At 49.9% G+C, this 230,686-nt stretch carries 167 protein-coding genes and 1 tRNA gene (2 of these 168 only partly in view); 99 read left to right on the top strand and 69 right to left on the bottom strand.

Annotation, left to right across the window (positions count from 1 at the left end; all coding sequences use genetic code 11):
* Positions 1-1,210, bottom strand: the 5' portion of a protein-coding gene (locus tag SD10_RS27865; protein WP_046580257.1) for a hypothetical protein. The gene continues 95 nt to the left of window position 1, outside the view; the window shows 1,210 of its 1,305 coding nt (coding positions 1-1,210); its start codon is at positions 1,208-1,210; the stop codon falls past the left edge of the window.
* A gap of 218 nt (positions 1,211-1,428) precedes the next feature.
* Between SD10_RS27865 and SD10_RS27860 the strand changes: the two genes are divergently transcribed.
* From SD10_RS27860 to SD10_RS27840, 5 genes are all read left to right on the top strand, one after another.
* Positions 1,429-2,058: a thymidine kinase gene (locus SD10_RS27860; RefSeq protein WP_046578658.1), complete on the top strand. Its 630-nt coding sequence runs from the start codon at positions 1,429-1,431 to the stop codon at positions 2,056-2,058.
* Positions 2,048-4,366: a type IX secretion system anionic LPS delivery protein PorZ gene (porZ, locus tag SD10_RS27855; protein ID WP_046578656.1), complete on the top strand. Its 2,319-nt coding sequence runs from the start codon at positions 2,048-2,050 to the stop codon at positions 4,364-4,366. The genes SD10_RS27860 and porZ overlap by 11 nt, the downstream gene beginning before the upstream one ends.
* A gap of 68 nt (positions 4,367-4,434) precedes the next feature.
* Positions 4,435-5,445 carry a phosphotransferase gene (locus tag SD10_RS27850; protein ID WP_046578654.1) on the top strand — a complete coding sequence of 337 codons (1,011 nt, stop codon included), beginning with the start codon at positions 4,435-4,437 and terminating at the stop codon, positions 5,443-5,445.
* Positions 5,446-5,604: 159 nt separating this feature from the next.
* Positions 5,605-6,585: a pyruvate dehydrogenase complex E1 component subunit beta gene (locus tag SD10_RS27845; RefSeq protein WP_046578651.1), complete on the top strand. Its 981-nt coding sequence runs from the start codon at positions 5,605-5,607 to the stop codon at positions 6,583-6,585.
* 202 nt (positions 6,586-6,787) lie between these two features.
* The gene (locus tag SD10_RS27840; protein WP_046578649.1) at positions 6,788-7,147 is read left to right on the top strand and encodes a hypothetical protein; all 360 of its coding nucleotides are present in this window, start codon (positions 6,788-6,790) and stop codon (positions 7,145-7,147) included.
* 108 nt (positions 7,148-7,255) lie between these two features.
* Here SD10_RS27840 and nadC read toward each other — a convergent pair whose 3' ends face one another.
* On the bottom strand, positions 7,256-8,089 hold the full coding sequence (nadC, locus tag SD10_RS27835) for a carboxylating nicotinate-nucleotide diphosphorylase (protein WP_046578647.1): 834 nt from the start codon (positions 8,087-8,089) through the stop codon (positions 7,256-7,258).
* A gap of 65 nt (positions 8,090-8,154) precedes the next feature.
* The gene (locus SD10_RS28965) at positions 8,155-11,796 is read right to left on the bottom strand and encodes a T9SS type A sorting domain-containing protein (protein ID WP_052731311.1); all 3,642 of its coding nucleotides are present in this window, start codon (positions 11,794-11,796) and stop codon (positions 8,155-8,157) included.
* Between the two features lie 236 nt (positions 11,797-12,032).
* On the opposite strand from SD10_RS28965, the gene SD10_RS27825 reads away from it, so the two are divergent.
* From SD10_RS27825 to SD10_RS27805, 5 genes are all read left to right on the top strand, one after another.
* Complete coding sequence (locus SD10_RS27825) at positions 12,033-12,410, top strand: hypothetical protein (protein WP_046578645.1); 378 nt, start codon at positions 12,033-12,035, stop codon at positions 12,408-12,410.
* Between the two features lie 147 nt (positions 12,411-12,557).
* Complete coding sequence (gene secDF / locus SD10_RS27820; protein WP_046578643.1) at positions 12,558-15,638, top strand: protein translocase subunit SecDF; 3,081 nt, start codon at positions 12,558-12,560, stop codon at positions 15,636-15,638.
* A 167-nt stretch (positions 15,639-15,805) separates the two neighbouring features.
* Complete coding sequence (locus SD10_RS27815) at positions 15,806-17,311, top strand: APC family permease (RefSeq protein WP_046578641.1); 1,506 nt, start codon at positions 15,806-15,808, stop codon at positions 17,309-17,311.
* Between the two features lie 235 nt (positions 17,312-17,546).
* Complete coding sequence (locus SD10_RS27810; protein ID WP_046578638.1) at positions 17,547-18,344, top strand: sulfite exporter TauE/SafE family protein; 798 nt, start codon at positions 17,547-17,549, stop codon at positions 18,342-18,344.
* Positions 18,345-18,405: 61 nt separating this feature from the next.
* Positions 18,406-19,809, top strand: coding sequence for an MBL fold metallo-hydrolase (locus SD10_RS27805; RefSeq protein ID WP_046578636.1), 1,404 nt, complete (start codon positions 18,406-18,408; stop codon positions 19,807-19,809).
* A gap of 197 nt (positions 19,810-20,006) precedes the next feature.
* Here SD10_RS27805 and SD10_RS27800 read toward each other — a convergent pair whose 3' ends face one another.
* The 7 genes from SD10_RS27800 to cobA form a co-directional block, all read right to left on the bottom strand.
* Entirely contained in the window at positions 20,007-22,862 is a 2,856-nt protein-coding gene (locus SD10_RS27800) for a M16 family metallopeptidase (RefSeq protein ID WP_046578634.1), read from the bottom strand.
* 73 nt (positions 22,863-22,935) lie between these two features.
* Entirely contained in the window at positions 22,936-23,331 is a 396-nt protein-coding gene (locus SD10_RS27795) for a hypothetical protein (RefSeq protein ID WP_046578632.1), read from the bottom strand.
* A 202-nt stretch (positions 23,332-23,533) separates the two neighbouring features.
* Complete coding sequence (locus SD10_RS27790; RefSeq protein WP_046578630.1) at positions 23,534-25,036, bottom strand: rubredoxin domain-containing protein; 1,503 nt, start codon at positions 25,034-25,036, stop codon at positions 23,534-23,536.
* 5 nt (positions 25,037-25,041) lie between these two features.
* Positions 25,042-28,701 carry a nitrate reductase gene (locus SD10_RS27785; RefSeq protein ID WP_082111761.1) on the bottom strand — a complete coding sequence of 1,220 codons (3,660 nt, stop codon included), beginning with the start codon at positions 28,699-28,701 and terminating at the stop codon, positions 25,042-25,044.
* A 73-nt stretch (positions 28,702-28,774) separates the two neighbouring features.
* A complete protein-coding gene (locus tag SD10_RS27780; protein WP_046578627.1) occupies positions 28,775-30,076 on the bottom strand; it encodes a NarK family nitrate/nitrite MFS transporter in 1,302 nt (433 codons plus the stop codon).
* A 48-nt stretch (positions 30,077-30,124) separates the two neighbouring features.
* Entirely contained in the window at positions 30,125-31,660 is a 1,536-nt protein-coding gene (locus tag SD10_RS27775; protein ID WP_082111706.1) for an alginate export family protein, read from the bottom strand.
* A gap of 353 nt (positions 31,661-32,013) precedes the next feature.
* Positions 32,014-32,772 (bottom strand): uroporphyrinogen-III C-methyltransferase, encoded by a 759-nt coding sequence (cobA, locus tag SD10_RS27770; RefSeq protein WP_046578625.1) that lies wholly within the window; start codon positions 32,770-32,772, stop codon positions 32,014-32,016.
* A 279-nt stretch (positions 32,773-33,051) separates the two neighbouring features.
* On the opposite strand from cobA, the gene nirB reads away from it, so the two are divergent.
* From nirB to SD10_RS27750, 4 genes are all read left to right on the top strand, one after another.
* Entirely contained in the window at positions 33,052-35,571 is a 2,520-nt protein-coding gene (gene nirB, locus SD10_RS27765; RefSeq protein ID WP_046578623.1) for a nitrite reductase large subunit NirB, read from the top strand.
* Positions 35,572-35,677: 106 nt separating this feature from the next.
* Positions 35,678-36,031 (top strand): nitrite reductase small subunit NirD, encoded by a 354-nt coding sequence (nirD, locus tag SD10_RS27760; RefSeq protein WP_046578621.1) that lies wholly within the window; start codon positions 35,678-35,680, stop codon positions 36,029-36,031.
* Between the two features lie 112 nt (positions 36,032-36,143).
* Positions 36,144-37,628, top strand: coding sequence for an ATP-binding protein (locus SD10_RS27755; protein ID WP_046578619.1), 1,485 nt, complete (start codon positions 36,144-36,146; stop codon positions 37,626-37,628).
* Between the two features lie 2 nt (positions 37,629-37,630).
* Positions 37,631-38,308, top strand: a complete 678-nt coding sequence (locus SD10_RS27750) for a response regulator transcription factor (protein WP_046578617.1) — start codon at positions 37,631-37,633, stop codon at positions 38,306-38,308.
* A gap of 31 nt (positions 38,309-38,339) precedes the next feature.
* On the opposite strand, the gene SD10_RS27745 is transcribed toward SD10_RS27750, so the two are convergent.
* The 7 genes from SD10_RS27745 to SD10_RS27715 form a co-directional block, all read right to left on the bottom strand.
* A complete protein-coding gene (locus tag SD10_RS27745; protein WP_046578615.1) occupies positions 38,340-39,494 on the bottom strand; it encodes an acyltransferase family protein in 1,155 nt (384 codons plus the stop codon).
* A 46-nt stretch (positions 39,495-39,540) separates the two neighbouring features.
* Positions 39,541-40,314 (bottom strand): hypothetical protein, encoded by a 774-nt coding sequence (locus SD10_RS27740; RefSeq protein ID WP_046578613.1) that lies wholly within the window; start codon positions 40,312-40,314, stop codon positions 39,541-39,543.
* 312 nt (positions 40,315-40,626) lie between these two features.
* A complete protein-coding gene (nagB, locus tag SD10_RS27735) occupies positions 40,627-42,600 on the bottom strand; it encodes a glucosamine-6-phosphate deaminase (protein WP_046578610.1) in 1,974 nt (657 codons plus the stop codon).
* A gap of 130 nt (positions 42,601-42,730) precedes the next feature.
* The gene (locus SD10_RS27730; RefSeq protein WP_046578609.1) at positions 42,731-43,888 is read right to left on the bottom strand and encodes a Gfo/Idh/MocA family protein; all 1,158 of its coding nucleotides are present in this window, start codon (positions 43,886-43,888) and stop codon (positions 42,731-42,733) included.
* A gap of 77 nt (positions 43,889-43,965) precedes the next feature.
* Entirely contained in the window at positions 43,966-44,571 is a 606-nt protein-coding gene (locus tag SD10_RS27725) for a GNAT family N-acetyltransferase (protein ID WP_046578606.1), read from the bottom strand.
* Between the two features lie 7 nt (positions 44,572-44,578).
* Positions 44,579-44,983: a ketosteroid isomerase-related protein gene (locus tag SD10_RS27720; RefSeq protein WP_046578604.1), complete on the bottom strand. Its 405-nt coding sequence runs from the start codon at positions 44,981-44,983 to the stop codon at positions 44,579-44,581.
* Positions 44,984-45,177: 194 nt separating this feature from the next.
* Positions 45,178-45,942 (bottom strand): NUDIX hydrolase, encoded by a 765-nt coding sequence (locus tag SD10_RS27715; RefSeq protein ID WP_046578602.1) that lies wholly within the window; start codon positions 45,940-45,942, stop codon positions 45,178-45,180.
* A gap of 565 nt (positions 45,943-46,507) precedes the next feature.
* Here SD10_RS27715 and SD10_RS27710 point away from each other — a divergent pair.
* The 3 genes from SD10_RS27710 (at position 46,508) to SD10_RS27700 (ending at position 49,324) form a co-directional block, all read left to right on the top strand.
* Positions 46,508-47,326, top strand: coding sequence for a universal stress protein (locus tag SD10_RS27710; RefSeq protein ID WP_046578599.1), 819 nt, complete (start codon positions 46,508-46,510; stop codon positions 47,324-47,326).
* A 310-nt stretch (positions 47,327-47,636) separates the two neighbouring features.
* A complete protein-coding gene (locus SD10_RS30585) occupies positions 47,637-47,849 on the top strand; it encodes a hypothetical protein (protein ID WP_046578598.1) in 213 nt (70 codons plus the stop codon).
* 233 nt (positions 47,850-48,082) lie between these two features.
* On the top strand, positions 48,083-49,324 hold the full coding sequence (locus tag SD10_RS27700; RefSeq protein ID WP_046578596.1) for an acetate/propionate family kinase: 1,242 nt from the start codon (positions 48,083-48,085) through the stop codon (positions 49,322-49,324).
* 349 nt (positions 49,325-49,673) lie between these two features.
* On the opposite strand, the gene adhP is transcribed toward SD10_RS27700, so the two are convergent.
* On the bottom strand, positions 49,674-50,744 hold the full coding sequence (gene adhP / locus SD10_RS27695; protein ID WP_227699086.1) for an alcohol dehydrogenase AdhP: 1,071 nt from the start codon (positions 50,742-50,744) through the stop codon (positions 49,674-49,676).
* Between the two features lie 372 nt (positions 50,745-51,116).
* Between adhP and SD10_RS27685 the strand changes: the two genes are divergently transcribed.
* Entirely contained in the window at positions 51,117-51,944 is an 828-nt protein-coding gene (locus SD10_RS27685; protein WP_046578590.1) for a universal stress protein, read from the top strand.
* A gap of 81 nt (positions 51,945-52,025) precedes the next feature.
* Positions 52,026-52,190 carry a hypothetical protein gene (locus SD10_RS29775; protein WP_158500602.1) on the top strand — a complete coding sequence of 55 codons (165 nt, stop codon included), beginning with the start codon at positions 52,026-52,028 and terminating at the stop codon, positions 52,188-52,190.
* 132 nt (positions 52,191-52,322) lie between these two features.
* Here the strand turns inward: SD10_RS29775 and SD10_RS30580 are convergent, their stop codons facing one another.
* Together SD10_RS30580 and SD10_RS27675 are read right to left on the bottom strand one after the other, a co-directional pair.
* Positions 52,323-52,421 carry an NAD(P)-dependent oxidoreductase gene (locus SD10_RS30580; protein ID WP_158500601.1) on the bottom strand — a complete coding sequence of 33 codons (99 nt, stop codon included), beginning with the start codon at positions 52,419-52,421 and terminating at the stop codon, positions 52,323-52,325.
* A gap of 161 nt (positions 52,422-52,582) precedes the next feature.
* Positions 52,583-53,062, bottom strand: coding sequence for a pyridoxamine 5'-phosphate oxidase family protein (locus SD10_RS27675; RefSeq protein WP_046578588.1), 480 nt, complete (start codon positions 53,060-53,062; stop codon positions 52,583-52,585).
* Positions 53,063-53,292: 230 nt separating this feature from the next.
* Here SD10_RS27675 and SD10_RS27670 point away from each other — a divergent pair, with 230 nt between their 5' ends.
* Positions 53,293-55,701 carry a phosphoketolase family protein gene (locus SD10_RS27670; protein WP_227699085.1) on the top strand — a complete coding sequence of 803 codons (2,409 nt, stop codon included), beginning with the start codon at positions 53,293-53,295 and terminating at the stop codon, positions 55,699-55,701.
* Between the two features lie 22 nt (positions 55,702-55,723).
* Here the strand turns inward: SD10_RS27670 and SD10_RS27665 are convergent, their stop codons facing one another.
* On the bottom strand, positions 55,724-56,842 hold the full coding sequence (locus tag SD10_RS27665) for a L,D-transpeptidase family protein (protein ID WP_046578586.1): 1,119 nt from the start codon (positions 56,840-56,842) through the stop codon (positions 55,724-55,726).
* Positions 56,843-57,186: 344 nt separating this feature from the next.
* Between SD10_RS27665 and katG the strand changes: the two genes are divergently transcribed.
* The 8 genes from katG to SD10_RS27625 all read left to right on the top strand — a co-directional run bounded on the left by katG (position 57,187) and on the right by SD10_RS27625 (position 66,332).
* Positions 57,187-59,463 carry a catalase/peroxidase HPI gene (gene katG, locus SD10_RS27660; RefSeq protein ID WP_046578584.1) on the top strand — a complete coding sequence of 759 codons (2,277 nt, stop codon included), beginning with the start codon at positions 57,187-57,189 and terminating at the stop codon, positions 59,461-59,463.
* A gap of 338 nt (positions 59,464-59,801) precedes the next feature.
* Positions 59,802-60,308, top strand: a complete 507-nt coding sequence (locus SD10_RS27655; protein ID WP_046578582.1) for a (2Fe-2S)-binding protein — start codon at positions 59,802-59,804, stop codon at positions 60,306-60,308.
* Positions 60,305-62,500: a xanthine dehydrogenase family protein molybdopterin-binding subunit gene (locus SD10_RS27650; RefSeq protein ID WP_046578580.1), complete on the top strand. Its 2,196-nt coding sequence runs from the start codon at positions 60,305-60,307 to the stop codon at positions 62,498-62,500. The genes SD10_RS27655 and SD10_RS27650 overlap by 4 nt, the downstream gene beginning before the upstream one ends.
* 87 nt (positions 62,501-62,587) lie before the next feature.
* The gene (locus SD10_RS27645) at positions 62,588-63,781 is read left to right on the top strand and encodes an XdhC family protein (protein ID WP_046578578.1); all 1,194 of its coding nucleotides are present in this window, start codon (positions 62,588-62,590) and stop codon (positions 63,779-63,781) included.
* Between the two features lie 2 nt (positions 63,782-63,783).
* Entirely contained in the window at positions 63,784-64,395 is a 612-nt protein-coding gene (locus SD10_RS27640) for a nucleotidyltransferase family protein (protein WP_046578576.1), read from the top strand.
* 81 nt (positions 64,396-64,476) lie between these two features.
* The gene (ruvX, locus tag SD10_RS27635) at positions 64,477-64,893 is read left to right on the top strand and encodes a Holliday junction resolvase RuvX (RefSeq protein ID WP_046578574.1); all 417 of its coding nucleotides are present in this window, start codon (positions 64,477-64,479) and stop codon (positions 64,891-64,893) included.
* 75 nt (positions 64,894-64,968) lie between these two features.
* Positions 64,969-65,541 (top strand): peptide deformylase, encoded by a 573-nt coding sequence (gene def, locus SD10_RS27630; RefSeq protein WP_046578572.1) that lies wholly within the window; start codon positions 64,969-64,971, stop codon positions 65,539-65,541.
* A 2-nt stretch (positions 65,542-65,543) separates the two neighbouring features.
* Positions 65,544-66,332 (top strand): amidohydrolase, encoded by a 789-nt coding sequence (locus SD10_RS27625; protein ID WP_046578570.1) that lies wholly within the window; start codon positions 65,544-65,546, stop codon positions 66,330-66,332.
* Positions 66,333-66,440: 108 nt separating this feature from the next.
* On the opposite strand, the gene SD10_RS27620 is transcribed toward SD10_RS27625, so the two are convergent.
* On the bottom strand, positions 66,441-67,142 hold the full coding sequence (locus tag SD10_RS27620; RefSeq protein ID WP_046578569.1) for an HAD family hydrolase: 702 nt from the start codon (positions 67,140-67,142) through the stop codon (positions 66,441-66,443).
* 154 nt (positions 67,143-67,296) lie between these two features.
* Here SD10_RS27620 and SD10_RS27615 point away from each other — a divergent pair, with 154 nt between their 5' ends.
* The gene (locus SD10_RS27615) at positions 67,297-68,826 is read left to right on the top strand and encodes a DUF4301 family protein (protein WP_046580243.1); all 1,530 of its coding nucleotides are present in this window, start codon (positions 67,297-67,299) and stop codon (positions 68,824-68,826) included.
* Between the two features lie 96 nt (positions 68,827-68,922).
* On the opposite strand, the gene SD10_RS27610 is transcribed toward SD10_RS27615, so the two are convergent.
* The 3 genes from SD10_RS27610 to SD10_RS27600 form a co-directional block, all read right to left on the bottom strand.
* Entirely contained in the window at positions 68,923-69,417 is a 495-nt protein-coding gene (locus SD10_RS27610; protein ID WP_046578568.1) for an RrF2 family transcriptional regulator, read from the bottom strand.
* Positions 69,418-69,903: 486 nt separating this feature from the next.
* Complete coding sequence (locus tag SD10_RS27605; RefSeq protein WP_046578567.1) at positions 69,904-71,592, bottom strand: IPT/TIG domain-containing protein; 1,689 nt, start codon at positions 71,590-71,592, stop codon at positions 69,904-69,906.
* A gap of 39 nt (positions 71,593-71,631) precedes the next feature.
* A complete protein-coding gene (locus SD10_RS27600) occupies positions 71,632-74,520 on the bottom strand; it encodes a TonB-dependent receptor (RefSeq protein WP_046578566.1) in 2,889 nt (962 codons plus the stop codon).
* A gap of 454 nt (positions 74,521-74,974) precedes the next feature.
* On the opposite strand from SD10_RS27600, the gene SD10_RS27595 reads away from it, so the two are divergent.
* Positions 74,975-78,199: a TonB-dependent receptor gene (locus SD10_RS27595; protein WP_046578565.1), complete on the top strand. Its 3,225-nt coding sequence runs from the start codon at positions 74,975-74,977 to the stop codon at positions 78,197-78,199.
* Positions 78,200-78,549: 350 nt separating this feature from the next.
* On the opposite strand, the gene SD10_RS27590 is transcribed toward SD10_RS27595, so the two are convergent.
* Both SD10_RS27590 and crcB read right to left on the bottom strand, forming a co-directional pair.
* Complete coding sequence (locus SD10_RS27590) at positions 78,550-79,959, bottom strand: M14 family zinc carboxypeptidase (protein ID WP_169750815.1); 1,410 nt, start codon at positions 79,957-79,959, stop codon at positions 78,550-78,552.
* 32 nt (positions 79,960-79,991) lie between these two features.
* Positions 79,992-80,438 (bottom strand): fluoride efflux transporter CrcB, encoded by a 447-nt coding sequence (gene crcB, locus SD10_RS27585; RefSeq protein WP_227699084.1) that lies wholly within the window; start codon positions 80,436-80,438, stop codon positions 79,992-79,994.
* 67 nt (positions 80,439-80,505) lie between these two features.
* Here crcB and SD10_RS27580 point away from each other — a divergent pair, with 67 nt between their 5' ends.
* On the top strand, positions 80,506-81,807 hold the full coding sequence (locus SD10_RS27580; protein ID WP_046578563.1) for an APC family permease: 1,302 nt from the start codon (positions 80,506-80,508) through the stop codon (positions 81,805-81,807).
* A 15-nt stretch (positions 81,808-81,822) separates the two neighbouring features.
* Here SD10_RS27580 and SD10_RS27575 read toward each other — a convergent pair whose 3' ends face one another.
* The 3 genes from SD10_RS27575 to SD10_RS27565 all read right to left on the bottom strand — a co-directional run bounded on the left by SD10_RS27575 (position 81,823) and on the right by SD10_RS27565 (position 88,419).
* Complete coding sequence (locus SD10_RS27575; RefSeq protein ID WP_046578562.1) at positions 81,823-83,088, bottom strand: D-alanyl-D-alanine carboxypeptidase; 1,266 nt, start codon at positions 83,086-83,088, stop codon at positions 81,823-81,825.
* A 54-nt stretch (positions 83,089-83,142) separates the two neighbouring features.
* Positions 83,143-86,727: an FG-GAP-like repeat-containing protein gene (locus tag SD10_RS27570; RefSeq protein ID WP_046580239.1), complete on the bottom strand. Its 3,585-nt coding sequence runs from the start codon at positions 86,725-86,727 to the stop codon at positions 83,143-83,145.
* Between the two features lie 132 nt (positions 86,728-86,859).
* A complete protein-coding gene (locus tag SD10_RS27565) occupies positions 86,860-88,419 on the bottom strand; it encodes a polysaccharide biosynthesis C-terminal domain-containing protein (protein ID WP_046578561.1) in 1,560 nt (519 codons plus the stop codon).
* 165 nt (positions 88,420-88,584) lie between these two features.
* Here SD10_RS27565 and purH point away from each other — a divergent pair, with 165 nt between their 5' ends.
* From purH to gatC, 3 genes are all read left to right on the top strand, one after another.
* Positions 88,585-90,144, top strand: a complete 1,560-nt coding sequence (purH, locus tag SD10_RS27560; protein ID WP_046578560.1) for a bifunctional phosphoribosylaminoimidazolecarboxamide formyltransferase/IMP cyclohydrolase — start codon at positions 88,585-88,587, stop codon at positions 90,142-90,144.
* A gap of 53 nt (positions 90,145-90,197) precedes the next feature.
* Entirely contained in the window at positions 90,198-90,929 is a 732-nt protein-coding gene (locus SD10_RS27555) for a lysophospholipid acyltransferase family protein (RefSeq protein ID WP_046578556.1), read from the top strand.
* 79 nt (positions 90,930-91,008) lie between these two features.
* On the top strand, positions 91,009-91,296 hold the full coding sequence (gene gatC / locus SD10_RS27550) for an Asp-tRNA(Asn)/Glu-tRNA(Gln) amidotransferase subunit GatC (RefSeq protein WP_046578555.1): 288 nt from the start codon (positions 91,009-91,011) through the stop codon (positions 91,294-91,296).
* A gap of 232 nt (positions 91,297-91,528) precedes the next feature.
* Here gatC and SD10_RS27545 read toward each other — a convergent pair whose 3' ends face one another.
* From SD10_RS27545 to uvrA, 5 genes are all read right to left on the bottom strand, one after another.
* Positions 91,529-91,921, bottom strand: a complete 393-nt coding sequence (locus tag SD10_RS27545; protein WP_046578552.1) for a DMT family transporter — start codon at positions 91,919-91,921, stop codon at positions 91,529-91,531.
* A 100-nt stretch (positions 91,922-92,021) separates the two neighbouring features.
* Positions 92,022-93,527, bottom strand: coding sequence for a DUF1501 domain-containing protein (locus SD10_RS27540; RefSeq protein ID WP_046578547.1), 1,506 nt, complete (start codon positions 93,525-93,527; stop codon positions 92,022-92,024).
* 24 nt (positions 93,528-93,551) lie between these two features.
* A complete protein-coding gene (locus tag SD10_RS27535; protein ID WP_046578543.1) occupies positions 93,552-96,347 on the bottom strand; it encodes a DUF1553 domain-containing protein in 2,796 nt (931 codons plus the stop codon).
* A 138-nt stretch (positions 96,348-96,485) separates the two neighbouring features.
* On the bottom strand, positions 96,486-98,786 hold the full coding sequence (locus tag SD10_RS27530; RefSeq protein WP_227699083.1) for a sialate O-acetylesterase: 2,301 nt from the start codon (positions 98,784-98,786) through the stop codon (positions 96,486-96,488).
* 343 nt (positions 98,787-99,129) lie between these two features.
* Positions 99,130-102,066, bottom strand: coding sequence for an excinuclease ABC subunit UvrA (gene uvrA / locus SD10_RS27525; RefSeq protein ID WP_046578540.1), 2,937 nt, complete (start codon positions 102,064-102,066; stop codon positions 99,130-99,132).
* A gap of 140 nt (positions 102,067-102,206) precedes the next feature.
* Between uvrA and SD10_RS27520 the strand changes: the two genes are divergently transcribed.
* The gene (locus SD10_RS27520) at positions 102,207-102,836 is read left to right on the top strand and encodes an MgtC/SapB family protein (RefSeq protein ID WP_046578538.1); all 630 of its coding nucleotides are present in this window, start codon (positions 102,207-102,209) and stop codon (positions 102,834-102,836) included.
* Between the two features lie 40 nt (positions 102,837-102,876).
* On the top strand, positions 102,877-103,509 hold the full coding sequence (locus tag SD10_RS27515) for a hypothetical protein (protein ID WP_046578537.1): 633 nt from the start codon (positions 102,877-102,879) through the stop codon (positions 103,507-103,509).
* Positions 103,510-103,579: 70 nt separating this feature from the next.
* Here SD10_RS27515 and SD10_RS27510 read toward each other — a convergent pair whose 3' ends face one another.
* Complete coding sequence (locus SD10_RS27510) at positions 103,580-104,614, bottom strand: SGNH/GDSL hydrolase family protein (protein ID WP_227699082.1); 1,035 nt, start codon at positions 104,612-104,614, stop codon at positions 103,580-103,582.
* A gap of 322 nt (positions 104,615-104,936) precedes the next feature.
* Here SD10_RS27510 and SD10_RS27505 point away from each other — a divergent pair, with 322 nt between their 5' ends.
* Genes SD10_RS27505 through SD10_RS27495 form a run of 3 tightly spaced genes read left to right on the top strand, consistent with a single transcriptional unit; the run spans position 104,937 to position 108,692 of the window.
* On the top strand, positions 104,937-106,376 hold the full coding sequence (locus SD10_RS27505; protein WP_046578535.1) for an MBOAT family O-acyltransferase: 1,440 nt from the start codon (positions 104,937-104,939) through the stop codon (positions 106,374-106,376).
* A 26-nt stretch (positions 106,377-106,402) separates the two neighbouring features.
* The gene (locus SD10_RS27500) at positions 106,403-107,578 is read left to right on the top strand and encodes an alginate O-acetyltransferase AlgX-related protein (protein WP_052731308.1); all 1,176 of its coding nucleotides are present in this window, start codon (positions 106,403-106,405) and stop codon (positions 107,576-107,578) included.
* Positions 107,579-107,591: 13 nt separating this feature from the next.
* Positions 107,592-108,692 (top strand): alginate O-acetyltransferase AlgX-related protein, encoded by a 1,101-nt coding sequence (locus tag SD10_RS27495; RefSeq protein ID WP_046578533.1) that lies wholly within the window; start codon positions 107,592-107,594, stop codon positions 108,690-108,692.
* A 42-nt stretch (positions 108,693-108,734) separates the two neighbouring features.
* Here the strand turns inward: SD10_RS27495 and SD10_RS27490 are convergent, their stop codons facing one another.
* From SD10_RS27490 to SD10_RS27480, 3 genes are all read right to left on the bottom strand, one after another.
* Positions 108,735-110,378 carry a GMC family oxidoreductase gene (locus SD10_RS27490; protein WP_046578532.1) on the bottom strand — a complete coding sequence of 548 codons (1,644 nt, stop codon included), beginning with the start codon at positions 110,376-110,378 and terminating at the stop codon, positions 108,735-108,737.
* Positions 110,379-110,537: 159 nt separating this feature from the next.
* Positions 110,538-111,203 (bottom strand): phosphatidylserine decarboxylase family protein, encoded by a 666-nt coding sequence (locus SD10_RS27485; protein WP_046578530.1) that lies wholly within the window; start codon positions 111,201-111,203, stop codon positions 110,538-110,540.
* Positions 111,204-111,317: 114 nt separating this feature from the next.
* Positions 111,318-112,592, bottom strand: a complete 1,275-nt coding sequence (locus SD10_RS27480; RefSeq protein WP_046578529.1) for a Glu/Leu/Phe/Val family dehydrogenase — start codon at positions 112,590-112,592, stop codon at positions 111,318-111,320.
* Positions 112,593-112,924: 332 nt separating this feature from the next.
* On the opposite strand from SD10_RS27480, the gene SD10_RS27475 reads away from it, so the two are divergent.
* The 5 genes from SD10_RS27475 (at position 112,925) to SD10_RS27455 (ending at position 115,680) form a co-directional block, all read left to right on the top strand.
* Entirely contained in the window at positions 112,925-113,311 is a 387-nt protein-coding gene (locus SD10_RS27475; protein ID WP_046578528.1) for a TraR/DksA family transcriptional regulator, read from the top strand.
* 169 nt (positions 113,312-113,480) lie between these two features.
* Positions 113,481-113,903, top strand: coding sequence for a phage holin family protein (locus tag SD10_RS27470; RefSeq protein ID WP_046578526.1), 423 nt, complete (start codon positions 113,481-113,483; stop codon positions 113,901-113,903).
* Positions 113,904-113,981: 78 nt separating this feature from the next.
* Positions 113,982-114,512: a hypothetical protein gene (locus tag SD10_RS27465; RefSeq protein WP_046578525.1), complete on the top strand. Its 531-nt coding sequence runs from the start codon at positions 113,982-113,984 to the stop codon at positions 114,510-114,512.
* Complete coding sequence (locus SD10_RS27460; protein ID WP_082111702.1) at positions 114,430-115,239, top strand: phosphoglycerol geranylgeranyltransferase; 810 nt, start codon at positions 114,430-114,432, stop codon at positions 115,237-115,239. The genes SD10_RS27465 and SD10_RS27460 overlap by 83 nt, the downstream gene beginning before the upstream one ends.
* A 3-nt stretch (positions 115,240-115,242) precedes the next feature.
* Entirely contained in the window at positions 115,243-115,680 is a 438-nt protein-coding gene (locus SD10_RS27455) for an energy transducer TonB (protein WP_046578521.1), read from the top strand.
* Positions 115,681-115,774: 94 nt separating this feature from the next.
* On the opposite strand, the gene SD10_RS27450 is transcribed toward SD10_RS27455, so the two are convergent.
* From SD10_RS27450 to SD10_RS27440, 3 genes are all read right to left on the bottom strand, one after another.
* Positions 115,775-116,701 (bottom strand): AraC family transcriptional regulator, encoded by a 927-nt coding sequence (locus SD10_RS27450; protein ID WP_046578520.1) that lies wholly within the window; start codon positions 116,699-116,701, stop codon positions 115,775-115,777.
* Between the two features lie 173 nt (positions 116,702-116,874).
* Complete coding sequence (locus SD10_RS27445; protein ID WP_046578517.1) at positions 116,875-118,044, bottom strand: acyl-CoA dehydrogenase; 1,170 nt, start codon at positions 118,042-118,044, stop codon at positions 116,875-116,877.
* Between the two features lie 283 nt (positions 118,045-118,327).
* Positions 118,328-118,786, bottom strand: a complete 459-nt coding sequence (locus SD10_RS27440) for a MaoC family dehydratase (protein WP_046578516.1) — start codon at positions 118,784-118,786, stop codon at positions 118,328-118,330.
* Between the two features lie 71 nt (positions 118,787-118,857).
* Between SD10_RS27440 and SD10_RS27435 the strand changes: the two genes are divergently transcribed.
* Positions 118,858-119,658 (top strand): alpha/beta hydrolase, encoded by an 801-nt coding sequence (locus tag SD10_RS27435; protein ID WP_046578514.1) that lies wholly within the window; start codon positions 118,858-118,860, stop codon positions 119,656-119,658.
* 30 nt (positions 119,659-119,688) lie between these two features.
* Here the strand turns inward: SD10_RS27435 and SD10_RS27430 are convergent, their stop codons facing one another.
* A complete protein-coding gene (locus SD10_RS27430) occupies positions 119,689-120,360 on the bottom strand; it encodes a TVP38/TMEM64 family protein (RefSeq protein WP_046578511.1) in 672 nt (223 codons plus the stop codon).
* An 87-nt stretch (positions 120,361-120,447) separates the two neighbouring features.
* On the opposite strand from SD10_RS27430, the gene SD10_RS27425 reads away from it, so the two are divergent.
* Complete coding sequence (locus tag SD10_RS27425) at positions 120,448-121,587, top strand: cystathionine gamma-synthase (protein ID WP_046578509.1); 1,140 nt, start codon at positions 120,448-120,450, stop codon at positions 121,585-121,587.
* Positions 121,588-121,681: 94 nt separating this feature from the next.
* Here the strand turns inward: SD10_RS27425 and SD10_RS27420 are convergent, their stop codons facing one another.
* Positions 121,682-124,063, bottom strand: coding sequence for a TonB-dependent receptor (locus SD10_RS27420; RefSeq protein WP_046578507.1), 2,382 nt, complete (start codon positions 124,061-124,063; stop codon positions 121,682-121,684).
* A gap of 253 nt (positions 124,064-124,316) precedes the next feature.
* On the opposite strand from SD10_RS27420, the gene SD10_RS27415 reads away from it, so the two are divergent.
* The 5 genes from SD10_RS27415 to serS all read left to right on the top strand — a co-directional run bounded on the left by SD10_RS27415 (position 124,317) and on the right by serS (position 128,876).
* Positions 124,317-124,547, top strand: a complete 231-nt coding sequence (locus SD10_RS27415) for a DUF4926 domain-containing protein (protein ID WP_046578505.1) — start codon at positions 124,317-124,319, stop codon at positions 124,545-124,547.
* Positions 124,548-124,626: 79 nt separating this feature from the next.
* The gene (locus tag SD10_RS27410) at positions 124,627-125,322 is read left to right on the top strand and encodes a tetratricopeptide repeat protein (protein ID WP_046578503.1); all 696 of its coding nucleotides are present in this window, start codon (positions 124,627-124,629) and stop codon (positions 125,320-125,322) included.
* 180 nt (positions 125,323-125,502) lie between these two features.
* Positions 125,503-126,003: a 6,7-dimethyl-8-ribityllumazine synthase gene (ribH, locus tag SD10_RS27405; protein ID WP_046578501.1), complete on the top strand. Its 501-nt coding sequence runs from the start codon at positions 125,503-125,505 to the stop codon at positions 126,001-126,003.
* Positions 126,004-126,074: 71 nt separating this feature from the next.
* Positions 126,075-127,400: an aspartate kinase gene (locus SD10_RS27400; RefSeq protein WP_046578500.1), complete on the top strand. Its 1,326-nt coding sequence runs from the start codon at positions 126,075-126,077 to the stop codon at positions 127,398-127,400.
* A gap of 189 nt (positions 127,401-127,589) precedes the next feature.
* On the top strand, positions 127,590-128,876 hold the full coding sequence (gene serS, locus SD10_RS27395; RefSeq protein ID WP_046578498.1) for a serine--tRNA ligase: 1,287 nt from the start codon (positions 127,590-127,592) through the stop codon (positions 128,874-128,876).
* An 88-nt stretch (positions 128,877-128,964) separates the two neighbouring features.
* Here serS and SD10_RS27390 read toward each other — a convergent pair whose 3' ends face one another.
* From SD10_RS27390 to SD10_RS27380, 3 genes are all read right to left on the bottom strand, one after another.
* The gene (locus tag SD10_RS27390; RefSeq protein WP_046578496.1) at positions 128,965-129,471 is read right to left on the bottom strand and encodes a Dps family protein; all 507 of its coding nucleotides are present in this window, start codon (positions 129,469-129,471) and stop codon (positions 128,965-128,967) included.
* 79 nt (positions 129,472-129,550) lie between these two features.
* On the bottom strand, positions 129,551-130,747 hold the full coding sequence (gene lhgO, locus SD10_RS27385; protein ID WP_046580233.1) for an L-2-hydroxyglutarate oxidase: 1,197 nt from the start codon (positions 130,745-130,747) through the stop codon (positions 129,551-129,553).
* A 129-nt stretch (positions 130,748-130,876) separates the two neighbouring features.
* Positions 130,877-132,136 (bottom strand): hypothetical protein, encoded by a 1,260-nt coding sequence (locus SD10_RS27380; protein WP_046578494.1) that lies wholly within the window; start codon positions 132,134-132,136, stop codon positions 130,877-130,879.
* Positions 132,137-132,680: 544 nt separating this feature from the next.
* Here SD10_RS27380 and SD10_RS27375 point away from each other — a divergent pair.
* Entirely contained in the window at positions 132,681-136,244 is a 3,564-nt protein-coding gene (locus tag SD10_RS27375) for an SNF2-related protein (protein ID WP_046578493.1), read from the top strand.
* Positions 136,245-136,361: 117 nt separating this feature from the next.
* Here the strand turns inward: SD10_RS27375 and SD10_RS27370 are convergent, their stop codons facing one another.
* From SD10_RS27370 to SD10_RS27355, 4 genes are all read right to left on the bottom strand, one after another.
* On the bottom strand, positions 136,362-137,738 hold the full coding sequence (locus SD10_RS27370) for a Gfo/Idh/MocA family protein (RefSeq protein WP_046578491.1): 1,377 nt from the start codon (positions 137,736-137,738) through the stop codon (positions 136,362-136,364).
* A 76-nt stretch (positions 137,739-137,814) separates the two neighbouring features.
* Positions 137,815-138,981 (bottom strand): alpha/beta hydrolase family protein, encoded by a 1,167-nt coding sequence (locus SD10_RS27365; protein WP_046578490.1) that lies wholly within the window; start codon positions 138,979-138,981, stop codon positions 137,815-137,817.
* A gap of 34 nt (positions 138,982-139,015) precedes the next feature.
* Entirely contained in the window at positions 139,016-141,355 is a 2,340-nt protein-coding gene (locus tag SD10_RS27360) for a DUF7133 domain-containing protein (RefSeq protein WP_046578489.1), read from the bottom strand.
* A gap of 261 nt (positions 141,356-141,616) precedes the next feature.
* Complete coding sequence (locus SD10_RS27355; protein WP_046578487.1) at positions 141,617-142,642, bottom strand: LacI family DNA-binding transcriptional regulator; 1,026 nt, start codon at positions 142,640-142,642, stop codon at positions 141,617-141,619.
* A 344-nt stretch (positions 142,643-142,986) separates the two neighbouring features.
* On the opposite strand from SD10_RS27355, the gene SD10_RS27350 reads away from it, so the two are divergent.
* The 6 genes from SD10_RS27350 (at position 142,987) to SD10_RS27325 (ending at position 156,593) form a co-directional block, all read left to right on the top strand.
* Entirely contained in the window at positions 142,987-146,049 is a 3,063-nt protein-coding gene (locus SD10_RS27350; RefSeq protein ID WP_046578486.1) for a SusC/RagA family TonB-linked outer membrane protein, read from the top strand.
* A gap of 86 nt (positions 146,050-146,135) precedes the next feature.
* On the top strand, positions 146,136-147,614 hold the full coding sequence (locus tag SD10_RS27345; RefSeq protein ID WP_046578484.1) for a RagB/SusD family nutrient uptake outer membrane protein: 1,479 nt from the start codon (positions 146,136-146,138) through the stop codon (positions 147,612-147,614).
* Between the two features lie 90 nt (positions 147,615-147,704).
* A complete protein-coding gene (locus SD10_RS27340) occupies positions 147,705-150,278 on the top strand; it encodes a glycoside hydrolase family protein (RefSeq protein ID WP_046578482.1) in 2,574 nt (857 codons plus the stop codon).
* Positions 150,279-150,454: 176 nt separating this feature from the next.
* Positions 150,455-152,182 (top strand): sodium:solute symporter family protein, encoded by a 1,728-nt coding sequence (locus SD10_RS27335; protein WP_046578481.1) that lies wholly within the window; start codon positions 150,455-150,457, stop codon positions 152,180-152,182.
* Positions 152,183-152,260: 78 nt separating this feature from the next.
* The gene (locus SD10_RS27330; RefSeq protein WP_052731362.1) at positions 152,261-154,324 is read left to right on the top strand and encodes a glycoside hydrolase family 2 protein; all 2,064 of its coding nucleotides are present in this window, start codon (positions 152,261-152,263) and stop codon (positions 154,322-154,324) included.
* Positions 154,299-156,593: an FAD-dependent oxidoreductase gene (locus SD10_RS27325; protein ID WP_046578479.1), complete on the top strand. Its 2,295-nt coding sequence runs from the start codon at positions 154,299-154,301 to the stop codon at positions 156,591-156,593. The genes SD10_RS27330 and SD10_RS27325 overlap by 26 nt, the downstream gene beginning before the upstream one ends.
* A 9-nt stretch (positions 156,594-156,602) precedes the next feature.
* Here SD10_RS27325 and SD10_RS27320 read toward each other — a convergent pair whose 3' ends face one another.
* Both SD10_RS27320 and msrB read right to left on the bottom strand, forming a co-directional pair.
* A complete protein-coding gene (locus SD10_RS27320) occupies positions 156,603-159,245 on the bottom strand; it encodes a T9SS type A sorting domain-containing protein (RefSeq protein ID WP_046578477.1) in 2,643 nt (880 codons plus the stop codon).
* 208 nt (positions 159,246-159,453) lie between these two features.
* Positions 159,454-159,861, bottom strand: a complete 408-nt coding sequence (gene msrB / locus SD10_RS27315) for a peptide-methionine (R)-S-oxide reductase MsrB (RefSeq protein ID WP_046578475.1) — start codon at positions 159,859-159,861, stop codon at positions 159,454-159,456.
* A gap of 296 nt (positions 159,862-160,157) precedes the next feature.
* Between msrB and SD10_RS27310 the strand changes: the two genes are divergently transcribed.
* From SD10_RS27310 to SD10_RS27220, 18 genes are all read left to right on the top strand, one after another.
* Positions 160,158-162,032 carry a RecQ family ATP-dependent DNA helicase gene (locus tag SD10_RS27310; RefSeq protein WP_046580228.1) on the top strand — a complete coding sequence of 625 codons (1,875 nt, stop codon included), beginning with the start codon at positions 160,158-160,160 and terminating at the stop codon, positions 162,030-162,032.
* Positions 162,033-162,357: 325 nt separating this feature from the next.
* Positions 162,358-163,224 carry a glucose 1-dehydrogenase gene (locus tag SD10_RS27305; RefSeq protein ID WP_046578473.1) on the top strand — a complete coding sequence of 289 codons (867 nt, stop codon included), beginning with the start codon at positions 162,358-162,360 and terminating at the stop codon, positions 163,222-163,224.
* A gap of 95 nt (positions 163,225-163,319) precedes the next feature.
* The gene (locus SD10_RS27300; RefSeq protein WP_046578471.1) at positions 163,320-163,916 is read left to right on the top strand and encodes a gluconate 2-dehydrogenase subunit 3 family protein; all 597 of its coding nucleotides are present in this window, start codon (positions 163,320-163,322) and stop codon (positions 163,914-163,916) included.
* A gap of 72 nt (positions 163,917-163,988) precedes the next feature.
* On the top strand, positions 163,989-165,560 hold the full coding sequence (locus SD10_RS27295; protein ID WP_046578469.1) for a GMC family oxidoreductase: 1,572 nt from the start codon (positions 163,989-163,991) through the stop codon (positions 165,558-165,560).
* Between the two features lie 76 nt (positions 165,561-165,636).
* Complete coding sequence (locus SD10_RS27290) at positions 165,637-166,968, top strand: family 1 glycosylhydrolase (RefSeq protein WP_046578467.1); 1,332 nt, start codon at positions 165,637-165,639, stop codon at positions 166,966-166,968.
* Entirely contained in the window at positions 166,968-167,795 is an 828-nt protein-coding gene (locus SD10_RS27285) for an alpha/beta fold hydrolase (RefSeq protein ID WP_046580225.1), read from the top strand. Before SD10_RS27290 ends, SD10_RS27285 begins: the two co-directional genes overlap by 1 nt.
* Positions 167,786-167,859 (top strand) — tRNA-Pro (locus tag SD10_RS27280). The genes SD10_RS27285 and SD10_RS27280 overlap by 10 nt, the downstream gene beginning before the upstream one ends.
* A gap of 204 nt (positions 167,860-168,063) precedes the next feature.
* The gene (locus SD10_RS27275; protein ID WP_046578466.1) at positions 168,064-169,497 is read left to right on the top strand and encodes an anthranilate synthase component I family protein; all 1,434 of its coding nucleotides are present in this window, start codon (positions 168,064-168,066) and stop codon (positions 169,495-169,497) included.
* An 82-nt stretch (positions 169,498-169,579) separates the two neighbouring features.
* Entirely contained in the window at positions 169,580-170,146 is a 567-nt protein-coding gene (locus SD10_RS27270; protein ID WP_046578464.1) for an anthranilate synthase component II, read from the top strand.
* 101 nt (positions 170,147-170,247) lie between these two features.
* Positions 170,248-171,234: an anthranilate phosphoribosyltransferase gene (gene trpD, locus SD10_RS27265; protein WP_046580223.1), complete on the top strand. Its 987-nt coding sequence runs from the start codon at positions 170,248-170,250 to the stop codon at positions 171,232-171,234.
* Complete coding sequence (gene trpC, locus SD10_RS27260) at positions 171,231-172,040, top strand: indole-3-glycerol phosphate synthase TrpC (protein ID WP_046578462.1); 810 nt, start codon at positions 171,231-171,233, stop codon at positions 172,038-172,040. Before trpD ends, trpC begins: the two co-directional genes overlap by 4 nt.
* 11 nt (positions 172,041-172,051) lie before the next feature.
* Positions 172,052-172,693, top strand: coding sequence for a phosphoribosylanthranilate isomerase (locus SD10_RS27255; RefSeq protein ID WP_046578460.1), 642 nt, complete (start codon positions 172,052-172,054; stop codon positions 172,691-172,693).
* Positions 172,694-172,745: 52 nt separating this feature from the next.
* Positions 172,746-172,928, top strand: a complete 183-nt coding sequence (locus SD10_RS27250; RefSeq protein WP_046578458.1) for a hypothetical protein — start codon at positions 172,746-172,748, stop codon at positions 172,926-172,928.
* Positions 172,929-173,321: 393 nt separating this feature from the next.
* Positions 173,322-174,521 (top strand): tryptophan synthase subunit beta, encoded by a 1,200-nt coding sequence (trpB, locus tag SD10_RS27240; RefSeq protein WP_046578454.1) that lies wholly within the window; start codon positions 173,322-173,324, stop codon positions 174,519-174,521.
* A 55-nt stretch (positions 174,522-174,576) separates the two neighbouring features.
* Positions 174,577-175,413 carry a tryptophan synthase subunit alpha gene (gene trpA / locus SD10_RS27235; protein WP_046578452.1) on the top strand — a complete coding sequence of 279 codons (837 nt, stop codon included), beginning with the start codon at positions 174,577-174,579 and terminating at the stop codon, positions 175,411-175,413.
* A 16-nt stretch (positions 175,414-175,429) separates the two neighbouring features.
* A complete protein-coding gene (gene hisIE, locus SD10_RS27230; RefSeq protein ID WP_046578451.1) occupies positions 175,430-176,038 on the top strand; it encodes a bifunctional phosphoribosyl-AMP cyclohydrolase/phosphoribosyl-ATP diphosphatase HisIE in 609 nt (202 codons plus the stop codon).
* Positions 176,039-176,134: 96 nt separating this feature from the next.
* Positions 176,135-176,470, top strand: coding sequence for a phage holin family protein (locus SD10_RS27225; RefSeq protein ID WP_046578449.1), 336 nt, complete (start codon positions 176,135-176,137; stop codon positions 176,468-176,470).
* An 85-nt stretch (positions 176,471-176,555) separates the two neighbouring features.
* Positions 176,556-176,933, top strand: a complete 378-nt coding sequence (locus SD10_RS27220) for a RidA family protein (RefSeq protein ID WP_046578448.1) — start codon at positions 176,556-176,558, stop codon at positions 176,931-176,933.
* Between the two features lie 13 nt (positions 176,934-176,946).
* On the opposite strand, the gene SD10_RS27215 is transcribed toward SD10_RS27220, so the two are convergent.
* Positions 176,947-183,075, bottom strand: coding sequence for an alpha-2-macroglobulin family protein (locus SD10_RS27215; protein ID WP_046578446.1), 6,129 nt, complete (start codon positions 183,073-183,075; stop codon positions 176,947-176,949).
* A 176-nt stretch (positions 183,076-183,251) separates the two neighbouring features.
* On the opposite strand from SD10_RS27215, the gene SD10_RS27210 reads away from it, so the two are divergent.
* Entirely contained in the window at positions 183,252-183,836 is a 585-nt protein-coding gene (locus SD10_RS27210; protein WP_046578444.1) for a peptidylprolyl isomerase, read from the top strand.
* Positions 183,837-183,923: 87 nt separating this feature from the next.
* Here SD10_RS27210 and SD10_RS27205 read toward each other — a convergent pair whose 3' ends face one another.
* Together SD10_RS27205 and SD10_RS27200 are read right to left on the bottom strand one after the other, a co-directional pair.
* A complete protein-coding gene (locus SD10_RS27205) occupies positions 183,924-187,001 on the bottom strand; it encodes a PVC-type heme-binding CxxCH protein (RefSeq protein WP_046578442.1) in 3,078 nt (1,025 codons plus the stop codon).
* Between the two features lie 125 nt (positions 187,002-187,126).
* Complete coding sequence (locus SD10_RS27200; protein WP_046578440.1) at positions 187,127-187,984, bottom strand: sugar phosphate isomerase/epimerase family protein; 858 nt, start codon at positions 187,982-187,984, stop codon at positions 187,127-187,129.
* 225 nt (positions 187,985-188,209) lie between these two features.
* On the opposite strand from SD10_RS27200, the gene SD10_RS27195 reads away from it, so the two are divergent.
* The 8 genes from SD10_RS27195 (at position 188,210) to SD10_RS27160 (ending at position 194,959) form a co-directional block, all read left to right on the top strand.
* Positions 188,210-188,779 carry an RNA polymerase sigma factor gene (locus tag SD10_RS27195; RefSeq protein WP_046578438.1) on the top strand — a complete coding sequence of 190 codons (570 nt, stop codon included), beginning with the start codon at positions 188,210-188,212 and terminating at the stop codon, positions 188,777-188,779.
* Positions 188,776-190,389, top strand: coding sequence for an anti-sigma factor (locus SD10_RS27190; protein ID WP_148562520.1), 1,614 nt, complete (start codon positions 188,776-188,778; stop codon positions 190,387-190,389). Before SD10_RS27195 ends, SD10_RS27190 begins: the two co-directional genes overlap by 4 nt.
* A 12-nt stretch (positions 190,390-190,401) precedes the next feature.
* Positions 190,402-190,875, top strand: coding sequence for a hypothetical protein (locus tag SD10_RS27185; protein ID WP_046578434.1), 474 nt, complete (start codon positions 190,402-190,404; stop codon positions 190,873-190,875).
* Positions 190,876-190,930: 55 nt separating this feature from the next.
* The gene (locus SD10_RS27180) at positions 190,931-192,184 is read left to right on the top strand and encodes a serpin family protein (RefSeq protein ID WP_046580221.1); all 1,254 of its coding nucleotides are present in this window, start codon (positions 190,931-190,933) and stop codon (positions 192,182-192,184) included.
* The gene (locus SD10_RS27175; protein WP_046578433.1) at positions 192,181-192,624 is read left to right on the top strand and encodes an META domain-containing protein; all 444 of its coding nucleotides are present in this window, start codon (positions 192,181-192,183) and stop codon (positions 192,622-192,624) included. The genes SD10_RS27180 and SD10_RS27175 overlap by 4 nt, the downstream gene beginning before the upstream one ends.
* A gap of 191 nt (positions 192,625-192,815) precedes the next feature.
* Entirely contained in the window at positions 192,816-194,102 is a 1,287-nt protein-coding gene (locus SD10_RS27170) for an LVIVD repeat-containing protein (RefSeq protein ID WP_046578431.1), read from the top strand.
* 8 nt (positions 194,103-194,110) lie between these two features.
* On the top strand, positions 194,111-194,692 hold the full coding sequence (locus SD10_RS27165) for a hypothetical protein (protein WP_046578426.1): 582 nt from the start codon (positions 194,111-194,113) through the stop codon (positions 194,690-194,692).
* Between the two features lie 69 nt (positions 194,693-194,761).
* Positions 194,762-194,959, top strand: a complete 198-nt coding sequence (locus SD10_RS27160) for a hypothetical protein (RefSeq protein WP_148562519.1) — start codon at positions 194,762-194,764, stop codon at positions 194,957-194,959.
* A 95-nt stretch (positions 194,960-195,054) separates the two neighbouring features.
* On the opposite strand, the gene typA is transcribed toward SD10_RS27160, so the two are convergent.
* Positions 195,055-196,869 carry a translational GTPase TypA gene (typA, locus tag SD10_RS27155; protein ID WP_046580219.1) on the bottom strand — a complete coding sequence of 605 codons (1,815 nt, stop codon included), beginning with the start codon at positions 196,867-196,869 and terminating at the stop codon, positions 195,055-195,057.
* A 261-nt stretch (positions 196,870-197,130) separates the two neighbouring features.
* Positions 197,131-197,331, bottom strand: a complete 201-nt coding sequence (locus tag SD10_RS27150; RefSeq protein ID WP_046578424.1) for a hypothetical protein — start codon at positions 197,329-197,331, stop codon at positions 197,131-197,133.
* Between the two features lie 68 nt (positions 197,332-197,399).
* Between SD10_RS27150 and SD10_RS27145 the strand changes: the two genes are divergently transcribed.
* Complete coding sequence (locus SD10_RS27145; RefSeq protein WP_046578423.1) at positions 197,400-197,831, top strand: gamma-glutamylcyclotransferase family protein; 432 nt, start codon at positions 197,400-197,402, stop codon at positions 197,829-197,831.
* Positions 197,832-197,906: 75 nt separating this feature from the next.
* Here SD10_RS27145 and SD10_RS27140 read toward each other — a convergent pair whose 3' ends face one another.
* The 9 genes from SD10_RS27140 to recF all read right to left on the bottom strand — a co-directional run bounded on the left by SD10_RS27140 (position 197,907) and on the right by recF (position 209,728).
* Positions 197,907-198,224 carry a hypothetical protein gene (locus SD10_RS27140; protein WP_082111700.1) on the bottom strand — a complete coding sequence of 106 codons (318 nt, stop codon included), beginning with the start codon at positions 198,222-198,224 and terminating at the stop codon, positions 197,907-197,909.
* 84 nt (positions 198,225-198,308) lie between these two features.
* Entirely contained in the window at positions 198,309-198,749 is a 441-nt protein-coding gene (locus SD10_RS28955) for a hypothetical protein (RefSeq protein WP_052731307.1), read from the bottom strand.
* Between the two features lie 180 nt (positions 198,750-198,929).
* Positions 198,930-199,796, bottom strand: coding sequence for a dienelactone hydrolase family protein (locus tag SD10_RS27130; protein ID WP_046578421.1), 867 nt, complete (start codon positions 199,794-199,796; stop codon positions 198,930-198,932).
* A gap of 59 nt (positions 199,797-199,855) precedes the next feature.
* A complete protein-coding gene (locus SD10_RS27125; protein ID WP_046578420.1) occupies positions 199,856-201,136 on the bottom strand; it encodes a metallophosphoesterase in 1,281 nt (426 codons plus the stop codon).
* Between the two features lie 303 nt (positions 201,137-201,439).
* The gene (locus tag SD10_RS27120) at positions 201,440-204,874 is read right to left on the bottom strand and encodes an efflux RND transporter permease subunit (protein WP_046578419.1); all 3,435 of its coding nucleotides are present in this window, start codon (positions 204,872-204,874) and stop codon (positions 201,440-201,442) included.
* A gap of 90 nt (positions 204,875-204,964) precedes the next feature.
* Complete coding sequence (locus SD10_RS27115) at positions 204,965-206,092, bottom strand: efflux RND transporter periplasmic adaptor subunit (RefSeq protein WP_046578418.1); 1,128 nt, start codon at positions 206,090-206,092, stop codon at positions 204,965-204,967.
* An 18-nt stretch (positions 206,093-206,110) separates the two neighbouring features.
* Positions 206,111-207,772 (bottom strand): TolC family protein, encoded by a 1,662-nt coding sequence (locus SD10_RS27110; RefSeq protein ID WP_082111699.1) that lies wholly within the window; start codon positions 207,770-207,772, stop codon positions 206,111-206,113.
* Positions 207,759-208,385, bottom strand: coding sequence for a TetR/AcrR family transcriptional regulator (locus SD10_RS27105; protein WP_046578416.1), 627 nt, complete (start codon positions 208,383-208,385; stop codon positions 207,759-207,761). The genes SD10_RS27110 and SD10_RS27105 overlap by 14 nt, the downstream gene beginning before the upstream one ends.
* Before the next feature lie 233 nt (positions 208,386-208,618).
* A complete protein-coding gene (gene recF / locus SD10_RS27100; protein ID WP_046578415.1) occupies positions 208,619-209,728 on the bottom strand; it encodes a DNA replication/repair protein RecF in 1,110 nt (369 codons plus the stop codon).
* Between the two features lie 204 nt (positions 209,729-209,932).
* On the opposite strand from recF, the gene pdhA reads away from it, so the two are divergent.
* From pdhA to SD10_RS27065, 7 genes are all read left to right on the top strand, one after another.
* Positions 209,933-210,991 (top strand): pyruvate dehydrogenase (acetyl-transferring) E1 component subunit alpha, encoded by a 1,059-nt coding sequence (pdhA, locus tag SD10_RS27095; protein ID WP_046580212.1) that lies wholly within the window; start codon positions 209,933-209,935, stop codon positions 210,989-210,991.
* Between the two features lie 149 nt (positions 210,992-211,140).
* Positions 211,141-212,079 carry a ring-cleaving dioxygenase gene (locus SD10_RS27090; protein WP_046578413.1) on the top strand — a complete coding sequence of 313 codons (939 nt, stop codon included), beginning with the start codon at positions 211,141-211,143 and terminating at the stop codon, positions 212,077-212,079.
* A 109-nt stretch (positions 212,080-212,188) separates the two neighbouring features.
* Positions 212,189-212,839, top strand: coding sequence for an alpha/beta hydrolase (locus tag SD10_RS27085; protein WP_046578411.1), 651 nt, complete (start codon positions 212,189-212,191; stop codon positions 212,837-212,839).
* Positions 212,840-212,850: 11 nt separating this feature from the next.
* A complete protein-coding gene (locus SD10_RS27080; protein ID WP_046578409.1) occupies positions 212,851-213,147 on the top strand; it encodes a muconolactone Delta-isomerase family protein in 297 nt (98 codons plus the stop codon).
* A gap of 194 nt (positions 213,148-213,341) precedes the next feature.
* Entirely contained in the window at positions 213,342-213,788 is a 447-nt protein-coding gene (locus SD10_RS27075; RefSeq protein ID WP_046578407.1) for a barstar family protein, read from the top strand.
* Positions 213,789-213,890: 102 nt separating this feature from the next.
* A complete protein-coding gene (gene mfd / locus SD10_RS27070) occupies positions 213,891-217,244 on the top strand; it encodes a transcription-repair coupling factor (protein WP_046578405.1) in 3,354 nt (1,117 codons plus the stop codon).
* A 39-nt stretch (positions 217,245-217,283) separates the two neighbouring features.
* The gene (locus SD10_RS27065; protein ID WP_046578403.1) at positions 217,284-218,546 is read left to right on the top strand and encodes an SUMF1/EgtB/PvdO family nonheme iron enzyme; all 1,263 of its coding nucleotides are present in this window, start codon (positions 217,284-217,286) and stop codon (positions 218,544-218,546) included.
* Positions 218,547-218,632: 86 nt separating this feature from the next.
* Here SD10_RS27065 and SD10_RS27060 read toward each other — a convergent pair whose 3' ends face one another.
* A complete protein-coding gene (locus SD10_RS27060) occupies positions 218,633-219,343 on the bottom strand; it encodes a ComF family protein (RefSeq protein WP_046578401.1) in 711 nt (236 codons plus the stop codon).
* Positions 219,344-219,399: 56 nt separating this feature from the next.
* Here SD10_RS27060 and SD10_RS27055 point away from each other — a divergent pair, with 56 nt between their 5' ends.
* The 5 genes from SD10_RS27055 to SD10_RS27035 all read left to right on the top strand — a co-directional run bounded on the left by SD10_RS27055 (position 219,400) and on the right by SD10_RS27035 (position 228,346).
* Entirely contained in the window at positions 219,400-219,753 is a 354-nt protein-coding gene (locus SD10_RS27055) for a hypothetical protein (RefSeq protein ID WP_046578399.1), read from the top strand.
* 19 nt (positions 219,754-219,772) lie between these two features.
* Positions 219,773-223,075: a DUF4175 family protein gene (locus SD10_RS27050; RefSeq protein WP_046578397.1), complete on the top strand. Its 3,303-nt coding sequence runs from the start codon at positions 219,773-219,775 to the stop codon at positions 223,073-223,075.
* A 155-nt stretch (positions 223,076-223,230) separates the two neighbouring features.
* A complete protein-coding gene (gene mnmG, locus SD10_RS27045) occupies positions 223,231-225,093 on the top strand; it encodes a tRNA uridine-5-carboxymethylaminomethyl(34) synthesis enzyme MnmG (RefSeq protein ID WP_046578395.1) in 1,863 nt (620 codons plus the stop codon).
* Positions 225,094-225,157: 64 nt separating this feature from the next.
* The gene (locus SD10_RS27040) at positions 225,158-226,051 is read left to right on the top strand and encodes a class I SAM-dependent methyltransferase (protein ID WP_046578393.1); all 894 of its coding nucleotides are present in this window, start codon (positions 225,158-225,160) and stop codon (positions 226,049-226,051) included.
* A 438-nt stretch (positions 226,052-226,489) separates the two neighbouring features.
* Positions 226,490-228,346 carry a tetratricopeptide repeat protein gene (locus SD10_RS27035; RefSeq protein WP_227699081.1) on the top strand — a complete coding sequence of 619 codons (1,857 nt, stop codon included), beginning with the start codon at positions 226,490-226,492 and terminating at the stop codon, positions 228,344-228,346.
* 85 nt (positions 228,347-228,431) lie between these two features.
* On the opposite strand, the gene thrC is transcribed toward SD10_RS27035, so the two are convergent.
* Positions 228,432-229,739, bottom strand: a complete 1,308-nt coding sequence (thrC, locus tag SD10_RS27030; protein WP_046578388.1) for a threonine synthase — start codon at positions 229,737-229,739, stop codon at positions 228,432-228,434.
* A 141-nt stretch (positions 229,740-229,880) separates the two neighbouring features.
* Between thrC and pruA the strand changes: the two genes are divergently transcribed.
* On the top strand, positions 229,881-230,686 hold the 5' end (the start) of the coding sequence (gene pruA / locus SD10_RS27025; protein WP_046578386.1) for an L-glutamate gamma-semialdehyde dehydrogenase. 826 nt of this gene lie beyond the right edge of the window; only the first 806 of its 1,632 coding nucleotides appear in the window; it begins with the start codon at positions 229,881-229,883; its stop codon lies beyond the right edge, outside the window.

Raw genomic sequence — 230,686 nt, 5'->3', positions numbered from 1 at the left:
AATCGAGGGCCTGACCGTAATTATTCAGCGTATCTATTTCCTCTACTGCCTGATTATAGGCACTCGAATTTCCGTTGAATAACTGGTTGATAAACCGAAATTTCTGATTTAGCGAAATACTGCGGGCAATACTCTCAATAGGGGCGCGATGGAACGTTTCGGCCATTGTAGTGGGCTCGGCAGGAGTGCTTTCCCGCAAAGTATCATTCAGGGTTGGCTTAGCCTCAACCGTTGTGTCAGGCTGCGATTGTTGCGGTATGCCAGGTTGGGTCATGTCGGTAGTTGGCAACTGCGACGGCTGACTGATGGGCGAAACAGGGTCCGGCCCACTAGTCCGGTCAAGGAACATAGCGCCACCCGTATCCGTCGAATCATCGGCTGATTTGGCAAAAACTGGACTTGCCGGAGATGCCTGCGGAGGTGTCGCCGATATATTACCAGCCGTATTAGTGGGTAATGGCTCCATTGCAGGAGCCGCTATGGTTGTCTCCATAGCTACCAATGGGGCGGGCGGAACCGATGGTTCGGTAGCCGTATCGAAGAACGATCGCATGGGCGCCCCCGGAATGCTATCGGGCACATGACTACGAAGCAGAGCCGCCACATCCATTGGCAGTTTCTCCGAAAAAAGGGCCACAAGCTTATCGTAATGCTCGAGCTCATGGGCCCGCTGGCTCAGGACTTCGTCTAAAAATCCCAATGCCTGATTGACATACACAAACGGTTTACCGTTCATGCGCTGCATGATATGAGTCGGAATAAACTGATTAATCTTCGTATACCGCACCATTTGCTTCATCACATCAGCCGTTACGGTAAACTCAGGCTGGCTCCGGAGCACATCATCGAAATAAGCTCGGGGGTCAAAAATCATGATGATGGTCCGGCGAGTCGCATCGGCTAACAGCGGTTCGAGATGTTCGCGCCGAACCGAAATATGCTGAGACACAACGTTCATGAAATTACGTAAAGCCTCCTCTACATCGGCATTGGTAAAATCAAAATAAGGGCTCCGAAACTTAGCCGCATCGGCTTGCCATTTATCAGACAAGCTACTAATAACGAACAGGTTGATCTGGTTAATCGGCGTTAGCGACAGAATTTGCTGGCCACTGATGGTGGCATGATGCTGGTAGAAATCGGACGCAATCCGGCGAGCATAAGACTTGCTGTATTCTGTAAGGGCGTTGGCGTTAAACTTGTTCGACATTAGGAAAAGCCTTTGTTTTGTAAATATATATCTTTCGGCCGCAAACCGGCTGTTGTTCATGAAGAAATCAAATGCAACGGGCTGTACGCCATGATTCAATTCTACAACGGGGAAACCCTGTGGGTAATTGAAACAAATTTCATTCCGATTTGTCATGGCCATCCTGGTGCTTTTTACGTTCCCGTCCCGTTTTACCGTACTTTATCAATCAATTTTCAATGTTTATTGAACCATCCCGACGACGCGAACCGCCCCATCTCCGCACTGGCTGGATCGAAGTAATCTGTGGATCGATGTTCTCCGGAAAAACGGAAGAGTTAATTCGTCGACTTAACCGAGCACGTATTGCCAAGCTGAACGTTGAGATCTTTAAGCCTGCGCTGGATACGCGTTACCACGACGAAAACATCGTGTCGCATTCAGCACTGGCTATCCATTCTAATCCTGTGCAAACGGCGGGCCAAATTCCTCCCTTAGCCGGGAACTGTGATGTTGTTGGTATAGACGAGGCCCAGTTTTTTGATAAAGACATTCTGGATGTCTGTAACTTGCTGGCCAACCAGGGCAAGCGCGTAATCGTTGCCGGGCTTGATATGGACTTTTCGGGGCAACCGTTTGGCTGTATGCCTCAACTCATGAGCATCGCTGAATACGTCACGAAGGTCCACGCTATTTGTGTGGTCTGTGGCGACATTGCCCAGTATTCTTATCGGCTCGTTCCCTCGCAGGACCGCGTACTTTTAGGTGAAACCGATAGCTACGAAGCCCGCTGCCGACGCTGCTTTAACCTCGGCAGCGACGCTGGCCGCAAAGAGTGGGCCTATGAGACTGTTGTGAATGATGAATGATGTAATAAATTACATTTTATTTAAAAAGTGTCTCCGGTCTTTAGCCACTAAATTCCGGGGCTCATCCATCATTTGTTATTCATCCTTTATCATTCTTTTTTCGCTTTCCTATCCTGCATTCGCTCAGATCGGTGTTTGGCAATCGCATGTCAGCTACCAGTCTGGCCAATCGGTGGCGGTTGTTGGCAATATGGTTTATGCCGCTACTCGAAACGGGTTATTTTACTTCGATAAAAGCACTCAGGAAACCAGAACCCTTGCGAAGCAGGATGGTTTGAGTGATGTAGGTATAAGTCGATTGCTATACCTGGCGGATCAGAAACGGTTGTTTATTGCCTACCAAAACGGTAATCTGGATTTTCTGACCCTAACGGATACCGGCGAACCAGGTACTGTCTCGAATGTAAATACAATTGTTACGGCCTCTTCTCTCCCTACCGGCCGAGGTATTAATCACCTCAACAGAATTGGCAACAATGCCTATCTGAGCACTGACTTCGGGCTTGTTGTACTGGATCTGCTAAAAAATGAAATTCGGGATACATATTTTAGCCAACGGACGGATGGTTCTCCCCTTCCCATTTTTCAGTTGGCCGCTACAAGCGATAGCCTCTACGCCTTAACCGCCCCCCTGACGTCAACGGCTACCCAACCCCAAATTCGAGCAATTCGTTTTGCGGCCAATGTCAATATTGTCGATCCGGCAAACTGGCGACCAATAGCTACGCCCGGCCTGCAAACCGAGTCGATTGTCGCGAACCAGGGTCGTTTATCGGCAACGGTAAATGGACAGGGTACTTATGAACGGCAACTCGGTCGCTGGACACTCACCCTGCCGCTCACCAGTTCCCTTATCAGGCAGTTCCCCAGCGCAGCGGGCCTCATTTTAGCGACTAACCAGGCCATAACCTTGCCGGGAGTGGGTTCGTTTACGGGCCCACTATTGGCTGACCCGCGCGAGGTGCAGGCCGATGGTAACACACTCTGGATTGCCGATGCCCGGAACGGTTTATTGACTACAACAGCCGGTACACTCCAACGCATCGCCCCCGAGGGCCCAACGCGCGATCAGTTTGCGCAATTATACGCCTATGCGCAAACGCTGGTAGCCCTGCCCAATGCCCCTCAGGAAACCACTTCCTTAGGACAAAATCAGCCGCCGGTCGAGTTGTTGTCGGTGCCAGCCGAGCGATGGAACAGCAGTCTGATGACTGGCTCAACGCGCGGCTTTAATTCGGCCGCCTACGTGGCTACGGAGCAAAAAGTATATCTGGGAAATTTTGGCGGAGGCCTGTGGAGCCAGGTAACGGGCCAACCGCCGACATCTGTCACGTTACCTACTACCATCAGCCCATTCATTAACAGTCTGGCCACTGACACTGACGGAAATTTATGGATCACAACGGGTCGGGGCAATGCCCAGCAAGCGACCTTACACGTCCGCCGAACCGACGGACAATACCAATCGTTTCCGGCCGTTAGCCAGACCAACCTTGTCCAGATTGTGCCCGACGACAACGGGTTTCTGTGGCTTCGAACCGAGGTTGGTGGTGGCTTACTGGTTTTCGACCCTCAAACAAACCGAAGCCGGGCTTTAAGTACGATCATAGGCCAGGGCAGCCTGTTAACGAACAACGTTCGGGCTTTGGTAAAAGATCATAACGGGGTTATCTGGGTTGGTACAGATCTTGGCCCTATGGTTTTCGACAATCCCTACGGTGCTTTCGACCTAAAACTAGACGCCCAGTCTCCTGTTCTTAATGGACGCCGATTGCTGGCCAACGAGCTTATCACATCGATAGCCGTTGATGGCGGTAACCGAAAATGGCTCGGTACACGCAGTGGACTATACCATGTTGCGCCCGATGGGTCACAATTGCTCGATACATTTACAGCCGACAATAGCCCTTTACCCACCAACACCGTACAGTCGTTAGCCATCGAACCCACCTCCGGTAAGGTATTCATCGAGACCAGCGCTGGCGATCAATCCAAGGGAATCATCTCTTACCAGGGCCCGGCTACTGAGCCGGCTTTAACCCTCAACCAGATCACTATTTTTCCTAACCCTGTTCGGCCAGATTTTACGGGTACTGTCGGCATCAACGGATTGACCGACAATGCAACGGTAAAAATCTTTAATGCGGGTGGGCAACTGGTCTACGAAACCCGATCGCAGGGCGGTACAGCCACCTGGGCATTACGGGATTACCTGGGTCGCATGGCCCAGACGGGCATTTACCTGATTGTCGTTGTTAACGTCGACGGGTCGGAAGGACTGGCGGGCAAGCTGGCCGTGGTTCGATAGCGAGCACTTATCAGTAATTGCCGGGTAAATTGTACATTCGGGTAGATAAACTTACCAACTGCCTGCTTATGCATTTAGACATTCTACAGACTGGTGCACTGCAAGATTATTTGCGCCGACGTGGCTGGCTCGATACGGAAGAAGTTGTCGCATCGGTTGAGATTCCCGGTGAGGGCAACATGAATTACATCCTTCGGGTAACAACTTCCATTCGATCCCTTATTGTCAAACAATCGCGGGCATACGTTGAGAAGAACCCAACGCTACCGGCCCCCGCCAATCGGGCGGTTATCGAAGGGAGTTTTTATCAGGAGATACAGTCTATTCCTATGCTGGCCAGCGCAATGCCTTTGCTGATGGGGATAGATCGAGAAAATAACATTCTGGTATTGGAAGATGTAGGGGACGCCCCGGCCTATACGTTTCTGTATCATTCAGGCCAATTGTTATCAGAAGCCGATACCCTAACCTTAACGGACTACCTATCCGAACTCCATTATCATTTTGCTACCGAAAAGCCCGGCCCGATCTTCACCAATCAGGCCATGCGCTTGCTCAATCACGAGTCTATCTTTATAGCTCCTTTCCGGGAAGACAATGGCGTCAATCTTGACACCGTACAACCGGGGCTGGCGGAGTTAACCATGTCCTGTAAGCAGGATGTATCCTTGAAGAAGATAGTTAGACAATTGGGGGAGCTGTACTTGTCGGACAATAACCAGCCGCAGACAGGTGCGTCAAAAACACTGCTGCATGGAGACTATTACCCTGGAAGCTGGCTTCAGACTACCCACAACCACCTCAAAGTAATCGATCCTGAATTTTGTTTCTACGGTCCTGCTGAGTTTGATTTAGGTATCTTAATCGCGCACCTGATGTTGGCTCAACAGCCTTCAGCAACAATTAACCGCGTCCTGACCAATTATGTAAAACCGACGGGCTTCAATGAACAATTACGCCAACAATTTACCAGCGTTGAACTCCTGCGTCGGCTCGTTGAATACCCTCAGCTTCCCCTTAGCTTATCCATCGAGGAGAAACGTTCGCTGCTGGATGAAAGCCGGCAAATACTACAGTAAACGACAGATACTACCCACACAGTAGCTATATTAAAATAAGCCTTTACCTGCTATTTGACGAATCAGGGCATTTTGCCTAATTTTGACAGGTTTTCTGCCATCTCATTCAGGTGTCAACATGAACCGAATGAGCAACCAAACGCAATCAACGCACTCATTATGAGAGAAATACAATTCCGTGAAGCCCTGCGGGAGGCCATGACGGAAGAAATGCGCCGGGATCCGAAAGTTTATCTGATGGGCGAAGAAGTTGCCGAATACAATGGCGCTTACAAAGTTAGTCAGGGAATGCTGGACGAATTTGGCCCGGAGCGGGTCATTGATACCCCTATCGCCGAGCTTGGTTTCGCCGGTATTGGTGTTGGTTCTGCCATTAACGGACTTCGGCCAATTATTGAGTTTATGACCTTTAACTTTTCGCTTGTTGCGATTGATCAGGTTATCAACTCGGCCGCTAAAATTATGTCCATGTCGGGTGGCCAATATTCCTGTCCCATCGTATTCCGTGGCCCCACGGGGAATGCCGGGATGCTGTCTTCACAACACTCGCAGAACTTCGAAAACTGGTTTGCCAATACATCGGGCCTGAAAGTAGTCGTCCCCTCGAATCCTTATGATGCAAAGGGACTGCTTAAGTCGTGTATTCGCGACAACGACCCCGTTATTTTTATGGAGTCGGAGTTGATGTACGGCGACAAAGGTCAGGTTCCTGAAGAAGAATACCTGATTCCGATTGGCCTCGCCAATGTCGTACGGGAAGGAAACGACGTAACAATCGTATCGTTCGGTAAGATCATGAAAGTAGCGCTTGCTGCCGCCGATGAGTTAGCGAAAAACGGCGTTTCGGCGGAGGTTATCGACCTGCGGTCCGTACGCCCAATCGATTACGCAACAATCATCAATTCGGTGAAGAAAACAAACCGGTGTGTCATTGTTGAAGAAGCCTGGCCATTAGCCGCTATCTCGTCGGAGTTGACCTACAACATTCAACGCAACGCCTTCGATTACCTCGATGCGCCTGTTGTTCGGGTGAACAGTATGGATTTGCCGTTGCCGTATGCACCAACGCTCATCGAAGCGATTTTGCCAAATGTGAAACGTACGTTACAGGCCGTAGAAACGGTGATGTATAAAAAGTAATTGGTCAGCAGCGCAGGTGTCTATCTGCGTTAGTAAAAAAGCGTCGATCTATCCGGTCGGCGCTTTTTTCTTACAAAAACGCCCGACTGTCTTTCAACGGCCGGGCGGTGTATTTGATTCAATTATAGGGTAAACCCTGGACGGCTTCAAAAAGTTTAGGTGGTGAAAAATAGTCGTATAGTTTTCCGTATTATTGGTACGTATGAACGATTTGTCTGATAACACGCAAAAACGCCCCATATTTAAGCTAAGTGGTCGTACAATTTATGAAGTTACGATTCAATACGTTGGCTCCTTATCGGCGTTGCGTCAGCGCGAACCAACCGTCATATTCTTTTCTAACCTTCGCAAAGCAGTTGATGCGATCACGGCTGAACTGGCATTGAACAATTGGCCGCCCAAGGTTAATTACACGGCGGTGTATCGGGGCGTAAAACAGCGGCAATTTTATAGTTGTGATTTCAACGTTGCCGGAGCGCGGGTTTTTCGAATCAAAGTTGTGCCGCGCGTGCTAAACCCAGCGCTTCCCAGATTGGGTATTGATGAAAATCCGGCGAAATAATAGTAATTAGAAAAAGACTTTTGTGCAGCGGAATAGAAGCGGGCGCAGTTGATTTTCGTCATCCCAACGAAGAAGGGATGACGAAAATCAACTGCGCCCAAGTCCCACTCAATACGCTTTCAAACTCAAATCCAAACTTTTTACCTGGTGCGTCAAGGCACCGGAAGATATATAATCGACGCCCGTTTCGGCATAAGCCCGCAGGTTCGTTTCATCAATGCCACCCGATGCTTCTGTCACGAAGCGGCCGTTGATCAACCGCACCATGTCGCGGATACCCTCGGGCGGGAAATTGTCTAATAAAATAATATCCACGTGCCCCACGCGAAGCACTTCCTCTACCTCGGCCCGGTTACGGGTTTCTATTTCGATTCGTAATTGGCGGCCGGTTTCTTTTAAATACGCAACGGCTTTGGTAATGGCCGCTTCGACACCTCCGGCATAGTCGACATGGTTGTCTTTAATCAGAATTTGGTCATATAATCCAAAGCGATGATTGACTGCCCCGCCAATTTTTGTGGCCATTTTCTCACAAATACGAAAATTTGGCGTGGTCTTTCGCGTATCCAGCAATTTTGCCCGTGTTCCCTCTAAAAAATTGACCAGTTCGCGGGTATGCGTCGCGATGCCGCTCATCCGCTGCATGCAGTTTAGCACCAATCGCTCGGCGGTCAGGATATTACGCGCGTTTCCGCTAACGGTCAGCACGATATCACCGGGCTTGATACTAGCCCCGTCATGCATCAGCACATCAACCTCAAAGGCGGGATCAACTTCAGAAAAAATTGCCTGCGCCACCTCGACACCAGCCAAAATTCCCGTTTCTTTCACCAATAGCCGTGCTCGTTTCTGTGCATCGGCCGGGATGGTTGATAAAGACGTATGATCGCCATCACCGACGTCTTCGGCTAAGGCCAGCTGTATAAACTCATGTAAATTCATACCTGCAAGGTAGCAGATTATTCTTTTCGACAGAATGTCAACAGCTGGCCGGGAGCGGAAAGTGATTAACGCGCTTTCAAAATTCGTCTTACGGTTCGTTCGTTACCCTGCTTCACGTCGAGAAGATAAATTCCAAACGGGAGAGCTGACAGGTCAATAGTACCAGAAAAAAAACGGGCGTTTTTTTGCAGTGTGGTCTGGTGGCGGGTGAGCCCTAGATTGGCATCAATTACGCTGACTTCAACTTCGCCCAAATATGCATTGCTAAGTTGAATTTCTACGCGCTCTATGGATGGATTCGGATAAACCCGCAGCGATTCGTCGTTGATCTCCGAAAATTCGGCGGATGACCGTGCGGCACCAGAAGCTGCGATGACAAACTGGGGTGTCTCCGTTAGGGTCAGGGTAATCTTGCTGTTTACCGTTGGCCGAATCTGCAACGCCATCGTATCACGACCAGCTTGGGGCGTGTATACCCGTGCGATAGAACCGGCTCCCAGATTCAATGAATACTGGCCCGTTCGGCCCACTTCGTCGGGAATCCAGAGTGCATAGGCAGACTGGCCATTGCGTTCGTACCGGTCCACATTTGGATTTGTGCTGATCGACTCTTTAAACACATAATCGCCGATGAGTTTTTTGGCCTGATAGAAATAATCGGCGGTGGGTTTACGGCTGAAATCAGCATTCATAAAGCCCATCGAACAGAATTGAGTCGGACAATCCAGATTCAGGTCGTAGGTCTGATAAAAATCGACTCGATCTACTCCTTCCCGACCGTACAACAGGGCTGTCCGCAAATTCCAGTCGGCCTGAGTACTCAAGACCGATTTGGAACCAATGGGGATGGCGCGAAGCGGGCTTCCCTGATTTAGATCATAGCCCGTTTCGGACACATAAACGGGCATATCATAGCAGGCTTCGTGTGCTAGTTTCAATACATTTCGAACCACCTGAGCGGCAACCGATAATTCTGGCGCGGCTCCCCGTGCCGACGCACCGCTACCATTTTGCATGGAGCTGGAATTATCGGGATAGAGGTGGTAATTGATCACATCCCAGCAGAGATTGACCCGTCCATCCGATTTATACCCCCGAAACTCTTTACACCAGTCAATCATACCCCGGATGTAATCGGTGCCGTTGGCAATCGAGCACAAGCCGCCCATGACCACCGTCATGCTCGGATCGGCATTTTTCACGCCAACGCCCGCCCCCATCGTATTCTTATGCCCATCGTAAAACGCCGACATATTGGCCGCATACTCTCGGCCCGTTTGGTACGCTTTTCGGCCGCGCCACCACTTGTCACGCTCGTTGTCGCATTCAATGTAATTGATCAAGCCAAGGCCAATTTTCACGACGTTTGGCGGATCGGATGTCCAGCGAATAGCCGGATTTACTTTAACCAGAGCCGGGTCTACAGTGATGTTTTTGCCATATCGGGCCGCGTACTGAAACGCTACTTTTGCCTGTTCAATGTAAGATGCCGGACTGGCAAAGTTTTTTCCATAACGCACGGGTACGTTATCGTTGCCCTGCTGGTCGGCAGGATACGTCGCGTTCATCCAGGGTGCCAGATCTTTCAGGCAAGCCATAACCTCAATGCCTTCTGCTTTGCAGCGTTCGTACATAAGATCGTAATTCCAGCCACCAGCATGGGTTGGATTAAAGGTGTACTTCCCTTCGGTCAGCTCCAGCTTTTCCCAGTCCATGTAATGCCGAATAACGCCAAAAGATTGCAAGGCCTTCATTTTAGGGGCCGAAATCCCCGGTACACCTGATTGATAAAAATCCCATTCGAACCCGTTTATCCCGAGCAGGTTCTTAAACTGTGGGCTCTTTTTGGGGGCCGCTCCACTGGTTGTGCTGCCCGCCTGATACGTTCCATAAAGCTCTATCTCACGAGGCCAGAAATCGGTTGTATTGATGACCAGGTAGCGCGCTCCCGTCACGACGCTATCGAGCAGAAATTTCGCATCGCCCGAGGTCGACCGGGTTGGGTAGGGCCCTACCCAGACATTGTACTCCAGCCCCTGAAACTGCGCTAGTTCAATGCGTCGCCAGTCACGAGTAATGATGGACAACCGCATGGGAGAAGTGGAATTACTTCCGTTGCCATCATAAAACTTTATAGCTTTGATAGCCATCGACTCGCCGGTTTGTAGCGGATAATAGGCATCGTAATTACTTAGGATTTTACCCCAGCCGGTTTGTACCTCATCCGTGACTTTTCCGTCAAATAGAGGCCCCAGCCCACTACTGATGTTATTAAGTTGATACCACCGACTGGCGTCGATCGGGATTTTGCTCCCCAATGAAACGGCCGTAGTCGTTGACGTCGTCGGCGATGTAGTTGTCACGGGCGGAGTTGTGGTGGTACTGCCCGTCGTTGTCGTTACGGCCCCGTCCAGCGGATGGCCATATAGCCGAATTTTGAGCGGTAGCGCATTGCAGTACTTGTGAATCATGATGGCATCGGCCACCACCGACGGAAAGGACAACTCCTGCCAGACCGCAAACGCAGGCCCCGTAAACGTCCCGAGCAACGTTTTCTGGGTTCCGTTGAGGGCATAAATCACAGCGGGTGTGCTCGAAAATTCGTTCGCACCATCGTATAGCTCCAGCTTGGTCAGTGTACTTTTCGCAGCCAGTTTGAGAGTAAGGTCCATCCATACACAATCGGCGCTATTGCCGTCGGTTTGCACCAGGCTATTCATATCATCATTCAGATAGGGAGCATAACTTTGCGCCGTGGGTAAACTCGATACGACACTCGTTACATTCACCCGTTCCTGAGCATACAAAATAGCATCGAGCGGATCGGTCGGCAATACTTTTCCATAGGCCCGTATTTTGACCGGTATGTTATTGCAATATTTATGAATGACAATTCCCTCCGCTACCAGCGGCTCGGTCAACGTGTACGGCTTAAATACCATATAGCTGTCGCCGATGAACGTACCAATCAGCGTTTTTTCTTTTCCGTTTACCGCATAGATCTGAGCCGGAGCCGATTCAAACGTGCCTTCAAAATCATACAGATCCAGTTTGGTCAGCAAACTTTTCTTACTGAACTTAATCGTTACATCAGTCCATTGAAAATTGGCGGGCTCCCAATACGAAGGGACGAGATTGGCTATGTTATCGTTCAGATAGGCCGAGTAATCCTCGCCCGTTACCGGGTTGTCTTTTGCCGAAGCAAGGGTTAATAAATCGAGCGGACGCGGTATAGCCGTTGAGCTTGTAATGGGCTGGCCAAAGGCCTGAATCTTTTGGGGTATATTATTACCATACTTATAAATCATGATGGCATCGGCAACGAGCGGCTGGAAGGGCGTAAGCTTCACCCAAGTCTTATAGGTAGACCCGTCAAACGACCCAATCAGAACCCGTTGGTTTCCGTTCAGGGCATAGAGCAAAGCGGGTTTATCGCTAAATGTCCCTTCTGCGTCATACAGGGATAGAGTCGATAGCAGGCTTTTTTTCTCCAGCTTGAGTGTTACCTGTACCCACTTATCATTCCCCGTCCAGATACTCTGTACCTGTTTAGTAAGATCATCGCTTAACCAGGGCGAATAATCCTGTCCCGTATTTTCGCTGGCTGCGATGGACACGACCGTAAGTCGGACAGGCGTCGATCCACTTTGCCCCTTACCCAAAAGAGCAACTAATACAAATAAACAAGTGAATAGAACTTTTACCATATAAGTTATTTTTATGCGTAATATATATATAAAATGTTTACATTAAATGAATAAGATTAATATTTCACAATTAATTAAATGATCTGATAATCTGAAGGTTAAAAACTTAATACCAACGGCCGGGCTAAAAATTATCGTCCTACTTACTATATATACATAAAGACATTGAAAACCTGTCTTAGCTACTTGCATTCTTCCAGAAATGGTACGAAATTTGTCATCCGCTAAGGAAATATATGAAGCAACCCCGTGTCATACAACGCCTTTCCAGTCTCGTGCTGGCGACCTTGCTGCTGTTTACGGCGGTATGGGGACATGGTAATTTAACCCAGGCTAAGGTAGCGCACAAAGCGGTTGCTGGGCAGGCAAAGTCGGGTAAGGCAACCGATGCGCCTGCATCAGCCAAATTAAGCACAGCTCAATATGAAGCCGTTGTTACACCGGCCATTCAACTGGGCGAGTCGGGGCAGAGCGCCTTTCTGCTGCCAGCGCCAACGTTGCTGATTTTATTACTGCTAAGCGTTCCCTTATTGCGCTTCTTCACTCTACCGCATTTCTATTTTTCTTACTTCAGGCACGTATTTGGGCATCATATTGCTACCAATGCGCCCTAGTATACGCGTACAGGCCAAATTAATTTAGCGTTCTACACTGGCCGCATTCTTTTCTTTCCTTGAGTCACTGCCCACCAAAAGCGGACTTCATACGTAATCACCTTAGTATTTAATAGCCAACTCACGGGCAGTTGCCTGTGTATCCCAATGCAAAACAGAACCGGAATTCTCATTCTGACAGGCGTTATTGCAGCTATCTGCATTTATTTTCTGTCGTTTACATTTGTCTCGCGGGGCATCAAATCCGACGCGGAGGCTTATGCCACCAACAAACAGGGCGTCGTCGATCGCGCTAAAAAACAGCATTACCTTGATTCGCTCTGGAAAGAGCCTGTTTATCTGGGTAGTACGCTTCAGGAAGTTACTGAGCGCGAACTCGGCCTTGGCCTTGACCTACAGGGCGGTATGCACGTTGTGCTCGAAATCTCCCCTGCTGATATTTTGCGCAGCCTGTCGGGCAACAACCGCGACCCAAAATTCAATCAGGCCCTCAAGCAGGCCCTTGAAGACCAGAAGTCAAGCACGACCAGCTTTGTCGATCTGTTCGCCAGCGCATTCAGCAAAATTTCGCCAGACACCAAGCTGGCAACCGTATTTGCAACCAGCGCCAACCGGAGCAAAATCAACTACCAGTCGACCGACACGGAAGTACGCAAGTTGCTGAACGACGAAGTGAACGGCGCAACGACGCGGGCGTTTCAGATCATTCAGGCGCGGGTCGATAAATTTGGCGTTGCCAACCCAAACATCCAACGGTTACCCGGTTCAGGCCGTATTCAAATCGAATTACCGGGTGTTGATAACCCAGAACGTATTCGTCGTCTGTTGACCGGTGCCGCTAAACTCGAATTCACGGAAGTATACCGCTTAAGCGAACTGGCTCCAGCCCTTGAAGGTATGGGAGCTTACCTGCTCAGCCAGGAAGCCGCCCGGAAGGCTGCGCTGAAAACAGCCGCGCCGACAGCCGGAACAGCCGCAAAAGGCACATCGAGCCTGGAGTCACAATTGGCCCAGGGCAGCAAGAAAGATTCAACAGCTAAAAATGACACGAGTGCAGCAGCCGCACAGGGCACAGCCCTCACGCAACTATTCCTGCCCGTTGGTCAGGATCAATTGGGGGTTTATCTGAAAGATACCGCCCGAGCAAACGCCGTTCTGAACGCGCCGGAAGTGAAAAGCCTGTTTCCTGCCGATGCTTTTTTTGCCTGGGATCGTAAAACATTTAAAGCAACCGATGGCAAAGAAATCCTGTCGATCTATTTCCTGAAGAAACCTGGTGGCCGCGCTCCCCTCGAAGGTGATGTAATTACGGAAGCCTCTAATGATTATGACGACCGGGGCCGTCCTGAAGTGACCATGAACATGAACCCTGAAGGGGCTCGTAAGTGGAAGAACCTGACGGCAGCCAACGTGGGTCGGCCAGTAGCAATTTTGCTGGATAACCTGGTTTATACAGCGCCAAACGTACAGAACGAGATTCCTAACGGTCGGTCGAGCATTTCGGGTAACTTCACGGTAGAAGAAACCAAAGACATGGCCAACGTGCTGAAAGCCGGTAAACTGCCCGCCCCAACAAACATCGTTGAAGAAAACGTGGTGGGAGCTACCTTAGGTTCGGAAGCGGTTAGCGCTGGTGTTCTGTCGTCGATCATTGGTATTTTGCTGGTACTGGCCTTTGTGGTCTTCTACTACAACCGGGCGGGATTTATTGCCGACATTGCTCTGATTGTCAACCTGTTCTTTCTGTTGGGCGTTATGGCCTCGCTGGGTGCAGTACTCACCATGCCGGGTATTGCCGGTATCGTGTTGTCAATCGGTATGGCTGTAGATGCGAACGTGCTTATTTTCGAGCGGATCAAAGAAGAGATGGCCTTGGGTAAGACGTTCAAGCAATCCGTTACCGATGGCTTCCAGAATGCGCTTTCCTCGATTATCGACTCAAACGTAACGACGTTCCTGACGGGTATCGTCTTGTTTATCTTCGGAACGGGTCTGATCCTGGGCTTTGCCACTACCCTGATCATTGGTATCCTGACATCTTTGTTTGCGGCTATCTTCATTACCCGCCTGATGCTGGAGTACTACATCCGGAATGGCAAAACACTGTCGTTTACGTCCTCCTGGGCTAAGAACCTCTTCAAAGACTCTGACTTCGATTTCGTATCGCGCCGGAAACTGTACTATACCGTATCGTCGGTAATTATTGGTCTGGGTATTATCTCCGCTATCTTCAGAGGCTTTGGCCTGGGGGTCGACTTCAAAGGAGGCCGTTCGTATGTTGTTCGGTTTGAAAAGGCCGTCAGTACAGATGACGTTCGTGATGCCCTGGAGCCCGTATTGGGCGGATCACCGGAAGTAAAAACCTATGGAGGTACCGGTATCGGTTCAAACCAGGTGAAAGTAACGACGCCTTATCTGGTTGATGACAATTCACAGGGAGCCGATAAAAAAGCAGAAGCAACGGTTTATCAGGGGCTAAGCAGCATCAAAGGAAACCCAGCTAAAATTGAAAGCTCTCAGAAGGTTGGCCCAACGATTGCCAACGACCTGCTGACATCGGCGCTGTGGTCTATTTTACTGGCCGTAGCGGTTGTGTTCGTCTATATCCTGATCCGCTTCAAAAAGCTGGCATTTGGTTATGGTGCTGTTGTGGCGATGTTCCACGATGTCTTGATCATCTTGGCTATCTTCTCCATATTCAACGGCATTCTGCCTTTCTCACTGGACGTAGACCAGGCGTTTGTAGGGGCTCTGCTAACAATCATGGGTTACTCGATGAACGATACCGTGGTTGTGTTCGACCGGGTACGGGAGTACCTGGCCGAAAATAAAGGCAAGAAAGAGTCGATTGCGACAATCATTAATAACGCGCTGAACAGTACGCTAAGCCGTACGGCCGTAACGGGTTTTTCAACGATTCTGGTACTGCTGGTTCTGTTCATTTTTGGTGGTGAAACAATTCGTGGTTTCTCGTTCGCCATGTTGATCGGGGTTATCGTAGGTACGTATTCGTCCCTGTTCGTGGCTACGCCAATTGTGGTTGATGCCCTAACCAGTGCTCAGGGGAAGGAAACGATCTCACCAACTGTCATCGCTGCCGAAAAGAAAACGGGCTTCGATGCTGTTCCGGCCGACTTCACCAGCGCAGCACCCGCTACGCCTGAAGAGTTTACGGCAAAGAAGGAAAAGAAAGACAAAAAACCGTTGATTCGGCCTTCGCAATCATAATGTAAATGAGCGAAAGAGCGAAGGAGTGAAAGAGCGAAAGATTCTCAACCGTTTTCTGCGCTCTTTCACTCCTTCGCTCTTTCGCTCATTTAATTTCGTATATTTCGCCTAATTCCTCAAGAATCTTTTCCTGATCGGCACTTTCACCAAACTCTAATTCTTCCTACATGGAGACCAAACTAAAACCTGTTGATACAAGTGTCTGGCGTAAGAAGCCCCTGGCGGCTTATGAAGCCGACATGAAAAAAAGTGAACTTAAACGGGTACTGACCCGCTGGGGGTTAACATCCCTGGGCATTGGCGCCGTCATTGGTGGCGGTATTTTTGTATTGACAGGTATTGCTGCTCACGACTGGGCTGGCCCGGCGCTGGCTTTATCCTTCGTGCTGGCCGGGGTTGCCTGTACGTTTGCGGCACTCTGCTACGCTGAGTTTGCCTCCATTCTGCCCGTTGAAGGCTCAGCCTATGCCTACTCATACGGAACCGTTGGCGAAATTTTTGCCTGGCTCATTGGCTGGAACCTGATTCTCGAATACATGATGGGCGCCACAACGGTGGCCGTGAGCTGGTCAGGTTACTTTGAAAAACTGCTTCACCTGTTTCATATCGAACCACCGATCTGGTTAATGAACGACCCGGTTACAGCACAGGAAAAAGCAGCCGCCCTGCGGGCTACAGGTGTGGCCGTTCCAGACTTTTCATTTGCCTTCAACCTGCCCGCGTTCCTGATTGTCCTTGTCGTAACCTACATTCTGGTCCGCGGTATCAAAGAGGCTGCCAGCACCAACAACATTATCGTAATCGTTAAGGTAGCCGTGGTTATTTTCGTGATTATCGCCGGTGCGTTTTATGTGGATACGACCAACTGGCATCCGTTCCTGCCTGAACCCGTTATTGATAAAACAGGCCAGCAGCATTATGGCTTCAATGGTATTGTCACAGCCGCCAGCATAGTCTTCTTTGCGTACATTGGCTTTGATGCGGTTTCGACCCAGGCGGGTGAAGCCATCAACCCCAAGAAAGACGTACCCTTCGCCATTATTGCCTCGCTTATCATTTGTACCGTACTCTACATTCTGGTTTCGCTGGTTCTGACGGGCATGGTGCCGTTTAAAGACCTCGACCTGAAAGCCCCCGTTGCGCAGGCATTCGCCGATAAGGGCCTAACATGGGCTGTTTACATCATCACCATTGCTGCTTTGGGTGGATTAACATCCGTTATGCTCGTGATGATGCTTGGCCAGACACGGGTCTTCCTGGGTATGGCGAAAGATGGCCTGATTCCACCGGGCTTGTTTGCGTCCATTCACCCCAAGTTTAAAACACCCTGGAAGAGCACAATTTTAGTTGGTATTATCGTATCGATTGTCGCTGCTTTAACGCCCATCGACAAAGTATCCGAATTGACCAGTTCCGGAACGTTGCTGGCCTTTGCCATGATCTGCGGTGCTGTTTGGTTGTTACGGGTCCGTGAACCCAATCTGGAGCGCCCCTATCGAACCCCCTTGCTACCCGTTATTGCCACGCTTGGTATTCTGGCCAATCTGTACTTAATGTACAACCTACGGACCGATACCAAGATTTCGTTCGTGATCTGGTGCGTAATTGGACTTATCGTCTATTTTACCTATAGCCGCAAACATAGCCATTTGAATAAGCCTGTAGAAGAGTAAACTTCTTCCATTAGCTTTTCGTAAAGATGGCCCTCAGCAACTTGTTGGGGGCCATTTTCTGTTTATGGAGCATTTAACCCGTCTGCTGTTTCCCTGGCCATTCGGTCTGTGTTCATGATGCCCTAATTGGCTCATGCTCCTATATTTGCTGGCCGACAACGGCGCTCGCTGAATCGATCAAAGCAGCAACCTCCTTTGGCGGAACGATTGCCCAGCAAAAGAGTTACGTTACAACATGACATCAACCGAACTATTTGGATATGCATCATCGGTATTAGTGGGTTTAGTTATTGGACTGGCCGGGGGCGGGGGCTCCATTCTGACGGTGCCCATATTTGTTTACGTCTTTCATGTACCCGCCGTACTGTCGACAACATATTCGCTGTTTGTCGTGGGGGCCACCTCAATAGTTGGCTCCATAAACCATATATGGAACAAGCGGGTCGATCTACGGGTAACGACCGCTTTTGCCTTGCCATCGTTTATTTCCGTCTATCTGAGTCGCCGGTTTCTGGTTCCGGCATTGCCCGATCCGCTCTTTCAATTCGAGCACTTTATTTTGTCAAAGAGTCAGGCAATTCTTTACTTTTTTGCGATTGTTATGATCATTGCGGCCCGAGCTATGATTCGCAATGACCGGCCCGAGCAGGGTGAAGCGGCCGATGGGCGTCCACGATATAGCAGCCTGGGGCTCGATGGTCTGGCAGTTGGCTTGCTCACGGGTACCATTGGCGCAGGTGGTGGTTTTTTAATCGTTCCTATGCTGGTCCTCTTGGCGGGCTTACCCGTTCAGCGGGCCGTGGCAACATCAGTGCTCATTATTGCCGTCAATTCAATCGTTGGCTTTTTGGGTGATATTCACCACACTGATCTGAACTGGAATTTTCTGTTGCCTTTTACGGGTTTATCCATCGTTGGTATATTCATCGGAATGTACCTGGCTCAATTCGTTGCGCCCGACAAACTCAAGAAAGGGTTTGGTTGGTTTGTGCTGGTGGTAGCCGTTTATATGATTAGCCGGGAATTGCTGTAGGGTGGACATCTGGTCCACACCAATACGACCCAAAAACGTGGGCAAGATGTCCGCATGACGTATGATTATCGAACAACTCTACACGGGCTGTCTGGCTCATGGAGCCTATTACATCGAAAGCAACGGCGAAGCCGCCATTATTGATCCGCTTCGCGAAACCTCGCCCTACATTCGGAAAGCCGAGAAGGCAGGGGCAACAGTTAAGTATGTTTTCGAGACACATTTTCACGCCGATTTTGTCTCAGGCCATCTCGACCTGGCTAAAAAGACGGGCGCAACCATCGTCTACGGCCCCACTGCCAGAACCAGGTACGAAGCCTACCACGCAACCGATGGCGAAATGTTTGCGCTGGGCGATGTAACCATAAAAGTGTTACACACTCCCGGCCATACACCCGAATCAACGACGTACCTGCTCATCGACGAAACAGGAAAAGAGTGGGCAATTTTCACCGGTGATACACTCTTCATTGGTGATGTTGGTCGGCCGGATCTGGCCATTAAAGGTGATTTGACCGAACGAGATCTGGCTGGTATGCTCTATGACAGCCTTCAGACCAAAATTATGCCCCTTGCCGATGATGTGATTGTGTACCCGGCCCACGGAGCCGGTTCGGCCTGTGGGAAAAACATGAGCAAGGAAACGACGGATACGCTTGGCAACCAGAAACGGTTCAATTACGCACTCCGAGCTACATCAAAGGCTGAGTTTATTGAGAAAGTACTTGACGGCCTAACGGCGGCTCCAGCTTATTTTGCCGAGAACGCCCGGCTTAACAAAGAAGGCTACGAACCCATCGACCGAGTCATGAAACGGGGTAGCCAGGCACTCTCGCCCGCTGCATTTGAAGCCGCCGTCAACGAAGTTAGTGCGTTGATTCTGGACGTGCGTGATGCGGCTGATTTCGCCAAAGGATTTATTCCTAACTCGATCAACATTGGCCTGAATGGACAGTTCGCGCCCTGGGTTGGTGCTTTGATTCCAGAACTGACCCAACCTATTGCGCTCGTGACCCCCAACGGTCAGGAGAGCGAAACGGTTTTACGGCTAGCCCGCGTTGGGTACGACCATTGCATTGGTTTTTTGGACGGCGGCTTTTCGGCCTGGAAGCAGGCGGGTAAAGAAATTGATACCATTGAGTCAATTTCAGCGGAGGAGTTTGGCAAACGCTGGCAGCAGAACCCGGCTATCCCAGTTGTGGATGTACGTAAGCCAACAGAATTTGCCATTGAACATGTTAAAGGAGCCGAAAACCTATCCCTCGACAACCTCAACGACCATATGACCGAAATCAGCCGCACCGAACCCGTTTATGTTCACTGCGCTGGTGGCTACCGCTCCATGGTGGCGAATTCTATTTTGAAGGCTCGGGGTTTCGATAATGTTGTGAATGTGGAAGGCGGTCTGGCCGCCATTCGCAAGGTCGATGTGCCGATCATTACTGAATTACCTACCAATCACTGACAAGGCTCAATTTCATCGCACAACGCTGGGGTGTAGCCGGGCCAACAGTAATTTTTACAACTAAGACTGGCACAAAAAAGCCTCAAATCAATGGTACTGCCCGAGGCCGGTTTTACGTGATGTTGGCGGCCTCATCAATAAAACAAATTGACCGTTACCCAAGCGTATAAACGTCCCGGATAAGGGTCAATTTATTATTACTGCTTCTTCTCCGGCATCAGCACTAACCGGATCAGGTTCGAACCAAAATACTGATTAGCTGCCGCTTTTGTGCTGTCAACCGTCACTTTATCCAGTTGTTCGTTTTCATGTAACACTTCGTCCGGCGCATCGCCATTGTAATACTGATTCTGAAGATAGCCCAGCCAGAACTGATTGTCTTTCAGTTGTACTTCGGTTTCACGACGGGTCTCAGCTTTAAACTTGGCAATGTCGGCGGGTAAGGCTCCTTTCTGTTTGAGATCGTTGATCAGTTCCTGGGTTTTGGCAATGAGTTTTTCAACGTTCTCCGGCGCACAGCCAAAGTTGATGCGGAACGTGTAGCGTGGTACCGGATACTTGGCATAAGCCGCTGCAGCCCCAACGCCATATACGCCACTCTCCTCTTCTCGAAGTTTTTCGATCAGCTTGATTTCCAACACTTCGGCCAGCGCATCCAGTTGGGTAGCCGTTTCCGGCGACCAGGTTATGTCACCCGTGTAAACCAGTTGCACAGCGGCTTTGGGATCAACACCCTTGTAAACCGTCTTGCTGATTTGCCCTTTGGGTGCGCGAATGCCGAGATCCGTAAACTTTTCGGTTTTACCCGTTGCAGGTAAGCCGCCAAGGTATTTCTCAACCAGCGGCTTTAGCTGGTCTTCTTTAAAATTACCGACGAAATAGAATGTAAAATCACCAGCGTTGGCGAATCGCTCCTGATAGATTTTCAACGCCCGGTCGAGGTCGATTTTATCCAGATCGTCGGGTTTCAGCGGTTGTCGCCGGGGATTGTTGTTGCCCAGCGTAACGGTCACTGTATCCTGAAATACGCCTTGTGGCGTTGGCGTATTTATCCGGTTTTGCAGCGCACTCCGCTGATTTGATAAGAAGCCTTTCACCACATCAGGGTCTTTGCGCGGTTGCGTAAAGTAGCTGTAGAGCAGTTGCAGAGCCGTTTCCAGGTCTTTTGGCGCTGCGCTGCCGTTGATGCCTTCGCTCAGTTCACCCACATAAGGAAACACGCTCACCTGCTTTCCCGACAGGAATTTGCCCAATTGAATCTGGTTGTACTCACCCGTTCCGCCCATAGCCGCCAGCGTAGACGAAAACCGCGCCGACTGAAAATCGTTCATGTCATACAACGAAGTGCCACCAAAGCTACTTGCCGAAAACAAAATCTGGTCGTTCTTGAAAGTGGTTGGCTTCAATACCACCCGAACACCATTTTTCAACGTCCACTCGGTTACGCCAATGTCCTTGATCTGCTTTTCGTTCACCACGGGCGAAGCAGTTGGCTGAGTGGCCAACAGTGGGCTATCCAGCGTTTTATCTTCATAGGCCGTCAGCCCTTTACCCGCGTCATCCACATAGCGGATGATCTGTTCAACCGTTGGGAGCTTGGCTTTATCTTTCTCGGGAGCCATGACAATAACCGCCCGGTTATCGTTGTGGATAAACTGATCGACGAGTGCGTTGACCTCGGCGAGTTTAATGCCGTCCTGCTCTTTTTTCAGAAAGTTGTAGTAAAATTGAATGCTCGTGTACGGGGCCTTATCCGTAAAGTTTTGCACGTATTCATTCACATAATTGACCGAACGGGTTTTATCCCGTTCGCTGTAAGCCTGTTCTACATTGGTCAGAAACTCCTGCTTGGCGCGAGCCAGCTCCGTTGGCGTAAAGCCAAACTGTTTTACACGGGCATTCTCATCGAGCACAGCCCGGATGGCTCGCTCAACATTTCCTTCCTTGGCCACGGCAATGGACGTAAACGCATCGAGGTTGCCCAAAAAATCGCTGTAATTGCTGTAACCCCCTAAAAACGGCGGATCGGCACGCTGAGTCAACTCCTGAATCCGGTTGCCAAGCATGGTGTTAAACAGTCCTCGTTTGATGCTCTCCCGTAAGTCATTTAGCGTTTTTTCCTTGATCTCAGGTCGCTTATAAATAACCTGCACAACCGTATTGGGCTGTTCAGGGTCGGTTACGATAACCACTTTTGTGTCTTTGTGGGCCGGAATGTCGTACTCCGTGCGTGGTTTCGGCGCTTTGACGGCGGGGATTCGGCCGAATTTTTCGCGGATGATCCCTTCTACCTGCTTCATATCGAAATCGCCAACGGCAATAACGGCCATCAGATCGGGTCGATACCAATCTTTGTAAAACTGCCGCAGAACCTCAGGTTTGAACGTGGTCAATACCTGCTCGGTACCGATGGGAAGGCGCTTGGCATACTGCGAGTTATTTAAGAGAATCGGAAAATATTTATCCCGCATCCGCTGACCAGCCCCACGCCCCAGCCGTCGTTCTTCCAGAATAACACCCCGCTCTTTATCAACTTCGGTTGGGTCAATGGTGGCGTTATGCGCCCAGTCTTCCAGAATCTGGAAAGCCTGGTTGAAGACATGGGCAGAATCCGTTGGAACGGGCAGTTGATAGACCGTTTCATCGAAGCCCGTGTAGGCATTCAAATCGGCACCAAATCGAACGCCCGCCGATTGCAGAAAATTGACCAGTTCATTTTTGGGAAAATTCTTGGTACCGTTGAACTCCATGTGCTCCATGAAGTGGGCCAGTCCCTGCTGGTTATCATTTTCCAGTACTGAGCCCGCCCGAATAACCAGCCGCAATTCGGCCCGATTTTTTGGCTCCGCATTTTTGCGGATGTAATAGGTCAATCCGTTGGGTAATTTCCCGACTTTAACGTCGGGGTCGAGTGGGATTGGGCTATTGAGGCTGGGTATCGCGGCTTGCGAAGCCCCAGGTTTTTTCGCGGCTGACGTCGCTTTGGGTGTAGATTGCGCCAGCACCAGAGTTGCGCTGAGCAACAGGCTCAGGCATAAAGAAAAACGTACCATTCGGTCGCTTGAATTGGGTTGTGGTTGTTGACTAGGAACTATGGAACAATAACGCGGTGATAAGGGGAATCGTTTAGTGTTTCCAAACCAGAAGTATCGCGACCAGAACGGATACAACCAACGATAGCCAGCAAAGCAAAATGACCCATTTGATAGGAATTTCCCACATCGGCGCATGAAGCGCCACTGCCTCATCGCCGAGATCGACTTCACCATAAAAATTTCGGATACAGAATTCGTTCCAATCCGCGTAATCGGCATAGCGGGCAAGGGTATCCAGAAACGATTGCGAGGGAACGGCCGAGGATGTCCAGAACGCCTGCAACTCGCGGGCATCCAGCTGCCGGTTCGTATGAAGGAAAACTAAATGACTCAACGACTCAAAATCGCGCAGGCGCCAATGGGACGACTGCTCCCAATGCAGAATGTGTTCGATTTGCTGTTTGAGGTCGTTGGTATGCGAAGTCATACCCTAATAATACTGATTTTTTTGGAAAAACTGCCTGTGTTCGGTGCTGTCAATTTTGAAAAATTGACGCCTTTTCCGTGGGCCGTGTTCTCACAGCCCACTCATCCAGATGGCCGCGCTGATGCTGATGCTCATGGAATGGCATTAGTCTAGGTGATGTCAGCCGGGTCGCTGATGCGATTCTTAAAACTGACATGAGGTTTTAAGAAACTTCGCTTGTCAGTTTTAAGAAACTGACACCACCAAAGGAAACTGATAGCCCCTCTACGGCATGCATGTCTGATTTGGGCGCGTCGCAGGTTGGGCAGGCATAATCCGGGGGCAGCTGGCTGAACGGCGTGCCAGCTGGAATGCTATGCCGGGAATCGCCATAGTGAGCGTCGTAAACTGTAAAACAGTGGCTACATTGGTGCACGCTGGTCGTTTCGGCGGGCTGGGCTAACTCTGTTCTTTCTTTCTCTACCCGAACCGTTTCCACCCGCTCCTGCGACCGGCGCGCGTTGAACTTGCGGCACAGCCGATTTAACTGATTGGGCACGTGCATCTTCAACAGCCCTTTTTCGGCCAGATGATAGATCCGGCTGTTGGGGTTAAAATTCTCTGTGTAGTACAAGTCATACACGCTGAACAAAGCCAATTGACCTAGCCGAACCAAGGGGCGTTTTCGAATTAAAACGGACCCAAACACTTCTGATTTAGCACGCGTCTGGACACCAAAACACAAGCCGAACGTGCGGGTGTCGTTCTTCTCGAAATACCGGATCACGTAATTTTTTAGCTCCGTTCCGGCATCGGTATGATCTTCGGTTTGCCAGGCTAACTCGTTGGCGGCATGGCGCACATTGATGTTGTGTTTACCCAGTACATACGACCAGGTGGCCCGGTCTTTCTCCTCAATTCCTTTGATAATAAGCGATTTCCAGGGCGTAACGCATAATTCTCCAATGCGGGTTTTCAGGCATAAGGCGCAGACATCCAGTAAAAACGCAACCGAGAACTGCTCATCCCGGCGGTATAGCCCTAACCAAGAACGCTCACCGTATCGATTAAACCCTTCGTAATACGGCAGCGAAAAATCAGGCAGTTCGACGTCCTCATTAGCGGGTTGAGTGATAAAATTCTGTCCGGTCGTAACGAGCTTATACAAGGCCTCTTCACCCGAATAATCCTGTTGCAGCAGAGCCTCTTCAACCGCTCTGGCCAGCCGCCCAATGTCGTTGGTGTACACGAGTTCCGGCCATCGGAACAGGCTATTATGCTGTTTCGGACGTACGTACAGGTACCAGAAATGGGGTTCGGGCGAGGCAATAAAATTGAGATTTCCGGTAAAGAACGGTGTAAAGCTCTGGTTCGAGTCAGATAGGTTTACTTTAAGCTGGGGTTGATAATCAAACTGATCCAGCACCGTATGGTACTCACTTTCCCGCAGCCAGGCTCCGGTTCGGAAGACGTTTTCTCCGCAATAGGAGCTAATAATATTTGGATACTGCTCCGTATTTAACTCGTATGAGATCTGGTGCTGCTTCAGGTCTTTCTCCAGAAACCGCATGTCTTCATAATGCACCGTCATCAGCAGTTGCTGCCGGGCACCAAAACGCACCCGCCGAACCTTCGCTTCATAGGCCAGCGACAACACCGTTTGCAGCGTACCCGGCGAAACAATTCCGGCGGGCATATTGACTTTTAGGGTATAATAATCGCGCATGAGATTTAATGAGTGAAAGATTGACAGAGCGAAAGAGCAAATAACCCAAGGGGAGCTAATCCAGTAATAGCACTCTGTCGCCCTTTCAGTCTTTCACTCATTGTTTCCAAAATACTCCGCACTTCTGGTCGGCAGGAGCCGCAGCCGGTGCCGGCACCGGTCTTCTGGCACAACTGCTGAAAATCCGTGCAACCCGCCTGAATGGCCCGTTCCAGGTTACCCTGACCAACGGTGTTGCAGGAACAAACCAGCTTACCTTCCAGCGGATCGACTTTTTTGCTGGCGCGCAGGAGTTGAAGGCGCTTTTCGGATAATTCGGTGCTATTGGCGATCAATTCCCGAAACTCAGCAAACTCGTTTTTGTCGCCAACCAGAATGGCACCAACCAGTTTATCGCCCTGAACGATGCATTTTTTGTAGTACCGCTTCGATTTGTCGATAAAGATGATCTCTTCATAATCGCGGCCAGCATTGGCGGGCACCTCGGTCAGGCCCATACTGCACAGGTGCAGGCCTTCCATTTTCAGAATGCTGATGGCAAGGCTTCCCTTGTACGGTTGCGAAATATCACCGGCGATGAAGCGGGCGGCCGTTTCGGCCTGCTGTTCAGCGGCTAGCGTGATGCCCCACATCTCGCCATTCCACTGCGCCACTTCGCCAGCGGCAAAAATGTCGGGGTCGGAGGTTTGCAGATAATCGTTTACCACCACGCCCCGGTTGCAGGTAAGACCCGCCTGGCGGGCGAGCTCGATGTTGGGCACTGTGCCAATGGCCATCACTACCACCTGGCAGTTTAGTTTTTTGCCCGACTTTAATTGAATGCCTTCAACGGTATCGGTACCCATGAAGGTCTGTACTTCTTCATTAAAGTAGACCTCGATACCCCGATCGAGGAGTTCCAGGTATAGCAGTTCACTGGCTAATGAGTCGAGCTGGCGTTCCATAAATCGGCCTGCCCGCTGAATAACCGTTACCCGTACATCTATTTGCCGCAACGAAGCCGCCAGTTCAAGCCCCAGTAAACCACCACCTACAATGACGGCATGAGGATCACGCTGATTCAAGAATGGCAGGAGCGAATCGGCATCGAGCCGCGAACGCATGTTGAAGATTCCCGGCAAACGAGGAATACCTTTGGGCATAAACGCCCGGCTACCCGTGCCCAGAATAATCTTGTCGTAGGTATGCTCTATGCCGTCGGTATCGACCACGACCTTCGCGTCCCGGTCGATATGCGCAATGCCAACGCCCTTATGAACAATGATACGGGCTTCAGCAAACTGGTCTTCCCGTAGTTTAACGAGTTGGTCCCACGATTGCGCCCCACTGATGTAATCGGGTAGTAAGACACGGTTGTAGAAGGGGTAAATTTCCTTCGAGAAAACGTGAAGTTCGTCATCAACCGGGTTCTCAACGCGACCTGATTTCAAGGCTCGATACGCGTTGATAAAGCCCAATCCGGCTGAACCAGCGCCAATAATGATAATTTTTTCGACGGGTTTACTGTAAGGTGTAACCTCCACCGCCGAGAACTTAAAATCGGGTTCTTTGGAGCGCGGGTCCACCAGCGCATTCGTCAGGTTATTAGCCCGATTCAGGTTGCTGCCCCCCGACGATCCGGCCATTACCTTTCCCCAGTGCATGGGCAGAAAACACAAACCGGGACGAACGTCCTCCGTTAGTTGCGCTTTCACCCGCACCTCTCCCCTGCGGCCCCGAACCTCAACCAATTGACCTTCTTCGATGCCGCGTACTTTTGCATCGGCCGGGTGGATTTGCAGGAAGGGCTGCGGACTGTGCTGGTTCAATTTAGCGACGCGCCCGGTCTTGGTCATGGTGTGCCACTGATCGCGAATACGACCAGTGGTTAAGACGAGCGGAAAGTCATCATCCGTTGGTTCAGATGTATTTTCGTCGGGTATCGCATGGATTTGCGCCCGACCATTTGGTGTGTAAAATTTGTGATCGGTGAAAAGCCGCTTCGTACCGATTTGGCTTTCACGGTTCCCCGCCGGGATTTTTGGTATACGGTTTTCCTCTCCTTTTACACCTTTCGGGTAAGGCCATTGGATAGTGCGTTTCTGCTTGAGCAAAGCATAATTCATGCCCGTAATATCGACGTTCGTGCCTTTGGTAAGTTGGGCATATTCGTCGTAAACAGCCGAGGTATCCGAGTAGGAAAAAGCGTCACTATAGCCCATTTTTTGGGCAAATCGCCAGATAATTTCCGAGTCGGGCAAGGCTTCGCCAGGGGCGTCGAGCACTTTAGGCAAGTACGCAATCCGGCGTTCGGCATTGGTCATCGTCCCTTCTTTTTCGAGCCAGGCCGCTGCGGGTAGTACGACATCAGCAAACTGCACCGTATCGGCCCGGTTCGATACGTCCTGAACCACCACAAACCGGGCGTTTTTTAGGGCGGTTTCAGCAGCATTGACATCCGGCATACTAACCAACGGATTGGTATTGATAATCCAGATGGCCTTTAATTTATCGTCAGCCAGCGCGTCAAACATTTCCGTAGCCGTCAGGCCGGGTTTTGCGGCAATGTTAACCGGGCTGTTCCAGAACGCTTCGACTTCAGCACGGTGCGTGGCATTCAGAACATCGCGATGAGCGGGCAGGCTATTGGCCAGACCGCCCGTTTCGCGCCCACCCATGGCATTGGGCTGTCCCGTCAGTGAGAAGGGGCCATTGCCGGGCTTACCAATACGACCCGTAATCAGGTGCAGGTTGATGAGCGACAGGTTTTTGTTCACTCCTACAGCCGACTGATTCAGCCCCATTGTCCAGAGTGACAGAAACCCTTTTGAGCGACCAATCCAGTCAGCCGCCTGCCGGATGGATTCGGGAGAGATACCGCAGATTTCAGCGGCTTCGTCAATACTGCGCTGCATCACCTGCTCGCTGTAGGTGGTAAACCCGTCAGCATGATTGGTTATAAACTCATTATCGATATCGCCATTCTCGATTAATAATCGACCGATGGCGTTGTTCAGTACAATGTCGGTTCCGGGACGAATGGGCAAGTGCAGATCCGACGAACGAGCGGTATCGGTTCGGCGCGGGTCGACACAAATGATTTTGACGTTCGGATTAGCCGCTTTGTGAGCCTCAATCCGACGCCATAGGATGGGATGGCACCAGGCGGGGTTGGCCCCCTGCACCAGAAAAACGTCGGCCTCTTCGATGTCGTCGTAACAAACCGGCACCGAATCTTCGCCCAATGACAGCTTATAGCCCACCACCGCCGAACTCATGCAGAGCCGGGAATTGGTATCGATGTTATTGGAGCCGATAAACCCTTTGATGAGTTTGTTGACCAGGTAATACTCTTCCGTGAGGCATTGCCCCGACACATAAAACGCAACCGAATCCGGACCGTGTTTCTGAATAAACGTTTTGAATACAGCAGCCGTCCGTTCCAGAGCCGCATCCCAGCTTACCCGTTGTATGGGCATGTTTCGGTTGAGACGCATCTGCGGATAGAGCAGCCGGTCTGACTGATCCATGACGGTATAATGCAGATTCATGCCTTTCGAGCACAGCATTCCCCGATTGGATGGGTGCTGCTTATCGCCCTCAACGGTCAATCGTCCGTTCGGTTCCTGTTTGACTACAATTCCACAGCCAACACCACAATAGCAACAGGTCGTTTGATGAGTCATAAGATTGGTAATGATGAATGCTAAATGATGAATTGTGGTCGATTTGAACTCATCATTTAGCATTCATCATTTTTTAAGCTGTCTGTAATTCGGCTTCGGCCGGTTCGACAACAACTGATTTACTGAAATTGACCAGGAACAAAAGGAGCCCCGCAGCCGCTACGGCGCAGCCAATATACAGGAAAGCCTGACCGTAACTGATTGATTGTGATTTAAATAGGAAGGCCATGAGCATACCACCCAGGTTGCCCCCGGCACCAACCACACCGGATATAACACCAACGGCTTTGGGGTTCACGAACGGGACAATGGCGTAGGTACTGCCATTCGACATTTTCAGGAACAGGGCGAAGGTGATCATGGACAGAATCGCCATTGGCAGGCTCCCCGCTTGCGCGAACAACATGATACCAACGCCTTCCAGCACCAGCATACCTGCCAGCAAAATACCCTTACCCCGCATACCGTATTTGTTACCAACTTTATCGGCTACAATACCGCCGAGCGCACGGGCAAAAATGTTCATGCCCCCAAAGAGCATAGCCCAGAAACCCGCCTGCGTTTCCTCCAGCTTGAAGTTGTCGAAGAAATAAAGGGCAGCCACACCATCAAATGTGATTTCCATTCCGAAGCAGCAGGCATAGGCCAACGCCAGCGCCCACACACGAATATCGGCGCAGGCCGCCCAGAAGCTCACCTTTTCGCCCGTTGCCACGGAACGCTCAATTTCATCAACATTACCAGCGGGCGTATCCTGAGTAAATCGGTAATAAACGAACGCCATAATGAGCATGAGAACACCCGGCACGATCATCGCCAGGCGCCATGCTTCGGGTTTGGTGTAGCCGAACCCAACAATGGCGGCCATAATGACGGGCATGGCCAGTTGGGTGATGCCACCGCCCAGATTGCCCCAGCCACCGGCCACAGCATTGGCCGTCCCTTTGATTTTGGGCGCAAACATCATCGACGTATGAAACTGCGTAATCACGAACGACGCGCCAATGACCCCAATGGCCAGGCGAAACAACAGGAACGTGGTGTAATCGTGCGCCAGTCCGACGAACATCACCGGCAAGGCACCCAACAGGAGCAATGCGGTGTAGGTTTTTCGCGGTCCCCAGGTATCGCACAGCCGACCGACGACCAGCCGGGCCAGGATCGTAGCCGACACAGCTGCAATGATCGTGTTGCCCACCTGTGGTTTCGTCAGGCCCAGATCGGCCCGGATGGCAGGCATCAGCGGAGCCAGGCCAAACCAGCCAAAGAAACAGACAAAGAAGGTAAGCCATGTGATGTGGAAGGTCCGCATCTGCACACCGCTAAAACGGAAGATGTTTAAAGACTCCAGTGGTTTATTGGTTGATGGATTCATGACAATACGGTTTATACGGTTAGAGATTGACAGGTTGGTTAGGTAGGACTACCGTTTGGTAGCCAGAAAATCTGGACGGATGTTGATCATCAGGTACGACCAGGTACCGAGTTTATTTTTCTCATCCATCGTGCCCTGCTTGGTGTATTCGAGGCTATTGGTGCCCTTCATGATCGAATAGCCGAATTCCAGGCTCGTAAATCGGCTGAGGGCATAATTGGCCACGAAGTCATATTCCATACCCAGTTTGTTCGGCAGAAGCGTGCCGATGGGTGCATCGGGCATTTTGTTGTATGTCGGTGCGGCCAGCGCGAAATAGTGCATATCGAAGGTGGTCGTCAGACGGATTCCAGTGTATTTGAACTTCAGAAAGGCATCCTGCAAACCACCCGCCGGCGACCCCGTTCCTACGTAGAAATAATCCATATAGCCCCAATGGCGGTGCGGAGTACCATATAGTGGGTCAAAGCGGCTGGTTTCGCCCGATTGGATCGTTGTGGCATTGTTTCCTGAAAGTACTTCGTAGCCAGGGCCAAAGCTTAACAACCCTTTCTGGAACATGACGTTACCGCCGTAGTGGTACGCCTTTTTAAGACTAAGGCCATCGCGGTCTTTGCCGTTCTGTCCGTAGGCAAACGCCTGCCACTGCACTTTGCCCAATTTAGAAGAGGCATCGCCCAGCTGGCCGATCAGCATGGCTCCATACGTTACTCGCGAATTCGTACCTGCCACATCGTAACGCCTGCCATATACGTAACCGGCTGCCGCACTCCCCAGCGAATCAGATCGGTATTTCTGAAAATCATCCTTAAAGAGTAAAGCTGAGAACTTCGTCTGGTTAAACTTGTGTGCCAGGTAAGCCATCTGAAACGACTTGAATTGCTGGTTCTGCCCGTTTGTGCTCAGTGGCGTCGCCAGCACCGGAGCACCGCCCTTTCCGGCCGTGGGAATGAAACCGGCCGGAATCGCCAGCGTCACATTTTTGGTCGACAGAGCCGATGCGGGGACGTTCCCCGGTGTGTAGTTGTCTCCTACCATACCAAACGCATCGGTGTTTTGATTAAAGCCAACTCCAAGGTCGAGAGCCCAGCCTCTATGCTGCGCTTTCAGCAAAGCGGCATCAAATCGACGCCCCTGCTGGAGCCAGTCAAGATTGCCTAACAGCCGAACATCATCGTACACAAGCTCCTGACGGCCAATTTTAAGCGAAAGGTTTTCGATAGGTCTGAATTTGATGGTCGTGTCAGCCCTGTTGATGAGTGTCACTTCGGCCCAGGCTTCGTGAACCATCAGGCGGTTACCATCGGCGTTATTGATCGTGGACGCATCCTGCCCCCATACCCGAACATCCTGAATGGAGGTCTGAAACTGGATACGATCCCATTTGTAGCCGAATGTGAGCCGTGTGCGCTGGGATGTAAAAAAAGCTGCGGGTGCATCTTTAGGCGCCAGATTACCAAGCCCGTTTCGGAGTTCGGTTCGTGTACGGAGTTGCCCAACAAGCGAAAACTGGGCGACCCCTGTTGACCGGGTCGCCAGTAGCAACACACAGGCAATGGTCAATCGGTTGATTGTATACTTCATGAGAATAGGCAATCAGATTAAGAAGAAAATGAATAGCAAAGACAACAGTGAGTGGACCTACCCAACTACTGGGTAAGGAGGTGTGTAACAGAACGGACGGATGGCTCTGAAGGCGATACAGAGAGGACTGACGGGCTGGTGCGCGGCCAGTGGCGGAAAGACGCCGATTTGCTTTACCTGGTTTTTTTCATTTTCTTTGAAGCGTTTGTGTTTTTCGCATAGACAACCCTGTTTTGGCCGATCCAAAGGTGCCCCCACACCGGATCGGCTTTTTTCGGTTTCTGTTTACGGTGGGCTCACGCATGAACTCTGACACGCCAGCCACCGAATACCTTAAAACCGTAAGCAGTCCCTCAGCAGGCCATGGAGAAATTTCGCATTGATTCCGCCAGATACGACGGATGCAACGAGACAACTTCACCAATGACCAGCACAGCGGGCGCCCCCACGCCTTGCTCTGCCGCTAACTGTGGTATATTCCAGACCTGACCAATCACGCACTGCTCATCGGCACGCGTCCCATTCTGCACAATGGCCATGGGCAAATGACCGCGTCCGGCCTCGCAGAAAATAGCGCATATCTCCTTTACTTTCCGCATGCCCATCAACACCACAACGGTTGCTTTCGATTGAGCCGCCAGATACAGATCTTCTGAAAGTTCGCCATTTCGGGTGGTGCCGGTAATGACCCAGAAACTCTCGCTTACGCCCCGGCTCGTCACAGGAATACCCTGCGAAGCGGGTACGGCTATACTACTCGATACGCCCGGCACCACCTCGCAGTCAATAGCATACCGCCGTACATACTCGAGTTCTTCAAAGCCACGCCCAAACACGTATGGATCGCCCCCTTTGAGTCGAACCACATGACTATGCTCCTGCGCACACCGAACGATCAGCTCGTTGATTTCTTCCTGCGTCAACGACGCCTGACCAGCCCGTTTACCTACGTAGATCTTCAGTGCCTGTTCGGGCGCAAACTCCAGTAATGTGTGGTTGGCCAGATCGTCATATAGAACAACATCTGCCTGCCGAAGCGCCCTGATCCCTTTTAAGGTGATCAATTCGCCGTCGCCGGGACCCGCCCCCACGAGTGTTAGCTTTGGCATCATTTGACTTTACCGTTTATACTGGAATAGTACTATTATACTATCAACAAGCGATTTTAACTATACGCTGTTTCTTGGTCAAAAGTAGAGATGAAATTCTTAAAAACAAGTCTTTTTCGAAAAAATATGTTTCATAATCAACCTATAACGGAATAATACGTTAGGATTTACAAAAAACACCTCTTACTTTTGACTAGCCTATTTTGGGAGGAAAAAGGCTATTTTATAAATAAAGTACAATAATAAAACGGGGTTTTCACAATGCTATAGTTACAATTAACTATGAACACAAACAAAAACAGGCGTGTCGTCGTCATTGGCAATGGCATGGTAGGCTACAAGTTCTGCGAGAAATTAGTAGCCAAAGAAAAAAATGGGTACCAATTTACGATAACGGTTTTTGGAGAAGAACCGCGCGTAGCCTACGACCGGGTTCATTTAAGTGCTTATTTCGATGGTAAAACAGCCGACGATCTGACACTTGCGCCCCAAAGCTGGTATGCCGAAAATGCTATTACGCTCTACCTCACCGATCCGGTCGTAGACATTGACCGGGAGCGAAAAGAGGTCCGTTCACACCACGGTGTCGTAGTACCTTATGACTATCTGGTGCTGGCCACGGGTTCGGGGGCGTTTGTGCCGCCCGTAGCCGGTGTGGAAAAAGACGGCGTGTTTGTGTATCGCACTATTGAAGACCTCGACCTTATTCAGTCCTACGCCCGCAAGGCACGGCGTGGGGCAGTTTTGGGTGGCGGTTTGTTAGGTCTCGAAGCCGCCAAAGCGCTGCTCGACCTGGGTCTGGATGAAGCTCACGTCGTTGAATTTGCACCCCGGCTGATGCCCCGTCAGATTGACGATGCCGGATCGGGTATTTTACAGCAGCAACTGGAATCCCTGGGGTTGACCATTCACCTGTCGAAGAGTACACAGGAAATTACCGGCGATGAGGCCATTACCGGGATGCAGTTTGCCGACGGGTCACGTATTGACGTCGATATGCTGGTTATATCTGCTGGCATTCGCCCCCGCGACGAGCTTGCCAAAGCGTCAGGGATTGAGACCCACCCGCGTGGGGGCATCCTGGTCGATAACTTCCTGCAAACATCTGACCCATCCATCTTTGCCATTGGCGAATGTGCCGTGGCACACCATATGATTTATGGTTTGGTGGCGCCCGGCTACGAAATGGCCGAGGTGGTAGCCGCTCGCCTGACGGGCACAGAAAAAGAGTTCAAGCCGTACGATATGTCAACCAAGCTGAAGCTGATTGGCACGGACGTGGGCTCTTTTGGTGATCCCTTTGCATCGGACTGTAAAACGATTGTCTACGAAAACAAGGCGAAAGGCGTTTATAAGCGCGTCAACATATCGACGGATGGAAAAGAATTGCTGGGCGGCATTCTGGTTGGCGATGCTGACCAGTACAACATGCTGCTGCAAACCTGCAAGAACAAAACCATTCTCCCACCTGATCCTGAAGATCTGATTTTGGGTTCACGTGGAGGTGAAGATGCCGGGTCTGCTGCCGGAGTCATGGGTTTACCCGACGACGCGCTGATCTGTTCCTGCGAAGCCGTGACTAAAGCCATGCTTTGCCATGAAATTGGCGAAAATGGTCATACAACCGTCGATGCGCTCAAGAAAGCGACCAAAGCCTGTACCGGTTGCGGAGGATGCACGCCCATGGTGAAAGATATCATTCAGGGTGTTCTGAAGGAGAAAGGCGTTTATGTTCGGAATATCCTTTGCGAACACTTCGATTACACGCGACAGGAGCTACTGGATCTGGTTAAAATCAATAGCCTTAAAACATTCGGTGCTGTGCTGGACCATATCGGGAAAGGCGATGGGTGCGAGGTGTGTAAACCCGCTGTGGCCTCCATTCTGGCAAGTCTCTGGAACGAGAACATTCTGGAGAAAGGACGGGCCACGATTCAGGATTCAAATGACCGATTTCTGGCTAATATCCAGAAAGGCGGCACCTATTCGGTTGTACCCCGCATTCCGGGTGGCGAAATCACCCCGGATAAGTTGATCGTGATTGGTCAGGTTGCCAAGAAATATGGCCTTTACACCAAGATTACCGGGGGACAGCGAATTGATCTCTTCGGTGCACACGTTGGCGATCTGCCCATCATTTGGGAAGAACTCATAGCCGCTGGTTTCGAAAGCGGTCACGCGTACGGCAAGTCCCTGCGCACCGTGAAAAGCTGCGTGGGCAGCACCTGGTGCCGGTATGGCGTCCAGGATTCGGTTTCGTTTGCTATTGAAGTGGAGGAACGGTATAAGGGCGTTCGATCTCCGCACAAAATCAAGTCGGGGGTTTCGGGCTGTATTCGGGAATGTGCTGAAGCGCAGAGCAAAGATTTTGGCATCATTGCGACCGAAAAAGGGTGGAATTTATACGTAGGTGGCAACGGCGGCTCCAAGCCCCAGCATGCTCAGTTGCTCGCTTCCGATGTCGACAAGGAAACCTGCATTCGCTACATCGACCGGTTTTTGATGTTCTACATCAAAACTGCCGATCCCCTCACCCGCACAGCGACCTGGCTGAACAAGCTGGAAGGCGGCATGACGTATCTGCGGGCTGTTGTTGTGGATGATGTGTTAGGTATTGCCGGTGAGCTGGAGCGCGAGATGCAGTTGCTGGTCGATACGTTTACGTGCGAATGGAAAGAAGCCGTCGAAAATCCGGCACTCCGTGCCCGGTTTGCGCACTTCGTTAATGCACCCGAGCAGAAAGACCCAACTATTCAATTTGAGTCGCTGCGCGATCAGAAGCGGGCCAAAGAGTGGGCTTAAGCGGCAAAAGCCACGTGTACGCATCGTTCAAACCGTTTTAAGAAACCATGCGGTGTCGGGTTTACTGATCTGATCCGGCACCCCTCAACCAACATCCTGTATAATCATGGAAACGCTCACCATAAATAACAATAAAATCACCTGGCATGCGGCCTGTGCAACCGATCACATTCCCGAAGATGGCGGTGCCTGTGTCCTGCTCAATGGCCGACAAATCGCCGTTTTCAACTTCACCCGTCGGGGCGAGTGGTATGCCACCGATAATCAATGTCCGCACCGCCAACAAATGGTTCTCTCTCGTGGCATGATCGGTAGTCAGGGCGAAGAACCCAAGGTAGCCTGCCCCTTCCATAAGAAGACATTCTCGCTTGAAACGGGCGCCTGCCTAAACGATGACGGGTACGAAATAAACACGTTTCCGGTTAAAGCAGTAAATGGGATTGTGTATATTGGGCTGTAAGCGTTATAGCGAGTTTGTCGTTTACAGTTTGTAGTTTATTAACCCAACGCTTAAGGGTACGTGTGAACGACAAACCGTAAACGACAAACTAAAACCCGTAAACCGACTTTCCATGACTCAACTCGATCAACAGGTAGCCAGTCGATTAACCCGGTTTTATATGATAGCCCTCGCTGTCATTGCCGTGCTTTCGCTGAGTGGCTTACTGTTTATCAAACGCACGATCAGCACGCATTACGACGACAGCCGAGTCGTGAACGTAGCCGGACGCCAACGGATGCTGAGCCAGCGGTTGACGAAACTGGCTATGCTCCGAATACAAGGGTTGTCTACCGCCGATACCGTTTCGGTCGACTCGCTGCTTCACTCCTGGAGCCAGAGTCATATTCAGCTACGAAATGGTATGCTGCCCATGGAAAAGCAGTATACGGTCCGGAAAAGCCGACAGCTCGATAGCATGTTTACGCACATCGAGCCGCTTTTCCAGTCGATCTACCAAAGTTTTACCCGCATTAACGCCCCCCAAACGACGCCCGACGAAAAAAAAGCTGCCCTTCAGATTATTCTGCAAAATGAGTTTCCCTTTTTGCAGCAGATGAACGATATTGTCTTTCAGTTTGATACAGAAAGCTTTGACCGGGTCAAACAACTCGAACGAATTGAGTGGCTGCTGACGGTTGCCACATTGCTGACCTTATTAATTGAAGGCTTGTTTATTTTCAGACCCGTGGTCAATCATACCAGGCATGTTATTCGTCGGCTGGCCCGGTCAGAAAAGGCTCTCCAGTTAGTGAACAATCATATGGAGGTTTCCAACCGCGAGCTGGAGGCAACCAATCAGAACCTGGCAGATTCAAATAAAAAGCTCCTGGATACACAGCAGGAATTAGTGCGCACGACGCAGGAGAAGTACCAGTTGCAATTGGCCGAAGATACGGTTCGGTCGGCGGCATTGCTCGAAGGCCAAGAAGAGGAACGCCGACGCTTTGCCCGCGAACTTCACGATGGCATAGGCCAGATGCTAACCGGCCTGAAGTTACATGCCGAGAAATTGAAGTCAACGTCGTTTACAGACGAAAAACAACGGCTTCGGTTCTCCGAATTATGCGACCTCATCGGCGACACGATTCAAACAACCCGGCAGATTTCCTATAATTTGATGCCCTCAACCTTAAGCGACTTTGGCCTGGGTTCGACTTTGCAACTATTAGCCGAGCAAACAAGCCGGTCTTCGGGCATCAACGTTGTCTTTAGTGGGCCAACAGATGCCCGGCGGCTGAATCCTGCCATGGAGATTGGTTTGTACCGTATTGCGCAGGAAGCCCTGCACAATGCCGTGAAATATGCTGATGCCCAGTTAATAAAGATTACCTTACAGCAGCAAACAAATAAGTTACTATTAACTGTTGACGACAACGGTAAGGGATTCGTTATGAAACCAGTACCAACCGACGAAAAACCCTTACCTGCCAGCAACGGCCTTGAGAACATGCGCACGCGAACCCGTTTGCTCAATGGAGTGCTGACCATTACGTCGAAACTAAAAAAGGGTACCAAAGTCCGGGTAAGCGTCGATTTATCCAATAACCTGAACTAGCCATGTCGATACGAATTCTGATTGCCGATGACCATTCTGTGGTACGAAAAGGGATTCGGATGCTTCTGGAAGATGAGACCGACGTACAAATAGTGGGCGAAGCATCGGATGGCGACGAAGCCATCGACCTGCTCGGCAGCATTGATACGGATGTTTTGTTGCTGGATATTACGATGCCCCGCATGTCGGGGCTCGATGCGCTGAAAGTAATTTCGCACCAATATCCTTCCGTTCGGACGTTGATGTTCAGCATGCATAGCAATCCAGATTATATTCTGAAAGCTGTTCAGCATGGCGCGGCAGGCTATTTGCTAAAAGATACCGGCCTCGAAGAGATACTCCGGGCCGTTCGGACGGTGGTTAAGGGTGATTTATATTATCCACCCAATGCTTCTTCGGTCATTATCCGAACGTTGATTTTACCAGGCACAAATCAGCAGAACGACCTGCCTAAATCCAACTCCAAAGCAACCTTATCGATTTGGAATCGGATCACCTCCCGGGAAGCCCAGATTTTAACGTGTTTGATCGATGGAATGAGCAGTCCAGCCATCGCCGAGCGATTTGGTATCAGTCCGAATACCGTTGCCAACCAGCGCGCCAGCATCATCCGGAAGGCTGGCGTTAAAAACACGGTCGATCTGATTCGGCTGGCGTTGGAGGAAAAGAACAGGAATTGAGTAAGCCAGTAATAATAGCTCAACAATTGTACTACACTTTAATAATTACATTTTTCCGGTACATCCACCACAAAATTCCGAACCAGATCAGTACAAACGTTAGCGCACCGGCCAGAGAGGCATCTTTCGGATCGGCGAAGGGCGGAGCAATGAACGTTCGATAGAGGTATTCTTTAGAGCCGATTTCGGTGCCGTCGGGCTGGGTGATGCGAATTAAATTCATGATTCGCGGAATCAGCCCCGACAGGAAAAATACGGTAATGGCATTTACGCCAAAAGCGACAAATGGCAATACGCCCCGCCGGTAACCCTGCACATCGATCAGCCAATAGCAAAGGGCCAGCCCGAGCATGGCCAGCCCACCCGCCAACAACACATAGGAGCTTGTCCAGAGGGCTTTGTTGATGGGGAAGAAGCCATCCCAGATCAACCCGCCCAGCGTCAGCAGGCAACCAGCCGCGAAAAGCCAGGCTATTTTTTCGGCTACCGGGCGGGTATTGCGCAGCCACATTCCGGTCTGGATACCAATCAGCCCGGTAACAATGGCGGGTAATGTACTGAGCAGGCCTTCGGGGTCCCAGACTTTAGCTGGTTTGTAGACGTGGGCCGGGGTGATGATCGTTTTATCGAACCAGGCTGCCAGGTTGGTAGCGGGTTCGAGGTTGGCAAAGCCTACACCCGGCACCGGAACCAGCGTCATCAGCAGCCAGTAGCCAACAAGCAGGCCGCAGCCAATGTACACTTGCTGGCGTGGAGTCGTCTTCAGAAAAATAAGCGAGCAAACCAGGTAAACCAGTGCAATCCGTTGTAAAACGCCAAAAATCCGCACCGTTGTGATGTCAAATTTCGGAAAGAAATTCAGAAAGAAACCCAACAGAAACAAGGTAGCACTCCGGCGCACAATTTTACCGATTACTCCCTTCCCATCTTTCTTTCTGCCATCGAGCGCAAACGTAATCGACACCCCGACAATGAACAGGAAGAACGGAAAAATCAGATCGGTAGGTGTCCAGCCATTCCAGGGCGCGTGTTCAAGGGGCGCATAGATATGGCCCCAATCGCCGGGGTTATTTACCAGCACCATAGCCGCCACCGTCAGCCCCCGAAAAAAATCGAGTGAGAGTAGGCGGCTGGTACTCGTCTTAGGCTGGCGTATAGACTGGGACTCAGAAAGAGAGGATTGCATACAAGTCAGGAAGGTTTCCCGAATATAGACAACTCATGCAACCCAGTCAACTAAATACCTTCGCTAGCTTCTTTTCCAAATCTTTTTCCAATGCCAGCAACCCCTCCGTGTTTGAGAGGTAGGTCAGGGCACGGTGGTGGCGTAGATCGAATGGAATATCGCCAACAGACTGCGTGATCGGAATCACAAGTTTGCCCAGCGTATGCGCAACGCCCGTTTCGTAAAACACATTCGGATTCCGGTCTGTGAAGTCGGTGATTACGGCTCTAGACGTAAAAATCAGGTCGAATACATCCTGAATCAGAATGCTGTTATCCCAAATATCATCAGCCCGTTTGCAGTCGATACCCAGCCGGGCGCATACATTGCGAATAGCGGTGTAGGTTCCCGAAAATTTACTCTCAAACGGCATCATAACCGATAAAACATTAGGCTCAACGGGCTTGGCCGGAATTCGGAATACATCGGGAGCGAAGGTGATTACCCGCTCGGGCGCAACGTTTTGAACGGTCGAGATAAAATCCGGCACCGCCCTATTCGGGCGGTTCATTGTTACTTTCTTGGCTTCAACGAAGTGCTCTATCTCGTATAAGTTACTGTTGCTTTCGCTTATCAGCTTCGACAGAACCTGCAGGCTATTCCCCTCATAATCATCATCTTTGAAATCCAGGCTACGGAGCAACCTGGGATGATCTTCAATTAACTCAAGGCTGTCGGTCAGATAGGCCACTTTGATCCAGTCCGACTTTGTAAAGTGGTCCTGAATAAATTCATGCAGCGCAAAAAGCCGGAGCGTTCTTTGTTTATTCTGTCTTATCATACCGTTGGCAATAGCTAATCATAATACAACTATTATACAATGATGCAATTATATCTAAAATCTATATTATAATAAACAAGTATTTAACATTTTACTGGTTGTGCTCTAATGACCGAACCAATGGATAATTATTAGAAAAGGAGTGAAGAATAAAATGGATAGATTTTGTCATTCTGACGAAGGAGAAATCTTCGGATCGCAATTAGAAACTAGCCTCATCCGAAGCATCTTTCTCCGTCGGAATGACAAAAAAAATCCCTGTATGGCACAGAAGTGCATACAGGGATTTTTATTAAATAACTAGAGTCTAGTCTAAAACCGCCAGCGCACAAACGCTTCCATGGCTTCATATTCGGCCAATCCGAGTTTGTTGTATAGACCGGCCGTAGCACGGTTGCGTTCTTCAGCCCGTTGCCAGAATTCGCGCGAATCGGTACCCTGGTACACGACACCATCTTTTTGAGACTGGTGTTTGAAAATGCCCAACCGCTTTTTCGTCACCTGATCGGGCGACATAGGAACGGCCATTTCAATTTCGTGAATATCCCACTCAGCCCAGGCACCGCGATAAAGCCATACCCAGCAGTCTTTCATGAAATTCTTGTGTTTCAACCGACGAACCGATTCCAAAATCGCATCCAGACACACTTTGTGCGTGCCATGTGGATCGGCCAGATCACCGGCTGCGTAGATTTGGTGAGGCTTAATCTCTTCGATCAGCGCCATCGTAATTTTAATATCCTCTTCGCTCAAGGGCTTTTTCGCTACGGTGCCGGTTTCATAGAACGGCATGTTTAAGAAGTGGGCATTTTCGACAGGAATACCCACAAACCGACAGGTCGATTTAGCTTCGCCCATCCGAATTAACCCCTTCACATAGCGCACCTCGGCGGTGTCCATTTCAGAGTCTTTTTTCTCGCGCAACGAGGCAGCCGCATCCTGAAATATTCGGGTTGCTTCCGGACTTTTAATACCGAACTTATTATTGAAATCGACAACGTAATCGGCGAAACGCAGGGCTTCATCATCGGCGACAGCAATATTGCCTGATGTCTGGTAACCAATATGCACCTCGTGGCCCTGATCCCGCAACCGCTGGAAGGTACCACCCATCGAGATGATATCATCGTCGGGGTGAGGGCTGAAAATCAGGCAGCGTTTGTGAGCAGGCAAAGCCCTCTCGGGACGATTGGTATCATCGGCATTGGGTTTGCCACCCGGCCAGCCCGTAATTGTATGTTGAAGTTGATTGAAAACGTCGATGTTGATATCATACGCCTGGCCGTATTGAGCTAGTAAATCGCTCATCCCGTTGTCGTTATAGTCACGGTCGGTCAGCTTTAGAATGGGCTTACCGAGCGTCAACGACAAATACGTGACGGCTTTTTTCTTCATCTTATTGTCCCATTCCACAGAGTCCACCAGCCAGGGTGTTTTCATGCGAGTCAGCTCCGATGCAGCCGCTTCGTCAATGACAAACAAGGCGTTGGGATGCGTTTGCAGGTACGAAGCTGGGTTCAGTTCGGTAACCAGTCCTTCAACCGCTCCCCGAATAACGGGTGCTTTCCGCTCGCCCCAGGCCAGCAGCACCACACGACGAGCACTCAAAATACTGGATACGCCCATCGTGATCGCTTTGCGGGGAGTTTTGGGTAGACCACCAAAATCGACGGATGCCGCAGCCCGTGTCGAGTTATCGAGCATCATCAGGCGTGTGTGCGAGTTGATCAGCGAACCCGGCTCGTTGAAGCCGATGTGTCCGTTACCACCGATACCCAGCAACTGAAAGTCCAGCCCACCAGCGGCTTCAATGGCGGCTTCGTACTGCTTGGCAAATTCGCCCACTTTGTCCGTCCGAAGAGTACCATCGGGCACGTGATAATTCCCTGCCGGAATATCGACATGATCGAATAGCTGCTCCCGCATGAAGCGCCAATAACTTTGCAGGGAGTCAGGCTCCATTGGGTAATACTCGTCCAGGTTGAACGAGACAACGTTGCGGAAGCTCAGACCTTCTTCGCGGTGCATCCGAATTAATTCGGCATAAACCGTTTTAGGCGACGAGCCAGTTGCCAGGCCCAATACACAGGGCTTGCCCTCGCTTTGTTTCTGACGAATCAGATCAGCGATTTCCTGTGCCACTGCCCGCGATGCATCCTTGGCATCAGCGTATATGTGGGTTGGAATTTTTTCATACGTGATGGCCGACTGAATAGGGCCACCTGTGAGTGCTGCACCCGGAATTTGGCCGTCCGGGTTATCGAGTAATGGAGACTCCGTAATCATGATGCGCTATGCGGAGAAAAGATGAGACGGCACAAAGGTCGAAAAATTTCAGGTAGTTTTCAGTTAATTTTCAGCGGGAAGCGAATATTACTAAATTTTTTTATTAACGTTCGTGTACTCATCTCTCGCCTTATTGTCGGGCCATCTTGTCGGCAATCATGGCCGTTTCCAACGAACTTAAGCCATTCTGCTCCGTAATGAGCCGGTGCGTCCCCGGATATTGAATACTGTTGATCTGATCTCGAAACATCAGGCGGAGTAGTTCACTATATAAATGCTGCTTTTCCTGGCCAAACCCAAAACGGAGTTCAATCTGCTGATAGGCGTCAAATTCTTTGTGCCGACCGCGCAGAGGTAAGTCTTTGCCACCAATATTGGCCGTTACGTTGAGTTGTGCTCCCGGAAACAGATCCATAAGCGCCCGGGTCGTTTCTTCGTCGGCCACGCAGCGTAGGATCATGCGGGTGGGCACCCACTCAAAGAGCGTAATGTCGCCCCGCTCAAACACCAGCCGCATTTCCTGCCGATCCATCCGCCCGGTTTGTGTAAATCCGTGGTAGAAGTTGACCAGTTTCCGACCCGTTACGTCGTCACCGTATTCGACGGTCGCCTGGACCTGGTCTTCGATGTCATTGCTATTGGGACGCTTGATCACCTGTGCCGCTTTCACCGTTCCCTCGCCCAGCCAGCCGGCAAACAGGTCGAAAAAGTGAACGCCGTGCTCGATGAAAATGCCGCCACTTTTGGTCCGGTCCCAGAACCAGTGCTCGGGCGACAGTCCTTCATCTCCGGCGTAATTCTCGAAATACCCGTGCAGGAAATCGCCAAGGAGATTCTTGTCGATCAGGTGTTTGATGCGGGCAAACATGGGGTTATAGCGCTGCATCAGGTTCGTTACCATCAACAGCCCTTTTTCTTCAGCCAACGCCAGCATTTCGCGGCCCTGTTCGGGGTTCATGGCCAGCGGCTTTTCGCAGATAACATGCTTGCCCGCGTTGAGCGCAAGCATGGCCTGCTCATAGTGCAGGAAGGGCGGGGTGGCAATGTAAACAACATCCACATCGGGATGATTGACCAGTTCTTCGAGGCTGTCCAACTGCTCGGCACCGAATCGTTTGGCGGTTCGAATTGCTTCTTCCCGTTTCGATCCGGCAATGGCCACAAGTTTGGCTTGTGGATGATTCGGCGATCCGACCTGTAAAAACTGCTGTACGGCGAACAGGCCAAAGCCACCCATACCGATAACTCCAATTCCGATTTCGCGTTCGGTTTTCGCGTTTGTCTCCATACCCTTACGTGTTGTATCCGCTAAAGACAACCGTATGAGCAAGCTTTATGTTGGGAAAGAGTCTTTCCTGAGTCGGGTCAGTTGAGCATTCGTGTCCAGTAAATCATTGGTTTAACCGTTTCGACCGGCTCGTTTCGATCGGGCCAGATAAACGAGCTTTGCAGCGTATTATCGCGCCGATAACCTCGTTTTGTCCAGAATTCATCCAGTGGTTTATACCCATCGGGCCGAAGCGGATGATCGACCGGGCGCTGAACGGCGCAGAAACAAGCTAGTTTGTATTGACCAAACCGGCGGGCGTGGGCTTCGCGCTCGTCAAAAAATCGGTTTCCCAATCCCAGACCACGGTAAGCGGGCAACAGGATACTTTCACCGAAATAGAAAATTGTATCTATGTCGTAGCCTGCCGCCAGGAAAGGAGCCTGTACCTCGGCCGTTTCGTCGCGTAGTGGCAGAGCAGTTGTTGCGCCCACCAGTTGTTCTCCATCGTATACGGCAAACAGTAACGAGCGCTCGGCGCGGGCATAGGTCTCCAGATAGCTTTTTTCGTAATCAACGGAGCCCTCGTAGAGATACGGATAATCATAGAAGACCGCGATGCGCAAAGCGGCCAGCTCGTCAAAAACCGTTCGAAACCCCGCTCCTGTGAGCCGAAGGAATATGAGAGATGAATTGTTTGCCAAGGTGCTATTAATTACCCAAAACCAGCGACTCCCAAAGCGGCAAATTATAATACGTGGTGACGCGGGTAATTAATCCATCGATAACTTCGAGAAACGAACCAGCGGGCAATACGTACGTTTGGCCCGTAGCGGCTGGTAGATCGCCATCCGTTTTTTTGTACACACCATTCACGACAAATTCGCAGGCTACCCGGCTGCCCGTTGGCTCCGTCATAATAACGATGTCGGTCAGGGTTTCGTCGTAGCAATCGTCCATATGCTGAAGAAACTGCCGAAATACCTCTTTGCCGGTGCGTGTAGATCCCTGATTGCTATCGTGGCGAACATCGGGATGGAGCAGACTGAGCATCGTCTCCCATTCTTTATTGTTAAAGGCGGTGTAATACGTTGAAACAGTATCGAGAGCAGTCATAAAGGGGCTTTTCTAACCAGAATTTGATGCCCAAAGATAGCCGATCAGCCAGAATTAGTAAGCGCAGAGATATAAAGACTTGCCCGTTGCGTACTTAGAAACTATTTGAATTGACTAATTTATAAGGCGTTATGGTGGCTCTGTGGGACCAGATTCTTAAACCTGCCTTCACCAATTCAAACAGTTTCTCAAGCTTAGACGAAAATCAGATTGCCATTAATGAGTGCTTTCTCGTAATTCACCCGGTCGAAATGGTACAGGTAAGGCGACTTATGAGCCCCACCCGTCCGTCGTTCATTCAGGCGGGTCAAAATGCTCAGGCCGGTTATTTTCTTATGGAAATTCCGGGCATCCAGGGGCCGCCCAAGCACGGTTTCGTATAAGCGTTGCAGTTCAGGAATCGTAAATTTTTCGGGCATCAGATTCAGGCCAATGGGTTGCCAGTTCAGTTGCAGCCGAAGGGTTTTCAGCGCGACATCAATGATCTGGCGGTGGTCATAGAGCATTGATGGTAAGTCCGATACATCGCACCAGACGCATTCGTCCGACAGAAAATCGGCCGTAGGCGTCACTTTCGTATAGTCGACCAGGGCATAATAGCCCATTGTAATCGTACGGTCAGGGCAAATTCCAAACAACAAGTCGGGCATTTTCTGCCGCCGTAAGGTGTCATTTTGGTCATAGCGAACAGCGTCGCCAAAAAGATGAAATTGTTGCAGAAACAACTGGTTTAAACCCGTTCGCTCGTGTAATACCCGCTCGGCGGCTGCATCCACCGACTCTGCTTTATAGATAAACCCGCCTGGTAAGCTCCATTCTTTTGTGTCTTTCCAGCGCAATAACAGTACTTTAAGTTTTGTATCATGAAACCCAAAAATAACACAGTCAAGTGATACCCCTGAGATACATTCACTCGCTACCTTTTTGTAATAAGCAATCAGATGTTCGGTATATGTCATGCCTGGCCTCAATTTTCTCTATGTAACTATAACATAATAAAGGAAATCGTGTATAATTACTGGTATTTTTTGGTTTTATCAACCATGGGCTATTCTGTTTCTTATCTTTTGTATTAGCTATCCTATGCCAGGCAGTTGCAAAAACCTGTAAGATGATTAGTAAGCTCGACAAACATGCTGTTTAGAACTAACTTTTTCAAGAAAGGATTTGCAAGGAAATTTTGAGTCAGTATTGGTTTTTGCACCAAACATCTGCTTACAGCCCATATTTAAAAGCACTCGTGCTATGGATGAATTATCCGCAACAGGCAATAGTGAAGTTAGTGCATTGTAACGCCAAAAGAGTAGTTAAAATCGGTCGATCCCAACCGACTGAGCATAATCAGGTCGTAGCCTAAGCCCACTCATCGAGTACATTGAGTGGGCTTACTATTTTTGATCCGTCAAGAATAGCTAAACGAAGTTTATGAAAACGGCCTTTTCCTTCACAGAATGGCTCGGTTGATTCGACTTTTGAGACCGACGACTTTCCTGATTATTTGGTGACTCGCTAACCAACTGACTTATGAGAACCATTGTTCTTGCTACCGATTTTTCCAACAACGCCAAACAAGCAGCCTATTTTGCGGCTCACCTGGCTAAAGAGCAGAAAGCACAACTCATTTTATTTCACGCCTTTCATCTTTGGCCTGATAATCCAGCCAAAACCGGCGATTTCCCACTTTCGGTCAAGGCCATGCAGGAGGACAGTGAAAAGGCGCTCAATCACCTGGCCAAAGAAATTCGAAACGATGTTCATCCTGATGCACCCATTCAATGCATCGTTCGGGAAGGCCATACAATGAACGCCATTCGTGAGGTAACAAAAGCGGTACAGGCTGATTTATTGGTCATGTCTACTGTAGGAACGGCCCCTGCCAGCGCACAATTGATGGGCAGCATTGCAACCGGTATGGTGGCCGAAACCGAAATTCCTCTTTTGCTGATTCCCCCCGGTGCAGGCTATGCAGGCATAAAAAACAGTGTCCTTTGCATCGATCTGTCCCAGCCCCCAAATGCGGTTGCCCTGGAAACCGCTCTGACCTTTACGCGAAAGGCTGGCTGCGTCATCAACGTACTATGTGTCAGCGAAAATGCGGATGATGCGGTTTTGACAGAGCGGGCGGAGCATATCCGGCGGCTACTGGTTCCGCAGCCTCATACATTGAGTATAATAGCGGGGGAGAGCGTACCCGATACGTTGCTGAACTTTGCCCATACCAACAAAGCTGACCTGATCATTATGCTGCCTCAAACCCGAAGCTGGCTGCAGAAGCTGCTGTCGGAGGGAGAAACGCAGCGCATGGCCCGCCTGACGGATATTCCATTGGTGGCTGTTGTTTAACCGTACCAAATCTGGAACTTTCCATTTTTAGTACGTATTCAGAAGTCTAATCCATTGCCCTGTTGGCATGTATTGTGAGAGGAGTTGCCATCAGCCCCCTGTGCGTTTTAATGAACCCGTTCGGCGCTCCTGGGCTGGTTATTGGTTTACGCTAAAACCCAAAAAAACTTGACTAGCGTCGATATGTTACCAACTGAAACTGCCCCCTTGTCAACATACTGGGCAATACCATCCGATACGTTACTGGCTCAATTAATAACAACCGAATGGGGACTACGGACGGATCGATCCGATTTGAAGAACAACGGGGTTGAATCAGCTCCAGCGTAAACGGCCGTTGCCGGCGATTGGCCTGTTGATGCACCAGTTCAAAAGTCCAATGTCGCTGCTTCTGCTGGCGCAGTTCCGTATTCGACTACATATACATAAGCTTTGGTGTATTGATCTGGCTCTTCCAGACGGGCTGGTTTATGGAATCGGTTCTGCCAGCATCAACCACTGTGCTGATTATCTGAATTGCTGAAACACTGGTTTTATCGAACTTACTCTACCCCTTCGCTGCACAGGCAGAACCATACTAGTAGGCAGTTACAAGTTCGGTGAAAGCGGAGACCAACTGCGGAAGTGAATACAGTTTCTCGTAATACTCCAGAGCCATTCGGTTCAAGTCAAAATAAGGAATTACATCCTCAGATTTGCGAATTAACCCTGTCGGCACACTTGCAACGGGCATATACGCTGATTCGAATAAATACTATGCTGATACCTGACTCGCCAGTACTCGTTCTGAACAGTGGTTCATCCAGTTTAAAATTTGCCGTTTATCCGGCAGATGAACAACGGTGGCTATCAGGTAAATTGACCCGGATCGGACTGGATAATGGGCGGTTAGAGACAACAGACCGTCAGCACCGAATCCAAAGCATCCAATGCGATTTACCCGACCATTCAGCCGCCTTAACCTTCCTTTTCAATTGGTTGCAGGAGCAGCCGACTATTCGGCTTTGCGCGGTGGGTCATCGACTTGTGCATGGAGGAATAACGTACCGAACACCTCAGCGAGTGACGCCCGAACTTTTGGCTGATTTGCGATTACTGATTCCATTAGCCCCCGACCACCTGCCTGCTGAAATCAGCCTGATTGAGGCCGTTAGCCAGTTATATCCTGAGCTGCCCCAGGTGGTTTGCTTCGACACGGCCTTTCATCAAACCATGCCCGATCTAGCCAAACGCTTACCGATACCGCGCCAATTGGCCGACGAAGGGCTCATTCGCTACGGGTTTCATGGATTATCCTACGAATATGTGTTAAGTCAGCTTGCCAGAGAAGCCGGGCCGGAAGCGGCCCAAGGCCGGATTTTGCTGGCACACTTGGGAAATGGCGCCAGCATGACCGCCGTTCGCCAGGGTAAAAGCCTGGACACGACGATGGGGTTTACTCCGACTGGAGGCCTCATGATGGGGACACGCTCGGGCGATCTTGACCCCGGCGTACTGCTGTATCTGCTCACAAACAAACAGATGGAGGCCTCGGCCCTGAGTCATCTACTCAATGATGAATCTGGTCTGCGGGGTGTATCCGGCCTTAGTTCCGATATGCAGGAATTACTTCAGCAGGCACCCCATAATCAGGCAGCGGCTCAGGCCATTGATTTGTTTTGTTATCAGGCTCGCAAACAGATGGGCGCTATGCTAACGGTATTAAACGGGCTTGATACCCTGGTATTCACGGGCGGCATGGGTGAACAAGCGCCAGCCATTCGAACCCAAATCTGCGCTCAACTCGATTATCTGGGTATTGTCCTCGATCCTGACCGGAACGCAGCCAGTGCGGCTGTTATTTCCCCTGAAGGGCATTTACCAGTAGTACGCATTATTCCCACCAACGAAGAAATCATGATTGCCCGCCACACCCGACAGTTCCTCGCACTTGGCCAAGCACAATCCAACACTTTCTCAGCCGACCCTGGTCAAAATACGAATACTGTTAACAGATGACGACGAGGATGACCGCTTTTTTTATGTGTAGTGCGATTAAACAGCACAAAGGCTGTTGTCTTCGAAGCGAAGGATGGCTTTGATGTTTTAAGCTAACTCACTGCACGGGCGGGCTAATCGGTCAAGCTTCAATCCGATTTGGCCGAATGTGAATATGCCCCGGATGAATGGATTCGAGTTGCTAGATCAGCTATGCGCTTCCTTGTTCTTAACTGCACTCCTACGATCATGCTATCGGCCAGCAACCAGGTTAATCAGGTAAGCGGTGCCGATGAAACCAGCAAAAACTATTGACAGGGCCCTGGTTTTGCCCGGCCCTGTCAATAACGATGGTATTTAGCATAGCCGGTTAAACAGCCATCAGCGTACGGTTAACCGGCAAACTCGCTTGCTGGCTCGCTTCCGTTTCTGACATACGCAGTACTACTCGCCCGTCTATTTTACCGGCAGTCATATCGGCAAGTACCTGATTGATATTCTCTAACCGATCCGCATGGTAGTGGACCTTCACTTTCCCATCGGCAGCAAAAGCCAGACTCTCGACCAGGTCCTGACGGGTACCGACAATAGATCCGCGAACGGTCTTGCGTGTGAGCACTATATCGAAAATATTCAGATCAAAATCACCTGGTGGCAGGCCGACCAAGGCCAGCGTCCCGTGTCGGCGCAACATCCCAACAGCCTGCGCAAACGCCGAACGGGAAACGGCAGTGACCAGAACGCCATGCGCTCCCCTAATTAGGCGTTGAATAGCGCCCACGGGATCTTCGTTCAGCGCGTTGATGAGCAGATCGGCCCCTACGCTTTTCGCCAGGTCTAATTTGTCATCCTGAATATCCACCGCCACTACTTTCATGCCCATGGCTTTGGCATACTGAACCGCCAGGTGACCTAAGCCCCCGATACCGGATATGACGACCCATTGGCCGGGTTTTACTTCCGTTTCTTTCAAACCTTTGTACACCGTAACGCCCGCGCACAGGATGGGCGCAGCTTCCTCAAACGATAGGGAATCGGGCAGAATTCCGATATAGTTCGGGTCAGCCAGTACGTATTCCGCATAGCTTCCCTGCACCGAATAGCCGGTATTCTGCTGACGTTCGCAAAGCGTTTCCCAGCCCGTATGGCAGTGCTCGCAATGACCACAGGCCGTATAGAGCCAGGGAACTCCCACCCGATCGCCTACCTTTACCTGGGTGACGCCCTCGCCAATGGCCACTACCGTTCCAACACCTTCGTGACCGGGAATTAATGGCAAGGTTGCCTTGACCGGCCAATCGCCGTTGATGGCGTGCAAATCGGTATGGCAAACCCCACAGGCAGCCACTTTGACTAAAATCCGGCCTGGTATAAGGGCAGGAACAGGAACCTCTTCTAGCTGGAGCGGCTGCCCGTACGCTCGGGCAACAGCGGCTTTCATGGTAGTTGGTATCATCTTTAAGTCGGCTATGAATGCAAAAAATAACCTAGTGATCTGCGGTCGGTTCTTCAACTTGAGCATGACAAAAGTAGAGTTAGCAGACAGATGATGGCATGACCTGCATCAGGAACAGGCGAGACCTTGGTCAGGAAAGTATGAGTCAGATGATGGCTAAAATCAACGTAAACATGTTGAGCACGGTAGGCCTTGTCCAACCGTCGAAAAGGCTGGGGATGAATCGACGAAACAAGGAAATGGCTCGGCAGGAAGTCAGGTTCCTATGTGATATAAATCAGGCGGTTACGTACTGACCGTCAGTGTATAAATGACCGAGCCGGGATTCCTTTGTCCATAAATCAAAACTTCCTCCCGATGAAAACGATCCTTGTTCCTACCGACTTGAGTGCTGCCTCAGAAGCGGCTCTTTCAGTGGCGGTAGAGATTGCCCGAACCTATCAGTCTACGATACTTCTGCTGCATTCGGTGGTGTATCCCTTGCCTGTGGCTGCTTATCCGGAAGCCGTGTCGATTACCACTAGCTATACAGTCGACGAATGGCGGCAACTGGAACAGGAAGCAAAAATAGCCCTGAATCGTCTGGTAGCGAATGAAAAATACAAAGGCGTTACCATTGTTCCAACCTTACTGACCAATGGCCAAGGGCTGATTCACAATGTTACGGATCGGCCCGCCGACCTGATTGTAATGAGTTCGGAAGGCGCATCAGGTCTGGAAGAGTGGCTGGTGGGCTCCAATGCCGAGAGCATTGTCCGGCATGCGCACTGCCCGGTACTGATTATAAAGAAACCTGTTGTCCCGTTTCGTCCCGAAAAAATTGTTTATGCCATCGATGTGGATGACCGCTTAAAAGCCGTTCAGCCCTATTCCTTTCCATTAAGCGAAGGGAAAAAGTACCAGTTTCTCTATGTACAAACACCCACCGACAGTCGGGTCCCAGAAGGCATCCGTGACTGGATAAATGAATTTGCCAGAGCAGAAGGGATTACAGAGTTTACCGCTACGGTTTATAAATCCCGCGATGTATCGGGAGGTATTCTCGACTATGCTGATGAGGCAAATGCAGACCTGATTGTGCTGGTTACCCACGGCTACAAGGGGTTGCGGCACTTTCTGTCAGGCAGTGTCGCCGAAGATGTACTGAATCATTCCCAAAAGCCCGTTTTGGTCATGCGCATATGAATTGGACAACGTTCATACCAGTAGAAAGTCGCGGGTTATTAGCCCGCGACTTTCTACTGGTATGAACCATTTGATCGCTGTATGCCCTCCTGCTTCGATGCCGCTTCCTATTCGAATGCAGCCGCCAAGCTGGGCAGTAGCGAACAAACCTCACCACCCGGATCTATCCAGGCATTGGACGCATCCACGATGAGCAAACAGAAAGCGAATCATAGCTACGTTTGGGTGATTTTGCAACCAGTTTAACACGTCGCCCTTGATCGGTTTGCGGGTATAATCATAGTGGAAATAGGAGCGCTCCCGCTCATAGACATCGGTGGTATAAGAAGCTGACAACTGCCCGGCATCCAGTACGGCTTTCGTATCGACCAATCGCCCTCAATCCGTGTTCACTAAAATAGCGCTTGATTTGAGCGCGGTCAATGATTGAGCGTTTATAATACGCTCAGTAAGTGGTGTGAGTGGCCAATGGAGCACAGTAATGTTGGACTGTTGCAGAAGATTAATAATAGCCCGTATTTCACGCCCGCTTCCCCACGTTTTGGATCGGCCCGAAGGTCATAGCCAATACCGTACAGCCGAATCCCAGAGTAAGGCGAATGGTACGGAACACGCAGAAGCGTATGGGCGTGAGATTTTTAGCCCAGATGAGCCGCTTGTACTGATTTAGAGTGTGGATGGCGTTGATAGCAACGCCCCGTTTTGCTCATAATTTGTATGCGATAGACGACTGGGTAGATTACTTTCAGATCGGCCGGTACGGGCACGTCAGGATAACCAAACCGTTCATCGGCAAAGACCGGTATTTTACGTTTTTTCAACAAGTAAAGCGCATAATCGCGGTCTTCCTCCTGCAATTCTTCGTAGACGCCCTCAATGACCACACTTCGCCAGATGTCCAGGCTGATCGCTTCATCGATTTCGAAGGCTACGTTTGGATTTTGGTGCAGCAGCTGCGTTTTGGTGCCCTGACGAGTAAGACCATAAATATAATGACCGTCATAGTAGTACATCATAGGTTCGATTAGAATCCGGCTCCCGGCAGCGCAGGCAATCCGGCCGTAGTACTGATTGCCCAGCATGCTCTCGATCATATCGGAGGTTAATTCACTTAGCATGAGATAAATACGCGGGCTGTTAAATGGAACCGCTATCCTAAAATTAACGACCATATGGCCGATAATGAATGCGACTAATCAGCCAAACCGATGATTCTCGACAGGCCATGCCGTATACTGTCTTAGTACTTTGCTCAGGGCACTTTCTGAGGTTGCCCTATCCTGATTAAACTCATTGAAAAGCCTATTGCCAATCAGTACCTACCCCCAGGCTAGACGCCAACTTTGTTATGAGCCAACGAGCAAATTTGTTGGTCGTCTATAGCCCTTTTCTGATGAATCAGACCCTTTCTTTACCAACGACGGAGCCGACACATCAGCGGCTCACCAACCTACATCGTTACTGGCTGGCCACCAATTATCTTGGAGCAGCCCAGTTGTACCTGCGGGATAATTTTTTGCTGAAACGGCCGCTGGAAGCGACTGACATCAAGCCGCGCTTACTCGGACACTGGGGAACGCAACCCGGTCTGAATCTGATCTATGCCCATTTGAATCGACTTATTCAGGATACCAATGCCAACGTTCTGCTAGTGGTTGGGCCGGGCCACGGGGCACCGGCCATTCTGGCAAATTTGTATCTGGAAGGAACCCTCGGTGACTACGATTCTCAGTATGCAGTAGGCATCGAAGGCATGAGCCAACTGATCCGTCAGTTTTCGTGGCCTTATGGACTGCCGAGCCATCTGGTGCCCGGCACACCCGGCCAGATTCAGGAAGGAGGAGAATTAGGGTATTGTCTTTCCCATGCATTCGGAGCCGCACTCGACAATCCAGACCTGATTGTAACCTGTGTCATCGGCGATGGCGAAGCGGAAACCGGCCCCCTGGCTGCCGCCTGGCATTCCAATAAATACCTGAATCCCGCTACCTCGGGGGCCGTGCTCCCTATTTTACACGTCAACGGCTACAAACTGTCGGGGCCCACAATTTATGGTCGCATGAGCAATGACGAGCTAACTCATCTGTTTACGGGCTTTGGCTACCAGGTACGTATCGTTAGCGGCAGCGATCCCATGCAGGTTCACGCGGCTATGTGGCAGGCGATGAATTGGGCCTATGAGGAAATCCAGATTATCCAGCGAAACGCCCGGTCGGGCATGTTAATGGGGGTTCCGGCCTGGCCGATGTTGATTCTGCAAACGCCCAAAGGGTGGACTTGCCCACTCACCGTAGACGGGCAGCCCATTGAGAATACGTCCCACGCGCACCAGTTACCCGTTGCTGATCCGGCGGGCAAACCTACTCAGCTGGCTACGCTGGAAACCTGGCTGCGTAGCTACCATCCCCAGAATTTGTTCGACGGCGAAGGTCGTCCTTTTAGCCACGTTGTCAGCGGCTGCCCGACTGGTTCACGACGTATCGGAATGAATCCCCATGCCAATGGTGGTCAGTTACTAGTACCTCTTGACTTACCCGATTACGCCAACTATGCGGTACCTGTACCGTCGCCGGGAGCTACATCAGTGGAAGGAACGCACACGCTGGCGCTCTATCTGCGCGATGTATTTTGCCAAAATGAAAGCGCCCAAAATTTTCGAATCGTCTGCCCGGATGAAACAACGTCTAACCGAATGACACCCCTGTTTCAGGCAACGCAACGTGCCTGGATGGGACCAATGGTTGAAACGGATGAGTTTCTGGCACCCGATGGCCGAGTCATGGAAATCCTGAGTGAACATACATGCGAAGGCTGGCTGGAAGGGTATTTGCTGACGGGGAGACACGGGCTGTTCAGTTGCTACGAAGCGTTTATTCCACTCGTCGATTCCATGCTGAATCAATATGCCAAGTGGCTGAAAGTAAGCAAGGAAACACCATGGCGAAAACCGCTGGCTTCCCTCAATTACTTGCTCACGTCGCACGTATGGCGACAAGACCATAACGGTTACACTCACCAGGTGCCGAGTTTTATCAATTTGGTAGTAGCGAAGAAAAGCTCCGTGGCACGCGTATATCTGCCGCCCGATGCCAATTGTCTGTTGTCGGTAACGGCCCATTGCCTGCGAAGTCGTGATTACATCAACCTGATTGTGGCCTCGAAAGCGTGTCAAGCGCAGTGGTTGTCCATTGACGAAGCCCGCGAACATTGCAGCCGCGGCATGTCTATCTGGGAATGGGCCGGAAACACCGGAATTCAGCAACCAGATGTGGTACTGGCCTGTGCGGGCGATGTGCCAACCAACGAAGTGGTGGCGGCAGCCGCTATTCTGAAAGACCATCTCCCAGACCTGCAGGTTCGGGTGGTAAACGTTGTGGATCTGCTGACCCTTATGTCGCCAGAGGATCACCCACATGGTTTTCCCGAAACAGCTTTCGTTCAGCTCTTTACGGCCAATCGTCCGGTGATCTTCGCTTTCCATGGCTACCCGATGCTGGTTCACGAATTACTGCATCATCGGACCAACCCCAACCGATTCCACATTCGGGGGTACATCGAAGAAGGACGCACCACCACGCCTTTCGACATGCTGGTACTCAATAAGATGAGCCGCTATCAACTCGTACTGGCGGCACTGACACATCTTGATAAACGACTTGATCGTCAGGCGCTGGCTCAATGGTGCCGGGCCAAGCTCGATGAACACGCAGCGTATATCCGACGCGAAGGCCAGGACATGCCGGACGTACGAAGTTAAGCCCCAGCGGGGGCAAACGTATTCAGAGATCCGTTTGCCCCCGCTGGTAAACATCTTTATACACAGAAATCGCACCGGCAGCATCTACGTCAAGAACAGAGTATATAACAAAAACCGGGATAGTGTGCGACAAAAGCACGGTTTTGGGATTGATCTGTTTTCGGCAACTTGTCAAAAATGAGGCATCGAAACGGGTGGTACCCAGTAGCAGATTAGCCAGTTCGACCGGTTTCTCAACCCGGATACAGCCATGGCTCAGCGCCCGTTTCTCATTCACGAACAAGCTTCTTTGGTTTGTATCGTGCAGGTAAATATCATATGGGCTGTTGATCGTAAACTTCATCACCCCCAGCGCGTTATCGCAGCCGGTCGATTGCCTCAATCGATACGGAAAGGATTTTGCCGATGTGGCCGACCACTCAATCGAATCAGGATGCACAATTTTCCCTCGTGCATCAATAACCTGTAGGTTCATATCGGCCAGCACCACAGCTGGATTCTTTCGAATTTTAGGCAGTACCTCATTGATGGCAATCGAGCGGGGGACATTCCAGTAAGGGTAGGTAACTATATCCGTGATTTGCGCCGTAAACAGAGGAGTCGGAGTACTGGCTTTCCCCACAATTACACGACTATTAAGGATCGTTTCACCTGATTCATCAATTACCCGCAGTGTAGCCGAAGGAATGTTGACAATGACTCGTTTGGTCGATGGAAACCGATTGAGCCATCGGTAAACATTCAGCGTTGATTTGATTTGTTCGATACTCAGCGAATCGGCCATATAATCGTCGACCAAACAGCGCATGCAATAGTCCTTAAGCTGTCGGTAATTGCGGTCGTGGGATTCCAGCGAATCCAACAGGGGGCACCAATCAGCCCCGGTCAGGAACTGCCGCGTCAGCCGATTGATTCGGGCAGTATCCAACCGCTCGGCTACATCCTGGTAGCCCATTCGTCGGATAGATTTCCCATAAACGATCTGCGAAAAGCAGGCTTTCAGACAGACCGGGTCGGGTGTTGTACAGCGTTCATCTACGCCGATATTGCTGGCATATTGGCGCAGTCGCACCCAGTCTTTTTCAAGCTGGGCATTGGCAATCGCAGGAATGAATAAACAGATAAGCAGGTAACGTAGCATAAAAATGCAGGTGAGGTTTGATCCTCAAAGCTGCCTGGAATGCTTACATATTTCCCTGATAACCATCAGTCGATAAGTTGAAACCAATCAAGTACACGCCTGATGCATACGCCGGGTGACCGGTTCATCTGGGCTTTAATTTTGTTTGCAGGCCACTTTAATTAGCAATCGATCGGAGTAACTATCTAAGAGCCATAATGACTTCATACCTTTTCATAACTTCCCCTTCATAATCTCAAACCCACTTTATAGATATTATCTATGATTAGATAAAAACAATTAATAAAAATTATAATACAAGTTAATGTAAGTTTGACTCGTCAAACAATAAAACTCCACCGAGTATGGAAAATATCGAAAAGCAGGACACGCAAGACCCATCTGTATGGGACGTCAATGACGACAGCAAAGTCAACACCGTTGGTAAATGCCCTTTTCTGAATGGAGAGCTAAACAAAAGTGCTGGTGGCGGCACAAGAAATCGCGACTGGTGGCCAAATCAGTTACGACTGGATATTCTACGTCAACATTCTTCGCTGTCCGATCCGATGGGCGAGACGTTTAACTACGCTGAAGAGTTCAAAACGCTTGATCTGGCGGCTGTTAAGAAAGATATTGTTGATCTAATGACCACCTCTCAGGATTGGTGGCCAGCCGATTACGGTCACTATGGCCCTTTCTTCATTCGCATGGCCTGGCACAGCGCGGGTACCTACCGCATTGGTGATGGTCGTGGTGGTGCCAGCTCTGGCGCCCAGCGCTTTGCGCCACTCAACAGCTGGCCCGATAATACTAACCTCGACAAGGCCCGTCTGCTGCTGTGGCCGGTCAAACAGAAATACGGCCGGAAACTTTCGTGGGCTGATCTGCTGGTTCTCACCGGCAACTGTGCTCTCGAATCGATGGGCTTTAAGACATTTGGCTTTGGCGGTGGACGTGAGGACGTATGGGAACCAGAAGAGGATATTTATTGGGGTTCCGAAACCAAGTGGCTGGGAGACGATGTTCGGTATGCCAACCCACATGAGCGTAAACTGGAGCAACCCCTTGGGGCGGCTAATATGGGGCTTATCTACGTGAACCCGGAAGGTCCGGCAGGAAATCCTGATCCCGTTGCCTCTGCGCACGATATTCGGGAGACCTTCGGTCGCATGGCTATGAACGACGAAGAAACTGTCGCCCTCATTGCCGGCGGGCACACATTCGGCAAAACCCACGGCGCTGCCGATCCAGGCCAGTATGTTAGTTCTGAGCCCGCTGGTGCAACCATTGAAGAAATGAGTCTTGGCTGGAAGAACTCCTTTGGGAGTGGTCATGGGCCTGACACCATAACCAGCGGTCTGGAAGTTACCTGGACAACGACCCCAACCCAATGGAGCAATGACTATTTTGAGCACCTCTTCAGCTACGACTGGGAACTGACAAAGAGCCCCGGCGGAGCGCATCAGTGGCGGCCGAAGGATGGAGCTGGAGCCGGCACCGTGCCCGATGCCCACGATCCGTTGAAGCGCCATGCACCCATGATGCTGACGACCGACCTGGCGCTGAGAGCCGATCCTACTTACGAAAAGATTTCAAGACGCTTCTACGAGAATCCGGATGAGTTTGCGGACGCATTTGCCCGGGCGTGGTTCAAGCTAACGCACCGTGATATGGGCCCAATCGAGCGCTATCTGGGTCCGGAAGTACCAACCGAAGAGCTGCTTTGGCAGGATCCTGTCCCCGCCATTACGCATACATTGGTCAATGATCAGGAAATTGCGGCTCTAAAGGCTAATATTCTCGCATCGGGCCTGTCAGTGTCCCAACTGGTATCTACTGCCTGGGCCTCGGCGTCTACGTACCGTAACTCCGACAAGCGTGGTGGAGCCAATGGTGGCCGTGTTCGTCTGGCACCGCAGAAGGATTGGGAAGTTAACGATCCGGCACAGCTGGCTACGGTATTAGGTACGCTCACGAGTATTCAGGAAGAGTTCAACAGTACGCAATCCGGCGATACCCGAATCTCCATTGCTGATCTGATCGTGCTGGCTGGCTGCGCCGGTGTTGAGCAGGCGGCTAGGAATGCCGGTCATGAGGTAACCGTACCCTTCACGCCAGGACGTGCCGATGCGTCGCAGGAGCAAACGGATATACAAGCATTCGATGCGCTTGAGCCAAGTGCTGACGGGTTCCGCAACTACCTCAACGCCAGACACAAATCGGCGGCTGAAGACATGCTGATCGACAAAGCGCAACTCTTGACGCTGACGATTCCGCAGTTGACGGTACTTGTCGGGGGCATGCGTGTGCTTAACACGAACTTCGACCACTCGCAACATGGCGTCTTCACGAAGCGTCCGGAAGCGCTCACCAATGATTACTTCGTTAACCTGCTCGACATGAGTACCACCTGGCGGGCAACCTCAGATGCGCAGAGCATCTTTGTGGGTAGCGATCGCAGAACGGGTGAACCCAAATGGACGGGCACGCGTGTCGATCTGATCTTCGGCTCGAACTCAGAACTCCGGGCCATCGCCGAAGTGTATGGATGTAGCGACTCGCAGGAAAAATTTGTGCGGGACTTCGTCGCAGCCTGGACTAAGGTGATGAATCTCGGTCGCTTCGACCTGGTCGCCTAGTCGCTGTGCTGTTAATGGATAAAAAAGGTGGCCTGGCAACGGGCCACCTTTTTTATTTAATTCTAATTCATGGTTAACCGAATGAGGCTTTCTGATTTATTCGGCAAAAAAAGCTTAATTTTAATTCAGGTTTCGCTATATGTTATGCCTTTCGTAGCGGCTATATAATGGGCCGTTCCGTGCGTTGTATAGCCGCTATGATCTCACGACTTAGGTTAATTTTACTAAAACTTTCGTTTTGCCAATATATACGTTGCTCGGATGACTTGTCACAGAAACACAGCGCAGAACCAACGTTCAGATACTACTCACTGTTTATTCCTTATTCATAATAGGCTATGGCTTTAGTAAAATTGACCATTAATAACCAGCTTCACACGGTAGATATAGACCCGGATATGCCCTTGCTGTGGGCCATACGCGATGTGGTTGGTCTGACGGGTACGAAGTTCGGGTGTGGCATTGCCCAATGCGGGGCCTGCACGGTTCACCTCGATGGCGCGCCCATTCGCTCGTGCAGTTACCCGGCTTCTGCCGCTGCAGGACATAAAATTACCACCATTGAAGGACTGTCAAAAAACGCCGATCATCCAGTCCAGAAAGCCTGGATCGAGCACCAGGTGCCGCAATGCGGTTACTGCCAGTCTGGACAAATCATGTCGGCAGCCGCCTTACTGAAGCAAACGCCAAAGCCTACCGATGCGGATATTGATGCCGCTATGCAGGGCAATATTTGCCGCTGTGGTACCTATGAACGCATTCGTAAAGCCATTCACTCGGCCTCGGCTGATATAGCGGCTAGCCCTAAAATGCCTAAATCAACTCCTAAAATTGGCAAACGATGAGCAACACCCCTACCTCTCCCGGAACTGACAACGGCACGAGCCGCCGGAATTTCCTGAAGGCTGCGGGCCTGACCGGAGCCGCCTTTGCGTTAGGCTTACCGTCTGCCAACGTTCTGGCAAGTCCCGTCTTAAATCTCAGCGCCTTACCTGATTCTGTTGAATTAACGCCTTACGTCCTGATCGAGAAATCGGGGCGCATCACAATCATGAACCCCCGCCCCGAAATCGGGCAGGGAACCTACCAATCCGTTCCGGCGCTCATTGCCGAAGAGCTGGAAGTCCCGCTGGATAAAGTCACGATCCGGCAAACCGGGGGCGAAAGTAAATACGGCGGCATGTGGTCGCAGGCTGTGGGTGGCAGCGGCTCCATTCGGGGTGGCTACACGCAGATGCGCAACGTGGGTGCAGCGGCCCGCGAAATGCTTCGGCAGGCCGCCAGCCAGCAGTGGAACGTACCCATCGTCGAGTGCATTGCCGACAATGCGACCATTGTCCATAAACCCACTGGCAAGAGGCTAACCTACGGCCAGTTAGCCGACGTAGCCGCCAAACTCCCGGTTCCGAAAGAGCCGACATTGAAAGACCCGAAGCTGTTTACGATGCTTGGCAAATCGATGCCTCGGCCCGATGTTCCACTGAAAGTAGCCGGGAAAGCAACGTTTGGTATCGATGCGAAAGTGCCGGGGATGGTGTATGCCTCCGTTGAACGGTGCCCGGTCTTTGGCAGTAAGCTGGTCAGTTTCGATGCCGCTCAGTCGCTGAAGGTGAAAGGCGTTCAGAAAGCGGTAAAAGTGGAACGGGTCGTTGGTAAAAATCATTACGAAGGCGTAGCCATTATTGCGGATAACTACTGGTCTGCTCTGCAGGGCCGCAAGGCCCTCAAGGTAACCTGGGATCACAACAAGCACGATACCTTCAACTCTGCCGACTTCGAAAAGCAGCTTCGTGAGCTGGCAAAAACGGATGGCGTACAGGGCCATAATGCAGGCGATTTTGATAAATCATTTGCCGATGCTCCTAACAAACTGGAAGCCTTCTATGAAACGCCTATCGTAAGCCATTCAACGATGGAGCCCATGAACGCGCTGGCGCATTATCAGCCAGGCGATAAAGTGGAGCTTTGGGTTTCCTCACAAGGGGGTGATTTGGTTAGAGACGAAGTAGCTAAGGTCTTTAAACTCCCTGCCGACAATATAACCGTCCACGTTCTGTTCAACGGGGGCGGTTTTGGCCGACGGTTAACACAGGACTTTGCCACCGAAGCCGTATCGTTGTCAAAAGCGATTGGCAAGCCTGTTAAGGTAATCTGGACGCGGGAAGACGACACGCAACTCGGTCCTTTCCGACCCATGACCTTCTCGGCCATGCGCGGGGCGTTGTCTGCCGATGGTAAAGCCGTTGCGCTCCAGCATAAAGTCATCTCGCCCTCGATTGACGCGACGATGAACGCAACCTACAACAAGACAAAGCCCGATGGAACCATGCTCGAAGGAACCAACGAGCAGAAATACGAAATCCCGAACCTCAACACGCGCTATGTCTATGCCGATGTTCACATTCCACTCACCTACTGGCGGTCGGTGACGAGTTCGACGCTGGCGTTCTCACACGAATGCTTCATCGACGAAATGGCCCATAAAGCCGGTCAGGACCCGCTTGCTTTCCGGCTGGCGATGCTGACCAAAGACACTGACGCCAAACGGGTGCTACTTAAGCTGAAAGAAGTGTCGGGTTGGGACAAGCCGCTATCGGCGGGCAAAGGCCGGGGCATTGCCCAATGGGAATTCTTCGCCGGGCTGGCCGGTCAGGTGGTCGAAGTGTCGAAAGACAACAAAGGGGGTGTGAAGGTCGATAAGGTGTACTGCGTGATCGACCTCGGCACCGTGGTCAATCCTGATACCGTGAAGGCGCAGGTGGAAGGCGCCATTGCCATGGCCCTGACAGCTGCCACAAAAGACGGTATCACGTTCGAGAATGGTCGAGCCGTTCAGGCTAATTTCGATGCCAACCGAATGCTGCGTATCAACGAGATGCCAACGGTCGAAGTTCACATTCTGGCCGAAGGCGGTCCAACTATCAAAGGTGTTGGCGAACCGGGCCTGCCCCCGTTGGCACCTGCTTTGGCAAATGCCGTTTTTGCGGCTACCGGCAAACGCATCCGGCGGTTACCGTTTGATTTAGAAAAGATATAATGCTCGGTTTTCAGTTTATAGTATTCGGCAGCTATCACGCATTACCCAACCGAATACTATAAACCGAAAACCAATCCCATAAGGAACATGAAAGAAATAACCCGCATTGTTGAGGTTTTTGAGCAAATCGACTTCTCGGAACGCAAAGCGGCCCTGGCCACGGTTGTTTGGGTTGAAGGATCGTCGTATCGTCGTCCTGGCGCCCGAATGCTGATCACGGATGATGGTCGCTGGGAAGGCGCCATCAGTGGCGGTTGTCTGGAAGGAGACGCTCTTCGAAAAGCCCGGCAGGTTATGCTTGACGGTCAGCCAATTGTGGTTACCTACGACACGATGGACGACGGCGCGAACAGCTTTGGTGTTGGGTTGGGTTGTAACGGAATCATAGACGTGTTGATTGAGCCCATTGTTCCCGAAAGCCCCCAGAACCCGGTTGCGTTGCTAAAAGAATTTACGAAGAAACGGGATGTCCGTGCGCTGGCTACCGTGTTGAAAAGCGACGAATTCAGCGGGCTACAACCCGGCAATCGGTTTCTGCTTACCGAACAACCCGGCGAATCAGTACCCGACTGGTTGCACAACGACATGGGCGACGTATTCAGCACGGGTAAACCGCTGACCCGTACATATGCCGTATCATCGGGAAGTGCGGAGGTATTCATCGAGCGGATTGACCCCGGCATTGAGCTGGTTATTTTTGGGGCGGGTTACGACGTGATTCCCGTCGCCAAAATGGCCCGTGAACTCGGCTGGCAGGTAACCGTTACTGACGACTGCATCGCCCACTTATCGCCCAAACGGTTTCCGGTGGCTACCTGTGTGCTCTACTCCGACCGGGAAGCGGTTATTGACCAGTTGACCATTACCAACCGAACGGCCGCCGTGCTGATGTCGCACAACTTTAATTATGACCGGGCCGTGCTGGAGAAGTTACTCACAACGGATGTACCGTATATTGGTATGCTGGGCCCCCGCAAACGGTTTGACAAGATGCAGGACGAATTCCGGAAGGATGGCCTTCAGTTCAGCGAGGCTTCACTCGAACGGGTTCATGCGCCCATTGGCCTGGATGTCGGTGCTGAAACACCGGATGAAATTGCGCTGTCGATCATGGCCGAAATTAAAGCGTTTTTCACGAAGGGCGCCGGTGGTTTCCTGAAAGATAAATCAGGCCCTATCCATGAGCGGCTTTCCGGCAACTCGGCCAATCACCGTCGGCAGGCTGACGCTATTGATTCGGGCACTACCGACTACGATGCAGTTAGCGCAGACGCCATTTAAGCATGATCATTGCGACAATCATTCTGGCGGCTGGTGGTTCGACCCGGCTGGGTGGCGAGCCCAAGCAATTGCTTACCCAGAACGGGAAAACGCTTGTCAGGCAAATTACTGAGGCCGCTTTATCCCTAGAGGCAGGCCCTGTGGTCGTCGTGTTGGGCGGAAATGAGGAACGAATCCGTGCTGAACTCACCGGTTTACCTATCCGTACACCTATCAACCCCAACTGGCAACAAGGCCTGGCGTCATCCATACAGGTTGGTCTGAACCAGTTAAACGATGAACCTGTCGATGCCTTTTTGATGGTTCTGACCGACCAGCCCTACGTTACAGCGCAACTTCTACAGCAGTTAATTACGACGCAACACCAAATGGGCCGGGGCATTGTTGCCTGCCGGTATGGTGAATCGGGGCACCTAGGTGTTCCGGCTTTATTCGATATTCGCTATCGATCCGAATTTATGCTGTTGTCTGGCGATACGGGTGCCCGCAAACTTATCCAGCAGTATGTAAATGACTGCAGCCAAGTACTGTTTCCACAAGCGGCCATTGATCTGGATACCTGGCAGGATGTAGACGCCTGGCGTGGGATAGAAGGTAAGACAGAATCAGCGTGAGCGAATTCCAGTGGAGCTTATTTTGCTCCTTGTTCTACACGTCTTGCCGCTTGCCCCCTCCCTTCGTACCTTTGCCCTGAAATGGCACGACTTCTGGCAATCGATTATGGTATGAAACGCACCGGCATTGCCGTAACGGACCCTTTGCAGCTCATTGCGTCGGCGCTGGAAACGGTAGCTTCTCATGAGGTGCTCAAGTTTTTAAAAGCCTACACTGCAAAGGAGCCGGTCGACGCCTTTGTAGTGGGACTACCGAAGGGTCTGGATGGTGCCGATACGGATAACACGCCCAGGGTCAGGAAGTTCGTAACGCATTTACAGAACGCATTGCCCGATATTCCCGTTTACTGGCATGACGAACGATTTACGTCTGTCATGGCCCTTCAGGCAATGATCGCCAACGGGAGCACAAAAAAAGATCGGCGGGTAAAGGGCAACATCGATAAAATTAGTGCAGCCATTATTCTACAGTCATACATGGAAAGCAGAAAGGAATGATGGATGATAAATGATGAATGATTTTTATAGCCTAATCATCCATCGCTCATCATTCGTCACTCATCATTAATAAATATGATTCTCCCAATTATTGCCTACGGTGACCCCGTTTTACGGAAGCGGGCCAAAGATATTGAACCCGGTAGCCTCGACGTTAAAGCGCTGAGTGATAATATGTTCGAGACAATGTACGCAGCATCAGGCGTTGGCCTGGCAGCGCCACAGATCGGGCAGAGCATTCGCATGTTTGTGGTGGATGGCGAACCCCTGAACGAAGACGAACCGGAAGAAGACGTTGATCAAAGTCTGGTTGGCTTCAAAAAGGTATTTATCAATCCGGAAATCATTGAAGAAGCGGGCGACGACTGGGGCTTTGAAGAAGGTTGCCTGAGTATTCCGGGTATTCGGGGAGAAGTGTTTCGGCCTGAAATCATTGTGATTCGTTACTTCGATACGGATTGGAATGAGCACGAAGAAGAATACGAAGGGATGGCCGCCCGAATTATTCAGCACGAATACGACCACCTCGACGGCAAGCTCTTCACCGATTACCTGCCTTCTCTTCGCCGGACGCTCATCAAGAAAAAACTAGCCGATATTTCGAAGGGCAAGACGGATGCGGAGTATAAAATGAAGTTCCCTAAATAACCATGAACGTAACCTTCCTCCAGACTAATCTTTACTGGCACGATCCGGTGGCTAATCTGGCTATGCTGGAGGAACAGATTTTTACGCTGGAAGCCCCCACGGATCTGGTCATTTTACCCGAAATGTTCACAACGGGCTTCACCATGGACGCTCAGGCCGTTGCAGAGCCTATGAACCTGACGACTTTTCGCTGGCTGAAACAGATGGCCGCCCAAACAGGAGCCGTTGTGACGGGCAGCTATGTGGTGAAGGAAAATGGCCGTTTCTTCAATCGGCTGGTGTGGATGCAGCCAGATGGGCAATTTGACACCTACGATAAACGTCATTTGTTTCGCATGGCGGGTGAAGATGCGGTTTACACCGCCGGAACACACCGGATGGTGAAGGAGTGGAAAGGCTGGCGCATCTGCCCGCTGGTTTGTTATGACCTTCGGTTCCCGGTCTGGAGCCGCAATACATCCTCAGACGACTCGCAGGCATTCGACTACGACCTTCTGCTTTATGTAGCGAACTGGCCCTCTGCCCGACGTACTGCCTGGAATACCTTACTGCAAGCCCGCGCCATTGAGAATCTGAGTTATGTGGTGGGGGTCAACCGCGTTGGTGAAGATGGCAACCAGCATCCCTACTCCGGCGAGTCGGCCGTTGTTGACTTCAAAGGCGATGTGCTGTTCCGGCAGTCGGATGCGGAGCTCGTGCATCAGCACACCTTGTCCCTGGCTGATCTACAGGCATTTCGGGCAAAATTCCCCGCCAATCTGGACGCCGATTCGTTTACGTTAACGCTGTAATACTGTTCCTTATTTCCGTGGGCTGTGTCCTCACGGCCCACCTGACCGGATGGTCTGGCTGACGCACGTATGGGCCGTGAGGACACGAACCATGGGAAAACTGGTTGTTTATACCTGCTCGTTCACAGTTTCGAGTAATCCCAGCAATTCCCGTACATTGCTCAATGTCGTAAATGACTTGCCGGTCAACTGCTCATCCGTAACCATTTCGTGGGCCCAGGTCGTTTCGTAGGGAATATGTATAGCCCGACCACCAATGTGCACAACCGGTAAAACATCCGACTTTAGTGAATTACCAATCATCAGAAAGTCAGCCGGTTGAATCTGGTATTTTTGTAGAATACGTTCATACGCCTGTTCATTTTTTTCGCTGATGATTTCAACATGTTTGAAGTAGTGTCCCAACCCTGACCGAGCGATTTTACTCTCCTGATCAAACAGGTCACCTTTGGTGAGCACCATCAGATCGAACCGCTTGGATAGTATTTCCAATACCTCGTTTACCCCGTCGAGTACCTCAATTGGGAAATCCAGTAGTTTCCGTCCAACATCAATAATCTGCTGAATCTCAGAACCCGTGATGGCCCCGTTGGTTAATTCGATAGCCGTTTCGATCATCGAGAGCATGAAGCTCTTTGCTCCATAGCCAAATACGGCGAGGTTTCGAATCTGGGAGTCATAAAACTGCTGCGAAAGGGTTTCTTCTGAAACATAATGCGACAGTAGTTCGCATAGCTTTAGCTTTACATCAATGTAATTTGGTTCGTTGGCCCATAGGGTATCGTCAGCGTCAAACGCAATCAATTTCATGAGCGTACAGATAAGATGGTTGGGAGCAACAAAGATAAGCAGGCGACCATAATCTTATCCTGTTACCGCTCTTTTGTCCCGATTTGATTTGCGTACCATTGCTGAAATCCGCAATTTGCCCCTCATTCCTAATGTAATTTTTTCCGTTAACCCTATGCAATTCACAGAGCAAGATCAGGACCAGATTCTGTTACAGGGCGTTTCACTCGACCAGATTGACCAGCAGATAAAACACTTTGTAGAAGGATTTCCGTACTTGAATGTCATTAAAGCGGCTACCATCGGCGATGGTATTATTCGTATCGCTGATGATCAACTGGCTACGCACATTCACCGTTTCGACGAGGCTGCTCACGAACGGGACTTGGTTAAATTTGTTCCGGCCTCGGGAGCGGCTACCCGTATGTTTAAATCCTTGTTTTCGGCGCTGGATGGCAAATCTGACAAATCAGTCGATGAAGTCTTTGCCCGCCTAACCGACTTCGCTTTTTATGACGACCTGAAAGCTGCAATGGCCGCTCAGGGCCATGATTTAGACAAAGCCGTTGCCGAAAATGACCGAATAACGGTACTGAGATTTCTACTGACCGAAGATGGTCTGGATTATGGTAGTCTGCCTAAGGGATTATTGAAATTTCACCGCTATCCGGATGGGCCACGTACACCCGTGGAGGAGCATTTGGTAGAAGGGGCTGCCTATGCCAATTCGGATGGGTTAGTTAAAATCCATTTCACCGTCTCGCCCGAACACCGTAGCCGTTTCGAGCAGTTGATCCATGCACAAAAGACCGATTACGAAGCCTGGCTTGGCGTAACGTTCGACGTAACGTTCTCCGAACAGAAAAAATCCACCGATACCATTTCGGTGAACATGGATAATTCACCCTTCCGCAGTGGCGAATCAGGATCGCTCCTGTTCCGCCCGGCAGGTCATGGGGCTCTCATTGAAAACCTCAATGACATTCATGCCGACATCGTCTTTATTAAGAACATCGACAATGTCGTTCCTGACCAGATTAAGGAACCGACCATCACATACAAGAAAGTTCTGGCCTCTGTATTGCTCGATGCCCAGCAGCAGATTGCCCGCCTGCAAGGTCTGCTGGAAAGTCAGTCCGGCGATTCGGAAGCCATCAGTGACGGCTACTTGAGCGAAGCGGACGAACTCCTGCGACGGACGCTCTATACGTTACCGCCAGTTGGCTTCGATCAGCTGTCCAAAGCGGAGAAACTGGACTACCTCCGTCGGAAATTAGACCGGCCCGTGCGGGTTTGTGGGATGGTTAAAAACGTTGGCGAACCGGGGGGTGGGCCGTTCTGGGCCAGAAATCAGGATGGCTCTGTGTCTTTGCAAGTTGTTGAGTCGGCCCAGATTGATTTGACTGACCCGGCACAAAAAGCCATTTTTGATGAAGCCACGCACTTTAACCCCGTCGATCTGGTATGCGGCCTTAAAGATCATCTTGGTCGTAAATATGACTTACCCGCTTATCGTGACCCACTAACAGGGTTCATTACGGCTAAATCGAAAGATGGAAAAGACTTAAAAGCGCAGGAGCTGCCGGGTCTTTGGAACGGCGCTATGGCCGATTGGAGCACGATCTTCGTTGAAGTGCCGCTCATTACGTTCAATCCGGTGAAGACCGTGAACGACCTCTTGCGGAAAGAACACCAACCAGAGTAAGGTCACGGTTTTTGGTATACGGCGATCCGTCGCTACGGTTGGCTGACGCGTAACACTGGCGACAGATCGCCGTATACCAAAAACCGTAAATCCATATTAAGCTGACATCCGATTTGATGTTGTGTCAATCAAGTCGGCCGTATTCGTCCCGATGGCTACTTCCTTTGTTTCGAGGGAGCCCAGATTCTGGAACGTCAGCAACGTTGTGTTTTCGTAAACGCCTAAGTTCGCATCCCGAACGCGCTCCATAATTGGCCGCAACATACAGGTTACCTCATCATTGCAGTCATCGCATTTAACGTAGAAATTAAACGACACGCAGGGAGTTGGGGCAATAGGGCCATCAATTACGCGTAGTACCTGTGCCAGGTTAACCCGGCCTGGGTCAACGCGCAACAGGTAGCCGCCACCTTTTCCTTTTTGGCTTTGCAGAATTCCATGATTTCGCAGTTCCAAAAGAATTGCCTCTAAGAATTTTTTCGGGATGTTTTCTTTCGCCGAGATATAGGAAATCAATACGGGTCCTTTTCCGTACTCTTCAGTCAAAACCTTCAGGGCTTTGATGGCATACTTAGCTTTCTTAGAGATCATTCGTTACGGTGACTTAAGGGTGATATGGTGAAATGGTGAGCCTGTTCCTGAAACATAATAGGCACGTATTATCTGGCAAATTAATAAGTACCTAATTATCAGCCAAAAAGTCGCCCTTTTTCTACAAAGAAAAATAGGCACGATACACTTGGTGGTCAATTCAGCTTATTAACACAAATTTATTGCCAAACACGTACAATTTACCTAAAAGTTCATGGACTTACTTGGGTATTAGACGCTAATTTAAATTAGAAGTAACAATAAAATATACTAATTACTGCCAACCAGGCGTAAATCTTCATGTATGAAGCAGTAACATAGCTCAATAGCAAACTCGCTGCCGCCTATGAAAGGTATGTATAGTATTCATCGAATGTAATTAGTTGCCTGTTTATTTGGTAAACGGTATCTTTTATAAAAAGAAAAAGAGCCGGAGCAAAGCCCCGGCCCTTTTTTGCGACACCAATATAAAATTTACTGATTACTTTATTTGTCGTAGTTAGCGTTCTGGGGGTCCCAGTTAGCCCAGCCTTTTGTCCAGTCGGTTGTTCCGAAGGCACCAATGAACGGCTCTTTGGTAAAGAAGGCATCAGCGCCCTTACCATCCCAGATTGCACCCGTTAATAAAGGCGAACCAGCCTGAGGAAGGAAGTTAGGCGCGGTCAGGTTAAAGCTAGCCGAGTTAAGCAGAAGCTTGGCAACATCGCTACTGGCAATAATCTGATTTTTATATGCTGCGGTATTGAAGAACGCCTGAGCCTGTGCGTCGGTGATCGCACCAGCACCGCGTACGGGTGTCGTGGTATTTGCAATCACAACCCCGTGTAATTGTAGAGCTCCGCTCGTTGCGTTATCCAGCGTACCTGTCGTACCGGTTGGTGCATCTAACCGCAGTCCTTCAGGATAACCAACAATCAATGAGTTGAAGATACTGAGCGACGTGTTCCGGCGAAGGTGCATGCCTGACTGATAAGGGCCGCTACCCTTTGACGCCGGTGCGTTTGAGGGTGCACCGCTAAAGGCGAAGTTACTCATATTGGCAAAAACTCCAGCCGTAAGTGGCAGACCGGCGTTAGGCCCCGTGGCGGGCAAACCCGGGTTGAAGTTGTCCGATTCAAAGCCGTTCGAAGCCGATTGGTCAGCTACATCCGTATCACGGAGCGAAAGGCCATACTGCACTTTACCAGACCAGCCCCAGTCAGTATCCCAATCGTCATCCCAACCCCGGAAAGCGATCAGGTTTTTCGCATTGACCGTACCACCAAACCATTCGTATGAATCATCACCACTGTAAGATACCTGGATGTGATCGAGCGTCGTTCCAGCACCTACACCATATAACGAAAGACCATTGATCTCGCTGTTGGCCAGCAAGGCAATGCCCCCGAACTCAATACGCACGTACTGCATGACACCCGAGTTGTCGTTAACATCGGAGTAAGAACCGACGGTACCTGGAAGACCCCCTTCAAAACCGGTTGCACTTGGCTGATTGACAGGCGCTTTCCCGAAGATTACGACGCCACCCCAGTCACCATAATTCCGTGAGCCAGCCGCTTTGTTCGAAGTAAACACGATTGGAGCTGACGCGGTACCGACGGCATTGATTTTAGCACCTGGCAGAATGATCAGCGTAGCGCCCTGCTGTTTGCCTGCCGGATCAACTTCTTTACCGCCCCCTTTGATAATTGTTCCAGCTTCGATAGTCAGCGTAGCTGGTGCTTTTACCTGAACAAAACCACGAAGGTAGTATATCTTATCTGCGGTCCATTTGGTATCGGCCGTAATATCGCCCGTTATTTCCTGGACTGGCTTATTTCCTAATTGAAAGGCCGTTGAGCTTGTTACGGTTGATCCGCCTGATGTTACTGCGATAGGCGTACCGGCTCCGGCAGGTACAACAACCGATAACGACGTTGTTGTGGCTCCGGTCACAGTCGCGGGAACGCCACCAAACGTGACGGTATTGCTGGCCGGTGTAGCACTGAACGCCGTACCTGTAATGACAACAGTTGAACCAACAGGTGCTGAGGATGGGCTGAAGCTGGTGATGCTCAGAACGGGAGCCGGTGTATCCTCATTTTTACAGGAGGAAACCGCCATAAATAAGCCCAGTACCACAGCTAGTGAGGGTAGCCAGGCCCGACGGAACAATTGAGGGAATTGCATAAACATTGATTTTTGTTTGAATTGGTCTTATTGAGATTGGGGTAATTACGGGATAACTGTCCGGCGACCGAACGTATAAATAGCGCTAACGGTATAGTAACTGCCCCGCTTGAACTTGCGAACCATCTGATCGGCACCGGCCGTTTGTGATGTTACGTCGCTGCCGATTTTGCCATCACGGTTGAAATCCTGGGCAAACCGAACGTTTTGGTTCAGGATGTCCTGAATACCCAAACGGAGTTCAACTTTCTTATTGAACTGCTTGGTCAGGTTCAGGTCAATGACATTGCGTGGCAGTTCATACACAGTCGGATTCTGGCTGTTTCCTACCGTAAAAATGCGTTGTCCGAAGACGTTGTACAGTACGTTCCACTGCCAGCCCGAATTAGGCGCGGCATAATAAACACCCGCATTGATGAGGTAAGGCGATTGACCGGCCAGAGCGCGTTTGGTATCGGCAATGCCCCGGATGTCGTACTGCTGAATGGTGCCGCTCAGGTCGGGAGCAGTCACAAAATCACCCACGTTGACCTGGCTTTTGATCAAGGATACATTACCAACGACCGACAGGTTTTGCAGAAAAGCACTAGCCGAGTTCTGGAATCCTTTTCGCACTTCTAACTCAATACCATAGTTCTGAGCCGACTGTGCATTGGTGAATGTATATGCCAGGCCATTGCCCTGAAATAGCAGGTACGATTCGATCGGATTCGTAAAATGCTTGTAAAAACCCGTTACCGATATCAGTTCATTAGCGCTTGGGTAAAACTCCCACTTGGCGTCAACATTCTGAATTTTAGCCGTTGTTAAGGTCGTGTTTCCCTGAATATCGGCCAACAGGTTAAAGTCGTAATAGTTAAACGGGGCTAACTCCCGGAATTCCGGCCGGTTTACCGACGAGGAATAGGCAAAGCGCAGGTTGGTCTTATCGGTGAGTTTGTAGGTGAAATTAAGCGATGGCAGCGGGCTGAAAATCCGGTTTGTTACCAGCCTTGTTTCAACGCCGTTGATGTTCGATTTTATGCCCTGATCGTTATACTCTCCGCGAAAACCAAGGGTCAGGTTTGCTTTAGGACCGAAATTAATATCGCCACTCACGTAGCCTGCCAGGTAGGAATTGAGTCCTTTATAGGCATCCCGGTCGCGTGTTCCATCCAGCAGCGAGAAGCCCCCTTCGGAACCCGTTACGTTTTCTGGCGCAAAGGCTGTACCAATGTCACGCTGCTTGGCAATCGACGCGCTCCCTACAGCCTGGTAGCCGTAGAAACGAGCTGCGTAATCCCGATTTTTCTGTTCAGCATACACGCCAAACCGGATTTTGTTCGGCTCGCGGTCGGTTGGGTTACCAAACGTGTGCTCACCATTGGCAATGGCCGAAATTACGTATTCATGTAGTTTTGAGTTGAACCTACCCACTTCGGTAGGTGTCGGATCATTTGGAGTAGCGATCTGGAAGGGAGCCAGTTGCCCATCGGTTCCTGTTGCGCCCGTTGCCCGTAGGTAACGCGCCCGTTTCCAATCTGGCTCCCAACGGCCCGTATAGCCAAAGCTACCAACCCAGTTGATTTTTGTCAACGGGCTAATCGAATGCTCACCGGCCAGTTGCGTCGTCAAAATACTCCGGTTCTCAAACCGTTCGGAGTAACTACGTACATCGTAGCCTTCGGCCACCTGAGCGCCCGTCCGGACAACCGTTTCTGTTGTGCTGAGCTGGTTGTACAGTGTTTTCCACTCCAAGGTAAAGTTAGGCGAGAACCGGGCCGACCAGTTGTGCAGAATGCCCAGGCGAGTCTGACGAGCGTAGTTGGCATCATTATACTGCTGTGTAACGGCATTGGCAATGGTGCCGTTGTCGTATAATTTGAGATCAATGTTCGAGAACTGGTTGGTCATCGCGTAGTTGATACTCGTCAGATTACTGACCCGCACACTACCGACGTCGAACCGACGACCTATGTTCAGGGCAAACCGAATATCAGGGGAGACGGACAAATCTTTTAAGCCCCAGGTATTCGGTAACAGACGAGCGTAAGAGGCTCGCTGCAAGGGATTCAATGAATTGAAATCGCCTGGCTTAGCCGGAAAACTGGTTGGAATCTGCTGGCTGGCGTCCCAAAGGCCCAGCGCGTTCAGGCCAGAACGGGTTTGAGATTGTACGGTCTGAAACGTTGTGTTGCCCCGATAGCCAATGGTCAAACCGGCATCCGTAAAATTCTGGTCGGGCCGACGCTTGGTATATATTTTGATAACCCCGCCCGCGAAATCGCCGGGAAGATCGGCCGAACCCGATTTGTAGACGATCATCCGGTCAATGATGTTGCTCGGCACCAGATCGAAGGAAAATGAACGGGTATCTACTTCGGTCGAGGGTGTAATGACATCATTGATCAATACTGAGTTATAGCGGGCCGCCAGGCCACGAATCAACACAAACCGATTATCGACGATACTAACGCCCGGTACCCGCCGGATGGCGGCAGCGGCATCCCGATCCTGCGATTTCTGAATCTGCTGCGCCGAGATACCAACGGCAATTGGCTTTAGTTGCTTAATTTCGGTAATAACGGCGATCTCGGTATTCGTTGCCTTATTGGCCCGAACCACCACTTCCTGAAGGGCAGTTCCTTCTTCGTCCAGTTCGGTATCTATGGCCGTTGTGTTACCCGATTCAACCCGAACATTTGGAATCTCTCTTGTTTTATACGAGACGTAGGAGATAACGATTTTGTGTGTACCGGCGGGTACATTGGCGAGGTTAAAATTACCTTCGATGTCGGTGGTGCTACCAATTTGCGTACCATCAACACGCACGGTACAGCCGATTAAAGATTCTTTTGTTTTTCCGTCTTTGACGGTTCCCCGGACAGTGCCGGTCTGTGCCCATAAGGCCGTAGACAGTAGAGAAAAAAGGACAAGTAAAACGTGACGGTTCATTTTTTTAGTTTTGGTATCGCTTTAAGCGCTGCAAAACTACCCGCCCAATGTTACGTCAATGTTACACGAATGTTAACTTTTAATACGTATTTAATAATACAAAACCTTGATAATCAATTTCGTATTACTCACTTAATTTCTTTACATTAAAGCCTTTGTATTCTTTTCTAATAAAATATTTTTCAGAAAAAAGACTTTATATCCAAATTTTATTTGGATATGGAAAGCGTTAAACGCTAAAAGTTACCTTCCTATCATAGATGAAATACTTACTCTACCGTAGATCTGTAGTAAGCTAAAAAAGACTCGATAATGGCTCTAAAACAAGGCTTTCAGGGCGCTACAGGCCTTTAATTGCATTTTAACCCCAACGCCGTATATCGTAATATTGGCGTAACAGCCTTCATCTGGATAAGCGTGAATTTTGCACTGAAAATCACCAATCTACTAAAAGATGAAATTTTTTCGTTCTACTTCACTACTTGTACTATTTCTAGTTATCGCTTTTTCAACAACGTGGGCGCAGGTAACCACCAGCGGTCTCAGCGGTCGGATCATCGACACCAAGAAAGAAGCGTTAGTGGGAGCAACCGTGCAGGCGACCTATACACCCACCGGCACGAAGTACGCAGCCGTGACGGATGTGGAAGGCCGCTTTCGGATCAATAACATGAATGCCGGTGGCCCTTACGAGATCGTTGTGACCTACGTAAGTTACAAGACCGAAACACAGTCGGGGGTTACCTTACAACTGGGCGAAACGACCAACCTGAACATTACGCTTCAGGACGCCAGCACACAGTTATCCGAAGTAGTTGTGAAAGGCAATCGCGAAGGCGATAAGCAAGGGGCAGGTATCAGCGTAAACAGCGAAACCATCCGTCGGCTGCCCACTATTTCCCGCAGCCTGACCGACATGACCCGCCTGTCGCCACAGGTGAACAACAATAATTCCTTCGCTGGTACTAACTTCCGGTACAACAACGTAACCATCGACGGCGCCATTAATAACGACGCCATTGGGTTCAGCCCTTCGCTCGGCGGTTCTACCGGTACGTCGGGGCAACCCGGTTCAAGTACCCGCACCAACCCCGTCAGCCTCGACGCCATACAGGACATTCAGGTAGCTGTGGCTCCGTTCGATGTTCGGCTGGGTAACTTTTTGGGTGGCTCGGTCAATGCGGTAACCCGCAGCGGTACCAATGAAGTAACGGGTTCTATATACGGATTTGGTCGTAATGCCACGCTGACCGGTGCCTGGAACGGCGCATCGAATGCCAAAGAGAAGCTCCCAAGCACATTTCACGAGTACCAGACAGGTGTACGGGTGGGTCTTCCCCTGATCAAAAACAAACTGTTCTTCTTCACGAATGAAGAAATTACCCGTCGGCAGGATCCCGTTCAGTTCCAGGCGGGTTCACCCAGTTCGCTCATCAAAGATGTAGCCCTGGCTCAGCAGCTTAGCGATTTCGTAAAAACCAACTACGGTCTTGACGCGGGCTCAGCCGGTGACTATGCCATTTATTCCAACAGCACTAAGTTTTTCAACCGCATTGACTGGAACATCAATGAAAAAAATCAGCTGACGATCCGTAACAACACGGTATTCTCCGAAGCGACAAACCTAGAGCGTGACGCGCAGAACTTCCGGTTTGGCAGTATCGACTACAAACAAACCAACAACCAGAGCAGCACGGTTGCCGAATTGAAAAGCCAGTTCAGCGGCCGGGCGTCGAACAGCCTGATCGTTGGCTATTCGAGTGTACACGATTACCGCAATACACTGGCCAATGTCCGCACCTTCCCCCAAGTGGAAATTGGCTACAACGGCGGAACGATATTCTTGGGAAATGACCGGGAAGCATCGGTGTTCAATATGCGTCAGAAGACGTTTGAGCTGACCGATAACTTTACGTTCTATCTAGGCAAAAACACGTTTACGCTGGGTACGCACAACGAGTTCTATACCATTGATTACGGATTTGTCAATTCGCCAAACGGCCGGATTTCGTACCGTAGCCCGGCTGAATTCCTGGCGAAACTGCCGAACCGGGTGCGTGGCTCGTACCCGTTCTCTGACGCGACGAATAACCTGGATAACCAATTCAACAATCCCTACGCGCACTTCAATGTCAACCTGATGAGTGCCTACTTGCAGGATGATATTCAACTGACCGATAAGTTAAAGATTTCACCGGGTGTTCGCTTCGACTATTCAGGGTTGCCTACTAAACCAGCGCTGAGCCCACTGGTGACGAGTTCGGCAGGTGATCCGGCCAACATGGGTAATACCTACAGCTTTACGCCCCTGAACCAAATCAAGAACAACTTCCTGAATAACGTTCAGATTTCGCCCCGCTTAGGCTTCACCTTTGATGCCAATGGCGATAAGAGCCTGGTTGTCCGGGGTGGAACGGGCCTGTTTACGGGTCGTATTCCCTTTGCCTGGCTAGGATATGCCTTTTATAACAATGGTGTAGGTTATGGCGCTTATGATTTCAACAACAACGCCACCGCTACCACCAAACTGGTGGGTGATCCACTCGTGCCCAATGGGGGCTTGCTGATCAATAACAACCCGGCAAACGGCGGTGTAACCCGTACCCAGGTAGACCTGATCGACAATAATTTCAAAATGCCGCAAATGTTCCGGAATAACCTGGCCGTCGATTATGTGGTAGGAGGCTATAAATTAACGGTCGAGGGCTTATATACGAAGGTGATTCAGGATTTACAATTTCAGCAGGTCAACACGAAAGATGTCGTTCGGTATTACAGCTACGACACGCAGCACCAGCAGCCCATCTATGTAGCAGCCAATGGCTCGGCCGGGGCGCAGCGCATTGATAACAATTTTGCCAATGCCTACATGCTGTCAAATACGAACAAAGGCTATCGGTATAGCTTAACTGGACAAATCCAGCGGAACTTCCCATTTGGCTTCGGGTTCTCAACGGCCTACACCTACGGAAAATCGTTCGATATCACGAATGGCATTCGGAACTCGATGGAATCAAACTGGCAGTTGAACCAGTCATTGACGCCAAACAACCCGCAACTGGGCTACTCGAACTTCGACATCCGGCATCGGATTGTGGGTACCGTGAATTACCGTCAGATCTGGAATCCACGAAATGCGACCACCGTTACCCTGTTTTACTCGCTGCAATCGGGAACACCGTTCTCCTGGGGCTACGTTAACACGACCATTGATGGAACGGGGCAAGCCAATAGTTTAGCGTACATCCCGCGTGACTTGACCGAAGCGCAAAAGCTGTTGCCAACAGGCACCCAGGCGGCTGACTTCATGGCTTTCGTTGAATCGGATTCGTACCTGAAAACACGAAAAGGAACGTTTACTGAGCGTAATGCTGCTCGTACGCCCTGGAACAATACCATGGATTTGCGTTTCCTGCACGAGTTCAAACTGAAAGGCCGTCAGTCGATTCAAATTAGCTACGACATCATCAACTTCCTGAATCTGCTGGATAAAAAGCTGGGGTATTCTTACTTCGCAGCCAATACCTTCAACTCGACAGGGTCTATTGGCCTGACGCGGGCGACCAACCCAACCTCTGGCGATCCAACGTTTACCTGGAGTGCGCCATCTACGCCCTACTCAATTGATCCGCTGGGTTCACGCTGGCAGATGCAGATCGGTGCCCGATACACGTTCTAAGAGTTGCTTCTTGCTTCCTCAATGCAAAATGCCCGGCTAGCCGGGCATTTTGCATTGAGGAAATAACAGGGTTTGTTATTGACGGAAAATTTAACGGCATTTTTTGTCATGCTGACGCAGGAACCATCCTAAAGTTTTCTGCGTCAGCATGACAAAATTCAGACTTACTCAAAAGCTTGAACAGACCTAAAAGAAAAAAGCCAGAACAATGCTCTGGCCTTTCGAACGACACCAATATGATTATAACGGATAGTTTGTGTGTTGAGACAAACTGTATGACAAAGTTACCATCCAGCTATTAAGTAAACGTTATGACAGTGTTACGGGCAGATTACGTTTAGAATAGCAACTTAATCCAGTATCCCATTAGGTACCTTACCCCTACTGTCTTTCCAAAACCCGTTCACAAACGTGTACTTGATCTGATTTCCCTTCATCAGCAGGAAAGTCGGGATTTGCTCCAGTTGGAGTGGTTGAGCAGGTAGCTCGCCATCCAGAAGCAAATGCACAGCCTGATTTGGAAAGCTGTCTTTGGTAGCTTGCCGTACCTTAAACGCAACCACACCGTCTCGGTGAAGAGCGGGCAAATCCAGTTTATCCAGATCGGCGGGGGATTCCAGAGGATCGGTATGAACCCGAGCGGGTACCAGTGTCAGGCCTGTCGCATCGATTTCGTCGATGCCATAAAACGTCGACAAATCCCCAATGTCTTCAATGGTGCTTTTGTACTGAAACTGTTTACTGGTCTTGTCGTTGACCTCGTCATAATTAATTCCCACGTCAACCGTAACTGGTTTGCCTTCGCGGACAACCGTTGCATTGCGAATGAGGAGATCGAATAACGCCCGGCCATTTTCCGGAATAGCCAGGTAATCTGCTTTGGATTCCTGCCGGTATGAACCATCGGCAATGGCTTTGAGCGCCGACAGAATCGCGACGAAATTCAGCCGCCGAATCGCCATTTTTTCAGAATCGCCTTTGTAGCCTCCCGATTCGATCAAAATCAAGGTTGTTCCCCACTTTTGAATATTATCCCCAAAAGCGCGTGGCTCAAATTCGTCGTCATAGCGGGCAATCTGGCCGGGAATAAACGGCTGTAAAACCCGATTCATGCCTGCAATCAGCTGCATAGACCGCTGTCGAACGTCATTGATATTCCGATCTTCGTCATAGGCCGTTGCCAGAAACGACATAACCGCCTGCTTCCCCGTTTTTCCAACGCTGTAGCGGGGGCTCTGGTCATGAAGGTTAAACCCAACCAGCGGTTGCAGCGTTTGCTGCATGCGTTTGAGCAAAGTTCCCTCCGGTGTTTGCAGACGAAGGGCATCCCGATTCATGTCGATATCCGTAGCCGTCCGGCGCTGAAACCGCTCGGCACCGTCCGGATTGAGCATCGGCAGAAAGTAAAGCGTCGTCTTTGACAGAATAGTCTGCCGAAACGCGTCGAAGCCATCACCGTGGGCGCTCAGAAAGTTGAATATATCGAACAAGGCCATGGTGGCGGTCGCTTCATCGCCGTGCATCTGGCTCCAAAGCAATACATTGGTTGTTCCTGTTCCCGCTTTAACCTGATAAATAGCTCGTTTCTCCAGCGACTCCCCTACCTGGCTCACCGACAAGGGCTGGGCTATGGCCTGTAGCAAAGGCACAATGTCGGCATGCTTGAAACGCCGGTGTGTAAGGCTTTTTTCCTTGTAGGTTTCGTGTGCGTCATGGAGCTGACGGGCTACCTCCTGGGCTTGCAACTGAGTCGAAATCATTAGCATTGAAAATAGAAACAGGAAGAGCTTCCTCATAATTTTTGTCCAAACCAAAGTCCCGCGGCCGAAGCGACCAGGCACAGAATCACATTCAGGCCAATGTTGAGCAAAGCAGCCCCCAAACGGCCATTTTGCGCCAGTAAAACCGTGTCATTACTAAAACTTGAGAAGGTACTGAGCCCACCACAAAAGCCCACCCCGATGAGCAGACGCGCTTCTTCGCCCGCCGACCGGCCAATTACCCAACTGACAATAGCGCCCAGCACGAAACTAGCCACTACGTTCACGAGCAGAATGGCCGTAGGAAACGGTGAACTCGCGAATGTGACAGGTATCAGTCGGCCAAGCGCATAGCGTAGTACACTTCCCAGCCCACCCCCGAAAAAAACCAGCACGTAAGCGTTCATCAGCAAGGCTCTCATGTTGGCAAACTTACGAAAAACCGGGATGCTGGCAGACAGAACCAGTCGTAGAATCACAAATGGGCCATTTTTTTCGCTATCATTGTAAAATAGCCCATCCTATCCTTTCTTGCTCCTGCCTGCTATGGCTCAAAACCAACTTAAAAAATTACTAGGCGTCGGCTTCGGTGTGGCCGTTACAATTGGTGGCACCGTGGGCACAGGCATTCTGCGAAAACCTGGTCCCATTGCCCAGGATATTGGCAATCCAACATTGATTATTGGCGTCTGGCTGGCGGTTGGTCTCTATGCACTGGCGGGGTCGCTGTCTGTCATGGAGCTGGGCACCATGCTACCCAAAGCCGGCGGCTGGTACGTATATGCCCGACGGGCCTTTGGCAATTATGCCGGGTTCATTATCGGAATCAGTAGTTGGCTGGGCAGCGTCTCGGCAATGGCTTTTGGGGCCGCTGTTATGAGTGAATACATCGGCTTGCTATCGCCCGCGTTGGTGGATTATCAGCAAAGTATGGCCATCGGCATTCTGGTTGCTTTTGTTGCCTTTCACTCGTTGGGAGTACGATTGGCCAGCCGGGCGCAGGAAATAATGAGTGTGTTGAAAGCGGTTGGTCTACTGGCCTTTGTGGTTATCTGCTTTGTGGTCACGCCAGACAAACCCATAACGGCTACTGCCGTCCGGCCCCTGGCGGAAGGCGGTCTCTGGGTGGGTATTCTGGCCGCCCTTCAGGCGGTCTTTTATACTTACGATGGGTGGCATACAGCCGCTTACTTTACCGAAGAAGACGTCGACCCCAGCCGCAACTTACCCCGCTCCATGATTCGGGGAGTCCTCCTGATTATTGGGATCTACCTATTCGTCAATCTGGCGTTGCTCTACGTATTGCCGATGTCGGCCCTTGCCGCGTCGAAGTTACCGGCCGCTGATGCAGTTCAGCTTTTATTCGGGCCAGGAAGCGCCAAGGTTGTTACCTTCCTGTTAATGATCTCGATCATGGGCATCATCAATGCCCAGATCATGTTCAATCCGCGCGTTATCTTCGCCATGGGCCGCGACGGTTTGTTTTTCCGGTTTGTTACGCACGTCAATGCGGGAGGCACGCCAACCTACGCGACCATTCTGACAGCCTCGGCGTCTGTTCTGATGATTCTGACCAATACCTACGGGAAGCTGTCCGACATTGCTACGTTTTTCTTCGTGCTTTGTTACGCGTCGTGTTTTGCCGCGCTGATTCGCCTTCGGCAAACGGAACCGGACCTTGAACGCCCGGTCCGGGCCTGGGGCTACCCGTTTTCAACCTGGACGTTGCTTGTTGCCTCTCTGGCTTTTCTCCTCGGCGTCGTCATCGGCGACTTTTCGAGCAGTTTGTATGCGCTGGGCTTCGTCGCCGTCAGCTATCCGGTTTATCGGCTGATAAAAGCCAGGTAAACGTCTTGTTAGCGACTACATCCGTTCGTGAATTTCCTTCAATAGATCGGCCGTGCGTCGGCGGATTTCGCTGACGGGCTGGATGAAGTTGTTATGCATAATGCTGAAATAAAGGAGCTTATTGCGCTTCGTTAGCACATAGCCACTCAGGTTGTAGACACCTGTCATGGAACCGGACTTGGCAAAGATATAAGGCTTCCCATCAGCCGCCATACTTCGCAATGTTCCCGACTGACCAGCGGCTGGCAATAACGTAAATAGGCGTTGCTGAGGCACTTTAGCATAAATTCGGCCAAGCAAGCCAATTAACACATTGGGTGTGAACAGGTTATAGCGAGATAAACCGGAGCCGTCTACCCACCTGACCGGGCTTTTCGCCGTAGCAGAATACTGTAGGCTATCGGCAATTCGTCGTAGTTCAATCGTGGGGTTGAGCTGCGTCGGCTGTTGTTCGGCTGAAGCCATAAATAAAACCTGTTCCGCAAACTGATTATCACTCACATGAAGCATTCGCTTGTAGAGCGAGTCAGTGGATGAACCGCGTATAAGCCGGGCGTTTGGGAAAACCGGTAGGTTTACAACGCTCACGGGTCGATGAAGGGTATCGGCCAATAATTGAGCGACTACTACCGCCGACCATCTAAACGGCACGTCCTGCCGGGCCGTTTTACCGGCTGCCGGTCGCACAAACTGATTCGTAAATTCAGCCCGGTGCACACCACCTGTTGCGGTAGCTATAGACTGCGTACTATCGATAAACCGGTGCGGCAGCGTTGTACTTTTTGTGAAACGGACCACATTGCCATAGATCGGCATGGGCGCTAACTCCGGCGAGTAGTCATCGTTATAATCATCCCAGGCCCATCCCGCTCCGAAACGCGGCCCTTCATAATTAGCGGGCGAATAAAACAGTCGTTCGGGGCGATTTCGCAGAAAAGCCAGTGCCGTGGTATCGGGTAAGTCAGGATGCAGCAGCAGGGGATTTCCTGTACCCCAAAAAATCAGGGAGTCGTTTCGGACGGCGTAACGCAGTACGGGCAGCGAATCCCGAAGCGACAACAGTCCGGCATAGAAACTAAACAGCTTCGTATTCGATGCTGGCGTAAACGGCTTATCGGCATTGTGTTGAATCAATGCCCGCCTTTGCGCAGGATCGTACACCGCCACGCCCGTAAAGTGATCTGTGTAGATGGACTTTGTCTGCAGTTCACGACTTATACGGCGCGCTGGCGAACACCCGACCACAACGAGCACGAGAAGAAATGGTAAGGCTACTTTCATAGTTTCTTAGGCTGGCGCCGATACGGTTTCCCGTATCGGCGCCAGCCCTATCACTTACTTTTTGACGAGTTGCTCACCTGGTAATAACCACACTCCGCGTGCCGACTGTCCATAGAAACTAGTGCCAAAGGGAATCTCCTGCCGACGCATACGCCCATTTTTCAACCGCACATTAACCACCGTGGTCTGTGCATCAACGGGCATGAACGTTTGTGGCTGTTGAATGGCAAATAGGCGCAAGGGACCCCGGTTTTCGGTCACAGCCACCTCACAACGGCCCTGTGGATTAGGGAAGTTAACCATCGCTTTGGCGTTGCCGGGCACAAAGAAACCCGACTGAGCGATTGTTAGGGGTAAAAAGCCTCCTTTCCCATCGCCTTTCAAAACCAGCCCGTTCATAGCGTCCATGCGTCCGGCTACCAAATCGCTACCGTGCTCATTACCAACCAGCACTGCATCGAGGTTACCGTCGCCGTCCACATCCTGAGCCAGCATACCAAACAGCGGAGCGGTTTGTGCCATAATAGGCAACGGATGAACGTCGAATTTGCCATTTCCTTTGTTTTCGATGTAGCTACTGGTCAGATAATTGGCTGAAAGCTTCAGGGCCTGGCCCCGCTCTTCATCGGTCAGTATCTGGCTCATGGTCGCTTCACCAAAGGGGGCGTATTTAATGAATCGGCGTTTGATACCAATCATCTGTTTCACCATATCATCCCAGCCGAAATACGGGTATTCTTCGTATTGACCTTTGGCGTTTTTGAAATAGACCGAAGGAAAGGCGTCGTAAAAGCCGTTATTGTCGAAGTCGCCCGCGTAGATACGAACGGGTCGTTCGGTGCTGGCCCGGAACAGCGTATTTTGGCCCATGTTCCCCGCGAGGTAGTCTATATCGCCGTCATTATCAAAATCGCCGGGGGTCAGTGAATTCCAAAAACCCACTTTATCCGCTAGGCCACTATTATCCAGAGGTTGTAAATGGCCTTTCACGTTTTTGAGCATGGTTAAAGGCGCCCATTCACTGGCCAGCATCAGGTCAACATAGCCGTCATTATCGTAATCTGTCCAGAGTGCATCACAGGTCAAACCCGCTTTCGTCAATGCAGGGGCCAGTTGTGCCGTTACATCGGTGAAATGCGGCTTGCCTTTTTCCCCCGCTTTGTCCGAATGATCGTTGCGAAGCAGGTAACTGGGTACGCCCACCGGGTATTTATACGGTTCAACCCGCCCGCCGACGAACAAATCCAGGTCGCCATCCTTATCGAAGTCGGCGGCTTTCACGCAGGAGCCATTTACCCGAAAATCAGGCAGCGCATTAGGATCCAGGGTAAAGTTGCCCTGACCATCGTTCACATACAGGCGGTGGCGCATGGCCTCGGCCAGTTGCTCGGACGAGAATTCGGGGCTACCACTGGCTGCGTATAGATCAAGGTCGCCGTCCGCATCCGCATCGAATAGCAACAAGCCTGTATCCTCAGCCAATTTTGTTGGCAGCGGTTTCAGGATGAAGTGCCCGTTCTTTTGCTGCAAGAGCAGTTCCGTCGAATACTTGGAACTACCGCCCACCACCAGATCGGCCAGGCCATCGCCGTTCACATCGCCGACAGCCAGCGCCGGTCCATATTCGGTGAGTTTGTGCAGAAGCGTTTTTTGTCCGTTAAAGTCTATGATATCGGTTTCTTCGTGCCGATACGTAACCCCCAGGTCGGCGGTCACGTCTTTCAATAATGGTTGGGTTACCGGGCCGTTCGATACTGCCGGGGCTGGCCGGGCGTCTGTCGCTTTGAGCGTAATGGTTTGGTCGGCGTTGACACTCGGGAGAATTTGAACTCGCCCGCCCGGCCAGGTTACTTTCAGGTTTTTGATGGTTGTCGTTGCGCCCAGGCCAAAATGCGCAACGGGCTCCACACTGGACAGAAACCCCCGATAAGGCGTATGTTCATAAAATTCCTTATGCCCATTTGGCAACTCATATTCGATAGTGGCACCGAGCCCCATCCGATTAGCCCCCTCTCCCTGAAACTGAACCCGCAGATAGTGCGCCTTATCGGATTTTTTATCGACCAGCGTATTGCGGTACACAAAGGCTTCGTCGTCGATATTATTGACAATGTAATCGAGATCACCATCTCCGTCGAGGTCAGCATAGGCGGCACCATTGGCAAAGTTCGGCTCACTCATACCCCAGAGGTCCGTAACATTTTCGAAGGCAGGGCCACCCGACCGGGCATCGCCCCGGTTTCGATACGCATAGTCACTTACCTTCACCCGAGGCATTTTTTCCGTCAGGCCTTTCCGAAGTTCGTCACTCAGGTAGGTGTTTACCGAACTGTAGTAGTTTGTAAAGTCCCGGTCGGTCACGTCGCGAGGGAACCCATTGGTAACCAGCAAGTCACGGTAGCCATCGTGGTCAAAATCAGCTAGCAGGGGCGACCAGCTCCACTCCGTTTCGGCTACACCGGCCAGCATACTGATTTCGCTGAAAATCGGCATGTTGGCGTGTGACGTGTCCGAAGGCCGTACACCCTGGTTGAGTTGCAGCGTGTTGCGGGCATACTGGTGTTCGTAGCCCATACGGTCCCATTCCTGGTAAGCGAAATAACTACTGGGGCCCATCAGGCTCTTTTTCCGGAGGTTATCCTCGGGCAGCATATCCATCACGATGATGTCGGCCAGCCCATCGCCATTAATATCGGCCACATCATTTCCCATAGCCGACGAGCTGGTATGCTTGAATGCTTCATGAGCCCGGTTCGTGAACGTGCCATCGTGGTTGTTGATGTACAGCACATCACTACTGGCAAAGTCATTTGTCACGTAAATATCTTTCCAGCCATCGCGGTTGATGTCGCAGATATTCACGCCAAGGCCGAAGCCCTCTGCCAGCGTACCGGCCTGCATCGTTACGTCCGTGAAAAATGCATGCCCCCGTTTTGGATCGAAATCATTCCGATACAGTCGGTCCGTATTGGGCGATGTACCATCATTGACTCGGGCGCGTAAGTTGGTTGGACTCCGCGGGTCGGCAATTTGATCAACCAGAACGAAGAGGTCCAGATCGCCGTCGTTGTCGTAATCGAAAAAGGCAGAGTGAGTCGAGAAGGTTGTGTCGGCAATGCCATAGTCGGCCGCCATCTCCCGAAACTTTGGGGCTCCGTCCGTATCATTCCCCTGGTTGACATACAGCAGATTCGTCCGTTGGGTGGCTTTTTTATGCAGTGTTGTGGATATATACACGTCCAGCTTCCCATCTGCATTCACGTCTACCACCGATACGCCCGAGCACCAGTGACCACCGCCCTGTACACCAGCCGTTTGGGTAACGTCTTTGAAATGCAGGCTTCCGCCACCCGCTTCGGTTTCATTGATGTACAACCGATTAGAAACCTGATTTCCGGCAAAAAATACGTCGGGTTTTTTATCACCGTTGAAATCGCCGACACCAACGCCCCCACCATTGTAAATGTACTGGTAGTTGAGAATATTGAGGGTGTCGCTATCGGTAATGTTATTGGCGAAAGTAATTCCCGTTTCGGATGAATTGAGCCGTTCAAAAAGGGGCTTTTCACGGCAGGCAGAGAGTAAGAACAGAAACACGACAGGCAGGAGCCAGACGCCGTTTCGATAAAATCGTTTCATGAAATAGATAATGCCCATTACGGTGGCAGAATTAGCAGATTATCTTGCAATTTACCCACAAAAAACGCCCGAAAGATAGCTCAGTCTATTTTTTGTCTCTTGATTCGTAAAGCGTTGGCCGCGATCCCCCAATCATTGCCCAAACTTGACTGGTTTTTTGTTTCTGTTTCGCAGGCGGGCCAGGGCTGGCTGCACGGTATCGCGTTCCACAAAAATCATAGCCAGCAGATACAGTCCGAACAAAGCCATGTGTGTGGGCACGGCCACCCAGAGATTAGCAATGGGAAACTGCCAGGATGCGTAAATCAGAAGCCCAGCGCTGAGCAGGTAGCCAACGGCCGACCGGACGTGGTAAGGAACAGGGTAATATTTTTCGCCCAGTACGTAACATAAAGCCATCATAATCAGGCTGGATACCGAAAAGGCGACGGCACAACCCATATAGCCAATCACGGGTATGAGCAGCACGTTGAGTACGATGGTTACCCCGGTTCCGATGACAGTGATCAGTGTGCCGTAGCTGGTTTTATCCGTTAATTTGAACCAGAACGAAATGTTGTAGTAGACGCCCAGCAACAAATTGCCCAGCAGCAGCAGCGGGACAACATTCAGCCCGACTCGGTAAGCTTTCGACCGTAAAAACAACTGACCCAACAAATCGAGGTTTAGGCTGACAGCCAGCCAAATCAAGGCACAAACGATGATGAACCATTTTGTCACATTAGCCAGCAACGTTGGTGCATTCTTATCCTCTGCCTGGGAGAAAAAGAATGGATCGGCGGCAAATTTAAATGACTGAATTGCCAGCGCCATAAAAACCGACAGTTTCAGGCAGTTCCCGTAAATGCCCAGCACTGCTTCGGCCGATAAGCCCGGATAAAAGTTGGGTGGCAGCAAATGCCGTAAAAATAGCCGGTCGGTTAGCAGGTTCAGCACACTGGCCAGGTTGGTCAGCATGATCGGGAAAGCATAGGCAATCAAGATCCGAGCCTGTGGGCCATTGAGCTGAAAGCGGTAGCCGGAAAATGCTTTTCGGATGATGATGAAATAGAGGGCGTTCCCCAGCAAATTCGACAGGAACGTATAACCTGGTCCAATTTTCGGATCGTAAATAAAGCTGGCTACGGGTTGCAGAGCCGCCAGGTATTTGCCCTCATAAATATCCTTCGCAATAATCAGGAAAAACAGATTCAGCGCGACGACAATAACGATGTTGATGATTCGGGCGCTCACAAACTCACGAACTCGATTTTCGACCCGTAAGCGGGCAAATGGAATGGCTACGATGGCATCGATGGCCACCAACAGCGCCGACCACTGCACAAATCGCTCCTGGCCAGGGTAATGGAGCCAGTTGGTTATGGGCGTAGCCAGACTGTACAGTAAAATAGAGGAGGTGACGCTGATCAGAACAACAATGCTCAGCGACTGGTTGAAAATACGCTTCTTTTCGGCCTCCGGCTGGTCTTTGGAACGGGCCATAAATCGAAAAAAAGCCGTTTCCAGCCCTAGGGTATAGACAACGAGCAGCACGCCAATCCAACCGTAGAGTTCCACATTCGACGCCATAGCCGATGGCTTCTGGAACGCATAGGTCTGAATGGGAACCAGCGCGTAGTTGAGCAAGCGCGCCAGAATCGTACTGATTCCGTAAAGAGCCGTGTCGCTCGCTAATTTTTTAAACGTACTCATGTAGAGAAGAAATACTTACCCGCTCGGTTTGGCTTTTGTGCTCCGGGCTGACAAAGTTAAGACCTTTGGTTATCTTTGCACTTCCAGTTGACGCAGTTACGTGACTGTTTCACATAATTGGACAACCCAATAGTCAACAGCCGCAACGCTGTTCCAATCGACCTCATGTCTCTCAAAATCTCCTCCGCGCTGATTTCCGTCTTTTACAAAGACGGTCTCGAACCTTTAGTCCGGCTGTTGAACGAACAGAACGTCAAACTATATTCGACGGGCGGCACACAAACATTTATTGAGCAACTCGGCATTCCCGTAACGGCCGTTGAAGACCTGACCGGCTATCCATCCATTTTTGGCGGTCGGGTCAAAACCCTGCACCCAGCCGTCATGGGCGGTATTTTGTACCGGCGGGATGTACCCGAAGATCTGGCTCAGGCCGAGCGACACCAGATCCCTCCCATCGACCTGGTTGTTGTCGATCTGTATCCGTTTGAAGAAACGGTCGCATCGGGTGCGTCGGACGACGATATTATTGAGAAAATTGATATTGGCGGCATTTCGCTGATTCGGGCGGCTGCCAAAAATTACAACGATGTGCTGATCGTTTCCTCACGCAGTCAGTATACCGACGTGGTGACGCTGCTAACCCAGCAAAATGGATCGACGGAACTAAACGACCGGCGGCAATATGCCGGAAAAGCGTTTGCCGTAACGTCGCAATACGATACAGCCATTCAGGCTTATTTTGCTGGAAATACGCAATCAGCGGAAACGGACGGACCTATATATGACTTCAAGAAACTGTCGGCCAACCACCTTCGATATGGCGAGAACCCGCACCAGCAGGCAACGTTCTACGGCGACCTGGAAGCCATGTTCGAGAAGCTGCACGGCAAAGAATTGTCCTATAATAACCTGGTCGACGTTGACGCCTGTGTAAACCTGATCGATGAGTTTGCCAATTCGGATGGCAGCGCCTTTGCCATTATCAAACACACGAATGCCTGTGGTATTGCCACCGCTCCAACCCCAAAGGAAGCTTACCTGAACGCGCTTGCCTGCGATCCGGTGTCGGCATTTGGTGGCGTGGTGATCACAAACGGACCCGTCGATCTGGTAACGGCCGAGGAGCTGAACAAGCTCTTCATGGAAATTCTGATTGCGCCCGATTATGCACCAGAAGCGTTGACGTTGTTGAAGTCGAAGAAAAATCGAATTCTGCTGAAGCGCAACGCCATTAACCTGCCTACTGTTATGTTCAAAACGATTCTGAACGGCGTACTGGAGCAGGACAAAGACAACCAGACCGAGGCAACCGACCAATTCAACGTTGTGACGGAAAAAGCGCCAACCGAGAGCGAAAACCGGGCACTGGAATTTGCGTTGAAGGTGTGCAAACACACAAAATCGAACACGATTGTGCTGGCAAAAGAAGCCGGTCCGTTATACGGTCAGCTTCTGGCGAGTGGCGTTGGGCAAACATCGCGTGTGGATGCGCTGCGCCAGGCCATTGACAAAGCGCATTCATTCGGCTTTGATCTGGCTGGATCGGTTATGGCTTCAGATGCGTTTTTTCCCTTCCCCGACTGCGTCGAAATAGCGGCTCAGGCCGGCATCACGGCCGTTGTGCAACCGGGGGGCTCCATTCGTGATCAGGATTCGATCGATTATTGCAATCAACACGGTCTGGCGATGGTTACGACGGGCGTGCGGCATTTCAAACATTAATCATTCGTCAGGTTGAACAGGCTGGCCTGTTCAACCTGACGACACTCCATTCCATGCGACTACTGTACACGATCTGGTGCGCGACTTATTTTGTGGTGTTATACCTATTTCTGTTCCCGATCCAGTTTGTGTTTTTGCAGCGTGACGCCTGGAAGCCACTAGCCCATAAGATTAATTACATTTGGGGAATCCTCTTTTTCCTGGGCGTAGGCATACCGGTTCGGGTTGAGTACCGATTCAGGCCAGAACCGAACGGAGTTTACGTTTTCTGTGCGAACCACTTCTCTTATTTGGACATAGCGGCCATGGGAGTAATCGTCAAGAATTTTTACGCCTTTGTCGGAAAAAGTGACGTAAAAAACATTCCGTTGCTGGGGTATATGTTTGCGAAACTGCACGTACAGGTCGATCGCGATCAGCCAAACAGCCGCGCGTATTCACTGGCTAAATCCATTCGAACGCTGGCCTCCGGACGGAGTATTATGATTTTTCCGGAAGGGGGCATTCGCGCTCCTAAACCGCCCCAGATGGTCCCGTTCAAAGACGGTGCCTTTACGATGGCCATTCAGCAGCAGGTGCCCATTGTACCCGTTACGCTGTTGAATAATTACCAGATTTTGCCGGATAAGAGTCCAATACGTTTTCACTGGCATCCTCTTCGGGCGGTCATTCACCCGCCCATCGAAACGGCAGGTATGACGCAAGACGACGTAGAGCGCCTGAAAGAAGAAACGTATAGCATTATAGACAGGGAATTGATGAAAGCCAGGAAAGTAACGGCTTAGTCCTGTACGTTCACCGCTAGGATGAACCAGCCATTCGCTCTTTCACTCATTCTCTCATTCACTCATTCTCTCTTTATTTATGAAAGTAGATCAGGAAACACTGCATAAAATTGCCCACCTCTCCCGGCTTGAGGTTAAGCCCGAAGAAGAGGCTGCCTTGCTGAATAGCCTGAATGGCGTATTGACCTGGATGGAGCAATTAAATGAGATTGATACAACCGGCATTGAACCGCTCACGCATATGTCCGCCGAGACGAACGTGCTACGCGAAGATGTGGTAGCCAATCATCTCTCCCGCGAGCAAGCCCTTATGAATGCGCCCCAGCATGACGACCAGTTTTTTGAGGTACCTAAAGTGCTGGAATAGAGGTGAACTGAGCTTATCCGGTGTCGTCGCTGTATTGTTTCTATAGCCGCCTGGCTAGGCTTACCTCGGGCTGTGTCCTCACGGACCGCTCACCCGGATGGTCTTGGTCAGGGCGGTCCGTGAGAACACGGACCGAGGAGTCGGTGTCAGTTTCTCAAAACCGCTCTATGTCGGGTTCTTAAACCCGACATCACGGGTAGGACACAAACTGTGGAGACGCGATCCAATAAACTCACTCGGTAGGGCCGGCAAATTTTAGCCCGACAATGCCGATAGTGATCAGGAGAATGAACAGCAGTTCGCTCCACGACCAGCTCAGCTTCAGCCAGAACACATCGGAGGCTTTTAGAAAGACCAGCGTTAGCGCCATCCAAACGGCAAAAGCGGTTGTGGTGGGTATGGCCCGCATGGCAATAGCCAGCAAAATGGTATTGACAATTCCGAAAAAGACATAGGCAATCCAGGGCAGCAAGATGGGCCAACCCACGTCAGCGCGATAGAACGTATCCCAGCGAAGGGATTTCAGGGCATCCCACCGCAGGTATTTAAGCGAATACATCCAAGCCATCTCACAGGCGGCTGCTCCAATCAGGTAGATCCAGGCAAGCGCAGTTTGGGTTATCATGGCATCAACCGGCGGTCAACATATACGCAAAGGAACATGCAGCAGCTATGGTAGGCAAGGTGCCCGGCCAGGAATGCGATTAAGAAATTGTTGCCATTTCTTACGCCAATATGGGCTTAACGACTTTTCCAGCCACATCAGTCAGCCGGAACGGACGCCCTTGAAATTGATACGTTAACTTGGTGTGATCAAACCCAAGCAAGTGAAGAATCGTTGCCTGAAGGTCATGAATATGCACTTTGTCTTTGACTCCGTAATAGCCAATATCATCGGTTTCGCCGAACGAAAATCCTTTTTTGACGCCACCGCCTGCCATCCAGACTGTAAACGCTTCGAGGTGATGGTCGCGCCCCATGAACGGAAGCACCTGACCATCGCGGTTTTCCTGCATCGGCGTCCGGCCAAACTCCCCGCCCCACACAACAAGGGTATCATCCAGTAAACCGCGCTGCTTCAAATCCTTCAGCAAAGCCGCAACCGCCTGGTCAGACTCCTTGCATTTATTCTTAAGTCCGATTTCGATAGCCCCATCGGCGCTGGTGCCGTGTGTATCCCATCCCCAATCGAACAGTTGTACAAACCGAACGCCCCGTTCCACCAGCCGACGGGCGAGCAGGCAGTTCCGCGAAAAGGAACCCTTATTCGGATTCACGCCGTAGCTGTCGAGAATGTATTGCGGTTCGCTTTTGATATCCATGGCATCGGGCACCGACATTTGCATCCGAAACGCCAGTTCATACTGAGCAATACGAGTCAGGATTTCGGGGTCCTTCACATCGTCGTATTGCTGCTGATTAATCTGGCTGATGGCATCGATGGTTTGTTTGCGCACATCCCGGCTTATGCCTGCCGGGTCCGAAGCATACAACACCGGGTCGCCATCCGTGCGGCACTGAACGCCCTGATACACCGTTGGCAAAAATCCGCTTCCCCAGACGGATTTACCCGCATCGGGCTGCTTTCCGCCCGAGGCCAGCACGATATAACCGGGCAGATTGTCATTTTCCGTTCCGAGGCCATACGTCACCCATGAACCCATACTCGGCCGACCCAGCCGGGCACTACCCGTATGCATGAGTAATTGCGCAGGTGCATGGTTGAACTGATCGGTATGCATCGCTTTCAGAAACGAAATATCGTCCACGACGCCCTGCAAATGGGGTAAATAATCAGACACCCACGCTCCCGACTGGCCATGTTGAGCAAACTTCCCCTGCGGGCCAAGCATTTTGGGCACGCCCCGGATAAAGGCAAACTTCTTGCCTTCCAGTAAGGCCTGTGGGCAATCTTTCCCATTGTATTTGGCTAGTTCGGGTTTATAATCAAATAGCTCCAACTGGCTCGGCGACCCAGCCATGTGGATATAAATGATCCGTTTGGCTTTTGGCAAATACTGCGACGGATGGGGCGCCGTGGCTGGCCCATCGCTCGATGGAGCCGAACCCACAACGTTGCTTTGGGCATCCCGTTTGCCAAAAAACCCACAGCTTCCCAGGACAGAACTCAGCGCCATAGCACCCAGACCCGTTGAGCAGGTATGTAGGAAATGACGCCGTGTTTCGCGCTCGGCGGCTGCTTGCTGGAGTTCGTTAAGGAGTTTTTTCATAGTCTTACGTAAGTAAACGTGAGCTTACTCTTTGGTAATCACCTCATCCAGATTCAGCATCGTGTTGGCTGTGACGGTCAGGGCGGCCCGCTGGGGCGTAACATTCATACAATCTAATAGCTTCTTGGCCTCGTCTGGTTTCTGGCGGTAATACTGTTCCGTATTCCGGTAAAGCCGGGTTAGAATAACCAGCTTTTTCGGCGATAGGTCACGCAGCATAATTTGTCGGAAACCAGCCTGTAGCTGGTTCTCGGGCGACTTTCCGTGTGCCTGCATGTAACTGGCCAGGTGTTGGGCAGCTTCCACGTAGACCGGATCATTTAGTGTCACCAGCGCCTGCAACGGTGTGTTGGTACGCAGTCGGCGTAGCTGGCAGAACTCCCGGCTCGGGCTATCAAACGTTACCATCGACGGATAAGGAGCCGTACGTTTCCAGTAAGTATATAAAGCGCGTCGGTGCAGGTCTTCGCCCGTGCTTTGTTTCCATGATTCGCCATCGTAAGGCGACTGCCAAATGCCGTCCGGCTGAACGGGCATCACACTTGGCCCGTACAGTTTATGGCTCAACAGGCCACTCACGGCCAGCGCCTGGTCATGAACGGCTTCGGCCGACAACCGGACCCGTGGTCCTCTGGCGAGCAGTTTATTGAATGGGTCTTTGGCGAGAAGCTCGGGCGTGGCGTTTGACTGTTGCCGATAGGTTGCCGACATCACCATGCGTTTCAGCAGTTTCTTGACATGCCACTGGTCACCTTCCATAAATTCGACAGCCAGGTAATCCAGCAACTCCCGATGCGTTGGCGGAATACCCTGCGTACCCATGTCCTCTACCGTTTCGACAATACCTGTCCCGAATAACTGCTCCCAAAAACGATTCACGGCCACCCGAGCCGTTAGCGGATGTTCCCGGCTAACCATCCATTTAGCCAGCCCCAGACGGTTTCGGGGTAATTTAGGGTCCATAGCCGGAAATGATTTAGGAACATCAGGGTTTACCTTTTTTCCTTTTACCATCCAGTTGCCCCGGTCAAAAACATGCGTTTCACGTTTCAGATCACCCGTTCCGTCCAGCATAATGGGCGTCTGCTCAACGTCGGCGTTGAGCAGGTCGACGAGCAGCTTGTCCTGTTCACCAAGCGCGTTGAGCGGCTGACCAGGCATAACGGGCTGAAACGATACCCACTTGATCATGACCCAGTCTTTTGGGGCTTTGGGGCTGTTAAGCGATAAGTAAAGCGTATGCTTTCCAGTCACCGGTGGCAAGGGAATCATCTGAATCGTATCATTCCATTGATTGCCCGTTTTGGGAACGGGTAATATAGCCAGAATAGCCCCATCAGGCTTATCCTGCCGGATGGTGACAAGGGCGTCGGGCGCATTGGTGCCCCAGGCAATGAGTAGTCGTGGCCGACCAGTAAGGGTTACGTTTTTGATACGGGCCGCCCCTTTGTCCTGGAAACCAAAGTATTTCGCATCCAATAAAGACGCATTGGCCAACGCATCGAAGTCATGCGAATTTAGTTTGGGTTCGACCGTCCGCAGCAGTCGCGTAACCTGATTAACGCTGGTCTGGGCCTGCTTCGTGTCTGGCGTAGCTTTGGATAGGTACTGTTGTAAGGCTAGTACCTTAAGCGAGTCGGCAGGTTTATAAAAACGCAGGGTTGGCGTATCGCTCGTTACATCCTCGTCGCGTGTGTTGTTGAAAAAAGCGAGGTATTTATAGTATTCGTCGTGGGTAAAGGGATCGTATGGATGGCTGTGGCACTGGATACAGGCAAAGGTCGTGCCCTGAAACACGTCCCAGGTCGTATTGACCCGGTCGAGTACGGCCGCTACTCTAAACTCTTCGTCCTGCGTACCGCCTTCGTCATTGGTCATCGTGTTCCGGTGAAAACCCGTTGCGATATATTGATCGTCGGTCGGTAGTCCACCCGTAGGATTTGGCAACAAATCACCCGCCAGTTGCTCCACGGCAAACTGATCAAACGGCTTATCGCTATTGAAGGCCTTGATCAGCCAGTCGCGGTAGCGCCATATTTTCCGGCCAGGGTCGCGTTCATACCCTTTGGTATCAGCATAGCGGGCCAAATCGAGCCACATGCCCGTCCATCGTTCGCCGTAAGCGGGCGATTGGAAAAGCCGATCGACCACTTTTTCATAGGCCCCCGGCGATTGATCGGCGACAAAAGCCGCAACTTCTTTTTCGGTTGGTGGCAAGCCCGTCAAGTCGAGCGACACCCGCCGAATCAACGTAGCCCGGTCGGCTTCGGGCGAAGGTCGTAGAGACCCAACCCCTTGCGTCTCACGTAATTTATCCAGAATGAAATGGTCAATTTCATTTTTGGCCCAATTAGTTTCGTCATTATCGACCAAACCTAAACGGCTCCAGAAGGTGCCAATCTGCGGTACATCGGGACGTTGAACGGGTTGGTAGGCCCAATGATCGCCCCACGCGGCACCCTGATCGATCCATTTGCGGAGAAGCGCTATTTCGTCGGGCTTTAAGGCGGGATGATCGAGTGGCATCCGCTCGTCGGGGTCCGTCAGCGTTAGCCGCCGAATCAGTTCGCTCCCATCCGCATCGCCGGGAATAATTGCCAGCTTGCCTGATTTGGCAGGTGCCAGCGCTTCATGTTTAAAAAGTAGGGAGAAGCCAGCGGCTTTCTTGACACCCCCGTGGCAGGCAATGCAGTTTTTGTTCAGCAGGGGTTTAATCTGGGTATTAAAATCCACCCGTTTCTCAAAAAAGCCGAGAAACGACGAAAGCACCAGGGCTGTCCCAATGCCAACTACGCCAAAAAGAATCCACCTGATTTTCATAAAATACAGACACACAGCGGTTCGCTACTGCTAAAAGCAGAAAGGCTGATTTTTGTACTATTAAAAAAACGGCTTGTGGAAATTTTAACGTAGTGTATTCATAAACTGTTCATTATGAAGAGCTAACAAACACCTTAATTACTTAACCCGGAGATCTACCTGAGCGGTATCGTCTTCTCCATTTGTGACGCCATTGCCGGGCGTAGAATCGGGATCTGGCACCCCGGCCGCTGCGACCTGCGCCGTACAAACGCCCCGGCCACTGGCGGTGGCACTAGCCCGAAAACGCAGCGAAATACTACTTCCGGCGGCTAAACTGCTTACACCACTAACCAATGCCCCACCCGATACGCCAAAATCATCACCAGCCACGAACATCTGACCAGCGGGCAAATAGGCCGCTACGCTTAAGCCCGTTGCCGATAAACCGCCCCTGTTGGTCAGCGTAACGGTATAAACAAGCAGATTCCCCACACTGGGCGCACGATTACTAACGGACATACTCAGGCTAATATCAGCCTTTGCCGGGTCAGGCATGGGCTGATTGCTACTAACGCTTGGCAGCGGTACCTGATTGGGATTTGGCGAGGTAAACACGGCGGTACTGCTCTGACGCGTACGAAAGTCCAGTTGAACGGCATCGTCCTGTCCATCGCCGGTACCGGAATTTGGTTGACTGTCGGGATCGATGGTTATTGTCTGCGCCACTTCGGCCGCATTCTGATAGGTACCCAACTGAGTCGGCTTTGCGATAAAACTGAGCTTTTGGGTAGCTCCCGAGGCAATGTCAAGAGCAGCACTGGTCAGCACTGTTCCCGAAGCCGACAGGTCGGACGAGGAAACAAAGGCCAGATTATCGGGTAAGCGGTTTCGAACAACGACGCCTTTAGCCGGACCCGGTCCGGCATTTTGAACGTACAGGCTTATGGTAACTGGCGTATTTACATCAGGAGCTCGCTGATTGATACTCATAGACAGGCTCAGGTCAGCCTGATTGGAAATCTGAAACAGATTGGAAGGTACAGCAGGCACGGCAGGTGATGTAGACACCACCCGAATCTGAAAACGACCTCGCTGCAAGTCGCTGGGAAGGGTTACCTGAATGGGGCTGGCCGACCCACTCCCCAAAACGCTCTTATACTGGCCAAGTGAATCGAGCAATTGTACCTGCCATTGATTTCCAGCATTGAACGCACCCAGCGTACTGAAGGTTACGGCCAGCGTCGAACCCGGCAAAACATAGGCAGCCAAGTTGCCCGTTACAGCAAACTGGGTCGGAGTAATGGGTTGGGCATTCTGAAAGAAAGCGTTGTTGAGGCTGTTGTTCCAGTTGCGCGCAAACCGAGACAGGCCCATATCCACCGGAATAGGCCGGTTATTCAGGTAATATTGCGGGTGGGGCGATGGCCGCGACACATTACGAAAGTGAACATCGACGTTTCCTGCGTTTCGGTTCTGAATGGTGTCATTGTATGGTCCCTGAAACACATTAAAGCCTGACGTAGCAATCACATTTTCCTGTTGAGCAACCACCGCTGGCGTTGTCTTTGTTCCATTAAACGACGCACGAGCCACCATCCAGGGCACATTTTGGCCACCAAAATCCTGACGCGTTTTCTGTATGACGTCGCGAAGCCGGTCGGCATAGGTAGGAATATCGCTACTGGCGACATCAGCTTCCGCTTCGCCCTGCTGCCAGAGTATGGCCCGTACGCCAGATACAGAACCGTAATACCGAAGTACATTTTTCAAGTTGGTATAGGGCTGCAGATTCTCCCAGTTCCCTGCCGTGCAGTAATAGGCATTACAGGTGGGGATACCATTTGCCGTTTTCTGCCAGTTGTCGATGGTGGATCCATCCCAGCCGGTCACGAAAAAAGCCACCGGTACGTTGTACCGATTCACGATATAGTCACCTAGTTCGCCCCACCCCCATGAGCTCTCGGCCATTGGGAAGATGCGTCGGGTGGCGGTCAACGCCTTGAATCGAGGTACGGGCGAAGGATCACCAGAGGATAGCAGAGCGGGTGCTGCTGGAGGTTGTGGGTAGTAGTGGTTAATGGAATCGATGGCGTTGACACGGTCGGTATTGGTGCCAAGATCATTATCGCCAATCCCCAGCCCGCGCGAGTTCGACTGTCCAGCTGTAATGAACACTTCACCGATACCAACCGGCTGAACGCTCACTTGCTCCTGCACGGCGTTGCCTACAACGGTGCGCACGTTGAGGACATACCAGCCGCCAGCACCCGTGATATAGCCCAGAAAAAGGTTGTTAGCAGGGTTTGTTTGTACCGTTTGCCAGCCGGTCGCCACGCCCTGACCAGCCACAGCGGGGGTCAGCTGAGCCTCCACCCGGTCGACCGAGCCCGTAAATCGGCCGGATAAATAAAGTCGACCATTCCCATCCGTTCCGCGCTGTACGACCAGGCGCGCCATGGGATGAGAAAGCTGAAGTTGAGCAAAAGCAAAAACCGGCCAGAAAAGAAACAGAAAGACCCACGTAACAACCCTTAACATGAACGGCGGAGATATTAACTCTGCGAAAATACAGGAAAGTTAGTTACCCGTGCTTGACCAGGGGTAAGACAGGTCTTTTTTTATACACTAAAAGTAATTTTTCTTAACAAAATAGCTACGTTTTGCGCTTTGAGGTTTGTTTTGTGCTGGTAGGTTCTTAAACCTAGCTTGGCAGTTATAAGTAACCGGCATCACAAAGACGCTAAAAACGAAAAAAGGCGGATGTTTCCATCCGCCTTTGTGCTACGTATCAACTGGTTCATTAGACTTTACCGTTCAGGTACTGTGCGGTAAAATTGCCATCCGTTAGCTTTACCATCTCTTCGGGTGTGCCGGTAAAGGTAACATACCCCCCTGTTTCGCCCCCTTCAGGACCGAGATCAATAATGTGGTCGGCATTTTTGATGACCTCCATATTGTGCTCAATGATGATTACCGAATCGCCCTGATCAACGAGGGCATTGATGGCAGAGAGTAACTTGCGAATGTCATGGAAATGCAGGCCGGTAGTCGGTTCGTCGAAAATAAATAAGGTGCTTCCCTTGTTCGGGTTGCCTTTACCCAAGAACGAGGCCAGTTTCACCCGTTGCGCTTCGCCCCCCGACAGCGTATTCGCCGATTGACCTAGGCCGATATAGCCTAATCCTACATCCTGTAGGGGTTGCAGTTTGTCGGCCATTTTGTTATCTACTTTTCGGAAGAAGACAACGGCTTCATCGACGGTCATGTCCAGAATGTCAGATATGTTTTTATCCTGCAAGGTTACTTCCAGAACTTCCTGTTTGAATCGTTTTCCTCCGCACCCCTCACATTTGAGGTAGATGTCGGCCATAAACTGCATCTCAATTTTCACTTCACCTTCCCCCTGGCAAACCTCGCACCGACCTCCATCCACGTTGAATGAAAAATGGCTTGGCTTATAGCCCCGCGATTTGGATACCGGCTGATCGGCCATTACCTGCCGGAGGTAATCGTAGGCTTTGATGTAGGTGACGGGATTGGAGCGACTCGATTTGCCGATTGGGTTCTGGTCGATCATCTCAACGGCCGAAACACGGTCGAGGGAGCCACTCAATCCATCGAATTTACCCGCTTCTTCGGTGCCTTCACCCCGTTGCCGCATGAGCGCCGGATACAGCACTTTCCGGATCAGGGTACTCTTTCCCGAGCCCGAAACACCCGTTACGACCGTGAGGGTGTTGAGCGGAAACCGCACATCCACATTTTTCAGGTTGTTTTCACGGGCGCCTTTCAGTTCGATAAAGTTCGTTGCCTTACGCCGAAATGATGGCACAGGAACCGTTTCGCGCCCCGTCAGGAAGTCGATGGTATGGGAAACCAATGGTGATGTTGGCGGTTGGCCGGAGCCATTGGCCAATTCAGCACGTTCGCCAGCCTCGTCGCGGGTTCTCGAATCCGACACCACATCTTCCCACGTTCCCTGAAACACCAGATGGCCACCCAGCGAACCCGCATCAGGGCCAATATCGATGAGCTGGTCAGCAGCCCGCATCACCTCTTCCTCGTGTTCCACCACAATGACAGTGTTGCCCATATCGCGCAACGATTCGAGTACACTCACCAACCGTTGGGTGTCGCGAGGGTGCAGGCCAATGCTTGGCTCGTCCAGAATATACATCGAACCCACTAGCGCCGACCCCAGCGAGGTAGCCAGCTTAATCCGCTGATACTCGCCCCCCGACAAGGTATTGGTCAGTCGGTTGAGCGTTAGGTAGCCGAGGCCCACCCGCTCCATATAATCCAGCCGGTTACGAATCTCGACCAGAATCCGGTTAGCAATTTTCTGCTGGTGTTCGGGCAGTTCCAGATCGCGGAAGAAAGCCGTCACCTGGGTAAGTGGCATCAGCACAAGATCGGTGATGGATTTCCCGGCGATCTTTACATACCCGGCATCTTTGCGCAGTCGGGAACCCCGGCATTCAGGACAGGTTGTTTTGCCCCGATACCGGGACAGCATGACTCGGTACTGAACCTTAAAGGTCTGGCTTTCCACGAAGTCGAAGAAAGCATTGATTCCTTCGAAGTATTTGTTACCCGTCCAGAGTAGTTCCTGCTCGGCCGGGGTCAAATCTTTGTAAGGCCGGTGAATGGGAAAGTCGAACCGAATACCGTTCTTGAGCAGCGGCTTCAGGAACTCCTCACTCATTTTTTCACTGCGCCAAGGCGCAATGGCTCCTTCAAATACCGACAGGTTTTTATCGGGAATGACCAGATCGGGATCTATACCCAGCACTTTCCCAAATCCATCGCATCGACGGCAGGCGCCATAGGGATTATTGAATGTAAACAGGTTTACGCTCGGCTCCTCGAACACAATGCCGTCCAGCTCAAATTTGTCGGAGAAAATTCGAGATTCCTTACCAACAACATCCACCCGACAGGTACCGTCGCCCTCACTGAAGGCCGTTTGTACAGAATCGGAGAAACGATACTGGTTATCCTCATCGGGGTTGCCCTTATCGTCGTAAAGGACTGTGCCCCGGTCTACTAAAATTTCCAGTGAACCGTACGGCTGAGGCATATTTGCGTCATCGCCGTTCAGCACGTCTTCAATTTGTATGATCTCGCCATCAGCCACAATCCGGGTGTAGCCCTTCTGAAGCAGGATATTCAGCTCATACGCCAGCGTTCGGTCGTCGCGCACACGGAGTGGCGCCATGACCATAACCCGTTGACCAGCGTCGAACTCGTACATGAAATTAACGACATCCGTCACCGTATCCTTTCGTACTTCGTAGCCCGAGATTGGTGAATAGGTAATACCTGCCCGACCAAAGAGCAGTTTCAGGTAATCATAAATCTCGGTGGACGTACCAACGGTTGAGCGGGGGTTGCGGGTCGATACTTTTTGCTCAATGGCAATAGCAGGCGACACACCCTTAATGTATTCGACCTCAGGCTTTTCCATACGCCCCAGAAACTGGCGGGCATAGCTGCTCAGGCTTTCGACGTACATGCGCTGGCCTTCGGCAAATAAGGTATCAAAAGCCAGCGACGATTTGCCCGAACCCGATAGGCCGGTCAAGACAACTAACTTGTTACGGGGGATGGCAACATCAATTCCTTTTAGATTGTGTACTTTCGCCCCTTTGATGATAATAAACTGTTTGGGGTCGAGGTAATCAACGGAACGCTGTGGTCCGGCGGTCCGGCGTTCGGTTTCCGTGGTCTGAGTCATTCTAAGTTAATGAGGGTAAACTCTATCTAGATTTTAACGGTTTATTTCGGGATATGGTTTCTCTTAAACCTATTGGTTTTTGAAACTGACAAGGTTTTGCAACGGGATCAGATAAATACCCGTATTAGCTAACATACGAGATGGATTTTGCGCAGGAAGACCTTATTCGACTGGGCATTTCGCTGGTCATTGGCGGACTGATTGGGGCTGAACGCGAGTATCATGGCAAATCGGCCGGGTTGCGAACCATGATTATGATTTGCGTCGGGTCCACCCTGTTTACCATGATATCGAGCCGGATTGGTGGATCCGGCGCCCGGATCGCGGCCAATATTGTGAACGGCATCGGTTTCCTGGGTGCCGGCATTATCTTTCGCGAAAATAACCGGGTAAAGGGACTCACAACAGCCGCTACTGTGTGGGCTGTATCGGCCCTGGGCATGTGCGTTGGGGCGGGCCACTACGATATTGCGCTGATTGGTTTTGTCTTTATTCTGGGGTCATTACTTTTGCTGGTCAACCTGGCGGGCCGGATTCACAAATTGAACCAAATTCGTGATTATAAAATTGTAACAGCGTTTCATAACAAGACTCTGAAACAGTACGAAGAGCTTTTCGACGAATTTGGCTTAAAATCGACCCGAAACCAGCAACAACGTATTGGCACCGAGATCATCGGTCACTGGCGGGTGAGTGGGTCCGAGCAAAACCATGAAAAGTGCATTAAACGTTTGTTGAGAGACCCCGAGGTAAAAGAATTTACCTTTTGATTTCGTTACTGTATAAGCGTTATTTCCTGAATAAAATACCATGAATTATCTCCAGAAGTTACTGTTTATCACGCTTTTATTGAGTAGTACTATTGCTTTCGGGCAGCTCACCGAAGACCCGGACGACCGTCGGGATCAGGGCAAGGACCCCCTTCGTACGCAAACGCCCGAAGGACGTCCCCTGCCTTTTGGCCAGCGGCTTCGGTTTGGCGGTGGCATCAATGGCTTCCGGTTCGGCAATCCGTTTAGCCTGGGTGTTTCGCCGGTTATTGCTTACCAGGCCACTGAGCGAATGCTTGTCGGTATTGGTGGCAACTATACCTATACGCGCTATAAGCCCGGTCTTTTGTATGCAAACCAGGGAGTAACCATTAATCAGTATGGATTTAGAGGGTTTCTGATGTATGAATTTATACCGAGCATACTGCCTAACCTCTATTTACATGGCGAGCTGCAAACCAATACTTACCAGCAGAAAATAGATCAGGTAGCAGGCGCCTACACAGGTACCATTGCCGCTCCGTTGGTCGGTATTACCTACATGCAGCCGATAAGCCGACGTTTTGGCGTAAACCTTACGGCGCTTTACAACCTTAATTACAAGCCTAACGACCCCATTTCGTACCAGGTTTATGGAGGTACTCCCTTTGTACTCCGGCTTTCTTTCTTTTAGGGCTTAGTTGGTTCCTGAACAAAAAGGCGTTTTCTGCTCGAAAACGCCTTTTTGTTTGATGAATGCTGGTTTATTTTAATTTTTCCCAAATCAAGTCGGCAATTCGCTGCATACCGGTATCATTCGGGTGGGCGGCTACACCCAGATTGGTGTATTGGCTAGCAAAATACTGGCTCTGACCAACCATGCAGGAGAGGTCAACCAGCGCATGCCCCTTTTCAGTCGTTACTTTCCGGATGATCGCGTCTGCTTGTGGCTGTTGCCAGACGCTGGTCGTGCAGACCACCCTTACTGGCTGCCCGTAGTTGGCCAGACCATCCAGCAGTTGCGACAACTGCGTCTCAAATCCTCGCTTGGGTACTTGTGAATCATCGATATTCTCGCCGAGCCGCACAAGAATCAGATCAGGCTGAACCTGTTGTAAAGACTCTTTGAACTCATCGAAACTATAATCTGTCGTTCCGAATTGCCGTTCGAAATTACCACCTGACTGAAGGGTGACGGTCATAGTAGGATAGAATGCACGCAAGCGGCCCGTCAATAAATGAACGAAATCTTTCTCGGGTGCCGAAGCGGCCATTCCGTTGTTGTTAAACCAGCCCAGATCAGGGGCTGGTCCGTGATTCATGATGCTGTTCCCGATCACCAGCATCCGTTCAAAGTAAAGATTAAATACAGCCGACGATCGGCTAAGCGACACCTTGTTGCCAGAACGAATCCGGCTCAACACAGTCCCGCCCGTGATTAACGTAAATTGGCTGCCGGTTTGCCAGGTTGCGCCATTATCTAACGAATACTCAATGACAGCTCCTAAGGGCAACGCGTCGGCCGTTAGCCGGACTTGGGTACGAATATGAAACGTTCCGCCATCCGGCGAAAAAAGTGGAGCAGGCACCTTCAATGTGTCGATCTGAGGAACTGTCGCTGGCGGGCTGGTGGTAATCGAAACAGGCGAAGTTACTGTGGTGCTACTTCCTGGCGATGTAGTACAGGAACAGGCCGTTGTCGACGTAACACCAGAGGGCTCAGGCGGAGCTTGTTTGTTGCTAACTACCGCCGGGTAATCCTTTGTGCATCCAATGACAAGGAGCAGAATAGCCAACATATAGCTAAGTTCCTTTATCCTGTTTAAATCAAGCAGACACGAAAGCCGGTATCTAGCACACATTAATACGTCTAATTAGGTTTATTCACTTTGTTAAGTAAAGTAATAAAAACTTAATTTTGGCCAACCAATTTATCTTTTAGCGGTGCTTTGCCAGAGTGAGTGACCTGATATCAACTGAATTAGTCAAAATGTAGTAGTTGATCCTATCAACTAACTCATTGCGTAGAGCCGTAGTCAAGTCTGCTCTGGTAGCCACTTACGCTACTTTATGTAGAGCTAAAGACTTATTTTTGTATCCACACCCATAAAATAAACGATCATGCTGTTCAGTTCAGCAATCTTTTTATTCCTGTTTTTACCTTTTTTCTTACTTGTCTACTATTTATTACCAAAACGCTGGCACAATGCTTTTCTGTTTGCCGCCAGTCTGTGCTTTTATGCCTGGGGCGAAGGACCAGTCGTACTGGTGCTGCTCTTGTCAGCCCTGATCAACTACATAGCGGGGCGTTTGATTGAACAAGGACATCGGCGAGCAGGCCTGTGGCTTTCACTGGCGGGCAGCTTGTCACTCCTCTTTTACTACAAATACGCCAACTTTTTTGTCGATTCGGTCCGTAGTCTGGCTGATGCCTTTGCGCTTCCGGTTCCAGCTAGTTTGGCCCTTACTCACATTGCGTTACCAATCGGCATTAGCTTTTATACGTTTCAGGGCATTTCCTACACGCTGGATATTTACTGGGGCCGAATTCGGGCTAATCGTAGTTTTCTGGATTATGGCACCTACGTGGCGATGTTCCCGCATCAGATAGCGGGGCCTATTGTCCGGTATGCCGACATTGCTCCTGAACTGGCGGACCGAACCACAACCATTGAAAAATTTGGTATTGGTGCCGAGCGGTTCATTCTGGGACTAGCGAAGAAAGTTCTTCTGGCCAATACGTTTGCCAGTTTGGCAGATACGATCTTTAATGCACCCATCGATTCGTACCCAACAGCAACAGCCTGGCTGGGTATTGTGGCTTATTCGCTGCAAATCTATTTCGACTTCTCGGGCTATTCGGACATGGCTATTGGGCTGGGGAAGATGGTTGGGTTCGATTTCAAAGAGAATTTTAATTATCCTTATATTGCCCGCTCGATTCAGGATTTCTGGCGCAGGTGGCATATTTCGCTGTCTAGCTGGTTTCGCGATTACGTATATATTCCACTGGGAGGCAATCGGGGCAGTCAACTACGGACATACCGAAATCTGCTGATAGTCTTTTTTGTCACGGGCTTATGGCACGGAGCCAGTTGGAATTTTATCATATGGGGCCTCTATCACGGGTTGTTTCTGCTCATAGAACGGGCTGGCCTAGGCAAACGTCTGGAGCGCATCTGGCCACCTATTGCGCACGCCTATACGCTGATCGTTGTCTTAGTTGGCTGGGTCTTCTTCCGCGTTGAAACCCTGCCCGAAGCGATTCATTTTCTCCAGAAGATGCTTGGCCTGGGCCTACAGCCATCGGCTGCAGTGGCTTACCCACCCGCCTATTTTCTGACGGACGAACTTGTTGTTTCGCTCCTGTTAGGCCTTGTTTTAGCCACCCCAATTTACCCTTCTTTTCAACGGGGCTCGAATCGCTGGCTGGCTCGCCTGGTACCCGTACGGCTTCTGCTCAACTCTGCATACGTTGTGGGGCTGTTTAGCCTGTTTGTGTTAGCGGTTATGTATCTGGCGGCCGACACCTACAATCCATTTATTTATTTCCGCTTTTAGGCATAAGACGCGTCAATCTACAGACGATGGTACAGTTACGACCCAAACGAAACACTATTCGGTTGTCTCAATTCCGGTCGCGCTCTACAAAACGACTACCCTCTAGAGCCACTCTGCTGAGCATTGGATTCATTCTACTGCTGACTTTGCCAACGCTGGACCAATGGCTGGGTATGTCCCGAAACGTTAAAAGCCCAGAGAAGCGGATTCTGTCTACCTTTCCCGAGGCCAGGTTCCCCCATATTTTAACCTTTATTGCACAATTCAATACCTATTACAAGGAAAATTTTGGCTGGCGGAATGCGCTGTTCTATCAATATAGCTATTGGAAATATAAGATTTTAAAAACTTCGCCCTTGCCCGACAAGGTAGTAATCGGCAAAAACCATTGGTTTTATCCAGGCAACAGCTTGAGCCATGTCGCCGACCAGCACCAGGGGTTATGCCCATTCCATCCGGATACATTAGCCTCAATAGCGCGCCATTTGAGCAACTTCCAGCGCCAATTCAAGGCACAGGGAGCCACGTTATACATATTGATTGCGCCCGACTCCTACTCGATTTATCCAGAGAACTTGTCCAATTATTTGCCGATCAACGCACATGTGTCTAATTTTGACCGGTTCAACACCTACATGCGTCAATACACGACTATTCCGGTAGTCGATGTGCGTCAGGCATTAATTGCGGCTAAAGCTGACCGGGTTACGTACTGTCAGACCGATACGCACTGGAATGAGTATGGTTCGCTGATTGCCACGTTAACCATGGTAAACAGGCTGCGGAAAGATTTCCCTAAGCTGCCCGTTGCCCGACTAACGGACTATGCTATCTCTCCGGTACCTGGGATTGGTGGAGATCTGGTGACGATGCTGGCATTGAATCATGAAGTTGTTGACTCGATAGCATATAAAATTAAACCAGCCAAGTTTCTGCTTGCTCAAAACATTGAACAAAATGAAAATCTCGAGAAGGGGTTGCCTTCTCAACGATTTGTCACTGCCTCAAGCCAGTTGCCCAAGTTGTTGCTTATTGGCGACTCCTTTAGCTTTTCAATGAATCAGTCGTTACCGGGTTATTTCCGGGAATCATATCTGGTCCGCGATCATACGTGCAACATGGAACTGATTAAAAAAGAGCATCCTGACATTATCGTCTTTGAGATTGTTGAGCGAAACATTGCTTTTCTAGGCCAATTATAGGCCTTAAAACAAGATGAATAGTAGCCGCACGCGTATCGTTGCTGTCCTTTTTGCCCTTGTCCTTTTCCTGCCAACCCTTGATCAGGGATTGGGGCTGTCGTCGCGATTTAGCAGCACCGAAAACCGGCAGTTGACGGGTATGCCTCCCTTGAATTTTCCGCACGTCCGGAGCTACGTCAAACAGTTCGATCGCTACTATAAAGAGAATTTCGGCTGGCGGAATGCCTTGTTTTATGTGTACAGCCGCTGGAAATTCAACGTCTTAAACGAATCTCCTTTGCCTGAGAAGGTAGTTGTTGGTAAGAATGGCTGGCTTTATCTGGGAAATAGTTATAACAAAGTCGTTGATCAGCATAGGGGTCTGCAACCGCTCTCGGCCGATTCGGCACGGCGTATTGCCAGCCACCTGATTCAGCGGCAGCAGGAATTAGCCAAGCAAGGCGCGACCTTGTACATTTTTATAGCGCCGGATTCGCATACCATTTACCCGGAGTTCCTGCCCGACCATCTGCAACCTAGTGAGAAGCCTTCTCGGTTAGATGTACTCAAACAGGCTATCGCCCAAACAAACCTTCCCTTTATTGATATTCGGGATACGCTCCGGGCCGCCAAACGCGACCATGTCGTTTATTACCAGACCGATACGCACTGGAATGAATACGGCACGCTGATTGGCTGTGCCAGTTTACTAAACCGTATTCGGCACGATCAGCCAGCGCTTCCCCCCGTTCGCCTGGCCGATTACCACATCGAGCAGCAGAACGGGGGCGCCGGTGACCTGACTACTATGCTGACGCTGCAAAACGAACAGAAAGACCCAATCTATTATTATATTAAACCAGCACCCGAGCGGATCGGCCGCCAAACGGCGCTTATTCCCAATGAGGCCGTCGGCTATCCGTCCACTCGCTTCAGCGGAACCGGCTCCGGGCGGCTCCTCTTTGTTGGGGATTCATTCAGCCACGGGATGATGAATTACTTACCCGGCTATTTTCGGGAGTCCTATTTTGTACGTGGCAGCAAGTTAGACCCCGTGCTGGTCAAAGCCGAACGCCCGACTGTCGTTGTGATTGAAGTCGTGGAACGGAATATCTACCAATTGGCCACGTTTTAACCAGTCGGACAGGCGGTTCGCAGGTTCACTCTGCGGTTAGGACTACTTTTCTGCCAGGATCAAATCAGCGGCTTTCTCGGCAATCATGATGACCGGAGCGTTAGTATTCCCCGATACGATGGTTGGCATAACGGAAGCGTCTACGACTCGTAGTCCTTCCATTCCATGTACCCGCAGCTTCGTATCGACAACGGCAAATTCATCAGATGCCTGTCCCATTTTACAGGTACCAACTGGATGATAGACCGTTTCCACAATGTTTAGCACATGCTGCCAAAGATCGTCGTCGGAGGCATGAACCGTAGGCACGTTTATACCCAGACTGTATGGCCGGAAGGCGTCGGCCTTCATGACCTCGATGGTTTTGCGGAGCCCACTGACCATCACTTGTTGGTCCGCTTCTTCAGTAAAGTAATTTGGTTGAATCACCGGCGCATCGAGCGGGTTAGCCGAACGCAGGCTCACATAGCCCCGACTTTTGGGTTTGAGTAAGGTTGGCAACACGGTAAATCCATCCGTTACCGGGTAAGTGGTCAGATCATAAAAGTCGGCTTCGCCGTAAGTACCAAAATGAACGGGGGCAAAATGAAGCTGCATATCCACCCGGCCCGGATTTGCCGCATCTGGACGGGCATGTTCTGTTTTCAGGAACGCAACGGCTTCCAGCGGACTGATGGTCATTGGCCCTTTTTTGCTGAACATGTACTGAGCCAGTCCTTTAAGCTGATTGATTGGCTTGAGGTGAAAGTTTGCCGAACTTCCCCGCTGTGAACTGAGGCAGCTAACCCCTGAAAAAAGATGATCCTGTAAATTTTGTCCTACTCCTGGCAGCTCTTTTTTGATCGGAACACCCGCCGACCGAAGGGCATCAATCGGCCCTAGCCCCGACAACATCAATAACTGGGGCGACTGGAAAGCCCCCGCCGACAAAATGACCTCTTTGCGGGCCATTGCCTGCTGCGTCTGATTTTTACCCGTTATAAACTCAACCCCTACAGCCCGGTCGCTCTGAATGAGAATCTGCTTCGCGTGGGCATGGGTAATAACTTTAAGATTCGGGCGGTTCAAAGCCGGAACGAGAAATGCCGTTGCTGCACTATGCCGCCGACCGTTTTTGATTGTGAATTGGAACAGGCCTGTTCCCTGTTGTTCAGCTCCATTGTAGTCAGCATTGGGCGGAATACCCACCTGCACACAGGAATCGACAAACGCGTCGGCTAACGGGGTTTTAAATCGGGTAGCGTAGGTCACATTCAGAAGACCCTCATGGCCATGATAGCGGGCATCGAGCTGGCCATATTGTTCATTGTGTTCAGACCGAATAAAATAAGGAAGTACATCCTCATATGCCCAGCCCGGATTGCCCACAGCCGCCCAGTCGTCGTAATCAGATCGGTTGCCACGCACATAAGCCATGGCATTGGTCGATGAGCAACCGCCCAGCGTTTTGCCCCTTGGCTGATACATCCGGCGGCCGTCGAGAGCCGTTTGTGGTTCTGTCCAAAAGCCCCAATCGACTGAAGAACCGTGTAATTTTGTATAAGCCGCCGGAATATGAATTTCCATTTTTGTATCAGGCCCACCGGCTTCCAGCAATAAAACCGACGTTTGTGGATCGGCCGACAACCGATTAGCCAACACGCAACCCGCAGATCCAGCACCGACAATGATATAATCGAAGTTCATAAAGGCATGGGGCTTATTACGAAAGTAATTTACTATACTTTCGTCGAATAAGTCAATAAGGATCAAACGGTAACGAGTCGTAGGTAGCTGATGTTGGGATTGTCTCGCACCAGCTCCTTACGACTCGTTACTGTTTAACCCTTATAACCTTCTGCTCTCTTAGCTCGGTAGCTCCGCAATTACGGTGACGCCCCCTTTCGTGACATCCCCAATATTTACTTTGATTTCAGCGTCCAGCGGCAGAAATACGTCTACTCGCGAGCCAAATTTTATAAATCCAAACTCTTCGCCTTGTTTAACAGGCTGACCTTCTTTCACATACCAGATAATGCGTCGGGCCACCGCTCCGGCAATTTGCCGAAATAAGATGCTGGTCCCATTGGCAGCCTCAACCACAACGGTTGTTCGCTCGTTTTCGGTACTTGACTTAGGATGCCAGGCCACCAGGTACTTACCCGGAAAGTACTTGAAATACCGGACAGTGCCCGTAATCGGGTTCCGATTGACGTGGACATTGAGCGGTGACATGAAGATGGACACTTGCCGACGGCGGTCCTTGAAATACTCACCTTCCGTGGTTTCCTCAATAACGACAACTTTGCCATCGGCCGGAGCGACCACCTGCGTTTCACCGGTCGTGAGCAGTCGGTTTGGAATACGGAAGAACTGTACGATCAGAACAAACAGAATCAAACTTATTATGGCTAATAAGAGAATCGCTGTCGAATTGTCGGAAAGCAAATAATAATACGCGAACAGATTCAGAGCCAGTAAGACCAGCCCTGTCGTAATCATAATCGTGAAACCTTCGCGGTGTAAGCGCATAAATAAGTTATATGGTGTATACTCGGAATCGCCCGTGCGTTATGATGTATGTCAATGCATCACGTACGAGCAAAATTAGACATCATACCGTACACATCATACAGTTTATGTAAATCAGTAACCGCCACGATACTTATAGGTGCTGGCTACTTTGTCAATGGCGACAATATAAGCGGCTAAGCGCATAGGCACTTTATACCGTTGAGAAGTGTCGAATACGCGGTCGAAAGCATCTTTCATGACCCGGTCGGCCCGCCGGTTTACCCGGTCGAGCGTCCATTTGTAGCCAATACGGTTTTGTACCCATTCAAAATACGATACCGTAACGCCCCCCGCATTGGCCAGAATATCAGGCACAACCAGAATACCTTTACTATTGATGATCTCGTCGGCGCTGGCTGATGTTGGACCATTAGCCCCTTCAACAATCATTTTTGCCTGAATCGAGCCTGCATTCTCTTCCGTGATCACATCTTCCTTAGCGGCTGGCACCAGTACATCGACGGCCAGTGAGAGCAGTTCCTCGTTCGAGATTTTCTCGGCTCCCGAAAATCCTTCCAGTGTGCCTTTATTTGAATTCCGGTAAGCGACTGCAGCCGTAATATCAATACCGTTCTGGTTATAATAGCCACCCGAAATATCGCTCACAGCGACTACTGTAACGCCCCGTTCGTGCAGTAGTTCGGCGGCAAATGACCCAACGTTACCAAAGCCCTGAACAGCCGCCGTTGTCCGATATGGATTCATCCGCAGTTTGTCCATCGCAGCTAAAGCCGCTACGGTAACGCCCCGACCCGTAGCTTCCGTACGCCCAAGCGACCCACCTAATACCAGTGGCTTACCCGTTACAACGTTGTTAACGGTCATGCCTTTAGCCTTAGAATACTCATCCACGATCCAGGCCATTTCGCGCGGGCCCGTTCCCATATCGGGGGCCGGAATGTCGCGGTCGGGCCCAATCACGTCAAGCATCGCTACGGTGTATTGGCGGATAAGGCGTTCAATTTCACCCGCCGACATCTCTCGTGGGTTACAGGCGATTCCGCCTTTGGCGCCACCGTATGGAATATCGACGACTGCGCATTTCCAGGTCATCCAGGCGGCTAGGGCCCGAACTTCGTCGAGGTGCACCGCCGGATCGAGCCGGATACCCCCCTTGGCGGGTCCCAGAATATTAGAGTGAATTACACGGTAACCTTCGAAAACTTTAATGGCCCCACTATCCATCGTGACGGGCAAGCCGACGATGACCTGCCGAGCCGGCACTTTCAGGATGTCATACATTTCATCCGAAATACCCAACAGTTTGGCAGCGGCATCGAAACGCGACATCATTGACTCAAGTGGATTCTCTTTGTCTTTTATTGGAGCTGGTTCAATATATCCCATGGCTTTACTTTTACTTCTTTCTTAAAACAAATTTGGTAATGAAGTGTCTTGCAAACTTAGCAAATGAAAAGCCATATTGTGAAAGGTCTACTTTTTCTAAGATTAATGTAATATTAAAAAACAATACAATCATTCATGATTTGTTTTTAATACAGTACAGTTTACTCTTCACTATATCGTTGGCCGTAGATTAATTTGCCAAATCAAAAAATGTCAATTTAGCTAATTTTCAAAAAAAACAGGCCTTATATAAATTGTTCATTGAAATAATGACGACAAAGCGTTAATTTTGTGCCCAAATAAGGTACACACCATTTAATGTAGTACTTGTTATGCTTCAGGAAGAGAAAAAACGTTATTCAGAAGAGGATCTGAAAGAGTTCGAAAAGCTGATTGGTCAGAAACTCGATGATACTCGGAGTGAGTTAAACTACATAAAAGAATCGCTCAGCAAACGAAACGATAGCGGCACCGACAATACATCTGGTAATTCTAAATTACTAGAAGATGGTGCCGACACCAGCGAACGCGAAAACTTGAGTCAGTTAGCCGCCCGGCTTCAAAAATTCATTCAACAACTAGATGCCGCGATGGTGCGCATTAAAAACGGAACGTACGGCGTCTGTAAAGACACAGGCAAGTTAATTCCGAAAGAGCGGCTCCGGGCGGTTCCGCACACGCAACAGACCATTGAGGCTAAACTACGGCAGTCAAAATAACAGTCCCGATTTTGGTTGCCAACCCTAATTAATCCTGCATTCACTCGATGCTCTTTTGAAGCGGCCCCGGTACATAATGTGCCGGGGCCGTTTTATTTTCCTCACATTTTCAAACAAATTGAGCGTATTATGGTAAATACGGCATACAGACATTAAATTATCTGAAATCATGTTCGAACGCCTGGAAGAAATTCGGGAAAATATATTCCGTTATTTGGAAGCCCGCATCGAGCTATTTACACTGGAGAGCCGAGGAAAACTTGAAGAAGGTGTGGTTGTGGCCGTTCATAGTATTGTACTGGCTCTTTTGGCCGTAATGACCCTTATTTTCTTATTCAGCCTACTGGCCGCTTACCTGAACGAAGTAACGAACAGTAAGTACCTTGGCTTTTTAATTGTAGCTGGCTTTTTTCTGCTGCTAACGGTTATTTGGCTGGCGGCTAAAGATTTCTTTAAATCGAAAATTCGGGTAGCCGCCTACAGTGCCCTGAAAAAAAGTCAGGAGAAAAAAACAGAGGAAAAATCGGAAGCTGTTGAAGAGCTGATGGCTCAAACACGCTCGTCGATGAGTAACAGTGGCACGGCCCGGTAACATCACTTAAACGGCCTGATAGACAGTAGTATACCTAAACAAATCGATTCATTCTTTTCGAATCAAGGACAAACGACAATGGAAGACTCCAAAGTACCCTTTGCCGATACAACGGCTCGGCGGGCTCAGTTAATGGCCGCTACAGAGCGCTTTAAAAGCTCTATTTCTGACAATGTTGAGGCCATAAAAGGCGATGCCACTGAGGTTGGTAAAACAGCCGCGTTTGTAGCGGGTGCTGCTTTAGCTGTATATTTGGTTGTTAATGCCATTCTGCCTAAATCTGACGAGTACCGGTACGCCGAAAAATATGGTGAACCAGACGATGACGATTATGAGTATGATGAAAGCGACGAGGCTGACGAATACCATCCTCAACCGTCAAATCAGAAAGCGATTAGGAAGAACGCAGATAAAGTGCAGAAGTCAGCAGCCGCAAGCGGGCTGATTGGTGGCCTAATCACATCGGTACTCACCAACATCGCTCGCGAGCAGCTAACCGGATTTTTAGCCCGCATACGTACTAATAATGCCATCAATCCAACCGCAGAGCCAACCCAATATCACGCACAGGCCCCCACAGAGCCTGTTGACTACACTTCGGGAGTATAGGCTATCTGGCCAAAAAGCATTTGCCGTTCTGCTCGATCCTGATAAGATTGAGCAGAACGCGCTTTCTGAATTACTTGCCCGCACGGCAACCTATCCCGTTGATTTCTTTCTGGTTGGTGGTAGCCTTGTCACGGATTATTCACACAAAGAAGTCATCACAGCCATTCGGCGTCAATCTACAACGCCCATTGTTCTCTTTCCCGGCAATCCGCTTCACATTGAGTCTTCAGCGGATGCTATCTTTTTTTTATCTCTTATTTCGGGGCGTAATCCAGATTTCCTGATTGGTCAGCATGTTATTGCTGCGCCACTCCTCAAAAAAAGCGGGCTGGAAATTCTGCCAACTGGCTATATGGTCGTCGACAGTGGCACACAAACGACTGTTTCGTACATTAGTGGCACCATGCCACTTCCCCACGATAAACCCGGTGTAGCAGCCTGTACGGCGATGGCTGGCGAAATGCTGGGCCTACAACTGATGTATCTGGATGCCGGCAGTGGCGCCCGCAAACCCGTATCGCCCGATATGATTGCTGCGGTTCGCAGCGTTGTTGATGTGCCGATTATTGTTGGTGGCGGCATTAATTCCGGCGAGAAAGCCTACCAGGCTATGAAAGCGGGCGCCGACCTGATCGTTGTTGGCAATGGCATTGAGCAGGACCCGGATTTATTGCCCCAGTTATCAACCGTCGTCCGGGAGTTTAATCAGTCAGTTGTACAAGCTTGATTTATGAAACGTTCTGTCTTAACGCTACTGCTGCTGATTGCTACAGCTCTTAGCCCTTTTTTTGTGGGCACCTCTGCATTTGCCCAAACCAGAAATGAAAAGGTGTATACCGTACCCGAGCGTCAGCCAGAATTTCCGGGCGGGAAAGCCGCGTTGAGCACGTATCTGGCCGAAACAATCCGTGTACCCAATTCGGTGGCTAAGAAGAATTATGATACCGGCCCAATAGCAGCGAAATTCATCATCGACGAACTCGGGTATGTGCACGATATCCGAATTACCATGAAGCCGCTCGATAAGAAAACGATGAAAAGCCTGTCAGGCTTCATGACCAACATTATCTCGGCAATCGAGAAGATGCCCCGTTGGGAACCGGGCGAAGTGGGCGGCAAACACGTAGCGGTGTTCTACACACTGCCTATTGAAGTGAGTATGCAATAATACAAATACATCCATAAATAGAAAGTGACTGACGCTGGCAAATTAATTTGCTTATGCGTCAGTCACTTTCTGTTTATAACCTCAATACTCCCTTTTACACATTCATAAGGGATTCCCGACGGCGCATTTTTCCGGCCGGAATACCAAACATCATCTTGAATCGGCGGCAGAAGTAAGCCGTATCTTTATAGCCCACTTCGGCACCAATGGCGCGAATGCTCTTTTTGCTTGTTCGTAGTAACCCAACGGCAGCCTCCATCCGTTGGTATTCGATGTAATCCTGCGGGTTAATACCAGTCAACATCTTGAAATACTGACCTACATAATCTTCCGAAACGTTGGCAACGTTCGCCAGCACTTTATTCGACAGGTCGCCACCGAGATTCTCTTTAATATACGCAAAGATATCGATCAAACGCGGGTCTTTAAAGTACGTACTATTGGTAACGAGTTGCTCAACAAAGAGGTGATTTTTCAGAATGTATCGAACTACCTCAATAACGATCTCTTCCGTTTTTATCTTGATAATCCGCCCTTTACCAGCCAGATCAGTCATTTCTTCGGCCAGAATCTGGTCTATCGTCGTCGCCAGATGTTCCTCCCGTTTGATGATAAACGGAGGCACATCGAGTGAGTTGAAGAAGTTAACCGAGTCGAAGACTTTTGCTTCAAATGACACATATCCAAAGGAGTTTGGCAGATGGCCAATCAGCTTGGGGTCGTGGTTACCTTCCCAATACGACTCCCGGTGCGTCATGAATTCTTCATTCGAGACAATTTTGGGGTTCGTTGGGTCGCCGTAGGTAACAGTAACGTGTTTGCCACCCGGAATGAACAGCATATCACCCACGTCTACTTTTATTTTTTCATCGCCAATGGATACATCCCCGTTGAATAAAATAAGCAGCGTGTTCTCAACATCATAAAAGTTCTTGATGGTGATTGGTTGTAAAATCCGAATGTTGCGGGCCTTAATAAACTTCACGCCCAGCGATTCGATTATTTTATTATAGTCTTCCATAGCCGAAAGGTGTGTATCCCCAGATTGTGTTCGTGCGTAAAGTTGCACAAAACTAATAATTTGTACAAAACTAATACAAGTATAAAAGTTTCCAAATAATAAAAAAAATAGTGCGTATTCGCATCGAACACGCACTACACCTTTAGAAAAATTCTATTTTACCAAGAAAAGGGTCAGCGCACCAGCTCTCGGGCTATAACTAATTTTTGTATTTCGGATGTACCTTCATAAATCTGAGTAATTTTCGCATCACGCATTAACCGTTCGACGTGAAATTCTTTCACATAACCGTAGCCGCCATGAATCTGTACGGCTTCGGTTGTGGCCCACATAGCAACATCCGAGGCAAATAACTTGGCCATAGCCGCAGCCTGTACATAGTCTTTATGCTCATCTTTCAGGCGGGCTGCTTTGTAAACCAGCAGGCGAGCCGCTTCAATTTTAGTAGCCATTTCGGCCAGCTTGAACTGAATCGCCTGATGGTCAAAAATTTGCTTTCCAAAGGCTTTCCGTTCCTGACTATATTTCAGCGCCAGTTCATAGGCTCCGGCCGCAATGCCCAACGCTTGAGCGGCTATGCCAATGCGCCCCCCATTAAGGGTTGACATGGCAAACTTAAAACCAAAACCGTCATCGCCAATCCGGTTTGCTTTGGGTACATGAACATCCGTAAACAAGAGCGAATGCGTATCTGAAGCCCGGATGCCCATTTTGTCTTCTTTCTTACCGACCACGAAACCAGGCGTTCCTTTCTCGATAATCAGGCAGTTGATTCCCCGGTGTTTTTTCTCCCGGTCTGTTTGCGCAATAACCAGGCAAATACCCGATGAATTACCGTTTGTAATCCAGTTTTTGGTCCCGTTTACTAAGTAGTAGTCCCCTTTATCCTCAGCAGTGGTCGCCTGGGAGGTAGCGTCTGAACCCGCTTCGGGCTCCGATAAGCAAAACGCCCCCAGGGTTTCGCCGGTAGCAAGCCGGGTTAAGTAGGTGCGCTTTTGCTCTTCTGTACCGTATGCTTCCAGACCGAAACAGACCAGCGAGTTATTGACCGACATGACAACGGAAGCTGAGGCATCGATTTTAGAAATCTCTTCCATCGCCAGTACATACGAAACGGTGTCCATACCGCCCCCACCATAATCGGGTGATACCATCATGCCTAAGAAGCCGAGTTCACCCATGCGTTTAACTTGTTGAGCCGGAAACCGAGCTTCGTTGTCGCGCTCGACAATGCCGGGCAACAACTCATTTTGGGCAAAGTCGCGGGCCGCTTCCTGAACAGCAAGATGCTCCTCCGACAAATTAAAATTCAATCCCTGTAAGTCCAGCGTTGCCGTTGCCATCTGAATTGCGTTTAATTACCGTTAATCGTTTGTTGAGAAGTGAATGGAATACGAGTGTTTATATTTCAAAGGGTGTAGTTGACGCAGCATTAAAGTTACTTTTACAAAGCTGATAACTTTGATAATTAAGAGACTAAAGATTCCGGCTTTGTCAAAGGTTTCAGTCTGTGCACTTAAGACCCGAAAAGGATCAATACCCGTTGTAATTCCTAAACACTGTGTTCGATTGATTAGTGTAAAAGTAAGAAAAAATAGGCAGGTAGTATGCACGCATACTACCTGCCTAGTCTAATAAAAGTATGACTAATTCAGCGATGCAGGCCGGTTTATCTACATCTTTCAGGTAAAATGTGCACCTGATGGTGGCGCGCACACCGGCAGGTTGAGATTCAACCTGCTGCAGTTGGGCAGCCATTCGTAAACGGCTGCCCACCGGAACGGCATTTGTGAAGCGTATTTTGTTTGCACCATAGTTAATGCCCATCTTCACCGACTCAACCCGGTAAAGTTCAGCTAGTAATTTGGGGGCCAGTGAAAGTGTCAGAAACCCATGGGCAATGGTCGATTTATACGGGGATTCACGCATAGCGCGGTCCTGATCGGTATGTATCCACTGATGATCACCGGTGGCTTCGGCAAAGAGATTGACCATTTCCTGTGTAATGGTCAGGTAGTCTGTCTCGCCGAGCGATTGCCCGGCATGAGCCGCAAAATGTGATAAATTGGTAAAGGTGATGGCCATAGAGCGTTTTGTGATGAATAAGAACAACCGACAGGAGTTAGTCAATAGCCTTCATACTTAATTAGTCGTGTATGGACAAATCCGACAAGGTCGACGAATTTTTGTTTGAAGATAGCCAAATTACCTACCGCAAGGCTGGTAACGGCCCGGCCGTTTTGCTGGCGTTTCACGGTTTTGGTCAGAACCATACGGCGTTTAGTCCTGTCGAAATGGCTATGAGTGACCGCTTCACGGTGTATTCGATTAATCTGTTTTTCCATGGGAGCAGCCGATATACGGGAACAGGTCCGTTAACCAAAACCAACTGGAGTCAGTTAATCGACCATTTTTTACAGGCGCAGGCTATCGACCGGTTTTCACTAATGGGGTTTAGTTTGGGCGGTCGGTTTGCACTGGCAACCGCCGAAGCTTTTGCGGATCGGCTTGACCAGCTCGTGCTGATTGCGCCGGATGGTATCACCCTCAATCGCTGGTATTGGCTGGCAACAGATTCCCGGCCGGGGCGCTGGCTCTTTCAGTACACGTTACGCCATTTATCTATGCTCACCACGTTGGGTCATGCCCTTACTACGTTGGGTTTGCTCAACCGGACCGTCATGCGGTTCGCTGAAACCGCCCTGGCTACGCCCGAGCAACGAAAGCTGGTCTACGAAAGCTGGACTCAGTTCCGCCAGATTCATTCAAACATGAAATTAGTCGCTAAGCTTCTGAATGAACAGTCAACAAGGGTTCGTTTTTTCACCGGTGCCTTTGACCGGATTGTTCCCGGATTCTATATTTTACCGCTAACCAGGCAACTTCGACATTATGAGTTGACCGTGTTAAAAACGGGGCACAACCGGTTGATTGAGTTAATGGTCGAACAACTTTGATTGGCACCTAACCGGTTTACAATTATTCTGCTACTTGAGCGACCGTTGGATAACCTGCCAAAGTCCGGCAATAGAGACGACGATTAAGCCAATGATAACGATTTGGGTCCAAGAGCTTTGATTTGGGTTTTCCAATAACGCTTTGATTTCGCGGGCCTCATGGCCAGACCAAATCGCAATTAATGTACGGGGTGTCATGCCTAGAAAACCACCCAGTATAATATTTTTCAGCTTCGCCCCCGACAGCGCAAAGAGCAAATTAGTCAGGCCGAACGGGAGAATGGGCGATAGCTTGGCGAAAAAGATAACCTCCAGTTCATTGTTCAAAATACGGTCCAGCACCGATTGTGCTTTAGGATTTCGGCTCAGGAAAGCCAGGAATCGGTCGTGATCGAGCCAGCGAACCAGCAGGTTTATGAACAGAATACCACCAAAATTGATGACAAAAAGGGGCAATACCGCATTCCAGCCCAGAAAATAGCCGAAAATTAGCGCTAGCATGGTTGGCGGAGTAAGGCCGGCGGAGGTAATGGAACAAACAACGGTGATGATCGCCCATTGCCAGGCTGTAAAGCTGGCAATAGTAGCCTCATGAACTACCGCATAGTAGGTCAGCAGAGATGTAAAAACGATAGGTGTTACCGATAAAGCAAGACCCGCGAGGGCCGGACCGGTAAGCGATTTAGGAATGGCGAACTTCACATTCTATCAAACGGGTAAAAGGTGCTTGTGGTTTGACTTGTCGCGACAACGTACCACGCAGCGTGATAATCTTCGTTACATTTGAGTATGAAATTCGGAACCAAAGCCATCCATGCCGGTATTGAGCCGGACCCCACAACGGGCGCCATCATGACGCCTATTTATCAAACATCGACCTACGTTCAGGAATCGCCGGGAAAGCACAAAGGATACGAATACGCTCGTACCCAGAACCCCACCCGGACGGTGCTGCAAAATAACCTCGCTGCCCTCGAAAACGGTAAGCATGGAATCTGCTACTCGTCGGGCCTGGGCGCAACCGACGCGATTTTGAAGCTATTTAAACCCGGCGACGAGATCATAGCCAGCAACGATCTCTACGGCGGCACGTACCGGATCATGGTGCGGGTTTATCAGGAGTTCGGGCTCAAATTCACGTTCGTTGATTTGTCGAATGCTGCGAATCTGGACGCACTGATCACACCGGCTACGAAAATGGTCTGGATTGAAACGCCCACGAACCCCTTGCTGCGCCTGGTAGACATTACCGCCATTGCGTCCATCACTAAACAGCATGGTATTCAGCTTGTTGTTGACAATACCTTCGCGTCGCCTTATCTGCAAAATCCGCTCGATTTAGGCGCCGACATGGTGATGCATTCAGTGACCAAATACCTCGGTGGTCACTCCGATACGGTCATGGGCGCCATTGTCCTGAACGACGATGAAACGGCCCAGCGATTAGCATTTATTCAAAATGCGTGCGGAGCCGTGCCTGGTCCGCAGGATTGTTTTCTGGTGTTACGCGGCATTAAAACCCTGCACATCAGGATGCAGCGGCACTGCGAAAACGCCCAGAAAGTAGCGGAGTATCTACAACAACACCCTAAGGTGAGCCAGGTTTATTATCCGGGCCTCGTGTCGCATCCCGGCCATGAGCTGGCGAAGCAGCAAATGCGCGGCTTCGGTGGCATGCTTTCGTTCGAGCTGAAAGGCGATTCGATGCCCGAAGCTGTTCGGGTGATGGAAAGTTTTAAGGTGTTCTCGCTGGGTGAATCCCTCGGTGGCGTTGAGTCATTGTGTACGCACCCGGCCAGCATGACGCACGCCAGCATTCCAAAAGAAGAACGGATCAAAAATGGCCTCAAAGACACGCTCATCCGGCTCAGCGTCGGGATTGAAGATGTGGAGGACTTGCTTCAGGATCTGGAGCGGGCTATTGGGTAATCTGAACCGCATCGGCGGCCCGACAGGATTTATGTGATTTTTTCTGATTTTCTGATGGCGCGAGGCTCTGGCTTCGCGCCATCAGAAAACCGGTTTAGAAACGAATCCTCACGCCCGCCAGAAAATTCCGTCCGGCTTGCGGATAATACCCGTTGTCGGCGGTCACTTTGCCTTCTGAAATGTAAGCGTAGGTGTAGCCGTTGGACTCATACAATTCATTGAGCACATTATTAAACAACAACGTAAACGCAATTTCCTGAGCGAATTTGGTCTTTAGGGTGTAAATCAGACGAATGTCGTTGGTGAAATAGGAATTCAACTTGCGATTTTCGTTCGAGGTATTATCCAGGTATTGTTTGCCCACATACTTCGATAGAAGGCCCAGTTCCAGCCCTTTGGCGGGCGTGAACAATAACTGCGATCCGGCAATTACATTCGGCGAAAACGAGATGTCTGTCTGGCCATACTTTCGACTTTCCTGCTGGCCGTTATCGAAGTTATCCAGATACTCCGTGAAGTTTTTAACCCGGTTGCGGCTGAAGGTCGCGTTGACATTCCAGCGAAGTTGCTTAGCTAACCGCACCCCAGCTTCCAGTTCAACACCGGCCCGGTAACTCGACGGAATGTTGACCCGGTTGTACGCACCCACGTCATTTAACTGACCTGACAAGACCAACTGATTCGTGTAGTTCATGAAATAAGCATTGGCCGTAAACGCCAGATTCTCATTCTGGACCTTATACCCCGCTTCATAATCGACCAATTTCTCTGCTTTTGGGCGGCTTTCAGGTGTTGATTGTGTGTAATCGTTTCGATTGGGCTCGCGCTGACCTACGCCCACCGATGCATAGACGGTACTACGGTCGTTGATGGTGTATGTAAAACCAGCTTTTGGATTGAAAAACGTCAGTTTGGCATCCTGCTGAACGTTTTGCAATTGACTGTTGAACCCTAAAAAAGAGTAATCGATGGTACGAATCTGCGCATCGACAAAGGCATTGAGTTTTGGCGTAAACTGGTAGAATGCTTTTGCGTACAGGTTAAAATCTCGTTTGGTCGCGTCGTCCTGATAATACCGGTCACGAATATTCGTATTGCCGGCCACCCGCGACCAGATAATCTCGCCATAGTGTATGCCCTTGTACTGATTCCAGCCACCCCCAATGTTAGCTGTCAGTTTACCGAAGCTGTTGTAATCGAACGAAAAAACGCCACCATAGAAATCGTTGTCCAGCCACAACCGGCGGATCAAATCCGTCTGACGAATGGTCGAATCGCCGATAACGACATCAGGCAGGCCGTAGTTACTGAATTTATCCGCCGTTCGATATTCCTCATAATAGCCCTTCCCTTTCGTGTAGAAGAACGACAGGTTAGCCCGCCAGTTTTTGCTAAGCTCATGCGAGCTAATCAGCTGATAGTTATCCTGTTGATAATTGTCCGTCTGGTTGTCGTACGTAAAAGAATTATACGTTCGGTTGGTTTTCAGAAACTCCTCTGGCACACCGTTCCAGGCCTGGTAGGTTTTTTCCTGCCCTGAAAACACATTCAACCGAAAGAAACTCTTTTTGGTGTAGTAGCCGCCCGAGAGATAAAATGACTTCAGGTCGGAGAAGGCCCGGTCGATATAACCGTCAGAATAAATTTTCGATAGGCGGGCATCCAACACAAAATGGTTGTTTAGCAGACCCGTTCCCGCCAGTACATTCACTTTGCGCGTCCCGAATGAACCACCCGACAAGTTTACCTCGGCATAGGGCTTCTCTTCGAGCTTGTTGGTTTGAATATTAACCGAGGCCCCAAATGCCCCAGCGCCATTGGTTGATGTACCGACGCCCCGCTGAATCTGAACCGAACTGACGGAGGAAGCGAAATCCGGCATATTGACAAAAAACGTCCCCTGCGATTCGGCATCGTTATAAGGAATACCATTGAGCGTCACATTAACCCGCGTCGCATCGGACCCGCGAATACGGATTCCAGTATAGCCAACGCCCGCTCCGGCATCGGAGGTGGTGACGATGGAGGGCGTGAAGTTTAGCAGTTGAGGAATATCCTGGCCCAGGTTAAGTTTATTCAACTCCCGACGCGTCACGTCTGTATAAGCGATGGCCGATTTCTGATTGGCTCGGGTAGCACTCACCACAACCTCATCGACGGCTACGGCGGTTTTTGATAATTTTATCGAAAGCACATCGTTTTTAGATGGATCAACCGTCTGTCGTTGCGTTTCGTAACCCAGCATGGAAACCTGTACTGAGACGGCTGTAGGCTTCAGGTTAGTGAGGTAAAACGCGCCGTTAACATCGGTAAAGGTGCCTTTATAAGTACCTTCAACTGTGACGGCGGCACCCGGTAATGGACCACCATCGGCATCGCTGACTTTGCCAGAAAGAGTGTGTTGTGCCCAGGCGGGCAAGGTCGATAGCCACAACAGGGCTACAAAAAAATGAATGTAAACCGTCGGTTTTTTCATAACGAAAAAAGCTTGACGGTAGGCAAGGGGCCAAACCTACCTTTAGTTAGGTATGATTTTTGCGAACACTCACAGACACAATCTGTGAATTCATTTCCCTTCGCGGCATTACCCGCGCAGGTTCAATGGGTATAATCTCAGCCCGTTAGGTTAGGGCACCCCTTAGAAGATTAGCGGGGCAAAGTTAACTTAATTTTAACAAAACAAGATTTCGTTATCAGTCGTTTTTGTTTTCGAACCAGTGTATTGACGTATGAATGAGTTTGATTTAGTTGTCTTACAGGACGATATCGCCGACGGCCGCCTGAAATCTGGTGATGTTGGCACAATTTTAACGGTCTATAATGAGGGGCAGGCCTTTGAAGTCGAATTTGTCACATTGACCGGCGAAGCTATCGCAATTGAAACACTGTTAGCGCATCAGATTAGGCCCGTCCGATCGTCGGAAGTGCTGGCCGTACGTGATATGACGCTGCAGGAATAAAATGAATCGTAAACTTTTGAGGCATACCCTTTTCCGTGATTGTAAATATTCCTAATTTTGCACTCCAAATTGCAAAAGCATGAGCAAGAAGAATCCAGGCCTGGACTTTTTAGAAGACCCGGACGCATTAGAAGGAAGATTAGAAGACGTTGGTGATTATTTCCAACAGAACAAAAATATTGTTCTGGGTATTCTCGGTGGCATCGTTCTGCTCGTAGTCGGCTTTTTTGGCTATCGGTACTACGTAAGTACGCAGGACGAAACAGCTCAAGTAGAAATGTTCCCGTCGGTTTACCAATTGGAAGCCGATTCGTTGAAGAAATCGCTCAATGGCGATGGCAAAAGCCCTGGCCTGCTGGCCGTTGCTGACAACTATGGGGCAACTCCGAGTGGCAATCTGGCCGAATTTTATGCGGGTGTTGGCCTGCTGAAAGAAGGCAAATACGACGAAGCCATCGATCACCTGAAAAGCTTTAGCTCATCGGACCTGCTGGTTCAGGGCCGCGCTTATGCACTCATTGGCGATGCCTATATGGAAAAGAAAAGCTTTGATGAAGCAGCCGATTATTACCGTAAAGCGGCTGATTATAAATCGAATAAATTTTTCACGCCCGGCTATCTGATGAAGTTAGCGGTTGCTTACGAACAGGCCAAACAGAACGACAAAGCCATCGAGACCTACAACGAAATTATTGAAAAGTACAGCCAATCCGCCGAAGTAGGGAATGCGAAGAAGTACAAATCCGTGCTTGAAGCAGCGGTCGGTGAGTCATAAGCGTACTTGAACAACTCAATACAGCAAAGGACAAAGCCGACCCGGTTTTGTCCTTTTTTATTTTTATCATACTGGCGAAGCCGGGCGGCCGGTGCCGAAGCATCTTCGTCTCACAGATTTCTACGAACAACTACTTTAACTGCTCCTGGCGAAGATGCTCCTTCGTCGGCATGACACAAAATGGCATCAGACTTAAAAAATCTCAGCGTCTTTTCAACAGACGAATTACCCGATATAAGCGATCGGCGGTTTGGTATACTGGTTTCAGAATGGAACACCGAAGTAACCGAAGCCCTTTTTGAGGGAGCCTATAAAACGCTGCTTCAGCATGGCGCGAAGCCCCAAAACATTATTCGGGGCAACGTACCGGGTAGTTACGAATTGAGTCTGGGCTCTTTATGGTTTGCCCAACGGGACGACATCGACGCCATTATTGCCCTTGGCTGCGTCATTCAAGGCGAAACCAAGCACAATGACTACATCAATCACGCGGTTGCCCAGGGGCTGACAAACGTAAGCCTGAAAACCAGTAAACCCGTCATTTTTGGTGTGCTCACCCCGAACGATCAACAACAGGCCCTTGATCGGGCGGGGGGCAAACATGGCAACAAAGGTGACGAAGCAGCCATCACCGCGATCAAAATGCTCGGCTTACAGCAACAGGTTTACAGTAAATTTTAGAAAGTGAAAGAGCGAAAGCTTTTCAGGCACTCCTACGCTCTTTCAATCATTCACCCTTTCGCTCTTTAAAAATGCACGTCTGGAAATTTGGCGGCACATCGGTCGGGAAGCCCGAGCGTATGCACTCCATCCGTACCCTGATCACTAGTGACGATACCCGTAAAATCGTCGTTCTGTCGGCTTTGTCTGGCACCACCAACGCCCTATTGGCTATTGGTGAATCGCTGAAGGCGAACAATGACGCCGATGCCAACACAAAAATCAATACGCTTAAAGCGCATTACGACGAATTTCTTGGCGAACTCTATAAAACGGCCGAAGGGAAATCTGCCGGACAGCAGATTGTCGATAGCGAGTTTTCGTTTATCCGGTCACTGACGAGTATTAAGCCCTTCACGCTCAAACAGGAAAAAGAACTGGTCGCTGAAGGTGAATTGCTAAGTACGCAGATTTTTCAGGCATATCTGGCCGAAGAAGGTGTTCGCTCGGCGCTGTTACCCGCCCTGGAGTTCATGCGGATCGACGCGGATAATGAACCAGAGATCCAGTACACCGAAGAAAAACTGGCAGAAATGTTGCCTCTGCACAGCGATAAGCAGATTATTGTGACGCAAGGTTTCATTTGCCGGAATCCGCGTGGCGAGGTCGATAACCTCAAACGGGGTGGTTCTGATTATACGGCCTCCCTGATTGGTGGTGCCATTCGGGCGGAAGAAATCCAGATCTGGACTGATATCGACGGGATGCACAACAACGACCCGCGTATTGTCAAGAATACGTTTCCCGTTCGCGAACTGACGTTCGATGAAGCTGCTGAACTGGCTTATTTTGGGGCCAAAATCCTGCATCCATCGACGATTACACCTGCCCGAATGTTTGGTGTACCCGTTCGGTTGAAAAACACCATGGACCCGACTGCCCCCGGCACGCTCATTGCCGACCGTACGTCCAGCGAGGTGTTTAAGGCCATTGCGGCTAAAGACGGAATTACGGCCTTGTACATTCACTCGACGCGTATGCTGAATGCCTATGGGTTTTTACGCCGTATTTTTGAGATCTTCGAGAAGTATAAAACGCCGGTCGATATGTTGGCGACTTCCGAAGTATCCGTTTCTGTAACGATCGACAATACGGAGCGCCTTCAGGAAATTACAGACGAATTAAACACGTTCTGTACGCTCGAAGAACCAGACCATGATCAAACAATTATCTGCATTGTTGGTAACTTCAGCGCAGATAACGAAGGCGTAGCGGTGCGGGTATTCAACGCGATGAAAAACATCCCGATTCGGATGATTTCATATGGAGGGACAGAAAGCAATCTATCCTTACTGGTTCACGGCCGTTACAAAGCCGAAGCCTTGAATGCCCTGAACGACGGTCTGTTTTCGGCGTAACATTGCCGATTAGCTTTTACCAACTCCGTGGTCCGTGTCCTCACGGGCCACTTGATCGGATGGTCTGGCTGACGCATGGGTGGTCCGTGAGGACACGGACCACGTAGGATCGTGCCGCTTTTTTTCGATGAGGGCGATTACAAACTCAAGAATTTATTGACGTCATCAAACGTCTGATTAACCACTAGTATGCTGCAACTCAATTTTATCCGCGAGAATAAAGACACCGTATTGGCGGGCCTTGGAAAACGAAACTTTGCCAATGCCGAAACGGTGGTCGATGACGTGCTGACACTCGACCAGAAACGGCGCGATACCCAACGTGAACTTGACGATGTACTGGCGCAATCCAACGCGAAAGCAAGTCAGATTGGGGCATTGATGAAAGCCGGGGACAAGGTCGCGGCTGAAGCGGCCAAAGCGGAAACGGCTGCACTTAAGGCCCGTTCGAAAGACCTTGGCGATGCCCTTCGTCAGGTTGAAATTGACTTACAGGCGGTTCTTGTCACGATTCCTAATATTCCCCATAGCAGCGTTCCGGCCGGACGCAGCGCTGAAGATAACGAAGTTGTGCTGGAACATGGCGAGAAGCCTACGCTCCACGACGGCGCGCAGCCGCACTGGGAATTGATTAAGAAATACGACCGCGTTGGCGGACCGATCATCGACTTTGAACTAGGGGTTAAAATTACGGGGGCTGGCTTTCCCGTTTATAGAGGCAAAGGCGCACGTATTCAACGGGCGTTGATCAACTTTTTCCTTGACGAAGCTCTCAATGCGGGCTATTTTGAAATACAGCCCCCCATTCTGGTCAACGAGGATTCAGGCTTTGGTACGGGACAGTTGCCCGACAAAGAAGGGCAGATGTATTTTGCCACTGACGATAAATTATACCTGATTCCAACGGCTGAAGTACCCATCACGAATATTTACCGCGATGTGATTCTACCTGAAAATCAGCTGCCGGTCAAGAACGTAGGCTATACGCCCTGTTTCCGGCGGGAAGCTGGTTCGTGGGGAGCGCACGTTCGGGGATTAAACCGGTTGCACCAGTTCGATAAAGTTGAAATCGTTCGGATCGAAAAGCCAGAAAACTCCTATGCGGCTTTGGAAGAAATGAGTCTGCATGTGCAATCGCTGTTGCAAAAGCTGGAACTTCCTTATCGGGTTCTGCGGCTTTGCGGGGGCGATATGGGCTTCACCTCGGCGCTCACGTACGACATGGAAGTTTGGTCAGCGGCTCAGGAGCGCTGGCTCGAAGTTAGCTCCGTATCTAATTTTGAGACCTACCAGGCAAATCGGCTTAAGCTGCGGAGTAAACTAGAGGGTAAAATGAGCCTCTTACATACGCTGAACGGTTCAGCACTGGCGCTGCCGCGTATTCTGGCCTCTATTCTGGAAAATAATCAGACGCCGGAAGGCATCCGGATCCCCAAAGTGCTGGTTCCTTACTGCGGCTTCGAGATGATTGATTAACAATTGATTTTGCCGGGATGACAAAAAACAGAATGGGCTGAATTCGTTAGCGAATTCAGCCCATTCTGTGTAAAAAAAATAAAGTTTTCTAATTCAGTTCCCGCGTGGTTTCGAACAGGAACCAGGTGCGTCGTTCGGTTTCATCGATGTACACTTCGAGCAGACTGGCGGTCGCTACGTCTTCGGCATCATCGGCTATCTTGTGAGCATCGCGCATGCTCTTCGCCATCTTTTTATTCTCGTTCATCAAATCCACCAGCATGTCTTTTGGAGCAACGAAATCTTCGTCATTGTCCTTTACGCGCTGTAATTGCGCAATGTGCGCTACGGACCGGATTGTGTTTTCACCCAGTTTGCGGACGCGTTCGGCGAGCGGGTCAATCGTGGCAAAAATCTGGTCGGCCTGCTCATCCAATAGCAAATGATAATCGCGGAAATGACGACCTGACATATGCCAGTGATAGTTTTTCGTTTTGATATATAAGGCGAAGGCATCAGCTACCAGACCATTAACAGCCTCGGCAACTTTTTGTATGCCTTTTTCTTTAAGATCAGATGGGGTATCTAATACGTCGGTTTGATTGATAGCTTTCATACGGTTAATCAGTTAGTAAGCTGGAACGCTTATATCCATAAAAACTCCCGTTGAACCGATATTGTTTGTTAAATACCGCTTAAAATCGGGCGAGTACTTTCTCGGAAACCGTTTTCCCAATCGACAATGAAGAGGTGGCGGCTGGCGATGGGGCGTTGACAACGTTGATGGCTTTATCGGTTTCCAGAATAGCAAAGTCGTCCAGCAAACCACCCGTCCGATCGCACGCCTGCGCCCGGACTCCCGCGCCCCCCGGCTCCAGATCAGCCTCCTGCACTTCCGGAATCAAGGCCTGCAGCGCTTTCGTAAAGGCCGTCTTCGAGAAAGAACGATACATTTCACCCAGGCCCGTTTGCCAGTACTTGGCGGCTACTTTCTGGAAGCCCGGCCATGAGAGCGTTTCATACATTTCTTTCAGATTGATATCCGACTTCGTGTATCCCTCCCGCTGGAACGCCAGCACGGCGTTGGGTCCGGCTTCTACTCCTCCATGAATCATGCGGGTAAAGTGAACGCCCAAAAATGGAAAATTCGGGTCAGGAACCGGGTATATCAGGTTTTTGACGAGATACTGTTTTTCTGGTTTAATCTTGAAATACTCACCCCGGAACGGCACGATCCGAACATCGACCGCTTCTCGCTGGGTGAGTTGGGCAATTTTATCGGAATACAACCCCGCACAGTTAACGACCAATTTCGATTCGTATCGATCTTTATTGGTTACCACGATACTCAGACTCGTCCCCGGCGTTACCTGCTCAACCCGTTCGCTGAGCCGGATGTCGCCCCCAAGGGATAGAAACTTTTGGGCGTATTTATCGGATACCTCCTTGTAATCGATGATGCCTGTTTGTGGAACAAACATTCCTGCAACGCCTGTCACATGCGGTTCGATCTCGCGCATTTCAGCCAGCGTTAGTTTCTTCAACCCGCCAAGCCCATTAAGCTGGCCCCGTTCATAGAGTGTATCCAACTGCGGAAGCTCTTCTGGCTTCGTTGCCACGACAATTTTTCCGCAAAGGTCATAAGGTATGCCTTCCGCCTTGCAGAAGTCGATGAGCATGTGATAGCCCCGGATACAGTTCGTGGCTTTCAGACTACCGGGTTTATAATAGAGCCCTGAGTGAATAACCCCGCTGTTGTGGCCCGTTTGGTGACGGGCTACGGAAGCCTCTTTTTCAATTAAAATAACCTTCAGAGCGGGCCGTTGCTGTTTTAATTGAAGCGCGGTGGCTAACCCAACAATTCCTCCGCCAATGATTACTACGTCTGTCATACATGTATTCGACAGCATCTTGCTGTCGGTGGTACCTGAGTTCGGCAGCCCCGACAGCAAGATGCTGTCGAATACATTTGCTGCCAAATAGTTGAACTGCAAAGGTACAGTTTTCGCGCTAATCAGCCATTACCGCAATTGACCTTCAATCCAATCCAGGCCTCTCCCGTAGAGCGCATGGGCAAAACGAACGCGGTTGTCGAAGTCGGCATTAGCGGTTTGACCGTCGGTCATAAACTGCCGAACGAGACGGGCATTGTCGAGTGCCTGCGGTTGCTCATACTCCGGCTCCGTTTCGGTCCGAAAGGCTGCGAAGGCAGGCGCATCGCCCTCGAAATGCTGAAAGAACAAATGCCCTTTTGGTGTACGGACGGCACACAAAATACCCGTCGCCCGGCTTGTGGATGGGGCGAGTGTGCCCTCCAGGCCACGTTTCAGCACAATAACGGCATCGTATCCGGCCAGCATCGCCAGTTCGGCCATTTTCATCTGGTAAGTAATGTGAAACACCGACGTTACCAGAATTCGGGCGTGGCAGGGATTCAGAACTTTTTCGAGCGTGGCCAGAAATGGCCGTTTGATGATTGCGTGTCGTCGTTCTACCCAACGATTTAGCGCTGGAGAGAGCGCTTTCTGGTCGAGTACCCAGCCATACGAGGCCAAAGGCGTATCAAACTCATGGTTGCTTTGTAGAAACCGGCAACCAAGATTCATGTATAAATCGAGGGCATTGAGCGTGAACTTAGGCCCGCCGGAGCGCCCAACCATAGAGATTGCACCATAGCCCCGTTTCTGAAAAAACTGCGCCAGCAGGGGCGTAATCAGGTAACTATGCTCAACGCCATCAAAAGGCTCGGCAATTTGCAGCAAGGGCCGATCGGCACAACTCATGAGTCCGAAACCGGGTGAGAACGTCCGTTCGGCGGCTCGCATCAGGCCCTGGTATTCTTCATTCGTTTCGTGCCGAACCCGCATGATGCTGGCTGCCAGCCCCCGAAACGTTTCGCAGCTACCCGTACCAAAAAGATAATCGCCCAGTTGCTCCGCTTCGGCCACTTGTAAATTGCCCCCCCGCACTAGTTTAATCGCAATATGAAGCATTCCTTCGGACAAATCAGGGCAGATTTTATTGATCAGAAACGTGGGGTGCGAGAAAGCTCCTTTGCCAATTACTTCTTCCAGCGTTCGCTCTTCGGGCGTGGGGCCTTTGGCCAGTAACGCCCCCAGGAAAGCCCCTCGTTGTAACGGATGGGCATTCGGGTCAGCCAGCGCCACCCGGCACTCAGCCAGCAGTTCGGGGGTAAGCGGCTTGCTGCCATACTTACCGATACCAATGTGTTTGATACCCCGGCCAAGCGCGGTACTAGTAGCAGGTACGTCCAGAACCATAAGACTAACTGGTTTAACTAATAAATAGGGAGATAAGTAAAGTAAGTAAAAAAGCCCGACTTTTTACAGCTAATTCAACCAAAATCACGGTGTTAAGCTTTCATTCACCTCATTTATACTTATAATCTCTTCTCGTACTGTCCTTGTCCAATTATACACTCCTCCGTGGTCCGTGTCCTCACGGACCACCTGACCAGATGGTGTAGCTGACGCATGTGTAGTCCGTGAAGACACGGACCATGGAATACAATCACTTTTATTAATGCTGTCATCTGGCTCTGGGCACAATCTAGAACCAGAACTATCCTTAACCTTTCTTGTTGCTTTTCATTGAGGTAACGAACCGATTTATTAGTTGGGACCTTATGGATTGACAAAACGGGCTGGCCAATTTCTTTTTTTACGCATAATCGACTTGTATTCGTTCAAGTAGTAACAGATTACGCCTGACGCCGGGCTAGTTGGTAAACTTACCAACGGAACCCATTTTCCCGGCTAACTGGTTAATCAACTACTTTTACGGCGAAATTATTAATTGGGTATCATGGCGGAACGAATCACCTATGGCAAAACATGGTGGGGACAACAGTGGCTCAATGCGTTAACGAGCATTGATATGGCCAACCGATTGCCGCGTGGGAAGACCTACGCCAACAAAGGAGCCGTGCAGGGATTGTCCATTTCTCAAAATCAGATCAGCGCTTCGATCAAAGGAACCGCGCCACGTCCCTATAAATCCAAATTGTCGGTGCCACTGTTTACGGATAAGGAAAAAACAGCGTTACTCACCGAAATAAATGAGAATCCGGCGACGCTGGCGCAACTGCTTAACCGGCAGTTGCCGCCTGAGTTGACGGAGTTTGCCGAAAAACGCAACATTCAGTTGTTTCCCCACTCATTCCGGGATTTGACCATGGGTTGCTCCTGCCCCGATGAGGCCGTTCCCTGTAAGCACCTGGCAGCTGTCATTTACACGATTGCAAATGAAATTGACCGAAATCCATTTTTAGTTTTCCAACTGAAAGGGCTGGACATACTGGCCGAAATCCAGAAAAGTCAGGTCCATGGGATCGCCAGCACATTGGATACGGTGCTGTCGTTTAGAGACATTGGCACCGATGAACTGCCCGATGAAGACGAAGACTGGCGGCCCGATGAAACCATTCGCGCCAGCCTGGACTTTGCGACCATTCCACCCCTAGCCGACCAGCTTTTAGACTTGCTCTCTCCCGACGTTACGTTTACCAAAGGCGACTTCCATAAATCGTTGAGCCGAGCGTACAAATTATTCAGCAAGCCAATAGAAAAGGAGTTGGTTACGGACGAAAAAAATCGGCCCGCTGGCCCTGCCTTTAGCGACAGCATTGAGCTACAACTCGATGAGTTGATGGCGGTCAAGAAGATAAGCATGTTCAGCGAACATGGCGAACCCCGGTCCATCAGCGGGTTCGACATGAGCGATCTGATTAACTGGCTCGATACCCTCACCGAAGCCGACTGGCCCGAAATGAGCGATTCGGTGCGGGCACTTTACTTGACACAACAATTCTCGGCGGTGCTGTTGCGTCGGGGCGCTGTGGTGCCGCAACTGCTGCGGGTTGGTCCTGCTGAAGAACAATATCGGGTGCGGTGGCTCCCGGCAACACTCAACGAAACCGTTAAGCGGCTGACCGATCAGCTCGCTACCCAGCTTCCGCCCACGTTACTCACCGTCCGCTGGCAAAAAGAATGGCTGGCTCTGCCAGATGAGCAACAGGTTTTGACCTTATGCTCGCTCTTTCTGCGTCGGGTTATCAAACCCGCTACCATCGAACTGTGGGAGCGCTGGCCCCTTGAAGATGCCGACCGGCTATTTTTTGGCGTAGAAACGGTCCGGTTTGAAGGATTTGGTCGAAAAGAAATGCCGCTGGCCATGCAGCTTTGGGTCAACGATTTCTTCTTGACCCATAAACGGTTTGTGCCCATTCTGGCCGTCGAAGACAGTGAGTTGGGTGATGAATTCCGGCTAAGTCTGCTGATCCGCGACCGCGAAGGCCCTTTAGTCAATGGTACGCCCACGGCCCCTATTCCGTTACCCGATTTACTGGATAAGAAAACGCGAGGACTCGATCCATACGAGCGCATTCGCATGGATGTTTTGCAGGATTTGCTGATTCTGGCCCGGCACTTTCCTGATCTGACGAAGCTGACAAAAATCGGTGGACCCGCTTACCTGACGTATTCGCCTGAGCAATTTGTGAAGATCCTGCTCGATACGCTTCCCCGTATGCAACTGCTGGGGATTGCCCTATGGCTACCAAAATCACTCCGGCATTGGGTGCGACCGCAGGCAGGTGGGCGACTCAAGGCCAAAGTTACGGCCAGCAATGCTTTTATGCGGCTGGACGAAATGCTAACGTTCGACTGGCAAGTGGCGCTCGGCAACGAAATGGTGAGCGTACGGGAATTCCAGAAACTGGTTGGCCGCACTACGGGCCTGGTCAAAATTAAAGACCAGTATGTACTAGTCGATCCAAATGACCTGACCAAGCTTTACAAACAACTCGAAAGCCCGCCTGAGCTGACCGGAACCGAGCTACTGCGTGCCGCCTTGGCCGAGGAATTTAGAGGTAACCGGTTAGGTTTGTCGGCCGAAGTGCGGGAATTGGTCCGGCAGTTTACCGAAAGTACGTCCCAACCCTTACCCGAATCATTAGACGCTACCCTCCGACCGTATCAACAACGGGGCTACGACTGGCTTATCAAAAATACGGCCCTGGGTATGGGCAGTCTGCTTGCCGATGACATGGGATTGGGCAAAACCTTACAGGTCATTGCTTTACTGCTCAAATTCAGGCAGGAAGGGCGGTTCAAAAAACAAAAGGGCCTGGTTGTTCTTCCAACAACGCTATTAACCAACTGGCAGAAGGAAATAGCCCGTTTTGCTCCGGAACTACAGGCTCGCATCTACCATGGTTCGAATCGAAAGCTACCCAGCGAGCGAGCCGACGATTACGATCTTTTATTGACAACCTACGGCGTTATTCGGAGCGATCTGGAAACGTTCAAGAAAACAACCTGGGCCGTTGTCGTTATCGACGAAGCCCAGAACATTAAAAACGCCGATACGGAACAGACAAAGGCCGTTAAATCCCTGAAATCGCCCATCCGCATTGCCTTGAGCGGCACACCCGTCGAAAACAGGCTATCAGAGTTCTGGAGCATTATGGACTTCGTGAACAAAGGGTATCTGGGCGGCTTGACCAAGTTTAACGAAGAGTTTGGCAAACCGATTCAGCAGGAGCGCGACCATCAGAAACTGGATCAATTCCGGCGCATAACCAGCCCATTTCTGCTTCGTCGTGTCAAAACAGATCGCAGTATTATTACTGACCTTCCTGACAAGATTGAAAATAATCAGTTTTGTACGCTTACGCCCGAGCAGGCCGCTCTGTATCAGAGTGTGGTACAGGAGAGTTTGCGGGCTATTGAAGAGAAGGATGGTATTGCCCGCCGGGGTCTGGTGTTAAAGCTCATGACGGCCCTCAAGCAGATTGGCAATCACCCCCGGCAATACCTCAAACGCGGTTCGGATCTTCCGGCCCTATCGGGCAAGACGGTTTTGTTGCTCAACCTGCTCGAGACGATTTATGCCAACCATGAAAAAGTGCTGATTTTCACCCAATACAAGGAAATGGGCGAGTTACTGGCTCAGTTTATCGAGCAGGCCTTTGGAAGACAGCCTTTATTTTTACACGGTGGCACCTCCCGATCCGAACGCGACGAGATGGTCGAACAATTTCAGAAGAACCGTAGCGACCACACCTTTATTTTGTCGCTCAAAGCGGGCGGTACCGGCCTGAACCTGACGCAGGCGAACCATGTCATTCATTATGATTTGTGGTGGAATCCGGCCGTCGAATCGCAGGCTACCGACCGGGCATTCCGCATTGGTCAAACCAAAAACGTATTGGTGTACCGGCTCATGAACCAGGGAACGCTGGAAGAAAAGATTGACGCGATGATCCGTTCCAAACGCGAACTAGCCGACCTTAGCGTGAAAACCGGCGAAACCTGGCTCGGCGACCTGAATGATGATGAACTGAAGGAGTTGGTGAGTTTGGGGTAATCTCGCTTGGCGAGGCTATTCTCCGTGGGCCGTGTCTTCACAGCCCACGGAAACATACATCACAAAAAACGGGTGACAGCTTTAGAAGCTGTCACCCGTTTTTTGTGATGTAAACCACTACACCTTCTTCGGATCGGGATGGGTGTATGGCGAACGATAGTCTCGGGCCAGCATTTTGGTCGCTTCTTTGTCGCCCACCACTTCCCGTTTTACGGGGTCATAGACCATCGGGCGGCCGGTTTTCATGGCCATATTGGCCAGAATACAGCTCGCGGTCGAGATATGTCCTTGTTCGATGTCAGCGACAGGACGGCTGTTTTTGTCGATGGCATCCAGGAAATTGAGCATGTGCAAACGGGTTGCCGGGGCTGCGTTCAACTCAATTTTCGGATTCGTATCTTCCGTAACATCTTCGGGGTATTTCTCTTTTTCGTAGACAACATCCAGGTGTATTTTTTCGCCTTTGCCATCGGGAATAAAGTCGCACTGCATGGTGCTGCCCCACAACGTTCCTTTTTCGCCGTAGAGCGTAAATGACCAGGGATAATCCGGATTGTTGGCCGTGCCCCAGGTTTTGTGATGCCAGACACAATTCAGGTCATCGTATTCAAATAGCGCCGATTGGGTGTCAGAAATATTCGATTTGCCCTCTTTCTGAACATAAATACCCCCGTGCGAACTAATCCGTTTGGGCCAGCCAAGATTCATCATCCAGCGAACCGTGTCGAACATGTGCACGCACATATCGCCCGTAATGCCATTCCCATACTCCATGAATGTCCGCCACCAGCGCACATGCGGCAAGCCGTCATAGGGGCGTAGCGGAGCGGGACCTGTCCACATTTCGTAATCCAGAAAATCGGGGACGGCCTGCACGGGTGGGTTGCCATTGTTGCGCATATGGAGGTCGCAGGACATCTCCACGTGCGATATTTTCCCGAGTAATCCGGCATCGACGATCTCTTTTTTCGCTCGGATCAGGTGTGGCGTACTTTTGCGCTGCGTACCAACCTGCACCACCTTGTTATACTTCCGGGCTGCCGCAACCATCGCTTCGCCTTCCATCACGTCGACGCTAATTGGCTTTTGTACGTAGACATGGGAGCCTGCTTTCACGCAGTCGATCATTTGTAGCGCATGCCAGTGGTCGGGGGTGCCAATGAGCACGATGTCCATCTGATTCTCGGCCAGCATTTTTTTGTAATCGCCATAGAGCTTGGGCGTCTTACCCGATTTTTGTCGCTGGCTCACCAGTTTTGCGGCACCGGCCAGCATGTTTTTATCGACATCACAAAGCGCAACGACTTCTACGGGAGCTACCTGAATAAGACGGAACAAATCGCTTTTACCATACCATCCCGTACCGATCAGACCAACCCGGTAAGCCTTGGGCGGGTTCATGAGATCCATACCCCTCGCCCCAAAGGCCGAAAGAGCGAGCGAGGCAGTAGTGCCCTGAATAAAACGACGACGGTTGATATTGAAAATATCCATGCGAGTTAAAAATTTCGGCCGAAAAAGCCGGGTTTAGGGGTACGATTTTTTACGTTTTACAGACTCTTAAGAAACCTTACTTCAACAAAGCAATCACCGCTTCGTCGCCCATAACAGCACGGGCCGGGCGCGGGTGAGCTGCATCGAAGACCATCAAAGCGGCTGGCTCCAGCAATGTATTAGGGCTTTCGTCGATCTCTCCATTCTTGAGAATCCGATTCAAATCCAGCTTTAGTGCTTTAGCCAGAAACCGATAGGCAGCTGCCCGTTTGTTAGGCCCATAATCATGACCCTCGGTTGGCAGATGCACGTTTTCGACCTGATCTTTTGCGCCATAATAGCCATAAATGGTTTGGATGTATGGGAATTCAACGTCGGGCGTATTCTTTGTCCAGTCTTTCCCATCAGACACAAGCAGCATCGGTCGTGGAGCGGCTAATGCGGCCAGCTCCACATTACTGGTCTGGTGGGTGGGCCGCTTATGAATGGGCATGCCGCTCTCGCAGGTGCAACCTCCGAAAAAGTGCGCCGACACCATGACGACGGGCACCGACACCTTAATCCGCGGATCGAGCGCCGTCAGCAGAAACGTTTGGGTTCCCCCACCCGACTCCCCCGACATGGCTATCCGGTTTTTATTTACCTCGGGTAAGCTCATCAGGAAATCAAGCGAGCGCATGCCGTTCAGGGTTTGCAGTTTCAGCGCTTCGGGTAATTTGTGCGACGTCTGCTTTGAATCGCCATAGCCAAGCATGTCATAAACAAACACAACGGCTCCTAGGCGGGCCATGGTGGCGCACCGCTGCTGAGTTTGCTCTACAAAGCGGGCATCCTCTTTGGCGGTATGCCCATGTGGACAGAGAATGGCCGGTAATTTGCCAGCCGCATTAAGTGGTTTATACAGATTACCGGTTACGAAAAAGCCCGGTATACTCTCAAAAGCTACATTCTCGACCGTATAGCCGTTCAATTTCTTCAAACTATGCCGAATGGGCTGAAGTGGGGCAAATTTCGGCTTTTCAGGCAACTGCATCCCATCCCGAAGGCCCTGCCGAATCAGTTTAGCGCGTGCTTCCCAACTGGCACGGTCATGATGAGTCTGGGCAAACTTTTGTAAGGCGGCTGCTCCTTCTGCTTCCGTAAAATAGGCTCCCTGGCATAAATCAGGCCGTGCCGGGTTCGGTTGGGCAAGGGCCATTGTCAGGCTCATGGCATAGCAGGCAATCAGGGCTCGGGCTTTCATAAGCTTTACTATTTTTTATTAACTCCTCCCCTCGTTACTCGCCCACTTTTTCCAGATCGGCCAACGTCCAGGCTTTGGTTCGTCCCGTTGTTTGCTCGCGTATGCGCTTCACATCCTCCGCTTTCACAAAGGGTTTATAGCCTCGGCGTTTCACAATTTCCGGCGGAGGGCCACTGCCCGAGGGCCGGGGACCAGGCGGTGGTGTATACGGCGGAAAATTACCCGTGTAGCCAAATTCATACCGGATATAGCTCAGGACAGAAGCAATCCATTCGTCGTCATTGGCCGCCATAGATGGCATAACATCGGGATAGGTTTTCTCGTCGACGGGGCCGGATAAGCCATTCAACAGGATTTTAATCAGCACATCTTTATCACCTACCACTCGTTTCGAGGCAAATAATGGAGGAGCAACCATGCTGCTTCCGCCAACGGCCAGGCCTTTTCCATCGGGACCATGACAGCTGGCACACAGAGTTTTAAAAGTATTGGCACCGGCCATAACCATCTTCCGGTCTTCGGGTTCGAGCCGGCCCAGCCGCAAGCCGTAGGTTTTGACGGCGTCATTCTTCAATAAACTTTTCTGAGCGCTGACTAGCATTTCGTTGTTAGCGCTCTGCTCAATGATCTCGCTGGCAAGCGTGTTGGCTTTAGCGGCCTTGCTGGCGTGCAGCGACAACACCAATTGCGTCCTGACATCATAGCTGGGATCGGTTTTAAGGGCCCGTAAGGCCTCGATAACCTGATCATCATCCTGCTTTACATACCGCTCACTAATCACGACAGCCGCCCGCCGAACTTGTGGGTCAGCGTCTTTCATCGCCATAAGTACCATATCTTTGTCGATAGCCTCCAGGCCTTCCAGCGTCCACAAGGCATGCAAACGGCCAAGCGCCGATGGCTGTTTAGCCAACGAGCCTTGCTGGCCCGAAGCGATCTGCTTCAGCATCGGAACCACCGACTTATCACCCAGCACAACGAGTTGCTTCTGGGCATTATCGCGCCACCAGCCATTCGGATGATCGAGGTAGGTAACCAGTTTGGCGCTGGGCTCATCGAGCATGTGCGGTTTTGGACCCGGCTTCATGCCATCGTGCACCAGCCGGAAAATGCGGCCATGCTGAATATTCTTGTCCAGTCCCAGCCGTTCGATCTGGGGCCGCAGGTAGCTTCCTTTCGGTGTCCACTGCGATTCCTGAATAATACCCCGGTTCATGTCCACGATGTACAAACAGCCATCTGGACCGGTATAGGTGTTTACGGGCCGGAAATTCATATCGGTTGATGCGATAAACTCCTGCTGTTTATAGGCGTTTTCCAGCCTTAGCTTTCCGTTTGTATTGATCACTTTAGCCCGGCGGATAATCCGGGCAACGGGTTCGCCAATCAGGTAATCACCCACCAGATCAGCGGGTAGTTTGTCACCCCGGAAGATAGACTGCCCATTGCTGGCCGTGAAGTGATTCAGTGTACTATCGGGCAACCGGAGCCGGTTCAGACCACCCTGAATATCGGGTGTAGCCATAATCGGCCAGACCGCGTTGAATTCTTCACTGTATTGATCTGGAAATTCCAGTCCACCATAAACGGGGTTAATCTGAAAGCCCGATGCCGGAATTTCGCCACCCGCCCGCGAGAAAAATAACCGGCCGTAGTTATCGTGGGTAAGCCCCCATTGGCCATTGGAGCCGCTGGGCAGCGAGTCTGCTTTAAGGCCATTTTTGGTGTAGCGAAACCGCACCGGATCAACCGTTTCGTAAATGTAGTTGTCCAGATTCCAGTCCAGTCCACTGCGCTGGTGTTCCAGATTACCGGGCGATTTTTTACCGACATGGTAAACCGATTTTTTCTGATCGGCTACCCCATCGCCATTGGTATCTTTATAACTATAAATGTCGTAGGTATCGGTTTCGTTGACCAGCAACTCGTGGTCAACGCACAAAATCATGCGGGGCAACAGAAGCTTGTCGATGAAAACGGAGCTTTTGTCCATTTTACCGTCGTTGTTGGTGTCTTCGAGCAGCATAACCCGACTGATCGCGTCGTGCTCACCGGAACCATCGGCGTCCTGCATGTAGGTATCCATTTCGGCTACATACATTTTGGCGTTTCCGTCCCAGGCAATCGCCACTGGCTCCCTGATCATCGGATCGCTGGCGACCAGTTCCATATGGTAGCCTTTGGGCACCCGAAAGGCCTTCAGGCTCTGCTCGGGCGTCAGTTGTGCAGGCGATGGATTGGAAACAAAGGCCGGGACAGTGTCTGTAGCTGCCGTATTTTTTGCGCTATCCTGCGGAGCTTGCTGTACGACCTTACAGGTAACGACCAGCATCGAGAACGAAAGCAAGCCTGGTAGCCAGAGCTTATTTTTCATGAGCGTATGTTTAGAACAAAACCAAAAGATAGTTGTACTAAACTCTTACTCCCTTCTTTGCAAGCTTATAACGTATTTTTTACATTTTAGGGAAATCGCTCGAAAAAGGCCCGTATTTTTTCATTTTCACCGGGTTGAGGTCCGGCACAGTTTATCCATCCGGTTGTTTCTGCCTTGGGTTTCAACCCGGTGAAAATGAGAAAATCTGCTAAGCAACGAATGAATTACCCCTCATTTAGATCAAGTTACCGGAAAGTTAGCCTATACAGCCTTCACGGTTGAGCCCCGGACAATCAAGCTTGTTGGTAGTATAATCCGTTCAGGCTCAAACTCATCTTCTTTTGCCTGCAACTGCCGAAGTAATAAATTCGCCGTTTGCTGCCCTATTTCGTCGACGGGCTGGGCGACCGTCGTTAGGCCCGGCTCGATCAGGGCCGACATCGGATCGTCACTAAAACCCACAATAGCCAGATCGTCGGGCACTGATAGACCCCGACGTTTGGCCACGTTCAGGGCTTCGAGCGCTGTGGGGTCATTCATGGCGAACAGAGCATCGGGCGGGTTCGGTAAGTTCAACAGGTGGTTTACATAAATATTTGCCTTGTCGAGATTCAGATCATAGGCGATAACCAACTCTGGGTCTATCGGCAGCCCATAGTGCCGCAGGGCATCCCGATAGCCATTGAGCCGGTTGCGGCTATTGGCGAGCGTATCGGGCCCGGCCAGATGGGCAATCCGCCGTCGGCCCGTTTGAATGAGGTGCTCGACCGCCCGAAACGCGCCGTTATAATCATCCACCGTTACGTTCGATACTGCCATATCCTCGCAAACGCGGTTGAAAAATACGACTGGAATGCCTTTCCGCTGGAAAACCTTGAAGTGATCGAAGTTGCGGGTTTCTTTCGTGTGCGACACAATCAGGCCATCCACCCGACTCGCCAATAAGGCTTTCGCGTTGGACACTTCCGTTTCATACGACTCATTTGAATGGCAGATAACGACATTATAGCCCGATTTGGCCATCTCCTCCTGCGCTCCGATAATGACTTTCGGGAAAAAGAAACTGATAAACTCTGGCACAATGATACCCACCGTTCCAGTACGGTTCGTCAGCAGGGATATAGCCAGTTGATTCCGCTGATAATCGACCTGAGCGGCCATATCGAGTATGCGCTGCCGGGTTTTCTCATTAACATTTGCATGACCCGTTAAGGCCCGTGATACCGTCGATTTGGATATTCCCAGCGCACGGGCAATGTCGATAATGGTTGTCTGATGAGTAGCCACAGAAACTTCTATTTATATAACGAATCTAATTTTTACCTACTATTAGCTAGTAGATACATAACCAACAGCCATCTTGCCTGATCATTTTATTGGGAATGTTCCCAAAATTTTGGGAACATTCCCAATAAAATAAGTCAAAAATTTCTTTGCAGAATTACGATTGGGCTGTAATATCAAGTAATAATAGGCGAAATAGCTCATTTTGCTTATTGTCTGGGGGTCAGAAGATGAAAATCATTACTTACTCGCTCTTCCTATTCCCTGGCTCACTCAAGTTATAAGTTTTGTACTTTTTCAATTTTGCCATTCCTAAAAACTAAAAGGCAGTCAACGCTGCTTGACCTATGCAATCTATTTTATCATTACGAACTGGGATCGGCTTGCTGAGTCTGGTATTGGCTACCCTGACAGGGCAGGCGCAGGCACCCCGAACCACAACCATTAAGGGGCGGGTGACCGACGCTGGCACAAACGAAGGACTGCCGGGGGCAAACGTAGTCGTGAAAGGCGCTCAGCAGGGAACCACAACGAATGCCAACGGACAATACACGGTAACCATTCCCAACGGAAATACAACCCTGACGTTCTCCTCGATTGGTTATGTGTCGCAGGAGGTTCCCGTTGCCAACAAAAGTACCATTGATGTGGCGCTGAAATCCGACGACCGGTCGCTGAACGAAGTGGTTGTGGTTGGCTACGGCACTCAGCGAAAAATTGAGACAACCGGCTCCATTGCGTCGATTAAATCCGCCGATCTGGTTCAAACGCCTATCGTCAACGTAGCCCAGGGCATACAGGCGCGGGTAGCAGGGGTTCAGATTGTACAAAATTCGGGCGCGCCGGGCGGCAATGTCAGCGTTCGGATTCGGGGTACGAACTCCATTAACGGAACCTCTGAACCGCTCTACATCGTGGACGGCATTCAGATTGCCAACGGAAGCCCAACCGATAACGTGGCAACGACTAGCCCTCTGTCAACCATCAATCCGAATGATATCGAATCGGTTGAGGTGCTGAAAGATGCTTCGGCGACGGCCATCTATGGCTCACGGGCCGCCAATGGCGTCGTTCTGATCACCACAAAGCGAGGAAAGAGTGGCGCCACCCGGGTTAGCCTGGAAAGCTATTATGGCGTACAGAAGGCTACTAAAATGCTTCCGGTTCTTAACGCAGCCCAGTTTGCCCAGTTGGATAATGAAGTCTTTAAAAACACCTTTTACCCGGACCCTGCCAGCTTGGGCGAAGGCACGAACTGGCAAAAACTGATTTTCCGGGAAGCGGCCATTCAAAATCATCAGTTGACCATTAACGGAGGCTCGGAGAAAACCCAACTGGCCCTGTCGCTGAATTACTTCAACCAGGATGGCATTATTATCAACTCTGGTTTTCAGCGCTATTCGCTCCGGCTCAACGTCGATCACCGTGTTAGTGAGCGGATCAAGATAGGGACCAGCATTCTGGGCAGTTATTCCATCAATAAAGGCGTTCCCTATGGCAGCACGAATCTGGGCGACGCCGATGTGGTAACCAGCAGTATTTTAGGCGCGGCCCTCGGTGCGCCACCCACGCTGAAACCATACCGTGCGGACGGCAGTATTTACCCGTTTGGCGAACAGGCCAATGGCCAGTATCGCGAAGTAGCCAATCCATTGGGGCTGGCCGCCATCTACAACCAGACAGCTACCCAGCGAACACTGGCCAACCTGTATGGCGAAGTCTCTCTGGCGAAAGGCTTAACCTACCGGGCTTCTTTCAACGTGGATTTGCAGAATAGCCTGCGCGACACGTATTCGCCCCGGTCCATTGTCAGCCTGACCGATCTAAATGATAATTCGGGTTCGGGCTCCAAAACAAATTCGAACGGAATCGTGCTGCTCCACGAAAGCATTCTAACCTACAGTCGCCAGTTTGCGGAGCACCACTCGCTAAAGTTCACCGGTGTATATGCTACCCAAACCAACCTGTTTAACTCGAATCAAATTAATGCTACGGGCTTTCCCAATGATGCAACGGGTGACGAAGCGTTGCAGCTAGCCCTGGCCCGGACCGTAAACAGCAACCGGACCAAAGAAGGATTAGACTCTTACCTGGCCCGGATTAACTACGGCTATAAGGACAAGTATTTTCTGGATTTGACCGCTCGGGCCGATGGATCTACAAAATTCGGAGCGAACCATAAATACGGTTTTTTCCCGGCGGTATCGGCAGCCTGGCGTATTATTGAAGAGCCTTTTCTCAAGAACGTTGGCTGGTTATCGGATTTAAAACTGCGCGGCAGCTACGGCTTAACGGGTAACGCGGGCGGCATCTCGCCCTATCAGTCGCTGGCTATAGTTGGCTCGTCTAACCCCAATTCATCTGATTACCAGTTTAATCATACTTATTTGACGGGTATTAATCCGCTGGGAATCGCCAACCCCGATCTGCGCTGGGAGAAATCGACTCAGGCTAATATTGGCCTGGATATCAGCGTACTGAACAACCGGCTGAGTTTCGTAGTCGACGTGTATGACAAGAAAACACGCGACCTGCTGTACATCAAGACATTGCCCTTATCATCGGGCTATGGCAGCATTACGGGCAATTTTGCGGCTCTCGAAAACAAAGGAGTCGAACTGGCGGCCAATGCCCGAATCTTGCAGGGCCCTCTCCGCTGGGACGTGTCGGCAAATGCGACCATGAACCGCAACAAAGTGCTTGATCTGGATGGCGGCACTACCCAGGAACGCTTCGTGACAACCTACAGCATTTTGAGCGTCGGGCAACCGCTGGGCCTGTTCAAAACGTACGTTTTTGATGGAATAAACCAAACGGGCGAAACCATTCTGCCCGGCTACGACGGTCGTTTGGGTGGCCATAAAGTGAAAGATATCAATGGAGATGGTGTTATCTCAGCGGCCGACCAGGTGGTTACAGGCAATCCGAATCCCAAAGTTATTTTCGGTTTTTCGACCAATCTGGCCTATAAAAGTTTTGACTTGAGCGCCTTCTTTTCGGGGTCGCAGGGCAATGACATCTACAACCAGGCCCGGTTTGCGTTTGAGACGCCCCTTGGTCAGCGCAATTTGCTGGCGGGTGTCGCCAACCGCTGGTCGCCCACGAACCCCAGCCAGGAATATGCCAGCGCAGCCCAGGGCAGCCGCCTTCCGGTTAGCAGCCGATACGTGGAAGACGGTTCCTACGTGCGGATGAAAAACATAACGCTGGGGTACACACTGCCTAAACTAAATGGTGTCCAGCGCATCCGGATCTATGCCAGCGGCAACAATCTCTTTACCCTTACCAAGTACAGCGGCTTCGATCCCGAAGTAAACTCCTACGCGGGTAGCAACACGGTCATTGGCGTCGACAACTTAGTTTATCCCCCTGCCCGGTCGTTTCTGGGTGGAATCCAGGTCACATTTTAAATGAGCGAAAGAGTGAATGAGTGAATGAGTGAAAAACGCATCTGTCATTCATCTTTCACTCATTCTCTCACTCGCTCTTTACAAACATGAAAAAGATACTCATTCCTATACTCGTTGCCCTCTCCTTAACAGCCTGTAAGCTGGACGAAACCATTTACTCGTCTATCTATACCGAAGCATTTTATAAAACGGCTTCTGATGCCGAAAAAGGCCTGATTGCGGTGTATGACCCGATTGCCGATATGTGTGTGGGCCCAGCCATGACCATTGTCTCTGACTTCAGCGCCGACCAAACCTACCCTCGGGCCGTTGTGGGGCGGAACACCCTAACCCTGTTTTCATACGACCCCAACTACACGACCCAGAAAAGTGCCGGACGGATCAATGAGGCCCCTCAGCAAATCTGGACATCCTGTTACGATGGTATTGAGAAGGCCAACTGGATTATTGAGAAGGTGCCCGGTGCTAAAATGGACGCAACCCGTCAGAAGCAAATTATTGGCGAAGCTTATTTTATGCGGGCTTTTTATCACTGGACGCTGACCAAGAATTTCGGCGATGTGCCGGTAAAGATCAAAGCCAGTGCCACACAGGCCGAAGCCATTGTCGGGAAGAGCACCAAGGCAGAGGTCTATAAGCAGATTTATAGTGATCTGGATCAGGCATTAGCTGCCGGTTTGCCTTCATACCCGGCTGTTGATAAGGGGCGACCATCCAAAGAAGTCGTCAATGCCCTCTATGCCAAAGCTGCCCTCTACAACGAAGATTGGGCAACGGCGTCCAAGAAAGCGCAGGAAGTGATTGCTTCGGGCAAATATGCCTTGTTGCCGAATGTGCTGGATGTCTATCGGTACGACAACGAAGACCCGGCCCGACTCGAAAACATGTGGGCTTTCGAGTCGGAAGGTGGCTTCAGTCCTTCGCGTGGGCATCAGCTGACCAGCCTGTGCGGCCCGGCGGGTAGCGCGGCTCCGGCCTATTCGAAAACTTCTTTCGGGTCGATGTTTGCCTATCAGTCCTTTTACGACTCTTTTAATCCGGCCGACAAACGGCGGTTGTTGCTCGATACCACCTACGTTGATAAGAGCAATAAAACAGTTGCACAGCGAAACATTACTCCCATTACGGCGCAGGGTGTATTGATTAAAAAATACCAGGACCCCGTATCGACGATTGGAAACACCCCCAACATTCCCATACTCCGCTTACCGGATATGTACCTGATTGCGGCCGAAGCCGAAGCGCGTCAGAATGGAGTTTCTGCAACGGCTTATGGCTTCATTAACCCGGTCCGGAAACGGGCGGGTCTGCCGGATCTGACGCCCGGCCTGAGCAAAGATGCCTTTATCGACGCGGTGATTCAGGAGCGTTCCTGGGAGTTTTTTGCTGAAGGCGACCGCTGGTATGACCTAACCCGTACGGGTAAATATATGACGGCCCTGACTTCAGCCGTAAATAGTGTGTATCCATCCCGTCCCGTTCAGGCCAAGAACAAATATTTCCCCATTCCGCAGGACGAACTCAACGCCAACCTGAAGCTGGTGCAAAATGCGGATTGGAAATAGATGTACCCACGGGCTTTAGTCCGTGTTTCCCTGGTACTATTTAGGATAAAAACACGGGCTAAAGTCCGTGGGTATACAACCCTTTACTCAATGAAATTAATCTGGAAAGTTGCTCTTTTAAGTATCGGCTTTACAGCCGCTTTGGCTCAATCGAATCAGCCAATATCACTGGTGAATGAGCGCGTAAGAGTCATCTGGAAAAATACACCGAATGGTTGGTCCATTGGGCAGGTGGCCGTACGCAAGGGCAACCAATGGGTAAGCCTGGCAACCCCATCGGGCGAGAATACCCTGCTTTATGCCACCGAAAAACCACCCGAAAAACCCGAAACGACGTTTACCTCCATTACGGGAGAAGAGTTTCCCGGCCCAAAATATCATTACCAGCAAGTGCAGTGGGCCGAAAGTACAAACCCCGTTTCGCTGAATACGGCCGGGCAGGCGGTTCACTTCTTTCCCAAAGAAGCCAGACGAACCGGCAATAACTCATTGACTTTTCGTCAGGAAACGGATGCGGCCACTATCAGCACCGAATGGGCGTTCGATCCGAAGTTTCCATCGGATATCATCGTCAAACAAACCGTTACGCCGAAAAGGGATGGGTACTTCTCGCTGGCCAGTCCGACGCTGGCCAGCACGGCGGAACAAAATCTGGCCTGGGCTACCGTACCGGGCTATTTCCAGGGAAACAAGCTACAACCGAATTTTGCCTTGGCTTATGCCTATGGGCATGGCATCCCGTCGTTGCCAGTCGTCTACCGCGAACGGTGCGCCAGTACGCTTTGCCCAATGGTCAGTACCAAAAATGGCATTACGCTTTCCATCATTCCCGAACCCGGACTTAGCCGCGATCCGTGGGCCAGAGATAAACCTACGCAAACCGACTGGAACATTGGTTTGTCGCACATGAACCGGAAAGCGCAGCTTTCGCCTACGCTCTACTACCCCGTGTTGGGAGAGCCAAAATCCAGCCTTAAAACCGGGGAGCCGATGAGCTACACCTTTCGGTACAGCCTGACTGACGGCGGCTGGTTCAAGGCGTTGAATCACGCTGTGTATGACATTTATCAGTTTAAGGAAACGCTGGCGTTGCGGCAATCCAAACAGTCGCTGACGGATCGCATCGAGAAGATGCACCATTATCTGACAGACCCCAAGACGTCCTTATGGAATATTGAAGAGTTTGAGGGTAAAAAACTGGGGGCGCAGTCCTATCTGGGTGGCGTTGTGGGATCGAATAAGGACGCGATGAAAAACTCGGATTACGGCGCGATGTGGATGCTGGCCAACGCGACCCACGACCCGCTCCTGACTAAAAACGTGCTTCCCTACGCCGAAAACTTTAAACTGGCGCAACAGGAAACCGGAAACAGCTTTTTTAAAGGGGCACCCGAAGGCCAATATTACCTGGCCAAATCGAAAAAGTTTGTGGAGGAATGGGGCGAAGTCGTCGAACCCATCGGCCTGACCTACTATACCATGCTCGACATTGGCAATATGCTCTTGTTTGAGCCGACGAATACGGAACTGAAAGAACGGTTACGCCTGGGCGCCGACCGCCTGCTCACCTGGCAAAAGCCGGATGGCCGCTGGGCCGTGGCTTACGACCGTCCTACGGAACAGGAGGTTTTTAAAGACATTCAGGATTTGCGGCCCACGTTTTACGGATTGATTGTTGCTTACCGAATCCTGAAAGATCCCAAATACCTGACGGCCGCCCGTAAAGGCGCTGACTGGTTCCTTAAAAACGCCATCGAAACGGGTAGCTTTCTGGGCGTCTGTGGCGATGCTCGCTATGCGCCGGATTTTGCCACCGGTCAGTCGGCGCAGGCGCTGCTGGATTTATTTGATCTGACGAACGACGCCCGTTACAGAAACGCAGCCATCACAGCGGCCAAAATCTATACAACATCGATTTATACGCATCCCATTGCCAACCACAATCCAAAGACCGTCAATGGTATACCGCGCGAAGACTGGGAGATTAGCCAAACGGGGCTGAGCTTTGAGCACGGGGGCATTTTTGGTTCGGCTACCCGACTTGGTCCTATTCAATTATGCAGCCATGCCGGGATGTTTATCCGGATGTATCAATTGACGAAAGAACCAATCTTTGCGGATATGGCCCGGTCTGGAGCCATTGGCCGGGATGCCTTTGTGGAGCCGAAAACCAGTGTGGCGTCCTATTACTGGGACCGGATGAACAAAGGTTCGGGGCCGTATCCGCATCACGCCTGGTGGCAGATTGGCTGGCTAACGGACTACCTCATGGCCGAAGCGGAGCTACGCTCTGGCGGGAAAATAGTTTTCCCGCGTGGTTTCGTAACACCCAAAGTTGGTCCGCACCAAACCTACGGATTCGGCGCTGGAACGATATACGGTCAACCCGCCAGCCTGCTCATTCAGGAAGGTCTGGTACAATCCGGAAGCCCCGTGATCGACTACATCCTGGCCCGCTCGGCCGACCAGAAGAAACTTTACGTGATCCTGCTCAACAATCGGGCTCAGGCCACAAAGACAACCGTAAAGCTGACCCCAGCCACCATTCAGAAAACAAGCAAGGCGGCTCGCTGGCTACCTACTAATCAGGCCATTTCGGCAGATAACATTGCGCTGGATTTGCCAGGCTTTGGGCAGACAGTTCTGGAAGTGGATTTACAGTAAACGTAAATAGCCCGGCATGACTAGTTGGGCTGTTGGGCGTAGTTTTTAACTACGTCCTGACGTTATCCGGCCTTTGGCCGGAGTCATGTACGTCGTCTTAAAAGACTTAATCCCGGTTGGAGACCGGATAACACATCAGCGTAGTCAAAACCTACGCCGAACCAAGCTATACGAACTTGAACACAACCATCGATACAGCCGTCATTGTCATTTTTTCGGCTTTTGTCCTGACGATCGGGATGCTCTTTGCCCGGACGGGCCGGAACCTGAAATCCTTTTTTGCGGGCGGTGAAGCTGTGCCGTGGTTCATTGGCGGGCTGTCACTTTTTATGAGTTTCTTCTCGGCGGGAACGTTCGTTGCCTGGGGATCCATTGCCTACAAACACGGTTGGGTCGCCATCACCATCCAGTGGACCATGTGCATCGGTGCGCTGGTAACGGGTCTGTATCTGGCCCCGCGCTGGAAACAAACGGGTGCACTCACAGCTGCCGAGTTTATCCGCGAACGGCTGGGCGCAACAGTGCAAAAGGTGTACATCTTCATTTTTACACTGGTGTCGCTGTTCATCAAAGGGTCTGTTTTGTATCCGGTAGCCAAGCTGGTGAGCGTTTCGCTCAACTTACCGCTGGTTCCCTGTACTATCGGTTTGGGCTTTTTTATGATCGCCTACACCGCTGTTGGCGGACTCTGGGCCGTAATGGTTACGGATATCTTACAGTTCGTCGTGCTGTCGGCCGCCGTGTTTATTCTCCTGCCGTTGTCGCTGGATCGGGTGGGTGGTTTCGACGGATTCGTCAAAGCCGTGCCGGATGATTTTTTCAACCTCCTTAACGGCGAATACACCTTCGGATTCGTAGCCGCTTTTGTGATCTATCACATCTGTTACATTGGCGGCAACTGGACGTTCGTCCAGCGATACACCAGCGTCGACAGTCCGAAGTCGGCGAAAAAGGTGGCTTTTCTGTTTGCCGGACTATACCTGATCAGTCCGGTTATCTGGATGCTGCCACCCATGATCTACAAAGTCATCAACCCATCGCTAACCGGCCTGGATACCGAGAATGCGTACTTGATGATCTGCAAACTCGTTTTGCCACCGGGCTTGCTGGGGCTCATGCTGACGGGCATGTACTTTTCTACGTCGGCGAGTGCCAATACCGCCCTAAACGTTGTTTCGGCCGTCTTTACCAACGATATCTACAAAGGCCTCATTAACCCAACTGCTTCGGACACCCAGTTGATTCGGGTAGCACGGGGTTCGTCCTGGCTGTTCGGGCTGGGCATGATTGGCATTGCCCTGATGGTTCCGGCGGCAGGGGGCATTGTGGAGGTCGTTCTGAGTATTTCGTCTATTTCGGGCGGACCTTTGCTGGCTCCTCCCCTTTGGGCACTGTTCTCGAAACGCCTGACCAGCCGGGCTACACTCTGGATCACCGGCATTAGCTTGAGTGCCAACCTATTCTTCAAAATCCTGGCTCCTCTATTACTGGGGGTAAAATTAACCCGAGCCGAAGAAACCATGATTGGCGTTGGCCTGCCGTTTCTGTTACTACTTGGTTATGAGCTATGGGCAAGATCGAAAGAAAGCGTCGCTCAGGAGTATTACCAGTACCTGATGGCCCGCCAGCAAAAACGGGACGATGCGCGGGCCGAATCGCCCGAAGAAACACTGGCCATACGAAAACAGAATCGTTTCGGCTTGCGGGTCATTGCAGGCTCTCTAGCCTTTACCGCGCTGATGCTGTGTGGCCTGAGTTTCCTGACGACAGAAGGCGCGGGAATAACCGCCGTGATTTCGGGGGTGGTTCTGGTACTTGCGCTGATTCCATGGCGGGCTGCTCAGCAGGTCCAGCTACCCTCAGACCCGCAACAAATCGAGAAACTCATCAATACGAACCTATAGTCCACCCGACATTGTCAAGGTATTCAGAATTGCCAAAAAGGTATGATTTACAGTAAAACAAGCCTTAAAGAAATTTCAATGATACAAGTACGCTGGTTATTAAGTCTATTCGTTTACACAGGTCTGACGCTTTCTGGTTTCGCTCAATACACGATTCGAGATCCCGATGCGATTCCCCTGCACGGTGAATGGCGGTTTGCCCTCGATCCGGTAGATGCGGGTGAGCGGGGCAAATGGTATCAGGAAGATGCCTCCCTGAATCGGTGGGACAAAGTGACGGTGCCGCACTGTTTCTCCGTCGATCCGCGCTACCAGTTTTACACCGGTACCGCCTGGTATCGCCGGACGTTTCCTTTCCAGGTAAGCCCTGGGAAACGGGTTATCCTTCATTTCGATGCGGCTTATTACGAAACATCGGTCTGGATAAATAATCAGAAAGTTGGCACACACGAAGGTGGCTACACGCCGTTTCACTTCGACATTACTGAGTATTTAAAAACCGATCCGGCCAATGGTGCGCTAAACCACATCGCGATCTCGGTAAATAATAATACATGGAAAACGACGACCATACCGGGCGCCAAAGACAACAACCTTCCTGAATCCTTCCCGGGCTGGATAAACTACGGCGGTCTCATCCGACCCGTTTATCTGACCGTCGAACCGGAGGTATATGTGGAGAATGTCAAGGTCGAAGCAACCCCGGACTTAGCGAAAGGTACCTCATCACTAAAAATCAGAACCCGCGTTCGGAATGCGGGCAAGCAAGCCATTACACCCAAACTCTCGTTTCGGGTGGAGCAAAATGGCAAGCCCATCAGCCTGACCTGGAAACAACCGGCTGGCACCGTTACAACTAACCAGACAGCGATGCTGGAAGCCGAAACGGTGTTAAAAGCCGCCGATGTCAAGCTGTGGAGCGTAGACCAGCCAACCTTATATGACATGCAGGTGATTGTTGGTAATGACACCGTTCGGTCTCATTTCGGCATTCGGAAAGTAGAGGTTCGAAACGCGCAGTTGCTACTGAACGGGCAGCCGATCAAAGTGGCGGGCGGGAACCGCGTAGTCGATTACACTGGCTTAGGCTCGCTCGAACCCGACTGGCTGGTCGAAAAAGATATGCGGCTAATGAAAGAAGCGGGTATGGAACTGCATCGGCTCACCCACTATACGCCCTCCGAAACCATTTACGACTGGGCCGATCGCAACGGGATGCTCATCATCAGCGAAGCAGGCAACTGGCAGCTTACACCCCGGCAGATGGACAATGATACCATGCGCACCAAGTTCCGGCAGCAGTTTCGCGAGATGGCCGAACGCGACTGGAATCACCCCTGCGTAATTGCCTATAGTGTTGGCAATGAGTATCTGTCGGAACAACCAGCGGGTCAGCGATGGACGAAGGATATGATTGCCTACGCCCGCGAACTTGACCCAACCCGGCTGTATACCTTCGCGTCCATGCGGCTCAATACGCTACCCAAAAAGCCCGAAGACGAAGCGAGTCAGTACTGCGATTTCGTTTCGACCAACACCTACGGCAACCACGTGAATGTGCTGAAACACATCCATTCGCTTTATCCCGACAAGCCAATCTTCATCAGCGAATACGGCACGCGGGCCGATGGGAAGGATAGCGAAGCGGGTCAGGTTACGCATATCGACAAGTTTCTGGCCGACATTCGGCCGTTGCCCTACGTAGTGGGCGCTTCCTGGTGGTCGTTTAATGACTACCTGAGTCGGCATGACGGCACAAACCCGGACGGCACCCGCCCGTGGGGACTGGTTCGGGGCGATCGCTCGAAACGCCCCCTGTACAAAGCTCACCAAACGGGCATGGCACCCGTCACCGTCGAAAAGGTGAGCTGGACTACGGGAAAGGCAGGTGTTCATACGGTGACCCTACGTGTGACGGCCCGGAATGATTTTCCGGCCTATGCTATCAAAAAGTATCAGCTAAGAACAGACAACACAACGTTGCCGATTTCTGATCTGCAACCAGGCCAAAGTGCCAACATCAGCTTTCCGGTGCGGGGTTTCGACAAAACGATCACTGTTGAGATCATCAAACCAACCGGTTTTTCAATTCTTACCCAAACTATTGACTCAACGAATGATACGCGAACAAGCAACCGATAAACGAACTTCAAAAACCGTTCGACACGAGGCCGATCTGATTGTGGTTGGTGGCGGGTTGTCGGGCGTTTGCTGCGCCATCACTGCGGCCCGGGCGGGCATTCAGGTTTTGCTGGTGCAGGATCGCCCGGTATTGGGCGGAAACTCGTCGTCCGAAGTACGGCTATGGGTGCTGGGCGCTACCTCGCACATGGGCAACAACAACCGCTGGGCGCGGGAAGGGGGCGTTATCGATGAGTTACTGCTCGAAAACCTCTACCGAAACCCGGAAGGCAATCCGTTGATTTTTGATACCATTTTGCTGGAAAAAGTGGTTTTGGAGCCGAACATCAAGCTTTTACTCAATACGGCAGTATATGAAGTCGAAAAATCTGACGCCGATACGATTAGCGGATTGAAAGCCTTTTGCAGTCAGAACAGTACTCAGTATGAACTGGTAGCCCCGCTTTTCTGCGATGCTTCAGGCGATGGCCTTGTCGGTTTTCAGGCGGGTGCCGCCTTTCGAATGGGCGCCGAAAGCCGGGAAGAATTCGGCGAAAAGTTTGCGCCAACGGCCGAATACGGCGAATTGCTAGGGCACTCGCTCTACTTCTACACCAAGAACACTGGCCGGCCGGTTCGCTTCGTGCCACCGGCTTATGCCTTGGACGACATCACCAAAATTCCGCGCTACAAACGCTTTAACGCACAAGAATATGGCTGTCAGTTGTGGTGGATCGAGTACGGCGGTCGGCTCGATACGGTTCACGATACCGAAGCCATTAAATGGGAACTCTGGAAAGTGGTATACGGCGTCTGGAATTACATCAAAAACTCCGGCCAATTTCCCGAAGCCGAGACGATGACGCTGGAATGGGTTGGGCAAATTCCCGGCAAACGCGAAAGTCGCCGATTCGAGGGCGATTACATGCTCACGCAGCAGGACGTCGTGGAACAGCGAACGCACGCCGATGCCGTTGCCTTTGGTGGTTGGTCCATTGACTTGCATCCGGCCGATGGCATTTTTTCAGAGAAGCCGGGTTGTAACCAGTGGCACAGCAAGGGCATGTACCAGATTCCCTTTCGCTGCCTGTACAGCCGAAACATTACGAATCTGTTTCTGGCCGGACGCATCATCAGTGCCTCCCACGTTGCCTTCGGCTCGTCGCGGGTGATGGCCACGGGTGCGCACGTTGGGCAGGCCGTGGGTATGGCCGCTGCCCTATGCACCCAAAATGGGCTGCGCCCCCGCGACCTGACCGAACCGGCCCAAATTCAGAACTTGCAGCAAGAACTGCTCAAAACCGGCCAGCACATTCCCGGCCTTTCGCTTCGCGACCCGGACGACCTCGCTCAGAATGCCAGCCTGTCTGCTTCCAGCGAATTTAGCCTGAACGAACTTCCCCCGGACGGACCCTTGCAACCGCTGACTCATTCGGCGGCCCAGATGCTGCCCCTGCCGGCGGGTATAATTCCCCAAATGACCGCCATCGTCACAGCCGATCAGGCAACAACGTTGACGGTTGACCTTCGCCGAAGCAGTAAACCATTGAATCATACGCCCGATGTAACGCTTGAGACGTTGACAATTCCGCTGGTAAAGGGCAAGCAGACCATCGACCTGCCCTTTACCAGCCGGATGGATGAGCCCGGTTATGTGTTCGTTATGTTCATGAAGAACGAACACGTCCAGTTGCAATACAGCCAGTTACGCGTGACGGGCGTTTTGTCGGTGTTTAACAAAATCAACCCGGCCGTTTCGAATTACGGCAAGCAGGAGCCAACAGACGATATTGGCGTCGATACGTTCGAGTTCTGGTGCCCCGAACGCAGACCAGCGGGGCAGAATATTGCGTTGACCATCAAGGGAGGCATTCGCCTGTTCGGCGCTGAAAACAGCCGAAATGGAAGTCAGCGTCCAACCAGCCAACCCAATGCCTGGGTGGCAGCTGCCGACGATCCAAATCCAACGCTAACCCTATCCTGGCCGAATAAGCAACGAATCAGTCGGGTTGAACTCCGTTTTGATACCGATTTCGACCACCCGCTCGAAACCGTTATCATGATTCATCCGGAAACCGTTTCGCCATTTTGTGTGGACGAATACGAATTATGCAGTGACAGCCAGGAGCGCATTTTTCACCAGACCAACAACTACCTGAGCAACCGCACCATTCGGTTTGAGCAACCCATAGAAACGACCAGTTTAACCATTCACTTGAAAAGCAAGCGTAGCTTTGGAGAGGGCGCTTTTACCCCGGCTTCTCTGATGGAAATCCGATGTTATGCCTAAAGGCCTGTCTTACTTTGTGATAATGACTTTTCTTGTCAGCACGGAGTCACCAACAGACAGATGAAGGAAATACAAGCCCGAGGGCAGTTGGCTGAGGTCGAGTTGCTCGTTCACCGTCTTGTTTTTAACCTGCATTGTCTGTTGGTGCAGTAGCAGGCCACCGGTTCCGGCAATACGCAGTTGAATGTTGGGAACCGGCGTCACCAGATCAGCCTTTAATTGCACGATCCCGCTGGTAACCGGGTTTGGGTAAAGCTGGAATGTACCTACCGTCGCTGGTTCATTGGCCAGAACGAGTGGCGCGGCTGGTGCCTGAATACGAAGGTTATCGATGGCCCAACCCCAGCCATGAGACAGTTGATCTGCCAGCAACCGGAAGCGGATTAAAATTTGGTCGCCCGCCCGAAACAGGCTTTTCTGGCTCAGAAGGGGTATATCGCGGTGGCGATATAAGGCCGGAACGCCTACCGTTGCTGAGTTTTGCTCACCGACCGGACTGAGTACGGAACCAATCGTGTATGCCTTTAGCCAATCGGGATTGTCTGCCGAGCTGTACGCATCCAGCAGTGGCCGCCAGGTCGATCCATTATCGCTGGATCCTTCCACAACGACGTAATCAAAGAAATTTTTATCACCTAGACGACTTCCTACACTCCCCGGTTCGACCAGCACAATTTCATCGAAGCGCATAACCGCACTATCCGGGTTCGCTTTAATCCGAATGGGCGACAGCAATACGTATTCATAGCTACTTTGACTTTGAAAATCAGTGCCGTTGCGATACGGGTGCTCGGAATGAATGGCCGGATTACCAAACTCGGCCGGAGTTGCCAGACTGAAGCCGTAACCCACAAAATCGGTCGTCGTAGCGGCATTATCGAAGGTGTTGATGTATTGGTCACGGACTGCCAGGGGAGATACTACCCGGAGTTCATAAAATCCCGTCGCGGGGCTAATGGTCTGATTTTTCGCTCTTGCCGAATCTCTGGCTACAATGCGGTAAGTAATCTTGTCGCCCGCCTTTAGCGAGTTGACCGGAAAGTTGATCCGGCTGGTGTATAGGCTATCGTATGTGATGTTCGCAATGGTCTGACGGCTATAGCGCAATGGGAGATTTGGCTGGGCAACGCCATTGATCTGGTACTCGACATAAGCCGCGCTGATACCGCTCCGATCATCGGCAATACGGGCGTAAATGGGCAGACTATCCACCACGGTTGTGGAGAAAACGACATTCTTCGCTGGACTATACTGCACAATCGGCGGTGTGTTGTCGGGGCCAACGCGGACATGATGCCAGGTTTGTGCGCCGTTTGAGAGTTTACCGGGGTTTGAAAATGTACGCCCGGTGGCATCCTGCGCCTGAAAATAATACCAGATATCGCCCTGGGCCTGCGCACTTGGCAGCGTGTACTGGTACATATCCGTCGTGCCAATCCGCGCGGGCGCTACCGCCGTTGCCGTCGAATCGCTGGCGGTAGGAGCCGTTTTACGGTAAAACAACCGAACGGAGTTAGCCACCAGATTGGTGTCACTGATGACTCGAACACTGAATACAAAGTCTTTCACATCTTCTGAATTCAACACGGGCTCATGGAGCACCGACGTCGTTTTCCATTCCATATCCGAGAATAACGCAAGCACCATATACCCCGGTGAGTGAATGGACTCAGCCCGGCCCAGAAATGCGCTCATTAATGAATTGATGTCTCCTTTCGGATAGGTATCGTCATCGAGGTGGTAAATACTCGACGCCCGGTCAAACGTTGCTTTTGCCTGTAACCGCAGCTTTTGCAAGGATGTCTGCTTCAGAATCGCGCCATTCAGAAACAGGTCATTTCCCGTAAGTTGCCGGTTCAGTAGGATTGAGTTATTCGGGTACTCGGTTTGCGACGTCACTAATCGCTTCCGCTGCCCATTTTCGATAAAGTGATCGTAAATCGATGGCAAATCGGCCAGGTATTGTCCATTGCCCTGATCACCCTTGCCGCTTTCGACGTTAAAGAAGCCAATAAAGCCGAGTCCGTGTGCTAGTTCATGCAAAACGGCCGTAACCAGATCGGCCTGTCCGCTGGGCGTTTTTCCATCGGTGCCATAATACCAATCGTTATTTCGATTAAAGTCAGCCACAATGTCGGCGTCGGCAGGGCTGTTCAATTCGCGACGGGCAATTTTTTCGGCTAGCGCAATTGGATAAAAGGCTCTGGCTTTTTGTGCCCCATCGAAGCTATACCGATACGAAGCCGGTCCCGCCGATCCAAGTACGTTTGGCTCCCCAGATACCCAGTTGGCCTGTATCCGAATGGGTACCGGCGAAACGATCAGTGTCGACCAGATGTCGACGGCATACTGAAAGGCTCGTTTAGCATCAGCCGTGAAGCTGCTGTTGTAGGTAACAATAAACTGAGCCGTAGGAGCCGTTGAGCGCCCGTTAGGGCTTTTTCGATTCAGGAAATCACTCGGTGCCGGTATACGCGATATCGCGTCGTACCCTGTTGAATAGTACGTACACTTAGTACCGGGTATAGTCAGGCTAACGGGTTTTGTCAACGCGTTACTGGGTTGAAACCCATTGTTTTTCTGTGCCAATACCCTGTTGGCGCACAGTAGTCCGATCATAATGATCAATCGGAGCACATACCCATACTTCATATAAGCGTATCGCGTTTCGGTTCAGCAGCTCTCATGTCGTCTAACTCTGCAAAGTTCACTACTAATCGGCAACGGACAATACACAACAGGCCGTTTAGAAATAAACGGCCTGTTATATTAGGATTTATGGGACACCGGGCTGAAACCCGGTGTTGTGCGAATACGAGTAATCCTGACTATATGAAACAAATTGACTCCAACGCCGATCTTATACCGAATCGGCGGTTCGCTTCAGCACCAGCGATACGGAGTTCAGGCAATACCGGAGGCCACCGGGGGGAGGCCCGTCATTGAAGACGTGGCCAAGGTGCGCATCACAGATGTTACACAGCACCTCGACCCGAGACATGCCGTAGCTGTTATCCTTTTCCAGTCGAATCCGCTCCTGCTCAATGGGCTCGGTGAAACTTGGCCAGCCCGTTCCCGATTCAAACTTGGTTTTCGATTCGAATAACTCTGTGCCACAGCATACGCAAGCGTAAAGGCCGGGGTCATGCGCTTCGCAGTACTCGCCCGAGAAGGCCCGTTCGGTGCCCTTACCCCGCGCTACCCGGTATTGTTCCGGCGTCAGCTGCTGCCGCCACTCTTCATCCGTTTTTATTACTTTTTGAATCATAAACAGGTTATCGTTTTAGCGTTTGTCGTTTGTGGGAACCAACCGGTGTTACTTTGTTTTGACTTACAACCCGATTTAGTCTAATTGATTCGGGTACGAACCGTATAAACGTAAACACATTGGTCTACCGATTTGTCTATTTAAGGCCATAAATTTGCATGCAATTCGGTTTATATAGAAGAATGCACCGGCCATCGTAGCCACGGATCGCTAAAAGCCGTAGACTGTAAACCATAAGAACATTGACCACCCGGCAGATTTTACAGCAATTTTGGGGTTACTCCACCTTTCGGCCCATGCAGGAAGATGTGGTCGATACGGTATTGGCCCGGCAGGATGCCCTTGTCCTGATGCCAACCGGGGGCGGCAAGTCCATCTGCTTTCAGGTGCCGACACTGGCCATGAAAGGGGTTTGTATTGTTGTGACGCCCCTGATTGCCCTCATGAAAGATCAGGTCGAGCAGTTGCGCAGGCGGGGCATTCCGGCGGCTGCCATTTACTCGGGGATGCACTACCGCGAGATTGATACGACCCTCGATAACTGCATTTACGGGAACACTAAATTCCTGTACGTTTCCCCCGAACGGCTCCGTACAGAAATCGTCATTGAACGGGTTAAGCAGATGGTTGTCTGCCTGTTAGCCGTTGATGAAGCGCACTGTATTTCGGCCTGGGGCTACGATTTCCGGCCGCCCTATCTGCAAATCGCCGAGTTTCGCGAACTTATTCCCGATACGCCGATTATTGCGCTGACGGCTTCGGCCACGCCCGATGTGCAGGCGGACATTGTCGAGAAGCTGGCGCTACGGGAGCCCCAAATTTTCCGGCAATCGTTTGCGCGGGCAAACCTGTCTTACTCGGCGGTTCTCGAAGAAAATAAAGATGCCCGGCTGCTTCGTGTGCTGCAAAATGTGCCGGGTTGTGCCATTGTGTACGTTCGAAGCCGGAAGCAGACCCAGAACATGGCGCAGTGGCTCGTTCGGCAGGGTATTTCGGCTGACTTTTACCATGCGGGCCTGACAACGCTGCAACGCGCTGAAAAGCAAGACGCCTGGATACAGGACAGAACGCGGGTGATGGTCGCCACGAATGCGTTTGGTATGGGCATCGACAAACCCGATGTTCGGGTAGTGGTGCATCTGGACGTGCCGGACTCCCTCGAAGCCTATTACCAGGAAGCGGGTCGCGCCGGGCGGGATGGCCAGAAGGCGTACGCCGTCATGCTCTATACCAACAATGATCTGGAGAGTTTGCGGTTCCGAACGGAGCAGCTTTACCAGCCTGTTGAGATGCTGCGCCGGGTGTATCAGGCCATTGCCAATTATACGGCCGTGCCCATTGGCGGTGGTGAGTTTACCAGTTATGACTTTGACCTGGGCTCGTTTACGGGTACGTTTAACCTGCCTCCTCAGGAAACGCACTATGCGCTCAAGCAGCTTCAATTGGAAGGCTTCATTCAGCTCAACGAGAATTATTACCATCCGTCGCGGCTAGCCATTGTGCTGGATAATCGACAGCTATACGAGTTCCAGGTCTTGAATCCGCGTTTCGATTCTTTCCTTAAATTACTGCTGCGATTATATGGAGGTGAATTATTCACTGATTTTATCACTATCTCGGAATCGACTCTGGCACGCGCCTTTCTGCTGAATCAGCCCGAAATTGAAGAGTTGCTGGAGCAGTTGCATCAGCGCAACGTCATCATTTACGAAAAGCAGAAAGATAAGCCGCAGCTTACATTTCTGACACCTCGGCTCGATGCGCCCTCACTTCCGGTCAATGTACAGGAGTTGAACCGCCGGAAAGAGTTGGCGATGCGAAAAGTGCAGGCCGCCATTCTTTACACCGAACACCCAACCCAGTGCCGAACCCGACTTTTGCAAGCCTATTTCGGCGAAAAGCCGGGCGTTGATGGTGCATCAACAGACCGGGCCTGTGGCATTTGCGATAACTGTATCAAGAAGAAAAAGAAAGCAGAAGCTGCCTCATCAGCCGTACGGGAACAAGTCCGCGATTATGTTGCTTTGGCTAATGGCCCCGGTGTATCACCTAAGCAGCTCTCGTATCATTTTGCTCAAACTGACGCCGATACCCTGGCCCAAACGCTGAAGCAAATGCTGGCCGAAGAAGAAATCCAGTACAACAAAAGCGGCAATCTGACACTAAAGTAATTTATTTTTAGCTTTTCCTTTCCCCGTGGTCCGTGTCCTCACGGACCACTTGCGCGTCAGCAGAACCATCCGGAAAACTGGTCCGTGAGGACACCGATCATGGGAAGAAGACACTGTCTTGTTCTCCGTGGTCCGTGTCCTCACGAACCACGCGCGTCAGGAAAACCATCCGGACAACTGGTCTGTGAGGACACAATCAGGGAAATCCATTGAGAGAAAGTGACTTCTTTCTGCAAGCGATAACAAAAGCGTTGAACAGCTGTTTTCTTCTACGTGCCTAACCCGGTCAGTGAATTGACTGAACGGGCATTTGCTCAACGACGATATGGAAACAACTGAATTTCGCCCAACATCGGAGGAGATCCCCGGTCAGCAACTCCCCTATCCGGCCCGACAGTCGGACATGAACCCGGCTCCCGACAGTAATTTATCTAACTACAAACCAGCCGGCAAACTCACCGATAAGATTGCCATCGTTACCGGTGCCGACTCTGGAATCGGACGAGCGGTAGCCATTGCGTTTGCGATGGAAGGTGCGGACGTCGCTATTGTCTACAACGAAAATACCGACGACGCGAAGTATACCAAACGAATTGTTGAAAGTAAAGGGCGCTCCTGTCTAGTCATTCAGGCTGACGTTCGGAGTTCAACCGCTTGTAAAGATGTTGTTCAACAAACGGTGGACCATTATGGCAAATTGAACATTCTGGTCAACAACGCGGCCTTTCAAATGGCGCAGGAAAAACTGGAAGATATTACCGAAGAGCAGCTCCGGCGGACCTTTGACACCAATATCCTCGCCTATTTTTTCATGGCTCAGGCCGCTCTGCCGCATTTGCACGAAGGCGATGCCATTGTGAACACGGGTAGTATAGTCGGTATTGTGGGCAACCCAATTCTGGTTGATTATACCGCCACCAAAGGGGCCATTCATTCGTTCACTAAATCCCTGGCCATTCAATTAGGCAAACGAAACATTCGGGTAAACTGCGTGGCACCCGGGCCTGTCTGGACACCTAATATTCCAGCGACAATGCCCGAGGATGAAGTCAAAAACTTTGGTCACGAAGTTGCCCTTGCCCGTCCCGGCCAACCCGAAGAGTTAGCGCCTGCCTATGTACTACTAGCCTCCAATGAAGGCAGCTTCATGACGGGCAGCATCATTGAAGTAACCGGCGGCAAGCTGGGATGATACTTTATGTATGATGTATGATATAGGATGTATGTTCTGTCATTCATCCTATATCATACGTTGCACATCACCTCCCCTACCCAACATACTCCACCATGCTCCCCTACTACCCAACGAACACGGTTCGAGCGTTGCTCGATACCGATCAGGTCACCGATGCCACACGGCAGGCGCTAACTGAGCGCCTGCAACTGCCCCCGCATCAGCCTACGTTCTTTTCTGTCAGTGAGTTTGCGTTACTCCAAGCCGTTTGCAATCGCCTGGTTCCGCAGGATAACCCTTCGGGCTGGATCGATATGGCAAGCAACATCGATAAGCGATTGAGCGAGCATAAATACGATGGCTGGCGCTACGATACCATGCCCCCGGACGAAGATGCTTACAGACTTGGCTTAATGGGTATCGAAGAAAGCGCTCAGTTGATATTTCAACAGGAATTCCGAAACATTTCGGCTGAACAACAGGACTTTATTCTGAAGGCTGTTCAGTTGATGGAAGCACCGGGTGACACCTGGAAAAAACTCCCTGCCGATCGGTTTTTCGAAGAACTACTAACCGAAGCGACCGAGAACTATTACAGTCATCCGCTGGCGCAGGAGGAAATCGGCTATGTCGGCATGGCGGATGTTCCCGCCTGGCACCGCATTGGCCTGAACCAGTTGGAAGATCGCGAACCCAAACGCATCGGGTAAAGGGCTGGAGCAGCGGTTTCGAAGACCGTTGTGGCAAGATTGTCCCGCTCTATGTCCTTTGACTCAACCACCATGCAAACTTACTCAACTACAGAAACCATTGACGCAGTCATTATTGGCACGGGAGCAGGTGGCGCGCCCCTGCTGGCCCGACTTGCTAAAGCAGGCTTACGCGTCGTTGCTCTCGAAGCTGGTACGCACTGGAACCCGGCCCGTGATTTTGCCACCGACGAAAAAGCCCAGGAAAAGCTCTTCTGGAATGACGAACGGCTGAGCGCAGGCAATGACCCTCTACCTTTTGGAAGCAATAATTCCGGTACGGGTGTTGGTGGCTCAACCCTTCATTATACCGCTTACACGCCCCGAGCCCAACCTGATGACTTTCGGATACGTACCGATTTTGGCGTCGGGCAAGACTGGCCAATCGGATTTGATCAGATTGAGCCATACTATGAGGAGGTCGAACAGTTTCTGGGTGTTTCAGGGCCATCGTCTTATCCGTGGGGCCCCGCCCGAAAACGAGCTTATGCCCTTGGGCCACTGCCCGTCAACGGAGCTGGCCAGTTGATGGAACGGGGTTGTAAGGAATTGGGAATTAAAACATCCCCGGCTGCCAATGCCGCCTTATCCGCGCCTTATTATCAGGAAGGTGTAGGTCATCGCCCTGCCTGTACCAATCGGGGTTATTGCCAGGCGGGGTGTAACATTGGTGCCAAAGCTAGTATGGACGTCACATACATTCCACTGGCGATTCAGTACGGAGCCGAAATCCGGTCGGAGTGTTTTGTAACGCAACTACCTAAAAACGCATCCGGCAAACTAAGCGAAGTGGTATATATCCGCAACGGCCAGGAAGAACGCCAGCGTTGCCGGTATGTATTTCTCTGTGCAGGCACCATAGAAACAGCCCGGCTCTTACTCCTCAACGATCTGGCCAACAGCAGCGGGCAGGTCGGTCGGAATGTGATGGCGCATCCTGGATTGCAAATTTGGGGCGAGTTTGACGAGGATATTCGTCCGTACAAGGGCATTCCCGGTGCCTTGATTTCAGAAGATACCCACCGCCCAAAACAGGCTGATTTTGCAGGAGGCTATCTGCTTCAGTCAATTGGTGTTATGCCGGTTACATATATGACCCAAATGGCGCGGGGGCGTGGTCTGTGGGGCAACGCCTTGAAACAGGCAGCCCTGGCTTACAATCATGTGGCGGGGATCAATATTCTAGGCGACTGCCTGCCTCATGCGCATAACTACATGGAGTTATCGCAGGAGAAAGACAACCGAGGCATTCCAAAACCTCGTGTCTACTTCTCCAACGGCGATAACGAGAAGCGGATGACAGCCCATGCCGACAAACTCATGCGTGACATCTGGGCCGCTGCGGGCGCCAGAAATGTGTGGGCTTTTCAGCGAAATGCGCACGTCATTGGCACCTGCCGAATGGGCAACAGCCCCGAAATAGCCGTTGTCAATGCCGATGGGCAATCATTCGACATTCCGAACTTATACATCAGTGACAATTCAACGTTTCCAAGTGCCTTGAGCGTCAACCCGGCTCTGACAATAATGGCACTGGCCCTTCGGACAGCCGACCGATTTTTAAAGCACGAGGGCCTGAAAGCTCAGAGTAGCGTCAGTCAATGATTGGTTCTCACGTTCCCCTTTTGGCTGATTTACTATTCCAACGGACTGGCCATTTACGTTTCGTTCTCTACCACTTATGAGCTTTCTGAAGATTATCGAAAAAAAGTACGGCGACGGCAATTACGACGGCGATCAATTTGGCGGAGCTGGTGGCCATGATGGCAGCGGCCTTCCGGAAAACAGCCCGTCGAATTTCATGTTTGCCACCGGAATCGAGTGTTCTTATCCAACTATTCAGAAGGGCAAAGTTCGGCGGGATTTACTCCGCGAATGTGGTCACTATGATCGCTGGCGGGAAGATCTGGGATTGGTTAAAGAAATGGGACTAAACGTCCTGCGCTACGGCCTTCCTTACTATAGCATACACAAAGCACCAGGCAAATACGACTGGAGTTTTGCCGACGAGGTCATGGGTGAAATTAAGCGCCTGGGCATTACACCAATTCTGGACTTGATGCACTTCGGCGTTCCGGACTGGATCGAAAACTTCCAGAACCCGGAGTTACCGATTCACTTTGCCGATTATGCCGCAGCTGTGGCCGAACGTTATCCTTGGGTCCGATTCTACACGCCCGTCAACGAGATTTATGTGACCGCCCGAATCAGCGCTAAGGATGGCGTCTGGAACGAGCAGCTTAAAACCGATAAAGGGTTCGTTACGGCCATGAAACATTGCGTAGCCGCCAGCATTATGGCGAATCAGCAAATTGCCAAACGTCGAAACGATTGTGTGATTGTACAGAGTGAAAGTGCCGAGTTTACCCATGAACTATACGCAAAACCGTCGCCCCAGATAACCCTGGAAAATGAACTACGCTTTCTGTCGCTGGATCTGTTGTATGCCAATCCACCCTCGGCTACGGTGGGTATGTATTTGCTGGACAATGGCATGACCCGCAAAGAGTACGACTGGTTTATGACAGGCAAACCACCAGGCTACCAGGTCATGGGCAATGATTACTATGGCCGGAACGAGCGCATTCGACTAGCTGATGGTACCATTCAGATATCGATGGATGTGCTGGGCTGGTATGAAATCACCAAGGGCTATTATGAGCGATACCGGATGCCGGTCATGCACACAGAAACCAACGTTTTTGACGCAGATCAGGCACCTATATGGCTTAACAAACAATGGGTCGGTGTCATGAAAATGCGTCGGGATGGTGTGCCCGTTTTAGGCTTTACCTGGTATAGCCTGATCGACCAAATCGACTGGGATTCGCAACTGGGCGAGTTAAACAATCATGTTAACGAATGCGGCCTGTATGACCTCGACCGCAAGCCGCGTCCGGTGGCCCAGGCGTACAAGAACTTACTTAATGAGTTCGGTCAAATTACTATCGTCCCCCACGGCGAAGTCCTCGAACTAACCGATCGTCCCGCCCGCTTAAAAGTCCAGGTCTAATGATACACAACATTAACGGTGTTAATCTCAATGTACTGGAGAAAGGACAGGGCTCAACAACACTCATCTTCCTGCATTATTTTGGTGGCTCAGCTCTTGAGTGGCAGTCAGTTATGGATCAATTGGCCGAAAAATACCGCTGTATGGCAGTCGATCTGCGTGGGCATGGCGATTCAGAAGCGCCAGCGTCTGGGTCCGACTATTCGGTCGATGGCATGGTGGATGATGTTTTAGCGTTACTTAACACATTTAACCTGAAAAACTTTGTCCTGGTGGCCCATTCGATGAGTGGAAAGGTAGCATTCGCATTAGCCGCCCGTCAGCCAGACGGCCTCCAGGCATTGATCCTCGTGTCGCCATCGCCCCCGGTTCCAGAACCGATTCCGGACGACGAACGGCAAAAATTGTTACAAGGATATGGCCAGCGAGCAGCCGCGGAACAAACGCTTAAGAACATTACGGAATCGCCCGTTTCAGAAGCCGTTCGGGAGCAGATCATCGCCGACGATTTACGAACAGCGAAACCAGCCTGGGATGCCTGGTTGCTGAAAGGCAGTAAAGAGAACATAGCGAACCGCATGGCGACCATCAGCGTCCCGGTTCATATTGTCGTTGGAGCCGAAGATCGGGCATTGCCACCTGACGTACAGCATCGAATGGTGTTGCCTTATCTGAAAAGCGCTTCATTCGATAGCATTGAGAAAGCTGGGCACTTGCTACCCTGGGAAATTCCAGAACAATTAACTTTATTTATGCAGAAAAAATTAGATACGCTTGTTCAAGACAAAACAAACGTTTTATCTTTGTGCTCCCAGAGCGGGGTGTAGCGCAGCCTGGTAGCGCGCTACGTTCGGGACGTAGAGGTCGTGGGTTCGAATCCCGCCACCCCGACACAGGTTCAGAAAGAGAAACAAAGTTAGAAGACATGAATAATTCGGTTAACAACATGATTTGGTGGTGGCACTCTTCTCAAAAGGGATGAGGTTGCCGCTATTGTTGTTTACCAACAGATATATAAAGGCTCACCGCATCCCGGTGAGCCTTATTTTTTTGCCTCGGCGCGAGCCGTCCCACTAACGTCAGACTAACAAGAAAATGACTACAAGCCAACCAACCACCTACCGCGTTGTCAGCCGACACAAACGGATGCTGGCCGACATTATCACGCCGGTCAGTATTTACCTCCGAATCCGAGACCGTTTTTTAAACAGTATTTTGCTCGAAAGCTCTGACTATCACGGCAACGACAATAGCTTTTCGTACATCGCCTTCGATCCGGTGGCCAGTTTCTCTTATGAGTCCAGATTACTGACCATCCGAATGCCGGGCGATAACGAGCAAACAAGCAGCCTGGACGAACAGTCTATGCTGGACGCGTTGCAACAATTTAAAGACAGTTTCCAGCACGAAAAAGCCCCATTTCCATTCATCACCAACGGCTTGTTCGGCTACTTCGGCTACCAGGCAGTGCAGAGTTTCGAGGACATTTCGCTTCACGCACCCGTACCCATCGAAAACCAGATCCCGGCGGCCGTTTTTACCGTTTATCGATACGTGTTGGCAATCAATCACTTCAAGGATGAACTGTTCTTGTTCGAACACAGCTACCTGCGCGATGGCGAAACTCAATCCGACAGCACACTGGACTACATCAGCGATTTGATTACAGGTCGTAATTACCCGACGTACTCGTTCAGTCCGGCGGGGCCAGAGCAATCGAACTTCACGGATGATGAGTTTCGGGGAGTCATACAAAAGGGGAAAGACCATTGCCAGCGGGGCGATGTTTTTCAGATCGTTTTGTCGCGCCGGTTTTCGACTCCCTTCGTTGGTGACGAGTTCAACGTGTATCGGGCCTTACGCTCGTTGAACCCCTCCCCTTACCTGTTCTACTTCGATTATGGCAACTATAAACTGTTCGGTTCTTCGCCCGAATCGCAGATCGTTGTCAAGAATCGGCAGGCGACCATCTACCCCATTGCGGGTACCTTCCGGCGCACGGGCGATGATATCCGTGACGCCGAACTGGCCCAGAAACTATATGACGACCCTAAAGAATCGGCGGAACACGTGATGCTGGTCGATCTCGCCCGCAATGACTTGAGCCGAAATTGCGATGTGGTAAACGTTGAGACGTTCAAAGAAGTACAGTATTATTCACACGTCATTCACCTTGTCTCAAAAGTTGTCGGCGACCTGACCGAAACGGCTGATCCACTTCAGATCGTGGCCGAAACATTTCCTGCCGGAACGCTCTCGGGAGCGCCTAAGCACAACGCCATGCAGTTGATCGATCGCTACGAAAATATAAGCCGTAGTTTCTACGCTGGCAGCATCGGCTATATGGGTTTCGATGGCGAGTTTAACCACTGCATTATGATCCGCACGTTTATGAGCAAAGACAATACGCTCTATTACCAGGCGGGCGCGGGTGTCGTTGCCAAGTCGGTCGTTGAAAGCGAATTACAGGAAGTTCATAACAAGCTGGCCGCGCTGCGAACAGCTATTGATCAGGCAAAAACGATATGATGGTTTTTCGATTTTCGATAGGCTGACACCTGGATCGTCCGTCTTCCGTAAACTGAATACCATAAACCGAAAACGTACTAACATGAAACTACTCGTCTTAGATAACTACGATTCATTCACCTACAACCTCGTGTATATTCTGCGGGAGTTGGGGCACCGGCCCGATGTGGTCAGGAATGACAAAATTGCCCTCGATGCGGTTGGGCAATACGACAAAATCATGCTTTCGCCGGGGCCGGGTATCCCGTCCGAAGCGGGCATCATGCAGGATGTAGTCCGTGAGTATGGCCCAACAAAAAGCATACTGGGCATTTGCCTGGGTCATCAGGGCATTGGCGAAGTGTATGGCGCCACCCTCGAAAACCTGGGCGACGTACTCCACGGAGTAGCCCACAAAGCCGCCGTTGTGGATCGGTCGGAATTGATTTTCGCCAACATCCCCGACGAGTTGACCGTTGGCCGGTATCACTCCTGGACGGTCGTTCCTGACTCGATGCCTACGGAATTACGCACGACGGCCGTGGACGAACAAGGCCGCGTCATGGCACTGGCTCACACTCGCTTTGACGTAAAAGGCCTGCAATTCCATCCCGAATCCGTTCTGACCGAGAATGGCGTCAAGATGCTGGAAAACTGGTTAGCCATCTAACGTAGAGACGCGCCCCTTTGCATCTTAATCTCATTCGCGTCAGCTAAAACCATCCGGTCAGGAGACGCGAAGGGTCGCGTTCCTACATGAAAACAAATTGTATGAAAGCCATTCTAAATCACCTTTTCGAATATAAATACCTCACTAAAGACCAGTCGCGGGAGGTATTGCTGGGTATTGGCCGGGGCGAATACAACCCGGCGCAGATTGCCTCGTTTCTAACGGTTTACATGATGCGTAGTCTGCGTCTGGAAGAACTCGAAGGCTTCCGCGATGCGATGCTCGAACTTTGTCTGCCCGTTGATCTGGCTGCCTACGACCCAATGGACCTTTGCGGTACGGGGGGCGATGGAAAAGACACCTTCAATATTTCGACGTTGTCGTCTTTTGTAGTGGCGGGTGCTGGTCAGTGCGTTGCCAAACACGGCAACCATGGTGTATCATCACTAGTAGGATCGTCGACGGTTATGGAACGACTTGGTTATCAATTTACTAATGATATTGGCGAGTTGCAGCGCAAAATGGATACGGCGGGCATTTGTTTTCTGCATGCGCCCCTGTTTCATCCGGCTATGAAAAACGTTGCTCCCATTCGGCGCGACTTGGGCGTGAAGACTTTTTTCAATGTTCTCGGCCCAATGATCAATCCGGCAAAGCCTGCTAAACAGCTTGTTGGCGTGTTTAATCTTGAATTGGCGCGATTATATGCGTACCTTTATCAGCAAACCGATAAGCGGTTTATGATTCTGCATGCCCTGGATGGGTACGACGAAATTTCACTGACGGGCGCGTTCAAGGTTATTAGCAATAAGAACGAGCAAGTCCTTGAACCAGAGCATTTAGGGTTAGATATATTGACACCCGAATCGCTGGCTGGCGGACACACGTTAGATGAATCGGCGCAGATATTTTTGAACGTGTTGAATGACGAATCCACCACGGCTCAAAAGCAGGCAGTTTTAGCCAACTCAGCGATGGCACTTCTGGCTGCTGAGAAGGCCGAAACCCGCGAAGAAGCCATAGCCATGGCGCGCGAGTCGTTGGAAAGCAAACGGGCGTTAGCGTGTTTTAAGAAGTTGATAGCATGACAATTCTCGACGAAATAATTGCCCAAAAGCGCATTGAAGTAGAACAGCGTAAAGCGGAAACGCCCGTGTCGGTACTGGAACAACTCCCCGACTTTAAACGGATATGCTTATCCTCTCGGGATGCGGTGCAGGATCTACACTCGACAGGCATCATTGCCGAGTTTAAGCGCAAATCTCCCTCCAAAGGTATCATCAATGACCAGGCGGATGTAGTCACGACGACCCAGGGTTATGTAAAGTCCGGTGCCGCCGTACTGTCCATTCTGACTGATGAGCCGTTTTTTGGTGGAACCCCCGCTGATTTGCAGGCCGCCCGGCGGGCAAACCCCGGAACGCCAATTTTGCGTAAAGACTTTGTCATTGATCGGTATCAGTTGATCGAAGCGAAAGCCTGGGGGGCGGATCTGGTTCTGCTCATTGCCGCCTGCCTGACACCAGAAGAAGTAGCCGAGCTTAGCCTTCAGGCCCATGATTTGAGTCTACAGGTACTGCTCGAAGTACATGACGAAGAGGAGCTCGACCGCTCACTGACGTACAACATCGATCTGGTAGGTGTCAATAACCGTGACTTAAAAACCTTCACGACCTCCATCGATACGTCGCTGCGGTTAGTGGAACGGATACCGGATTCTTTTGCCAAGATTACCGAAAGTGGCTTGCATAATGCCGAAACCATGCTGACGCTATTTCGGGCAGGTTTTGATGGGTTTCTCATTGGCGAAGCGTTTATGAAAACGGACGATCCGGCACAAGCGCTGGCTAACTTAGTCACTCAATACTCCATCAATAATACGCTATCAATTTAACTTGTACAGTCATGAAAATCAAAGTGTGCGGTCTGCGTGATGCCGACAACCTGAAAGAGATTGCCGCCCTTGGCCCTGACTTTGTTGGATTCATCTTTTACGATCAGTCCCCCCGCTTTGTTGGCGAAGAGTTAGATGTTGATGTAGTGAAAGGACTGCCCCGCTCCATCCGAAAAGTAGGTGTGTTTGTCAACGCGAGCCCGGATTTGATTCTGCGTTCTGTCAAGAAATATGATTTTCAATACGTGCAGTTACACGGCAACGAAACGCCGGAGTATTGCCGGAGCCTGCGCAATCGGGGTATCAACATCATCAAAGCGTTTCGGGTCGATGAGTCGTTCAATTTTTCGATGCTGAACAACTTCAAAGCCCAGTGCGACTTTTTCCTGTTCGATGCCAAAGGCGACCAACCCGGTGGTAACGGGCATACTTTTGACTGGAGCATTCTGAGCCGATACGACAACGAGAAACCGTTTTTCATCAGTGGCGGCATTGGCCTGGACAACCTCGACCAATTAGCGGCTCTCAAAGGCATGAAGCTCTACGGCGTGGATGTGAACAGCCAGGTCGAAACCTCACCCGGAGTGAAAGACGTAGCAAAAGTGAAAGAACTCATCAACCGCCTACGGCCTATTGAGGAGGAAGTGGAATAAGTCGGTAACGGCCAGAAGTAAAATCTTGTTACATGCTTAAACGACAAGGCTGATGGAAACGACGAAAGAACAAAAATTAGAGCATATCGCTACCATTAGGGAACAAGGGTCAAATGGATATAAGCCTGAAGGTATTAAACGCTGGGGCGTTGAGCGTTTTTTAGATGCGGTTTCACCAAAACAGCCTTTTCAATTTGGTATTGATTTTACAGAAGAAGAGAGAAATCGTAAATGATATTCGACACCAACCTTCTAATTAACGCCATACGCAAAGATTTAAGCATTTTAAACCGCTTAGTCATCCCGATCATTGTGGTTGGAGAACTAGAGACATTTTCTCTAAAATCGGGCTGGGGAGTGCAGAAGGTTTACAGGGTGAAACATTTGTTTAATGACTATCCTATTGCCGACATTACACTACCTATCACGCAGTTGTATGCTCAAATCGACGCCTTTAGCCAAGACAAGTTATAACTGCCCTTCTCAACTCCTCTGCCCGAAACATGGGCAAAAATGATATTTGGATTGCAGCTACCGCTTTATATCTAGATATGGAGTTACATACAACCGACAACAATTTCGATCACCTGCCGACCATCGGCTTACGCTTAGTAAAGCATTGAGTACTATGCAAACCACTCTTGACCCACAAACCTCATTCGAGGTATCAGATAAAGGCTTTTATGGCCATTTTGGCGGAGCGTTCATTCCCGAAATGCTCTACCCAAACGTCGAAGAATTACGGCAAAATTACCTGAACATCATTGCTGATCCTGCCTTTCAGGCTGAGTTCTGGCAGCTGCTCGAAGACTATGTCGGTCGACCAACACCGCTGTTTCTGGCCAAACGCCTGTCAGCACATATCGGTGCTACGATCTATCTGAAGCGCGAAGACCTTTGTCATACCGGAGCGCACAAAATAAACAACACCATTGGCCAGATACTGGTGGCGCAGCGATTGGGCAAGAAACGCATTGTGGCCGAAACAGGTGCTGGTCAGCATGGCGTGGCCACCGCAACGGTCTGCGCCCTGATGGGGCTGGAATGCATCGTCTACATGGGCAGCATTGACATGGAACGCCAGAAACCCAACGTCGACCGGATGCGGATGCTGGGTGCTACCGTTGTTCCGGCTACGTCGGGTAGCCAGACGCTCAAAGATGCCACCAACGAAGCCATGCGTCACTGGATCAATAATCCGGTTGATACACACTATATCATTGGCTCGGTAGTGGGTCCGCATCCTTATCCGGATATGGTGGCTCGGTTCCAGTCGGTCATTTCGCAGGAAGTCAAGAAGCAGTTGTTCGCCAAAACGGGCAGCGAGAACCCTGATTATATGGTGGCCTGTGTGGGCGGAGGAAGCAATGCCGCCGGTGCCTTCTATCATTACCTGAATGAACCATCCGTTCGGCTCGTAGCGGCCGAAGCAGCTGGGCAGGGCGTTAGTTCGGGGCATTCTGCTGCCACAACGGCTCTTGGCAAGCCAGGCGTCCTGCACGGAAGTCGCACGATTCTGATGCAAACCGACGATGGTCAGGTAACGGAGCCATATTCTATTTCGGCGGGGTTGGACTATCCGGGTATTGGCCCGCTGCACGCTCACCTGTTCGAATCAGGCCGGGGCGACTTCTATGCCATTACGGATGATGAAGCCTTACAGGCCGGTTTCCAGCTTAGCAAACTCGAAGGCATCATTCCAGCCCTGGAAACAGCGCACGCACTGGCAGCCCTGGAGAAAATGAATCTCAACCCCAGCGATGTAGTTGTGGTATGCTTATCGGGCCGTGGAGATAAAGATTTAAGTACATATTCAAAGTTTTTGTAGTGCGGGTGAAGACCTGCCGTTTGCCTTTCAAAGCGGGTTTCTATCCGCACTGCCAATGACACAATCCCTCACTCAGCCACAAACGACCGAGACGGTCGACGCTACGGCTAACCGGATCACAAGCCTCTTCGCGCAGAAAAGCGAGCGGTTATTGAACGTATATTTTACCGCCGGATACCCAAACCTAAACGATACAATAACCATTCTGCGTGGCTTGCAGGAAGCCGGCGTAGATCTGGTTGAAATTGGTATGCCCTACTCCGATCCTGTCGCAGATGGTGAAACAATTCAACAGAGCAACGATCACGCGCTCAACAATGGCATGTCGCTCAAAACGCTATTTGCTCAGTTGGCTGGCTGCCGGACCGATGCCGAGAATCCAATCACGGTGCCCATTCTGCTGATGGGATACATCAACCCTGTTCTTCAATTCGGAGTCGAAAACTTTTGTCAGAAATGCCGGGAAGTAGGCGTTGATGGTGTTATTCTGCCGGACCTGCCCTTGGATTTATTTCTGGATGAATACGCGTCTACCTTCCGTCGGTATGGTATTCTCAATGTGAATCTGATTACGCCCCAAACCGCAGAAGCTCGCATTCGATTCACTGACGCGGAATCGGATGGGTTCATTTATATGGTTTCTTCGGCCAGCATAACAGGGTCTGTTAAAGGCGTAAGTGATACCATGAAGGCATACTTCGAACGGATTCAGGGCATGCATCTTCGTAACCCGCGCCTGATTGGCTTTGGTATCAACAATCACGAAACGTTCGATACAGCCAGCCAGTATGCCAACGGAGCCATCGTTGGCAGCGCGTTTATCCGACATTTGTCCGAAAACGGAACATCGGCGGAGCGCATCCGGGCGTTTGTAGAAACCATTCGGTCCTAACGACTACCTTTGCGGCATGAATTCCGAGATTAATTTTGATAAGTCCCCCGACGGTCTCATTCCGGCCGTTATTCAGGATGCCGAAACCGGTAAAGTCCTGATGCTGGGCTACATGAACCGCGAGGCTTACGACAAGACCGTTGCCGAAAACGTGGTCACGTTTTTTAGCCGAAGCAAACAACGGCTCTGGACCAAGGGCGAAACCTCCAATAATTTCCTGCACGTTCGGGAAATCCTGATCGACTGCGATGGCGACACGCTACTCATCAAATCAGCTCCTGCCGGTCCAACCTGCCATACGGGTGCCGATACTTGCTTCGATGAAGCCAATACGGGCCGGGGGCAGTTCCTGAATTACCTGCAAAGCATTATCCACGATCGGAAAGTAAACCCATCCGACAAGTCGTATACGACAAGCCTGTTTGGGCGGGGCGTCAACAAGATAGCGCAGAAAGTTGGCGAAGAAGCCGTTGAGCTGGTTATTGAAGCCAAAGATGATAACGACGACCTGTTCAAAGGAGAAGCGGCTGACTTATTGTTCCATTTTCTGGTCTTGCTGGAGCAGAAAAATATGAATTTAGACGATATTGTCGCCGTGTTGCAGACACGCCACGTCAAACAATAGAATCGGGTTTCATGTTCAAGATTCCGTGTTCCCTGTTAAACGCGGGCTGTTCTGCCACAGGAAGCATTCATCATTGACCATTTAAACCTATCATTTATGGGACTTATTATCCGTATTCTTATCAGTGCAGTAGCCGTTTGGGTAGCCGCGTATTTCATTCCGGGCGTATCTGTCTCGGGCGGAGCCGGTACCTACATTATTGTGGCCATTGTCTTGGGCTTTCTAAATGCCTTTATCAAGCCAATTCTTACGGTTCTGACCATTCCAATTACCATCATCACACTTGGCCTGTTTCTATTGGTTCTGAACGTGTTAATGGTTTACCTGACGGCTTACCTGATTCCAAACTTCCATGTCACCGGCTTCATTGCCGCGTTGCTGTTTAGTATCGTTGTTTCCATTGTGACGGCCCTGATTGATGCCATTGTCTAATATAAACGTGATCATTTAAAGACAACAAACGCTGTATCTCAGGATATGGCGTTTGTTGTTTTACGCTTACTCAACGTCAACAGCCATGACATTCATCAATACACCAAACGCGCCCGCACCGGGTGGTCATTATTCGCAGGCCGTTGTTCATAATGGCCTGGTTTATTTGTCGGGCATTTTGCCCATCACACCTGCTGGCGAAAAACTAAGCACCGCTACCATTGCCGAGCAAACGGAACAGATTCTGGCCAACCTCGACGCCATCCTCGAAGCGGCCGGTAGCCAACGAGACAAGGTTCTGAAAGTAACCGTTTTCATCTCCGACATTTCTGCCTGGGGTACGGTCAATCAAATTTATGCCCAGTTCTTTGGTGACCACCGGCCTGCTCGTTCTGTTGTCCCTTGTTCAACACTACACTATGGCTTTGGTATTGAACTGGAGGCCATCGCGACTGTATCATAAAGGGCTATCCGGATTACTTCACTTTCACTCGTTCTCCGGCAGAATGTGCGGAGAATTCTGGGGCATAAAAACACTGAACGGTAGCCACACCCGTTGAGAAATCACCCGTTTGAGCAACTCGCAAATCATATTCGAACACGTGTGTTCCAATGGGCAGGTAATTCAGAAAAAAATCCGTGCTGGCATCGCGGGGCGACTGATAATAACCCAGGCCATTCTGGTATTTGTAGCCCGATAAAGCTGCTGCCGGCTCAAATCCCGACGCCCGCCCATCTTTCAGGTGAACATACTCCATGAGCCGGTCCGTTTTGAGTACGAGCCGCACTTTGATCATATCGCCGGGTTTGATGGCCGTTTGTGACGACACGGGCGTAATGACCGGTCCGCCCGGTGAATCGTGCTGCACATAGAGCGTTTTCTGGACAGATAAACCGGCGCTACCCGGCATAACCCGGTCGAGTGGTTCGAAATGTTGCCAGTACAACGCACCCCAGGCCGGGCCATCGCCGGTTTTCGTGATCTGAATCGTCCCCATTTCCGGTTTGATTTCACTGGCGGCATACGTCACTTTCTGATAACCCGTTATGGCATCCGACTTTGTTACCCGACTGTCAATGGACTGCCCGCCCAGGCTTACGCGTGTATTTACGCCCGTATTCAGCCAGTCGCTTCCTCGCAGCAAGAGTGCATAAACGGCTTCCGTGGTGGCCTTGGTCGATGACCAAGACTGGGTCTGTTTCTGCCGCAGCAGCCAGCGTTTCATTGCATCGGCCGAAGCCCGATCCTGCTTTATTTCGTCAAAGGCTTCGATCAGATAAGCCTGGGTTTCAATAGGTGTTTGGTACCAATATAGGCCGCTCTGGTTTTCGGGCCAGTACATACCCAATTCCTCCGATTCACGGGCCCGCTCGCGCAGCGAACGCAGAATACCATCCGCCGTTTTAATATCGCCAAGCCGATTAAGGGCCAGGGCACTTAACGCCTGCCCTTGCAGACTTTGCTTTAGCCAATCATCGGCCACTTGTTGTTTCAGGTAAGCCAGTACAGCTTTATCGATGGGTATGTTCAGGTAAAAGCTACGGGCATACAGGTATTGTGTAGCCGAGAAATACCACGAAGAAGCCCGTTTACCTTTTGTCTTCTCATCAATCTTTTTCTGTTCATTAATCCACCGTTTGATCTCCGCATCGGCAAACTGGATAGCCTGGGTTTTCATTTCGCTCAAATCGTCCTGCATTTCAGCCGGAAACGTAACACCTAATTTCTGCAAGTGGCCAAAGCCGCTCAGGATGTGTAAGGTCATTGTCAGATTTGGCTGCATACCGCCAAACCAAGTGAAACCACCCCCGGTTTGCAACTGCTTCAATTTTTCAAATGCCTGTATTTGCTCAGTTCCCATCCGATTAGCGTCTAATAACTGGCCTAGTTTCGCCTGCCTATCTGCCTCAGATCGAGCCTCGGCCAACCAGGGTGAGTTCTCCAGTGTAACGGCTTTTAAGCTTTCATTTGCCTGGAGGGGGCTAGTCAGTAGCGTTTTTTGCCACTCAGCAATCACCTGCTTAAAAGCAGGTTTGCTATTGACGATGTGCGTGGCAAGGCTATTGGCATACAATCGGCTGAACAACTGCTCGGCGCATTCGTAACGGTATTCCATCAGATACGGCAGTGATTGAAGCGCGTACCAACTGGGGTTACTCGTCACCTCCACCGTGAGCCGCTCGTGTTGCACCGGCAATTCGGGCGAGAGGTTAGCTAACTCCTTCAAGACAAAGTCTTTTGTTTCCGTTGCACGCGGTCCCGACCCGTTTACCCAAAACGGTTTGGTATCAGTAACCAGCATTCGATTAGGCAATACGGGAATGGTAAATTCTTCGCCATCGGTAAACAGGTCCGACTGCGCCGTCAGGCGGCAGGTAACGGCTTCGAGACCCGCCGGAACAACCAATGTCCAGCCAACGACCTGTCCTGCTCCGGGCGCTATGCTGACCGTCGATTGTAAGGTAGCTTTTGTCAGTTTTTGATTAATTGGCTCACTTGTTAGGGCATTCAGCAAGGAAAGGCTAGCCAGCACAGGAAGGGTTTTCCCACCTAAATTGTTTATCCGGGCTGTTAGCCGGATGGTGTCACCTTCACGCAGGAAACGGGGGGCGTTGGCGGTTATCATCAGTTCCTTCTGCGTGATGATCTCCCGTTCCAGCGTACCCGTTTTCAGATCTTTTGTATGCGCGAAAGCCAGCAGCCGCCAACGGGTAAGCGCTTCCGGCATCGTAAATTTCAAGACAACTCGTCCCTCGTTATCCGTCTGCGCCTGTGGAATGAAGAAAGCCGTTTCATTAAAATTACGGCGCGGGTTGATTGTAATAGGAGGAGACGCAGGAGACCCCTGCGATTCGGGTACTGCACCATCCGCAACAGTTATAAATCGGTTTAATTCGTTCGCAACACCTTTCTGCATAGGCGCGGCCATAGCCCGGGCAGCACTCGCTTTAGCAACGGCCCCACCCGATGCGTAACCCCGTATAGGTATCGAGAGGGCTTCCTGGGACCATTTCAACTGGTCGTATCGGCGGCCAGGTACGGGCGGCTCAGGCCGGTAGCGGTAGAAAAGTGCATTACTTCCCTGTGCATTAAAACTGCTGGTTTGCCAGCCGTAAAAATTGGTTTGATAAGGCTGATAAAACGAGGTAGGCCAGTCGAGCCGGTCAAATGCATCCAGCGAGGCATCATAAAGCGTAGCGACTAATTCAGCGGGCTTTTTATCCAGTCCACGAATGGCTAATGTCCATTCTTCGCGTTCGCCGGGTTTGAGCTTGTTTCGGAACGTTTTCGTTTCGATGGTGAGCTGCTTATTGGTGAAGGGCACCGTAATGGCCTGCGACTTCTGATACAGACGTCCGTTCTGAATCATGGCAAAATGCACCGCAAAGCCACCCCGTTGTTTTTCCGTAACAGGCAACGCCACGCGCCGGGGCCGTCCCTCAGTCTTTACCCATTCCTGCCGAACAACTTTCTGATTTTCCTCAACGGTCATCAGCACCCAGCCCGGTTGACTGGTACCCACCCAAAAGATGGCCTCTTCGCCTGGTTCGGCGGTGGCTTTGCGTACTTGTACCCAGTTATCCGCTCGGGCCGACGCTGCCGGCTGGTTGTCGTCCACAACGGCAAAAAAAGCGCGCTCTTTTATGGTCTCTCCTGAAGAATCGACAACCGTTAGCTCGGCTATATACTCGCCCGGAGCGTATCGGCTCATATCCGGCTTGATCAGCGAATCGGCAGGCGCGTTGATCGACTGCTGCTGAACGAGTTCGCCTTTTGGCCAGGTCCTGGGGTCCATCTCATTGGCATACAGATCGTTCGGGAACAGTTTTTCGAATTCTACCCGGCTCAGCAATTGCCTGTCGGGGCGGCTCCACAACCGATTTCGCAGCGGTCGGTTGGGTGGTTGCAGCCGGTAAACCATCAACTGCCCTTTGGCCGAGACTTTTTCGCCCGATTGATTGGTGATTTTTACCGGGAAAGAACCCGGCTCATTCTTTTCGATCTGCTCCGGAATAGCCAGACTGACCTGCAGGGCCGAATAACCTACAGCAAGCGTTTGGGTAGCGCTACGCGTTTCGCCCGCCTTATCCGTTACGTCGATGGTAATGTCGAACTCAAAAACGGGGTTGTCCTGCCGCGATTTTTCGAGATCGGGTGTTGCGACAAAGGCGAATTTGAGAGCCCCCTGCGCATCCGTCTGTGTAACTCCATTCGTGATCTCGCTCTGGCTTGTATTTCGGGAAACCCGACTCCAGGAATACCACCCGTCCCACCGTTGCCGAACTCTCCGTACGACTCTGTAGCGAACGGCGGCCCCATCGACAACTGCACCCGAAAATGTTTTGGCCAGCGCCGTAACCGTTACGGTGTTACTCAGTTTGACCGACTGCTTTATTGGGTCCGTCTTTACTTCAAATGTGGGCCGCTTATACTCTTCTACACGAATGCTGGTACCGCCATGACTGGTTTGAATCGTCATCAGACCCGTAAGCCGATCTGTAGGAGCCGCAAACGTAGCCGAGAAGGTACCGAATTCATTGGTCTTGAGCGTTTGCCTGGCGATACGTTCGCCATTGTTATCAAGCAGTTCAATGTCAACCTCTTGGCCAGCCACAACAGCGTATTGATTCGCTTTACCATTGTAGAATAAGCCTTTTACGTAAATCAGTTGACCAGGCCGGTAAATTGCCCGATCTGTGAATAGTTTGGCGTAGGTCTGAGGTTGTTCAACTTCCTGACGGTTGTTGTACCGATAATAATAATGATCGTCCGAAAGCAGCGTATCCGTGCCAGACGTGATCAGGTATTGAATACTAGCCTGGGTGGGCATGGCACTAGCCGGAATTTTCAGGCGGCCATTTGCGTCGGTTTGGCTAGTGCTGGGGTTGTTGAGTGCAATGAGCGATTGGGCATTTACCACCGTTACCGATGCCTTCTTCACAGGCTCACCCGTAAGCCGATTCGTCACGTAAAGCAAAGGATCCGATTCAGTGCCGCTGCCCGGTAAGGCGATGTACCCAAGGCCAGACACCGTAAAGGTTGTATGCTGCGCTAGCTCTGATTCCGGCTGAAATCTTTGTTCATTAGTCGCCAGCAACAGATAGTGGCCCGTAGGTAATCCGGCTAGTGGCATTTCTACGGCATGCCTGTTCAAGTCGCCATCGTTGGGCAGCGTAACAGATTTCTCAAGTATGAAGGAGCGTTTCAAAAGCGCAGCAAAAAACTTCTGCTGTTGTTTTTCGTCGTTTGCCCGGCTCCGGTATGTCTGTAATTCTGGAACACTAATCTTTATAACCCGGTAAAGCACCTTGCCAATATTCTGGTAGTTCAGCAATACCCGAAACGGTTGATTGGGCGCATTCACATGCTCTACTCCCAACGAATAAGACGGTTTGATTAATTGGTCTAACAGTTGAGCGGCCTGTCTCGCAGCCAGTGTCGCGGGGAAACGGCGAACCAAATCCTGACAGATGTCGGCGGCCTGCTTGTTATTCCAGCGAGATGGATTCGGTCGGTCGGGATCAAGTGCCCCATCATCGTCAAGCGGGCGAACAGCAGCGCCATAATTTGCCAAAAACGTAGCCAGTTGGAAGCCATAGACGGCTTCAGCAGGTTGATTTTTAAATTGAGCAATCTGCTTGTTAAGAACCTGCCGATAAATGGAATCTTTATTCGGAACGACACTATGCCGATGCACAAATTGTAAGCGAAGTACGTCGACATCGGCCAGCGCATCGGGTGTTTTATCTAATAAATGGAAGGTTAGCAACTGCTGATAGAGTTTCAGCGCCTGAAAACGGCCCGATAGCGAATCCCGGCTGTCAATGGGTAACCGGATAAACACCTCAGGGGCAGCCAGATAACTGGCCTGATCCAGATCGAATTTAAAAACCGGTTTCAGCAGGTCTGGCTCTGTATTCTGAAAGAAATCAATGGCTCTATGTGCCAGCAGATCATACAGGGTCGGACGAAGGGGCCGGGCATCGGCATCACCTTTTTCGAGAAGGACATCATAAGCGGCAATGGGCATTTTTTGCAACAAGTCTTTGGCTTTCAGCGACTCCAGGTAAGCTGTTGTGATTGCTTCTACGAGATGGGGAGCGTCCCAGGTCCTGAAATCAGCGGTTGTGTCTGCGGGTTTCTCCGGATTAGTAGCTGTGGAGACAGGCTTGGCTTTACCACCTCCGTTGGGACTTTTTGTGCTCTGGCCTACTGTAGTCCTGTTATAAAGCTTGTAGCGATTTTGCTGAAAATAGCGCCAGTAGATATCCGCCAGCACCGATTGAAGAACGGATTTGGCGGGTTCGGGCGTCTCAACGATATCAAGCTGGAGGGATCTGACAAGTTCGACGTAGGCGTCCTCATCTGAATAACTCCGAAAAATCATCCGGGCCATAGCCGCTTTGGCTACCTGCGGGTAATTGTGCGTCGCTTTCGCTTCCTTATAAATTCGGTTGGCAATTGCCAGCGATGACTTGGGTAACCCTTTGGATGCCAGCGAGTCGGCTCGTCTCCAATCGGAGGAGTAGGTTGGCTGTGGACGATTCTGTGCTGACGCGGCCATAGCTATCAACATAAAAAAAAGAGACAAATAAGCGTTCATAGTGTATAGCGCAGGTGAGCTGTTGGGATAGATAAATGTATAGCCGTTTTTCCACAACAGTGGCTCTATGACTCTGATTTAAGGGGAAGGGTTTAACCAATGCTCAAGACATTTTGCCTTGTGTTACGGTTCCTTTCCTATATTTAAGCTTATCCGATCAGTTAACTGCTGCCACCATGCCAACTATCCTGCTCCTCCTGGTCTATCTTAGTTCTTTTTGTGCTCCTCCTAAACCGCCTAAAACCTATCCGGTCGGGCAGATCAAAACGAATAAAGGTGAGGTACTTTTCTGGCTTTACGACGAGACGCCTAACCACAAAGCGAGCTTTATGAAGCTTGCCAACAGTGGCTATTGGGATACGCTGACATTTAATCGGGTTATCAATAATTTTGTCGCGCAGGGCGGCTGCCCTGATACACCAGCCGGTTTTGCGGATTCACCTTATCTGTTGAAACCGGAATTTGTTCCAACAATCAGACACGTGTATGGAGCCGTTGGCGCTGGACGTGACAACAACCCGCAAATGCTCTCTGCAGGCTGTCAATTTTACATTGTTCAGAATAAGAAAGGCCTTGCCCGTCTGGATGATAAGTATACCGTATTCGGGCAGGTTTTTAAAGGGATGGACGTAATCGACGCCATCGTTGCCGTTCAAACCGACACCACCAACACGCCCCTGTCACCTATTAAGCTCGATGTGAACATACTTAACCTTACAGCCACTGAGTTGCAAAAACAGGGGTATACAGTGAAAGAGTAGTTAATGAGCTTACATGACACCTGGCGCAGATCGGATGGCACAAGACTGGAGCCAGCGTGGCCCAGCCTTGCGCCATCCGATTATAAACTACTGCTTCAATAGAAAAGCTGTTAAATCGGCCAGTTGCTGGTTACTGAGGCCCATTGCAACAGGGTCGGGCATGAGGCTGCTCTTGTACTGGCGACGCGAAAAAATGTCGGCGGTTGGAATGGCGTGCTTCTGGCCTTTTATTCCTTTCACCACAACGGATTGCTCGCCATCACTGACCAGAAACCCGTAAAATGTCTGGCCTTTTTTGGTCGTAATCAGCCAGGGCTCATACCCAAAAGCAATGCCCGCACTCGGATGGACAATGGCATCCAGCAAACTATTTTTATCGAACTTCTGATGAATAGTTGTTAGCTCCGGGCCAACATCGTTGCCCTGCTGCCCATGTCGGTGGCACGTCGCACAATTGGTTCTAAACACCGCTCTACCCGATTTTTCATCACCCGGCAGCATGGCAATTTGCGCAATGAGCGGGTCTGAACTAGTTGCTACGCTGGTCGTGACATCAGCCGGTTTGGCAGGAGTTGATTCAACAGCGGTTGGTTGAACCGGTTTTGCACTAACAGAGGTCGTTTCTACGACAGCCGGAGCCTCTTGTTTTATGGCAAAATATTCTTTTGCCATCGTCCGGACGTTCTGATCCGGGTTTTTCAGAATCGTTGGCGTTACGGCTTTTATCAATTTGTTCGACAGCTTTTTATCGGCCGCTAAGCCAACCAGAATCTGGCCACCCTCGGGATCGCGGGCCATTTCCAACGCAATCTTTCGCTTTTCAGCATCGGTTTTATATTCGTCTAATAGAATCTGTCGGTTAGCCAGCATTTTCTGCTCACTCGCAGACACTTGTGTGGGCATGATCTCTTCCCAGTTCAGGAGCTTGGCCCAATCATTACCCCGCCGAAAACCCATCCAGTAGGTGGCCTGATCAGCAACGTCTTTATCGGCCGATTGTGACAAATCGACCATGGCCAACGCAGCAGCTTTACTTTTGATAAAGCCAAGCGTGACAATAGCCTGCTTGCGGGCTTCGGGCGTGAGCGACGGACTATCGGCGCGCTTTTTCAACATGGGTACAGCCGATGGCGGATGCAGCTCCCAGACAATGTCGGCGGTTTTTTGATCCCATTTCGTAGGATCTTCCGGCATAGTCTGACGAAGTTCAAAAAACAAGGCCTCTTCTTTCCCATCAGCGGCCTCACCAAGCGCATTGAGATACCATCGATCCTGTCCATCATATCCCTTCACCAGGTTGATAAGCATGTATTTGCACTCATCGAACGGAACATCCCGTAGGGCAATGGCCACTTCGCGCCGGACAGCCGCACTCCGGTCAACAGACAGGTTGCCCATCAGTGGCAACAGAGCCCGTTGGGAAGCTGTCAGGGCCGGAATGGATTTAGAATTTTCGGGCGTAATGCTCCGTAAGGCCCGCAACGCCGTAATCCTAACCGGTGCATCAACGGCCTTCAACAAGCGTTCGACTTCAAATTGGCCCTCGGCACCCAATTGAGCCAGCAGGAAAATAGCCCGTGAGCGGTGATACGGATTAGGCGAGGACAGTAACGCCATAACTGGCTCTACCACTTTTTCTCCCTGTTCGGCAAGAGCCTCGAAGCCAAGCATTCGAACGTTTACAGCTGGGTTCAGAAGAGCCGCAATTTGTCCCTGTGTGGTACGCAGGTCTATTTTAGGCGTTTTCAGGTTTTTACCTTTAGGCGTAATGCGATAAATACGGCCATAGCCTTTACTATCCTGCATCTGATGGCCACCAACAACGGGGTCATACCAGTCCGCAATGTAGATGGCTCCATCCGTACCAACGGCTACGTCGCTGGGGCGGAACCATTTGCGAGGATCATTCGTGGCAGCATCCCACTTGTAGTTGGTATCTACTTCCGGAAAAGTACTGATAAAATCAGTCCGGGGAAGTCGAAATCCAGCACCTACGGGCTCTGGCTTGTAGCTGAAAATCACATTTCGGCCGGCTTCGGCACTCAACAGCATGCCCCGGTACTGCGGGCCAAGCTCATCGCCTTCGTACATAACCATGCCTGTAGGCGATCCTGCTCCCGAAATATCACCAGCAGGCATCACACCAGGATCTTCCTGATGCCAGTGAGCAACCGGTATTGGCTGGCCCGGCCGTTGATCGCCCTGCCAGTAACGGGTTCCATCGCTGCTGAAATACCCGGCATTGGCACCTTCCATCAAAAAGCTGGTGCGGCAGGCCACAACCTGATCGTCGTTGTCATTCTGCCACATGTTGCCATAGGAGTCCAGCGCGGTTTCGTAGTTGTTGCGGAAGTTATGCGCCATCACTTTCAGGTTAGAGCCATCAGGGTCGATGCGCAGTGCCATGCCACCCGTCCAGACACGCCCGTCATCGCTCACCTGATTGCCGTGGTTAAGTTTGTTATAGGGCGTTCCACCAACATACAAACTCCCCGACCGGAGTGTCCAACCATCCTTATCGGTCACAACGTGTGGACCGGCGTTTCCGGTGTTGAAGTAATATTTGCCGTCGGGACCGGCTACCACCGCATGAAGCGCGTGGTCGTGGTCCAGGCCGCCAAAACCGGTCAACATAATTTCTTTCTTATCGGGCTTATCGTCGCCGTTTTCGTCCGTATAAACAACGAGATTGGGGGCGCAGGAGACAATCACTTTGTTGCCAATGACAGCAATGCCCAAGGGCGACACTAGTTCCGGATCGGTTACGAATACCTTACTGTCATCCGCTTTTCCATCGCCGTTGGTATCTTCCAGGATAACAATCCGTTCCCCTTCGGGATGGTCTAGACGACGATCTGCTTTATTATTGAATTTTCGATAATTGACAGCTTCTGTAATCCACACCCGCCCTTTGGCGTCGATGTCCATGTTGGTCGGATTGTAAAACATGGGAGCTTCGGCCCAAAGCGTTGCTTCCAGATCGTTGGGCAGGTAGAGTGTATTGGAATCAGCGCCAACCACAATGCTTTTCTGCTGAGACGGTTCGTAGCCAGACGAAGGCACAACCAGGTGATTGCCCGGCCCGAACGTTGTACCAGCCAGATATAAGAATCCAAGCGTTGTGAAAACGACTGGAAGAGCGTGTAAAGAAAACGTTACCTTCATTTGTCAATATATAACTTAAAAACGGCTTGTTCCAGTCATTCCTGTTATCCTATCGGCGAACCAATCAGGAAGACATACTTACCCCTAATCAAATCCAAAAATCCCCAAACTGCCTTACCGAATCACTAGTTAAACAAACTCCGTACGATCTTATTATTCTCCACATAACTCTCCAGCATGGGCTTCCCTTTAGGAACGGCTCCTTCTATATGGAGCCAGCCTGCATAGCCAATCTCATCCAGTGTTTTCCGCACTTCGGGCAAGTTAACCTTGCCCTGCCCTAACAGATAGCCGTTTTCTTTCAGATGAACTTCGCAGATTCGCTCCTTACCCAACGTGCGCATTTCCTTAAAGATATCGTATCCCATATCCGACGCATTACAGACATCATAATAAATCTTGACTGCAGGCGAGTTCACCGCATCCTGAATGGCCATAAGTTCAGGCGCCGACAACCACGACTCAATGCCCAACACGACACCCGCCTTTTCGGCTTTTGGGGCAACGGCTTTCAATCGGTCGATAACGACTTTTGTACCCTGCGGATCGTTTCTTAGGTCATTGTTGGAGAAGAACGCCAGCAACACGTTTTTTACGCCAAGGGCTTTGGCGACGTCAACGCTATCCTGCACCCAAATTTCTGCACGGGAGTCTGATTTGTACGGAATTGTGTTGAGCAGGCCAATCGCTAACCCACCAATCTGAACATCCGCCTGACGAGCCGCATCAATGTACGCCCGCTGCATGTCTGGTTTTCGCAGGTGATCGTGATCCGAAGCCGTGTTCAGGCTTACCTGTACGCCATCGAGCCCAATTTGTTTCGCTATGCCAAATGCCTTTATATCGCCCGCCGGGCCAATGGACCAGTCGCAGGCACCAATCTGAAATCCGGCTTTACCTATTTTTGTGCTAGAAAAAGCCGGATACGATAACGCTGTTAAGCCAGCGCCAACTGAGTACCGTATGGCATCTCGACGGGTCATGGGGACGATTGGTTAGGTTCTCAAAGATACGTATCTAAAAAATATCCAACATTAACTACCTTAAAACTACGATCACCCTTTTTCATGTAATCAGAACCTTACCTGTGTTAACCATACACTAACGAATCACCGAGTAATGAGCAAGCTGTGCAGAATTATGAATTTTTTTTAAAAGACTTACAACGGTTTGATGGCAAATGAGGTCATTGATGAGTCAACGTTGCTATGCAGGATGAATACGAATTAGTTGAAGGGTGCCGACGGCAGGACCGAATTGTGCAGCGACAGCTCTATGAGCGGTTTGCCGGGAAGCTCTTTGTCGTCTGTAAACGATATATACGTGACCCGGAAGAAGCGGAAGACATTTTGCAGGATGCATTTGTGAAAATTTACCGGCACATCGATTCTTTTCGGTTCGAGTGCCCACTGGAAGCCTGGTTAAAACGAATCGTTATCAATACAGCTCTAAAAGCCATACGCAAACAGAAGCCGTGGGAAAATACCGCCGATGTGCAGGAACTGGCACCGACATTACCCCAAGCTGATGAAAGTTTGCCCGCGCTGAATTATCAATATCTGTTGCAACTAATTCAGGAATTGCCACCCGGCTGCCGGGCGGTCTTTAACCTGTACGCGATTGAAGGGTATAATCATCCCGAAATTGCAGAGATGCTCGATATAGCAGAAGGTACGTCCAAATCACAGTATTCAAGGGCCCGAGGCCTTTTACAACAAAAGATACAAGCTGATAAACGGTTTGCCGATGGGCACCCCGCCCAAGGTCGACCACTTTGAACGACAATACTAAAATGGATGAATTAGACAAGAACTTACCCGACGACTTCTGGCGAAAGACATTTGAGGACGCGTCTGAAGCGCCACCACCACGCGTCTGGGCCACCATTGAGCAACGTCTGGATGAATCCAGCGGGCCGAAGGTTTTACCGCTCTGGGGAACGGGACCGGCCTCGTCGCGGATATTAATTTGGGGATCGGGGATCGCGGCTGCGGTGGCTTTGCTATTTGTTGGCTGGTGGGCCGTTAACTCTCAATCGACGACACAATCTGTAACGCAGGTGCAACCCGTTAATCAGGCCAATCACATAGCTGACTCACGTAGCCAGCCATCGGAGTCAACGGCTACTTTACCGGCTGACAACGCACGTCCTGCTCAGGCCGACGCGGCTGTGTCCACCACAACTAAACTCGTAGCGAAATCAGGACAACCGATTGATGGCTCAGAAATCCAGTCGGCAAACAAAGCCTCACACGATGCACAGCCATTGCTTGCCCAAACCTATCCAAACTTATCGCGTGATATTCATTCCAGAAATGTTCCAGCCGTTTTATCGGCTGCCTCAACGGCGATACGGACCATGGAGAGCCCGGAATCCGGATTTTCCTCACGCTCAGCGGCAGCGGCTTCCTATACATCGGGTGGCCGCTCTTTTACAGCCAATGACGTCGTAGATCAAAATGCCGTTGTCGCGTTTAATAAACTGAACGGAAAGCCGATGCGTATGCGCAGACTGGGCTCTATTCAGCGGATAGTCTGGATTCGACCGGTGGAGATTGTGACAGAGCCAGAAATTAATAAATCGAAGCGCCAACCGCGGGAATTGTGGGCGTCGGTGAGTATGATGCCGGGATCGTTTAATCCAATGGTATCCGTGCGACCCGTGCAATCATCCTTTTCAAACACGGCGGTGGCATCGGCAAATGTACCCACCCATTCGTCGGTTAATAGCCGGGCAAACTACTCCGTGGCTTATCAGGCAGGGGCGGGCGTACAACTAAACGACCGTTGGTCGGTTGAATCAGGAATAGGCTATCTGTCGGGACATGCGACCGTCGAGACATCGGGACAATACTTGACGACGGGTCAAATGGATCTGCTGGCGAACCGTATTGGAACGGGTAGCAATGCTTACATTGATGCGCTCCGCAATAGTTCACAGACGGTTAAGTCGGCCAACAGCGCTCCACAGGCTAGCTATAACAACATAGCATATGTATCTCCTTCGTACGTACCCTCATCAAACCAGAATCTGCAAACAGTGAACAATGACTACCAGTATGTACAGGTTCCTGTTCAGGTGGGCTATCAATTACGGCCTCGCAAGAAATTGAGCATGGCCGTAATTGGAGGGATTTTAACCAACATTTTCGTTAAGAACACCGTGGGCGATGCACTGGTTGTAACGAACAAAGACGGCGTATATCGGCCTGTATCCCTGGCCGCGACGATGGGTGCCCGGCTACGGTACCGGCCTTCGCGCCAATGGTCGGCGTCGGTGGCGGGTGTGTATCAGCCTTCGCTCGAATCGAGCACAAAATCCGATGCGCAGGTACAAGGCCATCCGACCTCAGCGGGTATGAGCTTTGGTGTCGATTATCACTTTTAGTCCTTTATAACTATGAAACTGACGGGTATTCCCCTACTGTTTTTGATGATTCTGGGGCGGTGCAATCCAACTACCGTCTCCTCGGGAGAACGAACATCGACCGATGCGCTAACCATACGCACAGGTTCCTCTTTTGGTATGTGCGTTGGGTATTGCGTAAAAGACTATGTTCTCAACGGAACCAGCTTGGATCTAACCATGATCAGCCGCAGTAAAACACAGACGTCGCCCAAAACCTGTCAGAAAACGATCAGCCAGGAAAGTTGGGATTCCCTGAAAGCGCTGGCTGATCTAGCCGCGTTCAGTAAGCAACCCGAACGGTTGGGTTGCCCCGATTGTGCCGACGGCGGTGCCGAATACATTGAGTTACAAGTCGGTGATCAAAAACACCGGGTAACGTTTGAGTATGGTCAGACGATTCCGGGGTTCGAATCGCTGGTGAACGAACTACGTAGTCAGCGGAAGGCCTTTGACGAATGCCCATAAGGGTGAAGAATACCGGGAATTGTTAAATCAGTTGAAAGCTTATCCAGCTATTCCTATGAAACTGTCTCTTTTTTCCATAACGGCCGCTACTACTGTTAGCATGCTGCTGACAGCCATTAGCTGTAATACCTCATCGGTTACACCAAACGCGAATACACCCAGCGAACTGCGGGTATCGGCGCCTTTTACTGACCAAACCACCCAATTTTCCTTCGATTTGGCGAAGCAGGTAAACGCGCAAGAGGGCCATACTAAAAATGTATTTATCTCGCCCATAAGCCTTCACATTGCCCTGGGCATGATTATGAATGGGGCCAACGGACAAACGGCGCAGGAAATTCAGAAAACGCTGCATCTGGACGCCCAAACGCTGGCCGAAGCCAATGCAACCTACAACAATCTGATGACGAACCTACCTATGGTCGATTCAAAGGTTACAATAACCCTGGCGAACTCGGTTTGGTATCGGAATACGTTTTCGGTCGAGAACTCCTTTCAGAATTTGTTGAAACAGACGTTTAACGCTGAGGTATCGGCGCAGGATTTTACAAATCCGGCCACCGTGAACACCATTAACAACTGGGCCAGTCAGAAAACGAATGGGAAAATTCCGAAGGTAATAGATCAGATACAGCCCGACAATGTCATGTTTTTACTGAATGCTCTGTATTTCAAAGGAGATTGGCAAACTCGGTTTGATGCGGCTAAAACCATCGACTCGCCCTTCAAGCTGGTAACCGATGCGACCACAAATGTCCGCATGATGCGCCTTAACAGCCAATTGAACCGGGCTTTTCGGGCTACTTACACCGCTTTTGAACTCCCCTATGGCGCTGCCCGTACAGATGGACCTGGCTACGTAATGACCGTTCTGCTTCCCGCCGAAAGCACTACAGCTGATGCCGTTATCAATAACATGACCAGTTCGGACTGGGCTCAGCTACAAAAAGACATGACGCTGGGTATGTTGGATATCGGCTTACCCAAGTTCACACTCAACTACGAAATCAACCTGAACAAGGCACTCACGACAATGGGTATGCCGACGGCCTTTACCGATCGCGCTGATTTTACAAATATTAACAACAAAGGCGGCCTGACGCTGAGTTTTGTGAAACAAAACACCTTTGTGGCTGTGGATGAGCAGGGTACCGAAGCAGCTGCGGTTACAACGGGGGGCATCTCAACCACATCAGTGCAGCTGCCAACGCTTTGCAATCGGCCATTTGTGTTCGTTATTCATGAAAAAAGCACAGGAACTGTGTTATTTGTCGGTAAAATCGCGGATCCGACTAAAACCAGTTCATGAAAAACAGACCGATTGTTTTCCTGCTACTTCTGTTACTAACCAGTCAGTGTAGCCAGAAAGAAGCCACAGTAGCGCCGAAAATAGCGACGTTGATTGGTACCTGGAAGCTTGTTCAACCCGATTCTTCCTATGCCGTGACCCTGCAATTTGCTTACGATTCGGCTAACCCACCGCACGATATTACACCCTTTCTGGCCAGTGGAAAAGCATCAGTGAATACGTATACGCTTCGGTTATTTGCCACGCTGGATGGCGTGTTGGTCGCGGAAAACCTGGCTAGTACGCAAGTAGCCGGGTCGCCCGAAGCGATGTCGTTTGAACAGGCATACTTTACAAATCTGAAAGCTGCCGTTCGCTACGAAGTGACAACGAATGACCAATTACGCCTTTACCACGGCGGGGCGCAACCGCATGTGATGGTGTATGAACGAATGAAATAGACGCATGTGCTTTCCGTAGACTTGCCTGCCCCTTTTCTACGGATTCATACCAACGATAATAATTGCTAACTTTTTGTGTAAGATCAATATTGCCCGGCCGTAATCAAGACAGCCGGGCAATTTTTTCGATCTGATTTACAACGCTTTTACAGTCTACAGAATCTTAGTCACAAACCCTACTACATGTGCCTATGAAAACGAACCGTCTACTTCTTCTTGTACTCCCGTTTTTATCGCTGGCGGGGTGCACGGACAATTGCAAAGAAACCCGGACGTTCCGGCGTTATTCACCCGTTACGTTCACAGCCAATCAACTCCGGCAGGGCGTTCAAATCGTACCTCCCCAAGCCCTAGTAAACCCAGGTAAAATTTACACCAAAGATCAGTATCTGTTCATCAACGAACTAAAGGAGGGCATTCACATTATTGACAACCGCAATCCATCGGCCCCGACACCGGTTGCGTTTGTCCGAATTCCCGGTAACGGTGATATGGCTGTCCGCGACAATATTTTGTATGCGGATAGCTACATGGATTTGGTAGCGTTTGACATCAGCAATCCGGCGTCTATAAAGCCCATAAACCGGGTTCAGAACGTATTTCCCAGCGGATCGTTTGAGGGAGGATGGTGGAGCTTTGATAACACCAACCAGATGGTTTATGATCAGAAAGTTAGCTATGTAACCGAAACCGTTGACACAAATTGCGAAGAGAACGTTGGCCCAACTGCGGGATGGGTCACGGGGGTTTTCTTCAATGCACAGGCAAGCTCGGCGGGGTCCGATAAATCGTCGGGTAGCTCAACAACGAACGGCGTGGCCGGGTCAATGGCCCGCTTTGCTCTCTACAATGATTACCTCTATACGGTTAATCAATCGACGATGCAGTTGTTCGACATCAAAAATCCGGCTGAGCCGAAGGTTGGCAATGCCATACAAATGGGCTGGGGAATCGAGACGATTTTTCCGTACAAGGATAAGCTGTTTATTGGTTCGCAAACGGGCATGTTTATTTACGACAATACCAATCCGGAGAAACCCGAGCGCCTGTCGGTTTTTCAACACGCGCGCGTGTGCGATCCGGTCGTGGTTCATGATAATCTGGCTTATGTAACGCTGCGATCCGGCAATCAATGTGGTGGTTTCACAAACCAACTCGACATCGTAGATATTTCAGACCTGGCGAATCCGCGCCTGCTTAAGAGCTACCCAATGCGTAACCCGCATGGACTGGGCGTTGCCTACCCCAACTTGTTCATTTGTGAAGGCGCCTACGGCCTCAAATCGTTCGACATAGCGGACGCTATGAATGTGAAGCAATTGCAGCATATCGACGATTTAAACGCGTTCGATGTCATTCCGCTGGAAAAATCGTTGCTTATGATCGGTAAAGATGGTTTCTATCAGTTCGACGCTACTAATCCGCGTCAATTACGTCCGTTGAGCCATATCCCGATTAGTCGTCCATCTTATTACTGAACATCGGCATGAAACAACTTTATTTGTTGGTAACAAGCCTGTTTGTTTTCGGACAAACTTTAGGACAACCCGTTACTTATCGTCCCACATACGTCAACTATACGGAGTTAGGCGGGCTATTCGGGCGGGTGGCTTCTGGAGCAGCGACGGCGCAGGTAGTGGAAAACAAACTGAGCTTTACGGCACAAACCTTTAACGGCGTCCAGGTGAGTCGACGGGTAGCAGTTGGTGGCCTGGTGGGCATTGACTGGTATAAAGGGGCCTTGGTTATGCCAATTGGTGCCGGACTGCGTTTTGATTTTGCCAAGAACCCTTATCGGAATGTTCGTTTACTGGCCATTGCCGACGCTGGGTATGGCTTTACCTGGCTCAATAAAAGTTCTACCGGTTACGAACTAAAAGGTGGGTTAATGCTTAATCCGGGAGTAGCTTTACGGGTAGGTAAGCCATCGACAAATGCCTTTTTATTATCCATTACTTATAAACGGCAACTAGTAGATGTACAGAAACCTCTCTTCAGTAATGATATTCAACGGGATGAGCATAGAATTTACAACCGACTTTGTTTCCGGATGGGAGTCGCTTTTTGAAACAATTTCTTTCAACTTCTGTTAATAGCAACAGTAGACACATCATTCATGCATTCTACGCAATACATTATGAAAAAAATTGCCCTATCAGTTATTGGCGGTTCGCTGTTTGTAGCTGGTTATTATCATGTTCATCGGCATTCAGCTTATGTCGATACCAAGCCGACACAAACAGCACTTGAAACAACTGCGAAGCCTGCTACTGTATTTCCATTCAAAACGTTGCCTGCATTTGCGCTCAGAACGGATAAATACTTTACATTCTGAGATTGGATAGTTTAGCTTACAATATAAAAAGCCCAGCCTGAATGTTCAGGCTGGGCTTTTTATATTGTAAGCTACTCATTTCAGCTTTTAACTGATTAAGCCATCGCAAATTTGCTCTGGTTGCGTTTACGCTCGTTTTCGTCCAGGTAAATCTTACGAATCCGCATTGATTTCGGTGTTACCTCCAGATATTCATCTTTCTGAATATACTCCATGTTTTCTTCAAGTGAGAACGAGATTTTCGGAGCAATTTTCACGTTGTTATCCGAACCTGAAGCCCGCATATTTGTTAGCTGCTTCGCGGTTATTACGTTAACAACAATGTCGTTCTGACGATTGTGCTCGCCAATTACCTGACCCGTGTAAATTTCGTCACCTGGTTCGATAAAGAACGATCCACGATCTTGAAGTTTATCGATCGAATAAGCTGTTGCAGCACCACTTGTCATTGAAATCAATGAGCCGTTGATCCGCTCAGGAATGGGTCCTTTGTATTCCTGGTATTCTTTGAACCGGTGGCTCATAACGGCTTCCCCAAAGGTTGCCGTCAGAACGTTTGACCGCAAACCGATCAGACCACGCGATGGAATATCGAATTCCAGATGTTGCAGATCGCCTTTCGGTTCCATGATCAGCAGCTCACCCTTACGCTGGGTTGCCAATTCGATAACTTTTCCGGCGGTTTCTTCTGGAACGTCGACCACGAGGGTTTCGATTGGCTCCAGTCTACGACCATCTTCGTCTTCTTTGTACAACACCTGAGGCTGACCAACCTGCAATTCGTATCCTTCACGACGCATGGTTTCGATCAGAACGGACAAGTGAAGGATGCCCCGGCCATAAACCAGGAAGCGGTCTTCGCTGTCGGTTGATTCTACCCGTAACGCCAGGTTCTTTTCAATTTCTTTGTAGAGCCGATCACGCAAGTGGCGCGATGTAACAAACTTGCCTTCTTTACCGAAGAAGGGGGAATTGTTAATCGTGAACAACATGTTCATGGTTGGCTCATCTACCGAAATACGAGCGAGCGCTTCGGGCTGTTCAGCGTCGGTCAGTGTATCACCAATCTCAAACTCTTCAAGACCCGTGACGGCACAGATATCACCACACTGAACTTCAGTTACTTTCAGTTTACCAAGTCCTTCAAAGGTTTGTAATTCTTTGATTTTGACTTTTTTAATCGAACCATCTGATTTGACGAGGGCCATGTTAGCACCTTCTTTCAGCGTTCCACGGTGTACCCGTCCGATAGCAATCCGACCTACAAAGGCCGAATAATCCAGCGACGTGATCTGCATTTGTGGCAACCCTTCATTCATAGGTGCCGGTGGAATGTTGGCAACGATTGTGTCGAGCAGATAGGTAATGTTGTCAGTTGGGGTTTTCCAATCCGGACCCATCCAGCCTTGTTTGGACGAACCATAAACGGTTGGAAAATCCAGCTGATCTTCGGTAGCGCCGAGGTTAAACATCAAATCGAAAACCTGCTCGTGCACTTCATCAGGACGGCAGTTTTCTTTATCGACTTTGTTTACGATAACAATTGGCTTCAAACCTAGTTGCAGGGCTTTACCCAGTACGAAGCGAGTTTGTGGCATAGCCCCTTCAAAGGCATCGACCAGCAAACAGACACCATCGGCCATTTTCAAAACGCGCTCAACTTCACCACCAAAGTCACTGTGGCCTGGAGTATCGATGATGTTGATTTTAACATCTTTGTAGCGTACCGATACGTTTTTGGAAACGATCGTAATACCCCGTTCACGTTCGAGGTCGTTGTTGTCCAGGATTAAGTCACCAAATTCCTGGTTGTCCCGAAAGAGCTTGGACGCGTGAATAATCTTGTCGACCAGGGTCGTTTTGCCGTGGTCAACGTGAGCGATGATTGCTATATTGCGAATTGATTGCATACAAATGTTGTCAGAACCAGGCTTATCCCGATTCATTTGATTTTCATGATTTGATTGTATCAGCCTGAACCCTATTATAAGCAATCATGAAAATCATGAAAAATCAAATAAATTTTACCAGTTCACTGGTGTGGTTCAGATATTTCAAGCCGCAAAGGTACGAAATTTTACGCTGAAACACAGATTTTTACAAGTAATTTAACAAAAAAAGGCCCATTCAAGGGCCTGCCTATGATATTAGTACAATTTCTTAACAATTGCTTAATGGTTCGGACAGCCACAGCCGTTTTTCTTGCGGAAAAGTCCTGTGTTGAACAGCCCTCCGCGCTTAGGCTTATACCCTTTTCGTTTACGCCCGATAGCCGTTTGTTCCGTTGGGTTTTTAGACGCCATCGTTTCCAGCGGTACATTGACCAGCACCAGCGATGCCGCCATTAGCAGAATGATTTTTGTCCGTTTCATAACCTGTACATTTCCTACCTAACGTCAAATAACCTACTTTTATCGCACGGCCATCCATTTTTTATTAAATGACCTCTAATCCTGACTTCCTGATCGTTTACGGAACCCTCCGACCACCCTTCGACAACACATTTTCCCAGTACCTGCGCCAACGGGGTCGCTATGTGGGCGAAGGCTCCTTTACGGGCCAGTCATTCGACATGGGAAGTTATCCAGGAGCTGTTTATCAGGAAAACAGCGATACGCGTGTGCATGGTTCGGTCTTTGAAATTAGCAGCCAAAAAGAAGCCATACTAACTTATCTCGATTACTATGAAGGCGTGGGGGATCAGTTTGAACAACCTACGGAATATATCAGAGCAATCATTCCAGTTGAATTCAATGACACTACAACCGACTGCTGGATTTACCTGTATAATTTACAAACAGACGACAAACCTTTAATTGAGTCAGGTGACTATTCTGTACACATTGGTAAGCCTTTCAGTTGGCCTGCCTGAGTCATTTGGCAGTAAATGAAGAAGGGAATACGGTTTCAAAGCCATATTCCCTTCTACATTTAACTGGTTATAATTTTACCTTGGTCCACGAGAGCGACCACCACCACTATAACCACCTCCGCTGCGACCGCCACTGTAGCCGCCCCGTGGGCTACCGCCATAATAGCGGGGTGCTGGCGAATAATACCGAGGACGAACCACAACCGGCGGACGAACAACGACTGGTGGATTGTAGTAGCCGTAGGGCCTGTATCCATAGCCGTAATAAGGACGAGCACCATAATAGCCGGGACCATAACCACCACCCGTACTTACATAAGAAGGACCACAGCTAGTCATCAGAACAACTAATAAACCAGCTATCAGAAAGGGCAAGACTTTTATAGTTTTCATGATTTTTCGTTTTTAGTGTTAACGCATTGAACCACTACTTGTCACTTGAGAAAGGCGCTCAACCAGTCTCAGATATATAGTCACCTACCAGCGACGGCCGTAAATGCCCCGGTGACCACCGTGCCCAAACCCATATCCGTAATTGGGATAAGGTCTGACATAAACAGGAGGCCCTACCACAACCGGGGGCGGCACGACAACAACGCGGGGTGGCAATATGACAACCCGTTGACGGGATGGATACGGCTGACCATATTGATTATAAGGTCCGTATCCATTTGGATACGCTTGGCCATATCCGTTTGGATACCCCTGGTTATACCCGTTATTGTAGCCATTCGGATAGTTCTGGTTAGGATAACTCTGTCCGTACCCATTTCCATTTGGGTAGTTCTGATTATATCCGTTTCCATTTGGATACCCCTGTCCGTAACCGTTACCTGGTCCGTAAACCTGGCCAAAACTGACCGTAACTATACCGAGTAATAGTCCGGTTATAATTCCATTCAACTTCGTCGTTTTCATTGCTGTAGCAGGTTTCCACCCGATTTGTTGGTTAGACAAATCATAAGCTTCAGCGTTTAATTAAAACGTGGAAATACTGGTTAAAGTTTTATTAAAAGCCCAACCGGTATATAACAGTAAGTGGCTGGTGAATACAACGTGTATTCACCAGCCACTTACTAACTGCAACTTACTTATTTTTTATGCCTTCAGCTTATCTTTCAGGTAAGCCAGCGCCAATTTATAGGCATCGGCAGCGGCTTCTTTGTTGTAAACAGGGTTGCTTGGGTTTGCGAAACCATGCCCAGCATCATACATCTTCACCGTTACTTTTTCGCCAGCTTTTGCCATATTCTCTTCGAATGTTTTGACAGACTCCGGTGTAATGCCTTTATCCTGACTGCCGAAGAATCCCAGCACATCTGTGTTAAGTGTTTTCAGCTTTTCGACGTCCTGCTCTGGCCGACCGTAATACATGACACATCCTTTAGCCTGTTTTCCTTCCAGCATAGCCGACTGCAGCGATAACATGCCGCCAAAACACCAGCCAACACTCGCAAACTCCGCTTTAGGTCCTGCGTAGGCAATAGCTCCTTTCTGAATGCTCATGAGCCGGTCTTTGCTGGCTCCCTGCATCAATTTGCCCGCTTCAGATGGCTCCGTAGCTACTTTACCATCATACATATCAACCGCCAGCACGTTCACGTCTTTGAGATCATTGTAAAACGTTTCTGACTGCTGTTTAATGTTGTCGTTCAGGCCCCACCATTCCTGATAGACCAGGAGCCATTTGTTCGATGGCTTTTTGGCTTTCAACAGAAATCCGTTTGCTGACTGCCCATCCGGCGTCGAGAATTTGATCATCTCACCCGCACCCATGTAGGTGAAAGGAAGAGGGGCTTCATGAAGCCGCTGGAAAGCAGGATCAGCCGCCATAGCCGACATGTCGTTTCCCGGTGAATCGGTCGTGTGACAGAGTGGGATGGCTGTTTCCTGGGGCTGTGCTGGTTTCAGGTACGAAAACAGCGACATCAAAAAGGATAGTCCTGTAATAAATACAATTTTCATAATGTATGTGATGGTTTATCGAGTAGGGTAACTGAATGAGTAGGCAATTAGTTAGTCGATCAAGCTTTCACCAATTCAAAAATAGTGATCTCCGGCAAAATACCGACTCGACCCGGATAGCCAATATAGCCGTATCCACGGTTTACATACAGGCGCTGGTCACCATCCTGGTATAAACCTGCCCACTGCTTGTAAAAATACTGTGCCGGGCTCCATTTCACATCGCCCAAGTCAACGCCAAACTGAGCACCGTGGGTATGACCACTAAACTGAACATCTATATCCGGGAATTTTGGGCGAACTTCGGCATCCCAGTGCGTGGGATCGTGGGAAAGGAGGAGTTTGACAGGGTAATCCTTCGTGCCTTCATAAGCTTTTGCCAAGTTACCAGCCCGTAAGGCCGCCGGGCCAAAACCAAGATTCTGAACCCCAATCAGCGCGATTTTGTCGCCGTTCTGCTCCAGAATCTTGTTCTCATCCATCAGTATGTTCCAACCCATCTGCTTGTGAGCGGCCACTACATTCATCACATTCTGACGTTCGGCCTGAACGCTTGGCCACTGCACGTACTTGCCGTAATCATGATTGCCTAAGGTTGAGTAAACGCCCATAGGCGCCTTTACTTTATTGAATACGTCGATGTAGCTATTTACCTCTTCAGCATGGCTGTTGACCAGATCACCGGTAAAAAACACCATGTCGGGTTTTTGGCCCAGGAGCATCTCGACGCCCCCCTTGACCGCCGTTTTGTTGAAAAAACTTCCGGAGTGAATATCCGAAATCTGGGCAATGGTCATGCCGTTGAAACCGGAAGGCAGGTTCTTAAGCGGTAACTTAATGCGCCGGATTCGGTAGTCGTGCGCCCCCGACAGAATGCCCCAGCTAAATCCGACCAGGGGTACGGCACCAACTACCAACGCCGTTTTCATCAGAAAATCGGATCGGGTAATGGTATCCGTAGCAGGCATGGTTTTGCGGGTCGTATCCTCAACGGCTTCGCGAACCTCGGGCTTGTAGAAAAGCGAAACAATCCACCGGAAGAACCGGCCAATGTCATCAATCAGAATAATTAGTACGGCGAAGATTTTCGAGAAATAAGGAATTGCGATAAACGCCCATAGAAACGTACGCGTGTTGCGGCTAATGGAGTCGGGCGGCAGCAGTTGCATAATAATATACAACAGCAATGAGATGGCGGTAAAGCCCCAGAAAGCGATGGTAATGATGCGCTGCGTACCTTCGGTAGCCGACCGACTGAGGGTTTTAACTGCCTGAAAAACATACCAGTCGATCAGGAGCAGAATAACAGGAAGTATGACAAATAAAGAAGTTCGATTCATGGAGTTTAGTTAGTATTTCTGCTGAAGCCAGAGATATGTGTTAAGATGTATTCGCATGTATGGATGTTGCCCCGCCCACACTGGTTCGACTGCCTAATTGTGAGCATAACCCAACAATGCTGGTACGTGTTCCAACTTGCGGATAGCGCTCTGAGAAAACCCTCTATTGGTGATAAAGTGGGCTTACGATCAGCGTCTATTTCAGCCTAAATGGCTCGCGAGTAGCTTTCTCTATAGTATTGCCCGAAACGAATAATGCCGACGGTTTTAGACCTGTCGGCATTATTTTGTTAACGCTGTTAGTTAAACCAGCTCTTCTTCCAGTTCCTCCTGACGTTCGAGTGCGGGGTCTTTCTTACCAAACCACTTCATCCGAATGCGCTCGTTGACCCAATACATACAGGGCACGATAACAAGCGTCAGGACGGTCGAAAATGTTAGTCCGAAAATGATCGTCCAGGCAAGAATGTTCCAGAATACGGAGCTATCACCACCGACGATGATGTGTGGATCGAAATTACGGAACAACCCAACAAAGTCTACGGTGATACCCAGCGCCAGCGGAATCAGGCCCAGTACGGCAGCCGAGGCCGTCAGCAACACGGGTGTTAACCGGATACCGCCCGCTTCAATGATGGCCTCACGCAGGGGAACGCCCCGACCGCGTAACTCTTCAATGAATTCGATCAGCAGAATACCGTTTTTCACCACAATACCGGCTAGCGCGATGATACCAACCCCTGACATGATGACGGAGAACTCTTTATTGAAAATAACAAACCCAAGCAACACGCCAATCAACGAGAACAGGATTGTAACGAAGATGATCAGCGGTTTTACCACCGAGTTAAATTGCGTAGCCATAATCAGGTAAATCAACAGCATGGCAATACCAAAGGCCGACACCAGGAAGTTCATTGATTCCTGCTGGTCTTCCTGTTCACCGCCCATTTTGAGCGTGTAGCCGTTTGGTACCTCAATGTCCTTGATCACCTGTTGGATTTGGGCCACAATCTCGTTCGCATTATAGCCTGGCACCACATCGGAACTCAACGTAACGAGCCGCTCCTGGTTTTTGCGGTTAATCTGGCTAAACGTCGTCGAATAACTGATATTCGTTACCGATGTAATCGGAACCTGCCGCAGTTGCCCCCCCATAACCATGTCGCGATACACAACGTTTAGGCTCAGCAACCGGTCGATCTGACTCCGGTCGTCGGGTTTCAGGCGAACCATGATTGGGTATTCGTCTTTGGCATCCCGGAATTTTGAGACTTCTGTACCAAACAAGGCTGTCCGAATGGCCATCGCTACCTGACCCGATGAGATGCCTTCCCGTTCAGCTTTCTCCCGGTCAATGTCAATCACGATTTCAGGCTTGTTGGTAATTAAATCCGACTTCAGCTGGTCGATTCCCTGAATTCCGGCCTGCGCAATTTTCAGGCGAACTTCTTTTTCCAGTTTCTTAAGCTCATCGAACTCTTCGCCCGCAATCTCAATCGCAATGGGTTTACCCGTTGGCGGTCCGTTGGATTCACGTTCTACTGAAAGTTCGCTGCCTGGCAAACCGCTCACGGCCACCCGAACCTTGCTCAACAGCGAATCCGTTGATATGCCGTGCCGTTCTTCATTTGGTTTAAACGCAATCGTGACCTTCGATTTCTGTGGAGTGGCCGAGCGATCAGGATTCATAGGATCACCAGCGTTCTTGCCAACGTTAGAAATAACCGAGTTTACAATATCAGTCGCCTTGTTCTCTTCCAGTACCTTAAATACCCGTTTTTCAATAACTTTGGTCACCGAATCCGTTACCCGGGCGTCGGTACCGATAGGCATTACGTTGTACACGTAGATATAATCCGGCTCACCACTTGGGAAGAAGAGGACTTTTGGCTTGGCAATTCCGGTGATAATGAAGGTCAGAATCAGCAAACCGAACGCGGCTACGATAGCCAGAACAGGCCGCCATCCGGTCAGTATCCACGATATTAACCGGCGGTAGCCGTTCTTAAGCGCAGGTAACATACTTTCCTGGAACGGCACAATCAGTTTCGGCGTCAACACGTAGTGATTGAATACGTACAGAATAATGAACAGGACAAACAGGTTGCCAATACCCCGGTCGATCACATAACCAACACCCGCCAGCACGGTCATAATCATAAGCGGCCGTTTGATTTCCTGGAAGCTCTGTTTGTCTTCGTGGTTATCATCTTCGTGCCGTTTCATGAACGTTACAGCGAAAACGGGGTTGATGACATAAGCCACGAACAAGGAAGCGAACAGCGTTAAGATAAGCGTTAGGGGCAAAAACTTCATAAATTCACCCACAATACCCGGCCAGAACAGGAGCGGAAAGAAAGGCGCAATGGTCGTTAGCGTTCCGGATAACACGGGTACGAATACCTCTCCGGCAGCCGCTTTCACAGCTTGTTTGATATCCCAGTCTTTGTTCTCATTGAAGAGTCGGTGTGAGTTTTCGATAACCACGATCGCGTCATCCACAACAAGTCCCAAACCAAGCAGAAAGGCAAAAAGCACCATCGTGTTCAAGGTAAACGAGGCCCCTACCAGCGGCCCCAGCACCGGCATCAAGACAAACGCGACCAGAGCCGACAAAGGAACCGATAGTCCGACGAAGATAGCATCGCGAACACCCATGAAGAACATGAGCACCAATACAACGAAGATGAAACCAAGAACAACCGTATTGATGAGGTCATTCACGTTTTCGCGCGTCCGCTCCGATTGATCGGCCGTGATTTTCACCTCCAGACCTTCCGGAAAACGGGTCTCTTTGTACTCTTCGATGGTTTTTTCGATGCGGTCGGCGGCCGAGATCAGGTTAGCACCCGCCCGTTTGATGACGTTCAGCGTAACAACCGATTTGTTATTCAACCGGGCAAAGTTCTGCTGTTCTTCAAAGTTGTCCCGCACTTCAGCAATGTCGCCAAGTTTAACGGTGGCGCCCGTAGCCGTACGAATTTGCAGGTTTTGAAGCTGCGCAACATCCGTAAATTCGCCTTTTACCCGCACCGTCCGGCGAACCCCGTCGATAGGTAATTCACCACCCGATACGTTGATATTTTCGCCCTGAATAGCCTGCTGAATATCGGAGAAAGCCAGACCGGCTGACTGCATACGAGGTAGATCGACGTTGATCTGTATTTCGCGTTCCAGCGCGCCGATGATGTCAACCCGGCGAATTTCGGGCATACCTTCAATCACATCCTGTAAATCTTCGGCATACTCTTTCAGTTGTTTCAGCGAGAAATTTCCGGCCATGTTCACGTTCATGATCGGCATTTCGGAGAAGTCAACATCCTGCGCCGTTGGCCCTGAATCAAGTTCCTGGGGCAGATCTGGCTTCGCCTTGTCGATGGCATCCCGAACGCGCTGTAAGGCATCCGACGATTGCACATCGGGGTTGAACTCAACCAGAATAACCGACACGTCCTGCAAGGCATTCGATTTGATGCGCTTCACCCCCGAAATAGACTTCAGTTGCTTTTCAATCTGCTTGTTGATCGTATTTTCAATGTCGGCCGGAGCGGTCCCTACATAAACGGTGTTGATATACACCTGGGGCACCTTAATATCCGGAAACTGCTCTTTAGGCAGGTTGTTGTACACGAACAGCCCACCCAGTGTAATCAGGAAGGTGAAGATGTAAATCGCCGTTCGGTTCTCAACGCACCAGTTGGTGAATCCGAGGGTTTTATACTGTTCAAATTTCATAAAGAAGGAGATTTGGGTATACGGTATTTGGTTTATGTACGGTCAGTTTAGTGTGGCGATGGCCGACTTAAACCGAATACCGTATACTGTTTAGAAACTAATTGCCTGTCCATCAACCAAATCCTGATAGCCAGCCGTAACAATTTGGTCACCTGCCTGTAATCCCTGCGTAACGGCGATCTGACCACCGTACGACTGACCCGTTTTCACGGTCCGCGCTTTTGCTACCTTCTTGCCGCCTTCATTTACGGCTACATACACCAACTGGCCATTCTCCGTACTCTGAATCAAATTCTGGTTGATCACAATCGCATTGGCTTTCGTCTCGTCATTGATTTTGATGCGGGCCAGCATGTTTGGCTTCAATGCATTATCGGATGGGAGAGGAGCTTCAATCGTAAATGTCCGACTCAGCGGATCGACCGTTGTTGCCACAAAGGAGATACGTGAGTTCAGCGTTTTCTTTAAATCAGGAAATTCGATCAGCACCATGTCTCCTTTCCGAACACTTCCCGAATAGGTATCCGCCACTTTCGCGACGACCTTGAGCTGCGACAGATTGACAATCCGAACGAGCGGCATACCCGGTGCTGCCGACTGACCGATTTTTACCATAACCTGATCGACAACTCCCGAAATCGGCGCCGTTACCGTCGACTGACCCAATTGCGCATTAAGCGTAGACATCCGGCGTTCGAGCGACTCTTTGTTATTTTTCGCTTGCAAATATTGGATCTCGGTGCCGATTTGCTGCTTCCATAAAGAAGCTTGTTTTTCATAGATCGTGTTGGCAAGTGACAACTGCGTTTTTAATTCAGCCATCGACTCCCGCAACAGCTGATCGTCGACCTTGGCAATGGCCTGGCCAGCCCGAACCTGATCGCCTTCCTTTACATAAACCGACGTCAAAACACCGCCCGACTTCGGCGATACCTGTACGTTATTTTTTGCATCGATTGTACCTTGTAGCTCAACGAAATGTTTGAACGTAGAGGCCGATAAAGGCGCTACCGATACGTCTTTTACACGCTCGTTTTCTTTTTTCTTTGGCTCAAGTTTGGCCAGATCGGCTTCCAGTGTTTTGATCTTCGTCGTTAACTCCGTCTGCTGGGATTTCAACTCGTTGAGTTCATCCCGTTTGCTTTGCACATCTGTTTTTTTCTCCCCTGAGCAGGCAGCTAATAAGCTCACGAGGGCAATTGCGTAGTATGGTTTCATGGTACGTATTTTAAAGTTTTAGTTTCCCACGTAGAGCCGGCCCAGCGACCGGTCCTGATCAACTTTCGTGATTAAAAAATCATATAAGGAAGAGAAGTAATTGGTTTGTGCTTCCCGGTACGATGCCTCCGCATTGAGCACTTCAATACTGGACCCAACACCCTCTTTGTATTTGATCTGCGTTACCCGCACAATTTCCTGCGCCAGATCGCGATTGCGCTGCTGGGTCTGAAGAGTTTGCAGACTATTTCTCAGGGTAATGCTTGCCTGACGAATTTGCAGATCGATGGAATTACGAAGCAACTCCCCACTGTTCTGTGCCTTCTGTAACGTAATCCGTTTCTGAGCGATTTGATTGCGCTTCTGGAACCCGTCGAAGATGGGGACTTGTAAGCTTAACCCAACCGTTGCAAAATTGAACCACGGCGCTGTTATGAGCTGGCCAAATGCATTTCGGCCACTGTTATACCCATAGTTTGCAAACCCGGATGCCGATGGCAAGTAGCCTTTCTGCGTCAATTCGATATCCTGTTCGGCCAGTTTAATCTGGGTTTCCAGGGTTGAATACTCAATTCGGCTTCGGTACTGAAAAGTAGGGTCTGGCGAAATCAATGGCCGAAGATCATCTACGCTTCGGTCCAGCAGCCGTTCTGACAGCGTAATTTCGTCGTTAACGCCTAAACCCATCTGAAACTTCAATAGCGTATAACTCAGCTCAATCAGATTCTGGACATTCTGACGCTCAGCCTGCAGGTTATTCGCCTGTACTTCCAGGCGCTGCACATCCAGCCGTTCAACAAAGCCCTGCTTATTCATAGCCCCGGTTTCTTTCAGCAGCGTATCCAATCGGCTGATGTTATAGTCGAGTAATTTAGCCCGTTCTAACGCCACCAGTACACCATAATAAGCCTTGGCAACCTGTTCAGCTACCGTTACTTTCGTTGCTTGTAGGTTGCGCTGAGCCAGTTCCCGATAGGTAGCTGCAGCCCGTAAGCCAACATTCAGACTGGCGCTGTAAATTACCTGGTTTAGGTTGACAGACGCATTGCTCGAGTAAGCAACCCCAAACTGGACCGGCACCGCCGGTGCGTCTGGAGAGGCATTCGGATTGAAAAAGACAGCGGGTAAAAAAGCCCGCTGGATTATCAGGTTATCGGTCAGTGACGCGCTAGCGGCTACCTGAGGCAGACCCGACGCTTTAACCTCCCGGATGCGGGCTTCAGCACTCACGGCATCTAGCTGGCTATTACGCACATTGACATTTTTTTGTAACGCAAAGTCAATGGCTTCCTGTAGTGTAAACGCTTGTCCGTTTCCTGATTGACCCGAAGGCTTCAGACCCGTTGGTGATAACCCTAAACCTGAGTTGAAACTTGAGATAACAGTAGGCTGAAGATTTACCGGTCCTTCTGCCGGACTGATCGATGGGGTTCCAACGGCTGAATTGATACCTGGTTGTGAAGGAACTGACGAGCCCGTGCCAGGGGTTGTGCCTGGCTGCGCTATGATAGCACCCGTACCCGCAGCCTGCTGCACTCCGGGCTGCTGACCACTTGCCGCAGCCCCGGTAGGTTGCTGTCCCACCGAAGGCTGAGTAGAGACCTGAGCCGAAGCGCCTGATCCTAACCAGATGGTGGGCAGCCAAAGCGCTGCAATGAAAAGTATACTATTTGTTTTCATAGATAATTGGTTGTACTCCTCTATTCAAAAACTGGTTGTAAATGGTGAATCCTTTTTCGGTAAGCATACCGCGCACGAAGTGATGAGTCAGTTCAGACTGAATGTCGTGCATTGAATATTGGTCGGTGGGAAAAATATCATTGTCGAAAGCCAGTTCGATCTGCTCGACCCGAAGACGGGCCAAAATGGTTGGATTTATGTCGGCGCGATATAGGCCTTGAGAAATACCTTTTTGTATATTTTCAAGAATAGACCGCATAATCTGTTCTTCTTTATATTGCCTGAAAATGGCAAACGCCTGCGGGTAATAGCGTTTTATATCAATGAGCAGATTCGGACTAATCTGGTCAGCGTTCTTCTGCATCAGGCTCAGAACACTTAAGAGTTCTTCGACCGGATTTGTAATACCAACGACCATACACTCCATAGCAAACTGATCTCTACCGGTTTTACCCTCGATAACCTGATACAGAATCTGCTCTTTATCAGAAAAATGCTGATAGATCGTCTTCTTGGAAATACCAAGTTTACGGGCAATATCCTCCATCGTTACCGAGCGAACGCCGTATTTCCAGAATAGCCGTTCGGCCTCATCAAGAATCCTTTCCTTCATCAATTAATAGAACTTTTACATGATGAACTTAGGAAACTCAAATATAGTTCTGAGTTTCCAACCTATTTTTAACAATATGATGAACGGCCGAAAAAGTGGAGTGAACCAACTCAAAAGCCCGACGAACCTGCTACGGTGCCGGGCTTTGTAAGTACCAACAGCCAGTGGCTGTTCGAGTTGAAGACCACATTAGTGGCTGGGCTAAGCTGGAGCTCGGCCCAGACAAAAGCACGCTAGCTTTTACCGACTTCGAAGAACCTAACATCGGCTTTCACCTTGTTGAGCAATTCTCGGGTGCGTTCGGGGCGGGCGTCGGTAATGAAAAGCTGGCCAAACACACCTTCGTCCATTTGCTGAATAAGCTTACCAATGCGTCGATCATCCAGTTTGTCGAAAATATCATCCAGCAATAAAATAGGCTTGATACCTTTCTCGGTCTGTAACTGATCGAACTGGGCCAGCTTGAGGGCAATTACAAACGTTTTCTGCTGCCCCTGGGAACCAAATTTTTTCAGCGGTACGGGCGGCTGATTGTTGCCGCCACCTATTATAAAGGAGTAATCGTCTTTATGCACGCCCATGGTGGTGCGTTGCAACACCGTATCGCGCCGACGAAAGTGCCGGAATTCATCGGCAAAATCGGGGTTGCTCATTTCTGACTCATAGACAATGTTTACCTCTTCGCGCTCTTCGCTCAGATAGGCGTAGTGCACCCGAAAGCTGGGAAGGAACTCGTCAATGAACTGTTTCCGGCGCTCGTGAATTTTCTGACCCAATACTAACAGAGGTTCATCGTAAGTATCGAGCAGATCATTATCGACCTGACTTCGCTCGGCAAATAGTTTGAGCAGACTGTTTCGTTGCTTGAGTACCTGCTGGTACATCAGGTAATCCCGTAAATAAGTTGAATCGAGTTGAGAGAGCACACCATCGAAAAAATGCCGACGATCTTCGCTATGCTCCCGCACCAGGTCTGTATCATTGGGCGCAACCAACACCACCGGAAACCGACCAATGTGTTCACTGATGCGCTCATACGGCTTTTTATCCGCCATCAGGACTTTCCGCTGTCCCCGTTGCAAACTGATCGTAATCTGAACATTACGGTCCGTATGTTCTTCAAAAATACCATCGATAATAAAATAGTCTGTATCATGCAAAATGCTCAAAGCGTCCTGCGTCTGGAAGGCACTTTTGCTTAATGACAGAAAATACACCGCGTCCAGCAGGTTTGTTTTGCCGCTACCATTGGGACCTACAATCACATTTACCTGTTGTCCAAAGACGTACCGGGCATCTTCATAGTTCTTAAAATTGGTCAGGCTAAGCTTTTCGAGGTGCATAGGTGTCGGGTATAACGCGATAATGCTTAATTTCGCGGGAGTTTATTACCCGTTCCGTTAGTATAAATAGGACGAGCCATAAACTTGGCAACAAAGATACGGTCGGTTTGTTAGGTAAACAGACCTAAGCCAGTTGTCCCGCAACGGTTGCCCAGCGTAATGGCAGAGCGCCAGCGACAGCTCATTTTATCGAACACATTCCTCATGGCAAGCGTCAAAGAGAAACCCAAACAGAATGGTAAGGCTTCGGAAGCCCAGTCGGCCGTTGCCACGAAAGTACAGCATCCCAAAGAGCGGTATATGTATTGGTACGAATCCATGCAGTTGCAACGGAAGTTTGAAGAGAAAGCCGGGCAACTTTATGGTCAACAGAAAATCCGCGGATTCTGCCATCTATATATTGGTCAGGAAGCCTGTTCATCAGGTTCATACACAGCCCTGACGAAAGACGACAAGTGGATTACCGCTTATCGAGACCATGGTATCCCACTTGCCCTCGGTTCCGATCCAAAGGCAATCATGGCAGAGTTGTTCGCCAAACAAACGGGCTCGTCGAAAGGGAAAGGCGGCTCCATGCACATCTTCGATAAGTCTGTCAATTTCGTCGGCGGGCACGGTATCGTTGGTGCACAAATCCCAATGGGAGCAGGGATTGCCTTTTCGGAGAAATACAATAAGACGACTAATCTGTGCATCACCTTCATGGGCGACGGCGCTGTGCGGCAGGGTGCCTTACACGAAGCCTTCAACATGGCGATGCTCTGGAAACTCCCCGTCATCTTTGTTGTTGAGAACAATGGTTATGCGATGGGAACATCCGTTGAGCGTACCTCAAACGTAACGGAATTATACACCCTGGCCGAAGCCTACGATATGCCTTCGGAACCCGTCGACGCGATGAGTGTCGAAGCCGTTCATGAGGCTGTAAGCCGGGCTGCCGAACGTGCCCGCGCTGGCGAAGGCCCAACCTTCCTGGAGTTCCGCACCTACAGGTACCGGGGTCACTCTATGTCTGATCCGCAGAAATATCGCTCAAAAGACGAAGTTGAGAAATATAAACTTCGTGACCCAATCGAACAAGTGAAAGTTGCGATTTTGGAGAAAGGGTTTGCTACCGAAGAGGATTTGGCAGCTATTGATCAGAAAATAAAAGGCATTGTTGACGAATCGGTTAAGTTTGCTGAAGAGTCGCCTTACCCTTCTCCTGAAGAAGCTTTTAAAGACGTTTATATGCAGGCTGACTATCCATTTCTTCTGGAATAAAACAGCTTTGATTTCATACTACTTTTTCGAGAACGTCCGGGCTTTCTAGTTCGGACGTTTTTTATTGAACGATTTCAAAAAATTAAATGTATATACATTAAATACATAAACATTAAAACCTTTTCAGCTCTCAAACGCTTACAAATCGTATGGAAACGCTAATAAACGGATTACACCACGTTACAACACTGGCTGGTGATACACAACGGAATGTTGATTATTACACGGATATTCTGGGGCTTCGACTGGTCAAAAAAACAGTCAACTTCGATGCGCCTGATGTCTATCACCTGTATTACGGAAACGAAACAGGTTCGCCCGGTACGATTCTGACGTTCTTTCCATACGGTAAATTACCTCGTGGCCGGAAGGGTGTCGGGCAGTTAACGTACACTGCATTTTCGGCACCAACGGCATCGCTTAGCTTTTGGATGGATCGGCTCCACGAACGCAACATTCCGTATTCGGGACCGTACAAACGGTTTTCAGAAACTTTTGTGCGCTTCGAAGATTTTGATGGAATGGGCATTGAGCTTGTCTTCACGGACGACGATCAGCGAACGGGTTGGGACAATGGCCGTATTCCGGCGGAGTATGCCGTTCGCGGTTTCCATACAGTCACGTTAAATGAGTTGAATCCGGATCGGACCATTAAGCTTTTAACCGAAACGATGCAGCATACCCTGGTAGGAGAGGAGGAAGGTCGCTTCCGCTTCAAAGCTGGCCTGGGCGGTCCTGGTAATTTCGTCGATGTATTGCATTCGCCCAAAGATGTACATGCCTTACAGGGTGCGGGTTCGGTTCACCACGTCGCGTTCTCTACCGATTCGGACGAAACACAATTAATCATTCAGGAACAATTAGCCGAAGGCGGCTACCATGTAACGCCGGTCCAGGATCGTAATTATTTCAACAGCATTTACTTCCGGGAGCCGGGTGGTATTCTGTTTGAAGTAGCGACAAACCCGCCCGGATTTGCCATTGATGAACCGGTTGCTGAGTTAGGAACAGCCCTGAAATTGCCACCGCAATACGAATCCCGCCGGGCGAAAATTGAAGCGGAGTTACCAACGATTATTGTCAAATAAGTTTGTGCTGTTTGGTTTACGCTATTCGGTTGGCTGACGCATGTGATTACTGAAGCGTCTGCCAACCGAACAGCGTAAACCATAAACCAACTATTCCAACCGTTATCTTATGATACACAATCCGAATAATATTCATACGGCTGGAAAGCCACTTGAGGAAGCCACGAAAGTTATGATTATGGTTCATGGCCGAGGTGGTTCGGCGAGGGATATTCTGTCTTTATCAAATTACATTCAGGATAAAGAGTTTGCCTTCATCGCGCCTGAAGCGCAGGGGAACACCTGGTATCCACAATCGTTCCTGCGACCCACGACTGAAAACGAGCCGTATCTTTCTTCAGCGCTGGAGGTATTAACTAGCCTGCGGGCTCGGCTTCAATCTGATTTTAACTTTAAGCTGCCCCAAATTTATTGGCTGGGTTTCTCACAAGGGGCCTGCCTCATGCTTGAATTTGTGGCCCGTCATGCTACAGAATACGGGGGCGTGTTTGGGTTAAGCGGTGGGTTAATTGGGCCCGACGAAACACCCCGTACCTACGAAGGGTCATTCGATAAAACACCCATTTTTTTAGGCTGTAGTGATCACGATTCACATATACCAAAAAAGCGGGTTCTGGAATCTGAGGCCGTATTTCGGCAGATGGGTGCTGATGTGACGACGAAATTGTACCCAAATTTTCCGCATTCGATTAACGAAGATGAGCTAAACATCGTTAATTTGCTAGTAGCCGGGAATCGACTGAGCCCGGCTGTTACCTAACAATAATGCCTATGAGCCAATATATGGTTGAATTTGATCTTCCGACCGTGCTGGATGAAGGGTTCGAGAACCGCATACCCGCCCAACGGCTCAAAGTGGAGGAATTGATGGAAAAAGGATTCCTGTTGTCGTATTCGCTTTCGGTCGACCGTCACAAACTCTGGTGCATCTTTAAAGCCGACTCAGAATTGGAAGTGATGGAATCTATTTCGGAGTTTCCACTCATAAAATACATGACACCCATGATTACTGAATTAATGTTTCATAACATGGTTGCAGCTCGGATTCCACTCTTTTCGCTGAATTGACTTTACGTGAAAAACCCTCCTTGATGGAGGGTTTTTTTATACCTGCAAATTGTATTTTTGCAGGTATTACTTGCTTAAAAACACATAAGTAACCGGGTTTTAACTGGTTACATACGATTATAACTGTCTGATTTTCAGTTTCACGTGGAAACAATTTTTTTCGTCCATTTTGACTGATCATTTATATAAAACAAATGACCCCTAACTTTCTTATCTGCAAATCGGAACGCGAACTTGAAGTCCGTCATGCCCAGGATTTTATAGCCAATGTAGATGGCAAACATGCGCTTACCCTGCGCCAATTCTATGAAGAAATGGCCGATTTGCTTGAGATTCCAAACTTCTCATTTACCCTCGAAGCATTAAATGATGCCCTGAATGACTTGCAATGGTTGGAAGATAAACGGGTCGTTTTATACTTCACAAATACCAATGAGCTCATCTCCAAGGAGCGTGACCCCGCAAAATTAGGCAGTGTATTGAATATATTGGACGCGACCGCTGAGGACTGGAAATGGGTAGATGAAGACGAAACATTTGATAAAAAAGAGCTCATTGTGGTCTTCGAAGACAGCCCACGCATCCGAAAAGCACTGGATGCAGAAAGCATTGATTACGCCCTGATGTCGTCATTGAAATAAAACCAGAACGCAACAAATTTTCCAAACCTGCTGTTACCCTAACGTGCCGCCGGAATATGTTTCCAGCGGCTTTTCGTGCTTAACATACAATCTGACTTTCGCTTGAAACCTGAAGAATTAATCGGTTTGTATACCGATGATAATTTCATAAAACTGCTGACAGAACCGTTTTCGCGAAAGCCTACCAACGAACCTCAGCGTTTACAAATTAAAGGCTTGGCGGGCAGTTTAGATGCCGTGCTGGCATCAGCAATCTTCAAGTCGGTGGGAGGCAATCATCTCTATATTCTCTCAGACCGGGATGAAGCTGCTTACTTTTTCAACGACTTGCAAAATCTGCTCGGCCGTGAAGTGCTGCTGTTTCCGATGTCGTACAAGAAACCATATCAGTACGAAGAAGTTGAAAACGCGAATGTACTCATGCGCGCCGAGGTACTGAATAAGCTCAATCCGGCTCCGAAAGATGGCTTGCTCATGGTAACCTATCCGGAAGCTCTCTCGGAAAAAGTGATCAACAAACGATCGTTACAAGCCAACACATTGACAATTCGGGTAGGGGAGAAACTAGATACTCATTTCGTATCAGAACTACTGCAAACCTATGAGTTTGAGAAGACCGACTTTGTGTATGAAGCGGGTCAGTTTTCGGTGCGCGGGGGAATCATAGACGTTTTTTCATTCGCAAGTGAATTTCCATTTCGAATTGATCTATTCGACGATGAGGTTGAAAGCATTCGCAAATTCAATCCCGAATCACAGCTTTCTACAGACCCTGTTGAGTTCATCAACATCATCCCAAACATCCAGACTAAGCTTACTCAGGAAAGCAGAGAACCGTTCTTCGATTTCCTACCGGATGCTACAACCATATGGGCGAAGGATGTGGAGTTTACCCTGGAAATTATTGAGAAATGCTACGAGAAGGCCGAACAAAGCTTTACAACCGTAGTCGCGTCGAGCGGGGGTATTCAGGTTGTTTCAGACCCAAACGCTTTGTGGGAAACCCGACGGTCATTCCTGAATGAATTGAAACGGTTCCGTACCGTTGAGTTCGGGCGCAAGTTTTACTTCAAAACCGACGGAAGGCAACAATACAGCTCGAAGCCACAGCCCTCTTTTAATAAAGATTTCAAGCGCTTAATTGACACACTGGGTGACAATCAGGCGAAGGGATACACTAACATTATTGCGGGTGAATCCTTTAAACAACTGGACCGTTTACGAACAATTTTCGAAGAACTAGATCCGTTCGTTACGTTTCAGCCGATGAACATTGGGCTCCGCGAGGGATTCATGGACGACGCCCTAAAGATTGCCTGTTTTACCGACCACCAAATTTTCGATCGGTATTACAAGTATCGGGTTCAGGATAAGTTTTCGAAATCGAAAGCCTTGACGTTGCGCGAACTGAAAACCCTCCAGCCGGGCGATTATGTGACGCACGTTGATTACGGCATTGGCCGATTTGCGGGGCTTGAGAAAGTGGATCACGCAGGTAACGAGCAGGAAGCCATCCGGCTCATTTACCGCGATAATGATATCCTGCTGGTTAGCATCCATAGTTTGCACAAGATTGCCAAATACAGTGGACGGGAGGGTGGGCCGCCTACCATGAGCAAGTTGGGCTCGCAGGAATGGGAGCAAAAAAAATCACGTATCCGCAAGCAGGTCAAAGACATTGCCCGCGAATTAATTGCGCTCTATGCCAAACGGCGAACGGCACCCGGATACGCTTATAGCCGAGATAGCTTTCTGCAAGCCGAGTTGGAATCGTCTTTTATATATGAAGACACCCCCGATCAGGCCAAGGCAACAAATGACGTAAAAGATGACATGGAACGACCACACCCCATGGACCGGCTGGTATGTGGCGATGTTGGTTTTGGCAAAACAGAAATAGCTATCCGAGCCGCTTTCAAAGCCGTAACAGACAACAAACAGGTGGCCGTACTCGTCCCAACAACGATTCTGGCCATGCAACATTACAAGACCTTTACCGACCGGATGGCCGATTTCCCGGTTAAGATTGAGTACATCAATCGGTTTCGGACAGCCACTCAGGTAAAGGAAATTCTAAAAGGTGTCGCTTCGGGCGAGATTGGAATATTAATAGGCACGCACCGGATTGTCAACAAGGACATCAAGTTCAAGGATTTAGGCCTGCTGGTCATTGATGAGGAACAGAAATTCGGGGTAAAAACAAAGGATCGCTTAAAAGAAATGCGGGTTGAAGTTGATGTACTTACCCTAACGGCAACACCCATTCCCAGAACCCTGCATTTCTCGCTCATGGGTGCCCGTGACTTATCGGTCATTGCTACTCCGCCACCCAATCGTCAACCTGTTACGACCGAGGTTCACCCATTTAATGAAGCTACAATTCGGGATGCTGTTAGTTATGAGATCCGGCGGGGTGGACAAGTCTTCTTTGTTCATAACCGGGTCAATGATATTGAGTCCATCGGTAACCTAATTATGCGGCTCGTACCCGAGGCTCGCATCGGCGTAGCACACGGCCAAATGGAAGGCGAACGACTGGAGCGGATTATGACCCGCTTCATTGAGGGTGATTATGATGTATTGATCTCAACCAACATTATTGAATCGGGACTGGACATTCCCAATGCCAACACGATATTGATAAACAACGCCCATTATTTCGGACTGTCAGACTTACACCAAATGCGCGGTAGGGTAGGGCGATCGAACCGGAAAGCATTCTGTTATCTTCTGACGCCCCCGCCGTCGGTGCTCACAGCCGATGCGCGCAAACGGCTCCAAACCCTCGAAGACTTTTCTGATCTGGGTGAAGGCTTTAAAATTGCCATGCGTGATCTGGATATTCGGGGCGCGGGTAATCTGCTGGGTGCTGAACAGAGCGGGTTTGTCAATGATCTTGGTTTTGAAATGTACCATAAAGTACTTGATGAGGCTGTTCAGGAATTACGCGAGAATGAATTTAAAGACCTCTTCGAAACGAAACCTGGTGATTTAAAACTAGCCCTTCCGGATACCGTTATTGAAACTGATTTACAGGTCGTTATTCCTGAACGATACGTATCGAATATTTCAGAACGACTGGCGTTATATACTCGCCTGGACAGCCTTCAAAACGTGGAAGAAGTGCAGGCCTTTCGTCAGGAAGTGATCGACCGGTTTGGGCCTATGCCTGAAGAAGTCGAAAACCTAATCAAAATGGTGAACGTTCGCTGGAAAGCCGAGAAGTTATACCTTGAAAAACTGACGCTTAAGAATAATATCATGAAAGGATACTTCGTTTCTAACGGGAACGATGACTTCTTTAAATCTGACCAATTTGGCAAGGTAATTGAGTATTTAAAGCGAAACCCAGCCAAAAGTTCAGTAAAAGAATCAAAAGGGCGACCCATCATTACACATGCCGACGTTTTTTCTGTCGAGCAATTGGATGAAATACTGGGTGCCTTGACAAATTAATTACGATTTTTGTACCTACGTTTTACACAAAATAGAGCAATGATTCAAAAGTATCACCTGCAACGAGCGGCTTACGTGCTGTTGGCAATGGCGGCCCTTGCATCTTGTAAGTCCAAGCACCCAACCAGCGTGAAGCCTGGAAAGCAAAGTACGGCTACGGGGATTGCTTACAACCAGAAAGATGGTTTTCAGGTAAAGAAGTTTGCTGGGCAGAAAGCGGGTCCAAACCTTGTCTTTATTGAAGGGGGCCGTTTCACAATGGGAGCCCTCGAAGAGGACGTCATGAATAGCCGCGATAACCGCGAGCGTACTGTTTCGATCCAGTCATTTTATATGGATGAAACTGAAATGGCTAACGTTCACTACCTCGAGTATCTGAACGCCATTACGCGTGATTCGTCGGAAGAAGTTGTAAAAGCCGCTTTGCCCGATACAACAGTTTGGGCAAACCCGCTTTCGTTCAATGATTCGTATGTAACTCAATATCTCCGCTATCCTGCTTTTCGCTATTACCCGGTTGTGGGTGTATCGTGGGTGCAAGCTAGCGACTATGCAGTTTGGCGGTCAAATGCGGTCAACAATGAGTTAGCCAAAGGGGGCGCGCCGAAGAAGAAAGGGGGCGGCTTCTCGCTCAAGCGGAAATCAAAAACGGCTGAAGAACCTGCTCTGGCTGAAGCGACAACCTCGACGGCTCCCCCAAAACCAAGTCTGGAAAGCGGTATGATTTTGCCTGATTATCGCCTGCCAACGGAAGCTGAGTGGGAATATGCAGCTAAAGCGCTCATAGGAACGCAATACATGGACGAGAATCAAATAAATCAGCGAATTTATCCATGGGATGGTTCTTCTGTCCGAAACCCCAAGAAAGGGCGGAAACAGGGCCAGATGCTGGCTAACTTTAAACGTGGTCGTGGTGACTATGCCGGTATTGCTGGCCGCTCAAATGATGGGGCTATTATCACGGCTGAGATTTATTCATACCCAGCCAATGACTTCGGTTTATACAATATGGCCGGTAACGTAAATGAATGGGTATATGATGTTTATCGTCCGCTGTCTTACCAGGACGTAAATGACCTGAACCCGATTCGTCGGAATGGTTATCTGGATGAATCGAAGAACTACGATACCAAAAACAAACAGTCATTAATTGACGATAAGCTTCGGGTATATAAAGGTGGTTCCTGGAATGATGTTGCTTACTGGTTATCGCCTGGTACACGCCGGTTCCTGGATCAGGATTCAGCAACGGCTATGATCGGTTTCCGTTGCGCCATGATCGGTGTTGGCCGAAACAAATAGAATTAATTTAATAACATAAATAAGGCGGTCATTCAGAGATGAGTGACCGCCTTATTTTATACAAATAATTGATATTCAACAAATTATCATCTATGGGCTGCTGCCAGGGTTAATACACTAACGGATTTACAGCCAGCTTGTAAAAGCTCAACAGCGCAAGCTTCCAATGTGGCTCCCGTGGTTAATACATCGTCAACGATAGCCACATGTTTATATTGAATTTCATGTTCATTCTGGACCGAAAATACGGTTTTCACGTTTTCCCAACGTTCTAGTCTATTCTTACGAGTTTGTGATTCTTTGAAACGGTTACGAATCAGAACATCTGTTCGCATTGGTATGTTAAGAGCTTCAGAGAGGCCTTCAGCGATACAGTCGGCCTGATTATAACCCCGTTGTTGAAAACGGCTTTTATGCAACGGAACGCCAATTAATACGTCTATTTCATTTATAAGCGTTGTTTCCGATTTTAACTGATACCCATACCAACCTGCTACTTCTTTGGCTACCTCTTTTTGTCCCTTATACTTTATAGCATGAATGAGTTTCTGGACAATTCCTCCTTTACTAAAATACACATAAGACGCTAAAAAACGTACCGGTACTTTTCCGGCAAACTTATTGAGGAGATTTAGGTCGTAGGGTTCCTTATGCTGGTTTGTTTCTGGCAAACTTATCCGACATTTTGTACAGAGAATCTTTTCATTTGTCCCTAGTGAGTTGGTACACCCTAAGCAAAGAGTAGGGAACAGAAGATCAGCAAAATCAGCTAGAAGCGCACGAATAATCCGAATCATGGAATGCATTCGTTAGATAAGATAAAACGTTGTAATTTAGAGAGAAGAATAAATTTATGAGCGCCGTGAACGAAAATAGTATAGATAAATCGTGGGAGGAGCTACTCGACCAGTTGCAAACCCTCGTAGGCAAAAGGCCTGCCGATCTTAATGCCGTTCTTTTTTTAATAGGAGTTCAGGAGTTAGGTACGGGGCCTAGGCGCTTTTCTAAAGAAGCTAAACAAGACCTAATGCATATAGCGGTTTGCCGGGTATTGAGCTCAGATGGGTACTATACATTTGATGGGCTTGATAAGGATGGCTGGCCACAATGGACATTGGCAAAACCCATACCACACGGGGATTTATTAGCACAAGAAAATTTTCTAAAAAAACAGGTTATTCAGTATTTCGAGTCCCTATTAGTTTAACTACTCAATCTGAATTTTTATGCAATCCTCAACTTCTTATTCCACGCTGCTTCAACGCATCGATGAGTATAAAAAACGCTATTTTCAGAATCAGCTGGTAAAGGGTAGTTTATTCTTTATTGCCTTATTGGGTAGTGGCTATTTATTTATAAACACGGCTGAATTCGTCGGTCGGTTTAATTCCATTGGACGTGGGGCCTTATTTTTTGGTTTTCTGCTTACCGTCATTGTAGGCCTTTATCTGCTTATTATCCGGCCATTGCTGAATTTATACGGGCTGAGTAAGCCTTTATCGAATGACGAAGCAGCTCGCCAAATTGGTACCTTCTTTCCCGAAGTAGGGGATAAGCTGCTCAACACACTCCAGCTTCAGCGCATCTCAACAGACCAGAGTGATTTGCTGCAGGCTAGCCTGGATCAACGTTCACAACAGCTATTGATCAATCGATTTGCCAACGCTATTCAGATAAGCCGTAACCGGCAGTTTCTGAAATATGCCATACCACCATTGGCGCTGATTCTATTGATCTTGGTTTTGAACCCGTCCTTTTTTGCAAAATCATCAACCCGGCTGGTCAATTATAATAAAGAATTTGTAGAGGAAGCCCCTTTCCAGTTCATAATCCAGAACAAAACGATGAAGGCCTTCAGGAATGAAGATTTTCCATTATCCGTGAAATTGGCAGGCGATGTGATACCTCAGGCCGTATATGTTGTAGCTAACGGAACTCGCTTCAAATTAGAGCAGTCAGGCAATCAGTTTACTTACAACTTCGACAATCTACAGCGTGATTTAGATTTTCATCTGGAGGCTTCTGGGTATAATTCTCCCGAGTATAAAGTTGCCCTTCTAGATCGTCCGTCTGTTCTCTCGTTTAATGTGAAACTTGACTATCCAGGGTATTTAAACAAGCCGTCTGAACAGCTTTCTAATGTTGGAAATTTGCTCGTGCCCCAGGGAACTATTGTGAATTGGGAATTTGCTGCTGATCATACCGATTCTCTCTTGTTCCGATTTAATACCGATGCTAAGCCAACCGCAGCACGGTTGATCGACGACAATACATTCGTTCTAAACCGGAAACTGATGCAGAATGCGGGATACACGGTATCCTTAAAAAATGGTCAGGTAGCGTCTCCTTCTACCATTCAGTATAATGTACAGGTTATTCCGGACCGGTACCCACAGATTTCGGTGGATCGCATTCAGGATACAGTGACCTATAATTATATAGCACTTTCTGGTCTTGTTTCTGATGATTACGGCTTTTCTAAACTACGATTGAATTACAAAATCAGTCGTAATGGTAAGCCTTCACCGTTGTATACAAAGGATATTCCTATCAATAAATCGACCACCTCGCAAAACTTCGTCTACAATTGGTCGCTCGATAGCTTAAAGCTGGGCCAGGAAGATAAGCTGGAATACTATGTTCAGGTGTGGGACAACGATGGCGTAAATGGAGCGAAGTCCAGTCGGTCTAACCAGTTGAATTTTACGGTTCCTTCCAACGCAGAAATACAGAAGCAAGTTGACAAATCAGCCGAGAAGACAGAGGAGCAAATTGATAATGCGCTGAGTAAAACACAGGCTATCAAGAAAGAACTTCAAACGATGGAAGACCGGATGAGAACAAAGAAGTCATCCGATTTTCAGGACAAAAAACAACTTCAGGATATCTTGCAGAAGCGCGAGGAGTTGATGAAAGAAGTTCAGAAACTGCAGGAACAAATGCAGAAAACGAACGATACGCAGCAACGGTTTGCCGAAAAAAACCAAGCCATGCAGGACAAGATGGAGCAATTACAAAAGCTTTTCAAGGATCTACTCGATCCAGAATCAAAGCAATTGTACGAACAACTGAAGCAGCTTCTGGAGCGCAAACAAGATGAGAAAGCATCTGATATGCTCGACCGGTTGACCCGGAAAGAGAAGAATATGGAGCGAGATTTAGATCGTGCGCTCAAACTTTTCAAGCAAATGCAACTGGAGCAAAAGGTCAATAACATTGCAGAGAATCTGGAAAAGCAAGCAGAGCAATTAGAGAAGCAAGCAGAGCAGAATGAGAAGAAAAATGAGACGTCTGAAGAGCAGCAAAAGCAACAAGAGAAGTCTCAGGAAGATTTTAAAAACACTGAAGAGCAACTGAAGGAGATAGAAAAGCAGGCCGAAAAAGATGAGCTCAATAAGCCTGAATCATCCGAAAAGGAGCAGCAGGAGATAGAGAAGGACATGGAAGAAGCGATGAAGAATATGAAGAGTAATCAGGGTAAACAAGCTTCTTCAAAGCAGAAAAAGTCAGCGAAGGCCATGAAAGCAATGAGTAAAGCGATGAAAGAATCCATGCAATCCTCAGAGATGGAAGAAATGCAGGAGAATATGGATGATCTTCGCAACATCCTTGATAACTTAATTACGCTGTCTTTTGGTCAGGAACGCGTTATGAAAGATTTTCGTGGAATGAGCCTGCAGGATCCACGGGTAACAAAGCTTTCACAAGAGCAGCTGAAATTACAGGATGATGCTAAAATTATTGAGGATAGCTTAAATGCTTTAGCTAGCCGGGTGGTTCAGATTCAATCGTTTGTTACTCGTGAGCTAACAAACATGAAGTTTTATATGGATGAAAGCGTTCAGCAGCTACGAGATCGTCGGTTAAGTATGGCTTCATCCAAGCAACAATTTGCAATGACTTCCATCAATAACCTTGCGCTTATGCTCAGTGATGTGCTCAAAAATATGCAACAGCAGATGAATGCGATGGCGATGCCAGGCAAAGGCAAAGGCGGTAAGAAAGGTCAGAACCCAAGCGGTATGGGCGAGATGCAAAAACAGTTGAACGCCAAAATGCAGCAAATGCAAAAGGGAGGAAAGTCGGGGAGGGGTTTATCTGAGGAGCTTTCTCAGATGGCGGCTGAACAGGCCATGATTCGGCAAATGCTGAAAAAATTAGAAGAAAATGCAAAGGGAACGGAAGCTGGCAAACAGCAAGAAAAGCAAGTTAAAGAGCTTATGGAAAAGATGGATGAGACAGAAACTGATTTAGTTAACAAACGAGTTAATCCAACGACTATTAATAGGCAAAATGAAATCCTAACTCGTTTATTGGAATCTGAAAAGGCGTTGAAACAGCAGGAGGAAGACCCTAAGCGTCAAGCGGAAGCGGCTAAGTCGACCAAGCGTAGTACGCCAGCTTTCTTTGATTCGACAAATTTCCAGCAAAAAACGAAACAGGTTGAAGTTCTTCGTTCGGTTACACCGAATTATAACCTTTTCTATAAAAAAGAGGCAAACCAATATTTGCAGAAGGTGAGTAAGTAGTTTTTATCTTTTGTTTAAAACCGCTGACTTTGCACTAAGGCCAGCGGTTTTTTGTTGGCTAATTATTCTGTACAAGTCACGTTTTACCTTTTCAACAACTTTCAACAATTTTGTGAAAAGTTTCCACGTGAAACATTTTTCAAAAAATATAAGAAATGTATTCATCATACGATGTCATTGTAGTGGGGGCTGGACATGCCGGATGCGAAGCAGCTAATGCTGCCGCAAGTATGGGCTCAAAGGTGTTACTCATTACAATGAACATGCAGACGATTGCACAAATGTCTTGCAATCCAGCAATGGGTGGCGTTGCTAAAGGGCAAATTGTGCGTGAGATAGATGCTTTAGGTGGCCTTTCGGGAATAATCAGCGATAAAAGCATGATCCAATTCAGAATGCTAAATCGCTCAAAAGGCCCCGCCATGTGGAGTCCACGTTGCCAAAGTGATCGAAATGTATTCGCCTGGGAGTGGCGCAAAGCACTCGAAGAAAATAAAAATGTAGATTTCTGGCAGGATTCTGTCAACGAAGTAGTCGTAAAAGACGGCCGTGTTACAGGCGTAAAAACAAACCTGGGCGTCGAGTTTTTTGCGAAAGCGGTTGTATTGACCAACGGGACATTCCTAAACGGCCAGATGTTTATCGGTGAAAAAGTATTTGGTGGCGGCCGAACCGCCGAACGTTCATCCACTGGATTAACCGAACAGCTTATTCAACTTGGCTTTGAGTCTGGGCGGATGAAAACCGGTACCCCACCACGCGTAGATGGACGAAGTCTTAATTACACATTAATGGAGGAACAACTGGGGGATGAAAACCCAGGTAAGTTTTCATATCTGAATACACCTACTTTAACCAAGCAACGAAGTTGCTGGATAACTTATACCAATCAGGCTGTTCATGATGAACTAAAGACCGGCTTCGACAAATCGCCAATGTTTACGGGTCGAATCAAAGGGCTAGGTCCACGGTATTGTCCATCGGTAGAAGACAAAATTAACCGGTTTGCGGATAAGGATCGTCACCAAATTTTCGTGGAACCGGAAGGGTGGGATACAGTGGAAGTCTATGTAAATGGCTTTTCAACCTCTTTACCAGAGACCGTTCAATACAACGCTTTGCGTAAAATTCAGGGTTTCGAAAATGTCCGTATGTTCCGTCCGGGCTATGCTGTTGAGTATGATTTCTTCCCACCGACGCAGTTGAAGCCTACGCTTGAAACGCAGTTGGTAGCTAATCTTTTCTTTGCTGGTCAGATAAACGGGACCACAGGTTATGAAGAAGCTGCATGCCAAGGACTAATGGCAGGCATAAACGCCCATAGAAATTCGAACGAAGAAGCAGAATTTACAATCAAACGTTCTGAAGGCTATATAGGTGTTTTAATTGATGATCTGATTACAAAAGGGACGGAAGAGCCATACCGAATGTTTACCTCAAGAGCCGAATATCGCACATTACTCAGACAGGATAATGCGGACTTAAGGCTTACCGAGAAAGGATACGCCATTGGTTTGGCTTCGCAGGAACGGTATGATTCGATGGTTAAGAAACGAAATGGAGTCGCCGAATTAACCGAAGCTATTCGATTAGCGAAGATAAAGCCAGAGTCAATTAACGAATTCCTTGAATCAAAAGGAAGTGCACCACTCCGTGAAAAGAGCAGTTTGTACACGCTCCTAAAACGTCCAGAAATTGATCAGGTGGATGTAATAAACATTTTAAAATCAATTCCCGAAATGCCAAGTGGGGTAGGGGAGGAGATTATTGAACAAACGGTCATCGAAATAAAATATGAAGACTACCTAAACCGAGAGAAACAGAATGCCGAAAAGTTAGATAAATGGGAGAATTTATCCATTAATTCAAACTTTGATTATGACCAGTTAAAAGCGCTTTCGTTTGAAGGTAAAGAAAAACTTAAACGTTTACGGCCATCAACAATTGGCCAGGCATCCCGCATTAGCGGAGTAAGTCCTTCCGACGTATCGATATTACTGGTCTACATGGGCCGTTAATTTTATCAGCTCTGGTTGTTTATTTTAGGATAAGCCATCAGAGCTTTTTTGTATTCACTCATTTTTGAAACCTGCTTTGGAAACCGTAGATCAATGCCCCGTATGTGGCAACAGCACATTCAGTTCGTACTTAACTTGCGAAGATTACCTCGTCAGTAATCAAAATTTCTCCATCCAGCAGTGTCAAAAATGCACCTTTCGCTTAACCAATCCTCGCCCGAATGAGCAGTCAATAGGAGCCTATTACAAATCTGATCAATATGTATCGCACAACGATAATAGTGGTGGATTGATTAATACGGCTTATCGGTTGGTAAGAAACTACACATTACGATCAAAGCTGAATCTGGTCAACCAGCTGAATGGAAAGCCAGGGAAGATTTTAGATGTGGGTTGTGGAACGGGCGCCTTTCTCGAAACTTGCCGGGCAGGTGGATGGCAAGTGACGGGTATGGAACCGGACCCAGACGCCCGCGCTATAGCCAAAGAGAAGCTGAAGGTTGAAATAAAACCAAGCCTAAACGCCCTAAAAGGATCTGAGCCATTCGATATTATTTCTCTCTGGCATGTGCTTGAACACATTCCAAACTTGAACGAATCCATTGAAGCTATCCATCAATTGCTGGCAAAGCAGGGTACATTATTAATAGCCGTACCAAATTCGGATTCATACGACGCTCACTATTTCAAGGAATACTGGGCTGCCTACGATGTTCCCCGACATCTGCATCATTTCACACCCTCAACTATAGAGCTCCTCTTTAACAAACACGGCTTCACCCTAGTTAAGCAGAAGCCAATGGTATTCGATGCTTTTTATATTGCCATGTTGAGCACCCGCTACCAAACCGGCAAAACAAATTATAGCAAAAGTGTGCAGATAGGCCTTACCTCCAATGCTGAAGCCAAACGCACCGGTAACTCATCGAGCTTAATTTACCTCTTTAACAAGGCATAATATTTGCCCCAGCCGCTAATAAACAGGCGAATTTAATTGAATCGGGTAAAGGTCTATTCTAAATTAAAAAAGTGAAACTTTAATGTGAATAACCATGTGCATAACTAGCTAACGTCAGTGGATAATTTGTTCACAAGGAGATAGCAGCGTGTGGAAGAGTAGAGAAGTAATCCACAATGGTTTTCAAGAAATAAGTTTCTGTGGAGAAAGTCCCACATATACCATCCAGTTCCACAATTTTTCCCCACTTAAAAATGTGTATGAAGTTTATACACTAATCCACAAGCTTTCAACACACAAATTGTGGATAAAATGTTATTTACTTAATAATAAGGCCTTTACAGGTGGATAATTAGCGATGAAGTGGTGGATATCTTGTAGTTCTTATCCACAATGGTTATATTGATAAGTGGACAACTTATTTATTCACATTTCCACATGGCTAACAGGTTTAATAACGTTTCTTTTAAAAAGCTTTTTTATAAAATGTTAATAAGGTCAAAAGTCATTATTGGATTATTATGGCTGATGTCTGTTGGACTAGTCTGGGGACAAGGTGGAGCAACGCTGGCCGAAGAATATTATAAAGCCGGCGATTATGAAAAAGCCGCGAACGAATACGCCAAGCTGTTGAAAACTGATGTAACGTGGATAAAGCTTTCACGTTATGTATACAGTCTGCAAAAAAGCAATAAAACGGAGGAAGCTGTCAAATACCTGCGCAAGCAACAGCGTAGTGATGAGCCAAACCGTGCCTATTATGAATTGTTAAATGGTCAACTGGCAACCCAACAGGGCGATAGTACGCAGGCAAAAGCACAGTTCACCGCAGCTATACAATCGAGCAAATCGTCGATAGCAAAGCTGGAAAAAATTGCCGCGGCCTTTAGCGAGGCCGGAGAAAGCCGCTGGGCGATTCGAGCGCTAGAAACGGCCCGTGAGACCAGCAAGGAGCCAACGGCTTATAGCGAAGAGTTAATGGCTTTGTATCGGGCGACGGGTCAAACAGAAAAGGCCATTGACGAAATTATCACAACTAGTAAACAAGCCGAAAAGAAAGAACCAGTTTTGGCCGCCTTACAGGGGTTTATTAACACTAAGGATGAACCACTTGTGGAAAAAGCCTTATATACACGAATTCAGCAAGAACCAAATGAACTAGCCTACAATGAACTGCTAATCTGGTATTTTGTCCAGAAGCAAAAATTTAGCCGGGCGTTGTTGCAGGAGAAAGCGACTGATAAACGGGTCAAATTGAATGGAAGCCGGGTCTATGATTTGGGCATGCTGGCCATGAATAACAAAGAATATAAGACAGCCGCTGAGGCTTTTGAGTATGTATCCACAACTTATCCACAAGGCCAGCTATATCCCTTTGCCCGTCGGTTGGTCATCAGTGCGCGTGAAGAGCAGGTGAAAAACACGTATCCTGTTGATAAGGTTGAAATCCGTAAGCTAATCGGTGACTACCAGAAAATGCTTCAGGAGATAGGAACAAATGTAAAAACGCTCGAAGCCTTACGGAGTACGGCCAACCTATATGGGAATTACCTGGACAGCAAGGACACGGCGCTTACCGTCTTGGATCTGGCAATTGATTTGGGGAAAACCGACAAAAACTTTGTTGATCGCTGCAAACTTGATAAAGGAGATATCTACCTGCTGAAAGGTGAACCCTGGGAATCTACATTGTTGTACTCTCAAGTGGAAAAATCCCAGAAAGAGGAACTGCTAGGCTATGAAGCAAAACTAAAAAACGCGAAGCTGCACTATTATAGAGGTAATTTCGCCGTATCAAAAGACTTGTTAGATGTGCTGAAACTAGCCACTTCCCGTGAAATCGCTAATGATGCCGAACAATTAAGTTTATTGATTGTGGATAACACAGGCATGGATAGCACGGAGGCTGCCATGCATGAGTACGCCGACATCGATCTACTACTTTTTCAAAATAAAAACGATGAAGCAATAGTAGCTCTGAACCAAATGTTGACAAAGTATCCTACTCATAGTTTAGCTGACGAAATTCTTTGGTTAAGAGCGAATACATACATGAAGCAGGGCAAAAATGCCGAAGCGCTGGAAGACTTGAAAAAGATCAGCGCTACTTACCCGACGGATATATTGGGCGATGATGCCATGTTTGCACAAGGGAAGATGTATGAAGAGCGATTAAAAGACAAGCAGGCCGCCATGGACGCTTATCAAAAGGTATTGACACAGTATCCTGGGAGTATTTATGGAGCTGAAGCGCGTAAACGGTTTAGAGCACTAAGAGGAGATACGTTGAATTAAGCAAACAAAAACTTTCATAAGGCATAAGTTATCCACAAAAAAAGCTCGAATCGTCGGATTCGAGCTTTTTTTGTGGATAACTATATCAAACTGTGTGTAAAAATGACTCTTTAAATGCTTCGTAGTCAGCTGGAATTTGGATGCTGTACTTTCTGCGCTGAGAAAGCACCGATAGTCGCTCAGGTACATCTATGGACAAACTTAGGACTTCTTCAACCAGGGGTTTAAACTTAGAAGGGTGGGCTGTGGCTAAGGATACACCCATATAACCCTGTTGCTTATCCTGAAGATAAGTCTGTAACCCCATGATACCAATAGCCGTATGAGGACAGGCAATATACCTGTACTGTTCATAAATCTGCTGCATGCCAGCTTTAGTCGCTTCATCGTCGAAAAAGTATCCCGAAACATTCGCTTTAAATTGATCAAACTGGTCATCGTAAAGATGAGCCAGGCGAACAAAATTGCTTGGACTCCCCACATCCATGGCATTAGATATAGTGGCTACAGACGCTTTAGGGACATAATCCCCCGTGTTTAGATAACTAGGAACAACATGATTTAAGTTAGTAGCCGCAACGAAATGGGCGACAGGCAATCCCATCTTCTGTACCATGGCGCCAGCACTCAAATTACCAAAATTGCCGCTTGGCGTAGAGAAGACTACTGGCTTGCCATATTTTTGAACCTGACCATACGCGCTCACATAATAAAACCCTTGAGGTATAAGCCGAAATATATTGATTGAATTGGCGGAGGATAATGATAGATGAGCGTTCAGTTCAGCGTCAATAAAAGCCTGCTTAACAATAGCCTGGCAATCATCAAAAGAGCCATTGACCTCGAATGCCTGAATGTTTCCTCCCAACGTTGTCAACTGTTTTTCCTGTAAGTCGCTGACACGGCCACTTGGGTACAATATGGATACCCGGACACCCGGAACATTGTGAAAACCCATCGCTACAGCACCACCAGTGTCGCCCGATGTCGCCACCAGAATATTTACTTCTTTGTCTGTTTGCTTAGAAAAATAAGACATCAACGCAGCCATATAGCGAGCACCAACATCTTTAAACGCTAAGGAAGGTCCATGAAACAACTCTAAAACACTAATTGAACCTTGCTCAAGGTCAATGACTGGCGTCTCAAACGGAAAAGCCTGGTGGGTCAATTCTTCCAAATCAGCCTTACTAATTTCCTCGCCAAACAGAGCCTCACTAATTGCAAAGCCAATGTCAGCCAACGGTTGCCTGGCAATGGTTGAAAAAAAATCAGCTCCGAGGTAGGGTAGAGGAGTTGGCATATAAAGCCCTTTATCAGCAGGCATGCTTTGAAAAAGTGCTTGCTCTGTAGAAACAGTCGCCTTGGGGCTATTTGTGCTGTAGAAACGCATGGATAAAGTTGAAATAAGATAACAAAGTACGGTAAATCAGCTTAATGAATGGAAGGTTAACAGCTAAAATGTGGAAAACTAGTGCGAATTAGTGGATAAGTTTAGCAATCCGTAAATTTGTAAAAATTCGAGCACTTCATTATGTCATTTGGCCAATTCAACGTACCAACACCGGTTAATGAACCGGTGAAAGAATATCGTCCTGGCTCATCAGAGCGGGAATCTCTTAAAAAAGCATTAGCGGAATTTCGTTCTCAGGAAACGGATATTCCCATGTATATAGGAGGAGTGGAGGTTCGTACGGATCGCAAATTACGTGTTTCGCCCCCCCACGATCACCAGCACACCTTAGGTTATTTCCACGAAGGGGATGCCACTCATGTCGAAATGGCTATCCAGGCAGCCTTGAAAGCGAAAAATGCCTGGGCTTCCCTCAGTTGGGAACACAGAGCCAGTATCTTTCTGAAAGCAGCCGACCTGATTGCTGGACCCTACCGGGCCCGCATCAATGCAGCCACCATGCTGGGCCAATCAAAAAATGCCTATCAGGCAGAAATCGACTCCGCCTGTGAGTTGATTGACTTTCTTAGATTCAACGTTCATTACGCGACGGATATATATAGACAGCAACCGGCGTCATCACCAGGCGTGTGGAATAGACTAGAATATCGGCCGCTTGAAGGATTTATTTTTGCGTTAACGCCATTCAATTTCACGGCCATTGCCGGCAATCTACCTACATCAGCAGCCTTGATGGGGAACACCGTGGTTTGGAAGCCAGCCTACACACAGGTTTTGTCGGCTAAAGTCATTATGGAAGTGTTGCAGGAAGCAGGCCTGCCAGATGGCGTGATCAACCTGATTTATGTAGACGGTCCGGTAGCTGGAGAAATTATCTTCAACCATCCAGATTTTGCTGGTATACATTTTACGGGCAGCACCGGCGT

It is taken from the genome of Spirosoma radiotolerans, assembly GCF_000974425.1.
Classification (GTDB): Bacteria; Bacteroidota; Bacteroidia; order Cytophagales; family Spirosomataceae; genus Spirosoma; species Spirosoma radiotolerans.
This window is presented reverse-complemented; position numbering and strand designations above follow the sequence as displayed.

What these genes read in the sequence shown, in the direction of transcription:
- SD10_RS27300 (WP_046578471.1), top strand. Translation starts at nt 163,320, where the DNA reads ATGCTCCCCTACTACCCAACGAACACGGTTCGAGCGTTGCTCGATACC.
- SD10_RS27450 (WP_046578520.1), bottom strand. Translation starts at nt 116,701, where the DNA reads ATGGAAGACTATAATAAAATAATCGAATCGCTGGGCGTGAAGTTTATT.
- pdhA (WP_046580212.1), top strand. Translation starts at nt 209,933, where the DNA reads ATGGCAAGCGTCAAAGAGAAACCCAAACAGAATGGTAAGGCTTCGGAA.
- SD10_RS27220 (WP_046578448.1), top strand. Translation starts at nt 176,556, where the DNA reads ATGACATTCATCAATACACCAAACGCGCCCGCACCGGGTGGTCATTAT.
- SD10_RS27410 (WP_046578503.1), top strand. Translation starts at nt 124,627, where the DNA reads ATGAGCAAGAAGAATCCAGGCCTGGACTTTTTAGAAGACCCGGACGCA.
- SD10_RS27150 (WP_046578424.1), bottom strand. Translation starts at nt 197,331, where the DNA reads ATGAAACGGACAAAAATCATTCTGCTAATGGCGGCATCGCTGGTGCTG.
- SD10_RS27495 (WP_046578533.1), top strand. Translation starts at nt 107,592, where the DNA reads ATGAATAGTAGCCGCACGCGTATCGTTGCTGTCCTTTTTGCCCTTGTC.
- SD10_RS27415 (WP_046578505.1), top strand. Translation starts at nt 124,317, where the DNA reads ATGAATGAGTTTGATTTAGTTGTCTTACAGGACGATATCGCCGACGGC.
- SD10_RS27860 (WP_046578658.1), top strand. Translation starts at nt 1,429, where the DNA reads ATGTTTATTGAACCATCCCGACGACGCGAACCGCCCCATCTCCGCACT.
- lhgO (WP_046580233.1), bottom strand. Translation starts at nt 130,747, where the DNA reads ATGACAGACGTAGTAATCATTGGCGGAGGAATTGTTGGGTTAGCCACC.
- SD10_RS27205 (WP_046578442.1), bottom strand. Translation starts at nt 187,001, where the DNA reads ATGAAGGTAACGTTTTCTTTACACGCTCTTCCAGTCGTTTTCACAACG.
- SD10_RS27120 (WP_046578419.1), bottom strand. Translation starts at nt 204,874, where the DNA reads ATGAAATTTGAACAGTATAAAACCCTCGGATTCACCAACTGGTGCGTT.
- SD10_RS27570 (WP_046580239.1), bottom strand. Translation starts at nt 86,727, where the DNA reads ATGAAACGATTTTATCGAAACGGCGTCTGGCTCCTGCCTGTCGTGTTT.
- SD10_RS27555 (WP_046578556.1), top strand. Translation starts at nt 90,198, where the DNA reads ATGCGACTACTGTACACGATCTGGTGCGCGACTTATTTTGTGGTGTTA.
- SD10_RS27530 (WP_227699083.1), bottom strand. Translation starts at nt 98,786, where the DNA reads ATGGCGCGCCTGGTCGTACAGCGCGGAACGGATGGGAATGGTCGACTT.
- nirB (WP_046578623.1), top strand. Translation starts at nt 33,052, where the DNA reads ATGAACACAAACAAAAACAGGCGTGTCGTCGTCATTGGCAATGGCATG.
- SD10_RS27600 (WP_046578566.1), bottom strand. Translation starts at nt 74,520, where the DNA reads ATGAACCGTCACGTTTTACTTGTCCTTTTTTCTCTACTGTCTACGGCC.
- SD10_RS27715 (WP_046578602.1), bottom strand. Translation starts at nt 45,942, where the DNA reads ATGACATATACCGAACATCTGATTGCTTATTACAAAAAGGTAGCGAGT.
- recF (WP_046578415.1), bottom strand. Translation starts at nt 209,728, where the DNA reads ATGCACCTCGAAAAGCTTAGCCTGACCAATTTTAAGAACTATGAAGAT.
- SD10_RS27325 (WP_046578479.1), top strand. Translation starts at nt 154,299, where the DNA reads ATGATACGCGAACAAGCAACCGATAAACGAACTTCAAAAACCGTTCGA.
- SD10_RS27110 (WP_082111699.1), bottom strand. Translation starts at nt 207,772, where the DNA reads ATGAAAACAAATAGTATACTTTTCATTGCAGCGCTTTGGCTGCCCACC.
- katG (WP_046578584.1), top strand. Translation starts at nt 57,187, where the DNA reads ATGGAAAATATCGAAAAGCAGGACACGCAAGACCCATCTGTATGGGAC.
- SD10_RS27780 (WP_046578627.1), bottom strand. Translation starts at nt 30,076, where the DNA reads ATGAATCCATCAACCAATAAACCACTGGAGTCTTTAAACATCTTCCGT.
- SD10_RS27195 (WP_046578438.1), top strand. Translation starts at nt 188,210, where the DNA reads ATGCAGGATGAATACGAATTAGTTGAAGGGTGCCGACGGCAGGACCGA.
- SD10_RS27320 (WP_046578477.1), bottom strand. Translation starts at nt 159,245, where the DNA reads ATGAAGTATGGGTATGTGCTCCGATTGATCATTATGATCGGACTACTG.
- SD10_RS27850 (WP_046578654.1), top strand. Translation starts at nt 4,435, where the DNA reads ATGCATTTAGACATTCTACAGACTGGTGCACTGCAAGATTATTTGCGC.
- SD10_RS27055 (WP_046578399.1), top strand. Translation starts at nt 219,400, where the DNA reads ATGAGCGCCGTGAACGAAAATAGTATAGATAAATCGTGGGAGGAGCTA.
- SD10_RS27720 (WP_046578604.1), bottom strand. Translation starts at nt 44,983, where the DNA reads ATGACTGCTCTCGATACTGTTTCAACGTATTACACCGCCTTTAACAAT.
- SD10_RS27465 (WP_046578525.1), top strand. Translation starts at nt 113,982, where the DNA reads ATGGAAGACTCCAAAGTACCCTTTGCCGATACAACGGCTCGGCGGGCT.
- SD10_RS27575 (WP_046578562.1), bottom strand. Translation starts at nt 83,088, where the DNA reads ATGAAAGTAGCCTTACCATTTCTTCTCGTGCTCGTTGTGGTCGGGTGT.
- SD10_RS27805 (WP_046578636.1), top strand. Translation starts at nt 18,406, where the DNA reads ATGATTATCGAACAACTCTACACGGGCTGTCTGGCTCATGGAGCCTAT.
- SD10_RS27295 (WP_046578469.1), top strand. Translation starts at nt 163,989, where the DNA reads ATGCAAACTTACTCAACTACAGAAACCATTGACGCAGTCATTATTGGC.
- SD10_RS29775 (WP_158500602.1), top strand. Translation starts at nt 52,026, where the DNA reads ATGCCCTCCTGCTTCGATGCCGCTTCCTATTCGAATGCAGCCGCCAAG.
- SD10_RS27285 (WP_046580225.1), top strand. Translation starts at nt 166,968, where the DNA reads ATGATACACAACATTAACGGTGTTAATCTCAATGTACTGGAGAAAGGA.
- SD10_RS27270 (WP_046578464.1), top strand. Translation starts at nt 169,580, where the DNA reads ATGAAACTACTCGTCTTAGATAACTACGATTCATTCACCTACAACCTC.
- SD10_RS27565 (WP_046578561.1), bottom strand. Translation starts at nt 88,419, where the DNA reads ATGAGTACGTTTAAAAAATTAGCGAGCGACACGGCTCTTTACGGAATC.
- SD10_RS27130 (WP_046578421.1), bottom strand. Translation starts at nt 199,796, where the DNA reads ATGAAAATTGTATTTATTACAGGACTATCCTTTTTGATGTCGCTGTTT.
- SD10_RS27775 (WP_082111706.1), bottom strand. Translation starts at nt 31,660, where the DNA reads ATGAAGTATACAATCAACCGATTGACCATTGCCTGTGTGTTGCTACTG.
- secDF (WP_046578643.1), top strand. Translation starts at nt 12,558, where the DNA reads ATGCAAAACAGAACCGGAATTCTCATTCTGACAGGCGTTATTGCAGCT.
- SD10_RS27800 (WP_046578634.1), bottom strand. Translation starts at nt 22,862, where the DNA reads ATGGTACGTTTTTCTTTATGCCTGAGCCTGTTGCTCAGCGCAACTCTG.
- SD10_RS27500 (WP_052731308.1), top strand. Translation starts at nt 106,403, where the DNA reads ATGGTACAGTTACGACCCAAACGAAACACTATTCGGTTGTCTCAATTC.
- SD10_RS27140 (WP_082111700.1), bottom strand. Translation starts at nt 198,224, where the DNA reads ATGAAAACTATAAAAGTCTTGCCCTTTCTGATAGCTGGTTTATTAGTT.
- SD10_RS27075 (WP_046578407.1), top strand. Translation starts at nt 213,342, where the DNA reads ATGACCCCTAACTTTCTTATCTGCAAATCGGAACGCGAACTTGAAGTC.
- SD10_RS27345 (WP_046578484.1), top strand. Translation starts at nt 146,136, where the DNA reads ATGAAAAAGATACTCATTCCTATACTCGTTGCCCTCTCCTTAACAGCC.
- SD10_RS27845 (WP_046578651.1), top strand. Translation starts at nt 5,605, where the DNA reads ATGAGAGAAATACAATTCCGTGAAGCCCTGCGGGAGGCCATGACGGAA.
- SD10_RS27350 (WP_046578486.1), top strand. Translation starts at nt 142,987, where the DNA reads ATGCAATCTATTTTATCATTACGAACTGGGATCGGCTTGCTGAGTCTG.
- SD10_RS27125 (WP_046578420.1), bottom strand. Translation starts at nt 201,136, where the DNA reads ATGAATCGAACTTCTTTATTTGTCATACTTCCTGTTATTCTGCTCCTG.
- SD10_RS27785 (WP_082111761.1), bottom strand. Translation starts at nt 28,701, where the DNA reads ATGACTCATCAAACGACCTGTTGCTATTGTGGTGTTGGCTGTGGAATT.
- purH (WP_046578560.1), top strand. Translation starts at nt 88,585, where the DNA reads ATGTCTCTCAAAATCTCCTCCGCGCTGATTTCCGTCTTTTACAAAGAC.
- SD10_RS27375 (WP_046578493.1), top strand. Translation starts at nt 132,681, where the DNA reads ATGGCGGAACGAATCACCTATGGCAAAACATGGTGGGGACAACAGTGG.
- nagB (WP_046578610.1), bottom strand. Translation starts at nt 42,600, where the DNA reads ATGATTACGGAGTCTCCATTACTCGATAACCCGGACGGCCAAATTCCG.
- SD10_RS27165 (WP_046578426.1), top strand. Translation starts at nt 194,111, where the DNA reads ATGAAACAACTTTATTTGTTGGTAACAAGCCTGTTTGTTTTCGGACAA.
- SD10_RS27365 (WP_046578490.1), bottom strand. Translation starts at nt 138,981, where the DNA reads ATGAAAGCCCGAGCCCTGATTGCCTGCTATGCCATGAGCCTGACAATG.
- SD10_RS27225 (WP_046578449.1), top strand. Translation starts at nt 176,135, where the DNA reads ATGGGACTTATTATCCGTATTCTTATCAGTGCAGTAGCCGTTTGGGTA.
- SD10_RS27655 (WP_046578582.1), top strand. Translation starts at nt 59,802, where the DNA reads ATGGCTTTAGTAAAATTGACCATTAATAACCAGCTTCACACGGTAGAT.
- porZ (WP_046578656.1), top strand. Translation starts at nt 2,048, where the DNA reads ATGATGAATGATGTAATAAATTACATTTTATTTAAAAAGTGTCTCCGG.
- SD10_RS27460 (WP_082111702.1), top strand. Translation starts at nt 114,430, where the DNA reads ATGCCATCAATCCAACCGCAGAGCCAACCCAATATCACGCACAGGCCC.
- SD10_RS27305 (WP_046578473.1), top strand. Translation starts at nt 162,358, where the DNA reads ATGGAAACAACTGAATTTCGCCCAACATCGGAGGAGATCCCCGGTCAG.
- SD10_RS27200 (WP_046578440.1), bottom strand. Translation starts at nt 187,984, where the DNA reads ATGACCCGTCGAGATGCCATACGGTACTCAGTTGGCGCTGGCTTAACA.
- SD10_RS27595 (WP_046578565.1), top strand. Translation starts at nt 74,975, where the DNA reads ATGAAATTTTTTCGTTCTACTTCACTACTTGTACTATTTCTAGTTATC.
- SD10_RS27750 (WP_046578617.1), top strand. Translation starts at nt 37,631, where the DNA reads ATGTCGATACGAATTCTGATTGCCGATGACCATTCTGTGGTACGAAAA.
- SD10_RS27535 (WP_046578543.1), bottom strand. Translation starts at nt 96,347, where the DNA reads ATGAAAATCAGGTGGATTCTTTTTGGCGTAGTTGGCATTGGGACAGCC.
- typA (WP_046580219.1), bottom strand. Translation starts at nt 196,869, where the DNA reads ATGCAATCAATTCGCAATATAGCAATCATCGCTCACGTTGACCACGGC.
- SD10_RS27815 (WP_046578641.1), top strand. Translation starts at nt 15,806, where the DNA reads ATGGAGACCAAACTAAAACCTGTTGATACAAGTGTCTGGCGTAAGAAG.
- SD10_RS27745 (WP_046578615.1), bottom strand. Translation starts at nt 39,494, where the DNA reads ATGCAATCCTCTCTTTCTGAGTCCCAGTCTATACGCCAGCCTAAGACG.
- SD10_RS27330 (WP_052731362.1), top strand. Translation starts at nt 152,261, where the DNA reads ATGATACAAGTACGCTGGTTATTAAGTCTATTCGTTTACACAGGTCTG.
- SD10_RS28955 (WP_052731307.1), bottom strand. Translation starts at nt 198,749, where the DNA reads ATGAAAACGACGAAGTTGAATGGAATTATAACCGGACTATTACTCGGT.
- trpC (WP_046578462.1), top strand. Translation starts at nt 171,231, where the DNA reads ATGACAATTCTCGACGAAATAATTGCCCAAAAGCGCATTGAAGTAGAA.
- msrB (WP_046578475.1), bottom strand. Translation starts at nt 159,861, where the DNA reads ATGATTCAAAAAGTAATAAAAACGGATGAAGAGTGGCGGCAGCAGCTG.
- SD10_RS27360 (WP_046578489.1), bottom strand. Translation starts at nt 141,355, where the DNA reads ATGAAAAATAAGCTCTGGCTACCAGGCTTGCTTTCGTTCTCGATGCTG.
- SD10_RS27065 (WP_046578403.1), top strand. Translation starts at nt 217,284, where the DNA reads ATGATTCAAAAGTATCACCTGCAACGAGCGGCTTACGTGCTGTTGGCA.
- trpA (WP_046578452.1), top strand. Translation starts at nt 174,577, where the DNA reads ATGACACAATCCCTCACTCAGCCACAAACGACCGAGACGGTCGACGCT.
- SD10_RS27175 (WP_046578433.1), top strand. Translation starts at nt 192,181, where the DNA reads ATGAAAAACAGACCGATTGTTTTCCTGCTACTTCTGTTACTAACCAGT.
- SD10_RS27795 (WP_046578632.1), bottom strand. Translation starts at nt 23,331, where the DNA reads ATGACTTCGCATACCAACGACCTCAAACAGCAAATCGAACACATTCTG.
- SD10_RS27085 (WP_046578411.1), top strand. Translation starts at nt 212,189, where the DNA reads ATGATACACAATCCGAATAATATTCATACGGCTGGAAAGCCACTTGAG.
- SD10_RS27400 (WP_046578500.1), top strand. Translation starts at nt 126,075, where the DNA reads ATGCACGTCTGGAAATTTGGCGGCACATCGGTCGGGAAGCCCGAGCGT.
- SD10_RS27490 (WP_046578532.1), bottom strand. Translation starts at nt 110,378, where the DNA reads ATGAACTTCGATTATATCATTGTCGGTGCTGGATCTGCGGGTTGCGTG.
- SD10_RS27505 (WP_046578535.1), top strand. Translation starts at nt 104,937, where the DNA reads ATGCTGTTCAGTTCAGCAATCTTTTTATTCCTGTTTTTACCTTTTTTC.
- SD10_RS27730 (WP_046578609.1), bottom strand. Translation starts at nt 43,888, where the DNA reads ATGGAGACAAACGCGAAAACCGAACGCGAAATCGGAATTGGAGTTATC.
- SD10_RS27670 (WP_227699085.1), top strand. Translation starts at nt 53,293, where the DNA reads ATGAGCCAACGAGCAAATTTGTTGGTCGTCTATAGCCCTTTTCTGATG.
- SD10_RS27510 (WP_227699082.1), bottom strand. Translation starts at nt 104,614, where the DNA reads ATGTTGGCTATTCTGCTCCTTGTCATTGGATGCACAAAGGATTACCCG.
- SD10_RS27160 (WP_148562519.1), top strand. Translation starts at nt 194,762, where the DNA reads ATGAAAAAAATTGCCCTATCAGTTATTGGCGGTTCGCTGTTTGTAGCT.
- SD10_RS27445 (WP_046578517.1), bottom strand. Translation starts at nt 118,044, where the DNA reads ATGGCAACGGCAACGCTGGACTTACAGGGATTGAATTTTAATTTGTCG.
- SD10_RS27825 (WP_046578645.1), top strand. Translation starts at nt 12,033, where the DNA reads ATGAAGCAACCCCGTGTCATACAACGCCTTTCCAGTCTCGTGCTGGCG.
- SD10_RS27340 (WP_046578482.1), top strand. Translation starts at nt 147,705, where the DNA reads ATGAAATTAATCTGGAAAGTTGCTCTTTTAAGTATCGGCTTTACAGCC.
- SD10_RS27180 (WP_046580221.1), top strand. Translation starts at nt 190,931, where the DNA reads ATGAAACTGTCTCTTTTTTCCATAACGGCCGCTACTACTGTTAGCATG.
- SD10_RS27250 (WP_046578458.1), top strand. Translation starts at nt 172,746, where the DNA reads ATGGAAACGACGAAAGAACAAAAATTAGAGCATATCGCTACCATTAGG.
- SD10_RS28965 (WP_052731311.1), bottom strand. Translation starts at nt 11,796, where the DNA reads ATGGTAAAAGTTCTATTCACTTGTTTATTTGTATTAGTTGCTCTTTTG.
- SD10_RS27255 (WP_046578460.1), top strand. Translation starts at nt 172,052, where the DNA reads ATGAAAATCAAAGTGTGCGGTCTGCGTGATGCCGACAACCTGAAAGAG.
- nadC (WP_046578647.1), bottom strand. Translation starts at nt 8,089, where the DNA reads ATGAATTTACATGAGTTTATACAGCTGGCCTTAGCCGAAGACGTCGGT.
- mnmG (WP_046578395.1), top strand. Translation starts at nt 223,231, where the DNA reads ATGTATTCATCATACGATGTCATTGTAGTGGGGGCTGGACATGCCGGA.
- SD10_RS27035 (WP_227699081.1), top strand. Translation starts at nt 226,490, where the DNA reads ATGGCTAACAGGTTTAATAACGTTTCTTTTAAAAAGCTTTTTTATAAA.
- hisIE (WP_046578451.1), top strand. Translation starts at nt 175,430, where the DNA reads ATGAATTCCGAGATTAATTTTGATAAGTCCCCCGACGGTCTCATTCCG.
- SD10_RS27685 (WP_046578590.1), top strand. Translation starts at nt 51,117, where the DNA reads ATGAAAACGATCCTTGTTCCTACCGACTTGAGTGCTGCCTCAGAAGCG.
- SD10_RS27790 (WP_046578630.1), bottom strand. Translation starts at nt 25,036, where the DNA reads ATGCGCGATTATTATACCCTAAAAGTCAATATGCCCGCCGGAATTGTT.
- SD10_RS27380 (WP_046578494.1), bottom strand. Translation starts at nt 132,136, where the DNA reads ATGGTTCTGGACGTACCTGCTACTAGTACCGCGCTTGGCCGGGGTATC.
- trpB (WP_046578454.1), top strand. Translation starts at nt 173,322, where the DNA reads ATGCAAACCACTCTTGACCCACAAACCTCATTCGAGGTATCAGATAAA.
- SD10_RS27185 (WP_046578434.1), top strand. Translation starts at nt 190,402, where the DNA reads ATGAAACTGACGGGTATTCCCCTACTGTTTTTGATGATTCTGGGGCGG.
- SD10_RS27675 (WP_046578588.1), bottom strand. Translation starts at nt 53,062, where the DNA reads ATGCTAAGTGAATTAACCTCCGATATGATCGAGAGCATGCTGGGCAAT.
- SD10_RS27515 (WP_046578537.1), top strand. Translation starts at nt 102,877, where the DNA reads ATGAATTATCTCCAGAAGTTACTGTTTATCACGCTTTTATTGAGTAGT.
- SD10_RS27455 (WP_046578521.1), top strand. Translation starts at nt 115,243, where the DNA reads ATGAAACGTTCTGTCTTAACGCTACTGCTGCTGATTGCTACAGCTCTT.
- SD10_RS27105 (WP_046578416.1), bottom strand. Translation starts at nt 208,385, where the DNA reads ATGAAGGAAAGGATTCTTGATGAGGCCGAACGGCTATTCTGGAAATAC.
- SD10_RS27215 (WP_046578446.1), bottom strand. Translation starts at nt 183,075, where the DNA reads ATGAACGCTTATTTGTCTCTTTTTTTTATGTTGATAGCTATGGCCGCG.
- SD10_RS27310 (WP_046580228.1), top strand. Translation starts at nt 160,158, where the DNA reads ATGCAGGAAGATGTGGTCGATACGGTATTGGCCCGGCAGGATGCCCTT.
- gatC (WP_046578555.1), top strand. Translation starts at nt 91,009, where the DNA reads ATGAAAGTAGATCAGGAAACACTGCATAAAATTGCCCACCTCTCCCGG.
- SD10_RS27740 (WP_046578613.1), bottom strand. Translation starts at nt 40,314, where the DNA reads ATGATAAGACAGAATAAACAAAGAACGCTCCGGCTTTTTGCGCTGCAT.
- trpD (WP_046580223.1), top strand. Translation starts at nt 170,248, where the DNA reads ATGAAAGCCATTCTAAATCACCTTTTCGAATATAAATACCTCACTAAA.
- SD10_RS27090 (WP_046578413.1), top strand. Translation starts at nt 211,141, where the DNA reads ATGGAAACGCTAATAAACGGATTACACCACGTTACAACACTGGCTGGT.
- SD10_RS27170 (WP_046578431.1), top strand. Translation starts at nt 192,816, where the DNA reads ATGAAAACGAACCGTCTACTTCTTCTTGTACTCCCGTTTTTATCGCTG.
- SD10_RS27435 (WP_046578514.1), top strand. Translation starts at nt 118,858, where the DNA reads ATGGACAAATCCGACAAGGTCGACGAATTTTTGTTTGAAGATAGCCAA.
- adhP (WP_227699086.1), bottom strand. Translation starts at nt 50,744, where the DNA reads ATGAAAGCCGCTGTTGCCCGAGCGTACGGGCAGCCGCTCCAGCTAGAA.
- SD10_RS27640 (WP_046578576.1), top strand. Translation starts at nt 63,784, where the DNA reads ATGATCATTGCGACAATCATTCTGGCGGCTGGTGGTTCGACCCGGCTG.
- SD10_RS27060 (WP_046578401.1), bottom strand. Translation starts at nt 219,343, where the DNA reads ATGATTCGGATTATTCGTGCGCTTCTAGCTGATTTTGCTGATCTTCTG.
- SD10_RS27665 (WP_046578586.1), bottom strand. Translation starts at nt 56,842, where the DNA reads ATGCTACGTTACCTGCTTATCTGTTTATTCATTCCTGCGATTGCCAAT.
- SD10_RS27620 (WP_046578569.1), bottom strand. Translation starts at nt 67,142, where the DNA reads ATGAAATTGATTGCGTTTGACGCTGACGATACCCTATGGGCCAACGAA.
- SD10_RS27390 (WP_046578496.1), bottom strand. Translation starts at nt 129,471, where the DNA reads ATGAAAGCTATCAATCAAACCGACGTATTAGATACCCCATCTGATCTT.
- thrC (WP_046578388.1), bottom strand. Translation starts at nt 229,739, where the DNA reads ATGCGTTTCTACAGCACAAATAGCCCCAAGGCGACTGTTTCTACAGAG.
- SD10_RS27425 (WP_046578509.1), top strand. Translation starts at nt 120,448, where the DNA reads ATGAAATTCGGAACCAAAGCCATCCATGCCGGTATTGAGCCGGACCCC.
- ruvX (WP_046578574.1), top strand. Translation starts at nt 64,477, where the DNA reads ATGGCACGACTTCTGGCAATCGATTATGGTATGAAACGCACCGGCATT.
- SD10_RS27590 (WP_169750815.1), bottom strand. Translation starts at nt 79,959, where the DNA reads ATGATTTCGACTCAGTTGCAAGCCCAGGAGGTAGCCCGTCAGCTCCAT.
- SD10_RS27440 (WP_046578516.1), bottom strand. Translation starts at nt 118,786, where the DNA reads ATGGCCATCACCTTTACCAATTTATCACATTTTGCGGCTCATGCCGGG.
- SD10_RS27470 (WP_046578526.1), top strand. Translation starts at nt 113,481, where the DNA reads ATGTTCGAACGCCTGGAAGAAATTCGGGAAAATATATTCCGTTATTTG.
- SD10_RS27145 (WP_046578423.1), top strand. Translation starts at nt 197,400, where the DNA reads ATGACCTCTAATCCTGACTTCCTGATCGTTTACGGAACCCTCCGACCA.
- SD10_RS27810 (WP_046578638.1), top strand. Translation starts at nt 17,547, where the DNA reads ATGACATCAACCGAACTATTTGGATATGCATCATCGGTATTAGTGGGT.
- cobA (WP_046578625.1), bottom strand. Translation starts at nt 32,772, where the DNA reads ATGATGCCAAAGCTAACACTCGTGGGGGCGGGTCCCGGCGACGGCGAA.
- SD10_RS27580 (WP_046578563.1), top strand. Translation starts at nt 80,506, where the DNA reads ATGGCTCAAAACCAACTTAAAAAATTACTAGGCGTCGGCTTCGGTGTG.
- SD10_RS27210 (WP_046578444.1), top strand. Translation starts at nt 183,252, where the DNA reads ATGCCAACTATCCTGCTCCTCCTGGTCTATCTTAGTTCTTTTTGTGCT.
- SD10_RS27480 (WP_046578529.1), bottom strand. Translation starts at nt 112,592, where the DNA reads ATGGGATATATTGAACCAGCTCCAATAAAAGACAAAGAGAATCCACTT.
- SD10_RS27275 (WP_046578466.1), top strand. Translation starts at nt 168,064, where the DNA reads ATGACTACAAGCCAACCAACCACCTACCGCGTTGTCAGCCGACACAAA.
- SD10_RS27370 (WP_046578491.1), bottom strand. Translation starts at nt 137,738, where the DNA reads ATGGATATTTTCAATATCAACCGTCGTCGTTTTATTCAGGGCACTACT.
- SD10_RS27290 (WP_046578467.1), top strand. Translation starts at nt 165,637, where the DNA reads ATGAGCTTTCTGAAGATTATCGAAAAAAAGTACGGCGACGGCAATTAC.
- SD10_RS27755 (WP_046578619.1), top strand. Translation starts at nt 36,144, where the DNA reads ATGACTCAACTCGATCAACAGGTAGCCAGTCGATTAACCCGGTTTTAT.
- SD10_RS27115 (WP_046578418.1), bottom strand. Translation starts at nt 206,092, where the DNA reads ATGAAACCATACTACGCAATTGCCCTCGTGAGCTTATTAGCTGCCTGC.
- SD10_RS27540 (WP_046578547.1), bottom strand. Translation starts at nt 93,527, where the DNA reads ATGAAAAAACTCCTTAACGAACTCCAGCAAGCAGCCGCCGAGCGCGAA.
- serS (WP_046578498.1), top strand. Translation starts at nt 127,590, where the DNA reads ATGCTGCAACTCAATTTTATCCGCGAGAATAAAGACACCGTATTGGCG.
- uvrA (WP_046578540.1), bottom strand. Translation starts at nt 102,066, where the DNA reads ATGACTCAGACCACGGAAACCGAACGCCGGACCGCCGGACCACAGCGT.
- SD10_RS27700 (WP_046578596.1), top strand. Translation starts at nt 48,083, where the DNA reads ATGCTGATACCTGACTCGCCAGTACTCGTTCTGAACAGTGGTTCATCC.
- SD10_RS27625 (WP_046578570.1), top strand. Translation starts at nt 65,544, where the DNA reads ATGAACGTAACCTTCCTCCAGACTAATCTTTACTGGCACGATCCGGTG.
- SD10_RS27840 (WP_046578649.1), top strand. Translation starts at nt 6,788, where the DNA reads ATGAACGATTTGTCTGATAACACGCAAAAACGCCCCATATTTAAGCTA.
- SD10_RS27650 (WP_046578580.1), top strand. Translation starts at nt 60,305, where the DNA reads ATGAGCAACACCCCTACCTCTCCCGGAACTGACAACGGCACGAGCCGC.
- SD10_RS27420 (WP_046578507.1), bottom strand. Translation starts at nt 124,063, where the DNA reads ATGAAAAAACCGACGGTTTACATTCATTTTTTTGTAGCCCTGTTGTGG.
- def (WP_046578572.1), top strand. Translation starts at nt 64,969, where the DNA reads ATGATTCTCCCAATTATTGCCTACGGTGACCCCGTTTTACGGAAGCGG.
- SD10_RS27615 (WP_046580243.1), top strand. Translation starts at nt 67,297, where the DNA reads ATGCAATTCACAGAGCAAGATCAGGACCAGATTCTGTTACAGGGCGTT.
- SD10_RS27485 (WP_046578530.1), bottom strand. Translation starts at nt 111,203, where the DNA reads ATGCGCTTACACCGCGAAGGTTTCACGATTATGATTACGACAGGGCTG.
- SD10_RS27545 (WP_046578552.1), bottom strand. Translation starts at nt 91,921, where the DNA reads ATGATAACCCAAACTGCGCTTGCCTGGATCTACCTGATTGGAGCAGCC.
- SD10_RS27645 (WP_046578578.1), top strand. Translation starts at nt 62,588, where the DNA reads ATGAAAGAAATAACCCGCATTGTTGAGGTTTTTGAGCAAATCGACTTC.
- SD10_RS27080 (WP_046578409.1), top strand. Translation starts at nt 212,851, where the DNA reads ATGAGCCAATATATGGTTGAATTTGATCTTCCGACCGTGCTGGATGAA.
- nirD (WP_046578621.1), top strand. Translation starts at nt 35,678, where the DNA reads ATGGAAACGCTCACCATAAATAACAATAAAATCACCTGGCATGCGGCC.
- SD10_RS27610 (WP_046578568.1), bottom strand. Translation starts at nt 69,417, where the DNA reads ATGATCTCTAAGAAAGCTAAGTATGCCATCAAAGCCCTGAAGGTTTTG.
- SD10_RS27475 (WP_046578528.1), top strand. Translation starts at nt 112,925, where the DNA reads ATGCTTCAGGAAGAGAAAAAACGTTATTCAGAAGAGGATCTGAAAGAG.
- ribH (WP_046578501.1), top strand. Translation starts at nt 125,503, where the DNA reads ATGGCATCAGACTTAAAAAATCTCAGCGTCTTTTCAACAGACGAATTA.
- SD10_RS27710 (WP_046578599.1), top strand. Translation starts at nt 46,508, where the DNA reads ATGAGAACCATTGTTCTTGCTACCGATTTTTCCAACAACGCCAAACAA.
- SD10_RS27050 (WP_046578397.1), top strand. Translation starts at nt 219,773, where the DNA reads ATGCAATCCTCAACTTCTTATTCCACGCTGCTTCAACGCATCGATGAG.
- SD10_RS27605 (WP_046578567.1), bottom strand. Translation starts at nt 71,592, where the DNA reads ATGTTTATGCAATTCCCTCAATTGTTCCGTCGGGCCTGGCTACCCTCA.
- SD10_RS27520 (WP_046578538.1), top strand. Translation starts at nt 102,207, where the DNA reads ATGGATTTTGCGCAGGAAGACCTTATTCGACTGGGCATTTCGCTGGTC.